Source organism: Helicobacter hepaticus ATCC 51449, assembly GCF_000007905.1.
GTDB classification, from domain to species: Bacteria; Campylobacterota; Campylobacteria; order Campylobacterales; family Helicobacteraceae; genus Helicobacter_C; species Helicobacter_C hepaticus.
This window is the reverse complement of the sequence record NC_004917.1, coordinates 749,730-980,415: the sequence shown is the minus strand read 5'-3', so window position 1 is coordinate 980,415 and position 230,686 is coordinate 749,730. Positions and strand designations below refer to the sequence as shown.

At 36.1% G+C, this 230,686-nt stretch carries 224 protein-coding genes, 11 tRNA genes and 3 rRNA genes (2 of these 238 only partly in view); 154 read left to right on the top strand and 84 right to left on the bottom strand.

All coding sequences use genetic code 11. The features are described 5' to 3' along the window. Positions 1 to 49, bottom strand: the start of a protein-coding gene (locus tag HH_RS04945) for a YceI family protein (protein WP_034364628.1). The gene continues 503 nt to the left of window position 1, outside the view; only the first 49 of its 552 coding nucleotides appear in the window; it begins with the start codon at positions 47 to 49; its stop codon lies off the left edge, out of view. Between the two features lie 187 nt (positions 50 to 236). Here HH_RS04945 and HH_RS04940 point away from each other — a divergent pair, with 187 nt between their 5' ends. Both HH_RS04940 and HH_RS04935 read left to right on the top strand, forming a co-directional pair. Continuing rightward, complete coding sequence (locus HH_RS04940; RefSeq protein WP_034364625.1) at positions 237 to 887, top strand: ABC transporter ATP-binding protein; 651 nt, start codon at positions 237 to 239, stop codon at positions 885 to 887. 32 nt (positions 888 to 919) lie between these two features. Next, positions 920 to 1,492, top strand: coding sequence for a DedA family protein (locus HH_RS04935; RefSeq protein ID WP_011115840.1), 573 nt, complete (start codon positions 920 to 922; stop codon positions 1,490 to 1,492). A 145-nt stretch (positions 1,493 to 1,637) separates the two neighbouring features. On the opposite strand, the gene HH_RS09530 is transcribed toward HH_RS04935, so the two are convergent. From HH_RS09530 to hemH, 5 genes are all read right to left on the bottom strand, one after another. Then, positions 1,638 to 1,796 carry a hypothetical protein gene (locus HH_RS09530; protein WP_158295429.1) on the bottom strand — a complete coding sequence of 53 codons (159 nt, stop codon included), beginning with the start codon at positions 1,794 to 1,796 and terminating at the stop codon, positions 1,638 to 1,640. Positions 1,797 to 2,029: 233 nt separating this feature from the next. Further along, positions 2,030 to 4,075 (bottom strand): hypothetical protein, encoded by a 2,046-nt coding sequence (locus tag HH_RS04930; RefSeq protein WP_011115839.1) that lies wholly within the window; start codon positions 4,073 to 4,075, stop codon positions 2,030 to 2,032. Between the two features lie 54 nt (positions 4,076 to 4,129). Next, on the bottom strand, positions 4,130 to 6,937 hold the full coding sequence (gene ccsA, locus HH_RS04925) for a cytochrome c biogenesis protein CcsA (RefSeq protein ID WP_041309336.1): 2,808 nt from the start codon (positions 6,935 to 6,937) through the stop codon (positions 4,130 to 4,132). 14 nt (positions 6,938 to 6,951) lie between these two features. After that, positions 6,952 to 7,572: a SoxW family protein gene (locus tag HH_RS04920; protein WP_011115837.1), complete on the bottom strand. Its 621-nt coding sequence runs from the start codon at positions 7,570 to 7,572 to the stop codon at positions 6,952 to 6,954. Between the two features lie 25 nt (positions 7,573 to 7,597). Continuing rightward, entirely contained in the window at positions 7,598 to 8,563 is a 966-nt protein-coding gene (hemH, locus tag HH_RS04915; protein WP_226989511.1) for a ferrochelatase, read from the bottom strand. Positions 8,564 to 8,649: 86 nt separating this feature from the next. Between hemH and HH_RS04910 the strand changes: the two genes are divergently transcribed. From HH_RS04910 to HH_RS04885, 6 genes are all read left to right on the top strand, one after another. Beyond that, on the top strand, positions 8,650 to 9,078 hold the full coding sequence (locus HH_RS04910; protein ID WP_011115835.1) for a hypothetical protein: 429 nt from the start codon (positions 8,650 to 8,652) through the stop codon (positions 9,076 to 9,078). Beyond that, a complete protein-coding gene (locus tag HH_RS04905) occupies positions 9,079 to 9,789 on the top strand; it encodes a 16S rRNA (uracil(1498)-N(3))-methyltransferase (RefSeq protein ID WP_011115834.1) in 711 nt (236 codons plus the stop codon). It abuts the gene before it with no gap. A gap of 27 nt (positions 9,790 to 9,816) precedes the next feature. After that, a complete protein-coding gene (locus HH_RS04900; protein WP_011115833.1) occupies positions 9,817 to 10,665 on the top strand; it encodes a prephenate dehydrogenase in 849 nt (282 codons plus the stop codon). Positions 10,666 to 10,733: 68 nt separating this feature from the next. Continuing rightward, positions 10,734 to 12,971 carry an outer membrane protein assembly factor BamA gene (gene bamA / locus HH_RS04895; RefSeq protein WP_011115832.1) on the top strand — a complete coding sequence of 746 codons (2,238 nt, stop codon included), beginning with the start codon at positions 10,734 to 10,736 and terminating at the stop codon, positions 12,969 to 12,971. Between the two features lie 23 nt (positions 12,972 to 12,994). Then, on the top strand, positions 12,995 to 14,095 hold the full coding sequence (locus HH_RS04890; RefSeq protein ID WP_011115831.1) for a dehypoxanthine futalosine cyclase: 1,101 nt from the start codon (positions 12,995 to 12,997) through the stop codon (positions 14,093 to 14,095). Between the two features lie 50 nt (positions 14,096 to 14,145). Continuing rightward, on the top strand, positions 14,146 to 15,408 hold the full coding sequence (locus tag HH_RS04885; protein WP_011115830.1) for a M16 family metallopeptidase: 1,263 nt from the start codon (positions 14,146 to 14,148) through the stop codon (positions 15,406 to 15,408). Here the strand turns inward: HH_RS04885 and HH_RS04880 are convergent. Together HH_RS04880 and HH_RS04875 are read right to left on the bottom strand one after the other, a co-directional pair. Next, positions 15,365 to 16,366: a Gfo/Idh/MocA family protein gene (locus HH_RS04880; RefSeq protein WP_041309065.1), complete on the bottom strand. Its 1,002-nt coding sequence runs from the start codon at positions 16,364 to 16,366 to the stop codon at positions 15,365 to 15,367. The two genes, HH_RS04885 and HH_RS04880, sit on opposite strands and share 44 nt — an antisense overlap. Positions 16,367 to 16,455: 89 nt before the next feature. Beyond that, positions 16,456 to 16,833 carry a hypothetical protein gene (locus HH_RS04875; protein ID WP_041309063.1) on the bottom strand — a complete coding sequence of 126 codons (378 nt, stop codon included), beginning with the start codon at positions 16,831 to 16,833 and terminating at the stop codon, positions 16,456 to 16,458. 177 nt (positions 16,834 to 17,010) lie between these two features. Here HH_RS04875 and HH_RS04870 point away from each other — a divergent pair, with 177 nt between their 5' ends. The 21 genes from HH_RS04870 (at position 17,011) to HH_RS04775 (ending at position 37,312) form a co-directional block, all read left to right on the top strand. Then, positions 17,011 to 17,736 (top strand): hypothetical protein, encoded by a 726-nt coding sequence (locus tag HH_RS04870; protein WP_041309061.1) that lies wholly within the window; start codon positions 17,011 to 17,013, stop codon positions 17,734 to 17,736. Between the two features lie 71 nt (positions 17,737 to 17,807). After that, on the top strand, positions 17,808 to 18,059 hold the full coding sequence (locus HH_RS04865) for a YfhL family 4Fe-4S dicluster ferredoxin (RefSeq protein WP_011115825.1): 252 nt from the start codon (positions 17,808 to 17,810) through the stop codon (positions 18,057 to 18,059). Beyond that, positions 18,059 to 19,531 (top strand): Ppx/GppA phosphatase family protein, encoded by a 1,473-nt coding sequence (locus tag HH_RS04860; protein WP_011115824.1) that lies wholly within the window; start codon positions 18,059 to 18,061, stop codon positions 19,529 to 19,531. The genes HH_RS04865 and HH_RS04860 overlap by 1 nt, the downstream gene beginning before the upstream one ends. Before the next feature lie 23 nt (positions 19,532 to 19,554). Further along, positions 19,555 to 20,649, top strand: coding sequence for a lipopolysaccharide heptosyltransferase I (gene waaC, locus HH_RS04855; RefSeq protein WP_011115823.1), 1,095 nt, complete (start codon positions 19,555 to 19,557; stop codon positions 20,647 to 20,649). Then, positions 20,649 to 21,593 carry a lipid A biosynthesis lauroyl acyltransferase gene (locus tag HH_RS04850; protein ID WP_011115822.1) on the top strand — a complete coding sequence of 315 codons (945 nt, stop codon included), beginning with the start codon at positions 20,649 to 20,651 and terminating at the stop codon, positions 21,591 to 21,593. The genes waaC and HH_RS04850 overlap by 1 nt, the downstream gene beginning before the upstream one ends. 487 nt (positions 21,594 to 22,080) lie before the next feature. Further along, positions 22,081 to 23,576 (top strand): 16S ribosomal RNA (locus tag HH_RS04845). A 127-nt stretch (positions 23,577 to 23,703) separates the two neighbouring features. Next, positions 23,704 to 23,780: transfer RNA gene (locus HH_RS04840), tRNA-Ile, on the top strand. A 42-nt stretch (positions 23,781 to 23,822) separates the two neighbouring features. Further along, positions 23,823 to 23,898 (top strand) — tRNA-Ala (locus HH_RS04835). A 176-nt stretch (positions 23,899 to 24,074) separates the two neighbouring features. Continuing rightward, a 23S ribosomal RNA gene (locus HH_RS04830) occupies positions 24,075 to 26,956 on the top strand. Positions 26,957 to 27,108: 152 nt separating this feature from the next. Further along, positions 27,109 to 27,224: ribosomal RNA gene (gene rrf / locus HH_RS04825) — 5S ribosomal RNA — on the top strand. Together the 16S, 23S and 5S rRNA genes with 2 tRNA genes alongside form the textbook arrangement of a ribosomal RNA operon. A 251-nt stretch (positions 27,225 to 27,475) precedes the next feature. Beyond that, positions 27,476 to 28,579 (top strand): glycosyltransferase family 4 protein, encoded by a 1,104-nt coding sequence (locus HH_RS04820; protein WP_041309060.1) that lies wholly within the window; start codon positions 27,476 to 27,478, stop codon positions 28,577 to 28,579. Beyond that, positions 28,569 to 29,324 (top strand): glycosyltransferase, encoded by a 756-nt coding sequence (locus HH_RS04815; protein ID WP_011115820.1) that lies wholly within the window; start codon positions 28,569 to 28,571, stop codon positions 29,322 to 29,324. Before HH_RS04820 ends, HH_RS04815 begins: the two co-directional genes overlap by 11 nt. 46 nt (positions 29,325 to 29,370) lie before the next feature. After that, positions 29,371 to 29,604: a hypothetical protein gene (locus HH_RS09195; RefSeq protein ID WP_050720606.1), complete on the top strand. Its 234-nt coding sequence runs from the start codon at positions 29,371 to 29,373 to the stop codon at positions 29,602 to 29,604. A 64-nt stretch (positions 29,605 to 29,668) separates the two neighbouring features. Next, entirely contained in the window at positions 29,669 to 30,367 is a 699-nt protein-coding gene (locus tag HH_RS04810) for an LPP20 family lipoprotein (protein ID WP_011115819.1), read from the top strand. A 23-nt stretch (positions 30,368 to 30,390) separates the two neighbouring features. Continuing rightward, positions 30,391 to 30,963: a hypothetical protein gene (locus tag HH_RS04805; protein WP_011115818.1), complete on the top strand. Its 573-nt coding sequence runs from the start codon at positions 30,391 to 30,393 to the stop codon at positions 30,961 to 30,963. A 75-nt stretch (positions 30,964 to 31,038) separates the two neighbouring features. Beyond that, on the top strand, positions 31,039 to 32,028 hold the full coding sequence (gene argF, locus HH_RS04800) for an ornithine carbamoyltransferase (protein WP_011115817.1): 990 nt from the start codon (positions 31,039 to 31,041) through the stop codon (positions 32,026 to 32,028). 3 nt (positions 32,029 to 32,031) lie between these two features. Next, a complete protein-coding gene (locus tag HH_RS04795) occupies positions 32,032 to 32,463 on the top strand; it encodes a DUF2603 domain-containing protein (RefSeq protein ID WP_011115816.1) in 432 nt (143 codons plus the stop codon). A gap of 14 nt (positions 32,464 to 32,477) precedes the next feature. Beyond that, positions 32,478 to 33,866: an oxygen-independent coproporphyrinogen III oxidase gene (hemN, locus tag HH_RS04790; protein ID WP_011115815.1), complete on the top strand. Its 1,389-nt coding sequence runs from the start codon at positions 32,478 to 32,480 to the stop codon at positions 33,864 to 33,866. Between the two features lie 9 nt (positions 33,867 to 33,875). Then, positions 33,876 to 35,186 (top strand): (Fe-S)-binding protein, encoded by a 1,311-nt coding sequence (locus tag HH_RS04785; protein ID WP_011115814.1) that lies wholly within the window; start codon positions 33,876 to 33,878, stop codon positions 35,184 to 35,186. 140 nt (positions 35,187 to 35,326) lie between these two features. Then, positions 35,327 to 36,187 carry an HDOD domain-containing protein gene (locus tag HH_RS04780; protein WP_011115813.1) on the top strand — a complete coding sequence of 287 codons (861 nt, stop codon included), beginning with the start codon at positions 35,327 to 35,329 and terminating at the stop codon, positions 36,185 to 36,187. Positions 36,188 to 36,268: 81 nt separating this feature from the next. Further along, the gene (locus HH_RS04775; protein ID WP_011115812.1) at positions 36,269 to 37,312 is read left to right on the top strand and encodes a hypothetical protein; all 1,044 of its coding nucleotides are present in this window, start codon (positions 36,269 to 36,271) and stop codon (positions 37,310 to 37,312) included. Positions 37,313 to 37,339: 27 nt separating this feature from the next. On the opposite strand, the gene HH_RS04770 is transcribed toward HH_RS04775, so the two are convergent. The 3 genes from HH_RS04770 to HH_RS04760 all read right to left on the bottom strand — a co-directional run bounded on the left by HH_RS04770 (position 37,340) and on the right by HH_RS04760 (position 41,689). Then, positions 37,340 to 39,331 (bottom strand): methyl-accepting chemotaxis protein, encoded by a 1,992-nt coding sequence (locus HH_RS04770; protein WP_011115811.1) that lies wholly within the window; start codon positions 39,329 to 39,331, stop codon positions 37,340 to 37,342. Positions 39,332 to 39,411: 80 nt separating this feature from the next. Further along, positions 39,412 to 40,461, bottom strand: a complete 1,050-nt coding sequence (locus tag HH_RS04765) for an SAM-dependent methyltransferase (RefSeq protein ID WP_226989472.1) — start codon at positions 40,459 to 40,461, stop codon at positions 39,412 to 39,414. A 28-nt stretch (positions 40,462 to 40,489) separates the two neighbouring features. Further along, positions 40,490 to 41,689: an aspartate aminotransferase family protein gene (locus tag HH_RS04760; RefSeq protein WP_011115809.1), complete on the bottom strand. Its 1,200-nt coding sequence runs from the start codon at positions 41,687 to 41,689 to the stop codon at positions 40,490 to 40,492. Between the two features lie 149 nt (positions 41,690 to 41,838). Here HH_RS04760 and HH_RS09190 point away from each other — a divergent pair, with 149 nt between their 5' ends. Next, positions 41,839 to 42,411 (top strand): hypothetical protein, encoded by a 573-nt coding sequence (locus HH_RS09190; protein WP_050720605.1) that lies wholly within the window; start codon positions 41,839 to 41,841, stop codon positions 42,409 to 42,411. A 68-nt stretch (positions 42,412 to 42,479) separates the two neighbouring features. After that, a tRNA-Met gene (locus HH_RS04750) sits at positions 42,480 to 42,557 on the top strand. Here the strand turns inward: HH_RS04750 and HH_RS09895 are convergent. Both HH_RS09895 and HH_RS04745 read right to left on the bottom strand, forming a co-directional pair. Beyond that, positions 42,514 to 43,122 (bottom strand): DUF2972 domain-containing protein, encoded by a 609-nt coding sequence (locus HH_RS09895; protein ID WP_226989510.1) that lies wholly within the window; start codon positions 43,120 to 43,122, stop codon positions 42,514 to 42,516. The two genes, HH_RS04750 and HH_RS09895, sit on opposite strands and share 44 nt — an antisense overlap. Before the next feature lie 1,271 nt (positions 43,123 to 44,393). Beyond that, complete coding sequence (locus tag HH_RS04745) at positions 44,394 to 44,954, bottom strand: YceI family protein (protein ID WP_011115806.1); 561 nt, start codon at positions 44,952 to 44,954, stop codon at positions 44,394 to 44,396. Positions 44,955 to 45,162: 208 nt separating this feature from the next. On the opposite strand from HH_RS04745, the gene hemL reads away from it, so the two are divergent. From hemL to HH_RS04725, 4 genes are all read left to right on the top strand, one after another. Then, entirely contained in the window at positions 45,163 to 46,470 is a 1,308-nt protein-coding gene (gene hemL / locus HH_RS04740) for a glutamate-1-semialdehyde 2,1-aminomutase (protein ID WP_011115804.1), read from the top strand. Positions 46,471 to 46,472: 2 nt separating this feature from the next. Continuing rightward, the gene (locus tag HH_RS09845) at positions 46,473 to 46,907 is read left to right on the top strand and encodes an AtpZ/AtpI family protein (RefSeq protein ID WP_011115803.1); all 435 of its coding nucleotides are present in this window, start codon (positions 46,473 to 46,475) and stop codon (positions 46,905 to 46,907) included. After that, positions 46,891 to 47,355, top strand: coding sequence for a hypothetical protein (locus HH_RS04730; protein ID WP_011115802.1), 465 nt, complete (start codon positions 46,891 to 46,893; stop codon positions 47,353 to 47,355). Before HH_RS09845 ends, HH_RS04730 begins: the two co-directional genes overlap by 17 nt. A gap of 71 nt (positions 47,356 to 47,426) precedes the next feature. Then, positions 47,427 to 47,750, top strand: a complete 324-nt coding sequence (locus HH_RS04725) for a hypothetical protein (protein WP_041309057.1) — start codon at positions 47,427 to 47,429, stop codon at positions 47,748 to 47,750. A gap of 423 nt (positions 47,751 to 48,173) precedes the next feature. Here HH_RS04725 and HH_RS09525 read toward each other — a convergent pair whose 3' ends face one another. The 5 genes from HH_RS09525 to mnmA all read right to left on the bottom strand — a co-directional run bounded on the left by HH_RS09525 (position 48,174) and on the right by mnmA (position 51,337). Beyond that, a complete protein-coding gene (locus HH_RS09525; RefSeq protein WP_011115801.1) occupies positions 48,174 to 48,341 on the bottom strand; it encodes a hypothetical protein in 168 nt (55 codons plus the stop codon). Between the two features lie 81 nt (positions 48,342 to 48,422). Further along, positions 48,423 to 49,079, bottom strand: coding sequence for a DUF2726 domain-containing protein (locus HH_RS04720; RefSeq protein WP_011115800.1), 657 nt, complete (start codon positions 49,077 to 49,079; stop codon positions 48,423 to 48,425). 52 nt (positions 49,080 to 49,131) lie between these two features. Continuing rightward, the gene (locus tag HH_RS04715) at positions 49,132 to 49,683 is read right to left on the bottom strand and encodes a hypothetical protein (RefSeq protein WP_041309055.1); all 552 of its coding nucleotides are present in this window, start codon (positions 49,681 to 49,683) and stop codon (positions 49,132 to 49,134) included. 108 nt (positions 49,684 to 49,791) lie between these two features. Further along, positions 49,792 to 50,181: a RepB family plasmid replication initiator protein gene (locus HH_RS04710; protein WP_011115797.1), complete on the bottom strand. Its 390-nt coding sequence runs from the start codon at positions 50,179 to 50,181 to the stop codon at positions 49,792 to 49,794. A 118-nt stretch (positions 50,182 to 50,299) separates the two neighbouring features. Beyond that, the gene (gene mnmA, locus HH_RS04705) at positions 50,300 to 51,337 is read right to left on the bottom strand and encodes a tRNA 2-thiouridine(34) synthase MnmA (RefSeq protein ID WP_011115796.1); all 1,038 of its coding nucleotides are present in this window, start codon (positions 51,335 to 51,337) and stop codon (positions 50,300 to 50,302) included. Positions 51,338 to 51,460: 123 nt separating this feature from the next. Here mnmA and HH_RS04700 point away from each other — a divergent pair, with 123 nt between their 5' ends. The 6 genes from HH_RS04700 (at position 51,461) to HH_RS04675 (ending at position 58,011) form a co-directional block, all read left to right on the top strand. Then, positions 51,461 to 52,303, top strand: coding sequence for an ATP phosphoribosyltransferase regulatory subunit (locus tag HH_RS04700; protein WP_011115795.1), 843 nt, complete (start codon positions 51,461 to 51,463; stop codon positions 52,301 to 52,303). Between the two features lie 29 nt (positions 52,304 to 52,332). Next, positions 52,333 to 53,580: an adenylosuccinate synthase gene (locus tag HH_RS04695; protein ID WP_011115794.1), complete on the top strand. Its 1,248-nt coding sequence runs from the start codon at positions 52,333 to 52,335 to the stop codon at positions 53,578 to 53,580. A gap of 6 nt (positions 53,581 to 53,586) precedes the next feature. Beyond that, positions 53,587 to 54,015: a flagellar export protein FliJ gene (locus HH_RS04690; protein WP_011115793.1), complete on the top strand. Its 429-nt coding sequence runs from the start codon at positions 53,587 to 53,589 to the stop codon at positions 54,013 to 54,015. Further along, the gene (locus HH_RS04685; RefSeq protein ID WP_011115792.1) at positions 54,012 to 54,824 is read left to right on the top strand and encodes a MotE family protein; all 813 of its coding nucleotides are present in this window, start codon (positions 54,012 to 54,014) and stop codon (positions 54,822 to 54,824) included. Before HH_RS04690 ends, HH_RS04685 begins: the two co-directional genes overlap by 4 nt. 107 nt (positions 54,825 to 54,931) lie before the next feature. Then, complete coding sequence (locus HH_RS04680; RefSeq protein WP_011115791.1) at positions 54,932 to 55,525, top strand: heme-binding protein; 594 nt, start codon at positions 54,932 to 54,934, stop codon at positions 55,523 to 55,525. Continuing rightward, positions 55,525 to 58,011 (top strand): molybdopterin guanine dinucleotide-containing S/N-oxide reductase, encoded by a 2,487-nt coding sequence (locus tag HH_RS04675; protein WP_011115790.1) that lies wholly within the window; start codon positions 55,525 to 55,527, stop codon positions 58,009 to 58,011. Before HH_RS04680 ends, HH_RS04675 begins: the two co-directional genes overlap by 1 nt. Positions 58,012 to 58,157: 146 nt before the next feature. Here HH_RS04675 and HH_RS04670 read toward each other — a convergent pair whose 3' ends face one another. Further along, on the bottom strand, positions 58,158 to 58,403 hold the full coding sequence (locus tag HH_RS04670; RefSeq protein ID WP_011115789.1) for a helix-turn-helix domain-containing protein: 246 nt from the start codon (positions 58,401 to 58,403) through the stop codon (positions 58,158 to 58,160). 103 nt (positions 58,404 to 58,506) lie between these two features. Here HH_RS04670 and HH_RS04665 point away from each other — a divergent pair, with 103 nt between their 5' ends. From HH_RS04665 to HH_RS04640, 6 genes are all read left to right on the top strand, one after another. Next, positions 58,507 to 58,779, top strand: coding sequence for a YkgJ family cysteine cluster protein (locus HH_RS04665; RefSeq protein ID WP_041309052.1), 273 nt, complete (start codon positions 58,507 to 58,509; stop codon positions 58,777 to 58,779). A 58-nt stretch (positions 58,780 to 58,837) separates the two neighbouring features. Next, positions 58,838 to 59,989, top strand: a complete 1,152-nt coding sequence (locus HH_RS04660) for a hypothetical protein (protein ID WP_011115787.1) — start codon at positions 58,838 to 58,840, stop codon at positions 59,987 to 59,989. A gap of 5 nt (positions 59,990 to 59,994) precedes the next feature. Next, entirely contained in the window at positions 59,995 to 61,665 is a 1,671-nt protein-coding gene (locus tag HH_RS04655) for a hypothetical protein (protein WP_011115786.1), read from the top strand. Positions 61,666 to 61,784: 119 nt separating this feature from the next. After that, positions 61,785 to 62,261, top strand: a complete 477-nt coding sequence (gene aroQ / locus HH_RS04650) for a type II 3-dehydroquinate dehydratase (RefSeq protein WP_011115785.1) — start codon at positions 61,785 to 61,787, stop codon at positions 62,259 to 62,261. Continuing rightward, positions 62,262 to 63,320, top strand: coding sequence for a M24 family metallopeptidase (locus tag HH_RS04645; RefSeq protein ID WP_011115784.1), 1,059 nt, complete (start codon positions 62,262 to 62,264; stop codon positions 63,318 to 63,320). Between the two features lie 5 nt (positions 63,321 to 63,325). Further along, the gene (locus tag HH_RS04640) at positions 63,326 to 65,371 is read left to right on the top strand and encodes a 6-hydroxymethylpterin diphosphokinase MptE-like protein (RefSeq protein WP_011115783.1); all 2,046 of its coding nucleotides are present in this window, start codon (positions 63,326 to 63,328) and stop codon (positions 65,369 to 65,371) included. A gap of 4 nt (positions 65,372 to 65,375) precedes the next feature. On the opposite strand, the gene HH_RS04635 is transcribed toward HH_RS04640, so the two are convergent. Beyond that, positions 65,376 to 65,786 carry a Fur family transcriptional regulator gene (locus HH_RS04635; RefSeq protein WP_011115782.1) on the bottom strand — a complete coding sequence of 137 codons (411 nt, stop codon included), beginning with the start codon at positions 65,784 to 65,786 and terminating at the stop codon, positions 65,376 to 65,378. Positions 65,787 to 65,928: 142 nt separating this feature from the next. Between HH_RS04635 and ffh the strand changes: the two genes are divergently transcribed. The 6 genes from ffh (at position 65,929) to rplS (ending at position 69,458) form a co-directional block, all read left to right on the top strand. Then, positions 65,929 to 67,272 (top strand): signal recognition particle protein, encoded by a 1,344-nt coding sequence (ffh, locus tag HH_RS04630; protein ID WP_011115780.1) that lies wholly within the window; start codon positions 65,929 to 65,931, stop codon positions 67,270 to 67,272. A 74-nt stretch (positions 67,273 to 67,346) separates the two neighbouring features. Next, entirely contained in the window at positions 67,347 to 67,580 is a 234-nt protein-coding gene (gene rpsP / locus HH_RS04625; RefSeq protein WP_011115779.1) for a 30S ribosomal protein S16, read from the top strand. 15 nt (positions 67,581 to 67,595) lie between these two features. Further along, positions 67,596 to 67,835, top strand: coding sequence for a KH domain-containing protein (locus HH_RS04620; RefSeq protein ID WP_011115778.1), 240 nt, complete (start codon positions 67,596 to 67,598; stop codon positions 67,833 to 67,835). An 8-nt stretch (positions 67,836 to 67,843) separates the two neighbouring features. After that, a complete protein-coding gene (rimM, locus tag HH_RS04615; protein WP_041309050.1) occupies positions 67,844 to 68,383 on the top strand; it encodes a ribosome maturation factor RimM in 540 nt (179 codons plus the stop codon). A gap of 2 nt (positions 68,384 to 68,385) precedes the next feature. Beyond that, a complete protein-coding gene (trmD, locus tag HH_RS04610; RefSeq protein WP_041309318.1) occupies positions 68,386 to 69,105 on the top strand; it encodes a tRNA (guanosine(37)-N1)-methyltransferase TrmD in 720 nt (239 codons plus the stop codon). Beyond that, positions 69,102 to 69,458 (top strand): 50S ribosomal protein L19, encoded by a 357-nt coding sequence (gene rplS / locus HH_RS04605; protein WP_011115775.1) that lies wholly within the window; start codon positions 69,102 to 69,104, stop codon positions 69,456 to 69,458. Before trmD ends, rplS begins: the two co-directional genes overlap by 4 nt. An 8-nt stretch (positions 69,459 to 69,466) precedes the next feature. On the opposite strand, the gene HH_RS04600 is transcribed toward rplS, so the two are convergent. From HH_RS04600 to HH_RS04590, 3 genes are read right to left on the bottom strand one after another with little or no spacing between them, the layout of a single operon-like run. Then, positions 69,467 to 70,603: an MBL fold metallo-hydrolase gene (locus HH_RS04600; RefSeq protein WP_011115774.1), complete on the bottom strand. Its 1,137-nt coding sequence runs from the start codon at positions 70,601 to 70,603 to the stop codon at positions 69,467 to 69,469. Continuing rightward, positions 70,588 to 71,190, bottom strand: coding sequence for a rhodanese-like domain-containing protein (locus tag HH_RS04595; RefSeq protein WP_041309048.1), 603 nt, complete (start codon positions 71,188 to 71,190; stop codon positions 70,588 to 70,590). The genes HH_RS04600 and HH_RS04595 overlap by 16 nt, the downstream gene beginning before the upstream one ends. Before the next feature lie 18 nt (positions 71,191 to 71,208). Beyond that, positions 71,209 to 73,908 (bottom strand): valine--tRNA ligase, encoded by a 2,700-nt coding sequence (locus HH_RS04590; RefSeq protein WP_011115773.1) that lies wholly within the window; start codon positions 73,906 to 73,908, stop codon positions 71,209 to 71,211. 75 nt (positions 73,909 to 73,983) lie between these two features. Here HH_RS04590 and fliW (HH_RS04585) point away from each other — a divergent pair, with 75 nt between their 5' ends. Together fliW (HH_RS04585) and HH_RS04580 are read left to right on the top strand one after the other, a co-directional pair. Continuing rightward, positions 73,984 to 74,403 (top strand): flagellar assembly protein FliW, encoded by a 420-nt coding sequence (gene fliW / locus HH_RS04585; protein ID WP_011115772.1) that lies wholly within the window; start codon positions 73,984 to 73,986, stop codon positions 74,401 to 74,403. 10 nt (positions 74,404 to 74,413) lie between these two features. Continuing rightward, positions 74,414 to 76,444, top strand: coding sequence for an ATP-dependent helicase (locus tag HH_RS04580; protein ID WP_011115771.1), 2,031 nt, complete (start codon positions 74,414 to 74,416; stop codon positions 76,442 to 76,444). Here the strand turns inward: HH_RS04580 and HH_RS04575 are convergent. The 7 genes from HH_RS04575 to murG form a co-directional block, all read right to left on the bottom strand. Continuing rightward, on the bottom strand, positions 76,441 to 77,745 hold the full coding sequence (locus tag HH_RS04575; RefSeq protein WP_011115770.1) for a hypothetical protein: 1,305 nt from the start codon (positions 77,743 to 77,745) through the stop codon (positions 76,441 to 76,443). The genes HH_RS04580 and HH_RS04575 overlap by 4 nt on opposite strands. 1 nt (position 77,746) lies before the next feature. After that, positions 77,747 to 78,136, bottom strand: a complete 390-nt coding sequence (locus tag HH_RS04570) for a YkgJ family cysteine cluster protein (RefSeq protein ID WP_041309045.1) — start codon at positions 78,134 to 78,136, stop codon at positions 77,747 to 77,749. Next, positions 78,126 to 79,367 (bottom strand): hypothetical protein, encoded by a 1,242-nt coding sequence (locus tag HH_RS04565; protein WP_041309043.1) that lies wholly within the window; start codon positions 79,365 to 79,367, stop codon positions 78,126 to 78,128. The genes HH_RS04570 and HH_RS04565 overlap by 11 nt, the downstream gene beginning before the upstream one ends. After that, positions 79,364 to 79,993, bottom strand: a complete 630-nt coding sequence (locus HH_RS04560; protein ID WP_011115769.1) for a uracil-DNA glycosylase family protein — start codon at positions 79,991 to 79,993, stop codon at positions 79,364 to 79,366. The genes HH_RS04565 and HH_RS04560 overlap by 4 nt, the downstream gene beginning before the upstream one ends. A 23-nt stretch (positions 79,994 to 80,016) precedes the next feature. Then, positions 80,017 to 80,775 (bottom strand): exodeoxyribonuclease III, encoded by a 759-nt coding sequence (locus tag HH_RS04555; RefSeq protein ID WP_011115768.1) that lies wholly within the window; start codon positions 80,773 to 80,775, stop codon positions 80,017 to 80,019. A gap of 23 nt (positions 80,776 to 80,798) precedes the next feature. Further along, positions 80,799 to 80,875, bottom strand: a tRNA-Glu gene (locus HH_RS09420). Between the two features lie 62 nt (positions 80,876 to 80,937). Beyond that, on the bottom strand, positions 80,938 to 81,993 hold the full coding sequence (murG, locus tag HH_RS04550) for an undecaprenyldiphospho-muramoylpentapeptide beta-N-acetylglucosaminyltransferase (protein WP_193328817.1): 1,056 nt from the start codon (positions 81,991 to 81,993) through the stop codon (positions 80,938 to 80,940). A 140-nt stretch (positions 81,994 to 82,133) separates the two neighbouring features. Between murG and gltX the strand changes: the two genes are divergently transcribed. Both gltX and HH_RS04540 read left to right on the top strand, forming a co-directional pair. Further along, entirely contained in the window at positions 82,134 to 83,528 is a 1,395-nt protein-coding gene (gltX, locus tag HH_RS04545) for a glutamate--tRNA ligase (protein WP_011115766.1), read from the top strand. A 75-nt stretch (positions 83,529 to 83,603) separates the two neighbouring features. Then, positions 83,604 to 84,578, top strand: coding sequence for an ankyrin repeat domain-containing protein (locus HH_RS04540; protein ID WP_011115765.1), 975 nt, complete (start codon positions 83,604 to 83,606; stop codon positions 84,576 to 84,578). A 4-nt stretch (positions 84,579 to 84,582) separates the two neighbouring features. Here HH_RS04540 and HH_RS04535 read toward each other — a convergent pair whose 3' ends face one another. From HH_RS04535 to ppk2, 5 genes are all read right to left on the bottom strand, one after another. After that, positions 84,583 to 84,918 (bottom strand): dihydroneopterin aldolase, encoded by a 336-nt coding sequence (locus tag HH_RS04535; RefSeq protein ID WP_011115764.1) that lies wholly within the window; start codon positions 84,916 to 84,918, stop codon positions 84,583 to 84,585. Beyond that, a complete protein-coding gene (gene plsY / locus HH_RS04530) occupies positions 84,918 to 85,592 on the bottom strand; it encodes a glycerol-3-phosphate 1-O-acyltransferase PlsY (RefSeq protein ID WP_011115763.1) in 675 nt (224 codons plus the stop codon). The genes HH_RS04535 and plsY overlap by 1 nt, the downstream gene beginning before the upstream one ends. Positions 85,593 to 85,631: 39 nt before the next feature. Then, positions 85,632 to 85,961 carry a rhodanese-like domain-containing protein gene (locus tag HH_RS04525; protein WP_011115762.1) on the bottom strand — a complete coding sequence of 110 codons (330 nt, stop codon included), beginning with the start codon at positions 85,959 to 85,961 and terminating at the stop codon, positions 85,632 to 85,634. A gap of 49 nt (positions 85,962 to 86,010) precedes the next feature. Further along, on the bottom strand, positions 86,011 to 86,754 hold the full coding sequence (locus tag HH_RS04520) for a carbonic anhydrase (protein WP_011115761.1): 744 nt from the start codon (positions 86,752 to 86,754) through the stop codon (positions 86,011 to 86,013). Between the two features lie 95 nt (positions 86,755 to 86,849). Next, the gene (ppk2, locus tag HH_RS04515) at positions 86,850 to 87,929 is read right to left on the bottom strand and encodes a polyphosphate kinase 2 (RefSeq protein WP_011115760.1); all 1,080 of its coding nucleotides are present in this window, start codon (positions 87,927 to 87,929) and stop codon (positions 86,850 to 86,852) included. 96 nt (positions 87,930 to 88,025) lie between these two features. On the opposite strand from ppk2, the gene HH_RS04510 reads away from it, so the two are divergent. The 5 genes from HH_RS04510 to HH_RS04490 all read left to right on the top strand — a co-directional run bounded on the left by HH_RS04510 (position 88,026) and on the right by HH_RS04490 (position 89,001). Then, positions 88,026 to 88,538 (top strand): CinA family protein, encoded by a 513-nt coding sequence (locus tag HH_RS04510; protein WP_011115759.1) that lies wholly within the window; start codon positions 88,026 to 88,028, stop codon positions 88,536 to 88,538. Positions 88,539 to 88,616: 78 nt separating this feature from the next. Continuing rightward, positions 88,617 to 88,692: transfer RNA gene (locus HH_RS04505), tRNA-Lys, on the top strand. Between the two features lie 14 nt (positions 88,693 to 88,706). Further along, positions 88,707 to 88,781 (top strand) — tRNA-Glu (locus tag HH_RS04500). A gap of 38 nt (positions 88,782 to 88,819) precedes the next feature. Continuing rightward, positions 88,820 to 88,895 (top strand) — tRNA-Val (locus HH_RS04495). 29 nt (positions 88,896 to 88,924) lie between these two features. Further along, positions 88,925 to 89,001 (top strand) — tRNA-Asp (locus HH_RS04490). Positions 89,002 to 89,115: 114 nt separating this feature from the next. On the opposite strand, the gene HH_RS04485 is transcribed toward HH_RS04490, so the two are convergent. After that, a complete protein-coding gene (locus tag HH_RS04485; RefSeq protein ID WP_011115758.1) occupies positions 89,116 to 89,526 on the bottom strand; it encodes a helix-turn-helix domain-containing protein in 411 nt (136 codons plus the stop codon). Between the two features lie 206 nt (positions 89,527 to 89,732). On the opposite strand from HH_RS04485, the gene HH_RS04480 reads away from it, so the two are divergent. The 3 genes from HH_RS04480 (at position 89,733) to HH_RS04470 (ending at position 91,067) form a co-directional block, all read left to right on the top strand. Continuing rightward, positions 89,733 to 90,506 (top strand): hypothetical protein, encoded by a 774-nt coding sequence (locus HH_RS04480; RefSeq protein ID WP_011115757.1) that lies wholly within the window; start codon positions 89,733 to 89,735, stop codon positions 90,504 to 90,506. Positions 90,507 to 90,586: 80 nt separating this feature from the next. Further along, a complete protein-coding gene (locus HH_RS04475; RefSeq protein ID WP_011115756.1) occupies positions 90,587 to 90,877 on the top strand; it encodes a hypothetical protein in 291 nt (96 codons plus the stop codon). Next, entirely contained in the window at positions 90,864 to 91,067 is a 204-nt protein-coding gene (locus tag HH_RS04470; protein WP_011115755.1) for a hypothetical protein, read from the top strand. The genes HH_RS04475 and HH_RS04470 overlap by 14 nt, the downstream gene beginning before the upstream one ends. Positions 91,068 to 91,218: 151 nt before the next feature. Here the strand turns inward: HH_RS04470 and HH_RS04465 are convergent, their stop codons facing one another. Next, complete coding sequence (locus HH_RS04465) at positions 91,219 to 92,829, bottom strand: ABC-F family ATP-binding cassette domain-containing protein (protein WP_011115754.1); 1,611 nt, start codon at positions 92,827 to 92,829, stop codon at positions 91,219 to 91,221. 141 nt (positions 92,830 to 92,970) lie between these two features. Between HH_RS04465 and ccoG the strand changes: the two genes are divergently transcribed. From ccoG to HH_RS04450, 3 genes are all read left to right on the top strand, one after another. After that, positions 92,971 to 94,347 carry a cytochrome c oxidase accessory protein CcoG gene (gene ccoG / locus HH_RS04460; RefSeq protein WP_011115753.1) on the top strand — a complete coding sequence of 459 codons (1,377 nt, stop codon included), beginning with the start codon at positions 92,971 to 92,973 and terminating at the stop codon, positions 94,345 to 94,347. A gap of 117 nt (positions 94,348 to 94,464) precedes the next feature. After that, positions 94,465 to 95,157, top strand: a complete 693-nt coding sequence (locus HH_RS04455) for a Bax inhibitor-1/YccA family protein (RefSeq protein ID WP_011115752.1) — start codon at positions 94,465 to 94,467, stop codon at positions 95,155 to 95,157. Between the two features lie 10 nt (positions 95,158 to 95,167). Further along, positions 95,168 to 95,569: a hypothetical protein gene (locus HH_RS04450; protein ID WP_011115751.1), complete on the top strand. Its 402-nt coding sequence runs from the start codon at positions 95,168 to 95,170 to the stop codon at positions 95,567 to 95,569. On the opposite strand, the gene miaA is transcribed toward HH_RS04450, so the two are convergent. The 5 genes from miaA to HH_RS04425 all read right to left on the bottom strand — a co-directional run bounded on the left by miaA (position 95,570) and on the right by HH_RS04425 (position 100,595). Beyond that, entirely contained in the window at positions 95,570 to 96,478 is a 909-nt protein-coding gene (gene miaA, locus HH_RS04445) for a tRNA (adenosine(37)-N6)-dimethylallyltransferase MiaA (protein WP_011115750.1), read from the bottom strand. A 16-nt stretch (positions 96,479 to 96,494) separates the two neighbouring features. Continuing rightward, positions 96,495 to 97,610, bottom strand: coding sequence for a pyridoxal-phosphate-dependent aminotransferase family protein (locus HH_RS04440; protein ID WP_011115749.1), 1,116 nt, complete (start codon positions 97,608 to 97,610; stop codon positions 96,495 to 96,497). Between the two features lie 65 nt (positions 97,611 to 97,675). After that, a complete protein-coding gene (gene pseI, locus HH_RS04435) occupies positions 97,676 to 98,725 on the bottom strand; it encodes a pseudaminic acid synthase (protein ID WP_011115748.1) in 1,050 nt (349 codons plus the stop codon). Then, entirely contained in the window at positions 98,722 to 100,269 is a 1,548-nt protein-coding gene (gene pseH, locus HH_RS09890; protein ID WP_011115747.1) for a UDP-4-amino-4,6-dideoxy-N-acetyl-beta-L-altrosamine N-acetyltransferase, read from the bottom strand. Before pseH ends, pseI begins: the two co-directional genes overlap by 4 nt. A 98-nt stretch (positions 100,270 to 100,367) precedes the next feature. Next, the gene (locus HH_RS04425; protein WP_041309040.1) at positions 100,368 to 100,595 is read right to left on the bottom strand and encodes a hypothetical protein; all 228 of its coding nucleotides are present in this window, start codon (positions 100,593 to 100,595) and stop codon (positions 100,368 to 100,370) included. Between the two features lie 158 nt (positions 100,596 to 100,753). Here HH_RS04425 and HH_RS04420 point away from each other — a divergent pair, with 158 nt between their 5' ends. From HH_RS04420 to HH_RS04405, 5 genes are read left to right on the top strand one after another with little or no spacing between them, the layout of a single operon-like run. Continuing rightward, positions 100,754 to 101,083: a hypothetical protein gene (locus HH_RS04420; RefSeq protein WP_011115745.1), complete on the top strand. Its 330-nt coding sequence runs from the start codon at positions 100,754 to 100,756 to the stop codon at positions 101,081 to 101,083. A gap of 47 nt (positions 101,084 to 101,130) precedes the next feature. Continuing rightward, positions 101,131 to 101,307: a hypothetical protein gene (locus HH_RS09520; protein WP_011115744.1), complete on the top strand. Its 177-nt coding sequence runs from the start codon at positions 101,131 to 101,133 to the stop codon at positions 101,305 to 101,307. A gap of 19 nt (positions 101,308 to 101,326) precedes the next feature. Further along, on the top strand, positions 101,327 to 102,553 hold the full coding sequence (locus HH_RS04415) for a hypothetical protein (RefSeq protein WP_011115743.1): 1,227 nt from the start codon (positions 101,327 to 101,329) through the stop codon (positions 102,551 to 102,553). Between the two features lie 17 nt (positions 102,554 to 102,570). Further along, on the top strand, positions 102,571 to 102,768 hold the full coding sequence (locus HH_RS04410) for a hypothetical protein (protein ID WP_011115742.1): 198 nt from the start codon (positions 102,571 to 102,573) through the stop codon (positions 102,766 to 102,768). A gap of 26 nt (positions 102,769 to 102,794) precedes the next feature. Next, positions 102,795 to 103,004 (top strand): hypothetical protein, encoded by a 210-nt coding sequence (locus tag HH_RS04405; protein ID WP_148141015.1) that lies wholly within the window; start codon positions 102,795 to 102,797, stop codon positions 103,002 to 103,004. 2 nt (positions 103,005 to 103,006) lie between these two features. Here HH_RS04405 and pseF read toward each other — a convergent pair whose 3' ends face one another. Beyond that, positions 103,007 to 103,714, bottom strand: a complete 708-nt coding sequence (gene pseF / locus HH_RS04400; RefSeq protein WP_011115740.1) for a pseudaminic acid cytidylyltransferase — start codon at positions 103,712 to 103,714, stop codon at positions 103,007 to 103,009. A gap of 11 nt (positions 103,715 to 103,725) precedes the next feature. Continuing rightward, complete coding sequence (gene flgH / locus HH_RS04395; RefSeq protein ID WP_193328816.1) at positions 103,726 to 104,439, bottom strand: flagellar basal body L-ring protein FlgH; 714 nt, start codon at positions 104,437 to 104,439, stop codon at positions 103,726 to 103,728. A gap of 194 nt (positions 104,440 to 104,633) precedes the next feature. Between flgH and HH_RS04390 the strand changes: the two genes are divergently transcribed. Genes HH_RS04390 through HH_RS04375 form a run of 4 tightly spaced genes read left to right on the top strand, consistent with a single transcriptional unit; the run spans position 104,634 to position 108,846 of the window. Next, on the top strand, positions 104,634 to 105,623 hold the full coding sequence (locus HH_RS04390; RefSeq protein WP_011115737.1) for a DMT family transporter: 990 nt from the start codon (positions 104,634 to 104,636) through the stop codon (positions 105,621 to 105,623). Continuing rightward, the gene (ilvA, locus tag HH_RS04385) at positions 105,623 to 106,849 is read left to right on the top strand and encodes a threonine ammonia-lyase (protein ID WP_011115736.1); all 1,227 of its coding nucleotides are present in this window, start codon (positions 105,623 to 105,625) and stop codon (positions 106,847 to 106,849) included. The genes HH_RS04390 and ilvA overlap by 1 nt, the downstream gene beginning before the upstream one ends. A gap of 9 nt (positions 106,850 to 106,858) precedes the next feature. Then, positions 106,859 to 108,163 carry a glycosyltransferase family 39 protein gene (locus tag HH_RS04380; protein ID WP_011115735.1) on the top strand — a complete coding sequence of 435 codons (1,305 nt, stop codon included), beginning with the start codon at positions 106,859 to 106,861 and terminating at the stop codon, positions 108,161 to 108,163. Between the two features lie 2 nt (positions 108,164 to 108,165). Then, the gene (locus HH_RS04375; RefSeq protein WP_011115734.1) at positions 108,166 to 108,846 is read left to right on the top strand and encodes a hypothetical protein; all 681 of its coding nucleotides are present in this window, start codon (positions 108,166 to 108,168) and stop codon (positions 108,844 to 108,846) included. Between the two features lie 36 nt (positions 108,847 to 108,882). Here the strand turns inward: HH_RS04375 and HH_RS04370 are convergent. Further along, a tRNA-Lys gene (locus HH_RS04370) sits at positions 108,883 to 108,958 on the bottom strand. 65 nt (positions 108,959 to 109,023) lie between these two features. Continuing rightward, positions 109,024 to 109,479: a Fur family transcriptional regulator gene (locus HH_RS04365; protein ID WP_041309310.1), complete on the bottom strand. Its 456-nt coding sequence runs from the start codon at positions 109,477 to 109,479 to the stop codon at positions 109,024 to 109,026. Positions 109,480 to 109,726: 247 nt separating this feature from the next. On the opposite strand from HH_RS04365, the gene HH_RS04360 reads away from it, so the two are divergent. From HH_RS04360 to carA, 4 genes are all read left to right on the top strand, one after another. Then, positions 109,727 to 111,133, top strand: a complete 1,407-nt coding sequence (locus HH_RS04360) for a methyl-accepting chemotaxis protein (RefSeq protein WP_011115731.1) — start codon at positions 109,727 to 109,729, stop codon at positions 111,131 to 111,133. Between the two features lie 7 nt (positions 111,134 to 111,140). Continuing rightward, positions 111,141 to 113,150, top strand: coding sequence for a transglycosylase domain-containing protein (locus HH_RS04355; protein ID WP_011115730.1), 2,010 nt, complete (start codon positions 111,141 to 111,143; stop codon positions 113,148 to 113,150). Positions 113,151 to 113,219: 69 nt separating this feature from the next. Beyond that, positions 113,220 to 113,771, top strand: a complete 552-nt coding sequence (locus HH_RS04350) for a DUF507 family protein (RefSeq protein WP_011115729.1) — start codon at positions 113,220 to 113,222, stop codon at positions 113,769 to 113,771. Continuing rightward, a complete protein-coding gene (gene carA, locus HH_RS04345; protein ID WP_011115728.1) occupies positions 113,768 to 114,904 on the top strand; it encodes a glutamine-hydrolyzing carbamoyl-phosphate synthase small subunit in 1,137 nt (378 codons plus the stop codon). The genes HH_RS04350 and carA overlap by 4 nt, the downstream gene beginning before the upstream one ends. A gap of 4 nt (positions 114,905 to 114,908) precedes the next feature. On the opposite strand, the gene HH_RS04340 is transcribed toward carA, so the two are convergent. Continuing rightward, complete coding sequence (locus HH_RS04340) at positions 114,909 to 116,318, bottom strand: sodium-dependent transporter (RefSeq protein WP_041309037.1); 1,410 nt, start codon at positions 116,316 to 116,318, stop codon at positions 114,909 to 114,911. A gap of 171 nt (positions 116,319 to 116,489) precedes the next feature. On the opposite strand from HH_RS04340, the gene HH_RS04335 reads away from it, so the two are divergent. The 9 genes from HH_RS04335 to HH_RS04295 all read left to right on the top strand — a co-directional run bounded on the left by HH_RS04335 (position 116,490) and on the right by HH_RS04295 (position 125,362). Then, positions 116,490 to 116,906: an acyl-CoA thioesterase gene (locus tag HH_RS04335; protein ID WP_011115726.1), complete on the top strand. Its 417-nt coding sequence runs from the start codon at positions 116,490 to 116,492 to the stop codon at positions 116,904 to 116,906. 3 nt (positions 116,907 to 116,909) lie between these two features. Further along, positions 116,910 to 117,167, top strand: coding sequence for an HP0495 family protein (locus HH_RS04330; protein ID WP_011115725.1), 258 nt, complete (start codon positions 116,910 to 116,912; stop codon positions 117,165 to 117,167). An 8-nt stretch (positions 117,168 to 117,175) separates the two neighbouring features. Next, complete coding sequence (locus HH_RS04325; RefSeq protein ID WP_011115724.1) at positions 117,176 to 117,859, top strand: MqnA/MqnD/SBP family protein; 684 nt, start codon at positions 117,176 to 117,178, stop codon at positions 117,857 to 117,859. Positions 117,860 to 117,923: 64 nt separating this feature from the next. Next, positions 117,924 to 119,357 carry a COG3400 family protein gene (locus HH_RS04320; protein ID WP_011115723.1) on the top strand — a complete coding sequence of 478 codons (1,434 nt, stop codon included), beginning with the start codon at positions 117,924 to 117,926 and terminating at the stop codon, positions 119,355 to 119,357. Positions 119,358 to 119,365: 8 nt separating this feature from the next. Next, positions 119,366 to 120,427, top strand: a complete 1,062-nt coding sequence (gene aroB / locus HH_RS04315) for a 3-dehydroquinate synthase (RefSeq protein ID WP_011115722.1) — start codon at positions 119,366 to 119,368, stop codon at positions 120,425 to 120,427. A gap of 35 nt (positions 120,428 to 120,462) precedes the next feature. After that, positions 120,463 to 122,046: a mechanosensitive ion channel domain-containing protein gene (locus HH_RS04310; protein ID WP_148141042.1), complete on the top strand. Its 1,584-nt coding sequence runs from the start codon at positions 120,463 to 120,465 to the stop codon at positions 122,044 to 122,046. Positions 122,047 to 122,057: 11 nt separating this feature from the next. After that, positions 122,058 to 123,329 (top strand): tRNA (N(6)-L-threonylcarbamoyladenosine(37)-C(2))-methylthiotransferase MtaB, encoded by a 1,272-nt coding sequence (mtaB, locus tag HH_RS04305; protein ID WP_011115720.1) that lies wholly within the window; start codon positions 122,058 to 122,060, stop codon positions 123,327 to 123,329. Continuing rightward, positions 123,316 to 125,004, top strand: a complete 1,689-nt coding sequence (locus HH_RS04300; protein WP_011115719.1) for an AAA family ATPase — start codon at positions 123,316 to 123,318, stop codon at positions 125,002 to 125,004. The genes mtaB and HH_RS04300 overlap by 14 nt, the downstream gene beginning before the upstream one ends. Continuing rightward, complete coding sequence (locus HH_RS04295; RefSeq protein ID WP_011115718.1) at positions 124,985 to 125,362, top strand: hypothetical protein; 378 nt, start codon at positions 124,985 to 124,987, stop codon at positions 125,360 to 125,362. The genes HH_RS04300 and HH_RS04295 overlap by 20 nt, the downstream gene beginning before the upstream one ends. An 81-nt stretch (positions 125,363 to 125,443) precedes the next feature. Here the strand turns inward: HH_RS04295 and HH_RS04290 are convergent, their stop codons facing one another. The 5 genes from HH_RS04290 to HH_RS04270 all read right to left on the bottom strand — a co-directional run bounded on the left by HH_RS04290 (position 125,444) and on the right by HH_RS04270 (position 128,966). After that, the gene (locus HH_RS04290) at positions 125,444 to 126,154 is read right to left on the bottom strand and encodes an EI24 domain-containing protein (protein WP_041309035.1); all 711 of its coding nucleotides are present in this window, start codon (positions 126,152 to 126,154) and stop codon (positions 125,444 to 125,446) included. A 1-nt stretch (position 126,155) separates the two neighbouring features. Then, a complete protein-coding gene (gene flgK, locus HH_RS04285; protein WP_011115716.1) occupies positions 126,156 to 127,976 on the bottom strand; it encodes a flagellar hook-associated protein FlgK in 1,821 nt (606 codons plus the stop codon). 8 nt (positions 127,977 to 127,984) lie between these two features. Beyond that, positions 127,985 to 128,410 (bottom strand): hypothetical protein, encoded by a 426-nt coding sequence (locus HH_RS04280; RefSeq protein WP_011115715.1) that lies wholly within the window; start codon positions 128,408 to 128,410, stop codon positions 127,985 to 127,987. Between the two features lie 64 nt (positions 128,411 to 128,474). Next, complete coding sequence (locus tag HH_RS04275) at positions 128,475 to 128,687, bottom strand: flagellar biosynthesis anti-sigma factor FlgM (RefSeq protein ID WP_011115714.1); 213 nt, start codon at positions 128,685 to 128,687, stop codon at positions 128,475 to 128,477. Positions 128,688 to 128,777: 90 nt separating this feature from the next. Beyond that, positions 128,778 to 128,966, bottom strand: coding sequence for a hypothetical protein (locus HH_RS04270; RefSeq protein ID WP_011115713.1), 189 nt, complete (start codon positions 128,964 to 128,966; stop codon positions 128,778 to 128,780). A gap of 164 nt (positions 128,967 to 129,130) precedes the next feature. Here HH_RS04270 and HH_RS04265 point away from each other — a divergent pair, with 164 nt between their 5' ends. Genes HH_RS04265 through HH_RS04250 form a run of 4 tightly spaced genes read left to right on the top strand, consistent with a single transcriptional unit; the run spans position 129,131 to position 133,142 of the window. After that, positions 129,131 to 130,330, top strand: a complete 1,200-nt coding sequence (locus HH_RS04265; RefSeq protein WP_011115712.1) for a peptidoglycan DD-metalloendopeptidase family protein — start codon at positions 129,131 to 129,133, stop codon at positions 130,328 to 130,330. Then, a complete protein-coding gene (locus HH_RS04260) occupies positions 130,320 to 130,982 on the top strand; it encodes an NUDIX hydrolase (protein WP_011115711.1) in 663 nt (220 codons plus the stop codon). Before HH_RS04265 ends, HH_RS04260 begins: the two co-directional genes overlap by 11 nt. A gap of 10 nt (positions 130,983 to 130,992) precedes the next feature. Then, complete coding sequence (locus tag HH_RS04255; protein ID WP_011115710.1) at positions 130,993 to 131,739, top strand: plasminogen-binding N-terminal domain-containing protein; 747 nt, start codon at positions 130,993 to 130,995, stop codon at positions 131,737 to 131,739. Between the two features lie 2 nt (positions 131,740 to 131,741). After that, positions 131,742 to 133,142 (top strand): FAD-linked oxidase C-terminal domain-containing protein, encoded by a 1,401-nt coding sequence (locus HH_RS04250; RefSeq protein WP_011115709.1) that lies wholly within the window; start codon positions 131,742 to 131,744, stop codon positions 133,140 to 133,142. 169 nt (positions 133,143 to 133,311) lie between these two features. Here HH_RS04250 and HH_RS09180 read toward each other — a convergent pair whose 3' ends face one another. The 3 genes from HH_RS09180 to HH_RS04235 form a co-directional block, all read right to left on the bottom strand. Next, positions 133,312 to 133,518, bottom strand: coding sequence for a hypothetical protein (locus tag HH_RS09180; RefSeq protein ID WP_011115708.1), 207 nt, complete (start codon positions 133,516 to 133,518; stop codon positions 133,312 to 133,314). A 225-nt stretch (positions 133,519 to 133,743) separates the two neighbouring features. After that, positions 133,744 to 134,133, bottom strand: a complete 390-nt coding sequence (locus tag HH_RS04240) for a DUF4878 domain-containing protein (protein ID WP_041309033.1) — start codon at positions 134,131 to 134,133, stop codon at positions 133,744 to 133,746. Positions 134,134 to 134,200: 67 nt separating this feature from the next. Continuing rightward, complete coding sequence (locus HH_RS04235; RefSeq protein WP_011115705.1) at positions 134,201 to 135,370, bottom strand: MFS transporter; 1,170 nt, start codon at positions 135,368 to 135,370, stop codon at positions 134,201 to 134,203. A 153-nt stretch (positions 135,371 to 135,523) separates the two neighbouring features. On the opposite strand from HH_RS04235, the gene HH_RS04230 reads away from it, so the two are divergent. From HH_RS04230 to alaS, 6 genes are all read left to right on the top strand, one after another. Further along, the gene (locus HH_RS04230; protein ID WP_011115704.1) at positions 135,524 to 137,236 is read left to right on the top strand and encodes an acetolactate synthase large subunit; all 1,713 of its coding nucleotides are present in this window, start codon (positions 135,524 to 135,526) and stop codon (positions 137,234 to 137,236) included. A gap of 1 nt (position 137,237) precedes the next feature. Further along, on the top strand, positions 137,238 to 137,720 hold the full coding sequence (ilvN, locus tag HH_RS04225) for an acetolactate synthase small subunit (protein ID WP_011115703.1): 483 nt from the start codon (positions 137,238 to 137,240) through the stop codon (positions 137,718 to 137,720). Between the two features lie 10 nt (positions 137,721 to 137,730). Next, positions 137,731 to 138,534: a pyridoxine 5'-phosphate synthase gene (locus tag HH_RS04220; RefSeq protein ID WP_011115702.1), complete on the top strand. Its 804-nt coding sequence runs from the start codon at positions 137,731 to 137,733 to the stop codon at positions 138,532 to 138,534. Next, complete coding sequence (pdxA, locus tag HH_RS04215) at positions 138,522 to 139,448, top strand: 4-hydroxythreonine-4-phosphate dehydrogenase (RefSeq protein WP_011115701.1); 927 nt, start codon at positions 138,522 to 138,524, stop codon at positions 139,446 to 139,448. Before HH_RS04220 ends, pdxA begins: the two co-directional genes overlap by 13 nt. A gap of 74 nt (positions 139,449 to 139,522) precedes the next feature. Beyond that, a complete protein-coding gene (locus HH_RS04210; protein WP_050720604.1) occupies positions 139,523 to 140,113 on the top strand; it encodes a phosphatase PAP2 family protein in 591 nt (196 codons plus the stop codon). Between the two features lie 51 nt (positions 140,114 to 140,164). Beyond that, on the top strand, positions 140,165 to 142,843 hold the full coding sequence (gene alaS, locus HH_RS04205; protein ID WP_011115699.1) for an alanine--tRNA ligase: 2,679 nt from the start codon (positions 140,165 to 140,167) through the stop codon (positions 142,841 to 142,843). Between the two features lie 150 nt (positions 142,844 to 142,993). Here the strand turns inward: alaS and HH_RS09175 are convergent, their stop codons facing one another. Further along, positions 142,994 to 144,355: a BspA family leucine-rich repeat surface protein gene (locus tag HH_RS09175; protein WP_011115697.1), complete on the bottom strand. Its 1,362-nt coding sequence runs from the start codon at positions 144,353 to 144,355 to the stop codon at positions 142,994 to 142,996. A gap of 224 nt (positions 144,356 to 144,579) precedes the next feature. Between HH_RS09175 and HH_RS04195 the strand changes: the two genes are divergently transcribed. Together HH_RS04195 and HH_RS04190 are read left to right on the top strand one after the other, a co-directional pair. After that, positions 144,580 to 145,482, top strand: coding sequence for an SPFH domain-containing protein (locus HH_RS04195; protein WP_011115696.1), 903 nt, complete (start codon positions 144,580 to 144,582; stop codon positions 145,480 to 145,482). A 24-nt stretch (positions 145,483 to 145,506) separates the two neighbouring features. Next, entirely contained in the window at positions 145,507 to 145,941 is a 435-nt protein-coding gene (locus tag HH_RS04190) for an NfeD family protein (protein ID WP_034367881.1), read from the top strand. Here HH_RS04190 and glmS read toward each other — a convergent pair. Beyond that, positions 145,928 to 147,724, bottom strand: a complete 1,797-nt coding sequence (gene glmS / locus HH_RS04185) for a glutamine--fructose-6-phosphate transaminase (isomerizing) (protein WP_034367879.1) — start codon at positions 147,722 to 147,724, stop codon at positions 145,928 to 145,930. The genes HH_RS04190 and glmS overlap by 14 nt on opposite strands. A 110-nt stretch (positions 147,725 to 147,834) precedes the next feature. On the opposite strand from glmS, the gene HH_RS04180 reads away from it, so the two are divergent. The 4 genes from HH_RS04180 (at position 147,835) to ilvD (ending at position 153,926) form a co-directional block, all read left to right on the top strand. Next, complete coding sequence (locus tag HH_RS04180; RefSeq protein WP_011115693.1) at positions 147,835 to 148,692, top strand: phospholipase A; 858 nt, start codon at positions 147,835 to 147,837, stop codon at positions 148,690 to 148,692. Positions 148,693 to 148,909: 217 nt separating this feature from the next. Then, complete coding sequence (gene metE, locus HH_RS04175; RefSeq protein WP_011115692.1) at positions 148,910 to 151,186, top strand: 5-methyltetrahydropteroyltriglutamate--homocysteine S-methyltransferase; 2,277 nt, start codon at positions 148,910 to 148,912, stop codon at positions 151,184 to 151,186. A 35-nt stretch (positions 151,187 to 151,221) separates the two neighbouring features. Then, on the top strand, positions 151,222 to 152,127 hold the full coding sequence (locus HH_RS04170; protein WP_011115691.1) for a methylenetetrahydrofolate reductase: 906 nt from the start codon (positions 151,222 to 151,224) through the stop codon (positions 152,125 to 152,127). Between the two features lie 80 nt (positions 152,128 to 152,207). Next, complete coding sequence (gene ilvD / locus HH_RS04165; RefSeq protein ID WP_011115690.1) at positions 152,208 to 153,926, top strand: dihydroxy-acid dehydratase; 1,719 nt, start codon at positions 152,208 to 152,210, stop codon at positions 153,924 to 153,926. Positions 153,927 to 154,023: 97 nt separating this feature from the next. Here the strand turns inward: ilvD and cysK are convergent, their stop codons facing one another. Continuing rightward, positions 154,024 to 154,926 carry a cysteine synthase A gene (gene cysK / locus HH_RS04160; protein WP_011115689.1) on the bottom strand — a complete coding sequence of 301 codons (903 nt, stop codon included), beginning with the start codon at positions 154,924 to 154,926 and terminating at the stop codon, positions 154,024 to 154,026. Positions 154,927 to 155,263: 337 nt separating this feature from the next. Between cysK and HH_RS04155 the strand changes: the two genes are divergently transcribed. Next, entirely contained in the window at positions 155,264 to 156,637 is a 1,374-nt protein-coding gene (locus HH_RS04155; RefSeq protein WP_011115687.1) for a BspA family leucine-rich repeat surface protein, read from the top strand. Positions 156,638 to 156,784: 147 nt separating this feature from the next. Further along, positions 156,785 to 157,981: a hypothetical protein gene (locus tag HH_RS04150; RefSeq protein WP_011115686.1), complete on the top strand. Its 1,197-nt coding sequence runs from the start codon at positions 156,785 to 156,787 to the stop codon at positions 157,979 to 157,981. A gap of 43 nt (positions 157,982 to 158,024) precedes the next feature. Here HH_RS04150 and lon read toward each other — a convergent pair whose 3' ends face one another. Both lon and HH_RS04140 read right to left on the bottom strand, forming a co-directional pair. Then, positions 158,025 to 160,433, bottom strand: coding sequence for an endopeptidase La (lon, locus tag HH_RS04145; protein ID WP_011115685.1), 2,409 nt, complete (start codon positions 160,431 to 160,433; stop codon positions 158,025 to 158,027). A gap of 8 nt (positions 160,434 to 160,441) precedes the next feature. After that, positions 160,442 to 161,083: an outer membrane protein assembly factor BamD gene (locus HH_RS04140; protein ID WP_011115684.1), complete on the bottom strand. Its 642-nt coding sequence runs from the start codon at positions 161,081 to 161,083 to the stop codon at positions 160,442 to 160,444. A gap of 135 nt (positions 161,084 to 161,218) precedes the next feature. On the opposite strand from HH_RS04140, the gene fliW (HH_RS04135) reads away from it, so the two are divergent. The 31 genes from fliW (HH_RS04135) to HH_RS03985 all read left to right on the top strand — a co-directional run bounded on the left by fliW (HH_RS04135) (position 161,219) and on the right by HH_RS03985 (position 189,455). Beyond that, the gene (gene fliW / locus HH_RS04135) at positions 161,219 to 161,659 is read left to right on the top strand and encodes a flagellar assembly protein FliW (protein WP_011115683.1); all 441 of its coding nucleotides are present in this window, start codon (positions 161,219 to 161,221) and stop codon (positions 161,657 to 161,659) included. Beyond that, positions 161,659 to 162,513, top strand: coding sequence for a pyrroline-5-carboxylate reductase (locus HH_RS04130; protein WP_011115682.1), 855 nt, complete (start codon positions 161,659 to 161,661; stop codon positions 162,511 to 162,513). The genes fliW (HH_RS04135) and HH_RS04130 overlap by 1 nt, the downstream gene beginning before the upstream one ends. A gap of 13 nt (positions 162,514 to 162,526) precedes the next feature. Continuing rightward, positions 162,527 to 163,672 (top strand): tRNA guanosine(34) transglycosylase Tgt, encoded by a 1,146-nt coding sequence (gene tgt / locus HH_RS04125; protein ID WP_011115681.1) that lies wholly within the window; start codon positions 162,527 to 162,529, stop codon positions 163,670 to 163,672. Beyond that, positions 163,662 to 164,012, top strand: a complete 351-nt coding sequence (gene rbfA, locus HH_RS04120) for a 30S ribosome-binding factor RbfA (RefSeq protein ID WP_011115680.1) — start codon at positions 163,662 to 163,664, stop codon at positions 164,010 to 164,012. The genes tgt and rbfA overlap by 11 nt, the downstream gene beginning before the upstream one ends. A 10-nt stretch (positions 164,013 to 164,022) precedes the next feature. Then, complete coding sequence (rimP, locus tag HH_RS04115; RefSeq protein ID WP_011115679.1) at positions 164,023 to 164,496, top strand: ribosome maturation factor RimP; 474 nt, start codon at positions 164,023 to 164,025, stop codon at positions 164,494 to 164,496. Continuing rightward, positions 164,486 to 165,526, top strand: a complete 1,041-nt coding sequence (gene ribD, locus HH_RS04110) for a bifunctional diaminohydroxyphosphoribosylaminopyrimidine deaminase/5-amino-6-(5-phosphoribosylamino)uracil reductase RibD (protein ID WP_041309030.1) — start codon at positions 164,486 to 164,488, stop codon at positions 165,524 to 165,526. The genes rimP and ribD overlap by 11 nt, the downstream gene beginning before the upstream one ends. Continuing rightward, positions 165,514 to 166,266 (top strand): tRNA1(Val) (adenine(37)-N6)-methyltransferase, encoded by a 753-nt coding sequence (locus HH_RS04105; RefSeq protein WP_011115677.1) that lies wholly within the window; start codon positions 165,514 to 165,516, stop codon positions 166,264 to 166,266. The genes ribD and HH_RS04105 overlap by 13 nt, the downstream gene beginning before the upstream one ends. A 42-nt stretch (positions 166,267 to 166,308) precedes the next feature. Beyond that, a complete protein-coding gene (locus HH_RS04100; RefSeq protein WP_011115676.1) occupies positions 166,309 to 167,736 on the top strand; it encodes a hypothetical protein in 1,428 nt (475 codons plus the stop codon). Positions 167,737 to 167,764: 28 nt separating this feature from the next. After that, the gene (locus tag HH_RS04095; RefSeq protein ID WP_011115675.1) at positions 167,765 to 168,154 is read left to right on the top strand and encodes a hypothetical protein; all 390 of its coding nucleotides are present in this window, start codon (positions 167,765 to 167,767) and stop codon (positions 168,152 to 168,154) included. Positions 168,155 to 168,236: 82 nt separating this feature from the next. Next, complete coding sequence (locus HH_RS04090; protein WP_011115674.1) at positions 168,237 to 168,743, top strand: hypothetical protein; 507 nt, start codon at positions 168,237 to 168,239, stop codon at positions 168,741 to 168,743. A 139-nt stretch (positions 168,744 to 168,882) separates the two neighbouring features. Further along, positions 168,883 to 169,593 (top strand): UMP kinase, encoded by a 711-nt coding sequence (pyrH, locus tag HH_RS04085; RefSeq protein WP_011115673.1) that lies wholly within the window; start codon positions 168,883 to 168,885, stop codon positions 169,591 to 169,593. A gap of 77 nt (positions 169,594 to 169,670) precedes the next feature. After that, the gene (locus HH_RS04080) at positions 169,671 to 169,895 is read left to right on the top strand and encodes a DNA-directed RNA polymerase subunit omega (RefSeq protein ID WP_011115672.1); all 225 of its coding nucleotides are present in this window, start codon (positions 169,671 to 169,673) and stop codon (positions 169,893 to 169,895) included. 9 nt (positions 169,896 to 169,904) lie between these two features. Beyond that, positions 169,905 to 172,055 carry a RelA/SpoT family protein gene (locus tag HH_RS04075; RefSeq protein ID WP_011115671.1) on the top strand — a complete coding sequence of 717 codons (2,151 nt, stop codon included), beginning with the start codon at positions 169,905 to 169,907 and terminating at the stop codon, positions 172,053 to 172,055. A 12-nt stretch (positions 172,056 to 172,067) separates the two neighbouring features. Beyond that, complete coding sequence (gene tyrS / locus HH_RS04070) at positions 172,068 to 173,270, top strand: tyrosine--tRNA ligase (protein ID WP_011115670.1); 1,203 nt, start codon at positions 172,068 to 172,070, stop codon at positions 173,268 to 173,270. Positions 173,271 to 173,280: 10 nt separating this feature from the next. Further along, the gene (locus HH_RS04065; protein ID WP_011115669.1) at positions 173,281 to 174,366 is read left to right on the top strand and encodes a nitronate monooxygenase; all 1,086 of its coding nucleotides are present in this window, start codon (positions 173,281 to 173,283) and stop codon (positions 174,364 to 174,366) included. An 8-nt stretch (positions 174,367 to 174,374) separates the two neighbouring features. Further along, complete coding sequence (locus HH_RS04060) at positions 174,375 to 175,541, top strand: N-acetylmuramoyl-L-alanine amidase family protein (RefSeq protein ID WP_011115668.1); 1,167 nt, start codon at positions 174,375 to 174,377, stop codon at positions 175,539 to 175,541. 15 nt (positions 175,542 to 175,556) lie between these two features. Further along, positions 175,557 to 176,411 carry a hypothetical protein gene (locus HH_RS04055; RefSeq protein WP_011115667.1) on the top strand — a complete coding sequence of 285 codons (855 nt, stop codon included), beginning with the start codon at positions 175,557 to 175,559 and terminating at the stop codon, positions 176,409 to 176,411. A gap of 2 nt (positions 176,412 to 176,413) precedes the next feature. Beyond that, on the top strand, positions 176,414 to 177,145 hold the full coding sequence (gene hisA / locus HH_RS04050; protein ID WP_011115666.1) for a 1-(5-phosphoribosyl)-5-[(5-phosphoribosylamino)methylideneamino]imidazole-4-carboxamide isomerase: 732 nt from the start codon (positions 176,414 to 176,416) through the stop codon (positions 177,143 to 177,145). Positions 177,146 to 177,232: 87 nt separating this feature from the next. Beyond that, the gene (locus HH_RS04045; protein ID WP_011115665.1) at positions 177,233 to 177,610 is read left to right on the top strand and encodes a chemotaxis response regulator CheY; all 378 of its coding nucleotides are present in this window, start codon (positions 177,233 to 177,235) and stop codon (positions 177,608 to 177,610) included. Positions 177,611 to 177,631: 21 nt separating this feature from the next. Continuing rightward, positions 177,632 to 178,585, top strand: coding sequence for a 50S ribosomal protein L11 methyltransferase (locus HH_RS04040; RefSeq protein WP_011115664.1), 954 nt, complete (start codon positions 177,632 to 177,634; stop codon positions 178,583 to 178,585). A gap of 22 nt (positions 178,586 to 178,607) precedes the next feature. Next, on the top strand, positions 178,608 to 180,509 hold the full coding sequence (ftsH, locus tag HH_RS04035) for an ATP-dependent zinc metalloprotease FtsH (protein WP_041309026.1): 1,902 nt from the start codon (positions 178,608 to 178,610) through the stop codon (positions 180,507 to 180,509). A 9-nt stretch (positions 180,510 to 180,518) separates the two neighbouring features. Next, entirely contained in the window at positions 180,519 to 181,151 is a 633-nt protein-coding gene (locus tag HH_RS04030) for a hypothetical protein (protein WP_011115661.1), read from the top strand. Beyond that, on the top strand, positions 181,141 to 181,863 hold the full coding sequence (pssA, locus tag HH_RS04025; protein ID WP_011115660.1) for a CDP-diacylglycerol--serine O-phosphatidyltransferase: 723 nt from the start codon (positions 181,141 to 181,143) through the stop codon (positions 181,861 to 181,863). Before HH_RS04030 ends, pssA begins: the two co-directional genes overlap by 11 nt. A gap of 57 nt (positions 181,864 to 181,920) precedes the next feature. Further along, positions 181,921 to 182,886: a chemotaxis protein gene (locus HH_RS04020; protein WP_011115659.1), complete on the top strand. Its 966-nt coding sequence runs from the start codon at positions 181,921 to 181,923 to the stop codon at positions 182,884 to 182,886. A 1-nt stretch (position 182,887) separates the two neighbouring features. Continuing rightward, entirely contained in the window at positions 182,888 to 184,108 is a 1,221-nt protein-coding gene (nspC, locus tag HH_RS04015) for a carboxynorspermidine decarboxylase (RefSeq protein WP_041309298.1), read from the top strand. Further along, positions 184,109 to 185,095, top strand: coding sequence for a tRNA dihydrouridine synthase (locus HH_RS04010; protein WP_011115657.1), 987 nt, complete (start codon positions 184,109 to 184,111; stop codon positions 185,093 to 185,095). It abuts the gene before it with no gap. Next, complete coding sequence (locus HH_RS04005; RefSeq protein ID WP_011115656.1) at positions 185,096 to 185,863, top strand: tetratricopeptide repeat protein; 768 nt, start codon at positions 185,096 to 185,098, stop codon at positions 185,861 to 185,863. A gap of 100 nt (positions 185,864 to 185,963) precedes the next feature. Continuing rightward, positions 185,964 to 186,698 (top strand): hypothetical protein, encoded by a 735-nt coding sequence (locus tag HH_RS04000; RefSeq protein ID WP_011115655.1) that lies wholly within the window; start codon positions 185,964 to 185,966, stop codon positions 186,696 to 186,698. 158 nt (positions 186,699 to 186,856) lie between these two features. Further along, complete coding sequence (locus tag HH_RS03995; RefSeq protein ID WP_148141013.1) at positions 186,857 to 187,498, top strand: hypothetical protein; 642 nt, start codon at positions 186,857 to 186,859, stop codon at positions 187,496 to 187,498. An 11-nt stretch (positions 187,499 to 187,509) separates the two neighbouring features. Continuing rightward, positions 187,510 to 188,418: a BspA family leucine-rich repeat surface protein gene (locus tag HH_RS03990; RefSeq protein WP_011115653.1), complete on the top strand. Its 909-nt coding sequence runs from the start codon at positions 187,510 to 187,512 to the stop codon at positions 188,416 to 188,418. 368 nt (positions 188,419 to 188,786) lie between these two features. Continuing rightward, complete coding sequence (locus tag HH_RS03985) at positions 188,787 to 189,455, top strand: outer membrane beta-barrel protein (RefSeq protein WP_011115652.1); 669 nt, start codon at positions 188,787 to 188,789, stop codon at positions 189,453 to 189,455. Positions 189,456 to 189,560: 105 nt separating this feature from the next. Here HH_RS03985 and HH_RS03980 read toward each other — a convergent pair whose 3' ends face one another. The 5 genes from HH_RS03980 to hypA form a co-directional block, all read right to left on the bottom strand. Next, positions 189,561 to 190,958, bottom strand: a complete 1,398-nt coding sequence (locus HH_RS03980) for a sodium-dependent transporter (protein WP_011115651.1) — start codon at positions 190,956 to 190,958, stop codon at positions 189,561 to 189,563. Positions 190,959 to 191,050: 92 nt separating this feature from the next. Beyond that, positions 191,051 to 191,221, bottom strand: coding sequence for a hypothetical protein (locus HH_RS09515; RefSeq protein ID WP_158295428.1), 171 nt, complete (start codon positions 191,219 to 191,221; stop codon positions 191,051 to 191,053). Next, positions 191,211 to 192,377 (bottom strand): lipid-A-disaccharide synthase, encoded by a 1,167-nt coding sequence (gene lpxB, locus HH_RS03975; RefSeq protein WP_011115650.1) that lies wholly within the window; start codon positions 192,375 to 192,377, stop codon positions 191,211 to 191,213. Before lpxB ends, HH_RS09515 begins: the two co-directional genes overlap by 11 nt. A gap of 15 nt (positions 192,378 to 192,392) precedes the next feature. Beyond that, positions 192,393 to 192,848 (bottom strand): hypothetical protein, encoded by a 456-nt coding sequence (locus HH_RS03970; RefSeq protein ID WP_011115649.1) that lies wholly within the window; start codon positions 192,846 to 192,848, stop codon positions 192,393 to 192,395. A 12-nt stretch (positions 192,849 to 192,860) separates the two neighbouring features. After that, the gene (gene hypA, locus HH_RS03965) at positions 192,861 to 193,217 is read right to left on the bottom strand and encodes a hydrogenase/urease nickel incorporation protein HypA (protein WP_034365597.1); all 357 of its coding nucleotides are present in this window, start codon (positions 193,215 to 193,217) and stop codon (positions 192,861 to 192,863) included. 82 nt (positions 193,218 to 193,299) lie between these two features. Here hypA and ispG point away from each other — a divergent pair, with 82 nt between their 5' ends. The 4 genes from ispG to HH_RS03945 are packed head-to-tail and all read left to right on the top strand — an operon-like array spanning position 193,300 to position 197,752. Then, on the top strand, positions 193,300 to 194,364 hold the full coding sequence (gene ispG / locus HH_RS03960) for a flavodoxin-dependent (E)-4-hydroxy-3-methylbut-2-enyl-diphosphate synthase (RefSeq protein WP_011115647.1): 1,065 nt from the start codon (positions 193,300 to 193,302) through the stop codon (positions 194,362 to 194,364). Then, on the top strand, positions 194,364 to 195,602 hold the full coding sequence (locus HH_RS03955; RefSeq protein WP_011115646.1) for a glutamate-5-semialdehyde dehydrogenase: 1,239 nt from the start codon (positions 194,364 to 194,366) through the stop codon (positions 195,600 to 195,602). The genes ispG and HH_RS03955 overlap by 1 nt, the downstream gene beginning before the upstream one ends. A gap of 1 nt (position 195,603) precedes the next feature. Then, the gene (locus HH_RS03950) at positions 195,604 to 197,184 is read left to right on the top strand and encodes a phosphoethanolamine transferase (protein WP_011115645.1); all 1,581 of its coding nucleotides are present in this window, start codon (positions 195,604 to 195,606) and stop codon (positions 197,182 to 197,184) included. Positions 197,185 to 197,203: 19 nt separating this feature from the next. After that, the gene (locus HH_RS03945; RefSeq protein ID WP_034365602.1) at positions 197,204 to 197,752 is read left to right on the top strand and encodes a hypothetical protein; all 549 of its coding nucleotides are present in this window, start codon (positions 197,204 to 197,206) and stop codon (positions 197,750 to 197,752) included. A gap of 415 nt (positions 197,753 to 198,167) precedes the next feature. Here HH_RS03945 and HH_RS09885 read toward each other — a convergent pair whose 3' ends face one another. From HH_RS09885 to gatB, 6 genes are all read right to left on the bottom strand, one after another. Next, entirely contained in the window at positions 198,168 to 198,671 is a 504-nt protein-coding gene (locus HH_RS09885; protein ID WP_432805826.1) for a DUF3226 domain-containing protein, read from the bottom strand. A gap of 54 nt (positions 198,672 to 198,725) precedes the next feature. Beyond that, a complete protein-coding gene (locus tag HH_RS03940) occupies positions 198,726 to 199,775 on the bottom strand; it encodes an AAA family ATPase (RefSeq protein WP_011115320.1) in 1,050 nt (349 codons plus the stop codon). A 131-nt stretch (positions 199,776 to 199,906) separates the two neighbouring features. After that, complete coding sequence (locus HH_RS03935) at positions 199,907 to 201,226, bottom strand: hypothetical protein (RefSeq protein ID WP_011115641.1); 1,320 nt, start codon at positions 201,224 to 201,226, stop codon at positions 199,907 to 199,909. A gap of 90 nt (positions 201,227 to 201,316) precedes the next feature. After that, entirely contained in the window at positions 201,317 to 204,487 is a 3,171-nt protein-coding gene (locus HH_RS03930; protein WP_011115640.1) for an Eco57I restriction-modification methylase domain-containing protein, read from the bottom strand. Further along, a complete protein-coding gene (locus HH_RS03925) occupies positions 204,484 to 207,612 on the bottom strand; it encodes a helicase-related protein (RefSeq protein WP_041309022.1) in 3,129 nt (1,042 codons plus the stop codon). The genes HH_RS03930 and HH_RS03925 overlap by 4 nt, the downstream gene beginning before the upstream one ends. A 298-nt stretch (positions 207,613 to 207,910) precedes the next feature. Next, positions 207,911 to 209,335: an Asp-tRNA(Asn)/Glu-tRNA(Gln) amidotransferase subunit GatB gene (gatB, locus tag HH_RS03920; protein ID WP_011115638.1), complete on the bottom strand. Its 1,425-nt coding sequence runs from the start codon at positions 209,333 to 209,335 to the stop codon at positions 207,911 to 207,913. A 218-nt stretch (positions 209,336 to 209,553) separates the two neighbouring features. Here gatB and HH_RS03915 point away from each other — a divergent pair, with 218 nt between their 5' ends. Together HH_RS03915 and HH_RS03910 are read left to right on the top strand one after the other, a co-directional pair. Beyond that, positions 209,554 to 210,216 carry a hypothetical protein gene (locus HH_RS03915; RefSeq protein WP_226989507.1) on the top strand — a complete coding sequence of 221 codons (663 nt, stop codon included), beginning with the start codon at positions 209,554 to 209,556 and terminating at the stop codon, positions 210,214 to 210,216. 43 nt (positions 210,217 to 210,259) lie between these two features. Further along, positions 210,260 to 211,195 carry an NAD(P)H-dependent glycerol-3-phosphate dehydrogenase gene (locus tag HH_RS03910; protein WP_011115636.1) on the top strand — a complete coding sequence of 312 codons (936 nt, stop codon included), beginning with the start codon at positions 210,260 to 210,262 and terminating at the stop codon, positions 211,193 to 211,195. A 25-nt stretch (positions 211,196 to 211,220) separates the two neighbouring features. Here HH_RS03910 and HH_RS03905 read toward each other — a convergent pair whose 3' ends face one another. The 11 genes from HH_RS03905 to HH_RS03855 all read right to left on the bottom strand — a co-directional run bounded on the left by HH_RS03905 (position 211,221) and on the right by HH_RS03855 (position 220,919). Beyond that, positions 211,221 to 211,508 carry an HU family DNA-binding protein gene (locus HH_RS03905; protein ID WP_011115635.1) on the bottom strand — a complete coding sequence of 96 codons (288 nt, stop codon included), beginning with the start codon at positions 211,506 to 211,508 and terminating at the stop codon, positions 211,221 to 211,223. Positions 211,509 to 211,635: 127 nt separating this feature from the next. Then, a complete protein-coding gene (locus tag HH_RS03900; RefSeq protein WP_011115634.1) occupies positions 211,636 to 211,869 on the bottom strand; it encodes a hypothetical protein in 234 nt (77 codons plus the stop codon). Further along, positions 211,853 to 212,236, bottom strand: coding sequence for a flagellar export chaperone FliS (fliS, locus tag HH_RS03895; RefSeq protein ID WP_011115633.1), 384 nt, complete (start codon positions 212,234 to 212,236; stop codon positions 211,853 to 211,855). The genes HH_RS03900 and fliS overlap by 17 nt, the downstream gene beginning before the upstream one ends. 10 nt (positions 212,237 to 212,246) lie before the next feature. Further along, positions 212,247 to 214,295, bottom strand: a complete 2,049-nt coding sequence (fliD, locus tag HH_RS03890; RefSeq protein WP_011115632.1) for a flagellar filament capping protein FliD — start codon at positions 214,293 to 214,295, stop codon at positions 212,247 to 212,249. Between the two features lie 49 nt (positions 214,296 to 214,344). Continuing rightward, positions 214,345 to 214,737 (bottom strand): FlaG family protein, encoded by a 393-nt coding sequence (locus HH_RS03885; RefSeq protein WP_011115631.1) that lies wholly within the window; start codon positions 214,735 to 214,737, stop codon positions 214,345 to 214,347. A 54-nt stretch (positions 214,738 to 214,791) separates the two neighbouring features. After that, on the bottom strand, positions 214,792 to 216,003 hold the full coding sequence (locus tag HH_RS03880; protein WP_034365625.1) for a murein hydrolase activator EnvC family protein: 1,212 nt from the start codon (positions 216,001 to 216,003) through the stop codon (positions 214,792 to 214,794). Positions 216,004 to 216,010: 7 nt separating this feature from the next. Further along, positions 216,011 to 216,820 carry a hypothetical protein gene (locus HH_RS03875; RefSeq protein WP_011115629.1) on the bottom strand — a complete coding sequence of 270 codons (810 nt, stop codon included), beginning with the start codon at positions 216,818 to 216,820 and terminating at the stop codon, positions 216,011 to 216,013. Beyond that, the gene (locus HH_RS03870) at positions 216,807 to 217,475 is read right to left on the bottom strand and encodes a cell division ATP-binding protein FtsE (protein WP_011115628.1); all 669 of its coding nucleotides are present in this window, start codon (positions 217,473 to 217,475) and stop codon (positions 216,807 to 216,809) included. The genes HH_RS03875 and HH_RS03870 overlap by 14 nt, the downstream gene beginning before the upstream one ends. 3 nt (positions 217,476 to 217,478) lie before the next feature. Further along, on the bottom strand, positions 217,479 to 218,669 hold the full coding sequence (gene trmB / locus HH_RS03865) for a tRNA (guanosine(46)-N7)-methyltransferase TrmB (RefSeq protein WP_011115627.1): 1,191 nt from the start codon (positions 218,667 to 218,669) through the stop codon (positions 217,479 to 217,481). Beyond that, complete coding sequence (locus HH_RS03860; RefSeq protein ID WP_011115626.1) at positions 218,669 to 219,934, bottom strand: fibronectin type III domain-containing protein; 1,266 nt, start codon at positions 219,932 to 219,934, stop codon at positions 218,669 to 218,671. The genes trmB and HH_RS03860 overlap by 1 nt, the downstream gene beginning before the upstream one ends. Beyond that, entirely contained in the window at positions 219,864 to 220,919 is a 1,056-nt protein-coding gene (locus HH_RS03855; RefSeq protein WP_011115625.1) for an RluA family pseudouridine synthase, read from the bottom strand. The genes HH_RS03860 and HH_RS03855 overlap by 71 nt, the downstream gene beginning before the upstream one ends. Before the next feature lie 60 nt (positions 220,920 to 220,979). Here HH_RS03855 and HH_RS09320 point away from each other — a divergent pair, with 60 nt between their 5' ends. From HH_RS09320 to ftsZ, 5 genes are all read left to right on the top strand, one after another. After that, complete coding sequence (locus HH_RS09320) at positions 220,980 to 222,122, top strand: FtsW/RodA/SpoVE family cell cycle protein (protein ID WP_011115624.1); 1,143 nt, start codon at positions 220,980 to 220,982, stop codon at positions 222,120 to 222,122. Beyond that, a tRNA-Ile gene (locus HH_RS03850) sits at positions 222,084 to 222,160 on the top strand. Before HH_RS09320 ends, HH_RS03850 begins: the two co-directional genes overlap by 39 nt. A gap of 177 nt (positions 222,161 to 222,337) precedes the next feature. Next, positions 222,338 to 223,849 carry a peptidylprolyl isomerase gene (locus HH_RS03845; RefSeq protein WP_041309019.1) on the top strand — a complete coding sequence of 504 codons (1,512 nt, stop codon included), beginning with the start codon at positions 222,338 to 222,340 and terminating at the stop codon, positions 223,847 to 223,849. 7 nt (positions 223,850 to 223,856) lie between these two features. Then, positions 223,857 to 225,227, top strand: a complete 1,371-nt coding sequence (ftsA, locus tag HH_RS03840) for a cell division protein FtsA (RefSeq protein WP_011115621.1) — start codon at positions 223,857 to 223,859, stop codon at positions 225,225 to 225,227. Between the two features lie 12 nt (positions 225,228 to 225,239). Continuing rightward, positions 225,240 to 226,454, top strand: a complete 1,215-nt coding sequence (gene ftsZ / locus HH_RS03835) for a cell division protein FtsZ (RefSeq protein ID WP_011115620.1) — start codon at positions 225,240 to 225,242, stop codon at positions 226,452 to 226,454. Between the two features lie 25 nt (positions 226,455 to 226,479). Here the strand turns inward: ftsZ and HH_RS03830 are convergent. Then, positions 226,480 to 226,556: transfer RNA gene (locus HH_RS03830), tRNA-Arg, on the bottom strand. A gap of 134 nt (positions 226,557 to 226,690) precedes the next feature. Here HH_RS03830 and rpsU point away from each other — a divergent pair. From rpsU to HH_RS03810, 4 genes are all read left to right on the top strand, one after another. Continuing rightward, positions 226,691 to 226,903 (top strand): 30S ribosomal protein S21, encoded by a 213-nt coding sequence (rpsU, locus tag HH_RS03825; protein ID WP_011115619.1) that lies wholly within the window; start codon positions 226,691 to 226,693, stop codon positions 226,901 to 226,903. 91 nt (positions 226,904 to 226,994) lie between these two features. After that, complete coding sequence (locus tag HH_RS03820) at positions 226,995 to 227,738, top strand: ABC transporter ATP-binding protein (RefSeq protein ID WP_011115618.1); 744 nt, start codon at positions 226,995 to 226,997, stop codon at positions 227,736 to 227,738. Further along, positions 227,735 to 228,421: a hypothetical protein gene (locus tag HH_RS03815; protein ID WP_011115617.1), complete on the top strand. Its 687-nt coding sequence runs from the start codon at positions 227,735 to 227,737 to the stop codon at positions 228,419 to 228,421. The genes HH_RS03820 and HH_RS03815 overlap by 4 nt, the downstream gene beginning before the upstream one ends. Continuing rightward, positions 228,418 to 230,304: a phosphoethanolamine transferase gene (locus HH_RS03810; protein WP_011115616.1), complete on the top strand. Its 1,887-nt coding sequence runs from the start codon at positions 228,418 to 228,420 to the stop codon at positions 230,302 to 230,304. Before HH_RS03815 ends, HH_RS03810 begins: the two co-directional genes overlap by 4 nt. A gap of 40 nt (positions 230,305 to 230,344) precedes the next feature. Here the strand turns inward: HH_RS03810 and HH_RS03805 are convergent, their stop codons facing one another. Beyond that, on the bottom strand, positions 230,345 to 230,686 hold the 3' portion of the coding sequence (locus HH_RS03805) for a glycosyltransferase family 2 protein (RefSeq protein WP_011115615.1). Its footprint extends 1,224 nt past the window's final position; only the last 342 of its 1,566 coding nucleotides appear in the window; the start codon falls outside the window, past its right edge — the gene reads right to left on this strand; the stop codon is at positions 230,345 to 230,347.

Genomic DNA, 230,686 nt, shown 5'->3' with positions numbered 1-230,686 from the left:
ATGTGCTAAAAAGTGCGCTTATTGCACACATAAATGCAAACTTCTTCATAATTACTCCTTTTATCAGTATAAATAGTAAAGATTCTTAAACCAGAATCTTTGACAAACATAATTTTATCAAAATAAAAATAGAAAATATTAAACAAAATAATACTTACTCTTAACTTAAGCGCACAAAGGAGTATTAAATTTTTATGATAAAATACCCTCAGTGTTATATTTATAAAAGGATAACTATGAATCCCTTGCTTGATGCGCATAACCTCACACATCATTTTGAAACTTTGCTTTATGAGAATCTTAGCTTATCAGTTAATGAGGGCGAAAGTATTGCTATTTTGGGCGTAAGCGGTAGCGGTAAATCTACAATTTTAAATAATCTCTCTACTCTGCTTCCTCCAAAAAAAGGACGCGTCTCATTGCTTGGCATTAATGATATTTATGCCCTAAGTGCTAAAGAACAGCTTTCTTTAAGGCGATTGCAGTTAGGTATTGTATTTCAAGCGCATTATCTTTTTCGTGGTTTTAGTGGTATAGAAAATCTCAAGGTAGCTTCGATTCTCTCTGGGGAGAGCATTGATAAAGAAATTTTAGAATCCTTTGATATTGCAAAAGTTGTTCATCAGCCCATAGGACAGCTTAGTGGTGGGCAACAGCAGAGACTTTCTATTGCTCGTGTGCTTACCAAAAAACCAAAGATTATTTTTGCCGATGAACCAACAGGTAACCTTGATAAACAAACTGCTACTCGTGTAATGGAGATTATGTTTGAGTATATCCGCACACATAAAGGTGCGCTTGTTCTTGCTACTCACGATCAGGATATAGCGCAATCTTGCGATAGAATCTATCATCTTTATGATAGAGCTTTACACAGAGTAAAGTAGGGACTAATTAAGAAGAAAACGAAGGAATAAATATGCAAGATACAATACATTCACTTGAACAATGGGGCTATATTTTATTATTTATATATTCATTTGGTGGAGGGTATTTAGGGCTAATTACTGCAGGTATAATGAGTGCGCTTGGAAAAATGGATTTATACTTGGCGATTCTTATAGCTTGTATGGGTAATATAGTTGGCAGCTTTTTGCTTGCTTATCTTGCACGTTATCAAAAAAAAGAGCTTCTCACTGCACTCAATAAACATAGACGCAAAATTGCTCTTTCGCAAATTTGGCTCAAGCGCTATGGTTTATGGCTCATCATTTTTAGCAAATATCTCTATGGAATCAAAACACTTGTGCCCCTTGCCATTGGTTTTAGTAGCTTTAATTTGAAACAATTTTTTATTATTAATGCTTTTTCTTGTGTGTTATGGGCAATAATAGTAGGTTTATGTGGATATTATGCAAGCAGTGGCGTTATTGCTTTGCTTGAAAAAATTGATGCACATTCGTATGTTATGCCTTTTGTATTAGCCATACTCGGTATCTTTATGTATATACTTATAGCTCAAATCTCCAAAAAAGCAAAAAAGAGCCTGTAGTTTGGTATAATGGGATATTTAGCCATCTTCGCCAAAATATGGATTAGCTAAAACAAAACAGGATTTACTATACTCCAATTCACAAGCTTTTTGGTAATATTCTCTTGCCTTTTGTATGTCTTTATTATAATAAATCTCTTGTTTATTAAGAAGCAGCAATGTTATGACAAGCTAAGTCTAAACCTTTTTTGCAAGAATCTTCCCACAATAAAAGAGCCATAGCTTCATCTTTATCTCCGCCTAAACCATTATCAAGGAGGAGTCCTAGATTATAGCACGATTCTTTGTATCCCCTCGTTTTCACTTCCAATCGCAGCCTTTTTGATAATACATTCGTGCTTTTTTATAATTAGATTTTAAATCATATTTGTATCCAAGCTGATTACAAACATCTGCCCTCACTTCGCAGAGTGCTTCTAGTGAGAGATTATCTTTTTTAATTGTAAATACACAAATGTTATGATAAATGACACGATTGTAGCAACAAAAAAGCTTATGGCAAAAGACTTAATATGCTTTCTTTTAAATTCATTTTGATTATTTGAAAAGATTGTTAAGGAGCTTTTGTGCGCCCTCTTTAACTTTATCATCTTTAATATATTTATCAATAGCTTTTTCTGCACCTTTGGTAATAGCTTTGCCTGCTTCAGCTTTAATGAGTTCATTTGCATCAATGCTAATTGTAGGAGATTCAAGGCTATTTCGTGCTTTAAGATAAATATATTTATCTTTGATTTGAAACTTGAAATCGGCATTAATTGTGCCCTTGTCTGTATTAATACTCGCACCTTTTGCAAAAATGGCTGTATTATGGCTTTTTAATCCAATATCTGCAGTAATAATATTTTTATCAATAATAGCATCTAATCCCGCATCTTCATAGGCTTCCTTAGTAATATCTGTTTTAAGATATTTTTCTGCAAGTTCGGTAATTTGGTTTGGCATAAGCTTTCCATTGCTTATAACTGCTTTGAGTGTGCCTTTTTGTATGAGTGTATCATAATTGAGATTCCCGTTCATATTAGAGCTAAATACAGGCTTAACTTGTGCCATAGTAAGAAGTTTGAGCGTATTAATATCCTTGAGAGAGGCTGTGAGCTTATTATTATCAAGTTTGGCATCAATGCTGCCACCAAGTGATTGTGTGTTAAAGTCAGCATAAAGCGTGTCTTTGAATTTGGCTATACCTTTTGCTTTAAAATCTCCAGCAAGCTCTATGCCTGTGAGAAATTTAAGTTTTTTAAGATTAGGTATAATAGCTTCATAAGGTGCTTCAAAGGCAACGTTATTAAGGTTAATTTGTGTTTTTGCGAGTTTAACTTGAGCAATATCAGAATCTAAGGTGGAGTTTGCTTCACCTACGCCCTTATCAAGAATTATGTTGGATTTAAGCGTGAAATTCGTATTTGGCATATCCATATCCATTTCTTGTTTCATTACTGCATTATTTGTTGTGCCAGAAAGCGTAAGTGTTGTTTTGGTAGAAATACCTTTATCCAAATCATTTACAAGAGAATCAGCATTAAGATGCATCGTAGCATAACGTGGCATATGAATCATCCATAAAAGTGTGTCAAGGCGAAGATTTTTGATATGAGCCTGCGCAGATTCTGGCGATAAATCTTTAAGTGTAGCTTTATAAAGAGTATCAGAGCTTGCAACATCAGAATTTCCATCAATGTTTAAGAGTTTCATATCACCCTTAATTGTGCCTTTGGTGTTAAAGCTACCGCGTATAGGCATACCTGCTAATGGTGTAAAAGCAGACAAATCACTTAGCTGTACATCATAAGTGCTATCTGTGCTCAATTCTTTGATAAATGTTTGCCCTTTTGAGTGGATATTACCAATATTTGCATTGAAATTAAAGTCGTGGTTGAGTTTGTTCATATCGAAGAGAGCATTGAGTGTGATAAGAAAAGTCGTTTTTGGCACATCAACTTCAAAATCTTTTTTAATAAGCGCACTATCAACTAATCCTTGAGCAATACTAAGTAAAGCATTTCCATTGAAATTCATATTTGTATCGCCTTTAATATCAGCTTCAAGGTTAAGTGAGCCATTTGCATAGGGCTTCATTCCTGCCATAGCGAGAAATTCTTTAATTTGTGCATCTTTAATGTGAGCAAGAATTGAAGTAGGTGTATAATCTTGTAAAAGCACACGAATATCTGTAAAGGATTTTGCGATATCGCTTGTCGTGTTAATTTCAAGGTTATCAAATGAGCCTTTCGCAGTAGTATTGATAACAAATGAACCTTGCAGAGGTGTATCTACCATCTCTCCAAGCACAGAAATATCTTTTGCATCAACCTTGAGTGCAAGGTCAAGTGTTTGAGAAAAAAGTGAGAAATCACCATTGAGTGTTATTTTAATATCATCGTTATGATTGATTTGCACATCTATACTTGAGAATCCAAGTGAGAATGTATCTAAATTAAGCTTAATAGGTGCGTATTTATCAATTTGCCCTTGTATAATGGGCTTAAGCAGAGCATTACCTGGTGGTGTAAAAAGCACGCATAAAATAATCACTATTAATGCAAGAATAACGCCCAGTATCCATAAAATAGTTTTTTTCATTTATTTTCCCCCTTTATCAATGGTGATACAAATTTGTAAAATTATAAAAAAAAATTATAAATGGGGCATATCAAGCACTCTTTTTCTACTTGCGATAATTATGAGCAGTATAATCCCTGCTACCATAAGTTCTACCCATAAAGGCACAGGCTCCGCTTCTCCTGCGGCATAGCTGTGCATACCTGTGAGATAATAATTCACTCCAAAATAGGTCATTAGCACTGAGAAAAAGCCTATTACAGACGCGCTTGCAAAGATAAAAGGAAAGTTTTTAGGCACAACAAAGCGCAAGTGTAAGATAATTGCATATACACCAATACTAATAAGTGCCCAAGTTTCTTTAGAATCCCAGCCCCAATATCTGCCCCAAGATTCATTAGCCCAAATGCCACCAAGGAAGTTCCCTACACTTAGCAAAAATAAGCCCAAAATCATACTCATTTCATTCAATGCGCTTAAAGAGAGGATTGAGCAATCCACTTGAGATCTTTTTTCATTTCGTAACAAAAACATAATGAGTGTGATAAGTCCAAGCATAAAGCATAAACCTAAGAATCCATAACTTGCAGTGATGACGGAGACGTGAATGTTGAGCCAATAAGATTTAAGCACGGGCATAAGATTCCCAATTTGTGGGTCCATATCACCAAGATTAGCCACAAAGAGAGTCATTCCTGCCAAAAAGCTTGAGGCGCATAATGCAAGATTTGAGCGCCTAAAAAATACTACACCAGAGAGAATTGCTGCCCACGCAATATAAAGCATAGATTCATAGGCATTACTCCAAGGGGCGTGTTCGCTTACATACCATCGCAATCCCAATCCGCAAGTATGCAAAATAAAAAGCGCAAACAAAAGAATATAAAATACTTTGTGAATAAGCGGACGTGTAGGAGTATTTTTGAGAATTCCTACAAGCACAATGATAAAAAGCACAATGCTTATGAAGATATAAGGATAGGTGAGCTGATAAAATGGATTATAAAGATTAAGCCAAATTTCAGAATCTACCTTTGCAGGCGAAATAAGTAAAGAGCCACCATTGTTTTGTTGAAATGTGCGAATGTCTCGTGTTGCTTGAGCGGCTTCTTGCCAATTATGGGTATTTATTCCTTGTTGCATACCTTGAGCGAATTTTTTATAAATTTGCATTAACTCTTTTGCTTTTTTTGTATCATCTTGTGCCACAGCACTGCTTATGGCTTGAAGTGGGTAGAGCCATTGGTTATTAGGAGATTTGTTATCGGGGAAAATTCTAAGCACCTGCCCTGTGTAAATAAGGAAAGCATAATTAATGCGCTCATCTACGCTTATTACATCTTTTTCAAAAGTATCGCGCAAAGATGGGCTTTTGAGGTTTGCGGCTTCAACATAGTTTTGGAGAATATATTGTCCTTGAGGCGTAAAAACATCAATATAAGCAATATGTTTTTGATTTTCGTCTAATCCTAGAATCTGGCGGAGCTTTGGACTTTTGGTGGCTATCATTTGGATACTTTGCCATTCTTGTGGATAAAAGAGCATACCTAAGAAAACTTGTGAAGGATTGAGCCCTTTAAATGTTCTTTGTTGAGTCAATTTATGAATATACTCATTGGCAAGGGTGTGCATAGGCTTTATACGCCCACCAAAATCTTGAACGAGGATTCTATCAAAATCATTTGTGAGGCTTGAAGTATCCGCCAATGCCTTTATCATAGAGGGGATATCTTGTAAAGGTGGTATTTCATTTTCAGATAAAGGCTGGAAGTCAGTTTGTGATTGTGTTGAGGCATAAGCTATTTGTGGGCTACTCAAAGCATAACAAAGTGCACTACAAAGCATAAGTGAGAAAAACTTTTGTGTTTTTAAGAATCTACCAAGTGTGGCAAATCGTCCGTTTTTATCAAAAAGTAGCCAAATCACGCCAAGTATAAGCATAGCATAGCCTATGTATGTAGGTGTTTTGCCCGGGTCATTATTAACAGAGAGAATAGAGCCTTTTTCATCAGGGTGATAAGAGGATTGAAAAAAGCGATAACCACCATAGTCTAATACATTATTCATAAAGATTCTAAAAGGCAAGGGAGGATTTTGCCCATCTAGCACTTCTACTTCCGAAGTATATGAGGCAGGAGAGTTTGAACCCGGGTATCGCTCAAGTTCAAATTTTTTAAGTTTTATACTAAAGGGGAGGGCAATATTATCTATGCCCCACGCAAGAAATATCTTATAGCCTTCAATTTCAAGCATAGTAATGTTTTCTTTTGTAGGTGCATTATTCCCATCGCGCATAATAAGTGTTTTCTCATTTTTTCCTAAAAAATCAATACTCGCATTGAGTATAAAAAGTTCAGACATATTTACTTGTTTTGCTGTAAATTCTTCTGTATGCAATGTCAAAGGTTTGCCAAAAAATGTTAAATGTTGATTGATTTTATGATTGACTTTCTCATCAATATAAGTGGGAATCCTTACAGATTCTACATCGCCTTGAGGATTTTTGATTTGGATAAAAATATAATGGGTATTTGTAGAAATAAAATTCACGCTTTGTCCCTCACGCAAATTCATTAAGCCCTCAAACCCATAATAACGAGTAATACCCGCACCAATGATGATAACGATAAAAGAGGCGTGCAAGAGCAATGAAGCATATTTTTTTCTCTGCCACGCTTTTGAAGTGATAAAACAGCCAATGAGACAAGCTACAAGCCAAATATGTAATATCTCAAACCAAAATGCGTCATATACCCATAAACGAGCTGCAAGTGTGCCCTCATATTTTTCAATAAATGTTGCTATGCCACAAGCTGTGGCATATATGCCTATGAGCAAAAGAACCATCTTCATTGAACAAAAAAGTGTTTTAATTATATTCATCATTTTTCACTCCTTCATAAATCTATAAAAGCATTTCTAAGAGATTCATTAATTTCAAGTGAGATTGTATCTTTGTCTTTTCCTTTCCATTTTTGACTTTGCATATATTTTAAAAGAGCAGAGAGTTCTTTGCTTGGAAGATAGCCGGGTAATTCATAAATAACTTCTCCTGTGGGAGCAAGAAATATAAGTGTAGGAGTAGGACGCATAGGAGATTTCACGTAAGTTTCTATAAGCGTAGAGGTTGAGAGTGTAGATTCTGGTGCATTTTGAAATTGCAAGTGATGATTTTTTGTGTAGCTAATGTTAATATAATAGGGCAAAAAATGCGATTGGAGAATACTTTTAAGAGATGTGTTATTTTTAATATCATCTTTAAGCTTATCACAATATGTGCAGTGATTTTTGCCAAAAATAAGCAGAGTGATTTTACCCTCTTGCCCTTGAATAGTTTTTGTATCTAAAAAGACATCTTCTAATCCCGCATAACTCTCTTTATCTAGGTTTTCAGCTTGCTCTATGTGCTTTTCATTTAAGGCTGCACCTTGAGAGATTCTCACTTCATTATCATCATTACAACCAAAACTTATCATCATTGCATAAATAATCGCACATAGCATCCATAGTTTATTCATTTTGTTTTACTCCTTAACCTTATGGCTACACTTCTGCTTTGCCGCGAAGATGTTCTTCAAGTATGTTCATAATACTTTTAGCGAATCTTTCATTATCATTAAAGCAGCTACAAACACGATATTGAGGAACATTTAGCTCTTTTGCAAGGGAGGCGTAGAGTATCTTTAATTCGTATTCTGTTTCGGAATTATCAAGTGTGAAAGAGAGAGGGAAAATAATCATCTTATGTTTTTTATATTTGGTAATAGTCTCTTTTGTGCTTGGTCCAATCCATTTCATACGACCCACTTTAGATTGATAGGCAAGTGCAATCTTTTTAAAGACAATCCCTTCACTCTCAAGTGCCTTTTGTATGACTTCTTTGTTTTCTTCACATTGTTTTTGATAAGGGTCACCCTCATCTATACGTGATTGTGGGAGGCTGTGAGCAGAGAGCAAAAGCACAAATTCATTTGGATTATCTGCACCTAAAGATTCTTTAATGCGCTCTATAATACAGCTTATGTAATCTGGGTGAGTGTGATAAGAGGATATTTCATAGAGTGTGGGTGTAAATGCAAGTTTTTGTAGAGCTGCTTTGGCATCAATAAGCGAGGAGGCAATAGTAGAATAAGAAAATTGCGGATAAAGGCTAAAAAGCACTACGGATTGTATACCTTGTGTTTTTATATCCTCTAATACTTGATATGCAAATGGCGGTGTATAGCGCATTGCATAAGTATAAAATCGCTTACAATCAAGTTCATTGAGTTTATTTGTAAGATTTAAAGTGTGAGCTGTGAGAGGTGATTTGCCACCAATGGCTTGATAATTTTTTTTAGTTTCTTCAACGCGACTATGGGTAATGAAACTTGCCAGCATTTTACGTGCAAAGGTATTTTTTATCCCCAAAATTAGAGGGTCATTAAACATATTTTTTAAAAAACTTTCTACCTCAAAAAGGCTATTTGGAGAGCCCATATTGAGTAAAACAACAGCCTGCGATTTGATGGAAAATCCTTTTTTAATAGTGAGGTTAAAGATTTTAAGTGATAATAAACTACAAAAGTTAATTAAAGTTAATTAAAGGAGGAAATATGCAGGAATTTGATTCTCTTATCTTACACGATACTTTTATGGATTTAGTGCTTTATCATAAGATTTTTGCTGGATTTTTCGCGCTTCCTTTCGTACTTAATCTTTTGGTATTATTTTTTGGTTCTAAAAATCTTGTAGCAATGAATAAAAAAATTTGGTTTATTGCCCCCATTATTTTTTTCTTACTCTCTGTGAGTGTTTTAAGCGGTATAAATATTTGGATATTTGGGAATCTTGAGCTTTCGCTTAAGATTATTGCAATGATAACTTTTTGTATTTTTGTTTTAATTGGCGAGATTTATCGGATTAAGATTCTCAAAGTTGCACGGCGGACAAATCTTGAGGCAATGAAAGGTTATGTGAAATTTTGCAAAATACTCTATATAATGGACCTACTCTTTTTTATTTTGCTTTTTTGGCTGGCGTGAATGCAGTTTTTGTATCATAAAGATGCTGGGAATCCTCTTGTAAGCGTGAATGATGAAAATGTGAATTATCTTATGAAAGTGCGGCGCGTTCAACTTGGAGAAACCCTTGCCTTGCGCAATCTAAATGATGATAATCTTTATACTTATGAATTAAGCGAAATAGACAAAAAGGCATTAACATTGCGCTTACAAGCGAGTCAAAATGCTCCGAGCAATATAAAAAGTCATTTGCATTTATTGTGGGCAATTATTGAGCCAAAGATTATTGAAAAAACGCTTCCTATGCTTAATGAGCTTGGTGTATCGCGCATTAGCTTTTTTTATGCAGCATTTTCACAAGGGCATTTTAAGCTTTCTCTACCGCGTATGGAAAAGATTCTTATTCAATCTTGTCAGCAATGTGGAAGAAGTGATTTAATGGAACTTGAGTTGTATAAAAATTTTCATAGAATCTGTGAAGAATATACAGATTTTTATGCTTTTGATTTTGGTGGCGTAGATATATGCAATTTTACACCTTGTCAAAATCACTCTAAAATAGGCAAAGAGAAACATCTTGTGCGCATAATGGTTGGCGCAGAAGGAGGTTTTAGCACAAAAGAACGTGAGAGATTTGCAAAAATTATAACTTTAAATGATACACTTATCTTACGAAGTGAAAGCGCAAGTGTATTTATTGCGAGCATAGCTAAAATGTGGAACTATAGATAAAGTTAATTATTTAAAGAAGGGGAAGCGATGAATATAGGTATTATTGGATTAGGATTAATGGGCGGCTCTATGGGTTTAGCTCTTAGAGAAGTGGGGCAAATACAAAATAAGCATATTAATAGAATCTTGGGATATGATAAAAATGCCCTGCACTCTCAACAAGCACTAAATTTGGGGTTGGTTGATGAATGCGTGCCATTAAATGAGATTTGGCAATGTGATGTGATATTTTTGAGCGTGCCTGTTGATGGGATAGTGGAGCTTATTTCAAGCATTAAGCCTCAAGATATAAGCGAGAATGCTACAATCATTGATGTAGGTGGAGCAAAAGTGCAGATTCTCTCTGATATTCCTTCGTGGTTAAGACATCATTTTGTAGGCGCACATCCTATGTGTGGAACAGAGTTTTTTGGACCAAAGGCTGCTTTTGGGGAGTTATATAAAAATAACATTGTAATTCTTACTGATTTAGAGCAAAGTGGGGCGTATCAAGCTGAAATAGCAAAAGATATTTTTATTGGCATTGGTATGAAGATTCTTAAAATGGACGCTCATTCTCACGATAAGCATATTGCGCTTATTTCACATATGCCCCATATCATTAGTTATGCTTTGGCAAATGCCACACTTGCCCAAGAGGACCCCCAAACGATTCTTGCATTAGTTGGTGGGGGTTTTCGCTCAATGAGCAGAATTTCAAAAAGTTCTCCGCTGATGTGGAAAGATGTATTTAAGCAAAATAAAGAAAATGTTTTAGAAGCAATGGCATACTTTCAAGCGAAGTTTAATGAAGCAAAAGAGCTCCTTGAGCGTGAAGATTGGGAAGGATTGGAGTTATTTATGGCACAAGCAAATACATTGCAGAAATTCCTGTGATTCTCTATGGGCTTGTTAAGAAATTTCAATATAATCACAATTTTATTTTTTTAGCAAATGGGACTTAAATGAAAAAAATTTGTTGCGCTCTTATTTTGTTGTTTTGCAATGTTATTTATGCTAAGGATATTAGTGCAATTAAATATGAGGGTTTAAGCTCAATTTCAAATGTGTTAGCTGATGAAATCATAGGTATTAAAGTAGGCGAAAGCTTAAATATTGCAAAAGTAGATAAGGCAATAGTATCACTTTATTCACAAGGGTATTTTGAGGATATTTATGCGGATTTTAATGGTGGTATCTTGACTTTTTACTTTAAACAAAAACCTAAAGTTGCAAGTGTTGAAATAAAAGGTTATGGAAGCGAGCAAGAAAAAGAGACATTATATTCACAAATTGGCATAAAAAAGGGCGATAGCTATGATGAGACAAAGCTTAATCGCGCTAAACTTGTTATACGCACAATTTTAGAGTATCAAGGATATTATGGCACAGTAGTAGAGGCAGATATAACGCAAGTAGGTGAAGATAAGGCATACGCAATTACTTTTAATGTCAATCAAGGTGAAAATATTATCATCAAAAAAGCAGAGTATGATGGCAGAGAGAAGCTTAAGGTAAGTGAGGTTGAAGAGCTAAGTGCTAATCGTGCAAAGCAGTTTATGGGGTGGCTTTGGGGGCGCAATGATGGAAAACTTAAGCTTGCAGACTTAGAATATGATAGCCCAAGAATCCAAGATGCCTATATGCGCAAAGGATTCTTAGATGCAAGTGTTTCCCAAGCTTTTTTAGATGCAAATTTTAATGATTATAGTGCGAATTTATATTATAAAATTAAAGAAGGAGAGCGCTATAAAGTATCAGAGATTAAGATTATCTTACACGTCCCTGTGATTGAAGAAAAAGAGTTGCGCAAAGTGCTTAAAGTAAAAAAAGGTACATATTTTAATATTGAAGAAGTGCGCGCAGATGTAGAGAGTATCCGCCAAAAAATTGCAGATTTAGGCTATGCTTTTGCGAGGGTTAATCCGGATTTAGACAAAGACCCGCAAAATGCTGAAGTAAAGGTGCTTTATTTGATACAAGTAGGGCAAAAGGTAAAAATTAATGATGTGCTTATTTCAGGTAATTCTCGCACAGCAGATAGAATTATACGACGCGAGATTCTTCTTGCACCCGGCGATACTTATAGTCTCTCGGATTTAAAAGAGTCTGAAAATGCACTCAAAAGATTAGGTTATTTTGGTAAGGTTAAAATTGATGAGCGAAGGGTAAGTGAAGATTCTATGGACTTGCTTGTAAGTGTTGAGGAAGCGCGCACGGGCGAGCTTATGTTTGGTTTGGGCTATGGAAGCTATGATAAATTAATGGTAAATGCTTCTATAAGAGAGCGAAACCTCTTTGGCACAGGACAGAGTGGGCAGTTGTATGCGGATTGGAGTTATCGCCGACAACTTGTTAATCTTACCCTAAGTAATCCTCGTGTGCTTGATTCTAAATACAGCACTTCTTTTAGTGTATTTCATTCTTTGTATTGGAATTGGGATTATAGAGAGCAAACCACAGGAGGCTCAATTACAGGTGGGAAATTACTCACAAATACTTTGCGTGCCTCGCTTGGATATACACTCTCTACAACAAGAGTCCTTGATTTTTATGATGCTCGTCTGGCAACTCTTTATAAAGAGTATCTTAGTATTGACAGACCGATTAAATCTGCTATTAGCCCAAGTCTTTACTTTGACAATACCGATGATTATTATTTCCCTAAAAACGGGGCAATTATCTCGGCGTATGTGGAATATGCAGGGCTTGGTGGAGATGAGAAATATACGAAACTTTATGGCAAAATGGCACTTTATTATCATCTCAAATCGCTTGTCGGTATCGATTTGATTGCACGTTATAAAACCCAAGCGGGGGCAATTATAAATAATGGTTATGTGCCCATTACTTCAAAATTTTATATGGGGGGGATTTCAAGTGTGAGAGGTTATCAAGTTAGCTCCCTTTCGCCTAGAAACTCAACTGGGGAGATTCGTATTGGTGGGAATTATATGATGACACATTCTGTGGAGTTAAGCTATGGTATTTTAGAGAAAGCTCAAATGCGTTTAGCTTTTTTTGTTGATTATGGTATGATAGGCATACAGAGTTTAGACGAAACTATTCGTGCTTCGTGGGGTGCTGCAGTAGAGTGGATAAGCCCTTTTGGACCTATTGTGATTGTATTCCCTCAACCCATTAATCCTCAACCCGGTGATAGAACATCACGATTTGAATTTACTATGGGCACGAGATTTTAAAATTTGCATTAAAAGGAGCAGTTATGACAGATGTAGCAGAGCATTCCTCTATTGGTAAAGATTCTAATCCATTAGCTATAAAACGCGTGAGTAACGCAGAAATTTTAGATTTAATGCGTAATTCGTCTTTGCGTGAGCTTGGAGTGAGGGCAAGCGAAATTAAATCTATCCTTCACCCAAACAAGACTACAACTTTTGTTGTGGATAGAAATATTAATTATACAAATATTTGTTGGGTGGATTGCAAGTTTTGTGCTTTTAAACGTAAGTTAGGCGAGGAAGGTGTATATATTTTAAGCTTTGAAGAGATTGATAAAAAAATTGATGAGCTTTTGGCTATTGGTGGCACGCAGATTCTCTTTCAAGGTGGCGTGCATCCAAAGCTTAAAATTGAGTGGTATGAGGAGCTTGTGAGCCATATCGCGCAAAAATATCCTATGATTACCATTCACGGATTTTCAGCTATTGAGATAAATTATATTGCTAAAGTCTCTAAAATCTCTATTCCAGAGGTGCTTTTGCGACTTCAAAAGGCAGGATTATCTTCTATTCCCGGAGCTGGGGCTGAAATCTTAAGCGATAGGGTGCGCGATAAAATAGCCCCTAAAAAGCTTGATACCAAAGAATGGCTCGAAGTGCATAGAGAAGCCCATCGTATTGGTATGAAAACCACAGCTACAATGATGTTTGGTAGTGTAGAGAATGATGAGGACATTATAGCGCATTGGGATTGTCTAAGGCAGCTTCAAGATGAGTTTGGTGGATTTAGAGCATTCATTATGTGGAGTTTTCAGCCCGATAATACGCCTTTGCAAAAAGAATTTCCCCATATTCATAAAGCTTCATCAAATAGGTATTTACGCCTTTTAGCGTGTAGCAGAATCTATCTTGATAATTTTGTCAATATCCAAAGCAGTTGGGTAACGCAAGGTTCATACATCGGGCAACTCGCTTTGCTATTTGGAGCAAATGATTTGGGCAGCACGATGATGGAGGAAAATGTCGTATCTTCGGCAGGTGTGTGTAACTCTATGAATGCCCAAGAGATGATTGAGCTTATTAAAGATATTGGAGAATCTCCAGCCAAGCGCAATACAGCGTATGAGATTTTGGAGCGATTTTGATGAAAAAATGGAGCATTATTTTTCTAATATGTGTGTGTTTAGGAGGTAGTATGAATGCGCAAGAAGCAAAGGTTGATGCAGTGGAAATAAATGGCATAAGTGTGCCATTGATATTTGAACAAAGTAAGAATCTGCCTGTGGGTGATGTACAGTTAATATTTATTGGTGGCAGAGCTGATGCTTCTAAAGCAGGGCTTGGTGCTTTAAGTGCTAAAATGCTCAATGAAGGCACAAAAACGCTTGGTAGTGTGGCTTTTGCACAAAAGTTAGAACAAAAAGCTATAGGTTTATATGCTGGCATAGGATTACAAACTTTAAGCTTTGATCTCTCTTATCTCAAAGAGTATGAAGATGAGAGTTTTTCGCTTTTCAAAGAGCTTCTTTATGACCCAAATCTCACGCCTGCTGCACTTGATAAAGTAAAATCTCTTATCCAAAGCAGGCTTGCAAGTCAGGAAGATGATTTTGATAGTGTGGCAGAGAGAAATCTTAATAAAATACTTTTTAAAGACACACCTATGGCAGTGCCATCGCTCGGAGATAAGCAGAGTATAGAATCTATTACACTTGAAGATGTAAAAGAATTTTTAAAACGCAATCTTGTTTTAAAGCGGCTTATCATTATTGCAGGGGGCGATATGCAAGAGGAACAATTAAAGGCAAAGATTATTTCTGTGCTTTCTGCATTACCTGTGGGAGAGAGCAAGGAAAAGTTACACTTTAAAGCTTCACAAAATGCAGATTTTATAAGCGTGCAAAAACCAACCCAGCAGGCTTTTATATATTTTGGCTCACCTTTTGTTGTTACAGATTCTCATCAAAATTATATTGCGCGCGTGATGAGTTTTATACTTGGCGGTTCGGGTTTTGGCTCGCGTATGATGGAAGAAGTGCGCGTAAAAAGAGGACTTGCATATTCGGCATATATGAAAATTAGTGTTGGTGGAGCAGTGAATTATGCAAGTGGGTATTTGCAAACTAAGCTTGAAAACAAAGATAAAGCGATAGAGGTAGTAAAAGAGGTGGTAAATAACTTTATCACACAGGGGGTAAGTGAGCAAGAGCTTGCCTCTGCTAAGGCATTTTTGCTTGGCAGCGAGCCACTCCGTGAAGAAAGTCTCTCTCAACGTCTTAATGCAAAATTTATAAATTATTTTAGAGACTTGCCTTTAGATAATAATAAAAAAGAGTTAGAATTAATTAAAGCACTTACACTTGAGGAGCTTAATGCTTATATCAAATCACATAAAGAGATTTTACAGATGAGTTTTAGTGTGGTGGAGCAATCCGCGCTTCCTGTATCATCTCAATAGCTTGAATAACACGTATTACGTGTTCTTTACCTCCTTTAGATGTTGTTTTTGTATCTTTTTGTGCAATATATGTCGCAAAATATGCTATAGAATTATCAAGTGCCATAGTATTGGGAAGAATCGGATTTAGCTCTTTGCTTAATTTGTATTCAACCATTTTTTGATAAAGGCTTGTTTTATCAAATTCATCTTTTATGACCACACCTGTGTTAAAAAGTGTGATTTTATTGTGTTTTGTCTCATCATAAATTGCCGTTTTTTTACTCCCTCCAATAATCATCTCACGCACTTTAATGGGGCTAAGCCACGAGAGATTAAGTGTGATGATGATACCATTTTTGAGCTTTATATTGATATTTGCCAAAGCGTCATTGGGGTAGCGGAGGTATTTTGTTGCGAAAGTTGAAACCTCTTCTATATGAAGTCCTACAAGATAATCAATAATGCTCAAATCGTGAATTGCCAAATCCCAAATCACATCAACATTGCTTTGAAATAGCCCTAGATTAATGCGCCGTGCGTTGATATACACAATTTCTCCAAAACTTGCGATATGTTCTTTAAGATAGTTTATAGCAGGAGAATGCAAAAAAATATGATCGCAATAAAGTTTTACTCCCTGAGAATCTGCTAAGTCATAGAGTAGTTTTGCTTGAGAGAGATTGGTTGTGAGAGGTTTTTCTACAAAGGTGTGTTTGGCAGATTCTAAAGAGCGTTTGGCGAGGGCAAAATGCGTATGTGGAGGCGTGATAATAAAAATTGCTTGTATATTTTTGTCAAGTAAAATTGCTTCATAGCTAGAATAAGTGGTAAATTGATAAAATTTGCGTGCCTCATCTAGCGCATTGCACTCTTCATCATAAATTGTGATAATCTCAAAATGGGGGCATTGCACGATTGCTTTTGCGACATTGCGTCCCCAATATCCATAGCCGATAATGGCACATTTTATAGGCATTCAATCCCTTTATAAATTTAAAGCAAGGATAAAAGATAAAAAAGTGTATTGTAGTGAAATGTTTATAATATTTAAAGAATCTTAGCCTATTAATCAATTCTTGTTTTGTATCTTTTTGTTTTAAAAGTGATAAAACCACAATGTTTGCAAAGGAAGTAGTCTTTTTCTTCTCCAATTTGGAATACCTCTGTATGTAATATTCCGCTGGAATCTTTCTTTTGCCACGAAACAGTATATCTAGAGCGCGTATCTGTATCTACTAGTTCTTGCCCGAAGCTTTTACCACAATTTTGACACAGAGTTTTTTGTTTGGTATAAAGATACATTATTAGTGCTATTATGAAAGGCACAGGAGCAAGAATATAAATAACAGAATCATCTTGCATATAAACACCAATAAAGCCCATAGCACAAATAAGAATCACAGCTAATATTAATAAAATATGTTCTTTAGTTTCCTTGTGCATTAAAACCCTCCAACTTTAATTATGTCTCATAATGCTTCAAGTTTAACAATATTAAGATTGTTATTATCCCCCCCCCCCTATAAATATTTACTTAAACGCTTATTTCATAAAAAATCAAACTTTATGAATGTATAATTATGAAACACAGCATTATAAACTTTTATTTAAGGAGCTTGTATGCCCTTGTCTTTGGATTTTTCTCCTAATACCATTGAGTGTGTCTTACAAAGTTTAAAGGCACGTAAAGCGTTAATGGATTTTGATACTTTGGGGCGGACATTGGCATATAGTCCCTTTATGCCTCGTGTAGAGCGCTCATTTTTTGTGCGCGAAAGCGGGAATGCTCCAAAAATTGCCCAAAGATTATTTATAGAATCTGCTACTTTTTGTGCAGATTCTCTCTCTTATATTCATAGAGCCTATGCACTTGAGGAGCAAATGGAAACGCTTGGACATTTTGAAGCCTATATGCTTGATTTGTCAGAAGGTATGAGCAATGTTGATACTTTGTCTTCACCTTTAGAATCCATCGCTCTTTTGCGCCGTCATAGCACACTTCCGATTATCCATAGCGATATTTTTTTAGAAGAATATCAGATTTTAGAATCTGCTCTTTTTGGCGCAGATACGATTCTTATCCCTGCTCAACCCCTATCTGGTAAAAGCTTGACTAAATTGCTTAGCTTTGCAAGGCGCCTTAGCTTTGAGCCATTTATTGGGGTGCAAAATAAAGATGAGCTTAAAAAAGCGATTTTTAGTGGAGCAAGTATGCTCTTTATCCCACAAGATACCTTTGCAGAGCTATTGAGTCTTGTGCCAAATACGCAAGTAATTGCCACAGATTGTGCTGATGAATATGGAGTAGATTTGTGGATTCAATCAAAAAATGTTGAGGTTAAATAATTTTTAAGGAATCTTTAGCTAAAAAGTTTGCTTTTTTAATTTGATAAATTTATTTTTCGGGGGTTTTTTGTATGTCTTTGATGATTAATAATGAATGTATTGCGTGTGATGCGTGTGCCGAAGAGTGCCCTAATGGTGCGATTGAAGAGGGAGACCCTATTTATAGTATTGACCCTGATGTATGCACTGAATGCGTAGGGAGTTATGACGAGCCAAGTTGTTTGAGTGTGTGTCCTGTTGATGCGATTATACCAGACCCTGACAACATAGAGAATATGGAAGAGCTCAAATATAAATTTGAAATGCTCCAAAAGGGAGAGTAATGGCAAAAATTACAACCGTCATTGATATCGGTTCAAACTCTGCGAGAATGGCGATTTATCGCCGAACTTCACGCTTTGCCTTTCATTTGATTTATGAAACCAAAAGTAAAGTGAGAATTTCAGAGGGTTGTTATGAATCCGGCGGTGTTTTAGGGCAAGTTCCTATGGATAGGGCTATTTATGCACTTAAAGAATTTGTCCAAATTTCTAAAGCGCATAAATCTCGCAAGATTTTTTGCGTGGCAACTTCTGCCTTGCGTGATGCACCTAATGCAAAAGTTCTACTTGATAGGGCAAAAAAGGAATGTGGCGTTTCTATTAAAGTCATTGATGGCAAAAAGGAGGCGCTTTATGGAGGCATAGCCTGTGCTAACCTCTCTCATTATAAAGATGGAATCACAATGGATATAGGAGGAGGAAGCACAGAGTGCGCTCTTATACAAGATGGCAAGATTATTGACCTTATCTCGCTTGATATTGGCACAATTCGCCTAAAAGAATTATTTTTTGATAAGAAAAATAATATTGAAGGAGCAAGAGCGTTTATACAAACACAGCTTGCAAATGTGCCATCACATTTTAAACATCATCGTATTTTTGGTGTGGGTGGGACGATACGCGCACTTTCTAAAATGATAATGAAACACAAAAAGTATCCTATCCAAGAAGTGCACGGCTATGAGGTCAATGTGGAACAAAATATTAAATTTTTTGAGAAAATTTCCCAAGCTTCTGAAGATAAGTTAGATTCTATGGGCGTGCCTCTAGATAGGATTGATAATATCCGCAGTGGTTCATTGATACTTCAAATGTTTTTAGAGTTTTTTGGCGCTAAGGAGATTGTTACAAGTGGTGTGGGAGTGAGAGAGGGTGTGTTTTTAAGTGATTTGTTGCGGGGACATAAAAACAGCTTTCCCAAAGGTGTTAATCCCTCTATTAATTGTATTGAAGATAGATTTATGCTTGATAAGAAATATGCCGAAATGACGCGTAGAGAATCTTTAAAAATTTTTGACGCACTTTTTCCTTTACATAAGCTTGATGAACAATGTAAAAAATTGCTTCATATCGCCTCGTATCTTTCAAGTGTTGGACGGATTCTCAATTTTTATAATGCAGAATATCACGGCTCATATTTTTTGCTCAATGCCTTAGAATATGGATTCTCACACACAGAGCGAATGAGTATTTGTTTGCTTGTAGAATATAGTGGCAAAAAGATTCCTCAAGATGAAAATATTAGACATATAAGCGATATGATGCCTAAGCTTTTGAGTTTGCAATGGCTTAGTTTTATGCTTGCACTTGCTGAAAATCTTTGTCGTAGTGAAGGCAATATGCAAATCCGCTATGAATACATTAAACCCAAAACTTTAAGAATCTACACCATAGCTGATTTATATCTTGCTAGGGAAAATATTAATAAGCTTCATAAACCAGAGCCGCTGCAAATTGAATTTGTTAAAGCATAGTTGGGGAAGCTAAGGGTGCGAGAATGAGAATAGCAATCGTGCGACTTTCTAGCCTTGGTGATGTGATTGTGAGTGCAAGTGTATTACCTTTTGTAAAAAAGCATTTAGAAGAAATTTATCCTCAACGCGTAGAGATTGATTGGATTGTGGATAGCACTTTTAGTGAAGTATTGTATCATAGCCCTTGTATTGATAATCTTATTGAAATTAATCTTAAAAAAGGTGGTGTAAATGCTCTGCCTACCATTATTAAGAATCTAAAGGCGCTTCCTGTTTATGATATACTTATTGATATGCAAGGATTGATCAAATCAGCATTATGTGGAAGTATGCTAAAGAATAAGCAATATTGGGGATTTGCGTGGGATTCCATAAAAGAGCCTTTAGCAAGCCTTGTTTATACATATAAGGTGCGTATTCCTTATGAACAACATATTTTGGAGCGTAATTTAAAACTTGTATGCTCTGCACTGGGGTTTAAAGATATAGATGAAACAAATCGTGTTTATTATCATAATCGCGCTGAAGCTTTTGGTGTGAGCGAGGTAGATAATGTGCGTGTGTTAGAAATTTTTAGAGCATTTGAGGTAGACAAAGATGCTAAAAATATTGTGCTTATACTTGAATCATCTTTGGAAGCTAAAACTTACCCTTTGCATTTATTTGTTCAAGTTATTCAACAACTTTTGGAGACAAATCCCTATCTTAATGTATTTTTGCTGTGGCATAGCACAAATAAAGCACAAAAGATTAAGGAGCATTTTGCTTCACAAAAAAATGTAGTAGTGCTTCCGCGTCTTCATATGGGAGAGATTAAAGCATTAATACAAAAAGTAGATTTACTTATTGGAGGAGATACAGGTATAACGCATTTAGCGTGGGCTATGCAAAAAGATTCTATAACACTTTATGGCAATACGCCAGCAGCTCGTTTTGCACTTCAAGGAAAAAATAACCGATTTTTAAGTGGAAGCGAGAATCCCTCCTATGCAAAGAATGATTTTTCTATTGCAAATATTCAGCCAAATGCTATTTGTGCTTGTGCGGAAGAGATTCTATATGGTGGCTCGTTGCACGATAATAACGCGCACTCTCACTTACCACATAAGGATATATGATGAGTCTAAGAGCAAAGATTTTTAAGGGAGCGATAAAAACAATAGCAAATTGTATGGGTTATTGTTTGGCAAAAATGCCACATTGGCTTTTTTTAGGACATATTAAGTCATTAGCATTGATTATGAGAATCTGTGATAGAAGACGTTTTAAAGATGCTAAAGCAAATTTAGATTTTGTATATGGCACGCAAATGAGCGAAGAGCAAAAGCACACAATCATTAAAATTTGCTATGAGAATTTTGCCTTTGTACTTTTGGAGACGATACGAGTGGCTTTTATCCCGTTGGAGAAACATACACAGCGATTTAACTTTGTCGATGAGCATTATCTTTTGGATACTTTGCAAAAAGATAAGGGTGCAGTAGCAATTTCTGCACATTATGGATATTGGGAAGCCATAGCAAATGTATTAGTGCCACGTTATCCTTGGTGCAATATGGCTTCTTTGGGTCGCTTGACATCTTTTAATCCTATTAACGAGATGATAATTGAGCGGCGAGAGCTCCAAAATGCGAAATTTATTGACAAAAAAGGCGCATTCAAACATTTATTAAAGTTATATAGTGGAGAAAATCCACTTGCTGGGATTTTGGTTGATCAAAATATTTCTGAAGATGAGGGTATATGGGTGGATTTTTTTGGCAAGAGGGCAACGCATACAACTATTGCTTCAGTGCTCTCTCGCCGTTTTGGTGTAGGTATTGTGCCTATAATGATTAGTATAGGGCAAGATTATAAAAATTTTGAAGTTCGATACTATCCGCCAATTTATTGCAAAAAGAGTGAAGATAGCACAGCAGATATATTACAAGCTACACAAGCTCAAGCAAATGTTATTGAGGCAGCAATCAGGGCTAAGCCCCAAGATTGGTTTTGGTTTCATAAGCGTTGGAAGTCAGCTTATAAAGAAATTTATAATTCTTCAGCCCATTTTAAGCTTTAATTTTGTAATATCTCACTCCCATTTGATTGAGCTTCTAGTCTCTAATCTTCTGTAGGATTTTCACTATGTTCAGTTTTAGTTTTTCGTGATTCTAAAATCCATAGAGTAGTGCCTTTAAGAAAAGTGATGATTAAGATTTTCTACAAAATGGCTGTTCTTTATCAATTATAATCATATATTTAGCTTTTAAGGTATCAAGCTTAAAGTTATTTTGATTGATTTGTATTTGGTATGATCTTTGACATCTAAGCAAGAAAGTTAAGTGATGCTTTTATATTCTATAAAATATAAAACAGACTTAAGTTTCTTAGTTCATTTTTACAACTCATTTATGACTTTGAGACACAAGATTTTATGATAATCATAGAATCTGTGCAATCTAGTCTTTGTGATTTTGTGATAACAACACTAAGAGACAAGGACAAACTTTTTAAATGGAGCTTGTAGTATTGGTTTCCTTTAATACAAGTTTTCATTGATTTCATTTTTTATGGAGAGTTTGATCCTGGCTCAGAGTGAACGCTGGCGGCGTGCCTAATACATGCAAGTCGAACGATGAATCTTCTAGCTTGCTAGAAGTGGATTAGTGGCGCACGGGTGAGTAATGCATAGGTTATGTGCCCTTTAGTCTGGGATAGCCACTGGAAACGGTGATTAATACTGGATACTCCCTACGGGGGAAAGTTTTTCGCTAAAGGATCAGCCTATGTCCTATCAGCTTGTTGGTGAGGTAATGGCTCACCAAGGCTATGACGGGTATCCGGCCTGAGAGGGTGATCGGACACACTGGAACTGAGACACGGTCCAGACTCCTACGGGAGGCAGCAGTAGGGAATATTGCTCAATGGGGGAAACCCTGAAGCAGCAACGCCGCGTGGAGGATGAAGGTTTTAGGATTGTAAACTCCTTTTGTTAGAGAAGATTATGACGGTATCTAACGAATAAGCACCGGCTAACTCCGTGCCAGCAGCCGCGGTAATACGGAGGGTGCAAGCGTTACTCGGAATCACTGGGCGTAAAGAGTGCGTAGGCGGGGTAATAAGTCAGATGTGAAATCCTGTAGCTTAACTACAGAACTGCATTTGAAACTGTTACTCTGGAGTGTGGGAGAGGTAGGTGGAATTCTTGGTGTAGGGGTAAAATCCGTAGAGATCAAGAGGAATACTCATTGCGAAGGCGACCTGCTGGAACATTACTGACGCTGATGCACGAAAGCGTGGGGAGCAAACAGGATTAGATACCCTGGTAGTCCACGCCCTAAACGATGGATGCTAGTTGTTGCCTTGCTTGTCAGGGCAGTAATGCAGCTAACGCATTAAGCATCCCGCCTGGGGAGTACGGTCGCAAGATTAAAACTCAAAGGAATAGACGGGGACCCGCACAAGCGGTGGAGCATGTGGTTTAATTCGAAGATACGCGAAGAACCTTACCTAGGCTTGACATTGATAGAATCTACTAGAGATAGTGGAGTGCCCTTCGGGGAGCTTGAAAACAGGTGCTGCACGGCTGTCGTCAGCTCGTGTCGTGAGATGTTGGGTTAAGTCCCGCAACGAGCGCAACCCTCGTCCTTAGTTGCTAGCAGTTCGGCTGAGCACTCTAAGGAGACTGCCTTCGTAAGGAGGAGGAAGGTGAGGACGACGTCAAGTCATCATGGCCCTTACGCCTAGGGCTACACACGTGCTACAATGGGGCGCACAAAGAGGAGCAATATCGCGAGGTGGAGCAAATCTCAAAAACGTCTCTCAGTTCGGATTGTAGTCTGCAACTCGACTACATGAAGCTGGAATCGCTAGTAATCGTGAATCAGCCATGTCACGGTGAATACGTTCCCGGGTCTTGTACTCACCGCCCGTCACACCATGGGAGTTGTATTCGCCTTAAGTCGGGATACTAAATTGGTTACCGCCCACGGCGGATGCAGCGACTGGGGTGAAGTCGTAACAAGGTAACCGTAGGTGAACCTGCGGTTGGATCACCTCCTTTCTAGAGATGTGTTAAGATATTTATTTATCTTAACCACAGATTTATGAGAATAGAAAAGATAAACTTAATAGACTTGCTTAGTTTTCAGAGATCTCCAAATAGCATCGCTTGAAATAGCAGGCTTTAGGGGCTTATAGCTCAGGTGGTTAGAGCGCACCCCTGATAAGGGTGAGGTCGGAGGTTCAAGTCCTCCTAAGCCCACCATATCGTAATAATATTGCTATAAATTAATTATTGCATATAAAAGGGGAATTAGCTCAGCTGGGAGAGCGCCTGCTTTGCACGCAGGAGGTCAGCGGTTCGATCCCGCTATTCTCCACCACTGAATTTAAGAAGTTTAATGCAAAGCTTATAGTTACTTTATATCTTTGCATTAGACTTTTGTCTAAGTGTTATTTGAAAATTTATTGTTAATAGCCTAAATAGTAATTAACTACAATTACGCGATATATTGTTTATTGAATACATAATACATTCAATAAGGCAGTATCCTTAGAAGTAAAAGCTTTTAAGGGCAGATGGTGGATGCCTTGGGTGATAGAGGCGATGAAGGACGTACTAGACTGCGATAAGCTATGGAGAGCTGTCAAGAAGCTTTGACCCATAGATTTCCGAATGGGGCAACCCAATACCTAGAGATAGGTATTACCTTTAATGGAGCGAACCTAGCGAAGTGAAACATCTCAGTAGCTAGAGGAAAAGAAATCAAACGAGATTCTCCTAGTAGCGGCGAGCGAACGGGGAAGAGGGCAAACCAGTAGCTTGCTACTGGGGTTGAGGACTGCAATATCCACTTGAATAATTGAGCAGAAGTATTTGGAAAAATACATCACAGAGGGTGATAATCCCGTATGCGAAGGTTATTCATAGGTAGCAGTATCCAGAGTAGGTCAGGGCACGTGAAACCCGGACTGAAGCAGGGGAGACCACTCTCCAACCCTAAATACTACTATCACACCGATAGCGAACAAGTACCGTGAGGGAAAGGTGAAAAGAACCGCAGTGAGCGGAGTGAAATAGAACCTGAAACCATCTGCCTACAATCATTCAGAGCCCTATGATTTATCAGGGTGATGGACTGCCTTTTGCATAATGATCCTGCGAGTTGTGGTATCTGGCAAGGTTAAGCAAACGCGAAGCCGTAGCGAAAGCGAGTCTGAAAGGGCGTTTAGTCAGATGCTGCAGACCCGAAGCCAAGTGATCTATCCATGGCCAAGTTGAAGCGAGTGTAATAGCTCGTGGAGGACTGAACTCGTACCCATTGAAACGGGTTGGGATGAGCTGTGGATAGGGGTGAAAGGCCAAACAAACTTGGTGATAGCTGGTTCTCTTCGAAATATATTTAGGTATAGCCTCAAGTGATAGTAATAGGGGGTAGAGCTCTGATTGGGCTAGGGCTGCTCACCGCGGTACCAACCCCTGTCAAACTACGAATACCTATTACCGTATCTTGGGAGTCAGGCGGTGGGTGATAAAATCAATCGTCAAAAGGGGAACAACCCAGACTACCAACTAAGGTCCCAAAGTTCTATTCTAAGTGGAAAATGATGTGAAGTTACTTAGACAACCAGGAGGTTGGCTTAGAAGCAGCCATCCTTTAAAGAAAGCGTAACAGCTCACTGGTCTAGTGATTTTGCGCAGAAAATATAACGGGGCTAAGATAGACACCGAAGTTGTAGATTGTGCTGATGCACAGTGGTAGAAGAGCGTTCGTATCAGCGTTGAAGGCATACCGGTAAGGAGTGCTGGAGCGATGCGAAGTGAGCATGCAGGAATGAGTAGCGATAAAAGTGGTGAGAATCCACTTCGCCGAAAATCTAAGGTTTCCTACGCGATGCTCGTCATCGTAGGGTTAGTCGGGTCCTAAGACAAGTCCGAAAGGGGTAGTCGATGGAAAATGGGTTAATATTCCCATACCAACATTAGTGTGCGATGGGGGGACGCATAGGGCTAAATGGCGTTAGCTGATGGAAATGCTAATTTAAGAGCGTAGATTGGAGGAATGGAAAATCCGCCTCTGTATTTGAAACTCCAATAGCTTCAAGCGAGCTTCGGCTCAATTGGAGTGCCATTGATGCCGTCGTGCCAAGAAAAGCCTCTAAGTTTAGCTAATGTTGCCCGTACCGCAAACCGACACAGGTAGATGAGATGAGTATTCTAAGGCGCGTGAAAGAACTCTGGTTAAGGAACTCTGCAAACTAGCACCGTAAGTTCGCAATAAGGTGTGCCTACGCAAGTAGGTCTCAGCAAAGAGTCCCTCCCGACTGTTTACCAAAAACACAGCACTTTGCAAACTCGTAAGAGGAAGTATAAGGTGTGACGCCTGCCCGGTGCTCGAAGGTTAAGAGGATTAGTTAGCAGCAATGCGAAGCTTTGAATTGAAGCCCGAGTAAACGGCGGCCGTAACTATAACGGTCCTAAGGTAGCGAAATTCCTTGTCGGTTAAATACCGACCTGCATGAATGGCGTAACGAGATGGGAGCTGTCTCAACCAGGGATTCAGTGAAATTGTAGTGGAGGTGAAAATTCCTCCTACCCGCGGCAAGACGGAAAGACCCCGTGGACCTTTACTACAGCTTGGCACTGCCGATGGGAGCATTATGCGCAGGATAGGTGGGAGGCTTTGAAGTCTTCACTCTGGTGGAGATGGAGCCATCGTTGAGATACCACCCTTAATGTTTCTGTCTGCTAACTGGCTTATGTTATCCATAAGCAGGACAATGCCTGGTGGGTAGTTTGACTGGGGCGGTCGCCTCCTAAAAAGTAACGGAGGCTTGCAAAGGTTGGCTCATTGCGGTTGGAAATCGCAAGAAGAGTGTAATGGCATAAGCCAGCCTGACTGTAAGACAAACAAGTCAAGCAGAGACGAAAGTCGGTCATAGTGATCCGGTGATTCTGTGTGGAAGGGTCATCGCTCAAAGGATAAAAGGTACCCCGGGGATAACAGGCTGATCTCCCCCAAGAGCTCACATCGACGGGGAGGTTTGGCACCTCGATGTCGGCTCATCGCATCCTGGGGCTGGAGTAGGTCCCAAGGGTATGGCTGTTCGCCATTTAAAGCGGTACGCGAGCTGGGTTCAGAACGTCGTGAGACAGTTCGGTCCCTATCTGCCGTGGGCGTAGGAAAGTTGAGGAGAGCTGTCCCTAGTACGAGAGGACCGGGATGGACACGCCACTGGTGTACCAGTTGTTCTGCCAAGAGCATCGCTGGGTAGCTACGCGTGGATGTGATAACCGCTGAAAGCATCTAAGCGGGAAGCCAACTCCAAGATAAACTTTCCCTGAAGGTCGCAGCAAGACTAGCTGCTTGATAGGGTAGATGTGTAAGCATAGTAATGTGTTTAGCTGACTACTACTAATAGACCGCTTGGCTTTTCTTTTAAGATACTGCCTTATTGAGTGTATGTTTTTGTAAAAAACAAAGGTAATTGATAAATAAAAGCGTAATTTGTTGTTTATTTACTATTAAAGGCTTTTTACAATAAAGAAAAATGGAAATAAGGACAAATTTTCTTGTCTTTATTTCCCTTTTTCTTGTGTTTATAGAGAGAAGGCAACACCCAGCTCCATTCCGAACCTGGCAGTTAAGCTTCTCTTCGCCGATGATACTGCATCTTTCAGGTGTGGGAATGTAGGTCGATGCAGGGATAGGGAAAATACTTCTTATGATTCTTATATTTTCTTCTTTTAGGTTTTTTAAATTTGTTTTAATTATTTAAATGCTCAGTTTTTTAAAAAGATATTATGCAGAATTATGTTAAAATACAAAATTCAGCATTAACAAATTAAAAGAATATAGGAGTTTTCTTGCACTTATTTAAATGTGTTAAAATTTATAATCAAGCTTTATTTGTTTATTGCGATATATACAGTTATGTTAAAACTATCTACAGGTGTATATGAAGAAAATCCTGCTCACAATCGGTGATATAAGCATTACAGGTGGAGCTGAAAGAGTAGTTGTAAATCTTGCTAATGCTTTTAGTGAAGTAGGGAATGAAGTGGAAATATTAAGCTTTTATAAAGCCAATGAAAACTTACCTTACTATATTAATAATAGCATAAAACTTCACTTTTGGCATAATATTTCAGAATCTGCTTTTAAAGCACAAATATGTCGTAATGTTTTCTCTAAAATCTATTATAAAAATTGTTATAAATTTATTCTTAATGCACAAGTGCATTTTGATTTTAGAGATTTTGATGTAGTCATTGCAAATGACAGCACTTATATACCTTTTCTTAAGCACAAGTTCACACGATATATAAGACTTATTCATTTAAATTTTAGTATATATAATACACGAAATAATTTTTTCCACACTCTTGTTGTCCTTTCTTCTAAAGAGCTTTCTATTTGGGGGCAATACCACAAAGATATTAGGGTTATTCCTAATTTTTTACCCATTATTTCTACAGAACAAACAGATTTGAAGCAAAAAAGTATCATATCAGTTGGGCGTATGGATAGAGGTGATCAAAAAGGCTTTTTGCGCCTCATTGATATTTGGGCTCTGCTTCAACAGAGCCTTCAATCATCTGTGCCCCCCCCCCAATTACATTCTTGGCAGCTTGTTATCGTAGGTGATGGTGATATAAAGAGTGAGATAGAAACTAAAATTAAAGATTTAGGATTGCAAGATTCCATAATTCTCAAGCCATTTACCAAAGATATAGAATCTGAATATCTTAATGCGAGTATTTATGCTATGAGTAGCTATTATGAGGGTTTTCCTATGGTGCTTTTAGAATCTTGCTCCTATGGATTGTGTCCTATCTCTTTTGATATTAAAACAGGTCCAAGTGATATTATAGAAAATAACAAAAGTGGCTATTTAATACAAGATAATGATTTACATACTTATGCACATAAGCTTATAGAATTAATGAGTGATGAAAATAAGCGCAAAACTATGGGCGAGGCAGCAAAAGCAAGAGTAGCACAAAAGTTTAGTAAAGAGGCTATTATGCCATTGTGGGAGGAGGTGCTAGGTGGCAAATGAGCAAATAATGTTTTATATCATCGTGCCAATTTTTAATGTGGAGAGGTATTTAAGAAAATGCCTAGATTCACTTCTTTCACAGAGCTATACTCAATGGAAGGCGATTTTAGTGAATGATGGTAGCACAGATTCTAGTGGAGAAATCGCTCAAGAATATGCCAATAAAGATGCTAGATTTGTAACTTTAAATCAAGAAAATCAAGGGCAATCAATGGCTCGTAATGCGGGATTAGAATATGTAAAGAATCTTATCATCTCTACTAATCCCCCCCCCCAACAATATTTGAATTATATTCGTTTTTTAGATTCTGATGATTATTTGCAGAGTTATGCACTAGAGCACTCCTATCATATATTGACACAATATGATGTAGATGTGCTTATGTATAGCATATATATCGCAAGAGAGCCTACCACATATACGCAAGTAGAGTTTGATTGGCAAGTGTTTCCTTCTCATATTGAGGGCTTATATACTCCCACAGATTTGATTTTATCACTTGGAGGGTATGCTATGATAACTTCAGCGGGAAGTTTTGTCAGCAAGGCTTCTTTAATATTTGAAAACAATATTACTTTTATCCCTCATATCATCTATGAAGACATTGCATTTTGCACAAAATCAGTAAGCAAATGTAAAAATATTTATATAAGCCACGAGCAAGTTTATAATTATACACTTGTTCCTAGCTCTATTATGAATTCATTTGTTACAAGAGATAATGCGGATAAAAATTACTTATAGCTATTTTATGATTTTGCATTCTTTTAGGGAGGAAGAGAATCCTGTAATGAAGGAGTATTATTATCGTGCTTGTTTGGATAATGTGAAAAAGTTAACGCAATCTTTACAGCTTGTGGGCTATGTCGAGGAGCTTGGCTTTAGTAAAAAAGACTTGCTTTTATCTTTGTCTCAACTCAATATAAAAGGTAAAAGATATTTTTGCTGCCTTTTCCCTAGAGTCTATGGATTTCCCAAAAGAATGCGTTTAGCATTGCGGCGGTGGATTTCATCCTTATCATAAATTATAAAAATTATGGAACACTACTTGCTTTTAGTCTTCTGAAATTTAATTCAAAGGACTGAATATGAAAAGTAATTTGCTTAAAGGTTCAATCATTGCAAGTTTTGCTGTGTTTGCATTGAGTGGATGCGGAGATTTGTTTAATGTTGGCGATGGCTCGGGTGGAGCAAATAACGGATTAATCCCACCAAGCGCAAGTAATCAGCCTATGTATTCACCTATCCAAGCACCTACTTATCCGCCAATGCCCGGATACAATACTAACCCTAACCTGCTTTCTAAAAATCCTAAAATCAACACTCTTGTAGTAGAAAAGGTTGAGGTGCCCGGTTTAAACAAAGGTAATCTTGAACCAAAGTTTGATAGAGATGATGAATATATTGGGCGAGGAGGGAGCAATAATATTCCTAATTCTCCAATGCTTACACCAGAGAATGAAATTACTTTGAGTGCAGTGGGAATTGGCGTTTCACCTGAAAATTCTCTTTCTCCCTCACAGGCTTTTGCTATGGCAAAAAGAGCAGCGATTGTAGATGCGTATCGTCAAATTGGTGAAAAAATGTATGGCATTAGAGTAAATGCACAAGATACAGTGCGTGATATGATGCTTCAGAGCTCAACGGTTAAAACAAAGGTCCAAGCTCTTATTCGAAATGCTGAAGTGCTTGAAACTGTATATAAAGATGGCTTATGTCAAGTAAATATGGAGTTAAAGCTTGATGGTAGAATTTGGCATAGGATTCTCTCTAATGCACGAGCCTAGTATGGCAAGTGCTAAGGTATGTAATGAGTGCAATATTTGGTATTTTTAAGCGAATACTTTTAAGCACTACTCTTGTGCTACTCCCTCTTTTTCTCGCTTCTTGTGCGTGGTTTGAGGGTTTTCAGAATCCTGATATTAATCCTAATGAACCCCCGGTTTTAGAACCCACGAAGTTTAAAATTCTTCTTATTGACACACCTCGAGTAAAATTTTATGATTTCGCTTCATTGAAGTATAATAAATCAAATAAAGACCTTGCGCTTGAGCTTTATAAGCTTGGTAAGCCTGTTGGGAAGATTGTTATTACAAAAAGAGAAGTGTGTATGGGCAAAGAATGCACTTCTAAATGGATAGCGGCACGCGCTTTTTTTGGGGAAGTGAGTTATCCTAATTTATTTAGCGATATTGTGAGCGCACGAGATATTTTTGATGGCGATGGGAAGCGTGTAGCAAACAATGGGACATTTGTGCAGTGGTTTGTGCGAGGTGGGCAGGAATTTTATTATGAACGAAGCAAAAACAAAGTGCTTTTTAAAAATATTACAATGAATATTACCATAGGTATTGAAGATTATATCCCTCAAAATACTCCATAAACATAATGTATTAAAGTAATCTTTGCTATTTTTAGATATAATTTCGGTTTTATGCAAATCGCACAAGGCAGGTAGATGAAACATTTTCTCACTCTGAATGATTTTAACAGAGATGAAATTCTAGCAATGGTTGATGTTGCCCTAGAACTTAAATACGAATCTTTGCATATTGGTAACAAACCTTATCTTAAGGGTAAAGTTTTGGCGATGATTTTTGAAAAAAGCTCTACGCGGACACGAGTAAGCTTTGAGAGTGGTATATTTCAATTAGGCGGACAGGGTATATTCCTTTCTCATAAAGATATACAACTTGGACGAGGCGAACCCATCAAAGACACCGCACGAGTGATTAGTTCGATGGTAGATATGATAATGATGAGAACAAGTGAGCATAGCAGATTAGAGGAGTTCGCCTCATATTCATCTGTGCCTGTGATTAATGGATTGAGTGATGATTTTCACCCCGTGCAGCTTATCGCGGATTATCTTACGATGATAGAATGCGGTATTTATCTTACTCATCACAATCCTCTTTATCCCACGAAAGGCAAGGGAGGGAGGAATCCTATTGTAGCATATATTGGTGATGGCAATAATATGGCACATTCGTGGATTAACCTTGCTGGTATTTTGGGCTTTGAATTGCGTATTGCTTCACCAATTGGATATGCACCTAAGGCAGATATTATCACAAAGGCACAGGATATGTGTATCCAAAGTGGAGGTAAAATCAAGATTCTAAATGACGCAAAAGAGGCAGTGAGTAATGCAAATGTTGTGGTTACCGATACTTGGGCGTCAATGGGACAAGAAGAACAAAAAGAACAACGCAAATGTGCTTTTGCAAATTTTTGTGTAGATGAGGCTATGATGAGCTATGCACAAAAAGATGCTATTTTTTTGCATTGTCTCCCTGCATATAGAGGGCAAGAGGTGAGTGAAGGTGTGCTTGAGGGCGCACAGAGCAAAGTATTCCAAGAAGCACAGAATCGCCTTCACGCGCAAAAGGGCATTATGCTCTATTTAGCACGGATAAATAAAATCCCGCTTGTGAGCGTGGAGTAAGCAATGAAAGCATCAAAACAAGAGAAATGGCTTGATGAATCAGGTGAGAATCTTGGCATTTTACGTCGCCTTGAGGGTAATGCGATGCTTCTTGCTATGGAAAGTGGAGGATTTTCAAAGGAGGATTTGTGGTTTTTGCAAGATGAGCAGGGCGAGGAATATGTGGTATTTCCTCAAAAAATATTTGTCCAGCTCCTCTCACATATCAAAAATATTCAAGAGGAAAAGCTTGTGATGAGATTAGAAAAAGATATTATTTCTCAAATGCCCATTGATTTTGATGATGCAATGGTAGTAGCAAAAAATGCTTTAGAATCTTTGCGTTTAAATGATGGAAATTTGCCAGATATTAATACAAATACTCTTGCTAAAGATATTAAAAAAAAGTATCCTAATTTATTTTTTGATATTGATTATCTGCGTAAATCTAAATAAGAGGAGCAAAGGCATTGAGTGGAGTAAGTGAAAAAATTGATTTTGGGGCGTTTGTCAAATATTCAAAATCAGGTCCTCGCTATACAAGTTATCCAACTGCAGTAGAATTTAAAGAATCTTGGGATGATAAAGCTTATATTCAAGCGCTCTCGCGGGCAGATTCTATGTCAAATTTACCTCTATCAATATATGTGCATTTACCCTTTTGTCGCTCGGCTTGTTATTATTGTGGTTGTAATGTTGTTTATACAAGCAAAGAAGAAAAAAAGCAACATTATATACATTATCTTAAAAAAGAACTTGCACTTTTAAGCAAATATATGGATACTTCGCGTGAAGTGGTGCAATTTCATTTTGGTGGAGGCACACCAACTTTTTTTAATGCTAAGGAATTACAAGAAGTGATAAGCCTCATTCGCAATACTTTTACGCATTTTGCACCCTCTGCAGAAATAAGTTGCGAAATTGACCCACGATTTTTTGTCAGAGAGCAAATGGAAGTGTTAAAAGATAATGGATTCAATCGCTTGAGTTTTGGTGTGCAGGATTTTGAGGACAAGGTGCAAGAGGCTGTGCATAGAAAACAAAGTGTGGAGCTAGTAAGTGCTGCAATTAGCCTTGCGCGTGAATTTGGGATTAATTCCGTGAATTTTGACCTCATTTATGGGTTGCCTTTTCAAAATGAAGTAACCTTTGCACGCACGCTTGAAAAAGTTGTAGCTTTAAGCCCTGATAGATTGGCTATTTTTAATTACGCTCATTTGCCGTGGATGAAAAAAACAATGCGTAAAATTGATGAGACAACACTCCCTTCCCCTGCACAAAAGTTAGAGATTCTCAAAAATACAATAGCTTTTTTACAAGAGCAAGATTATGCAATGATTGGAATGGACCATTTTGCTAAAAAAAGTGATGAACTTTATCTTGCTAAGCAACATAATCAGCTTCGCCGCAATTTTCAAGGTTACACTACGCGTGGATTCTCGCAAACTATTGGCATTGGGCTTACAAGCATAAGTGAAGGGCTGGATTATTATTCACAAAATTATAAAGATATGAATGCCTATGAAAGCGCACTTGATAATGGTAGATTACCTGTTGAGAGAGGCGTAAGGCTCACAGATGAGGATATTTTGCGTAAAGAGGTGATTATGGGGCTTATGAATAATCTTTGCCTTGATTTTGCAAATATAGAATCTAAATTTAACATTGATTTTAAGACACATTTTGCTCCCGCTTTAGCATCTTTACGCGAATATGAAGAAATAGGTTTGGTTCAAATTACTCCTCAAGGCATTACCGCTTCTCCAACGGGTGGTATGCTTATCCGCAATATTGCTATGGCTTTTGATGCATATCTTAGCGCACATACTGATACAAAACGTTTTAGTAAGACTATTTAGGAGTAAAGTGTGCTTGATTTGCAGCAAACAGCAAGTGCGTGTGTGAAATGCGGAAAATGTATCCCACACTGCACTATTTATATGGTGAATCGTGATGAGGTTACTTCACCGCGCGGTTTTTTAGATTTACTTGGAGCTTATAAACGCGGTGATATAGAGTTAGATTCTACAAGTAGAGATATTTTTGAATCCTGTTTTTTATGCACGACTTGCGTTACGCATTGCCCTTCAAGTTTGCCCGTTGATGTAGCAATAGAATCTGTGCGTGTAGATATTGCTCAAAAGTATGGCATTGCGTGGTATAAGAGGGCATATTTTTATCTTTTGCGTCATCGCAAGGTAGCAGATAAAGTATTTTCATTTATGCACTTTATTATGCCTTGTGCCTTTAAGCAGGAAAATGGGCGATGGATTAGTCGTTTTAAACTTTTTAAAAATGATAAAGGGGGAAGGGCGAAGCGTTCTGTATTTCCTCTGTGGCGTAAATCCTTTTTGCAAAAATATCAAGGTGAGATTGCTCCAAGTAATCAAAATCCCCCATCAAATACTCTAAAACATAAGAGAGTGGCGATTTTTATTGGCTGTTTGAGTAATTATAATTATGTTAATGTGGGTGAGAGTTTGCTTGAGATTCTTAGTCATCTGGGCATTAAAGCATTTGTGCCACATTTGCAAGAATGTTGTGGTGCGCCTGCATTTTTTACGGGTGATGTGAAGAGTGTAGCGTATTTAGCGAGGAAAAATATTGAGTATTTTGAGAGTTTTTGGGAGAGTATTGATGCGATGATTATTCCTGAAGCAACTTGTGCGGCAATGATTAAAAAAGATTGGATTCACGCACTTAGTGTTGATAGCAATAATAGTGAGTATGTCAAACGACTTGAAAAGCTTTTGCCTAAAATTGATATGGCAAGTTCGTGGCTCTATCATCACACACCATTGCAAAAAATACTCCCAAAAGCTTTTAGTCAAGAGACTATTACTTATCACGACCCTTGTCACGCAAGAAAAGTGTTAGGAATCTTTAAAGAGCCACGCACGCTTTTAGGAAAAAGTTTTGTGCTTAAAGAAATGAGCGATTCTGCAAGATGCTGTGGTTTTGGAGGTATCAGTATGCAGAGTTCGCGCTATGATTTGACACTTAAAGCTGGTAAGCCAAAGGCAGAGATGATACAATCTAGTGGAGCACAAGTTGTAAGTGCAGAGTGCGGGGCTTGTCGTATGCAAATTGATAATGCCTTGACACAGATTAATTCATCTGTGCGTTTTGCACACCCTTTAGAGCTTATTGCCCAAGCCCTTAGAGATGTGGATAAGTAGTGCTCACTTGGGTAATAAAATTGCATTTTTGTTATATTTGGTAAATTGTTAGGTAAAATTCACACCATTTTACAAGGTTTTTGATATAATTTCGCAAAGAATGTGTGCTAACGCATAGCCTTTATACTTAAGGACTTAGAATGAATGAACTCTTGCTTCAAACAATTGACAATTTGCCCCCTTTGCCTGAAACTGTAACGAAATTGCAGCAGTATATAGATTCCACTGGTGAAAACGTGGAGGTGCAGGGAGTGGTTGATATTATCTCTAAGGACCCGCTTTTGACAGGGGATTTACTCCGTTTGGCAAACTCGCCTTATTATGGATTCTCACGCGAAATTTCTACGCTTAATCAAGTTGTGTCATTGCTTGGTATAAGCAGTGTGAAAAATGTTGCCATTGCCAATTCTTTGCGCAGTGGCTTTAAAATTGATGTTTCACCTTATGGGTTGGATACGCAAAATTTTTTAGGTAATAGTGCTAAAGAGGCAGATTTTATTTCAGAGTGGTTTCGTGAAACTGATAAAAAACTCTCTCAATTACTTGCCCCTTGCGCTATGCTTTTGCGTCTAGGAATGATTTTATTTGCCAATACGCTTATTCAAAGTGGTAAGGATAAAGAGTTTCTTGCGATGCTTAAAGAAAGCAATTTTGCTGATATTAGTTCGGTTGAGAGTGAATTTTGCGGTTTAGACCATCTCTCATTTTTGGGATTCTTATTTGATTATTGGAAATTTGATGAAGTGCTAATACAAACTACAGCTTATATTACAATGCCTCACGCTGCTGCTGATGAGGTAAAGAAAAACGCTTATGCGCTTGCTATTATCAATAAAGTTTTTGAGCCTTATCAAGGTGGAAGTCCTTACAATATGCACGAAGCAGTTGCATTGATTAAAGAGGCAAAGATAGAGGGTATTAGCTTTGATATGGATAGATTCCTTGAAATCTTGCCTGCAGAAGCAAGAAATAACCTTAATAAACAAGTTGAAAATGAATAAAAAAAGATTTCCATAATCTTTTGTGCTCTATTTTTCTTTGGTTGTGAAAATAAAAGTGATGGCGATATAGAAGAGATACCCTTGGAATCTTCTGAAAAGTCTATTGAACAGCTTTCGCCTGATTTGCAGGTTTTGGACACTGATAACAAAAATGTTGGGAAAAGCACGAGCAAAGAAAATACAGAGAATGGAGAAAATCCGCAATCCCTTGCTTTGCTTGATAAATTTGGATTTTGGGGCTTTGATTTTTTTACACAAAATCATATACCGCTAGGCGATTGTATCGCCGATTCTGAATTTATGACCACGCACAAGGATACACATACGATACAAGAGCATTTAATGGAAGATCCTTATTATCATGTCACTGCCATAGAGGCGAGTGTGGAGGGTGATACACATTATTTTGTGCTTAAGGGATATAATAATTGGAGAAAAGAGCCAAGTAATGAACTTGAAAAAGAGCGTGCTATAGTGAAGCTAAGTATTACACCCTTAAATGACGAAGAATATAGGCAAATAAGTTCTAAGCTTTATCGTATGAGTATGCAATACTTAGATAGAGAATACAATGAAAAAAGTGATTTTATCCTTACAAGCGGAGATTCTGTGCCTCCGCTACCTATTAAAAATACCCAAAGTCTTGAATACGCACGTAACCTCCCTAAATGTAGCAAGCTAGAATCTGATGAAGCACTGCGCATTAAAAATTTCTTTGATAACCCACAGGAAATTGGTGGATCTATAAATGGTGAGGGCATTGATTTATGGGAACTTGAGGGTGAAATACCATTTGTGCTATCCACTGATAATGGGAGGGAGGCTATCCGAATTTTTGCACACTCAAACGGGAGTGCGGTTGGTGGTTTTAAACTTACAATGAATTTAGATGATTTTGGTATGATAGGGCAATGGGATATTGTAGATTCTGCAAGTATATGGGTTAATAATGTAGATATATTCACATATTTAAAGATAAAAAATGAATGGACACAGCTTGATATGTATTTTATGTATATCAAAGAGGGTGAAGATAAGCAAAAGGTAAGAATCTTTACTCCCAATAATCCATATGGGACTTATTGGGGTAGTTATAAAAGTAGTAGAGTTTTTGATAAAAAGTAGTCCCCATTTCTTTAAATCAAAAAAACTCTAAAACCTCTTCTTATTCACATCATCTAATATATCTTTAGCTACTTTATCTACTCTCTCACTAATCTCTGCACTAGAATTAGCAATCTCAACATTCTCTTGTGTAACAGATTCTAAATGTGATATAGCCTCATTAATTTGAGTAACTCCAGTAGTTTGCTCTCTAATAGATTCTCCCATATCATTAATACTTTGCACTAAGAGATTTGTATTAGCTTCAATCTCTCCTAAGCTCTTTTGAGTTCTCTCGGCTAATTTTCGCACCTCATCTGCAACAACAGCAAATCCTCTTCCGTGTTCTCCTGCTCTTGCAGCTTCTATTGCTGCATTAAGAGCAAGTAAGTTTGTTTGGTCTGCTATATCTCTAATGATACCTATAACATTTTTAATATCTTCACTTTGTTGGATAACTTCTCCAGTCTTACCACTTACATTTTGCATAGAACTTGTAATCTCTTCTACTGCTTGAGCTGTTTGTTCTAAAGAGGAAGCTTGGGAATTTGTTAAATTAGTAAGATTAGTTACTGCTTGAGCAAGAGATTTAGCTTCATTACTTAATGTTTGAGCAAAGTTTGAACTTGTTGAGAGCATTTTTCTAATTTCTTCTCCTAGAGTATTTGTAACAACTTCTACTCTACCACTTGCATCTTTTACTTCTGTGGTGAAGTCGAGTTTAACGTATGAATCAAAGACACGATTAATCTCTGGCAAGTCTTTGCCAACAGCACTACCTATAAGTTCTAAAAGGTCATTTACAGAATCTCTTAAACGATTAAGCTGCGGATTATGTCCTTTAAGTTCAATAAGCGTGTCAGCGTGTCCTTGTTTTGCTCTTTCAATGACTTGGAGAGATTGTGATACAAGAGCTTGGTCTTGTTCTAAACCAGCTTTTGTTTTTTGAATATTATCATTAATAGCATTACCCATTTCACCTAATTCATCTTGAGCAACAATCTTAAGAGGTTGTGGTGCATCTTTGCGTTCGTGGTTGAGATAAGAGAAGAAAGCAAGAAGTCCTTGTTTGATGTTATTAATAGGATTAAGATAGGATTTAACAATAATAAAGAGCAGAACTGTGCCAATAGCAAGCAAAGCTAAAGTAAGTAAAGAAGTAAAAATAAGATTCTTATTGGCTGCTTCTTCATAGTCTTGTTTATCCGCACTCACAACAATTGTCCAACCAAAAGGAAATTGTTTATAATAAGCAATTTGTGAGATTCCATAATTATTAAACTCAAGGATATCTTCTTTTTTCTTTTTTAAGGCTTGACTAAGAGCAGATTCTAAAGGCGTGAGACCAGAAGTATTGGTTTTAAGTGGTTTTTCTCGAGAGAATATATGTCCCGAACTATCTGCGATAAAAACCTCCATACTTGGAAGTTCCGGGCGTTTAAAGTTTTTAAATCTTTCTTGGAAGCTATCTACAAATATATCTATTCCAATTACACCTGCAAATTGCCCATTTTTATAGTAGGGCATTGTCGCTGTGGCTAGAGTTTTGCCTTTATATTTGCCTTCTTGAGATTCATAGGTGGGAGTTACTATGGGCGCATTGAGTTTTTTTGTTTGCACATACCAATCACGTTCTCTTAAATCAGGTTTATTATCCCAATCATTTGAGATTCTAAGAGTTGGATTTTCATCAAAGTCTTCAGTAAGTGTTTTTCCTGTGCTTTCATAGGTAATATATACGGAGGGATATTGCACAATCTCAGCGACATTAAATAACACTCTTCTTTGAGCTAAAACGTTGCTTTCATCAATTTGTTGGAGATATTTTGCTATTGCTTGTAAATGTTGTTGGGCTTCAATATTCATCGTGATGTTTATAGTGGTAAAAGAAGAGCTTAAGGCGAGTTGTTGTAAGCCCTTATAAACATCACTAGCATCTTGTGATGCATTTTTATAATTGAAGAAACTTACCGTAGAAATAAGAATAATAAAAATGAGCAAGATGATGCTAACGAGTTTGGTACTTAGGGATTTTTTCATTTTATGCCCCCCCCCCTATTTAGATTTTTAAGCTTAATACTTTACTATACAAAAGCTTTGTTTCTATTTTTATATTTAAATTAAAGGGTTGTATTGCACAATTTGTAACATATTCCCATAAATCTTCCTCCCATTGTGTGGAGCAATGTTTTCACTTTGTGAATCTCTTTGAGATATGTAGCAAATCCTTGAGCGCGTTCAAATGATTCTAAAAGTGAAAGAATACCCATTTGTTCAATAAGCACTTTGGCTTGGTAGTCTTCAAATACAAGCTCAAAGCCATAATGAGAGAAAAGTATATTTAAGAGTGAAATATCTACATCATAAGTAATATCTGCATTTTGATAGAGTGAGTAGAAATTGATGTTTTGTCCTAAAATATCTTTGAGGTTCATAACTGCGTGAGAATGATAGAATCTTGGATTATAAGAGAGTGGATTGGTAAGATTCTTTGTTCCATAATCAAAGGTAAGAAAATAGCTTTTTTTGTGGGCTTTTGCAATGTATGAGAGCTGCTCAATGAGCGGTATCCAGTGGGGTAAAATTTCTTGTTTATAAGGCATAGGATTATTTTTTAAAAGATTTAAAAGCACAGCACTTTGCGATGGTAAAGGGTTTGTATCTATCTCTTGCCATAAACCTTGCCAGTTTTTCTCTTCTTGCGTGATATAGAGTATTTTTTTATCTTGCATAACATCGCAGGCAATGCTATCAAAGAGTTCATTGCTTAAAATGAAAATATCTGAAGATTTTTCGGGCAAAGGCAGGGTTTCAAAGGCATTAAAAGAAATATTTGTAGAGAATCTAAGCGTAGAAAAATGTGATTTTTGCGCTTCTCTTAGGCTTGGTAATGGTTCTATGGTAGCAAATTCGCAATCACGCAAAAAATGAGTGCTTAAAGCATCAAGAAAAAGCGCTACATCACCGAGTAAATAGCCGTTATTTGCACCAATTTCTACGATACGCAATGGAAGATTTAAATGTCCTTTTTCAACCAAATTGAGTATATAAGAAGCAATCGCGCCACCAAAGAATTTACTTGCGCTCACTGATGTATAAAAATCCCCGCTTTTGCCTACTCTATGAGGATTTGTATAATATCCATTTTGTCCATAAAGACTTTTTTTCATAAAGGTGCTAAAGGGAATGGGCGGCATTTTATAAGGTTTTAAGGGCATTACGCACTCTAGCAAATCCTTCTTTTATCTCTTCTTGCGTAATGGTGAGTGGCGGTAGAAATCGCACTACGCCCTTACCTGATTTGAGGACAATCACATAATGTTTGAGTGCTTGTGCAATAATCTCTTGTTGCATATCAGGATTGCGTGTATAAAGCCCACACATAAGTCCCAATCCAACTTTATGACTAAAAATATCAGCAAAATCTACTACAAGTGCATCAAGTTCTGCGTGAAAGAGTGTAATAGTGCGTTGTAATGTGCCATTATTGTAAAGTTCATTAAGTATAGCAAGTGTTTCAAGCCCTGCTGCACAACTAAGAAAATTTCCTCCAAAAGTAGAGCCGTGGTCGCCATATTCAAAAATATCAGTGAGTTTTGTAAGCACCGCACCAATAGGCACTCCTCCGGCTAAACCTTTAGCAGTTGTAATGACATCAGGGTCTATTTCATACACTTTTGAAGCGAAGATTTCCCCACTTCTAAATACGCCACTTTGGACTTCATCTACCATAAGTAGAATCTGCTTTTGTTTTAAAATTGTGCTTAATGTATTGATTTTTTCTTTATCCATAGGCAAGACACCACCTTCACCTTGCACAAGCTCTAAAAGGACTGCACAAGTGCTATCATCAATTTTGGCAATAACATCATCAAGATTTTTAGCATATACAAATCCATCAGGAAATGGTCCAAAATGTTGGTGCATTTTTTCTTGTGCAGTGGCTTTGAGTGAAGCGATAGTGCGTCCGTGAAAGCTTGAATCAAGCGTGATGATTTTATACGCATTACGAGGTTTGCCATATTTACGCGCTATTTTAATAGCACATTCATTTGCTTCTGCTCCAGAATTACAAAAAAAAGCGCGCATAGGTGCAGTATATGGTGTATTGTAGCGATAAAGGGTAATAATTTCTTGAGCAAGTCTAGCTTGAGGCTGTATGTAGTAGAGATTAGAAGTATGGAGCAAGGTTTGTGCTTGTTTATAAATTGTTTGGGCGAGTTTTGCATTAGCGTGTCCCACACTGCACACACCGATACCAGCACCAAAATCAATGTAGTCATTGCCCTGTGTGTCAAAGATTCGTGCATTCTCTCCACGCACAAAAGCTACATTTGCGCGTGCGTAAGTATGAAGCACAAATTCTTCATCAAGGGCTTGTGTGTGCGTGAAATCCATAGCGTCTCCCAAAATATTTTAGAATCAAGTGAAGTAGATTCTATCCTAAAAATATAAATTCATAGAAGTAAAATTGTGGAGCGATTTTTGCTCTCTTTGGTTTGATAAATACGTCATATTTAACTCAAAAATAGCCTTAGGAGCAGGGATTGCAAGTAAATAATCAGATACAAAATCATTATGGAGCAATGCAAGCAAACTCCACGCGAAATAATATAAAAAATGATTCTGTGAAATTCCAAGCAAATTTTAATCAAGCAGATATGACAAACACTCAAGAAGAGCCACCACAAATTAATTCCACAGATACAGAAGATTCTCCACAGATACAAAATGCTTCAAATATAAATGAAACAAAAGAGGCGCAGGATATACAAACACCTAAACTCAAGGATATTGAGGGCAATAAAAATCGTATCACTTATGGGCTTAAGGTGATTGAATTAATGAGTGATGAGGAATATAGAGCTTTTTTATGGGCGACAGAAGGTATGAGCGAGACTGAAAAAATGCTCCTTGCTCAGAGCTTATATCGTTTTACGGCATTTTATCAAGGCAAAGAAGATAAGCACAGCGAATCTACGCCTGATATACATAAAATTAATGCTCAAAAAGCTTTTGGAGTAGAGCATTCTATGGTGCAAGATTTTATTCAGCGTTATAAAAATGCTTATGAGAAAGTTTTAAGTATTCAACAAAATGTCCAAAATCAGCTGAACTGAATATGTAGTTACTTGACTTTTTATTCCTTTTTGCTTAGAATGGGCACTTTTGTTTTCTATGTTTAGAGGTCAAAGTAGCTCAGCTGGTTTAGAGCGCTGGTCTCATAAGCCGGAGGTCGGGGGTTCAAGTCCCCCCTTTGACACCATTTCCCCACACATTCTTTCAAACTCTTGATAATATTTCCACGAAGCAACGATGTCGGGGCGTTCTTGTTTAATATAAGCCAAATGTTCATCTAAGATTTGTTTAAACTTTATTCTTAAGTATGTATGTTCTCTCAAATATTCCAACACTTGGGATTCACTAAGCTTCTTTTTATTTTCTATTTCTTTTTGTTGCTGTAGTCTTGAAATGAGGCGTAATAAATAAGCTTTGACTTCCTCTAGCATTTTTATATCTTGTTTTTTTAAAATATCCCAATCTTCTTTTGTTGTGCAGATAATAATTCTTTCATAAAAGCAATCTTGTTTATTAAAAAGCAAGGGTGTAATATTAAGGTAATTTGTTTTGTAAGCATTGTCTTGAATGCAAAGGCAAATGTTTCTTTGTAATGTCTCAATTTGAAGCGTAATTGGCAAAAAATTTAGATATTCTATGGCTCTTTGTGTTGCAAATTTCTCCTTTTCTTCCTCTATTGGTGCAGGGAATCCTAACTCTTTAGATAATCTTTTTATCGTATCAAATGTTTTTTCTCCTACAATTTCAGACATATCTATAATGACAGAATCTTTGAGATTGATTAAAGCATTTTTAAGCTGTGTATCGTGGAAAGCGCCTGCATATTGTTCAGTATCAATAAAATAAGATATTGTTTCAAAAGAAGGAGCGTCTCCTATATGCAAATTGCTTTTTGAATCCATACTCCAATATCCTACAAGATTTTGACATACTTCATTGGGATTTGATTGTAGGGTAATTGTTATAGGATTGCTCGCTCTTGTATCCCAACCCTCTTTTGGGATAATAAGTTGCACAAAAGATTTGAGATTGCTTATAGGGTCTCTAGCTGTAAGCAATGCTTTGCTATAGGGGATTAAAGCATAGAATTTACTTGCACTTTTTACAAATTCTCTAATAGGCAGGTAAATAAAAGTAGAATCTTTAAAGTTTTTTGTAAATTGATGAAAATACCAAAGGTAAGATTCTTTACCATTACCACCATATACACCTTTCCACGGACATTGATTTACTCCACAATATTCTAAAAAGGTTGTCAAGCCTGAACTGCCACTCCCGTGACTCCCCCAATACACAAACTGATAATATGGAGGCAATGGCAAATTCAAATCCCAAGCAATCTCTGGTGAAATGTTTTGATAACTTAGGTTATCATAAGGCTTTATATTTTTAGATACCATACTTTCATTCCCTTGAGATTCTTTGCATTGGAATTCTTTATTATTTTCCTTATTATAATGACAAGATTGCACTCTTACGTTTAATCTCTCTGGATTAAGTAAAGGAGGATAAGGGTGATTTTTATCTATATATTGTTCTTTAAACTCTTTAGATTCTATCCAAGAAATAATCTCCTCATAATGTTGAGAGATAAAGACTAAAGTTGGAGTATGAGTTGTTAAAATATGAAATCTTTTTAGAATATTATAAATATGAAACTTATGAGGCATATGAGATACAAAGATAATATAGAACATCTCTAGTTTTTGAAAGAAATGTTGATAAAAAGATGTTTGCTTAAATACTCTTTTTTTCTTTCTTGCATTATATGCAAGAGCAAACCTTAAACCTTTTCTTTTAAGAATCCTTATTGTTTTGGAACGATTATGTGCCCCCCCCCCGTTTAGATGCAAAAGATTACGCATAAGAGACTCCTTGTAAAGATACAAATTCTGCATAATTAAATAGTGTGATTATAGCGTAAATTTAGAGATTAAAAGCGTTAGCGGTTTTTTGAAATAGGGTAGCTATCCGCACTTTATGAGAGAATCATAGTGCAGATAAGCTAGATTAGATAAAGAAATTATTTAATCGGAGATTCAAATGTAATTTCCACTTGAGACCAAGTAAGATTTTCGTGAAGTTCTTTTACAGCATTTTGCAAACTTGCGCGTGCATTTTCAAGTCCAAATAGACCCAAATCTAATACACCTTTTGCTATAATTTTGCCACCGCTAACATCATATTGCATAGGCACTTTTTGTGTTTTCCCATTCATACGGACATTTGCTAAAATCGTGCCTTTATTTTTGCCCTCAATGACATCTTTGAAAGTTACTTTAATGGGTTCTTTTTTGTTAAAATTGTCAAAAAAGCTTTTGCGTATAGTCTCATCTCTACCTGCATCAGCAGTATTGACTTTCATAATATCAATAGTTGCACTTGCGTTGTTGAGTTGAGATTCAAGACTTTGTGTTTTATTGGGTGTGCCAAATTTAAACTTTACATCATCAAAAGTCCCGTTTACTGCTATCTTGGCTGGAGTCTTAAAAGCCGTCCATTTGACTTGAGCCTTTGTCGCATCAATGCTTGCTGCACATACAATACTGCCTACAATTACCATACCTGCGATAATTTTTTTCATTAGCATTCTCCTAAATTTATGTAAAATGGACTCCATTGTAACTAAATACAAATTATTTTTGAATTATTTTTTTGTGTTTAGTGTTTTTTAGGTCAAAGTGGGCAAAGTAGTAACCCTTTTAAAAGGATTCTACTTAAAAGCATAAGAGAGAGAATATATAGAATTTTGGATTTGTTATAATGCACCAATACACTTTAAAGGATATGCAATGGATATTTTGCAAAGCATTAATGATTTCAATGAGGCAAAACAAGTCATTCCCGGGGGGGTAAACTCTCCTGTGAGGGCATTTGGCTCTGTGGGAGGAACACCTCGGTTTATTGCTAAAGGTAAAGGTGCTTACATTTACGATGAAGATGACAATGAGTATATTGATTTTGTGCAAAGTTGGGGACCACTTATTTTTGGGCACGCGAATGAAGTAATAGAATCTGCTTTGTCTCTAGCAATCAAAGATGGGTTAAGCTTTGGTGCGCCCACAGAGAAGGAAACGACACTTGTTAAACAAATTATTGCATTATCTGGTAGTGCAGAGAAAATGCGTCTTGTAAATTCTGGCACGGAGGCTACGATGAGTGCTTTGCGTTTGGCTAGAGCATACAGCAACAAAGATGACATCATTAAATTTGAGGGTTGCTATCACGGACATTCTGATAGCTTGCTTGTCTCCGCAGGAAGCGGGTGTGCTACATTTGGCACTCCAAGCTCACCGGGTGTGCCAAATGATATAACCAAACACACACTTGTGGCACGATATAATGATATAGAATCTGTGAGAGCGTGTTTTGAGCAAAGCAAGAATGTAGCGTGCGTGATTATTGAAGCCTTAGCTGGGAATATGGGATTTGTTCCTGCTGATAAAAAGTTTATGCAGGATTTGAGGGCATTATGTGATGAATACAATGCACTTTTAATTATTGATGAGGTAATGAGTGGCTTTAGAGCAGGGCTTAAGGGTGCAATAGGCTTATATGATGTGCAAGCAGATTTGGTTACTTATGGCAAAGTCATCGGGGGAGGTATGCCTTTAGCAGCTTTTGGCGGCAGAGCAGATATTATGGATATGCTTTCTCCTGTTGGTGGGGTTTATCAGGCAGGGACACTTAGCGGAAATCCTATTGCAGTGAGTGCAGGACTTGCAACTTTATTGCAAATCAAGGCAAATCCCACATTGTATGAGCATCTTGAGGTGCTTGCTAAACGACTTATCAAAGGCTTAAAAGAGGCAGCACAATCATATGAGATTCCCTTACAAGTGGATTGTAGGGGAAGTATGTTTGGTTTCTTTTTCAATCAAAAAGAAGTAAAAAACTTTGATGATGCTAAGTGTAGTGATACTGCAATGTTTGCGAGATTCCATCAAAAAATGCTTGATAAAGGTGTGTATTTTGCTTGTTCACAATTTGAGACTGGTTTTATTTGTAGTGCGATGAATGAAATGATAATTGATGAGGTGATTATGAAAGCAAAGGCGGTATTTGGGGAGATTACTCACGAAATAGAATCTAGGATATAATAATGAGTGAGAATATACAAAACAAACAGGCACAACAAGAATCGCCCCTTCAAAAAGATATATTGGATAGCGCACAAGATTCTAAAACCAAAGATGAAAGCGCACTTACAAATGATAATTACAAACAGCTTGAGGACAAACCTCCTCGCTTAAGTGCCATTGTGCGCGGGGCAAATGAATTAAGTGTAGGTATTTCAATCGTAGTGGCAATTTTGCTTGGCATTGGCATTGGCATTGGTTTAGTGAAGTTAAGCGGAATAAAATGGCTTTTTTGGCTTGGGGTGTTTTGGGGTGTGGCTGCAGCTATTTTAAACCTTTACAAAGCTTATCAACGTCAGCAAAAAGAAGCACAAGAATTAGCAAATAATCCCCGCTATACTTACAAGCCTAGTTCAGACGATGATGATGAAGATTCTCAAAATGGAAAATATTATTAAAGTGTTGTATAAAGGTATTGCGATAATTGGTATCACAGCATTTATAGGCGGTGCGATTGCATTTACGCAAAATATAGCTTCTTTAGCAAGCTTTGAAGCAGGATTTTTAGGCTTTTCATTTGTGGTGGCTAGTTCTTTTGCGACATTGCTTAAACGAGTAAAGAGTCAAGATACTTCCACATCAAGTGATGATAAAAATTTGGTGCAACAACAGGAAACAAATAGCACACAAAATACACCAAATTTTTCAACGCGTTTTGTGATTGGCACACAGATGAGTTTGTCATTTTTGCGAGTGTTGAGCTATGTGCTTTTTGCCCTTATGCTTATTGGGCTATTTGAATATCAACTTTTTGTGCTTAAGTGGTTTTTTGGAGGTTTGTGCATAGCAATGATAATATGTGTGGGAATAGGCATACTAGGAATATCAAAGATTTCATTGCATTGATGGGTTAACTTTAATAAGCATATTTTTGCTTCTATTAAGTAATACCTAAGGGCAGTCCTATACCTGGCATTATGACTCGCAAACACTTTGAGCTTGATATAAAAGCAGACTTAATCCTTACGCGCACTTTACATAAAAAATCAAATGCCTTTAATTTGATTAGTCTAGCTAAAGATTTAGGCTATCATATGAATATATTAAATCGTATTGGCGTAAGTGCAGAGCTAAGTGATAAATTACAAAATTACGAGCAAATACTTAAGCAAAATAAAGTCTTTGTTGTGGATTTATGTGAGCAAAAGGCACAATCTCTTAAAGAAACACTTTTGAAAATTTTAAGCAACTTTATAGGGAATTTGAATGATAGAGTTAAAGGAATAATTATAGATAAGTAAGAAAGAAAAAATTAAATTAGAATTAGATATTCTAAAAGCTTTAATCTTAGCTTGTCTTACTGCTATCTTTGGAATTTTTGGATACTCTGTCATCAAAAGATAGATTTGCTATAAGGCGTTTGTATTACAATAGGAATTTTAGCACTTTGTATTCTCTTGTATGGTTTTGCCAAAAGGGTGTATAAAAATCTAAAAGAAATTGATTGGAATATTTTGCGCGATATTTGCTTTAATTGCTTTTTTCATCAATGATGATTTTAAAAATGCTTGAAAAAACTTAGAAAACTTGATGAATTGGAGAAAATGGAATAATTGGAATCGCACTGTTATTGTTTCAGGCTTGGCATTTTTGGTGGTTTAGATTTTTTGTTTATCAGCTTTCGCAGGAAGTAAATACTACTAGGTAAGCATTATAAGCTTAGTCTAGCCTCTACTGCTATACTTTGTAAATTCTCTTACCATTTGTGTATATTGCATTATGCTTTGAGCGATTGAGCTTACATCAATGACAGGAAAATTTGCTTGAGCTATGCTAAAGCCTATACTTAAACAAAAAGCAATGTGAAGTAGTTTGTGTTGAATAGATTTCATCTTTTCCCCTTTGTCATAGAGTAAAGATGAGCTATTATCTCTTTTAATGTCGGCTGGATTATAGCATAAAAAATATAGAATCTAAATGAGAGAGTAAAGCTCGGTTACACACTTTTCAAGCATTATATCATCAATATATTGCGAATCGCCTTTAATATCACTTTCTCTAATGATAAGAGAAGCAATACCTACCTTACCAAGCACTTGAGCTTTGACAAGGTCATTTTTACGCACCTTTGCTTCTAATTCATTATCTGTGCCATAATGTTTGCCTCCGTGATATTCTATTACAGCTACGGGTTTATCTTTATGTTCCCCTCTTTTGTGAGTAACTAAAAAATCACAATAAAAATCACTAAAGCTTCTCCAAGCATTTGTATCTTGTTCTCCTTTTAAAAAGGCTTTAAAAGAAACTTGAGGGCTAATGTTATAGTTTTCTTTAAAAACCTTTGCAAGAGCATAATAAATCCTTGCTTCTTCGTTATTCATTAATTTTTTAATTGTGATTGTGCCATCGCACATATCTTCTAAGCGTTGAACAGCCTTATCTTTGGGGATATTCTCTACACATTGTTCCTCTGTCCTCTTAGATTCCCAATAAGCTCTTTTTCGTGCAGATTCTTTTTTAAATTTCCAGCTTAAAAATATTTTAGTCAAGCCATAGACAACAAATGCCACAACCACACATATAAGAATTACTTCCCATATATCAAATGTAATTGTCGTAAGTTGTGGCATAGAGTCTCCTAAGAGCGATTTGTGTTATATCCGAGTTGCAAACAAAAGCTACTCAAAAATCAAGTGCTTCTTTTCTAGCCTTAGACTTGTCATAATATTTTGCTGTTTCCTTTTGAAGTGCATCAAAGTCTTTACCTTTAAATGCTTTGCGTTTTTCACCTCCATAACTTATGGAGCTAAGAATGAAGCGGCACATCGCTTGAGCATTAAGATTATTCTTTTTTGTATGTTTTGCAATATCAAAATCTGATTTTTGAAGTTTGTCTATAGCATTATCGTATGCTTTATTCCAAGCTTCCACATCTTTTTTATCATATGTGCGAGTAAAACTCCAGTCCTTTGAAGATGAGTAATCAGGAATCCCATTGTCGGTATTAAAAGCGATTTTATGTTGATGATAAAATTTCTTACACGCCTCTATATTTTTCTTATCATTGACATTATCTGTCATAATATCAATAGGTTTTCCACCTTTGACTACTCCTGCGTCTCTTCCCGCTTCTAAGGTTTTCTCTAATCCTTTTGTAACATCTCCTAAGTCAAAGGCATTTACTCCTGTGAATAAAATACTAAATGCGATTACTCCTACTACACTCTTTTTCATTTTTTCTCCTTATGATAAAAGTAAAAATTCAAATATGAATCTTAAATCTGTAAGTCTTATCAAAAGTTTTACATACTTAAAACGAACTCCTCATATTTAAGTTTCATTTCAGGAATTTGTTTTGCGGGGGGGGGGGGGTAATATATTACTCTTATTAGCTTTTTTCTTTGTCTTTGGTAAAGAAGGTGTGAATGAAAATTCTATTCTATCAATCGCACCACTTTGTCCCCTACCCTTTTCACCTTTGGTATTTTCTTTAATCTTTTTATACGCGAGGTTTTCAAAGTAGGGCTTATTGGTATAAGGGCTTGTCTCAATGAGCTTTAAAATAGAGGGCTTTAAAACTTGTTTATCAATATCCCTTGTTTCATAACTACTAGGAATAGACATTAACTCTTTAAATCTTGCATATTTGACTACATATTTGCCTGTAGCGTTGATTAGCTCACCAAAAAGATTATGTTGTGGACTATGAGCAGACTTTCCAAACTCTCCCATTTTATGCTACTCCAAAACTAAATATTCTACTTAGATTATAGCAGAAAAAATGAATTTTATGTGCAAAAATAAACAAACTTGCACACGATTTTATATTCTCTCACAATTTATCCACTCTCTACTGCGCTTGTGTAATGACGCCTCCTCCTAAAACACAATCTTCTTGATAAAGCACAAGAGCTTGTCCTTGTGCTACGCCATAGGCAGATTCTAAAAGTTTTGCATAAATAAACTCACCTTGTATATCAATTTGTGCTTTAAGTGGCGTAGAGCGGTAGCGGACCTTGACATCATATATTCCTCCATTAAAGGCTTGTGGCAGACTTTTATTAAGAGCTTTTATAGAATCTATAGCAAGTTCTTCTTTTGTGCCAACGACTATTTCATTATTTTGTGGATTAATCGCTTTGACATAGTGAGGTTCGTGTGAACCAAAAACACTAAAACCTTTGCGTTTGCCAATAGTATAGTGCATATAGCCCTTATGTGTGCCGATGGCTTTGCCATTACTATTGCGCACAACACCCTCATTATCTACTTTGTCGTGGAGTTTTAAAATATCAATATAGCTTTGCTCTACAAAGCAAATTTCTTGAGATTCCTTATAAGTTTGAAGCGTGCCCAAAAAAGGTAAAAGTTCAAGGGCAGTTTTTTTAATATCTTCTTTGAGAAGAGCACCTAGAGGAAAGATGATTCTATCAATAGCTTCTTGAGGCAGGGCATAGAGGAAGTAACTTTGGTCTTTGCTTTCATCAACAGCTTTTGCAATGCGCTTTATGCCATTTACTTCTTTAATCTGTGCATAATGTCCTGTAGCGATATAATCGCAACCTAGTTCTAAAGCCTTTTGTAACCCTAATCCAAACTTCATCAAGGGATTACAAATCGCGCAAGGATTCGGCGTTTTACCTTCTTTGTAGGAGCTTACAAATGTATCATATACACTTTTTTTAAATTCCTCGCGCAAATCAAGCACTTGAAAGTCAATATGTAAATGTGCGGCAACTTGCTCGCAGTTTGCGATATAAATATCGTGTTTTTTGTTTTTGTCGTGGAGCTTGAGATAGATTCCTATGACTTCATAGCCCTGCGATGAGAGCAAATGAGCACAATAGGAGCTATCTACGCCTCCACTCATAAGTAATGCAACTTTCACTTAATGTCCTTAATTGTGAAATTTATGCGTGAGTGTAGCATTTTCAAGCAAATACGCATCAAAGATTATTTTATGGTATAATCTAAGCTTTTTTAGAAAGTTTTAATTTTATAGGGGTGCATTGTGATTTTAGAGCACGAACTGCCGCAAGGAAGCAAGCTTTATTTTGATATGTCTGCCAGACTTAAACGCGATATAGAATCTTGTGCCATTAAAGCATTTTATGAGAATGATTATAGAGAGATTGTAACACCTTCATTTGCATTCTTAGAGCATCAAGGGGATATGTTTAATCGTGAGATTGTGCGATTAAGTAGTGAAAACAACCATCAAATTGGATTGCGCTATGATACGACCCTTGATGCAATGCGTATTGTTACTAAGCGTATTATGCGCAGTAGCACACATAAGAAATGGTTTTATATTCAGCCTGTGTTTAGCTACCCTACTACTGAAATTCACCAAATTGGTGCAGAATATTTGGGTGGAGAAAGTCTCTCACCTGTTATGTGCTTAGGTGTGAGCATTTTGCAAACATTAAATCTTGCTCCTTATTTGCAAATCTCTAATATGAAAATCCCGTTTTTATGCGCTAAGCATAGTGATGTGGATATAGAAGTATTTGCCTTGCAAAATGTTGGTAAATTACTCCAAATGGAAGGATATATGGCGGATTTAGTGCATATTAAAACAAAGCAAGACTTACAAAAAGCCATTTTGAGCGCACCTGCATTTTTAAAAGAAGAGTTGGAGCGTTTGCTTGAATGCGCAAGTTATTGTGAATATGAAAAAACCATTTTTTCTCCGCTTTTGTTTGCACCTAGCCCATATTATGAAGATTTATTTTTTAGAATGTTTGTGGGTAATTCAACCTTACTACAAGGTGGCAAATATAGTGTAGAGGAGCAATTTTCGTGTGGATTTGCAATTTATACTGATGAGGTAGTAGAATGCCTCTTATCTTAAAGCTTTATTTTATGAATGGGAGATAATTTATGGCTGATTTGATTGTGGGGATTCAATGGGGTGATGAAGGTAAGGGCAAGGTAGTTGATGCATTGGCTGGAGAATATGATTATGTAGTGCGCTATCAAGGTGGTCACAATGCAGGACATACCATTGTAGTGGATTCTAAAAAAATTGCTCTGCATTTACTGCCCTCTGGCATTTTATATGAGCGATGTAAAAATGTGATTGGCAATGGCGTTGTGATTAATCTTGAGCAATTATTAAACGAAAGCAAAGCCTTTGGGAATTTACAAGGACGGCTTTTTATTAGTGATAGAGCGCATATTATTTTACCCTATCACGAGATATTAGATATTGCAAAAGAAAAAAGCCGACAAAGTGCTGCTATTGGCACTACTGGTAAAGGGATTGGACCTTGCTATGGCGATAAGGTTTCACGCAATGGTGTGCGATTAATGGATTTAAAAAATTTAGACAAATTGAGAGAGAAGGTTGATTCTATCTATCAACATATACAATATGTTCAAACTCTCTATAACGTGGAATTACCAAGTGTTCAAAGCGTAATGGAACATATAGAATCTATTGCGCCGCAGATTTTGCCTTTTGTAACAGATACAACTCAACTTCTGTGGGCAGCACAAAATCGTGGCGAGAAGATTCTATGTGAGGGTGCACAAGGGAGTATGCTTGATATTGACCACGGCACTTATCCTTTTGTAACAAGTTCAACAACAATCGCTTCAGGTGCTTGTAGTGGGAGCGGATTAGCGCCTCGTGATATTGCTCGTGTAATTGGGGTTGCAAAGGCGTATTGCACAAGGGTTGGTAATGGTATGTTTCCAACCCAAGAAGATGGTGAAATAGGTGAAAGGTTGCGTCAAGCAGGTGGAGAATTTGGCACAACTACAGGGCGTGCTCGGCGGTGCGGGTGGTTTGATGCGGTTGCAGTGCGCTATGCCTGTCGTCTCAATGGTTGCGAGAGTTTAAGCATTATGAAACTTGATGTTCTTGATGGATTTGAGCGTGTGAAAGTATGTGTAGGCTATGAATATGAGGGAAAACAGATTGATTATATTCCTACTGATTATGATAATGTGAAGCCTATTTATCGGGAGTTTGTGGGTTGGGATAAAACCTGTGGTGTCCGCACATTTAACGCTCTGCCCTCACAAGCACAGCATTATATTAAAGAGCTTGAAAAGATTATTGGCGTAAAGATTTCTATGGTATCTACAAGTCCAGAGCGCGATGATATGATTATGCTTGGATAGAGAGCTATGAAGACAAAATTTTCTTCCATTGTATCTTTGCGTAAAAAAGATATGCAGGTATGTGAGCTCGCAATGATGCAAAATGAAAGTAAAATTGCGAACAAGCAAATACAAATAGAGAATCTTCAAAAGGATTTTTTGCAGCTTAAAATACCTCAAGCTGGAACATTTTATGCTTTTAAGGCGTTTGAGGAAACCAAAAATATGCTTTTAACTCATATAAGTCTTGCCCGTAATGAGCTTGAAGCTCTTTTTGCACATAGAAAAGTGCTTCAAGAACAATACAAAAAGTGTAATATTGAGTATGAAAAAGTTCATTTTTTGGATAAAAAAGAGCATAATGAGATGATAAAAAATGCCAAATACAAAGAAAAGCTAGAAGTTGATGAGATTGCAGTAATGCTTTATAATAATGCAGGAGGCAGAGCAATATGATAAATCACACGCAATACAGAATCTATTATAGGGCACTAGGAAGTATAATAGCAAGTGTATTCTTTTGCAATATAGTTCTAGGAGCAGATTCTCAACTTCTTGATTGTAGTATTATCTTTGAAGCACGTAAAAATGAAGTAAAAGCGCAGCTTGATGAGATTGATGAGCGACAGCAAGCTTTACAAGTGCTTCAAAATGCTACACAAGTGCTTCTTGACGAGAAAGAGCGCCAACTTAAAGACAAAGAGGCAGAGATTGACCAAAAAATCGTGCTTTTTTCGCAGGAGCAAGAAAAATCAAAGGCTGAAATTGAAGAACAAAATAAAAAAAATACACAGGCTTTAGAACAAAAACAACAAGAAATAGAGCAGCTCATTGCCAAAAATGAGGAGATTCTCTCTCAAATTAAAGAGGTAAAAGACGACAAAATCATCAAAGCTTATAAGGGTATGAAGGAGGCTAAAGTAGCAGCCATACTTGCAGATATGCCAGAATCCGAAGCAGTTGAGATTCTCTCTCAAATGGAAGTTAAGGATATAGCAAAAATTTTGGGCAAAATGGACGACCAAAAAGCAGCAAAGATTACCTCTCAAATTCGTGCAGTAGAGCCAAATCGTATTGCAAGCCCACAAGATAATGTCCCACAGAATCCACAGGATTTACAAGAGACAAATGAGGCACAAGATTCTCAAAGTGCTGATATGCAAGATGAGAGCGCGCAGAATCAATCCCAAGAAAGCAAATCAGATACGCAATCAGATGCTACAGATAATAATACCCAAGAGGCAGAAAATAGCCCTGAACTGTAATGTTTATATTAAAATTTATATAATGAAAACTAGCAATTTTTTAGTTGATTTTAATCAAAATTAATATATTTTACATTTTTAAATAAAGTTATTTTAAAGGAGGATAAATGAATGTGCCTATAAAAGCAATGGTATTTATGGCAGCAATGCTTGCATATGTACACGGAGGCGAGATAAAATATGCTTCCAAAGTCAAATCACTTTACAAGGAGGGTGATAATAAGGTTGTAGGGAGGCTTTTACCAACAGCTAAGGTTGATGTGCTAGAGCATAAAGGGAATAAAGTGCTTTTGCGTATTCAAGGCTATAAGCAAGTAGGCAATCAAGCGGCTTTGTATTTTGCACCTAATCGGCGGATTTTGAATGTGGGATTTTCTAAAAATGTAGATGTGGCTTTTAAAAGTATAGAAACTTTTAAAGAAAGCGAAAGTAAGCAAGAATGGGAGCTTGCAAGTGTAGATTTATGGAGTGATGATGCACATTTGGTTGAAAGCGTTGAACAACTTTATAAAGAGGCAAACGAGCTTTTTGCGAATTGTTCTATTTGCCACGCTTTGCATCCACCTAAAGAATTTAATGCTAATGCGTGGCCAAGTGTGATTAAGTCAATGAAAACGCGTGTAGGCTTTGATAATGACCAAGAATACTTGGTGTCTCAATACCTGCAAAAAAATGCTAAAGATATGCCAAAGGAGAAATAATGAATGTATTAAGTAGACGACAAGTGCTTCAAGCAATGGGGAAAGGTTTAGCCGTATTTGCTCTTGTGCCTTTTGTGGGCTGTGATACGGAGAGTAAAAAGGCAGTTATAGAATCTGGAGTGAAAAGCTTTAGTGAGAATCTTGTGCTTGATGGTGAGGTTATTACGGGGGCTCATTGGGGGGTTCTTAAGGCAAAAATAAAAGATGGTAAGGTTATTTCAAGCACTAATGCGCTTAAAAATAATGTATCTAACCCGCTCCATAGCACAATACCTGATTTAATTTATTCACCTACGCGTATTCAATATCCTATGGTAAGGAAATCTTATTTAGAAAACCCTGCAAATCCAAAACCTGAATTACGCGGGGCTGATGAATGGGTGAGAGTGAGCTATGATGAGGCTATTGCACTTATTGCCAAAGAGCTTAAAGCTACTTATAAGCAAAAGGGTAAAGAGGGCGTTTTCGCTGGAAGCTATGGTTGGAAAAGCAGTGGGAATTTACATAATGCGAGAATCTTGTTGCAGCGATTTATGGGTATGGCAGGTGGCTACGTAGGCGTGAGTGGAGATTATTCCACAGGTGCTTCACAGGTGATTATGCCTTATGTGGTGGGAAGTATTGAAGTATATGAACAACAAACCTCTTTTTCTAGCGTGTTAGATAATAGCCAAGTGGTAGTGATTTGGGGTGCTGACCCTATGGCTACTTTACGCAATGCTTGGACACTCAATGAAGGCACAGGGCTTGATTTTTTTGATCAGCTTAAAAAGTCTGGCAAGCATATTATTAGCATTGATCCAGTGCGAAATATGACTTGTGATTATTTGGGCGCGGAGTGGTTAGCTCCTTTACCAAATACAGATGTAGCCTTAATGCTTGGCATAATGCACACAATGTTTAAGAGCAATCAATATGATAAAGAGTTTTTAGAAAACTATACAACAGGATTTGAGCAGTTTAAATCTTATCTTTTAGGTGAAGCTGATGGTATTGCCAAAGATGCTTTATGGGCATCTAAAATCTGTGGCATTTCTGCTCAAAAAATTGAATCTCTTGCGCAACTTTTCTTTAATAACCGCACTATGCTTATGTCTGGCTGGGGTATGCAACGCGCTCACCACGGAGAGCAGCCACATTGGAGCTTAGTAACTCTAGCGTGTATGATAGGACAAATTGGATTACCAGGCGGCGGATTTGGCTTGTCTTATCATTACAGCAATGGCGGTTCTCCTACAGCGACTGCACCTGTGGTTGGCGGAATTAATCTTGGTAATGTAGGAAGTGGCGGTGCAGAATGGCTTATGCAGGGGAGTGATAATAACTTCCCTCTTGCGCGCATTTCTGATGCACTACTTAATCCGGGCAAGAGCATTGAGCATAATGGCAAGAAAATCACTTATACCGATATTGATTTTATTTATTGGGCTGGAGGCAATCCGCTTGTGCATCATCAAGACACAAATACCCTTATCAAAGCTTGGCAAAAGCCGCGCACGATTGTTGTCAATGAGATTTATTGGACGCCAACTGCACGATTTGCTGATATCGTAATGCCTATTACTACGAGTTATGAGCGTAATGATATTTCAATGAGTGGAGATTACTCAAATTTGCATATTGTGCCAATGAAGCAGCTTGTAGAGAAGCAATTTGAAGCACGCGATGATTATCAAGTGTTTTGTGATTTGGCTAAAGCTTTTGGCGTGTATGACACATTTAACGAGGGTAAAAATGAAATGCAATGGATTGAGGAATTCTACAATCAAGCCCTAAAACAAGCCGAGGGGCTTATGCTCACTATGCCTAGCTTTAAAGAATTTTGGGAGGCAAATGAGCCATTGAGGTTTGAGATTCCAGCCGAATCTGAAAGTTTCGTGCGTTATGCAGAATTTCGCGAAGATCCTATTCTTAACCCGCTTGGAACAGAATCTGGTTTGATTGAAATTTATTCTAAAAGCATAGAAAAATTTGGTTATACACAATGCCCTCCACACCCTACTTGGCTTGAGCCTATTGAGTGGCTAGGAATGGATAACAAACCTGCAGAATTTGCACTCATCACCTCTCACCCCGAGTTACGATTGCATTCTCAATGCGCAAATACTTCTTTGCGAAAAGATTATGCGATTGCCGATAAAGAGCCAATTTGGATTAATACTAAAGATGCGGCGGATAAAGGTATTAAAACAGGCGATATTGTGAGTGTGAGTAATCAAAGGGGCGAAGTTTTAGCTGGTGCTTTTGTAACAGATGCGATTAAGCAAGGCGTTGTGCGATTATGTGAGGGAGCGTGGTATGACCCACAAGAGCCGGGCAAAATTGGCAGTGTGTGCAAAAATGGCTCATCTAATGTCCTTACACTTGATATGCCCACATCTCCTCTTGCTAATGGCAACATTGCTCACACGGCACTTGTAAATATTAAAAAATATGAGGGAGAGGTAAAACCTCTAAGTGTTTTTGAATCTCCACAAGGTGTGTAAATATCGCTTATAAATTCTTTATTTTTGCATTCCTATTCTTTATAAAGAATAGGAATATATTTATAGAATCTGCTTAAGTTTTTTATTTATTTTTATATTTTCTTGTGATGATTAAGTGTGTCTAGCATAAAAAGATTTACAATCTCCTATAAACCCTCAAAAAAATTTTGTATATTTACTTCTAAAACTTGAGCGATTTTAAGCAAATGCTCTATATTAAAATGCTGCTTCTTGTGGTAGATTTCAGCACAGGACACAACGCTTACTGATTTGTGCCCTATAGCTAAGGAAAGTTCAAGCTGGGTTAAACCTTTTAATTCCCTTGCTTTTTTGACATTTAAACCTATGATTCTATACGCATTGTCTATAAATTCATCTTGTATTTTGTTCATTTTTTAACTTGTTATAATAAGGTAAATTTTATTCTAATTTGATAAGATACGTTTTTCAACTTGATATTACAAGGTGAAAAATTGGAAGGACAAATAAATTTTGATGATAAATAGTTTTCCTTGCACAAATTGTGGTATGTGTTGTAAAAATATTGGCGGTATTAAAGAGCTAAAATCTTTTGATTTAGGTAATGGAATCTGTAAATATTTAGACACTCAAAGCAACTTATGCAAGATTTATCAGAATCGTCCAGATATTTGTAGGGTTGATGTGATGTTTGAGAGAGTATATTTTAAGCATTACACCAAAGAGGCATTCTATAAGCTCAATATGCAATCTTGTAAAATATTGCAAGAAAAAGAGCGCATAGATTAAGGAGCTTAGAATCTTATTCAGATTCTAAATACAAAGATAAAAATTTAAAGGAGGCGATATGCCATTACCATTAATACCTATACTATTAGGAGGGGCTGCACTCGCGACAGCTGGATACGGAGTAAAAAAAGCAATTGATGCTTATGATGATTCTCAAACAGCTGAATTATACCACGAAAGGGCAAAAAAGAAGTTTAATCAATCACAAGCTAGATTAGATTCTAAAAGTGCGAAAGTACAAAAGCGTTTCGAGTCACTTGGACAACTTCAGGAGCAGATTGTAACAGATGAATTAGAAAGATATGCAGATATTGTTGATAAGCTAAAACTTAAAGATAATGCAGATTTACAAGATATAGTAGGCAAAGAAACGCTTGATGGGGTGGCAAATATACAGCAATCTATTGTTTCGCTAGAAACAACGCTTGGTGGGCTTACTGGTGGTGCATTAGCTGGAGCATTGACTGGATTTGGTATGTATGGTGGAGTTGGCTTACTTGCAAGTGCTTCTACCGGGACAGCAATAGCTTCTTTGAGTGGTGTGGCTGCTACAAATGCGACAATGGCTTGGCTTGGAGGAGGAAGCTTAGCAGCCGGTGGGCTTGGTATGGCTGGTGGCACTATGGTGTTGGGTGGCATTGTGGCTGCGCCTGTGATTGCTGTAATGGGTTCTGTTTTTGCAGCAAAAGCAGAGGAGAAAAAATATGATGCTTACGCCTATTATGATAGTGTAGTAGCTGTTTGTGAAACTATGGAAGCACAGGGTCTTGTGTGGGAACAACTCTCAAAGAGAGCTAAAGAAAAACGAAGTACCCTTAAGGAAAGCAGAGTCGTATTTGATGCCTCACTTGAAAAGATTGAGGACATTATGGAAAACAAAGGGGTAACTGATATTAAAAACTCTTGGAATGATGATGAGCATAGAGAACTTATGACTTTAATGCAACTTGCAGAAGTCATTGTTGCCGTTATCAATGCTCCAATTATGAACGATGAGGATAGGCTTACTCAAGAATTAATAGAGCATCAAAAAAAGTGCGAAAAACTTATGAAAGAGATTCAAAAGAAATGGGGGCAAGGAATGGAAGAATATAGTGAAAAACACGAAGACTTAATGAAATCTTTTGGTGGAAAAAAAGAATATTCTGAAAATGATAGATCAATTGACGACGGTACGTGTTTTAGTTTTGGTATTCCACAAGGAAGATAAACAAAATGACAAAAAAAGCACTTTATGAGGAAGTTATTGATGAGATTGGCACACAAACTTCGGCAAGGTTTGGGCTGAATATTTTTAATTTGCCTGTGAATTTTAGCTTTAGCTCTTATGAAGCTTATGGTGCCGCAGTAAGAGCTACGCAAGATACATTTAGGGCATATGATAAACACAAAAACAATGATAAATATTATGGGCAAACTTTTGAAGAGCTTGATATAGGGCAGCAAAATATCAAAGATTCTCTATTTAATACAGGTAATAAAACCTATACAACAGATACACTTGCAGATATTAAAAAAGTGCGAGACATACGAGCAAGTGGTAAAGATATCACGAAGCTTAATACAGAAGATAGAGAAAAGTATGAGGATATTATGGCAAATTATGCCGATGAAGTGAAAAATATGGATTTTGAAAAACTAGGCAATCTAGTAAGAAAAAATCATAATACCACAGATACTATTACACTTGATAAAAATGGCAATATTGTAAAAACAGCTCAACTTAAAGTGATTAAAAGTACAAATGGCTTACTTAAAGATAGATATTTAGAGGGAGATGCGGCGGTAGATGAGCTAAAAATGCCTTTTGATGATTATAAAAGACATAAAGAGAATTTAGAAAAAATGATTGAGAAAGGCAAAAATAACCCAGAGAATCAAAATGCAGTAGAAAAAGCACAAAAAGCAGAGAAAGCTCTAGAAAAACTCAATGCAAATAATATGTGCAATCGCCTTATGTGTGAGAATCCAAGAATAACCGCAGTGGCAACACAAAGTATCGTAGCAAGTGGGCATATTGCTCAAGCAGGTTTTAGTGATGCAATCATAGCAGCTCTAGCTACCCTTGCAAATGGTGTAATATGGGAGGTTAAAGATATGTTTGAGGGAAGCATAGATACTGAAACTTCTATATTAAAACGCATTAAAAGACTTTTGAAAAGAACAATTGAGGCTTTTCAAGCAACATTTGGAAGAGGTGCTGGGTTTGGCGCAATAGATGCGGCTGTGGGCGTTGTAGGGCAGATTTTTAGAAGTATAGCAGGGAAGTTAAAACTCGTATGGGATAAGATTCGCACAGCGCTAAAGTCTATTTATAATGGTATTGTTTCTTATATTAAAGGAGAAGTATCAAACCTAAGGGAATTGCTAGGGATAATTTTAAAGTCTCTTTTTTCTGCTGCTTGGGTTGTTAGCACCTTGGCATTAGAGGAAGGCTTAAAGCCAATCTTAGCAAGTATGGCACCCCCGCTTGTGCCATTTACTCCTGTTTTTGCTATTATTGCCGGGGCTTTTGCTGTTGTGGTAACGCATAGAAGTATAGATTTGGTCCTTGATACACTTTTTGGAGTTTTTGCCGCAAGGGATAGGGCGAAGCTAAGAGCAGAGGAAATAGCGGATATTATTGCTCAAAAACTTCCTGCACTTATTGAGGATAGAGAAAAGCTAGAAGAGCTTATAGCCTCTACGCATAAAGAGCGACTTATGAGTTTAGACTCGTCTTTTGCAGATTATCAAAAAGCTTATCAAAATGCTGATGATAATGGTATATATGAGGGATTAAATCGCATTTGTAATCTTTATGATAGTAGTCTTAGTATTAAAGATATGGGTGATGTAGAAAATATTTTAAAAAAACCAAATAGAACAGGCAAATTGCAGTGGTAGTTTAAAAGTTAATTGTCGTCGAATTGACAAATACTCACATTATTTTGTAAATTTAGCTATAATATGCGCTCTTAAGGAATGCTAAATAGATCCGCATTCTATAAATTTAAGGAGAGCAAATGAAAATCTTAGTCATTCAAGGACCAAATCTCAATATTTTAGGGCATCGTGAGCCGCATATTTATGGAAATTTTACACTAGATCAGATTCATAACAATCTCCAAGCTCAAGCCAAGCAAAATAATGCAGAATTAGAGTTTTTTCAAAGCAATTTTGAAGGCGAGATTATTGATAAACTCCAAGAGTGTATCGGTGGAGAATATGCGGGTGTTTTGATTAATCCTGCTGCTTTTTCGCATACTTCTATCGCCATTGCTGATGCGATTGCAAGTTGCGGTGTGCCTGTGATTGAAGTGCATATTAGCAATATCCACGCAAGAGAGGAATACCGCTCCAAAAGCTACACAGGAGCAGTAAGTGCGGGTGTAATTACAGGTTTTGGTGCATTTGGCTATCATTTAGCTCTTATGGGAATCTTACAAATTGCAAATGAAATTGCCGCCCTCAAAGCACAGCAAAATAACCAAAATGCCTAGATGATGAGAAATTCTAGCTCCCTGCCTTATCTTAGCCTTGATGAGAGTGCGCAATATTATGAGTGTGGTTTTAGCTGTGATAATGCTTTACTTGTGTGCATAGAGGAAAGCAGATTTTTTATTACAGATTCTCGTTATACCCTTGAAGCCAAAGAATTATGCAAACCACACACCGAAGTGATAGAATCTGCAAATTTTATACAAAGCGTGCAAGAAGTGCTACAAAAGCTCCATATACATAAAATAGTGTTTAATCCCCAAGAATTAAGTGTGCAAATGTATGAAAAGCTTAAAAATGCGCTTGAGAAGCACAAATGTGAGATTATTCCACAAGAGAATTTTCATCAAAAGCTTAGAATCTGCAAAAGCGAGCAAGAGATTGGCCTTATTAAAACATCACAAAAGCTTAACAAAAAGGCATTTAAACGATTTGGTATATATTTAAATAAGATTGTTAAAAAATCTCCAAGTGAAAAAGAATTGCATTATCAGGCTATGCAGTTTTTGAGCCATTTTGGGGAGTATGAGTTAAGCTTTGAACCAATTGTTGGCATTAATGCTAATGGAGCAAAACCCCACGCCTTGCCCAATGCAAAGTGTTATTTGGCAAAAAATGATATTTTGCTTTTTGATGCTGGAATAAAATATAAAAGATATTGTTCAGATATGACGCGCACAGCTGCTATTAAAGGCGAGATACATTTTGGCAAGAAGCAAAAATTTAAAAATCCAAAGTATCAAAAAATCTATGATATTGTTTTAAAAGCCCAAGAAGAAGCCATTTCAAAGGCAAGGAGCGGTATGAAAGCTAAACAAATAGATTCTCTAGCACGTGATGTCATTGAAAAAAGTGGCTATGGCAAATATTTCGTGCATAGCACAGGACACGGTGTAGGGCTTGATATACACGAGTTACCACGCATTTCGCGCTTAAGTGAGGAATGCGTAGAGGATGGTATGGTATTTTCTGTTGAGCCCGGTATTTATCTCCCACAGGAATTTGGTGTGCGAATTGAGGATTTGGTGGTGATGAAAAATGGACGCGCAGAGGTGCTATAATATATATGGATAACGCACATCAAACACAAATGCAGCCTACAAGTCTTCGTGCTATTTGTCAAAGTGGCGCATTACATCTTTTAGAATCTTACACTGCAAAACGATATGCACTCAATATGAATTTTTTTGCTTCAATCAACCCTAAGCTTTTTGAAGAGCTTAAATCTCCTCCTGCGCAGTATAATGTGTATTGCAATGGGGAGGATTTAAACATCATTGATGTGCATACTAAAAATTTTGTCTATCCTACGCGCAAAAAGGGCAAGAAGCTTAAACATACAATGATAGAGCAAAATTTCGCTCTATCCTCAAATCCATTGAATAATTCAGCCTATACTCTGCATACAAATCGTCTAGCCCTCCATAAACTTGACGAAGAGAAATTACCTCTCACCGCAGGGATTTGTAATCCTATGATTGATATGATGTTAAATGAGTTTGGGGGAGCAAATCGCTTTCATCTCCCCTCACATTTTTTGCCGAATATGACGCTTTTTGGGTTACTTGGTGGTATGTTTTTGCAGTTTTTGATTGAGCAGGGCTACTATTTTCATTCCTTATTGCTTTTTGAAGAGCATATAGATTTTTTTAGAATCTCACTTTATTTTGTAGATTACCCTTTGTTATTTGAGCGTGTGAGTGAGCGCTCGTGTTATGTATTTGTCAAGGATTTATTGCATAAAGAATTTGTTCAAAATTATTTTGCACAAAGAAGAATTACAAATAACTTTTTGCGCCTTGAATTATGCCTGTATGATAGTCCTAAATTACAAGCTGTGCAAGAGAGTGTCGCAGAAGCTTATGCAATAAATTCTAGGGGTTGGGGGAGCTTTGATGATGAGATGATAGGCGTAAAAAATACATTTATCAATTTGGGCACAAATAAAGCGCATCTAGCTTATCCTATTTTGCACCTACCACAGCGTGTTAATGCGCCTATATGTGTTGTAGGAAATGGACCAAGTCTTGATATGTTACTGCCTTTTATCAAAGCTAATGCGCATAATATGATTATTTTTAGCTGTGGCACCGCGCTCAAGCCGCTTAAGAATGCAGGTATTGAGCCTGATTTTCAGATTGAGATTGAGCGCATATCTTACCTTAAAGATGTTTTACAATCCGCCCCTTTAGGTAAAACTACGCTTTTATGCGGCAATATGGTGCAACCTGATGCACTCGCTCTTGCTGAAGAGGCATATATATTTATGCGCGGGGGAAGTGCGAGTGCGTATTTTGGTGGGGCAAAAAGTGTAGTTGAATTCGCCGCACCCTATGTAGGTAATGCAGGATTTGCCCTTGCTTGTTTATTAAGTGAGGAAGTGCTTATTTGCGGACTTGATTGTGGTTATATTAAAGGGTTGAGTAAGCACGCACAGGGTTCATTTTATGGAGAGGAGGAGAGCACTATTCCTCAAAATGCTTATGCTGTGCAAGGTAATGGAGAGAGCGAAGTGTATGCTGATGCACTTTTTTCACTCTCAAGTGCGATGATGAGCAAAGCCATAGGGATATTTAAGCCCAAAGTGGTAATTAATCTAGGTCAGGGAGCATACATTCGTGGTGCGCGTCCTGCTTGCACTGATGATTTTACATTACGCAATATTGATAAAAGCGCTCAAATATTAGCACTCAAAAGTTATATGTCTGCTCATAGGCAAGCTGTGCTCACGCGAGATGATTGTAGATTCTATCAAGATAGTATAATAACTTATAAAGAAGAGATTTTAAGCTTATTGCGCGAAAGTGTAGGAAGCGAAATACAAGAGAAAGTGCAAAGAAATGTTGCTCATAAAGTTGAGCTTTTTAAACGCATTGATATGCTTTATGCTTTGATTCTCAAAAAATCTGCCAAAGAACCATTTGTAGGCGTGCTTTTTGAAGGGAGCATTTCACATATTCTGCATACGATGATGTTATGTGCCCTTCATATCCCTAAAGATGATATTGCCCTCTTTTATGCGCAATGTGTAGAGATTATAGAATCTGGATTAAATAAAATGACTATGAGCTACAAAATGTTAGCTATGAGCCATAGTAACAATTCATTATAAGATGCTATGAAGCATTTTTACAATCTGGACATACTCCCATAAGCACGGCTGAAATATCAGAAATAGTATAGCCACTGCTTGCACTGCAGTTTTGCTCTAAAGCACGAGTATCAAGCTTAATATCATCTAGCCTGCCACATTTTTCACAATATACGTGTAAATGCTTATCACTACTTAACTCATATTTTTGCTTATCCTTGGGCGCTTTGATTTCACGTAAAATATTTGCTTTGCACAGCGCATTGACATTTTTATAAATTGTAGCAAGAGAAATAGAAGGGTAGATTTGTTTAATCTGCTCATAAATCTCTTCTATGCTCATATGTCCGTTATTATAGATTTGGTTAAGTGTAGCAATGCGTTGAGGAGTGATTTTTAAGTGTTTATCTCGTAGATGTTGTTCAAAGTTCATCATTTGGTATAATCCTTAAAAAAGATATAAAGTATCTTGTAATCATAAATATTTGAGGCAAATAAAAGCATAATAAAAGTGATTTTGGTATAAAATTTTCTCTTAAACAAAATTTATCTAGATTCTAAAATTTAAGGAGAGTTTTGTGTTTAATACGCTGACAAGCTCATTTAAAGGTATTATTAATAAAATTCGTTTCTCCGATGATGAAAAATCATTGCAGAGGGCGTGCGATGAATTAAAAAAGACATTATTAAAAAATGATGTGTATCATAAAGCAGTAAAGCAAATTATACAGGAAGTGCAACAGCGCACCAAAGAAGCGGGTATTGGCAAGCAAAATTTCATAAATGCGCTCCAAGATGCTCTAAGCAAGATTCTCCAATCTTCAAAAAGTTATGGCATAAGTTTTTCACCTACACCTCCAAGTGTTATCATAATGATGGGCTTACAAGGAAGCGGTAAGACCACTTCAAGTGCTAAACTTGCTCTTTATTTCAAGCAAAAGGGCAAAAAAGTGTTGCTTGTAGCGTGTGATTTACACCGCTTAGCAGCTATTGAGCAGCTCACTCAACTCGCACAAAGTATAGAAGTAGATATTTTTACTCCTTCACATTCAAGTCAGCCAAATAATGCTGTATATGTAGCAAAAGAGGCAAAGCAAAAGGCGATTGAAGCGCATTATGACATAGTTATCATTGATAGTGCTGGGCGATTAGCTATTGATGAGGTGTTGATGAGCGAACTTGAGGAAATAAAGCGTGCAGTGTCTGCGAGTGAATGTTTATATGTAGCAGATTCTCTAAGCGGACAAGATGGAATCCGTTCAGCACAGCATTTTGATGATAAAATTGGGATTGATGGCGTTATTCTTTCTAAGTTTGATAGTGATACTAAAGGAGGAATAGCCCTTTCAATTGCATATCAGATAGGCATTCCACTTAAATTTATTGGAAGTGGAGAAAAAATAGCGGATTTTGATATTTTTATTCCCGATAGAATCATCTCGCGCCTTATGGGAGCGGGAGACATTGCCTCACTTGCAGAGAAGACAGCAAATGTCATCAATCAAGAAGAGGCTAAAACTATTGCAAAAAAAATTAAAAAAGGGCAATTTGGGTTTGAAGATTTTATCGCACAAATTGAAAATGTAAAAAAGCTTGGTTCAATGAGTTCAATCGCTTCAATGATTCCGGGTCTTGGAGGTATGGCAAATGCACTTAAAGATGTGGATTTGGACAAATCAGGCGAGATTAAAAATATTCGCGCGATGGTAAATTCTATGACAAAAAAAGAACGGGAGAATCCAGATTTGCTTAATGGCTCAAGACGCAAACGAATAGCGCAAGGGAGCGGGTTGGAAGTCAGTGATATAAATCGTATTATTAAGCAGTTTGACCAAGCTGCGAAATTTGCCAAGAAACTCTCCCAAAAAGGTGGTATGCAGGAGCTTATGAGTATGATGGGAAATCTTAGGATACCAAAATAATAAAATAATGATGATTTAAGCAAAATAAACTATAATGCGGCTTTTATATAGAGTTAAATTTTCAAGGAGAGCAAATGGCAACAGTGATTAGACTTACCAAAATGGGGCGCAAGAAAAAACCTTTTTATCGTATCGTAGTAACAGATTCTCGTAAAAAACGAGATGGCGGTTGGATAGAATCGCTTGGATATTATAACCCTTTGGTTGAACCTGCGCTTGTCAAATATGATGCGCAGCGATTGGAATACTGGAAAAATGTCGGTGCAAAAATGAGTGAGAGAGTAGCGAAGCTCACCTCAAAAAAGTAAATTAAAGATCAAAATATGGTTGAAAATTTTATTAAGGAATATGCAAAAAAGATTGCAAATAAACCTGAGGCAATACAAATACAGATGCAAGATATGGAAGATAACACTTGTGAAATTATTATCCTTGCTGATGCTGAAGATGTAGGGCGATTGATTGGACGTGATGGCAAAATGGTGGGCTCTCTTAAGACTTTTATATCTGGCACCAAAGCCAAAGATGGCAAAAATTATAGAATCGCTGTGCAGGCTCATTAAACTTAACAATGAAGCAATCCTCTTTTCTTTTGGTTGCTAAAATAGGTCGTCTTGTAGGAGTGAATGGGGGATTAAAGTTGCATATTATGAGTGATTTCCCTTCAATTTTTGTGCCAAAAGCTTCTTTTCATACGAAATCTTTTGGCACACTTTGTATTCATTCTTTTAATCTTGCAAAAAATCTTGTGCAATTTGAAGGATATGTTTCGCGCGAAAGTGCCGCTAAGCTTGTTCATTGTGAGCTTTATTCTACACTTGAAGAAAGCAAGGCTATGTGTGAGTTAAAAGAGGGAGAGTTTTTGTGGGAAGAAATCATAGGTGCAGATGTATGCGATAGGTTTGAAAATGGGGAGTTAAAGCTAGGCAAAATCAAAGATATAGAGCGCATTGGCACACTTGATTATCTTCTTGTGGCGACAGATTCAGCACTTGTGAGCAAAGGTTTGAATAAGCAATTTTTTATTCCCAATGTTGAGCATTTTGTGCTTTCTCTTTCTCCAAATGGCGTTTTCACGCACAATGCTTTGGGAATTTTGGAACAGAGTTGAATATGCAATTTTCTTTTTTGACGCTTTTCCCTACACTTATAGAATCTTATTTTACAGATTCTATACTTAAAAGAGCGCTTCAAAATGGGCTTATTAGTGTAGAAGCACTCAATATTCGTGATTATGCTCTTGATAAATATCAAAAGGTTGATGAACCACCAATTAGTGGTGGTGCAGGGCAGGTTATAAGAGCTGATGTATTAGGGGCAGCATTGCAGACATTAACACATTCTCATATTATTTTTTTAAGTCCTTGTGGCAAACCCTTTCAGCAATATGACGCTTTGCGTTTAAGCCATAAAAAGCATATTACCTTTGTGTGTGGGCGATATGAGGGTTTTGATGAACGTTTGGTGGAACAATATGCCAATGAGGTAATGAGTGTGGGTAATTTTATTGTTACAGGAGGCGAGTTGCCTGCATTGATGTTGTGTGATAGTATTGCACGGCATATTCAAGGAGTGCTTGGGAATGCAGATTCTCTGCAAGGAGAGAGTTTTGAGGATTATCTTCTTGAAGCACCAAATTTTACTAAAATTTTTAATCAAAAAATAAAATTTTCTGCTACACCTTCAGAGTATTCAAAGGGAAATCATAGTAAAATCTCGGGCTTAAAAAAACGCTTGGCGATATGTAAGACAAAATATTTTAGACCAGATTTGTATCAAGCATATCGCGTATTTATTGAGCAGCAGCAATTAAATAATAAGGTTGTAAAATGAGGAATAGATATATTCAGAGTTTCCAAGAAGCACAAATTGGTAAGAAACAAGTGCCGCAATTTAAGGCAGGGGATACGCTCCGATTAGGGATTAAAATCCAAGAGGGTGATAAAACGAGAATCCAGCACTTTGAAGGCGTGTGCATTTCTATTCGTGGCAATGGTGTTGATAGGACATTTACCACAAGAAAAATGGGCGCAAATAATATAGGTGTAGAAAAGACTTTTCCGCTGTATAGTGAAAGTTTAGATAGCATAGAGGTATTACGCATAGGAAGGGTTCGCCGAGCGAAACTTTACTATCTACGTTCAAGAAGAGGCAAAGCTGCTCGTATTAAAGAGCTTCGTAAGTAAAAGCAACCCTAAAAGTTCCACCATATTTCCCTTTTAGGCGGAGTATTTAGCTCATAAACTTCACCTATTTTTGGTGCATTTATAGGTAAGGAATGTGCATCACAGAGCGCAATAAGATTTTTGAGCGGTTCATTCCACGCGTGACTTCCTGCAACAAATCGTCCATAATGGATAGGCATAATCATTTTAGCTTTTAAATCAAGGGCAGTTTGAAGAACTTGAGGTGTAAAAGAATGTGAATATTGCCACGCAAGATTGTATTGTCCATTTTCTAAAATCGCTAAATCAATACAACCAAACTTATCTCCAATCTCTTTAAAGTGTGTATAATACCCTCCATCGCCACTTAGAAAAATTCTTTTGTCTTTAATTTCCATAACATAAGAAGTCCAAAGTGTCCTATCCCATTGCATTCCTCTGCCAGAGCTATGTTGTGAAGGAGTAGAAGTGATTTTAATAGCAGGAGCAAGGCTTAAACTTTGCCACCAATAGAGTTCTGTAATTTTATCAGATTCTACACCCCAAAAGCGCAAATGAGAGCCGATACCCAACGGAACAACAAAAAGTTTGACTTTATCCTTGAGAGCTGTTATTGTAGGATAATCTAAATGGTCATAATGGTCGTGGGTAATCACAAGCACATCAATGTTATCAAAATCATCATCACTCCAAGAGACATCAGATTTAAAAGCACGATTAATCCAAGCTTTTGGCGAAGCATAATCACTAAAAACAGGGTCAATAAGAACTTTAAAATGCTCATAATTTATAAGGAGTGAGGAATGTCCAAACCATACAACGGCAGGATTTTTTGTATAGAGTGTTTTGAAATTGGTTTTAATAAAAGGCAAAGGGCGTTTGGGCTTAGCATTTTTGGGTTTAAAAAGATAGAATCTTGCAACTTCCCACCAAGACGCGCGTTTGATATGTGGCATTTGGGGATTAAGATTTGTAAAATAGCCTTTTTTTGCATTTGTATTTTTACGAGTTTTCTCCCATTCAAAATTGGGAGCTTTTGTAAAATTTTGCATTTCTGTAAATGTGGGATTGCAGCCTTTTGCAAGATTTTTTATAGAATCTTTACAATATGCGCAAAGTGTGCAGTTCTTTAATAGAGTCAAAATTTTATTTACATTTGACAACAATGTGGAACCTGTGTGCTAAGAGGCAAGTGCATATCTTTCCACGCATTTTGTCCGCCTATGAGGCGGTAAAGATGTGTATAACCTAAATGCTTTGCCCATAATAATCCTACGTGAGCACTTCCCACAGGAGAGAAGATATTTTCGCCACTATCATAAAAAAGAATTTTTGCTTCTTTATTTTCGCCTAAAAGCTTGATGAAATCTTCTTGCGTCCTCCCAAGTGCATCAGCTGTCCAGTTCCAATCACTTCCATCTTCATTAAGCGATGGGCTTAGGGCAAATTCAAAGTGTCGTGCTTCAGGGATAAGCCCAAGATTATAAATACCTCGCGGCAATGTAGCGATGATGATATATTCATCAAGATGTAAAGAAAGTTCCTTTGGCGTAATAAGCTCATATCCCGAAGTGTGGGCACGAGAAACAAGTGCTTGCGCATCTTCAGATATATGAGTTTGCGTATCTTGTGTTTTATGTTCTTTGATAGCCATAACTTCATCTATGAGTTGCGTATAATATGTTTGTTTTTGTGAAGAATCTCCACAGCCACTAAGATAAAAGCACAGCACGAGCAAGAGTATTTTTTTCATTTGTTCTCCTTTGTATTTTTAAGATTGCAATCCAAGTGCGATAAGTTCAGCGTTAATTTTATCCAATTTTTCTTGCGCATTGTGTAATGCACTTTGATTTTGTTCCATTACAGCCTTTGGGGCATTTTTTATAAAATTTTCATTTCCAAGCATAGCTTGAAGTTTGGTAATTTCTTTTTCAAGTTTTTGACGTTGATTGTGCAAACGAGTGCCAATAGCTTGTAAATCAATCTCTCCAAGTTGTATGTAGCATTCACAATATTTGCTTACATCCCCTACGCAATCTTTAGGCTTTTGCTGTGTGATACAAAGAGTTTTGACTTTAGCAAGCTTGCAAACAAACTGCTCAAGGAGTGAGTGTTCAAATGGTGCATTGAGTTTGACAAAAATACACTCAATATTTGTAGAGCCAAGCTCAAGCATTGCTTTTAATCGGCGGATAGAAGTAATGACATCTTGAATAACCTCAAAAGTCCGCTCTAGCTGCGAGTGTTGCTCATTTTTTTCCATAGCTTTGGGATAAGAGTGAATCATAATAGAATCGGAAGTTTGTATATCGCTTGCATTGAGCGTATGCCAAAGCGCATCTGTGATAAAGGGCATATAAGGGTGAAGCAGTATAAGCGCAGCTTTAAAGATTGCTCCTAGCTCATAAATAGAATCTTTACTTGCTTTTGCAAGTTCAATACCCCAATCGCAAAATTCTCCCCATAAGAAGCGATAAAGAATACTTGCCCCATCATTAAAACGATAGTTCTCAAGTGCTGCTCTTACTTCGTTTGTAGCAGTATAGAATCTTACTAACATATATTGTCCAAGTGGTGTATTTATGTGTATATGGTTAATATCGCCAAAACCTTTTTTTAAAGCCTCTTTACCGCCGAGTTGTTCCAAATACATATTAAGGAAATTTGTAGCATTATAAAGCTTATTTGTGAAATTTTTAGAAATTTCAAGAGATTGAGTAGAGAGTTTCACATCGCGCCCTTGTGCGCATAAAATTGCTAGAGTGAAGCGGAGTGTGTCTGCCCCATAAGAGGATATAATTTCCATAGGGTCAATGATATTGCCTTTGCTTTTGCTCATTTTTTGCCCATTTTCATCGCGCACAAGTGCGTGAAGATAAACATCTTTAAAAGGCAGTGAATCAAGTAAGGATTCTCCACTTAAAATCATACGTGCCACCCAAAAGAATAAAATATCAAAACCCGTAATAAGCAATGAATTAGGATAAAATTCTGCCAAATCATTTGCGTGATAAAGGGGAGGTTGAGTATTTGTATCCTCATTACCCCAGCCCAAAGTGCTAAAAGCCCATAATCCAGAACTAAACCAAGTATCAAGCACATCTTCATCTTGCTTTGTGATAGTGGATTGACATTGAGGGCAGATAGGATTATCAGATTCTGAAGCGACTTTATTGCCGCATTCACAATACCATACAGGGATTCTATGTCCCCACCAAAGCTGCCGTGAAATACACCAATCTTTGAGTTCTCTCATCCACGCATTATAATTATTAAGCCATTGTGCAGGGTAAAAATGTAATTCGCCATTATTGACACGTTGAATGGCATTATGTGCTGTTTCTTTTTTGACAAACCATTGTTTGGAGATATAAGGTTCTACAATGTTACCGCAGCGATAACATTTACCAACTTGATTTGTATAATCTTCTATTTTTTCTACAAAGCCATTTTCTTGTAATTTTTGGACAATAAGAGGGCGAGATTCTAAACGTTCTTGTCCCTGAAAGATTCCTGCATTTTTATTGAATATACCCTTTTCGTCAAAAATCGTAATAAATGGGAGATTGTGCCTTTTACCTACTTCGTAGTCATTCATATCGTGGGCAGGTGTTACTTTTACACAGCCACTTCCAAAGCTCATATCAACGTGAGAATCTGCTATAATAGGTATTTCTCTCCCCAATAATGGGAGAATCACGCTTTTACCAATGAGATGCTTATATCGTTCATCATTTGGATTGACCATTACGCCAGTATCGCCAAAAAATGTTTCCGGACGCGTGGTAGCTACGATGAGGGATTGAGCAGAATCTTTAATAGGATAGCGCAAATAATAAAGCTTGCCGTGATTTTGCTCATACTCTACCTCAATATCTGAAAGCGCACCATCATTCACGCACCAATTTACCATATAATTATCTTGCACGATAAGCCCTTGATTATACCATTGCACAAAGGCTTTTTTTACAGCTTTTTGTAATCCTTTATCCATCGTAAAACGCAAACGCGACCACGCAGGTGTGATGCCAAGATGACGCATTTGATTGAGAATCTCCCCCCCACTTTGCTCTTTCCATTCCCATACTTTAGCTATAAATGCTTCTCTTCCTAAAGATTCTTTAGTTATACCTTGTGCTAAAAGCTGTTTTAATACGACATTTTGAGTAGCAATCCCTGCGTGGTCTAAACCGGGTTGATAGAGTGTTTTAAAGCCCTCCATTCGTTTAAATCTTGTGATAATATCTTGGAGAGTAAAAGTAAGTGCGTGTCCTATGTGAAGCACTCCTGTAACATTAGGTGGGGGCATCATAATGCTAAAGCATTTTGGCGCACAACCTTGCCAGAGAGATTTATTCCCCTCAATTTCAAAATAGCCTCGTTTCTCACATATAGCATAGAATCTAGATTCTATATCTTGTGGATTATAGCCTTTTTTTTGCTCTTGCTTTTCTTGTGCTTTGGATTCCATAAAATGCCTTTTGGTATTTAATTTGCTTTAAATGTATTATAATACCAAAATGCTAAAAATAAAATGGAGGCGATTATGACTTATGAGCTAAAGATGCCAATTTTGGGTTTTGATGCGACAAAGATAGAGTTAGAAAAAATTGATGAGACTTTCAGCAAAATACGCGGTCTTGATGGAAAACAACCCTTTGAGATTACACTTATCAATCCTTTTTCATTGTGTGATTATGCCTTTACTATCCCAACAGCTGATGAGCGATTGCTTGATTTAGACGAATCAAGAGGTGATAAAGTTGAGGTATATTGTGTAGTCGTGCTTCAAAAGCCTATTGAAAATTCGGTTGTGAATCTTATGGCACCTTTTGTATTTAATCCTGCAAATGCTTGCGCACTTCAAGTTACAACCTTGCCTGTAGCTGAATATCCTCAATTTAGTAAAGTTCTGCCTTTAAAAGAGTTTTTGTCAAAAGAGATTCTAGAGACGCTCAATAGATAATTGCTCTCTTATGCCACTTTCCCAACTCAATGCCCAACAAGCAGAGGCAGCTACTGCATCAAGCGGACATAATCTTATAATTGCTTCAGCTGGCACGGGCAAAACTGCTACGATTGTAGGGCGCATAGCTTATCTTTTGAATCAAGGTTATGCACCACAAGATATTTTATTGCTTACTTTTACTAATAAAGCAAGTAGCGAAATGCTTGCACGTATAGGGAAAATTTTTGGTGAAAATTTAGCAAAAAATATTGAATCTGGCACTTTTCACGCTGTGGCTTATCGTTTTTTGCGTGAACATCAGCATATTCATCTCAAACAGCCCAAAGAGCTTCAAATGCTTTTTAAAAGTCTTTATGATAAGAGAATCTTTACAGATAATGATGTCAATCCATATTCTGCACAATATCTTTATGAGAGTTATTCACTTTTTGTTAATTCTGCTTTTAGCGGTGGATTCGGAGCGTGGATTATACAGAGAAATCCGCAACAAGAGATTTATATCCCAATTTATGAAGATGTTTTAGCAGAATTTGCAGCGCTTAAGCGCCAACATTATTATGCGGATTATAATGATTTACTTTTGCTTTATAAAGAGGCATTAAAAGCAAGGCAGAGCGTGCTTTTTAAGGAGGTGCTATGTGATGAATATCAAGATACCAACCCTTTGCAAGATTCTATTCTTGATGCGCTTAACACTCCAAGTCTCTTTTGCGTAGGGGATTATGATCAAAGTATTTATGCTTTTAATGGCGCGGATATAAGCATTATTAGTGGTTTTAGAGAGAAATATAAAGATGCGCGGGTTTTTACGCTAAGCAAAAATTATCGTTCAAGCAAACATATCTTACATCTTGCAAATAAAGTTATCCAAAATAACGAGCGCATTTATCCCAAACATTTAGAAGTAGTAAAACAAGGAGATTTTGCTCCACCTAAGCTTGTATGGTATGATGAACTTTTCTTGCAATATCAAGGGATTGCAAAGCATATTGCTTCAAGCAATTGTTCTTATGAAGATACGGCAATTATTTTTCGCAACAATTCAAGTGCTGATGGGATTGAGGCGAGTTTAAGAGAGCTAAATATACCTTCTAAACGCAAAGGAAGCATCAGTTTTTTTGATACCAAAGAAGTTCGCCTTTTGCTTGATATTTGTTCTTTAGTGCATAATCCGCGCGATATGATGGCGTATATTCATACATTGAGCTATGGCAAAGGGATAGGCGAAGTTATAGCAAAAGATATTTATGAGGCACTTTTCACGCTAGGTGAAGGTAATTGCCATAAAGGTATGTTTGAGCCAAATAGCGCAATAAAAGCGTATAAACAACGTAATAAAAATACACAATTAGGGCTTTTTGATGATTTTTTTGTCTTAGAATCCCAAGCGAGATTCAATGAGTTTATCTCGCCACAATTTGCTTCTCATCTGATTTTGCAACACCCCAAGCTTAATAAAGAAAGCGCGATATTTTTAAGTGATTTTTATGATATGCTTCATTCTATATATACATTACATAGTCCAAAGGTGCTTATTTTACGCATTATGAATGCAAAGTTTTTTCAAGGAATTATGCACATTCTTGCGCACACACGCGCAAAAAACAAAGATGGCAGTATTGATGATACGCGTTTAGAAAATGCTTTAGAATCTATTAAGCGCAAACTCTCTCTTTTGTATGATTTATCAAAAAACTATGACGATTTAAGTAAATTTTTAAATGCAATGATTCTAGGTTCAAGCGAGGCAACTGAAGGAAGCGGGGTGCATTTATTGAGTGTGCACGCTGCAAAAGGGTTAGAATTTCAAAATGTATATGTAGTGGATTTAATGGATGGACGATTTCCTAACCGAAAACTTATGAGCAAAGGTGGCAGTTTGGAAGAGGAACGACGGCTTTTTTATGTGGCAATCACACGCGCAAAAGAGAATCTCGTGCTTTCTTTTGCGAAAAAAGATGCGATAAAAAATATAGATTATACTCCCTCTATATTTCTTTATGAGGGCGAATTGCTCCATAAAAATAGTGTGATTTAGCGTATGTTGCAGCTTTCAATAAGTTTTTTATGCTCTTGAAGCTCTTGTTCTTTTTTTATTTCATCTTGGGGGATAAGTTTAAAAGTTTCAATTGCATTGTTGCAATCTTTAAGTTTATAATATCCCCACGCTAGAGAATCCAAATATGCAGGGTTACGAGGGGAAATCTCAAGTGCTTTTTTGATATGCCCCACACCTTTTTTTACATCAATTTCATAATCAATCATTAAATATCCCAAAAAATTTAAAAAAAAGCCTATATCGCTATTTTGTGAATTTTGCAATGAAGCATCAACACGATTATTTTTGGGCGTATCTTTATTGGGAGTTTGCATTAATGTGAGAGCTTTTTGGAGATTCTCTGCTATATTTTTTATTTGTTTTACATCTTGCTTGTTTGTTAAAGATTCAAACATATAAATTTGTTCTAATGCAAGAAAATAGGGATTATGATTCTCTTGATAGAGAATTTTTGCTTGTTTAGAGGCATTAAGATAATCTTTTTGTGCGATATAGAGCTCTAAGAGAATCTGTGGTTTAAAGGGGAATTGCTTAGCAATTTGTGAGGCTTGCTTAAATTTTTTTGAGTGCGCATAAATAAGGATAAGGTTTTGTGCGTTTTCAATAGTAGGATTTTTTTCAAAAGCGGTTTTGAAAATTTGCTCAATTTTTGCGCTTTGAGAAAAACGCCCATAAATTTCAATACTAAATTTACAAAAATTACCTGCACAGCCATATTGTTCAATATGAGAATCTAATGCTTTAAGTGCTTCATTATTGTGTCCTTGTGTAAGATGCACAGCAACTATTTTTTGCAAAACATCTTGTGATTTAGTGCGCTCATACGCGCGATTAAGAGCTATAAGAGATTTTTTAAAATCACCTTTTGAAGCGTAGAGTGAGCCTAAAATATCATCTAAAATAGGAGAATCTTCGCTTTTGGCGATGATTTTGACTTCTTCAAGGGCGTGCTCGCTTAATCCTAATTTGAGATAGCAATCTAAAAATACTTTATGAATTACTAAATCTTTTGCACCACCTTGTGCAACGTATTCATTGGCAAAATCAAGCGTAGCAGAGGGATTATCAAGCATTGAGGAAAGCAAAATGGCTTCTTTAAAGTATTCAAGTTTGCGTGTTTCTTCATAAAGCACAAGATACATATCACGCGCTTTGGCAAATTCGTTTTGGGTTTCAAGTTCAATAGCTTCAAAAAGATAACTATCTTCATCAAATGCTCCATAGCTTAGTGTTGCAAGACCAAAGCATAATGTAAATAAAACAGCAAAAAGATATTTCATTTTATTCCTTTTTTGTGCGTATGCCTTGACATTCGTGCATAAGCATAGCAAGAGCATTTTCATCAAGAGATTTATGTGCTTCCCAAAAAGGAAAATCACGGCATTGTTTAGGACGATGTTTATAAATATTGCATTCTTTGGTATATGTGTTAAAAAATATACACGATAATGCGCCATTATCAGCTTTTTCAATAAATGAGAATCGATATCCTACTTTGCGCACATATGAACGCGTAAAAGATTCAAAATCAAGATTTAATGATGAGGCAATATCTAGCATTTCATCAATACTTACAAATACATAACCACTCTCGCCCGTGCAGCACTTCCCTCCGCAACTCTTGCAAGCGTGTGATTCAAATGTAAAGGGATAGTCTTTATTAATATTCATAGAAATTTTTTGTATCACTCTTAAAGATTTTATTCACATATTCCACTTGCGCATCTTTCACATTTTCTTTAAAAAAACGATTGCTTTGGATAATTTGTGGAGCTATGAGTTGCTCTACTCCTATGGCAGTAGAATAATTTACCCAATCATAGCGCAAATCTCCACCCAATAGTGAAGCATACTCTACAAGTCGTTGATTTTGATTGTTAATAACATTTGCAATAAATAGATTCTTGCGCTCACTTTTTTGTATAAGCAAGAGTAGTGAAGGATTGAAGTTAATTTGTGTAGAGAGAAGCTTATCTGGTTTTTGTTTAGAGAGTGCAAGCTGTGAAGCTATAAGTCCTGTTTTGACTACGGGAGTGTTAAAAAATACAGCATTTCCTCCAATAAATTGCTTATAGGTGCCAAGTTTTTGGGTAATAGTCGTGGCTGATTTAGCATCTATGACCTCCTCAAAAATAACACGTCCGCTTTTATCTTTCAATATTGCTCCTAAATTGCGCCCAATGAAGCTACTATCATTGTAAGCAACAATAGATTTTCCTCCTGCAAGAGAGAGGAGAAGTTCAATTTGCGCTTCATAATCAATTCCTCCAAAAATAAGATTCTTATCAAGAGAGTTAGCTTTAACTTGTTTTTTATTGATAGTGGGGAGGTAGGTTGGTAGTGTTATATTGAGCTTGACAAATTCTTGTGTGCCATTTGCTGTAAGGATAGCGATGACAAAATCATAATCTTCTTGAGCAATTTTAGCGTAAGTGTTGCGTAGGTTTGTTGCGCTCTCATCGCCTGTATCAAAAATCTCAAATACAAAATCATTGCCTCGTGCCATAAGATAGGCTAAAATTGTATCAATACTACTTGCCGAATAGCGTCCAATGATTTTTTTAGGCATTAAAAGAGCAAGTTTTATTTTGGCATTGCCTTGTAATGTGGGAGGGAGCATTTGATTAAATATGCCCAAATCACTTAATGCTTCAGAGAGTTTTGAACGCAATTCGGTATTATTTGTTTGTGGGTCAAAAAAAGCGATAAATGAAAAAAATTGCCCTTTAGCAAAAAAATCAAACAAACACGAATTGCTGCATTTGCCTGTATCAACATTAATGATTTCTTGCTGTGGTAATGGAAGAGGGGAGATGATGTAGCTTTTGGCGAAAGCATTTAAGGTAAATAATGTAAAAAAACACATAAGTGAGATTAATTTAAAACGAAAAGTTTGTATCATAGCTGTCCTTTTGCAATTAAAAAGTCATTATGTGCTTCTTTTTTTAGAGATGGATTACGCACAAGCTCATTGAGCGAATGAGTAATTAAAAACTTTTTGTTATTGTGCCATAAAATTCTACTATGTTCTAAACGTTGCCCCAAAATATGCTCAGCAACCTGATTGCCAAGCAAAATACATACTTTTGGTGTAATTTTTTGTAGTTGTGTGAGGCAAAATCCCATACAGGAGAGTATATTGCTTTTATCAAGGTAAGGATTATGTGCATCACATTTTACAAGCGATAAAAGCGATATATGACCCATTTGGAGCCTGAATACATTATGAATGATATTCTGAATCATAAGCGCACTTTTATTTTGGATAAATACTCCTTTTTCATCAACTAAAGGGATTTCGGTTATAAAACAAAGCTGACTTTGGGGATTTAAAATGCCAAAAGAGGGTTCTTTGCAGTGCTTAATGCGATTGCATAATGAGCAGTTTTTAATAATAGATTCTAAATTATTTTCTAAAGCAGCTTGTGGTTGCGAAGGATGATGAAATGTATTTGTGTATTGCTCACCACAAGATACGCGTTTGTAGAGCTGCTTAAGCTGAAGAAGCTTGAGAATGTGCGTTTTCATTATGTATCCCTCCCCTCATCTTTTTATAATTGTTTAAGTTCTAAGCCTACAGGGCAATGGTCGCTACCAAAAATATGCGGATAAATATTTGCGTCTTTAAGAGAAGGAGTGAGAGATTGTGAGCAAAGAAAATAATCAATTCGCCACCCTGTATTGTTTTCGCGTGCTTTGCCCATATAACTCCACCAACTATAAGCCCCTGTGAGTGTGGGATAAAAGTAACGGAAAGTATCAATAAATCCAGCGTCTAAAAGCGCACTCATTTTATTTCGCTCTTCATCTGTGAATCCTGCGTTGCGGCGGTTTGTTTTTGGGTTTTTTAAGTCAATTTCTTGGTGAGCTACATTGAGGTCACCACAAATAATAACGGATTTATGATTTTCAAGGTTTTTAACAAATGCCCTGAAGTCATCTTCCCATTTCATACGATAATCTAGCCGTTCTAGCTCACGTTTAGAATTGGGTGTATAGACATTGACAAGATAAAAATGTGGATATTCTGCTGTAATAATGCGTCCTTCTTTATCGTGATATGTTATTCCCATATCGTAGGCGACATTGATAGGTTGAGTTTTACTTAAGATTACCACGCCAGAATACCCCTTTTTTTCTGCACTATTCCAATATTCTTTATAATTTTCAAAGTGAAATTGAGCTTGTTCTTTGCACATTTTAGATTCTTGAATACAAAAAATATCAGCATTGACTTCATTAAAAAAATCCATAAAGCCTTTATTCATACAGGCGCGCAACCCATTAACATTCCACGAGATAAGTTTCAAAATCTATCCTTAAACAAAACTAATGGCGACCCTTGAAAGATTTGAACTTCCGTTTTCACCGAGAAAGGGTGATATCCTTGGCCAGCTAGATGAAAGGGTCGGTAAAAGTATAGCAAACTTTATTAAAGCAAGTTATTTAAAGGGTAAAATATAAGCTTGCTTTTAATGAGACATCAAAGATGTAATATGCTCTAAAATCTCTTTTGCTCCATTAGGTTGTATTTTGCTCATTAGCAAATGAGATTTTTCACTTAATGAGTCTTCTTGTTTTTGTAAAGATTCTATAAATGTAAAAACTCGTAGCATATCAAGTTGCGATTCTCTAAGAAGTAATCCCAATCCTTGTTTGGTAAAATGCAAAGCATTATAGTATTGATGATCTTTTGCTGCATATGGGTAGGGGACAAATATCCCAATAAGTCCATTTGCACTCATTTCCCATAGACTTGAAGCACCTGAACGCGCAATGCACAAATCTGCCTTTTGCAAACGCAATACAATTTCTTTATCAAAGGCAAAAACATCAACCTTATCCAATATGCCAATATGCTCATAAGCTTTTTTGATACGTTCAAAGTCTCTTTCTCCACATTGATGAGCGATAGTAATCCCTCTTTTTAATAATTCTGGCACAATTTGTAAAGCAAAGTCATTGATTCCTTTTGCACCTTGAGATCCACCCAAAAAGAGGAGGTGGTGTAGCTTTTCACGCACTCGTGAATGGGTAAAAAATTCATCACGCACAGGATATGAAGTGTGAATAAAGTTTTTGCTTTTGCCCTCAAAGCTACCAAATATAGCTTTTGCGAAGGGAGTGAGAATCTCATTGAGTTTGCCTTTAATGGCATTTTGTTCGTGGATAAAAAGGGGTGTATTACTTAAAATTGCACCTATGCTCGCTCCTCCTGCACTAAAGCCTCCGACACTAATAACATATTCAATCTTGTGTTTTTTAAGGATATTTCGCGCTTCCCACGCTGCTTTAAGTTGTTTAAAAATAGCTTTGATTTTACCCAAACCCTTTTTATTCACCACTCCTGTTGAATCTAAGAAATAACAATGCGTAAAAAGTGAGCTTCCTTCAAACCACGTTTTATCTTGTCCTATCTGTGAGCCAATATAAATTGATTGTTGATTGTTTTTTTGGGCTTCTTGTGCAAGTGCTTTGGCAATAGCTAAGTGTCCACCTGTTCCTCCTCCTGTAATTGCAAACATTATTTTTCCTTTGTGCGAGATTCTGATTTTAAGGCAAATATGCCATTGTCATTATCTTTTGCATTGTAATAAAAAATATCAAATATGGCATTAAGTTAAGTTGGTATACAATCCCAAACATTTTTTATTTTCAAGGGTTTGTGATGGATAAGATTGTTACACGTTTTGCACCTTCACCCACAGGATATTTGCATATTGGTGGCTTACGCACAGCATTGTTTAATTACCTCTATGCACGAGCAAATGGAGGAAAGTTTTTGCTTCGCATTGAAGATACAGATTTAGCACGCAACTCTATGGAAGCAACAAAAGCGATTATAGAATCATTTGAGTGGGCGGGGTTAGATTATGATGGCGAAGTAGTGTATCAAAGTCAACGTTTTGATTTGTATAAAACATATATCCAACAGCTTTTAGAGAGTAAAAAAGCGTATTATTGTTATATGAGTAAAGAAGAGTTAGACGCATTAAGAAAGGAACAAGAAAAAAATAAACAAACACCGCGTTATGATAATCGCTATCGTGATTTTACAGGCATACCTCCGCAAGGAATCCAACCTGTGGTGCGCATAAAAGCTCCACTTGAAGGTAATATAGAATTTGAAGATGGTATCAAGGGACAAATAAGTATCAATGCCAAAGAAATTGATGATTTTATTATTGCGCGCAGTGATGGCACACCTACTTATAATTTTGTTGTGGCAGTAGATGATGCTCTTATGGGCATTACAGATGTGATACGTGGTGATGATCATTTGAGCAATACACCAAAGCAAATTATTATTTATAATGCGCTTGGGTTTGCTCTACCTAGATTTTTTCACGTGCCAATGATTCTTAATTCTCAAGGAAAGAAGCTAAGCAAACGAGATGGAGCAATGGGTGTAATGGATTACGCTAAAATGGGTTATTTGCCAGAGGCAATTTTAAACTTTCTTGTTCGGCTTGGTTGGAGTTATGGTGATAAAGAAATTTTTTCACTTGAAGAGATGCTTGAGCTTTTCAATCCAAATGAACTTAATAGCTCGCCTAGCGCGTATAATGAAGATAAATTACTTTGGCTTAATCAACATTATATTAAATATATGGACAATACTCTCCTTGAGCAGCTTTTAGGACATTTTGGGGTAACAAAGTTATCAGAATCTAAGCGTGAGATTCTCTATCCTGCACTTAAGGATAGAAGTAATACATTAGTGAGTTTTGCACAAGGCTTTAATGAAGTAATGAATGCACCTTGTAGCTATGATGAAAAAATGCGCATAAAACTTGATGCAAATGCGACACAATGGCTTAATGAGTTATGTAAAAATCTCAATATGGCTTCGTGGGAGGATAATCCAAATATTATTGAATCTTATTTGCATCAGTTTGCTTTGGAGCATCAGATAAAAATAGGCAAACTTATGCCGACATTGCGTTGCGCTTTGCTAGGTAAAAGCGGTGGTATTGGTGTATGCGAAGCTCTTGCTGTGCTTGGTATAGAAGAAAGTATGCGGAGAATTTACACATTTATAGGGTATCAAAATAATATTTGACACATTCATATAAAAGTTAGATAATACTCTTTTGTAGTTTTAAAGCCTTATAGATTATATGATAAAAGATAAGTTATGGAGTTAAATATTATGCTTAAAAGATATATTCTTATGAGCGTCTGTATTTGTAATTTTGTTTTTGGAGGGTGGTTTTCTAAGCAGTGGAACATAGATAATCCACCGAGCCTTGAAGAAAGTCTCAAATCTTTACTTCAAGTAAATTGTCAAAAAGTAGATATTCTTAAAGGTATTACGCCAAATTCCTATTATAAAAATAAAGATGCAATTTCACAATGTATAAAAGAACAAAAATTTCTTAAAGCAATTATTAATGATGATGTGAGCACTTATAAAAAAATGCTTGATGCCAATGAGTGGAGCAGGTATTTTTTATTTTATACAACTTATTCTCCTCGACTTGAAATTACGCCTCTTATGGTATCCATTGTATTTAATTCTCCTAAAGTGTTTAGAGCTATTCTTGCAGATTCTGGACATATAGATATTCTCTCACAAAAAATATCTCCGCGCTTTAATATTGATAGAATGATGTCTGATGATTATGCTTTTTCGGGAGCATTTAAGCTGGGAAATAGAATCTATGATGTTAATGGTGTAAGCGCACTTGATTTAAGCGCAATGTATCATCGCTATGATATGTTTTGGGAGCTACTTGCCCAAGGTGCAACTTATAATAATCCTAAATATCCACAAACTAATGGTATAGTTACTTTTGGAGATGCCAATATTTTAGAGCTTATGTTGTATTTTGATGAGGAGTTTCTTAATGACTTTGGTGGTGGTAATATATTGCATTTTGTTACACGTGATGGAAATTTGGAGCTTTTAGAATACCTCATTACACAAAAAGATATGCCCATTGACGCTTTAAAAGCTGGGGAAACACCGCTTGATGCTGCACTAAGTGGTAAAAACTTTCAGCGTAAGCCTCAAATCCAAGCCGCTCAAAAACTTATTGAGCTAGGAGCAAAAGTGAGCGAGGCAAATCAACATCGCTTGAATAAACTTTTACAAAAAAAGCAAGAATAGGGCATTAAAATGTCTTAGTAACACTTGCACCAACGACAAGTGGAGCAAGAATATCGGGCTTTTTGATGCATAAAGTGATACAAGTTATCGTATTAAATTGTGCTTTGAGATCATCAATAATGTCAATAAGCGCAGATTCTAAAAGCTCATAAGTCTTTGTTTGGAGATGATGACGGATAATCTCGCTTATAAGCACATAATCAAGATAGTGCTCCGATTGATAAGTATAGGTGATATGTGCTTCAACAAGGATTTTTTGTGGGTTAAGCCGCTCACACTCTAAGATTCCAATAATTGCTTCAAAGGTGAGATTCTCAATGTGTAGTGTAATTTGCTCCATTATAACACTTTATTTTCCTCTCCGCTAAAAAGACGTTTGATATTGGGTATATGTGTATAAAAAATAAATAATCCTATAAGCACTAAGGGCGTGTGAGTATTAATTTGTTTAATAATAGATATGCAATCTGGCAATGGCAAGATATAGGGCAATACAAAAGTTAATCCAATCGTGCCTAGCACACCTATAAGTGAAGAAATGGAAGAAATTTTAAAGACTTTGCCCACAATGCCCCATATAATTAAGCCACATATGCCCTCTACAGGGATAAGTAACAATACAGAGCCAATTGCTGTGGCTACACCCTTACCTCCTTTGAATCCTAAATAAGGGCTGTAACAATGCCCCAAAATTGCCAAAAGTGCAATGCTCCATTGTGTCTCATAACTCATTCCTAAAAGTTTTGCCCCAAGCACGACAATTAGACCCTTTGTTGCATCAAGGATAATTGTCAAAATAGAGAGATATTTTGCTTTAGATTCATCAATCTCCTTAACTGCACGATAGACATTTGTTGCACCAATGCTTTTTGAGCCAATATCGCGAATGTCCACCTTATAGAGCACTTTGACCAAAAGCCATCCAAAAGGGATTCCTCCAAATAAAAATGCTACGATATAAAAAATCATATTGATATTTGATAACGTATAAAGCACACTTGATAGAAAACTCATAATATTCCTTCCTCTTGGTATGATTGTATGATTATAGCATTATTTAGTGATGAGTTGAATATTTGCATTCTCAAGTGTAGCAAACTCATCGTCATAAAAGTATATATTCTCTAGCCCCTCTTGCACAAGCTCTGTGCCTAGAATACTTGCCATATGCCCAGAGTAGCACACAAGCACACATTTTTTATCGGGGTGTTTTTTGGCAAGTGCATAGATGTCATAAGGATTATTGAGTTGATGTGAATTATGGATATGACAAATCTCATAATCTTCAGGATAACGCATATCAATAATACAAAAACTTTCATCTAAATCAGTTGCATATATAGGTGTGGCAAGACTTAAATTATTTTTACCTTTGAGTTGCATATATCTCCTTTTTAAGAATGCATTGTATTTTAAAATACATTAGAGAATCTTAATACGTAATCGGAAGAGGTGGAGCAACTTCAATTACCCTATCACCAAGGGGCTGCACATTTCTTGCATTATGGTGAAGGACTGCTTGAAAAGTTTCAATTTGTTTTTTGGAGATTTGAATAGGATTAACAAATACTACCCACTGGACATTTTCGTTACAAGGTGGCGTGGTTAAGCTCCCATCAAAGGCATAATATCCGTTTTGCTTGGGCAAAATATTATTAATGTTAAGTGTGCCAAAGGGCTTGCTTTGATTTACTTTTTGAGGCATAGATTCAATAATTTTATGAAGTGAGGGATTTTCTTTTCCCTCTTCAAAAAGTGCTGCAATCACAAGAGTGTTGCCCTGTTTATCTTGATGCACGATGTGCATTTCCATCGGGAAATTTTTGCCCTCAATCTGTGTCTCAGAAGGACTATGAAAATGGAGTTGCACAAGGGAATAATAAGTGTTTTTCAATCTTACTGCACTACCATTTTGAAAATTAATTTGCACAGAGTGTCCGTTATTTATAATATTTTTTACCTTTTCTTGATGTTTATATAAAAAGCGGAGTTGATTTTCGGTAGGCTTAAGATGAGAGCGAGTGATATTAATAGGAGATTGGCGTTTACCCGTTTTGCAAAGAGCATAGTCCGGACTAAGAGAAGCCCATTTCTCTGCTCCATCATCTATGCCATAGCCCCAGTGAGCTGCTTGTAAAAAACTTGTTATAAAGAACAATAAAAATCTTTTTTTCATAGAAATTCCTTATATAAGCTTGAAAAGATTTGCCTATCCTTAAGCGATAAAAGCCTAGAATAGGTTTTTACGCTAGGGATTTGCTCAATTTAAGATCAAGCACCTTTAGTAGTGTTCGTTGAAGTAGCTTTGCTTTCAGCTTTAACAGGCTTAGTTACCGCCTTGGCAGGAGCGGCTTTGCTTGGTTTGGATTCGCTCTTAACTTTTTCAGACTTATTTTCTTCTTGTGCAACCTTTTCAAGTTTAGCCTTTTTTTCTTTTAACTCCTTTGCAGCTTTTTTAGCCTTTTTTTCCGCTTGTTTAGCTTCTTTGAGTTGCTTTTGAACTTCTTTTGTGGGGTCCATATCGTTTGATTGACGTTGTGAATAAGCCCAAACAATGCTTGGATCTGGCAAAAGACATACAGCCGTCTGGTCTTTGCCTTCATAATCAATTTTGCTTAGAATATCACGTGCAATGTTCAATCGTGCGCGTTTTTTATCATTAGTATTGACAATCGTCCAAGGGCAGATATGTGTATGCGTGCGAGCAAACATTTTTTCGAATGCTTCAGTGTATTGTTCCCATAAATCAAGAGATTTACCATCAATGGGGCTTAGTTTCCACATTCTAAGAGGGTCAGTTTTGCGGCGTAAAATGCGGCGTTTTTGCTCATCTCGTCCAACATCAAGGAAATATTTAAAAATCATTGTGCCGCTTGCTATAAGCATTTGCTCTAAATTAGACACTTGTGTGATAAATTCCTTATATTGCTCTTGTGTACAAAAGTCCATTACTCTCTCTACTCCTGCACGATTGTACCAACTTCTGTCGTAGAATACAATTTCTCCACCACTTGGCAATGTGCTAATATAGCGTTTGAAATACCATTCTGTTTTTTCTGTCTCTGTTGGTTTATTCAGGGCAACTACGCGGCAACCTCGTGGGTTCATATGACTTGTAAGAGCCTTAATCGTGCCGCCTTTACCTGCTGCATCGCGTCCCTCCATAATAATAACAATTTTTTGGTTTGTATCTTTTACCCAATTTTGTAGTTTAAGAAGTTCTATTTGAAGCTTTGTGAGCTCTTCAAGATAAAAGTCCTCTTTCATACGCCCATTTTTAGATTTATAAATATCCCGAATATTGCCCTCACTCTCTGGTCTAATGACAATTTGTCTTTCTTGCTTTCCCATTGTGCCCTCCTGTTAGTGTTAAATTCTTATTATATTAGCATATTTTTTAAGAATATAGGGCAATATTAAGGCATTTTGTATTTGAGGAGTTACTAAATGAAGTCAAATTGCACAAAAAGTAGCATAGTTATATGCGCAGATTTAGCCCAAAGTGCGCTTGTTTTACTCCAAAACAAAGGATTGAAAGTAGGTATAGCAGAGAGTTGCACTGGCGGGCTTTTGGTTTATCACTTTACCGCACTTGATGGAGCTTCAGCAGTGCTTGATGGTGCGATGATAACTTATGCAAATGCTATTAAATCTTCTTGGATTGGCGTGAGTGAAGAGAATCTTAGGCTATATGGTGCAGTGAGTGAGCCTGTAGTAAGGCAGATGTGCGCGGGGATTCTCTCTCAAAGTAAAGCAGATGTAGCACTTGCGACAAGTGGTATTGCTGGTCCAAGCGGTGGTAGTGTAGAAAAGCCCGTAGGAAGCGTATTTATTGGCGTGCAATGCAAGGGTGAGCAAGCGGAGATAAAGTATTGCCATTTTGGAGGCGATAGACATTTGGTGCAATCTCAAAGCTGTGCTAAGGCGCTTGAGATGTTAATAAGTAAGCTGAACTCTTGACAAATTATGCCAAACTCATTATAATGTCGCTCCTTCGTGTCAAAGCATATGAGGGCATTAAGAAAAAGAAAAGCAGATGACCCGTTAGCTCAGTTGGTAGAGCAATTCCCTTTTAAGGAATGGGCCGTTGGTTCGAATCCAACACGGGTCACCACCAAAGATAAAAGTGGCCCCGTCATCTAGCGGTTAGGATACCACCCTTTCACGGTGGCTACAGGGGTTCGAGTCCCCTCGGGGTCACCACTTTTATTTTTGTTCTTTCTTTTTAAGCTTCAGGTTTTGGTCGCTTAGCTCAGTTGGTAGAGCGCCACCCTTACAAGGTGGATGTCATAAGTTCGAGTCTTATAGCGACCACCATTATTGTTTGAGATTATGGATTTAAGTATGGAGCGGTAGTTCAGCTGGTTAGAATACCTGCCTGTCACGCAGGGGGTCGCGGGTTCGAGCCCCGTCCGCTCCGCCACCTAATTTTTTTAAGCTCAATATAAAATCTTTAAGAATTGGCTCATACATTGTTTGGTATCTTTTGTGTATCTAATGAAGATTCTTCAAACTTAACACCCCTCTAAATATTGTTTTACTTAATTTTTTCAATAATATGATTGAGTTCTAATGTCTTTTGTTTATAGCTAAGAAGTGTTTTTTCAAGTGTTTCAAGGGATTTTGGAGAGATATATTCAAGAAGTTCTACAATATGATTATATTTGCTATAAAGCGGATTGCGTGCGTAGATTTTGCGTAAGATTCTATGAGAATCTGTGCCGCTAAATAGCTCCTGCTCGGATATACCTAATGCTTCAGCGATAAAAGGTATCATATCGGCTTTTAATTCTATATTGCCATTGAGATAGGCATAAATGCTTGAAATAGTGGGTGTTTCACCTGTTTTGCTTGCACGCAAACCCAAATCAATCAAGCGGTTCGCAATTTCCTTTTTGCTTAAATTTTTTTCTTTCAGTATTTCGTTAATTCTTTCTATAACTTTCATTGTATTTCTCTATTATTATGATAAATTTTATATTTTAATTAATAAATTATAGAAAAATTATAATTTAAGTATTTATAAACTATAATTAGTTTAATTTTGGAGATGACAATGAATCCTGAAGATGCCTTAATTAAGTATTAATGAAATAAAGGCAAGTTCTAAAACTTAAAAGGATAAAAATATGGAAATAAGCAAACTTTTTAATTATGCGGCACCTTACAAAATATTACTTGATAGATACGCATTATAAGTCTGATAGCATATCTACTAAAGGTGGCGGAGGTGGAAGGAGCTTGAAAAAATTTTATGATGAATTTTGTCAATATGTTTTTGACATAAATCTTACATATATAGATGATGTTAAGCATTTTCCTCTTGTGCATAATGAAGAAAGCAATAAGGCTACTATTGCTATTGCGCTATCTCGTCTTACACCCTATGTAATAAGTGAATATGGTGCCGATTGTAAAGATGTGGATTTGGGAGAGAGGCTAAAAAACAGACGAAGAATTGACTTTTGGTGTTCTGAAAAAAATCAAAAATATGATATATGGATAGAGTTTAAGCATTTGTATTTCAATGTGGCTAAGAGAGCAAGGTGGGAATTTGATGCTCGTAATAAAGAGTGTATTAAAGAGGCGTTAGAGCAGATTCAAGATATAGAGAAACTAAAAAAGAAAAAAAGACTTTCTGGGTGGAACGATTTTAAACTTGCACTTTTTAGTGTAAATGTGTATTGCAAAAAAAGTTCGCTTCCTAGCGATGAAGAGTTAAAAGATACCCCTCAATATGTGCTAGATTCACTTAAAGAAACAGTTACAGAATTTTTAGGTGCCAAAAAGCAATTTGGGGTGCTTTGCGCTGTGCTTGATTTGAGTCCAAGCATTGGCACAAATGAAGAGGATACCTATCATACTTATACCAGAGACGAATATATGCCTTTTGTGTTGCTTTGTGGCGTGGTAGTGGGTAAGGAATAATTATTGAGAGCACAGATATGACCGAATCTTTACTTAAGATACCAAAAAGGTATTGTTATAAAATCGCCCAAGGAGCATCAATGAAAAGTTTAGTAGCATTATGGGTATTCTTATTGTTTCTAAGTGTGGGCTATGGAGAAGAGTATAAGTGTGTAAGATATGGAGCAGGAGATTATAACAGAGATTGCATATACTTTGAGTCTGAACCTCCAAAATATGATATAGCAAACCTCCATTGCAGAAGTGAGCGATTAGAAGAGCAGTTTAAGGAAACGATCAAGAAAACAATATATATGTCTGCAGGAGGCTCCTATAACAACGGCGCTCATATTGGAGATTATTACGTAGAGCCTTATATTGCTTTTTTTTGAAGAAATAAAAAAACCTGACGGATTCGGAGGTAGCAAAGGCATAGATAAACCTGACCTAGAAAAACCTACTGAAATAGGAAAAAAATTAATAGATGTTCAAGTTGAATCTGCTAAAGCTAGAGTAAAAGAGCGAGATGAGTTTCTTAAACTCTTACTAGACAACAATCTATGTAAAATTGTAGAATTTTGACTACGAATACTAGGAGTGAGCTAAAAATGAGAATACCGATTATGTTACCATAATCACTAACAAATCTGATTATGTATAGGCTCACCACCCTTATTAGAGCACACTTAAGTATTTTATGTAGTTTTCATAACAGCAAAAGACAATGGAAACATTATTTTTTTTCTCCCTCTATGTATTCCTCATAACTGCCACGAAAATCAATAATCTTAGCTCCTTTATTTTCAGAATCTGTTACAAGTTCTATGATTCTATTTGCATATGCGTCAATGAGTTCTCTATCGTGGCTTACGCAAATGACATTCCCGCTAAATTTATAGAGTGCCTCGCCAAGCGCAATAATGGATTCTAAATCTAAGTGATTTGTCGGCTCATCAAGCACTAAGAAATTTCCTCCTTCAAGCATTAATTTGCTTAGCACCATTCTATGCTTCTCTCCACCACTTAGTGCATTTATGGGCTTTTCTTGCTCTTCTCCACTAAAGAGCATTCTTCCAAGTGCATTGCGTATCTCGCCGCTTTCTTTTTTCTTATCAAAACCTCTAAGCCATTCATAAAGGCTTTCCTCTCCTTTTATCTCCTCACTTACATTTTGTGGGAAATAGCCTCTTTGCGTGGTTGCACCCCATTTGATTATGCCACTATCTGCTTTGAGTTCCTCTATGAGAATCTTACATAATGTGCTTTTACCCACGCCATTTGCGCCAATAATAGCAATTTTATCACCGGGCAAAATCTTAAGGCTGACATTTTTTAATACGCAAAGCTCCCCATAGTTTTTAGAGATATTTTCACATTCTAGGGCTTCGTTGCCAATAGGGCGATTTGGTTTAAAAACAATGCTCGGGTCTCGCCTTGAGCTTACTGCTAGAGTTTGAATATTAAGCTTTTCAAGCTGTTTTTGTCGGCTTGTAGCTTGTTTTGCCTTACTTGCATTCGCAGAGAATCGTGCAATGAAAGATTCTAATTCCTCTTTTTCTTTGAGTTTTTTATTGCGTTCAGCTTCTTGTTGTTTGGCAATAAGGGTGCTTGCAATATACCAATCATCATAATTACCGCTAAATTCACGCACAGAGCCAAAATCCATATCTAAAATATGCGTGCAAACGCTGTTTAAAAAATGTCTATCGTGGCTAATAACAACAAGTGTGCCCTCGTGTCGCTTTAGATTCTCCTCAAGCCACGCAATGGAATGTAAATCAAGGTTGTTTGTCGGCTCATCAAGGAGTAAAATATCTGGTTTTGGGAAAAGCACTTGTGCGAGGAGGATCTTAAATTTATCGCCCCCTGTAAGTGTTTTCATCAGCTCATTATGCATAGCACTTTCAAAGCCCAAATCCTCTAAAATTTTTTCTATTATTACATCGCATTCATACATAGGGTCTTCTTCGGCACATATCATCTCTAACTCGCCGAGCTCTTCATTGACTTTCTCATCGCTTAAATCACCATTTTCATAAAGATATTCTTTGCGCTTGATTGCTTCATAAAGGCGTTGATTGCCGATAAGCACAGCATCTTTTAAGCTTAGCTCTTCAAAAGCATATTGGTCTTGCCCTAATACGCCCATTTTTAAACCCTTTTCAATCACAACCTCTCCACTGCTCGCTTCGTATATGCCCGAAAGAATCTTAAGTAATGTGGATTTACCTGCACCATTTGCGCCAATAAGCCCATATCTTTTATGTGCGTCAAGTTTGATATTGACATTTTCAAAAAGCTTTTTTGTTGCATAGCGCATTGAAAGATTGATAGTTTGAAGCATAAAATTCCCTTTAAAACTTTGGATTAATTTTGAAAAATGATTTTACACTAGATTTTATAAGATAAAAGTTAGAGTGATTTTAAGTTAAAACACTTTATAATTTAGTTTTTAATTGCTGGAAACACTTAAGGAGGATTTTAGATGCAAAATAACACTCAAAATTACAGAATCAAGCGCTATATTGTTTATGGTGTAGCAACTTTATTCTTGTTGATATTTCCTTTTATTCAAATCAATGGTAATCAGCTTTTTTTGCTTTCATTTGACCATAAACAATTACATCTTATGGGGGTGGTATTTGATATGCAAGAGCTTTATTTAATGCCATTTTTGCTCATTCTTATGTTTGTGGGAATCTTTTTTATGACTACCCTTGCTGGTCGTATATGGTGCGGTTGGGCTTGTCCGCAAACAATTTTTCGTGTGCTTTATAGGGATTTATTGCAGACAAAGATTTTTGGCTTGCGTAAAAAGATTTCTAATAAACAAGAAAAAATGGATTTAAGCACTTTTGGCGATAAAATTAAGGCGGTGTTGGCATTTTTAATTATGGCTACACTTTGTCTTGTAGCAGCAGCAAATTTAATGTTTTTCTTCACGCCTCCGAGTGATTTTTTCGCTTATATGAGTGATCCGCTTAATCATCGCATATTGCTTGGATTTTGGCTTGGATTTGGACTATTTTTTATTTTAGATATTGCTTATATACAAGAAAATTTTTGTATTTATATGTGTCCGTATTGTCGCGTGCAAAGTGTGCTTTTTGATGATGATACGATTACTGCGGTATATGACTACAAACGCGGTGGAGCAGTGTATGACACAAAAGGTATGAAGTTTGATATTGCACCTAAGAAGCAAGATCCAAATAATGAATGCACAAATTGTTTGGCTTGTGTGAGGGTTTGTCCTACGCATATTGATATTAGAAAAGGTATGCAGCTTGAATGTATTAATTGTCTTGAATGTGCCGATGCTTGTGCAAAAGTAATGGATAAGCTTGGCAGACCTTCACTTGTTATGTGGAAGTCTTTTGCTTCACTTGATAATAATGGTAAAGTGCGTGTGATGCGTTTTAAAACTATTGGCTATACAATTATTTTGGCTCTTGTATTTGTCCTACTCCTTTTTATGGGAACGACAAAAGAGGGTATGTTGCTTAATATCAGCCGCACATCGGAGCTTTATGAAGTGAGAAATCACCATATCGTAGATAATCACTATACAATGCTCTTTCACAATACAGATGCAAATGACCACGAGATGTATTTTGAAGTGCTTGATGTCAAAGGTAATGATATTGCCCACTCATTAAAGATTATTACGCCAAAAGCGCCATTTAAAGTTAAAGCGGGCAAAAAGGAAAAAAAGGTAGTAACACTCCGCACAGAAGAGGTTTTGCAAAAAGGCAGTTATGATATTATCATACGCGCTTTTGCCATAGATGATAAGGAGCATATTTTTGTTGAGCGCAAAACGAATTTTGTTTATCCAGATGAAAAAATGCTAAAAGACTAGATTTTATGATGTAGCTTAAAGGACAAGGGCGAAGTTAATCCTTAATGGAGAAAATTTTGCTTCGTTAGTAAATTGTGGTAGAATACTACCTCAATTTTCAATTACAAGGAGAAAATAATGGGACTTTATGATAGGAATTACACTAACAACGCGCAGTTTGCAAATGAAGCAGTAGCAGAGCGTGATAGTGCATTAGTGAATTTTGTGAAGACGACTTACAAATTTTTTGGTGCAAGTTTATTCTTTGCTTTCATCGGTGCGATGATTGGTTTTATGTATTTAGAATTTGTAGTAGAATATCGCTTTTTTATTTTTATTGCTGAAATTGCAGCACTTTTTGGGGTTATGTTTTCTCGTTCTAAACCGGGCTTAAATATTGCAATGCTTTTTATTTTTACGACACTCACAGGTGTAACAATCACACCTCTTGTGGCTATGGTAGCATTTAAAGCTGGTGCTGGTGCGGTTGCAATGGCATTTGCTATGACAACAATTATTTTTGGTGTTATGAGCATTTTTGGTATTAAAACTACAAAAGATTTAGCTAATATGGGCAAAATGCTTTTTATTGCTCTTATTGTTGTAGTTGTATGCTCAATTATAAATCTCTTTCTTGGAAGCTCTATGTTTCAAGTATTGATTTCAAGTGCAGCAGCTATACTTTTTAGTTTGTATGTAGCGTATGATACGCAAAATATTGTGCGTGGTTTATATACTAGCCCAGTAGATGCAGCTATTAACCTTTATTTGGATTTTTATAATATTTTTGTGAGCTTACTTTCGCTCATTGGCTTAGCAAATCGCGACTAAGGCTCACACAATGGAGGTTGGTAGAGTCATTGATGCTAACCTCAATCGTTTAAAAGAGGGTGTCCGAGTGATTGAGGATACTCTCCGCTACTTTCATAATGATGTTTTGCTTTCTTCGTCATTAAAGAATCTCCGACATCAAATTAAAATCTCTTCAAATATATCTTTACTTTCTTGTCGTAATGTAAATGGCGATGTGTTAAAAGGAAGTGTGCCTGATGAATTGCAACGTGAGAATCTCGCCCATTTGGTAATGGCAAATTTTAAACGTGCTCAAGAAAGTGCACGAGTTCTTGAAGAATATACTAAACTTGTTCCTACTTTTGGCAATAGTGCTGATTTTAAAAAGGTAAGATATGAGTTGTATGAGCTTGAGAAAACCTACTTTGAACGATATGGCAAAAAGGAATAATCAAAGAATATTATTATGAATTTGCTGTATTAATTGTGCCTCTAATGCTTTTTCCTTTAAATGTGTAATTTGTGCAAATTGAGTGCGATTAAAGGTGCGCTGCCGTTTGGCAAGTTGGCAAGTATGAAAAAAGATTTGTTCTTCAAGCTGTTGTAAAGTCGCAACTTTGCCTTGCAAAAAATTTACACATTCTTTTGCGCCAATAGCGTTTAACGCAGGAGCTTGTGCGCCATAAGCTTCTAATACATTTTGCACTTCCTCCACAATCCCTTTTTGAATCATTGCTTTTGTGCGTTTAGCAATGCGCTCTCTTAACTCATCGCGTTCGCATTCAAGGCAAAAAATCTCAATGTCATAGCCTAAAGACTCTTTTTTATGTGTAGCAAAATATATACTTGGAGGTGTATTTGTGGCTTTAAAGAGCGCAAGGGCTTTGCAGATTCTGTAAGTATCTGTGGGTGAGAGACTTTGAGCATAAGTTTTATCAATTTGTGTTAATTGTGCGTATTGCATACTTATATTTCCTAGACTTTTTACCCACTCTTCGTGTTCTTCAAGGGGAGGCATAGGGCTTAAGCCCTCCATAATGCTTTTAAGAAAAAAGCTACTTCCGCCTACAATAAGCAAAGGCGTGTGTGGAGAGTTATTTTTGATATCTTCAATGCTTTGGAGCAGAAGATCTTTAAAAATCATCACATTGCTTTTTTGATGTGGCTCTAGGATATTAAGCGCATAATAACATACCTGTGATTGCTCCAAGAGTGTGGGTTTAGCAGAAGCAATATCAAGATATTTATAAATACTTAGAGAATCAAGGCTAAAAATCTTACAATTTTGCTCCATTGCTATGCGATGAGCAAGAGCACTCTTGCCGCTTCCACTTGAGCCAAGCACTGCAATGATTTTCATATATGAAGTTAGAGACCTATTTATCTAATATCTCATAATAGGTAGTGAGAAATACTTTATTTCCTGTGCCATCAAATTTCCTAAGATTTAATCGTTCTAGGGCAAGCTCTATTGCGTTCACAACCCACACACTCTCATTAAGTGCGATAAGTCCCATTTGATTAATGCGTATAATACTTGTTTTAAGCTTATCTTGCCCACCTGCTACATTAAGTGCAAATTCATTTTTAAGAATCTTCCTAAGAGGTGCGGCATTTACCTCATCATAAATTGTATTCATCGCTATTGCAGGAGATTTTGGGTAGATTTTAAGCCCGAGTGATTCTAGGGCTTTTTGTGTAGCGAGAGAACGCGCTTTGGTTTGCGCATAAACTTGTTGCATATTGCCATTGATGAGTTCAAAATATCGTGTCAAGCCTGTGATAATTGTCGTAGGCGCAGTCCAAGCAGTCGTATTTTGTGCTTGATTTTTAAGCTCTGTTTTGAGATTAAAATAAAAACCTATATTCCGCTCGTTTGCAAGTTCTATCGCATAATGAGAAAGTCCTATAATGCTTAAGCCCGGTGGGAGCATAAAAGCTTTTTGTGAGCCGCCAATGAGTGCATCAATATATGTCGTATCAATTTCTTCAACACCCATAGCAGTAATGGCATCAACAACAACTACAATACGCGGATTATGCGCTTTAATTGCTTGAGCAATTTCTTCTACAGGGTGGCGCAATCCTCCTGCAGATTCGCACATTTGGATACAAAAGCAATCAATTTCACTCTCTTTTTGTAGCACTTCAAGCACACTTTTCGCGCTTACAGGCGTATCCCAATCATTAATGATTTCTGTATAGGGGATTTTGTGTGCCTTTGCTATTTTGCCAAATCGTTCACCAAATTTACCACTATTGATACTTAGCACTTTATTTTGAGTAAAAGTGCATACACACGCTTCCATTGCACCAGTGCCACTACTTGCAAGCATAAGCACTTCAGGCATTTTCAAAATCTCTAAAAGCCCCTTTCTCGCTTGAGCAAAAATTGCTTCAAACTCTGGTGTGCGATGATGCAAAGTAGGCTCACTCATTGCATTGCGTATGGATTCTGGCACAGGTGTAGGTCCGGGCGTAAAAAGTAGCATACTCACTCCTTAAATGAATAAAAAGAAATAAAAGCACATTATACTTTAAAATCTCTTTACTTTAACTATTTGACATCACTTAATCGGAGAGGCTGTGCAGCTTTGAGTGCGACTTTGGCACTCTTGCCTAGAATCTTATGCAAATATCGTGGGTGTTCTCCGCCGCTAGGACGCACGACAGAGAGATTTTTGTGCGTGAATTTTTCACCTTTTTTAATATCTGCACTTACCCAAATGCTTCGTGCAAATTGTCGCCTTTTTTTGCGTATATCTGCGGAAATTTTAGGTTTTTTGCACCCTAATGCCAAAGCGGTATCGCGCACTTGCTCTACCATAGCTTTAAATTCATCTTTATTCATACTAAAGGCGCTATCTACACCACCAAGTGAGGAGTCAAGAATAAAATGCTTCTCAATCATACTTGCTCCTAAGCTTGTAGCGATACTTGGACAAAGTGCACCAAGTGTATGGTCAGATAATCCATATTTGATATTGTATTTTTTATAGGTTTTAGCAAGTTGAGGCATAGCAAGGAGATTTGCAGATTCTAATGGGGCAGGATATTCACTTATGCAATGAAGTAAGGTAATATCCTTACAGCCATATTTATGACAAATCTCAAGTGCAGTTTTAAGTTCTTTGTGCGTAGCTACGCCTGTGGAAATAATGATTGGCTTTTTTGTTTTGGCAATGGCTTCTATAAGCTCATAGTGCATTACTTCAAAACTTGCTACTTTATAAATCGGGCATTGCAAAGATTCTAAAAATGCAACACCTTTAGGTGAAAAAGGTGAGCTAAAAATAAGCAAACCTAACTCTTTTGCAAGAGAAAAAAGTTCTTTATGCCATTCCCAAGGAGTTTGGGCTTCTTTATAAAGTTCATAGAGATTGCGTTTATCCCAAAGTGTGCCACCACTAATGCAAAAATGTGGCTCATTTGATTGAAGTGTGAGGCATTCTGGCGTATAAGTTTGTAGTTTCACGCCATCAGCGCCACAAGCGGCAATCGCACGAATAGAATCTTTAGCAATTTCTAGGCTTTGGTTGTGATTTGCACTAAGTTCGGCGATAATAAGGGGAGTATGGGATTTAGCGATATGTTTTGATATGCTCATAAATGTTCCTTATACATCAATATGACATCATAATATCGTCTTGTATCTTTTTCTTTTTGAGCGATAAAATTATGCAACACGCCTTCATATATATAACCTGTTCGTTCATAGAATTTGCGAGCTTTGATATTGGTGCTTAGAACTTCAAGGTGGAGAGTATGAAGCCCTAAATGTTCAAAGGCTTGAGATTCTAAAAAGTTTAGAATCGTGCGTCCCTTAAAGACTTTTGCACAAAAAGGATTAGTATAGATACCGATAAAAGCGTGTTTATGTGCGAGATTAATGCGTGTGAGTGAACCTACACCGATATATTCATTTTCTTGACATAAAAGCCAATATCGCCTTGAAGCATCATCTTTAAGTTGTTTAAGAAAATCAAAATGCGTTTGAGGTAAAATTCGCTCGCTATACATCCATTGCGCAATTTGCGGGTGATTACGCATTTCAAGCACAAGATGGGCTTCTTCTTGTGTGAGCTGGGTAAAATCTTTTGCTTCAATCTCTTGATTGTGAGAATCTTCTGTGGTTTGAAGTGCTAAAGACTTGATAAGATTGTGGAGTGCAAAAGGGAGTTTTGTACCTAAAGAAAGTGATTTGAGCGCATTTTGAATATGTATAATATCTTTGGGTAAAAGTGTAGCAAGGATTCTAAGTGTATCTTGTGGGCTTTGGGCTTGGAGTATGACATTTTTTTGTGCGTATTGTGTGATTTGAAAATGCTGATTGGTAGCGGATTCTATAATAATACTTGGGATTTTAAGCGCGATGAGTTCAAGCATACTCCCACCTCCTGCACTTATAGCAATATCACATTGCTGTGCTTGAGAAAGAAAGTCATAAGGGTTTAAGTTGTGATAAAGGCTTATGTGTGGATTTGAGGCTTCTTTTAAAGATTGAGGTAAATGCAGAGTATGCGTATATCCACCGCCTAAGATAATATGAAAATGTTTATCTTTAAGGTTTGGGTGTGTTAAAATCATTGTAGAGAGACTATCTACAAATGCTTGAGCAAGATTGCTTTTATCCACACCGCCAAAAGTAACACATATATTTTTTAATTCATTTATACTTGATTTGCTGCATTGAGCTTTTGAATCTGCGCAGGGAAAAGGGAGGATTAAATATTCCTCTCCGCACCAAAATTGCTTATTTTGAGGAAATACAGATGTCGCATTAGGAGCGGGATTAAGGATATAGCTTGTGGGTGGATATACATCTCTAAAGGTATCATCAAGGCAAATGAGCGCTTTTGCTTCATTGCTTAAGCGATGATAAAACCATTCCTGCGCCTCATAGCTATCCACAATGGCAATATCAAGCATTTGGGGCTGGGTAGAGAGCCACTCGTAATTTTTGCATTCTATTTGTATTTGCAGTGGGGGCAGGAGTGTGTCAAGTGCGGGAGGAGTAAAATTGCCACGATTATGTAAAGTGATAGAATCTATTTGAGGAATGCGCCCACAGAGAGCTATAAGTTTTAAACAGCGATAAAAATGTCCTAATCCATATGCACTTCCGCTCTCACAAAATATATCAATACGCATTTACGCCCTTTAGCCAAAATTTTTGATTATGCAGCAAAGTTGATTCCATAAAGCGAAGAACACAAATATAAAAGGATAGTAAAAGAATGGATTTAGAGTTATTTTGATGAGTTCAGCAGATTAGATGGCGGAAGAGTGCGCGGGTCAATGGATTTAATCAGTGATTGTATTTCTTCATTATACATCTCTTGCGTGTAGATTCTCTCGCGCATTTTAAATCCTGCTTCAATAATAGCAAACAATTCAGGCTTTGTGTATTTCCACCTCTGCAATGTGCGCGTAGTAATACGCAAGATTCTCGCCTTATCTTGCTGGGTATATTTCATAATTTTCCTTATATTTTTATGGATTTGCAAGTTGTAATAGGCGAATTAAATAAAATTTTCTCTTGATTTCAAATTACGAAAATATTTCATATAAAAATAAATTTTTAAGAAAATATATCTTATTATTGCAATTTCAATTTTGAAACAAGGAGATAAAAATGGAATATCAGAATGATAAGATAGATGCATTTGATAATGAAAATAATCAAGATATTATTAATGATGAAATGAGTAATGTGGATATAGCCAAGAATATAGGTAAGGGTGCATTTATACTTGGTAAAAGAGCTTTTGAAGCAGCTAAGACGAAAATAAATGCAGTACAAGATAATAAAGATAAATTGGCTGATAAAAGTGATGATGAACTCATTGAAATAATTAAAAACAATGGTTCTATGAATACAAGTAGTATGGCGGCTTACCAATTATTAAAGGAGAGAGGGTGTGAAGGCTATGAAATGCGAGAGCTTTTTAGAAATGAAAAGTAGCGTATTTATAAATGCACTTAAAGCTAATTTAAATAAAGGAGTAAAAAATGGCAGAGCATATTGATGTGGTATTTAAGTGTCCTTGTGGGGCACATCTAGAAACAAGATCAGTTCCTAAAGGGAAAACTTCAAAATCAAAATGGAATAAGACCTGTAAGTCTTGCAAACAGACTATCGTTTGTGAGTTTGTTGGCACTCGTGCCTTTACAAGTGTTAAAAAATAATATTAGGGAGTGCGATAAGATGATAAAAAACAAACTATACATTACTCTTGTCTTTATTGTATTTGGAGTGGAAAACTTACTTGCTGCAAACTTTAAGGTAGAGTATAAGCAAAATCGACAAAATGGTAGAGAGTGGGATATAACTGCTACTTCATTGGTCAATAATATTACACTTAATGATGTGCGTGTTAATAGAGGGAACTGCAAAAATGATTTTAACTTAAGACAAATGACCGCAGCAATGATTATGGCAAAAACTAAACCAACTAAAGAACAGGAAAATCAAATGAAAATTGATGGAGTTTCTATCGGTATGAAATGGCGAGAACCTAAAGATTTAGATTATGCAGAGAAATATAAAAAGGAAATATTGGAATTAAAAATACAAAAGCATAAAAAACTTTGGCAAGACGAGGATGGCATATGTCGTCTTGCTAAAGATTGGTCTTATAGTTTTAGGGAATTAGCAAAAACATCTGAGTGGAGCACATCGGGAACTCCCGAGGTTCAACTATCACAAGAAGATATAAAAAAGATGGAAGTAGCTTATAAGGAATATTTCTGTCCCGCCATAGAGAAAGTATATGAGAAATATTATAATGTGATTAGAGAAAAGGGAATGCAAGAATCAAGGAGCTATCCTTTGCATAAGTATTTAGAAGATGAATTGTTCAAAGAAGAAAACTTGCAAAAGATTCTCCCAAAAAATGTGCTTGGTTTCAGTATGCGAGAAAAATGCCCATTATGCAATGTAGATACTTGTAGCGATGATGATCCTACGAATTTTTACAGCAATAGAGATAAAAATAGATATTGCGACTATCAGTTTGAAATGGATGATTTACAGAAACTAAGGATGAATACATCTTTATTTAATCCTTGTTCTTCTCGTAATGATTGCACTATTATGGATATATCCAATGATATAGATAGGGCAATATATGGGCTTACCTCTAAACCTAGTTATCAAAGGAATATTGCAGAACTCAAACAGCTTGGTGTAAAATTTGAAAGAACTGAAGTGCCAGACGAATACTTTTCTACAACTTATCCTACCCTTCCTCCATTTGCAATGATAGTGGATGAAATTGTGGAAAAACCTAAGAAAAAGACAGCCCCTTCAAGCAAGCCTAAGCTAACTCTTAAATATGGGCAGAGTGTAGTGTTTTCTGTTCCTCTAAGTTGTCGAATCTTGGAAGTGCAGTTGATAGGCGACAAAGGCACAGAAACTTACAATTTTAAGTAAGTTAAAAAAGAGTATTTATGCGCTATTGGATTTGTGTATGTCGGGAGGAAAACTATCCTTATGAAAAAGAGATATATGGTGAGGAATGTCAATGGTGGAAATTTTGGGGGGAGAGCGAAAGGAAACATTCTGTATGTTTTGAGCTTATGAGGGAGGGCGATAAGGTGCTGTGCTATGAGGCTAAAACACATATTTTAAAGCAGTGCTTGAAGTAAAAGATAAATTTGAAAATAATCAAAAAATGATATTATCTTTTGAGCGTAAAGTTGGTGTGCCTTTGGATACAATTACCGATAAAGAGCATTATCAGCAGATTCTTAAACTCAACAACAAAGACAAATATGGTAAAGATAAATATGCTCCATTTAATGAAAGCCAAAATAATTTACTCTTTGGGACATATTTTGCTACGACAAAAGAGCAATTTGAGTATATTTGTTCATTGGTATAGCTTTAAGATTCTATATTCTTGTTTATAGAATCTTCTAAAAGTCTATACTTCATCTCTGCCATTGCCCAATCCTCAAGTGTATCAATGTCTTGGACTTCTTTACTTGGCACAATTATTGCACTTGAATGAGGTGCAAAAATAGGCAGAGATTCTCTCCACGCATTCACATATCCCCAATAGCACTGCCCCGCATCGTGATAGACTTGCTCTAAATCTTGTGAGCGCGTGAGATAATGCTTTGGAAAAAGCATTTCTATCTCATCATTTTTGATGCAAAAACTCCGATAAGGATTATAATAATAGCTTACAGCACAAAAAGCAAAGAGTTTGTGCGGATTTTCTAAAAGAGCCTTTAGTCCAAGAGAGAGTGTTTTTTGAGTAAGCAAAGGTGCAGTGGGATAAATCACGCAGAGCAAATCCTCTTTGTGTAATTTTAGTGATTCTACGGCGTGTTTTGCCACAGGTGCAGTGGGGGTAAAGTCATCACTTAGCTCTTTTGGGCGCATAAAGGGCACTTTTGCTCCATATTCACACGCAACTTGTGCGATTTGTGTAGAATCTGTGCTGACTATGACTTCATCAAAAAGTGCAGATTCTAATGCTGTAATAATAGGATAAGCAATGATAGGTTTGCCACAAAAGGGCTTGATATTTTTATCAGGTATCCTTTTACTTCCACCACGAGCAGGGATAAGAGCGACTTTTCTCACACACTTACCGACTAAAAGGGATACAGAGATTCTATGCCATCGCTTACAGGTTTTTTATGATTTGTATCACTGATTGGTCCTAGCGAAGTGTAGGCAATTTTGGCATTTGCGATATGTTTGCTTTGCACAACATTATCTTTGCTAATATCAAATGAACGCACCACGCCGCTTAATTCAAGGATTTGTTTCTCGCCATCTACAAGCACTTCTCGGCGTCCGTGTATGAAGTAGGTATTGTTATCAAGCACTTTGACAATTCTTGCTGTAATCGTAGCATTGAGGGCTTCACTTCGCGTTTGTGCTCCTCCACCTTGAAAATTAGAAGTATTATTTGCTTTGGTAAGATTATAAGCCGCTTGGTCATTGAGTTCAGAAACAATTTGTTTTTGCTCTTCATTATTACCTGTGTATTCTATGGATGGAGGCGTTACATTGCCCCCACTTGCACCATTGTAGTTTTTATTTGTTGTGAAATTTGCATTGGCATTTTCAGAGATAACAATCGTAATAAGGTCATCGGGCTTCATTGCGCGTCTATCAGAAAAAAGTGGTTTATCTCCGCTACCAAAAAGGCTTCCTGCACGGGGTAATTCGGGAATGTCATTATCTGCGGATTCTCTCTCTTCTACCCAATCAGGCGCGTTAAAATCAATGTTAGGTTCAAAGGCAAAGCTGTGTCGTGGATATAAAGCAATAAAGAGAATTAAGATTCCAATAAGATACATACCTATACTTTTTATAAGCATTTTACAATCCTTTGTAAGAGTTATAGGCTCTTAAGCAAAGGCTATTCCATTATTTTAATTGCGCATACTCATAAGGAGATTGTGTGCAATCTTAGAGTTCAATTTGCATTAAAGCAACAAGCTTTTGATACAATAACTTTTTGGTTGTGCAAAAAGGCAAAAGGAGTGCGTGAATGAAGCAAAATATTACTCAAGGCATTTTAGCAATGCTCATTTCATCTTTTCTTTTTGCTCTTATGAGTGCAGAGGCAAAAATCCTTTCAGATTCTATTCCGCCTATGGAAGTGGCTTTTTTTCGCTCATTTGTGATGATTCTCCTTTTGCTTCCACTGCTTTTTAATAAACCTATGAAATTGCCAAGACATAAAAGCGGCGGTTGGTGGATTCTTGTGGCGCGTGCTGGTGCTGGAGGACTTAGCTTTGTGGCACTTTTTTATAATATTGCTACCATTTCTCTAGGCACAGCGAGTGCTTTTGCTCAAAGTATGCCCTTATATGTCGTAGTGCTTTCAATAATATTTTTAAAAGAGCATTTCAATGTAGGCGTGATTTTATCTACTATTTTAGGTTTTATAGGGATTTTGCTTATATGTAACCCTTCTTTAAATGAGTTAGAAATGCTTAATATTGTCTTTGGTATCGCAGGTGCACTTTCTATGGCAGTTGCATTTTTGAATCTTCGCGCGCTCAAGGATTATTTTAGCTCGTGGGTGATTGTATTTTCTACAGGAGTAGCAATGAGTGTTATGGCATTGCTACTAAGCTGGTGCGGTGTGCCATATTTTGATGAGCAATGGGTAATGCCTAATGGGATAGAGTGGCTACATATTGCATTGCTTGGTTTTTTTGGCACTTTGGGTCAGCATTATCTTACAAAAGCTTATATGATTGCGCCTGCTGGAATCATCGCGCCTATTGATTATACGCGCTTAGTATTTTCTGTGATTTTGGGCGTGATTTTAGGTGATGCTTTGCCAAATCTCCCTACAAGTGTTGGTATTGTGCTTATTATCCTTTCTGGTGTTGGTGTGGGATTACCCGTGCTTTTAGCAGATATGAGGCGATTAAGAAGATATAGGCGCATTTCAAGTTCTCTTAACGCAAGGCACGATACAATCCGCAATACAGAGGGAAAATCTCACAACAAGACAAAGGATATATGATGAAAAAGCAGATATATGAAAAAGTAATAAAAGCCAAGCAACGTTTAGAAAATGTGATTATTCCCTCGCCTTTAAGCTATGCACCTATGCTCTCTCTTTTAGCTCAAGCTGATATTTATCTTAAAAAAGAGAATCTGCAACTGACGGGAGCATTTAAGATTCGTGGAGCGTTCAATAAAATTGCCTCTTTGGTTGAACAATCTACTCATTCCCAAATACAGGGCGTTATCGCTGCAAGTGCTGGGAATCACGCGCAAGGTGTTGCCTATGCTGCAAAGCATTTTGGTATAAAAGCCGTGATTGTAATGCCCGAAGCTACTCCTTTACTTAAGGTAAGTGCGACAAAAGCTCTTGGTGCGGAAGTGGTTTTAAGTGGAGATAATTATGATGAAGCCTATGCTAAAGCTTTGCAGGTTGCTAAAGAGCGTGATTTAGTGTTTATTCACCCTTTTGCTGACGAGGAGGTGATTGCAGGGCAGGGCAGTATTGCGCTTGAGATGATACAAGAATGTGAGGATTTAAATGTAGTAGTTGTGCCTATTGGTGGAGGTGGTTTGATTAGTGGTATAGGGAGTGTGTATAAGCAACTATATCCGAATGTAAGAGTTATAGGTGTAGTGGCAAGTGGTGCAGACGCTATGAAACGCTCTTTTGAGAGTGGTGCTATCCAAAAAATAGAATCTGTGCGGAGCATTGCTGATGGTATAGCTGTGCGTGATGTTAATGAGGAGAATTTTGCGCTTGTGCAAGAATGTGTTGATGAAATAGTGAGCGTAGATGATGAAGAAATTGCAAATGCTATTTTATTTTTGATTGAAAAACAAAAACTTGTTGTTGAGGGTGCAGGAGCAGCGAGTGTAGCAAGTATTTTGCACAAAAAGTTTGCACTTACAAAGCAAGATAAAGTAGCACTTGTGCTAAGTGGAGGAAATATTGATATTACTTTGCTTAATGTTATTATTGAAAAAGGTTTATTGAAATCTAATCGGAAGATGAAGCTTGAAGTCGTGCTCATAGATAAGCCCGGTAGTTTGCAAGGGCTAACAAATATTTTAAGTAAAGTGGGTGCAAATATCGTTCAGATTGAATATGATAGGACTTCTGTTATGCTTAAATATGGAGATGCACTTGTAACAATGGCATTAGAGACAAAAAATGAAGAACACAAAGTGCTCATTCGCGAGCAACTTCAACATTATGGTTATCATTTTAATGAGATTAATTAGGCAAAAGCAATGATAAGAGAGATTTGGGAGATATATAGAGATTCTAATTTACGCACAAATGTGCTTTTTTGTTTGATTTTGGGCATAAATGTTTTTTTGTTATTTCTCTTATGCGGCGATATAAGTATTCATTATAAGGAAGCTTTTGGCGTATTTTATTCTCAAGATTTGGCTTTTATTATTGCGCGTTTTTCACTTAAGCTATTTGGATATAATGACTATGCTCTGCGTTTGCCTTTTATTCTTATTCATATGTGCAATATGTTTCTTTTATATAAAATTTCTAGAATCTACCTCAAAAAACCTCGTGATGCGTTGGTTGTAATACTCATTTATGCACTTTTGCCCGGAGTAATGTTTAGCGCACTTTTTGTATTAAAAAGTGGTTTGATTATTTTTGTGGCACTTTTATGTTGTTATTATCAGATGAGATATCAAAAAATGCCTTATATTGTGATGTTTTTTGCAATATTTTTAGATGGAATCTTTGCGATTTTATTTTTTGCACTCTTTTTTTATGCACTTAAAAATAAAAATACTTTAGGAATGATTCTCTCCTTGCTTTTTTTTGCTTTGAATATGTATTTTTTTGGGCTTGATGTTTCAGGTGTTCCACGCAATTATTTTCTGTCAAATTTAGGGAATATGGCTTTGTTTTTTTCACCTTTGTTGCTCATATATTATATCTATACGCTTTATAATGCTCTAAGAAAGCAAAATAACGTGCTTTTAGATATTGGCGCATCTTCAATGTTTTTTGTTGTGCTGCTTTCATTGAGGCAAGATGTAGATCTTGAAACACTTTTTCCTATGAGTGTGGTAGCTCTTCCTGTGGCAATTAAGCAATTTTTTTCAGATATGAGGGTGCGTTTGCCTTCATTTAGGGTAGGTTATGTGCGACGATTCGTAATGATTTTAGCGCTGCTTTTTATTCAAACCTCCTTACTTTATGGCAATAAAATATTTTATCTCTTTGGTATGGAAAATCACTTTGCAAGTTCGTATTATATTAGCAAAGATGTAGCACGCTTACTCAAGCAAAAGGGCATTGATGCGATTAAAACAAGTAGTCGCAAATTAGAGCTTGCTTTACGATTTTATGGCATAAAAGGAAGTGAAGAGCCTTATTTGATGCCTGTGAATAATCTCAATGAAAGTTATGAGAATGAAATCCCTGTGATATATTTAGGGAAGAAAGTGGCATCATTTGTGATAGTGCCCTCTGTGCAAAGTCGTCCTATTACTACTACACAATCACGACTTAGGCAAAAAATAGAATCAACAAAATCTCAATCAGGTCAATCCAAAGATTAAGAATGAAACTCTTTGAATGTATTGTTGCTTTAGGTATGTTCATAGTGCTTTTCTCATTTGTGCAGATTCGGAGCAATCATTCTTTAGAAGTAGCTTATAGCACACTTATCTCCCATCTTAAAATGCTTCAGCTTTTTGCTTTGAGCGATGATAATATGTTTATACAAGCCCAAGATGCGCGCGATATGCTCCGACTTTATCCTTCTCTTGATGTAAATGCACTTGTAGCACAACATCGTAACGCTATGTGGCAGATACAATTTCATTTGGGTAAAATTTATACCACTCATAGCTATAGCCTTTATATTGATACACCAAGAATGGCGACTACTACGAATTTTGATAGTCGTCCAATGGCAGGAGATATTATTCTTAAAGATATGGATAGAAAATGCTTAAGCGCCTATAATAACACCAATACCGCTATGGAATGTAAAAATAATGCTCTTGCAGAGATACGATTAGGAGAGCGTTTCGGGGTAGAGAATATTCTTATAGAGTCTGATAACTTTTGTAAAGAGCGTGAAACTGCGAGAATTTATTTTGATAGGCGAGGCGTGCCTTATTGCGGAAAAATTCCTACAGCTTTGCGCTCACCATTTAAGATTACTTTATTCAAAGGAAGTGAGCATAAGAGTCTTTGTGTATTGCCACAAAGCGGTGTCATTAGGACAAAATGTTAGAATCTGTATATTTTGTAGAAAAATTGTAAGTTGAGGTGGTGGACGCGCAGAGGATCGAACTCTGGACCCACTGATTAAGAGTCAGTTGCTCTACCAGCTGAGCTACACGTCCTTTATTGCTTAAGTTTTAGCAAAGCGTGATTATACACAAATGAATTTTAGTTTTTAATTAAACCTTTAGAGTCCTTGACATTTCGAGCATTTGACAAATAATCTCATATCGTGGCTGATGAGTTTTGCGCCAAATTGTTGTGCAATATCAAGTTGCAAACGTTCAATATCTGCATCTACAAACTCTATAATGTCGCCACAAGCTAAACAAATAATATGGTCGTGATGTTCTTTGGCAGCAATTTCATAGCGTCTTCCACTTTTATCAGCCTCAAGAGCAGTAATAAATCCCTCTTTTTCAAGGAAGCTTAGGATTCTATATACAGAGGAGATACTTGCATTTTTATCAGTTGTTTTGATAATATTAGTAATCTCTTCAGGGCTAAGATGTGTACCACTTTTATATAGCACAGCAATGATTTCTTCGCGTTGTTTAGAATTTTTAAGCCCATTTTTTTTAATTGAGCTTCTTAACCTTTCAAGTATAGAATCTAGTGTTTCCACGCGATGATTTGCATTCATATTCATATACGCTCCTTGTTGCGCTTTTAGGATTGCGATTCTTATTTTATGCAGGATTATAGCAACAAAATACAAAAATGCAAATAAGAAAGCTTATCATTAAATATTTTCTCTTTTTTCTTGCTTTAAAATATACAAAATTGCAACATAAAGCAGAACTTTATGACGATTTATAGATAAAGAGACAGCATTTATTGTAAAATGCTATAATGTACTCGTTTATTAATTGAAAACACAAGGAGAAAGTATGTTTGGTTCCAGCAAAGCACTACAACGTCAAATAATGGAAAGAGATGCACAGATTGCAGAAATCACAAAAGAGCTTGAAACTTATAAAATGCTTGTAGGCTTTTCACAAGTAGAAGCAATTATTGGGATAAAAGACGAGGAGATTGTTTATAAAAATGATGTTGCCTCAAAAATAGAGAGTCTTGATATTTTAAAATCCCAATTAAAAGAACATATAGATAGTATAAGCCACATTCGTGATGAATACAGTGTAACAAGCGCACGCGTTGGTGATATTGTGTATTATTCACTTGTATTACTCAATCATTTAACAAATAATAGAACAGGTACAAATCTTTTTAATATTTATACAAAAAGCCTCAAAGAAGGTATAACAGGCACACAAGAATCATTACAAAACGTGCTTACAGAATCAAATGATGTTACTAAGCATTCAGTTAAAGCCGCAGAATCTGCAGAAGATGGATTAGGTATGAGCACTGCTGCATTGGAGCAAATTGAAACTTTATATGAAAAAATGCAAGCGGCTTCGCAACTTGTAGATTCTCTTACACAGCGTAGCAATGAGATTACAAGTGTTATTTCATTAATTGATGATATTGCTGAACAAACAAACTTACTTGCTCTTAATGCAGCAATAGAAGCGGCACGTGCAGGAGAACACGGAAGAGGATTTGCTGTTGTTGCAGATGAGGTACGAAAACTAGCAGAAAAAACACAAAAAGCTACAAAAGAAATAGCAGTTGTTGTAAAGTCAATGCAACAAGAAGCAAATGATATTCAAACAAGCACGGAAGAGACAAATGAAGCTACAGATAATGTGCGTGAGGGAGTTGTGAAACTTCACGGGGTGATTAATAACCTTAAGCTAGGCAGTCTTATTACAAAACACAGCACATTAAATTTGAGCAATAGAATCTTCTGTGTTTTGGCAAAACTTGACCACGTTGTGTATAAAAATAATCTTTATTCTTATATATTTGGCTTATCTGATAGCTTTAATTGTGTGGATCATCATAATTGCCGATTGGGCAAATGGTATTATGAGGGCGATGGTAAAATGGCATTTGCTAATACACAAGGCTACAGAGCTCTTGAGGCTTATCACGCAGGGGTTCATACAGAAGCTATTTCTTTGGCACAAACTTTTGCTGATACCAATCAATCTTGCTCTAAAACCTTTATTGATAGCAAGATTGTGGCAATGGAGCAAAATTCTAATGGTGTTATGGATTCTATCCTTGAGATGTATAATGAAAAACGTGTAGAAGTATTTGATGAAATTGGACGACTAGAAAACAAAATGGAAGAAGATAAGAAGAATCCACAAGCAAGTATTCAGCTAGAATCCCACACAGAATCTCAAAGTGATGAGTCCTCAAATAAAGAGGACTTAGGAGATTAGCAAATAAATGTGGCATAGAATAAAGCATAGTCTTTTTGTCATAGCTATTATTGTTGGAATAGGAGCAGGAGCATACCTTATCAAGCTTTTTTATGAGGTTGAGTCTGAAGTGAGTAAAATTACAAATTACCAATTTGCTCTTGCCTCACAGATAGTTGATAGAAAAGATAGACTTATTGCAAATGTTTTTACTGATGAAAACTTTAGATTCTATGCAACTTTTGATGAGATACCGCCACGTGTGATTGAAGCACTGCTTGCAGTAGAAGATACGCTTTTTTTTGAACACATAGGCATAAATCCTGATGCAATTTCGCGTGCTATGCTTAAAAACATTAAAAGTATGCGTTATGTGGAGGGAGGCAGCACACTTACCCAACAGCTTATTAAAAATATTGCACTTAGTCCAGAAAAAACGCTTAAGCGTAAAATCACAGAAGCAATGCTTGCTATTCATATTGAACGACATTTGAGCAAAGAGAAAATTTTGGAACTTTATTTAAATCGTATTTCATTTGGGCATAGTTATCACGGCATTAAAACAGCGGCTTTGGGGTATTTCCATAAGAGTTTAAATGAGCTCACATTAAAAGAGATTTGTATGCTTGTAGGGCTTCCTAAAGCACCAAGTTTTTATGACCCTACAAAAAATAAAGAATACTCAATGGCACGTGCTAATGACATTATTGATAGACTTTATGATATTGGTTGGATATCTACGGAAGAATATGAAAATGCAAACAAAGAAGTGCCAGAAGTCTTTAACCAAACACTTACCCAAAATGTTGCTCCGTATGTTGTTGATGAAGTATTACGTGAGTTAGCTCATATTGAAGATTTAAAAACAGGTGGATATTATATTAGGCTTAAGATTGACTTAGATTATCAGCTTGCGGCACAAGAAGCAATGGCATATGGCTATGATGAAATTAATAAACGTCTTCACGAGCGTTATCCTAAAATGTTTGAAAATGGGGATTTAAATGATGATACACTTAATGGCGCAATGGTTGTTACAGATACGCACACAGGCGATATTTTAGCAATGGTAGGTGGCATAGATTATGTAAAAACAAAATTTAATCGTGCCACTCAAGCTAAAAGACAGCTCGGCAGTTCTATAAAACCTTTTATTTATCAAACTGCATTTGATAGGGGAGATTCTCCTGCTACTTTTGTTCCTGATGTGCCTCGCAAATTTGCAACAAAAGGTGCAGCAGAAGCCGCCTCTGAAGCCACTCAAGAAGAGACAGAATCTAAAGTATGGAGTCCTTCAAACTATACAAGTAAATTTCACGGATTTATGACGCTTAAAGATGCCTTACGCACATCAAGCAATCTTGCTACAATTAATCTTGTGGATCAAAATATAGGTTTTAATAATGTTTATGCTTCGCTTAAGCAAGATGGTTTTGAAAATCTCCCAGAGAATATGTCTATTGTGCTTGGCAGTTTTGAGCTCTCGCCGCTTGAAGTTGCGCAGCAGTATTCAATGTTTTCAAATTATGGCACAATTCTTAAGCCTATGCTTATAGAATCTACCATTAATAAAAGTGGCGAGAATGTGTATAACTCTCCTGAGCAGACGCGTCATATTACTACTGCTGCTCAAGCATTTTTAACTATTGATATTTTACGTGATGTTGTTAATCGTGGCACAGGTTCAAGGGCGCGCATTGTTGGTTTGGAGGTCGCAGGGAAAACAGGAACATCAAATCGCAATGTTGATGCGTGGTTTTGTGGATTCACTCCTGATGTCCAAGCGATTGTTTGGTATGGACGCGATGATAATACGCCTATAGGTCCTCACGAATCTGGTGGTATAGTCGCTCCTCCAGCATTTGCATATTTTTTCTCTAAAGTTTTAACCTTTGACCCGGGTATTTCAAGACGTTTTAAAGTGCCAGAAGGTGTGGGGCTAAAGACTCTTGATTATGGAGATTTTTATTTTACAGAAAATTCACCATTGCCAACTAAAAGACCTGTGGTTGATATTGATGAGGAACTTTTATTTTAGTGTAGAATCTTAAATCCATTTTTACTTAAAACTAGCTACAATATCGTAAATCTAAAAAAGGATAATTTGATGAGACTAAAACTTCAGCACGCGCCCTATATAGCTAATAAAATCAGTATTGATTTAGGCAATTCTCAATATATTACACTTCTTGCACCTATTCAAAATATTGCCCAAAGTGCCCTTGAGTGCCTTCAAGAAAATATCCAAAAAGAGCTAGCCATTGATGAAAGAGTGCGCGAAATCCTTGAAGAAAGAAGTGATGAAATTGAAGATTTTGGTATGGACGAACGAGAGCTTTTTAGAATGTGTAAGCGTCAGGTAGCAAATGAACAAAATTTTTATCTTGCGTGGGAAGAGCGTTGTAGTGATATATCACATCAGATTCTTAGTAGTTTAGATACCCATAAACTAATTGCATTCGAGGTATCTGAAACTCTTATTAAAAATATTATTTTTAAAGCAATTAATGAATATTCTAAAATCTATGATAAAGCCGAAGAAGCAGTTATTGATAAACTTAAAAAATACAAACGAAAGCTTATTTATGGAACAGAAGAATATGAGATTGTTTTTAGCAAACTTTATGAGGAAGAGCTACGCAAACGAGGACTTTTATGAGCATTCTTAAAGAAGCATATCTGTATTTTGCGAATGGATTATTCTTTAAGGCGCAAAGCTTTGGCAGTGATGGGACTTTTGTAGGTGAAGTTGTATTTAATACCTCTATGAGTGGTTATCAAGAAGTTATTACTGACCCAAGTTATTCAGGGCAGTTTATTGTTTTTAGTATGCCAGAGATTGGTATTGTGGGTGTAAATAACCAAGATAGCGAATCTCCCCGAGCCGCTTGCACAGGCGTTATTCTTTCTTCATACAATGATTTTGTCTCTAATTTTCGCTCCGAACAAAGCCTTAGCACATATCTTAAAGAACATAATATTATGGGCATATGTGGGGTGGATACACGCAATTTAATTAAAATGCTCACTACACAAGGCGCGATGATGATGATAGCTTCTACGCAAATTACTCAAGAGAGTGAGCTCAAAGCAAGTCTAAGTCGCACACCTCCTATCCAAGATATAAACTTTATAAAAGAAGTATCCACAAAAACATCTTATGTGCACACAGATTCTACATTTGATTTTACACATTTTGCTTATGGCACATCTCCAAACTTTAAGGCAAAAGTCGTTGCGATTGATTTTGGTGCAAAACGTAATATTCTTAATGAACTTGTAGCAGTGGGACTAGAGGTAGAGGTTATTCCCCATAGTTTTAGTGCAGCGGAAATTTTATCGCGTTTTAAAGCGGGGGAGATCCAAGGAGTTTTTTTATCTAATGGACCAGGTGATCCGTTGGTGTTACATAACGAGATTGAGCAAATTAAGCAGCTTATTCAATCAGATATTCCTATTTTTGGCATTTGTTTAGGACATCAGCTTCTTTCTATCGCACACGGCTTTCCTACATATAAACTAAAGTTTGGTCATCACGGAAGCAACCATCCTATTAAGAATCTCCAAAGCGGGGCAGTAGAAATTACAGCACAAAATCATAATTATTGTGTGCCAGAATCTATTGCACAAATTGCCACTATTACACATCGTAATTTATTTGATAATACGATTGAAGGCGTGCGCTACAAAGATAAACCTATATTTTCAGTGCAACATCACCCAGAGGCAAGTCCAGGACCAAGAGAAGCACGCATTCTTTTTGAAGAATTTGCCAAACTCTGTTGTAAATAATGCTTTATACAAATATGCTATTAATAAACCCGATAATATCTATATATTGTGAGAGCAAGATGATGAGAATAACGCTTGGGGCAATGATACAAATAATCTTATGCCATATTTCAAAGAGTGTGTTATTTAAATAACCTGTCCAATGCCTCAAATATGCCTTTTTAATGCCCCAGCCTAAAAAAACAAGTGTGATAAGCATACCTAAGGGCATTAGAAATGATGAAGTAATGAATTCAAGTGTATCAAAAAGTCTTTTGCCAAATATGCTTGGGAGTGATATTTCATCATTTGCCCATAAAATAACTAAAAAGCCAAGAATAAAAACACCAAAACTTAATAAATACGAAGCTTTTGCTTGAGAGAAAGTAAATTTATCTCGCAAGATACTTACACCCGGCTCAAGCATAGAAATTGTAGAAGTAATCCCAGCAAAAAGTATGGCTATGAAAAATAGCATACTGATTATTTTACCACTCTCGCCTAAAGTTTGAAATGCTAACGGAAGCGAAACGAGTAGAAGCCCGGGACCTTGACTTGGTTGCCCTTGAAAATGATAGATAAAAGTAAAAATCATCAATCCAGCTATAATTGAGACAATAATACCACTTATCACCACCCATAAAGCGCTTTTAAAGAGATTTTCATTTTGCTGCGCACTTGCTGCATATACTGCGATTGTACCTACTCCGAGTGAGAGTGAGAAAAACACTTGCCCTAGAGAATCTAAAATGGTTTTTGCGCTCATATTGTGAGGTTGGAAATTAAACATAAAATGCCACGCTTTTTCAAACTCTGGTAAAGTCATCGCATATAATAAAAGCCCGATGAATATTAAAAACAAAAGAGGCATAAGTATAAGATTAAGTCGTTCAATCCCACGTTTAATTCCCCGCGCTACTATAAAAGCAGTAAGTGCAATGATGATGCCAAAACAAAGCGTTTGATACAGAAGAGAATGAGCTCTTATCTCATCAAAAATAGCTTTTGCTTGATTAAGATTGTTTGGAAGATGAAAACTGACAAATATTAAATAATATATAATCCAGCCTAGCACTACTGCATAAAAGCTTAGTATTATAGGACCTGCTATTGCATTTATCCCAAGCCACATAAGTGATTTGTTTGAATCTTTATTAATATAATTATGTTCATTTTGTGCAGTATTGAGAGGAAGAGAGTTTAATGTGTGAAGCACGACATAATTATCCATAGGATTACTTCGTGCTTTATTGCCAAGTAGCATTTCAGCTAAAAGCATAGGCACTCCAATACATATTGAGAGAATAAGATAAAAAATAACAAATGCACTACCGCCGTTTTCTCCAGCCATATAGGGAAATCTCCATATATGTCCTAGCCCAATAGAGCTTCCTAAAGTTGCCAAAATAAAACCTATCTTGCTAAAATTATTCATTTCTTCCCTTTCTTATTGCTTTTATATTCACATACAAAGTTATACATTCTAGCCAAAATAGAGAATCTTGCAATGCTTTAAAGTAGGGATTTAGTGTGTTTATCTACTTTGGTGCAATTTTTGCTACAATTTGAGCGTAATTAGGAGACATAAGGACTTGAGGAGTATCGTATGAGCATATATCATGTAAGGGTGTATTTTGAAGATACAGATTGTGGGCGTATAGTTTATCATACTAATTATATTAAATATTGTGAGCGTGCGCGTAGCGAATTATTTTTTGCGCAAGGAGCACAACCTTTTGAGAATCAAAGTGCTTTTGTGCTTAAAAAACTTGAAGCAGATTTTCTTGCAAGTGCGCGTTTGGGTGATATGCTTGAGGTAAGAAGTGCCATAGCACAATTTAAAAATGTCTCTGTGGTCTTAAAACAGGATATTTATAGAATCTATAATGCGCTAGAGCAGAAAGAATGTGAAGAGATTATCTTTAAAGCATATATTACGCTTGCTTTTGTTGATGTTGAGCGTGGAAAGCCTTGCAAGATTCCTTCATCAATGCATAAGATTCTAGGTAAATTGCAGGAGTAGAAAATGAATTTAGATTTGCACAAACCTCATATTACTTATCCTTGTCAATGGGAATATCGTATTATTGGAGAAAGTGAAGAGCGATTAAAACATTTGATTTTTGAGTTAATGCCGCGCGAATATGAATTGCATTTTGGTAAGACTTCCGCACAAGGGCGATTTGTGAGTTTGTATGTGAAACTTGAAGTCCAAAGCGAAGAAGAGCGCAATAATATTTTTATGCGCTTGAAAAAAAGCAAAGAAGTAAAGATGATTCTTTAGGATAGAAAATGCGTTTTGGTAAAATTTCTTATATCAATCTTTTGCCTTTTGATGTATTTGTTAAAAAATATCCCATATCGTGGGGATTTAAGAAATTTTTACAACTCAAAAAATCATATCCTGCGCGTTTGAATAAAGATTTTCTTATGCGGCGCATTGATGCTGGGTTTATTTCTTCAATCGCTGGGTATTATCCTATGCGCAAAAATCAGGTTACAAAAGCGGGAATCATCTCTAAAGGGGCAGTGTGGAGCGTGATAGCACTACCAAAAGCGAATAAAGATGATTATCAATCAGCCTCTTCTAATGCGCTAGCGAAAGTATTAGGCATTAATGGCGAGATTCTTATTGGAGATAAGGCATTACGCTATAAGCTTCAAGGTGGTAGTTGTGTTGATTTAGGAGAGAAATGGTGGGAGAAGCACCATTTGGGGTTTTGTTTTGGTAGATTATGTTTTAATAAAAATGCACGATTTTATACACATCTAGCAAAAAGTTTTGTGAGAACGCGTATAAAAATACCCTATTATATTTTGCAAGATAGATCTGCACAAAGTGGCGTAAAGCAAAAGGATATTTTAGCGTATTTAGAGCACATACATTATTGCATAGGCAAAAAAGAGGAATTAGCTTTGAGACGATTTTACACAAGTTTGCGTTTAAAAAATATTAAAAAACCTGTGCGTTTTTAGGGGATTTGGTTATCACTTCTTAGCTATAATCAAAGCCTCTTAATTCACGATAGAAAGGTAGAGTGTGAAAAAAACTCTTATTATTGGACAAGGCAGAATTGCAAAAATTTTTCTTGATACAATTTTAGATAAATATTTTAGCAATGACTATTATGTTGTTGTGTCAAAAGATATGTGCTTTATCCCTGATAGAGTGCCAAGCTCTTTTGAATTTCACACTTTTGATTATACATCTGCATACAGAATCTCACAGATAATAAGCGATGAGATTGTTAATGTTTTTCTTATCCTTGATGATGAAAATGAGATTCTAGGAACTTATGAGTTGCTTCGAGAGATTAATAAGAAAGTGCGTATTGTTATTTCGCTTAGATTAGAAAAACACACTCAATCTATGCAAAATGATAAAAATCTTATTATTCTTGATGAGGAAATGATTATTACGAATAAATTTATTGAACGATTGCCAAATATTCCTCTTATCCCGCGTAGTTTTGGTTTGGGGCAAGGCGAGATAATGGAGGTTGGTATCCCCACAGGAAGTATTTTTGCATATCGGCATATCGGCTCTATTCAGCAGAAAAAATGGCGCATTGTAGGCATATATAGACAAGGAGAACTTCTTTTAAGTTCGCATTCTTTAATTATTCAGCCCAACGATAGTCTTCTTATTGCAGGAAATCCAAAAGTGCTCAATGATGTGTATATGCAGATTAAAAGTGATATAGGGCAGTTTCCAGTGCCGTTTGGACGCGATATATTTTTGTATTTGGATATGTCGCTTTCAAATAAACATAGAATTTGGAATGATGTGCAAAATGCACTTTTTTTAAATAATAATCTTAAAAATAATAAACTCTTTATTTATATCCTCAACCCCTCTCATTTTGACTTGCTTGATAGTATCAAAGCTTTAGAATCTAAACGTGTTGAGGTAAGGATAGATTATACAAATGCAAGTTTTATCCAACGAATCGCCCAAGATGCGCAAAAACGTTTTGGACTTATTATTATCAATCAAGATATTTTTGCCTCACGTAAAAATCGTCGAGTGCTTTTTGAACTCTCAATCCCTGTGCTCAAAACAGGTTGGGAACACATAAGTGAGTGCAAAAAAAGTTTTGTTATGTTAAGCGAAAATATGGGCGATGCTGAAAATGTCGCTTCTGTTGTTTTTGATATTTCTAAGCAGCTAAATTTAGAGGTTGATGTATATGATTATGATACTGATGCGTCCTACCACAATGATATAGTGCAAAGCTATGAAGAGCTTTCACGTATTTTTGAACGTAAGATGAATATTATCCAAACAGATTCTAAGAATCCTATTTTATATTTGCGAGATAGTTTTGTACCTTATTTATGTTTTGTGCCATTTGAGCACAATATCGCAAAAACTAAGACTTTTTCTTTTATTTCCACAGATGTGTATAAAATTGTCTCAATGAATAATAAAAATCCTCAAATTTTTATCCCTCTTCCCAAAGAACTTAAATAAGGACACTTATGAGCGAAATATTGCATATTCAAACTGCTACTTCAAACTATCCTATCCATATAGGCATACTTCCGCATATAGAATATGCTCATAAGGTATTACTTGTCTCAAATCCTAAAGTCGCTGGATTACATCTTAAGTATGTTTTAGAGCGTATTAAAGCCCCTGAAGTCTATGTGTGTATTGTCCCAGATGGCGAACAATATAAGGATATGAAAAGCATAGAATATATTCTTGAATGTGCATTTACTCATAGGCTTGATAGAAAATCTTTAATGATAGCACTTGGCGGTGGTGTCATAGGTGATATGGTAGGTTTTGCAAGCGGTATTTATCAGCGAGGGATTGATTTTATACAAATACCTACGACTTTACTTGCACAAGTTGATGCTTCTGTGGGCGGAAAAACGGGCATTAACAATACCTTTGGAAAGAATCTTATTGGACTTTTTCATCAACCAAAAGCAGTGTATATCGACCCATTTATGCTTTCTACTCTTCCAAAACGCGAATTTGGAGCAGGAGTGGCTGAAATAATTAAAATGGCAGTATGTTTTGATGAAGCATTTTTCATATTACTTCAAGAGCAGATCCTAAGTATTAATGATAATGACTTTCTCACTCGTGCCATAGCCAAAAGTGTGGCGATTAAGGCACAAGTAGTCAATGCCGATGAAAAAGAGCAAGGCATTCGTGCAGCTCTTAATTATGGGCATACTTTCGGGCATATTATTGAGAATCTTACGCAATATTCGCAATTTTTACACGGCGAAGCAGTAAGTATAGGTATGTGTATGGCAAATGCACTCTCTTGTAAGCTTGGACTTTTAACAAAAGAGCAAAAAGATGCAATCAGTGCCCTTTTGGAGCGCTATGATTTGCCTACACACTTTTATATTCAAAACGCATTAGATTTTTATGAAAAATTTTCTTTAGATAAAAAAAGTGTTAATGCGAAAATTATGTTTGTATTGCCTTGTGGGATTGGTAATGTGAGTTTGCGCAATGATGTGCCAAAAGCTGATGTGCTTGATGTTTTATCATCTTTTAGTAAGGATAGTGGCAAGTGAAACACATTTATCTTATAGTTTTAGTAATACATTCAATGAGTTGCATACTTTTTGCTTCGCCTATTGTCAAAGATGACATGAAAATTTCTGATATACAAAAAGAACTCCAAACTCTTGAAAATAAGCTTGATGAAAGCCATAATGCCTGGCTAAAGCATTATATGAGTTTAGAAAACTATAATGAACTTACAAATGAGATGAACACACTTGAAAAAGAGATACAATCATACATACATACTGCACCCCCTCATTCGCTCACACAACGTTTTGAAACACTCAAGCGCCAGCAAGAACTCCTTAGAGATTATGCACAACACCCTTATGGAACACTTTTAGAAGTCAAACATATTGAGGAAGTGCCACAAATTACGAATCCTTTTTTGATTCTTACAGGTTATTCATTTATTAAGCAACTTAAAGAGCAGCAAAATATACTCAATACAAATAAAGAGAGTTTGCATTTTTTGCTTGATGTTATAAGGGAAAAATATGTGCTTTTAAATACACTTGCCGAAGAGGATAAGTCTGTTGAAGTTGCTAAGCAAATTGCTCGCACTCAAACTATGCTCGAAGAGCTAGAGAGCACACAAAAAATATTAGAAACTTCAATAGACATTTATAATCAAGAATCTGGCAGCGTAATCAATAAGCTTACTCATCAGATTAAAAGTCAATTTTTTAAAATTATTTATATTGGTGTAACAATTCTTATCACAATTCTTTTAGCTTTTTTGCTTAAACTTGCTTTGAGGAAGTATATTCTTGATACAGATAGAATCTACACTGCAAGTAAGGTAATTAACTATATTAATATCAGTATAATTGTTTTAATTTTGCTTTTTGCATATATGGAGAATGTTACTTATTTGGTTGCAGTTGTAGGGTTTGCTTCAGCTGGTTTAGCTATTGCTATGAAAGATTTGTTTATGAGTGTGCTTGGGTGGTTTGTGATTGTGCTAGGAGGAAGTGTGCATGTAGGTGATAGGGTGCGCGTGTGCAAAGATGGTAGTGTGTATGTGGGTGATGTGCTTGATATTTCTGTGCTTAGAATCACGCTTTTTGAAGATGTAACACTCACAAGCTATATGCACAATCGTAGAGCAGGGCGCATTATTTTTGTGCCTAATAATTATATTTTTACAATGATGTTTGCTAATTATACACACGCAGGATTAAAGACGGTGTGGGACGGCATAGACTTTAGTATCACTTTTGATAGCAATTATAAAAAAGCACTCAAAATTGCTACCGATATAGGCAAGAAATATGCTAAGGGTTATACTGAAATGGTGCGTCAGCAGGTGCATCGTATGCGTGATAAGTATTCTTTGCGCAATCCTAATCTTGAAGTGCGAAGCTATTGTATGATTGAGCCAAATGGGTTACGCATTTCATTGTGGTATCAAACAAATGCTTATGCCACGCTTTCATTGCGCAGCACTATTTCAGGGGAGATTATTGAGCGCATTCTCCAAGAAGATGATATACATATCGCTTATCCTACAAGTAAAGTGGTCGCTAATGGAGGTGATGGTATAGGAGGAAGCACACAAATGCACGAGCTAGATTCTAAGGTTATCTTAGGCGGAGGTGTGCAAGTGCAAAAATTAGATTCTTAAAAGGGATAAGAGTGAGTGAAGTAAAGAAAGTATATTTTAAAACATTTGGTTGTCGCACGAATCTTTTTGACACACAGGTAATGAAAAGTAATTTAAAACATTTTGAATGTGCAAGAAATGAAAATGAAGCCGATGTAGTGGTAGTTAATTCCTGCACGGTTACCAATGGTGCAGATAGTGGTGTGCGAGGCTATCTTAATAAAATGCGTGAGTTAAATAAAAAAGTGTATTTCACAGGTTGTGGCGTAGGCACAAGAGGTGAGGAGATATTCACACATAATCTTGTTCATAGTGTGTTTGCCCATAGTTTTAAAGAACGTATTGATGAATTTTTAACTACCAATCAGAGATTTTTTCATACAGAATCTGCCCCAGAGCATATTGATAGCACTATTGTTACACATTTTTCAGGCAAATCGCGAGCTTTTTTAAAAATTCAAGAAGGTTGTGATTTTGCGTGCAGTTATTGTATTATTCCTTTTGTGCGAGGCAAAGCGCGTTCTTACCCTCAAAAAAGCATTTTGGAGCAAATCCGCGCACTTGCTCAAAATGGCAAAACTGAAGTGGTTCTAACAGGGACAAATGTTGGGAGTTATGGCAAGGATTTGAAGGACTATAATCTTGCAAGACTTATTAAAGACATATATTCTTTAGGAGTATTAAAACGCTTGCGTGTAGGAAGTTTAGAACCTAGTCAAATTGATAGTGAGCTTAAAGAATCTCTTGAGTTGCCCTTTATGGAGAAACATTTACATATTGCTCTGCAGCATACAAGTAACACTATGCTGTCATTAATGAACCGATACAATCGTGTAGAGAGTGATTTGGAGCTTTTTATGTATTTTGCCAAAAAAGGATTCTGTTTGGGAAGTGATTTTATCGTAGGACACCCAGGAGAAAGTGAAGCAGTGTGGCAGGAGGCATTGGAGAATTTTAAATCTTTTCCTCTCACACATCTTCACCCATTTGTGTATTCTAAACGCGATGGCACACCTTCAAGCACAATTAAAGATGAGGTAAAGGGCAATATTGCTAAAGAGCGACTTCATACGCTTAAAGAGATTGTTGTGAATAATAATGAGGCTTTTCGTAAAGCACATAATATGCCCCTTGATGTTTTGTGTGAGAGTAGGAGAGAATCTGATACTGCTTTTATTTACACAGGATTAGACCAGTTTTTTAATCCTATGCAATTTGAAAGTAGCAATCCACACTTAGAAGGGCAGTGGGTAAAAATAAAAACATATAGTATTGAGAAGGAGAGAAATTATGGCGAAGTCTAAAAGCCTAATAATTGGCATCTTTGCTCTTGTGATAGCGCTCATTTTGGGCGTAGTGCTTGTAATAAAAGATAGCAGTGAGCTTGTAAGCGCAAAAGAAGCAGAGCGTCTATTTTTAAATGAGAAGGTTACAGATATTTCGTGCGATGATGAATATGTATATTTTGAAGCAAATGCAAAACATTATAAAGTATATGCTAATAGCCTCTCTCCTCGTATATGGAGCTGGAATTTTCCTGTGGTGGCAAAAAAGGCGCATTTTTTGAATGATACTTTGGGCGAAATTGGTATTATGATTCTTGTGCTTTTAGGCTTGGCAGTGTTGTTTCAAGTTATGCGTCTTATATTTTTCAAATCTGTTTCAATGCCTAGCGGAGCAAAAAAGTCAGAAGTTCCACGTGAGAGAGAATCTCCGCTTTTAGAATCTACATCACATTCTACTACTTATGTGCCTATGACAAGTGTAGTGCGCTTTAAAGATGTGGCAGGAATTAGTGAGGTTAAAGAGGAGTTATTAGAAATTATTGATTATCTTAAGAATCCTAAATATTATCAAGAATTAGGTATATCACTTCCTAAAGGTGTGCTTTTAGTGGGTCCTCCGGGTGTAGGAAAAACAATGATAGCTAAGGCTGTTGCTGGTGAGGCTGGTGTGCCGTTTTTTTATCAAAGTGGCTCAAGTTTTGTGCAAATTTATGTTGGTATGGGCGCAAAACGCGTAAGAGAGTTATTTATGAGAGCTAAAGCAAAATCACCCAGTATTATTTTTATTGACGAGATTGATGCAGTCGGCAAGGCACGAGGAAATGCGCGCAGTGATGAGAGAGAAGCAACCCTTAATCAGCTTTTAACCGAAATGGACGGCTTTGAAGATTCTAGTGGTGTTATTGTTATTGCTGCGACAAATAAAATTGAGGTGCTTGATGAAGCATTGTTGCGAAGTGGACGCTTTGATAGGCGCATTTATGTGGAGCTTCCTAATTTAAGTGAGAGAGAGCATATTTTGCAACTTTATTTGAGCGACAAAAAATACGATCTTGATATAAGCGAAATCGCTCGTCTTTGCGTAGGATTTAGCGGTGCAGCCCTTGCTTCACTTGTAAATGAAAGTGCTCTTAATGCTTTGCGGCGCAAATCAAAGCTCATACAAAAAGAGGATATTCTTGCTACTAAAGATAAGGTGCTTGTGGGCAAGAAAAAAGCATTAAGTTTGAGTGAAAATGAAAAAGAGATTCTTGCACTTTATCAATCAGCAAAGGCATTAAGTGCATATTGGCTTGAAGTGGATTTTGATAAGATTGGGCTTGTGAATGAAAGTTTTAGGCAGATTGATAAAGAGCTTACAAGCAAACAAGAACTTATGAGTAAAATCAAAGTCGCTTTAAGTGGTAATATTGCTGTGGAATGTATTTATCAGCAGACTTTTAGCAATGCTAAAGATGACATTTTAAGCGCAAAAGAGATTGCTACACAAATGTGTGAGCAATATGGTATGGGAGAGCGACTTTTAAGCGATAATAGTGATGTGGCTCATATTTTAGAACAAGCACAAACGCAAATGCGTGATTTTATTACTAATTCCAAAGCAGTGCTTTTGCAAGTATCTCGTGCTTTGCAAGAAAGGGAACGTTTGAGTAAAGATGAAATAAAAGAGATATATGAAAGCATACATAAATGAGAATCTCGCATCATCGGTGCTTGATTGTATCCTTAATTTTTATGTTGCTAATCCTTATGTGCTTATAGGTTGTGGCAATGGTGGTGTATGGCAAGATAGAGAGTTTCTTAGCACTCAAAGTGCAATTAATAGGGCATTAGAGATGATTTCTTCTTGTAAAAGGTTACAGAATCTTGTGCTTATTGCTCCTCTGACTTATTCTTTAGAAAATTTAGCATTTTTACACACACAGGGTGTCTTACTTGATATATATGTGGGGCAAAAAGATGAGAATGCGTTAGTAATTTTACAATCTTGCTCTGCTTTTGGAGTAGTGAGATTCTATAAGAATATTTCTTTTACTCATTGTATCAAATAAACGTATAGTCTCTAATTTAGAATCTAAGTGTGCATCATATCCTATTCTTTATTCTCGTCATTTAAACATATTTAAGTCTAATTAAGAAGTATGAGAGTGTAATTTGTCAAACATATATCGCGTAATGATAAGAATCTGCAATGGCATAAGAAAAAAGCTAACAAAAGGAATTAAGCTAGGGAGAAAGCTAAGAAGTGCGCAAATATAGTTTTGGAACTTTTGGGATTGTAGAGCATCAAATTGTGCTTTATCCATTATGTAACTTCCTACATCATAAAAGGTGCGTCTTTTAAAAAAGAAAAACCCAATTATCAAGGGTATGAATGTGCCACATATAGGGATAAAATATAGAGGAATACAAACTATAAGAAGTGCTATAAACATACACAAATCTTTAACAAAACTTAGAGTATCACCCCACATTGAACCAAAGGGATTAAGTTTGATAAAAGAAAAATCTTTATTATGCACATATCGCACGATTAAAGGTGTATAAAACAATGAAAAAAACAGGTTGCATAGCAAAGCAAGGAGAGCAACGCCCAAACCCAAGATAAGATATATACTCACACTATATATAAAGCTCACTGCTTGTGCCCAAAGAGCAGTGTTTGCATTGATGTCTTGAAGCCACTTAGGCGTAAGAGAGAGAATAAAATCATAAAAGTAAGAGCCACAAAAATAGAGCACACTACCTATAAGCAAAAGATTCAAGATTAAAGGCACCCAAATAAGATTTATAATCTTTAGGGTAAAAAAATCATTAAGACTATCTTTTAGAATCTTTAGCATTTTATTGCTTAATACCAAGTAGGGTCTCTATCATTCTATCAATAGTTGTAATCACTTTAGCATTTGCTGCATAACCACCTTGAAATTTAATAAGATTTACCATTTCCTCATCAAGACTTACTTGCGAAATAGCTAAATGTTCTTTTTTGACAGCAGAAAGCACAGCATCTTTTGTTTCTTTTGTGCGTTGGGTAGCTTCAGTTTGATTTGCTACGCGTCCAGCCAGGAACTGAAAATACTCAGGGATTCTCATTTGTTTTTTTTCATATTTATTAATATAGAAATCTACATCATCATATTGAAGCTGTTGCATCATATTCGCTACTTCAAAGTTTCCATTTACAGGGGTGAGCCAAGGGCGTATGAGTGTAGCATCTTTGACATATTCTTGATTAAGAGCGATATTATGCGCATCATCTCCATCAAGAAATTTATTTAAACCAAATGCGCCTGTAAAATTGCTGCCTTTATCTTGAATGGCTATATATAGTCCTTGAGAAGGATTCTTGGCGAGAATATTAAATTCTCTTGCGCCATTATCATAATATGCACGAAAATAATCATCAACATCATTGAGTGCGTTGTTATCTTTATTATCATCAGTATTTTCATTAATAGCTCTTACCACATCATTCATAGTAGTGATTCTATCAATATTAATTGTTTTACGCGCGATTTCTTCTCCCTGTGTGTTATATACTACAATATCAAAGCTTCCTTCTTTAATATTATAATTGCTATCTACCAAAGCATTTAAGCTCCATACATCAAGTTTATCGCTACGAATTTGTGTTGCTGCACTTTGAGAGTAAATAGCATTTGTAGCTTCAATAAATCCTTTTGCAAAAATATCAAGATGATTAATATAATCTTGAATTTTTCCTACTCGTGTGCCTTCAGCTCCTGAATTATAAAGACTAATAAGAGAACCAGCTTTGCCTTGAACGATTTTATCAGTAATTTCAACGGTTTTAAAATCATCACCTTGAAAATATACGCGATTAAGATTGAGATGATTATCATCTTTTTTGAGCACGAGTGGGTGGAACATCGCACCATCTACAATATTAAAACCAAAGCCAATATTTAATACATATTCGTCATCAAAATCTGCTAATTTAGGGTGAATAGACGCATTAGAATCAAGATGATTTTTAAAAACATTTGCCCCTATAAGTGTTTGAAGATTATATTCAAGCTCATCACGTCTATCACGCAATTCATTTGCTTGCTTAAGCTCTCGCTGGTCTTCCATTTCTTTGAGTTTGCCATTAATATGTGCGATTTCTTTTGCAATACGATTGACTTCATTGATTGTTACTTCAAGTTCTTCACTTACTTTTTGCTGCAAACGCACGAGTCTTGAACGCGTATCTTTAATATTAGTGCTAAGCACTTGAGTATTTTTAGCTAAAACTTGTTTTTGGGCAGGGTCAGTGGAATTTTTTGCTAAGTCTTTCCACGCATTGAAGTATTCTTCTAAATCATTATAGATTCCTACACCATCAACTTCAGGGAAAAAGGCTGATGCTTCACGCAAGGTTGTAAAATGTGTATCATAGTATTGAGCTTCTTCAGCGGCTTTACGATAACGATTGAACACAAATTCATCGTGGATTCTTTGTATAGTCTCAATACTTACACCTCTGCCGAGATTATAATCTTGGTAATAAAGTGGGCGTTCAGGGCGCACAAGCACACGTTGTCGGCTATAAAATTCATCACTTGCATTTGAAATGTTATTGCCTGTTACATCAACCATCAGTTGATGAGCTTGTAAGCCTGTATAGGAAGTGTTAAGTGAGGAAAGAATGCCGCCCATTAGTTGTCCTAAGCTTGAGTTTTAAGTAAATGGCTTTGAGGTCGGTGATGTTCATAGCCATTGTTTTCGTGAGGTATTACTCTTTGGATAAGCGAATTATAAAATTCTGATACAGCAAAGGCACTCCGCGCATAATGAGTATTAAGAATCTTGAGTTCTTCAAGGGTATTTCGCATATCATCAAGGAGCTGACTTGCTTTTTCATCAAGGATTTCTTTTAATGTTTTATGTGGATTTTTATCGCATAAGATAAGCATTTCTCGGTGAAGAAGAGACTTTTTAGTTTCAAATTCTTTCACAAGATCATCTTTTTGTTGGATTCTATCAAAAATCGCTTGATGATTAGCAATTTGTATATCAGCATTATCAAGTTTGGTAAGTTCTATGAGCGCCTTCAAATCGCTAATAGCACCATTAATATAAGTGTGTAGCATAGCCTATCCTAAGAAATCGCATTGACATTTAGAAAATATCAAACAAAATGTCAATGTAAAATTTTTATAGGTTAAGCAAATTTGATGCCATTTTTTCAGAAGTTTGTTGCAAATCTATTTTGTATTCTCCGTTTTTGATTTGCTCTTTAATTTGTTCAACTTTTGAGAGTTGGGTTTGCTCTTTTTCTTTTACTTCATTGTTTTCGTTTTGCTTTGCAAGCACATCTCTATTAAGCATATTTGCGACTTTAACGCTTGTATTTACACCATTTACCATAGACACTCCTTTAAAGTGGTTTATTGCTAACTAAATCGGATTAAACCAAATAATTTTAATAGATTTAGGACAATTTTACCCTTAATTTTATTATTTGACATATCCTTGCAATTCTTGCTTAAAATCTTTAAGTGTTGTCGTCTTAGAGTTACCTTGTGAATTAAAGAGCGGTTTATTTGCATCAACACGATATGTCCAAATCCCGAGCAAAAGCATAGCATATAAAAATACAACAAAGCTAAGCGTAGGAAATAGCCAATTTTTCAAACCTGTGCTCATAATCTAAAACTCCTTAATGTAAAGATTCTATATGTCTCTTAGTGAATGCAAAAATAATACCAAGTTTAAAGATAAAACGGCATTTTAACATTTTTATTAAAATTTTTATATTACAATCGTGTAATTTTAGCATTTAAGATTTTGGCAGGTAAGTAGGGCATCTGATGAAAAAAGTATTTATGTTGATAAGTGTGTGTAGTTTTTGTTTTGGTGCAGTTGCCCATAATCAGACTTGGGAAACAGGATACACACTTTTTGCATTTTTTCAAAAATATAATATTCCCACAAGCGTATATTATAATTTACCTCCTAAAGATAAAGAGCTTACATCAGAAGTATATGCAGGTGTTACTTATTACACACTCTTAGGAGATGATGGCGAGTTGATTCAGGCTCTTATCCCTATAGGTGATGGTATGCAGATTCATATATTCAAGCGTGATGGTGCGTATATGTTAGATTTTACACCTATGATTTATTTTGAGCAGGAGCAGACTATTAGTCTTTCTATTCAAAAATCGCCTTATCAAGATTTGCTTGAGATGACTCGCGATAATGGGCTAGTAGGCGAATTTCTAAATGCTTATAAAAACAGCATAAATTTTCATAGTATTTTAAAAAATGATAGATTAGCTGTGATTTATGACCGAAAGTATCGTTTGGGAAAACCTCTTAAAAATGCAAGTATTAAAGCAGCTGTGGTAGAGATAAATAAAAAACCTCACTATCTTTTTAGATTCAATAATGGACGCTATTATAACAAAGAGGGCAAAGAGATTCAGGGTTTCTTGCTTCAAACTCCCGTAGCAGGAGCAAGGATAAGTTCTAAATTTTCACTTGGGCGCAGACACCCTATACTTGGCACAATTCGCCCACATTATGCAGTGGATTATGCAGCACCAAAAGGCACCCCTATCGTTGCAGCTGCTGATGGTGTGGTTATTTTTGCAGGTAAAAAAGGTGGATATGGGAATCTTATTGAGATTCGGCACGAAAATAATCTCAAAACACTTTATGCTCATATGAGTTCATTTGTTACAGGTATGAAATCGGGCAAAAGAGTGAAAAGAGGGCAAATGATTGGGCGTGTAGGTTCTACTGGATTAAGCACAGGACCGCATTTACATTTTGGACTTTACCGCAACAATGTGCCCATTAATCCTCTCTCTAATGTGAAAGCTGTGAGCAAGGAGTTAAAAGATAAGGAGAAACAAGATTTTGATTCTCTTAAGGAACATTTTATGCCCTATCTCCAAGAGGCTTTAAATAATAATACAAATACTATTACTCCAAATGAGAATCTTAATTTGCCCGACACGCTCTCAAGCGTGAATAATCCTCATAAGTTTATTTATGAAGCCTAAAGCTATTACACCTTGTTCGCACATTAGTGATGTGAGTTTTTGTGAATGTGTAGATTCACCTTATGTAAAACCAAGACGTATGCTTTATAGCGAAAATGGATTAAAACGTTCGTGGGATTTTATCCAAAGTTTGGATTCTGTGGCGATTGTGCTTTATCATAGGCAAGAGGATAGTTTGCTTTTTGTAAAACAATTTCGTCCTCCAGTATTTGTGCGTGCGCTTAATAAAGAAGAACATTTAACACAATCTCATTTGGATTCACATATATCACAAGGTATAGGTTATACTTATGAGTTATGTGCTGGGCTAACGGATAAGGCGGGTAAAAGTTTAGAACAAATTGCACAAGAAGAAGTGCAAGAGGAATGTGGTTATAAAGTGAATTCTTTGCGTAAAATTGCTACATTTGCCACTGCAGTAGGGCATAGTGGCGCAACACAGACACTTTTTTATGCAGCTATAAGTGAAAAAGATAGGGTGAATGCGGGAGGTGGCGTTGATGGCGAAGTTATAGAATCTGTATTGGTTAAAGTGAGTGAGTTAGAAACATTCCTGTATGATGAAAGTAGGGTGAAAACGCCCGGATTAGGTTTTGGTGTGCTATGGTTTTTATATCATTATGAGAAATTAAAAGATGAAAATATGATTTAAGGGAAAGAGAATGCGAATATTAGCAGGATTAATTTGTGCAATTATGCTTCAAGCCATTGATACTCTGCCAAAGGGCGTGGAAATTGATGAGGTAAATGCAAATGTTCTATCTTTTCGTGCAGACCATTTAAAAGTTGGGCAAAGTGGTATCGTGCTCACGCAGAATCAAGGTTATAATATTATTATTGCTAGTGCTGTCATTAAAAGTATTAAAAATGGCACAGCTTATGCGAGTTATACACCTTTTGATAGTATTTCGCAAAAATATCTTCCTACACCTCAATCTTCTCCAGCACAAGGAGATAAAATTATTTTTGGAAGTTTTTATAATAAATCAATCGCCATTGCCCCAGACCAAGAAAGTTATAATAAGATTCTCTCTCTTGCACCCAATACGAGTTTTGCCCATATTGATTTATTAGCTGCATTTTTGGCAAAAGATGGCATTAATGATCCAAAACCCAAGCATTTAAATGAATTTTGTAATGTGTATAGCATAGGATTATTGTATATTCTTGCTTCCAATGGTGTCAATGTGCTTGATTGCCAAAGTTTTAGTATCCTTGAAGTGCTGCCTTTTGATAAGCCATATATTCAAAATACACAAGCACCATTTTTTTCGCGTATTGTGAATATAGATACAGGTTCTCTTGCAAACAAATTGCGTTCAAAGAAATCGCGCCAATACTTTCCTTACTATGATAATTTATTGCGCGCAAGTCTTAAATCATTTGAGAATCTAAAACATAAGGAGTAAATATGTTAAATACGTCTCATATTCAAACCCTAAAGCGCATCGTAGGGGAAAAGAATTGTTATGATGATAAGGCGCATTTAGTAGCATATTGCTATGATGCCACACGGGAGCGTTATGAGCCTGAAGCAGTAGTTTTCCCACGTAATGAACAAGATGTAAGCTCCATTTTAGCCTATTGTAATGAGCATAAAATACCTGTTATTCCACGTGGTGCAGGAAGCGGATTTACAGGTGGAGCGTTGCCTGTAAATGGAGGGATTATTCTTGCACTAGAGCGATATTTTAATAAGATTCTAGAAATTGATGAAAAAAACCTTATCGCACGTGTGCAACCCGGTGTAGTCAATAAAATTTTTCAAGAAGCGGTGGAGGCAAAAGGTTTATTCTATCCACCAGATCCTGCAAGCCAAGAATACAGCACACTTGGTGGGAATGTCAGCGAAAATGCAGGTGGTATGCGTGCAGCAAAGTATGGCATTACGAAAGATTATGTTATGGCATTGCGTGCAGTGCTTCCAAATGGCGATATAATCCGTGCAGGAAAAAAAACAATTAAAGATGTCGCAGGATTTAATGTTGCTGGTATTTTGATAGCGAGTGAAGGCTCACTTGCTGTGATTACTGAAATTACTCTTAAACTTATTGCGAAGCCTAAATTTGTGCGTTCGGCTATGGGTGTTTTTGCCGATATAGAATCTGCAATGAATGCTGTGTATAAAACAATGGCAAGTGGCATCACTCCTGTGGCAATGGAGTTTTTAGATAATTTGAGCATTCGTGCGGTAGAGGAGCGATTTTCAAAGGGACTGCCCATAGATGCTGGAGCGATACTTATTACTCAAGTTGATGGTGATTTGGAGCAGCAACTTGATTTTCAGCTTGAGGTTTTATCAGCAAGATTCAAAGAAAATGGTTGCATTGATTTTAAGATTGCTCAAGATGACATTCAAGCCCAAGATTTGTGGTTTGCAAGACGAAATGTAAGCCAAAGTATTACAATTTATGGCAAGAAAAAGCTCAACGAAGATATCACCGTTCCTCGCTCAGCATTACCCGAGCTTTTGTCTCGTATAGGAGAGTTAAGTAAAAAATATGAATTTAAGATTCCCTGCTTTGGGCATACAGGAGATGGCAATGTGCATGTAAATGTTATGGTGCCTGACCCAAATGATAAGCAATCTCTCAAAAAAGGATATGAGTGTATTGAGGAGATTTTTAAAATTGCTATTGAACTTGAAGGGACATTAAGCGGTGAGCACGGCATAGGTTTATCAAAAGCACCTTTTATGCACTTAGCTTTTAGTGAGGCAGAGATGAATTTATTTGCTCATATCAAAAAAGCCTTTGACCCAAATAATATTCTCAATCCGGGTAAAATGGGACTTAAGATGGAGAATGTATAGAATCTGATTGATAAATTAAAGTTGATTGGGTAGATTCAAAAAAGGCTTTGGGAAAAAGGTATTGTCCTTTAAAGGCAGAAAAATCTATATCATTATAGGGTAAATTGAGTGCAATATGAGGAGAGAGAATAGATTCTAAAAGTGTGGTGAATACAATGATGAGGTGCGCTTAAAATAAAAGGCTTTCCAAGCCATAATTGTGCTTCAAGCGCAATTTTTCACGCGTTTGAGTAGAAAAATCAAAACGTTTAATCGCAATTTGTTTTGCGTGGAAGAGAAATTTGTCAAGTGAGCTAAGTATAACTTGATTGGTTTTTGTCGGATTGTCATCAGGCGTGGCGTGAAGAATGATAATAGGATGTGTAGAAACTATCAAGCCGATATGTGTATAGTGGTGATTGCTTAATACTTGTATGACTACACTTTCTATACCTCTGCCTTCTCGAAAAATAATATCGCCTATTTCAAGGGGAGGAAGTGTATTAAAATATGAGTTTTAAATGTATGGGTTGCGAAGCTTGATAATGTATTAAAAGGATATAAAGAATATAAAAGCTTTACAGCTACAAGAACTGCAAAGCTAAGAGTAGGATAAATGAATTTAGAGAATAACTTTCCACTCATTATCAACTTTAATAAGCTCTATCGTATCAGTATCTACACTTCCATTTTTAAAACGCACAAACACTTTAATAATTGCTCTTTGCTCTTCAATACATTCGGGGATAGCTTTAACTTCATCTAATCCACCGAATGCTTCTGCTTTGCTTTCTGCTTTTGCCGCAGCAGTCTTAAACTTACCTTTAACTATTTCTTTTGTTGCATCAGTTTCCATTTGGGGTAAATGAATATATTTAATCAACCTATCACCATTGCCCTTATAAGCATCTTTAGTAAAAGCTATTGCCACATCTTTGGGTGAATTTGCTCCACAAGCAACAAACAAAAGAGCAATCGTTCCTAATCCCAAAGTAAAAACCAACTTTAACATTTTCATCTTTAATATTCCTGAGTGCAAATTAAATGTGTATATTAATAAATTTTAATTTAAAAACAAATCAAGAGGATTGTATTTGGGGAGATTTATATGCTAAAAAGCCAATAACATTCAGTATTACACTTAAAAATAAAAGTGCGATAAGCGAATATGTAAAGTTTTGGTATAAGTCATAGAATCTGCCAATAAGCACAGGACCAAGTGAAGCAAGAAGATAGCCTATACCTTGTGCCATAGCAGAAAGTTTTGTGGCAATTTGCACATTCGCACTTTTATTTGAAATAAAAAGTAAGGCAATGCCAAATACTCCTCCTACAGGGATTCCTATAAGTATTGAAACAAGCACAATTACCCATAAATTATGTGTATAAAGCAAAAGAGAAAAGCTAAGTATATACAGCCCACAAATCGCACCTATAAATATTCCTTTTTGTTTATGTGTGAGTGAGCCAAGCATAAGCGGTGCTAAAAAAGAGGCGGGAATCACAATCATTTGGGCAAGTATCATTATATTTGAGGCAAAAGTTTGACTATAGCCAAAAGAAATGATAAAGCTAGGATACCAAGTAAAAAAACTATAAGCAATTGTGCTTGTAAATCCCATAAAAAGCGAGATATTCCACGCACTCAAGTTTGTCCAAAGTGTGCCTTTGAGATGAATCTTAACTTTTTTGCGTGAGATTCTATGATTTTTAATTTGAGGGAGATAGCTAAGAATTGCCATTATTGCCAAAATTATCCAACAGCCCATCGCTATAGGCACAGACATAAGATGAATAAGTGGCAAAATCGCTGCAATGCCAAGTGTGGCAGAGATATTAATCACAAGGCTATAAATACCCATTATTTTAGGCACATCGCGTGGAAATTTTGCTTTAACAAAGCTAGGAAGAAGCACATTTGCTACTGCAATACCGCTTCCCATAATTGCAGTGCCAATAAAAAGCTCTATACTTCCACCGATACAGCGAATAATCTCACCAATACTGATACATAAAAGCCCAAAAAGCATTGCCCTTGTAGGTTGAAAAATTGCTACTATAAAAGAGACAATGCCAAATGCAAAAAGCGGTAAAGAAGTGAGTAATCCTGCTTGAGCGGCACTTAAATGATAATAATCTTTAATTAAATCTACCACAGGTCCCACAGAAGTAATAGGTGCGCGGAGGTTAAGGCTGATAAGCAAAATAGGTAAAAGATTAATAAGAAAGATTTTTTTGTGCAATGTCATTTAATTTCCTTATAAAGCTTTCTTTGTGTATTGTATAAAATGAGTATAAATCTTTAAAAAATTATCTTAAGCTTATAAATTTATATTATTAAGTAATTATTAAGTAAATTTTGGTATTTATATTGTCTTTGAATTATTATGGAAGGGGCATTTATGAAGGTAATGAAAGGGGCTCAAATGCTTATTCAAGCTTTACATCTTGAAGGTGTAAAGGTTGTTTTTGGCTATCCGGGCGGTGCAGTATTACATATTTATGATGAGATTTATAAACAAAACTATTTTTCACATATTCTCGCACGACACGAACAAGGAGCAGTGTGTGCAGCCGATGGTTATGCGCGTAGTAGCGGAGAAGTTGGTGTAGCAATCATCACTTCAGGTCCGGGATTTACAAATGCAATTACAGGCATTGCTACGGCTTATACAGATTCTATACCTCTTGTGGTCATTAGTGGGCAAGTGCCCATTACGCAAATTGGCACTGACGCATTTCAAGAAATTGATGCAGTAGGTATTTCTCGTCCTTGCACAAAGCATAATTTTTTGGTGCGTAATATTAGTGAATTGCCTAGAATCCTTAAAGAAGCTTTTTATATTGCGCGTAGTGGGAGGCAAGGACCCGTGCTTGTAGATATTCCAAAGGATATTACAGGCACTTTGGGTGAATTTGCCTACCCAGAATCTATTTCACTTCAAAGTTATAAGCCTACAATAAAAGGCAATTCGCGTCAAATTAAAAAACTTTGTGAAGCAATTATGAGTGCGCAAAAGCCTTTATTTTATATTGGCGGTGGAGCGATACTTTCAAATGCGAGTGAGATTATTCGTGAAATTGTGCATTGCACAGGGATTCCGTGTGCAGAAACACTCCTTGCACGTGGAGTACTAAGATATGATGATGAGAATCTACTTGGAATGCTTGGAATGCACGGGAGCTATGCTGCAAATATGGCAGTAAGTGAATGTGATTTATTAGTATGTCTTGGTGCGCGCTTTGATGATAGGGTAACAGGTAAGTTAAGTGAATTTGCAAAAAATGCAAAAATTGCACATATTGATATTGATCCTAGCTCTATTGGTAAAATTATAGCTGTAGATTACCCTATTGTCGGTGATTTAAAGCATATTGTATCAGATATGATGATTGAGCTAAGTGGATATGATACACAAAAAATTATGAGATGGAGAGAACATTTGCGTTCTTATGCACTCACACATCCTATGAGTTTTGAAGATAGTGTAGATTCTATTAAGCCTCAATGGGTGATTCAAAGACTTGGCGAACATTTAGGAGATAATGCAATCATTACTACTGATGTAGGACAGCATCAAATGTGGGCTGCGCAGTTTTATCCTTTTAGCTTTCCGCGTCAATTTTTAAGCAGTGGAGGGCTTGGCACAATGGGTTATGGATTGCCTGCAGCACTTGGGGCGAAACTTGCGTGTCCTCATAAAACCATTATTAATATTACAGGTGATGGCTCAATTTTAATGAATATTCAAGAGTTAATGACTTGTGTTGTGTATGGTATTCCTTTTGTTAATGTTATTTTAAATAATAATTATTTAGGAATGGTGCGGCAATGGCAAAGCTTTTTTTATGAACATCGTTTCTCGCATACAGATTTGAGTTTGCAACCCGATTTTATTAAACTTATAGAATCTTTTGGCGGTGTGGGCTTTAGAGTAGAGAAAAAATGTGAATTTGATGAGGCGTTTAAAAAGGCATTAGATGCTAAAAAAGTGGCATTTATTGAAGTAATGATAGATAGATACGAAGATGTTTTGCCGATGGTGCCAAGTGGTGGAGCAATCTATGAGATGATTCTCTCAAGTGGAGAAAAAGCCTTAAGAGAGGGGAAGTGATATGGAAGCAAAAAATACAGAGCTCAAAAAAAGCATTTGTATAAATGTTATCAATGAGCATAGCGTTTTAGCGAGGATTTCAGGACTTTTTTCTGCACGTGGATATAATATAGAATCTCTCACTACTGCCCCCATTCCTAATAGCAACCTCTCGCGCATTACGATTGTAACACAAGGTTCTGAAGTTGTCATTGAACAGATTATTAAGCAGCTTCATAAGCTTATCCCCGTAGTGAGCGTTATCTCAAGTGATGATTTGCTTGAAAAAGAAGCAGTATTGGTAAAGATTCCATTAAATGAGTCTTTAGCGGATATAGAGGCACTATGTAAGGCTTATAATGGCAAGATTGCAAATGCTAATGAAAAATATATTATTGTAATTGCTACTGATAAACCTTCAGCGATTAATCAATTTATTGCAGCTGTTAGAATCTTTAATCCAAAAGAGATTATAAGAAGCGGTGTAATTGCTATGGAAAGATAAGGAGAAAGAAATGTCTATACGATTAGGTGTAAATATTGACCACATTGCAACTTTGCGCGAAGCAAGAGCTATTTATGAGCCTGACCCACTTGAGGCAGTGTTTATTGCAAAAAATGCAGGTGCGCATCAAATCACATTTCATTTACGTGAAGACAGACGACATATCCACGATAGTGATGTGAAACGCATTATTCAATCAAGTCCTTTGCCTATTAACATAGAATGTGCGCTTGATGAAAAAATTATTGATTATCTTTGTGGTTTAAAACCACAACGTATTACACTTGTGCCTGAAAAGCGAGAGGAAATTACCACAGAGGGTGGTTTAGATATAGAATCTCGTTATGATAGTATTCGTGATACGCTTAAAGCCTTTGAATCCTGTGGCATTGTGAGTGCGCTTTTTATTGATCCTAAAAAGGAATCTATTTTTCTTGCGCGTGAGCTTGGAGCGCAGGCAGTAGAGCTTCATACAGGCAGATACGCAAATTTAATGCTTATGGCATATAGTAATCTCTCTCGTACACATCGTGCTTTAGAAGAATTTGCATTTCCTACACAAGAAATAAATGAGGAGATTTCTCGCACACTTGATGATATTGCACAATGTGCTAAACTTGCCACTTCAACCATTGATACTCGCCCTCTTGAATGTTTTGCAGGACACGGATTAAATTATCAAAATGTAGGCGCAATAGCGCAGATTCCACAAATTAGTGAGTTGAATATTGGGCATAGTATCATTGCTCGTTCTGTATTTGTAGGCTTAGAGCGTGCGATTATCCAAATGAGAGAGGCAATGTGCCAAAAGTAGCTATTAGCGTAGGCGATGTAAATGGCATAGGGCTTGAAATTGCATTAAAGGCGCATCATCATATTGCACAATGGTGTGAGCCACTTTATTGTGTGCATAGGGAAGTTTTAGAATCTGCAAGCACACTTTTGGATTATCCTACGCCACAAGATATGCAATGTGTGGCTGATTTTGAATGCCTTGTTGATAATTTGATTAAACCAAGTTGTATAAGTGCCTCTAGTGGAAAATACAGCTATGAGAGTTTTTTACAAGGAGTAAGCCTTGTCCAAAGTAAGCAATGTGTAGCTTTAGTAACCCTACCTATTCATAAGAAAGCTTGGCAAGAGGCAGACATAAGTTTTGTAGGGCACACTCACGCACTTTCATCAATATTTAATATGGATTCTATAATGATGCTTGGTTGTCCTTCTCTCTTTGTCGCTCTTTTTACAGATCATATTGCCCTCTCACAAGTAAGTGCGTGTGTTACACAAGAGCGAGTGAGGGATTTTTTATTGCGCTTTGCTCAAGGAGTGAATCTTAATGAGCCTTGTTGTGTATTAGGGCTTAATCCACATTGTGGAGATGAGGGTATTATGGGAGTAGAGGATATGCAGATAAATGCAGCAGTGAGTGAGGCAAATATGCAGCTTGGATATGAAATTTTCTTTGGAGCATATCCACCTGATAGTGCATTTTCGCCATCAAATAGAGAGAGATTTAGGTATTTTGTGAGTATGTATCACGATGTAGGTTTAGCTCCTTTAAAGGCATTATACTTTGAGCAAAGTATTAATGTTAGCCTTAATCTCCCAATACTTCGCACTTCAGTAGATCACGGCGTAGCGTATGATAAAGCATATAAAAAAGGAAGTAATATCAGTGTGCAAAGTTATCTCAATGCAGTAAAATATGCTATAAATAATGTTTGAAGCCAAAATGCAATTTAAGGATAGAATCTTTATAATAGTTTTGTTTTATTTTATTTATGAATATAAGGAAATCTATGTGGAAAAAATTTTTTTTGCAATTTGCATTGGTATATTTTATCTTTGCCCCCCCCCCCGTTTATACGCGAGAGAATCAATTTGAACAATTTGGCGATACCTTTCGGCTTTTACCTTTATATGTGATGGTTGTATCTTTGGCAATGGAAGACTATGAGGGTATGGGGCAGCTTGCGCTTGGCACTTTAAGCACACAGCTTGTTACAGAGGGTATCAAATGGGGTTTTGATACCGCTCATAAAAATGGCAATAGTGTAGCCTTTGCCAAAAGACCTTGTTGTGAGGATTGGAAAGGTATGCCAAGCGGACATTCATCAGCGGCTTTTAGCGCGGCGGGATATGTGTATTATCGCTATGGGTGGAAACCTGCTATTCCTGTGGGCATCTTAGCAGTGCTTACTGCTGCTTCAAGAGTTGAGGCAAAGAAGCATTCATTCTTGCAAGTGAGTGCTGGAGCGCTTATTGCGTGGGGATTTTCGTATGTTTTTACAAATAAATATATGCCCAAAAATACGATGATTATGCCAAGTGTTGATACAGATATGCAAGGCAATCCCTCTTTAAGTCTTAATGTGCGATATAGCTTTTAGATATGAGTTTTGGCTATAATTACCCATTAATTTATTCAACAAAGGATTTTTATGGCGCAATATGATATTAGAAAGCAATATCTTGATTTTTTTGCCTCTAAATCTCACAAGGTTTATGATTCTATGCCACTTGTGCCAGATGATGCGAGTTTGCTTTTTACAAATGCAGGTATGGTGCAGTTTAAAGATATTTTTACAGGCAAGATTCCAATTCCTGCTCCGCCACGAGCTACAAGCTCACAGCTGTGTATCCGAGCAGGTGGGAAACATAATGACTTAGAAAATGTCGGCTATACTGCGCGTCATCATACACTTTTTGAAATGTTGGGTAATTTTAGTTTTGGTGATTATTTTAAAAAAGAAGCAATCGCTTATGCGTGGGAGTTTGTAACGCAAGTTTTGGGCTTTAGTAAAGATGTGTTATATGTAACAATCCACGAGAGCGATGATGAAGCTTACGAGCTGTGGTGCGAACACATTGAGCCAAGTCGCATTAAAAGAATGGGCGATAAGGATAATTTTTGGCAAATGGGTGATAGCGGACCTTGCGGACCTTGTAGTGAAATTTATGTGGATCAAGGCGAGAAATATTTTCAGAGTGATGAGGATTATTTTGGCGGCGAGGGAGATAGATTCTTAGAAATATGGAATCTTGTGTTTATGCAGTTTGAGCAAAAAGGTGGTGTGAGAACACTTTTGCCAAAGCCTAGTATTGATACAGGAATGGGGCTAGAACGCGTGATAGCACTTAAAGAGGGCAAGATAAATAATTTTGATACAAGCCTTTTTGCACCTTTAATGCAATGTCTTCAAAAACTTACAAATAAAACATATTTTGGTGATGATGAAATTTTTGATAGACTTGATTTGCAAGAAGCAGAGATGATTAAAATTAAGAATATTCAAGCCTCCTTTCGTGTAATTGCAGACCACGCTAGAAGCGTAGCATTTTTGCTTGCTCAAGGCGTGAATTTTGACAAAGAAGGACGCGGCTATGTGTTGCGCAGAATCTTGCGCCGAGCAGTGCGACACGGCTATTTATTGGGACTAAAAAAGCCATTTTTGTGGCAAGTTGTAGAAGTGGTATGCGAATCTATGGGCGTGCATTATAGCTATTTGCAAGAGCGCAAGAGAGCGATTAAAGAGCAATGTAAAAATGAAGAGGAGAGATTTTTTGAAACCATAGAATCAGGAATGACACTCTTTAGCACAGAACTAGAGAAACTCCAAAGTGCAGTTCAAACGCAAAAACAAGAGATTCTCTTTAGCGGAGAGGTAGCATTTAAGCTTTATGATACCTATGGTTTTCCACTTGATTTAACCCAAGATATGTTGCGAGAAAGGCATATACAAGTAGATATGCAAGCTTTTGAGCAATGTATGAATGAGCAAAAAAGTCGCTCTAAAGCGAGTTGGAAAGGGAGTGGTGATGCTTTGAAAGAGGGTGATTTTAATGCCCTTTTGAGTAAATTTGGGGAAAATAAATTTGTGGGCTATGAAAGCAATAAAGAAACTTGCAAGATTAAAGCCTTGCTTGATTCTCAATTTAAAATGGTGGATACTCTAAGCCCTAGCTCTCAAGGTTGGGTAATGCTTGATAAAACACCTTTTTATCCTGAATCTGGCGGTCCTGTGGGCGATAAGGGCGCATTATATTCTACAAATAGGATTTTGCAATCTGCACAAGCACAGAAGTTTGCACAAGTGCTTGATACGCAGAAATTTTTTGGATTAAATCTCTCTCAAATAGAAGCTTTAAGTGCTTTAAAAGTAGGGCAAGAAGTCTTTGCAGAGGTAGATTCTATACGATTTGAAATCGCCAAACATCACTCGGCTACGCACTTGCTGCATTTGGCATTGCGCACGATTTTGGGCTCACATATCGCTCAAGCAGGAAGTCTTGTGCAGCCGCATCGTTTGCGCTTTGATTTCTCTCACCCAAAGGCTTTGACAAATGAGGAGATTACACACATTGAAAATCTTGTCAATGAGCAGATTTTACAATCAAATGCGCAATTATGCGAGAATATGGATATGCAACAGGCAAAAGCAAAAGGTGCAATGGCACTTTTTGGTGAAAAATATGGAGAGAGGGTGCGCGTAGTGAGCTTTGGAGACTCTATTGAGTTATGCGGTGGGATTCACGTGAATAACACTGCTGAAATCGGCAGTTTTTATATTGTAAAAGAATCTGGTGTAAGTAGTGGTGTGCGCCGCATTGAAGCAGTGTGTGGGAATGCGGCATATCATTATGGCAAGAATGCTTTGCTTGAACTAAGTAGGGCAAGAGAATCTTTAAAAGCACAAGATGTTTTGCAGGGTATTGAAAAAATAAAAATGCAGTTAAATGAGGCAAAAGAGAAAGCAAACAAAGCAAAACAAAGTGTAAAAAGCCTCGATTATGAGGAGATAAATGGTGTGAGGCTGATTGTGCTCAAACTTGATTCTGTAAGTGCAAATGAGGCAAAAGAAATTATTGATAGAAGCAAAAACGAAAATGAAAGTGTAGCCATTTTGCTTCTTAGTGAATCTAATAATAAAATAAGCATTGTAGCAGGGGTAAAAAATGCACCTCTTAAAGCAGGAGCTTGGGTAAAACAAGTCGCGCAAGAATTAGGAGGCAATGGCGGGGGCAGAGATGACTTTGCCACTGCTGGAGGTAAAGATATAGACAAAATCTCACAGGCTTTAAATCTTGCAAAAGACATTGCTACAAAGGCTTTGCAGTAAGGAATATTATGCTAAGGAATGCGCTCAATTATTAGGAAAATTCTAAAGATTAGGAGTAAATGACATTGGCAGATTCTCATATCATTTGCCATAATAAAACGCGTATTTTTCCTTTGATGGGCTAAACCCACTTTTTGCAAAGGGATTTACTTAGTTCTTATCTGCTATTTTCTTATACCACTTGGGCGGATTCTCTTCTAAAGGTGTTCCCTCAAACATATACTTCACATTGCAATCGCTTCTCACCTGCCATTTATCAAGATTTTGATTGAAGTTTTCTGCCCCATAAAACATCATAGACATACTTTTTACATTAGAGACATTCCAGCCGCTTATGTCGATATTAAAATTTTTTGCATTACGAAACATACCGCTCATATCCGTAACATTGCTTACATCCCAAGTCTCTATCCCGCTAAAGTCTTTTATGCTTGCTGCGACACTTGGAACATAAGTGTCATCAAAAAGCTGAAACATACTTGTCATCAAGCTCACATCTATATCGCTAAAAGCGACCTTTTTATCTTTGAGGAGATACCAAATATCTCTGTCTATCTTTGGCTGATACTTGCCATTGCATTTTTTGCTATCCATAGCGGCTACAAACCACTTTGGTGGATTTTCATCTAAAGCAGAATCTAGAAAAATCTTACCCACTTGATACAACCTATAATGATTCCAATTCACTTTAGGCAGCTTCCAAGTATTAAGATTTTGATTGAAAGATTTTGCCCCATAAAACATATATTCTATATTATCCACATTTGAGACATTCCATTTATCAAGGGGTTGATTAAAGCTAGTGGCGTAAGCAAACATTTCGCTCATATTCGTAACACTTGAAGTATTCCATTTGTTTAAGGGCTGATTAAAATTCTCTGCATCCATAAACATTTGGCACATATTTTTTACCTTTGAGACATTCCAAGATTCTATATTTTCATTGAAATGCTTTGCACCGCAAAAACATCTTCTCGTTGTAGTAACGTGGCTTACATCCCAAGTTTCTATCCCACTAAAATCCTTTCTCCTGCTGTTTTCAAATAAATTTGTAAAGTCTTTTACGCAAGTTACATCAATATCACCTAAGTAAATCTTTTTATCTTTTACGAGTTTTTTAAGCTCTGCCTTATTTTGTGGCTGATGAGTTACACCCTTAGATTTTGTAACAGGCATAAAGAGTGAATCAAATGCCTTTGCCTTGTCTTTTGCTTTGTGAAACTTTTTTAAAACTTGCAAAAGCTTATATTCCTCGCTGTCTTTGACACTGCGTCCTGCATACACTGCTCTATCGTCCCAATACTCCTGCTCTAAATCGCTGACATAAGCTTCTAGCTCGCTGATTTTTTCTTTATCTATCACCGCACCTTTTTCAATAAGTGCAAGGGCTTTTGCTTTTAAAGATTCTAATTCCTCTTTTGGTGCGTCCAGACAGCTAGAAAGCACATCATATAATTCTTTATTGCGTTTTTCTTGAGGTGTAAGTTCTTTACTCTCCTTTTTATTTTCCATTATTCTTTCCTCCTATGACAAATCCTTTGTGTCCGCGCATTATATCGTTTTTTTTTTTTTTGTAAATGCAAGATTGTATATTCAATCATAATAAATTGTATTAACTCAAAGTGTTAAATTCACCATATTATTGTGTATTCTTTCCCTTTAAACTTATAGATACCCATAAACTTTGTGATAAATAATGTTATAATTTTGCATTTCGTAGAGTTAAAGGAGGCTTTATGCTTGGTTTTGCATTGGTTGTATTAGTTTTATGTGTAGCGGTGTTATTTGTAGGGATAAAAATTATTCCACAAACAGATATTGCGATTGTGGAGCGATTAGGGAGATTCCATAGAGTGCTTGATGGAGGCTTTCATTTTATTATTCCTGTGATTGATAGAGTGAGTGCAGTAGTGAGTGCAAGGGAGCAAATCATAGATATTGGGCGACAGCAAGTGATTACCAAAGATAATGTGAATATCAATATTGATGGAATCGTGTTTTTAAAGGTATTTGATGCAAAATCTGCCGTATATAGCGTAAATGATTATAAAAATGCGATTGCAAATCTTGCCACCACAACACTTAGGGGTGAAATAGGGCGCATTAATCTTGATGATTCTCTCTCATCTCGTGATAGATTAAATGCTGCTTTGCAGGTTGCATTAGGCGATGCAGCGAATAATTGGGGTGTGAAAATTATGCGTGTTGAGATTAGTGAAATATCTGTGCCAAGAGATATTGAGGCGGCTATGAATCTACAAATGAAAGCAGAGAGGGAAAAAAGAGCCATTGAGCTTAAAGCTCAAGCAGAAAAAGAAGCGCTTATTCGCAATGCTGAAGCCTTAAAACAAGAAAAAGTGCTTCAAGCTGAAGCGATTGAGAGAATGGCAGATGCGAAAAAATATGAGCAAATTGCATTGGCACAAGGACAAAGCGATGCGATGGAACTTATTGCCGCTCAAATGGCAAAAAATGCACAAGCTGCGGAGTTTTTGCTTACAAAAGAGCGTATAAGTGCTTTTAATGAGCTTTCAAAGAATCCCAGCAAAGATAAAGTCATTATTCCCTATGAGACAAGTGAATTTATCGGTGGTTTAAGTGTGATTGGGGACTTTTTAGGTGCAAAAACTGCTAAATAGGCTCACACACATAAGGAGAAAATAATGTCAGCTTTAATATTGCTAGGTGTAGGTATTGCTGTGATAATAGCTGAAATATTTTTTGGCTCGTTTTTTCTTTTATTTGTGGGCATAGGATTTTGTATAACATCAGCTATTGAATTTTTTATTGGTTTTCATCACTTTGGAAATGCTTTTGTGTGGCAGGCTGTGAGTATTTGTCTTTTTTCGCTCCTCTCACTTGTAGCACTAAGAAAACCCATAAAATCGTGGTTTAGCCACTCACAAGTATATGAAGATAGCTTACTAGAGGGTGGCATAGGCGAAATACAACAAGGAATGGTGTATTTTAAAGGCACTTTGTGGGCGTATGAGCAAGAGAGCAAAGAGAATAGCCAGCAGCCTTCTTATAACTTGCAAGAGGGAGATAAGGTTAAAGTGCTAGAGATTAAGGATAATAAGGCAATTATTCAACCGTAACACTTTTGGCGAGATTACGTGGCATATCTACATCATTTCCTAATCTGATTGCTACTTCAAGTGCAAAAAGTTGAAGCACTACCATCATCGCAAAAAACTCCTCCATATAGCTTTGGCAAGGTGAGATAAGAATCATATCATCAACGCCTTTAATGGGTTGCGCACTTACTGCACAAATAGTTGCATCACGCGCACTTAGCTCTTCTACATTGCTTTTAATTTTATCAAAAAGTAAATGTGTAGGCATAAGAGCAAGGGTAAAAAGCTCAGAATCTGCTAGTGCAATAGGTCCGTGCTTCATTTCTCCGCTTGGGTAGCCTTCAGCGTGAAGATAGCTAATCTCTTTGAGCTTAAGCGCACCCTCAAGTGCGAGAGGATAAAACACATCTCGCCCGATAAAGAAAAATCCGTGTCCGTGTAAATATCGCTTTGATAGACGTTTAATGTGTTCGTGCATATCGGATTCTATATAAGTTTTTTTTGCCGAAGCTACCATTTGTGCGATATGAGTTTCTAGCTCTTTTTGTGCGATATGTCCGCGTATTTTGCCTATATACACGCTTAGAATCCACAGCAACATCATTTGCGTTGCAAATGCTTTTGTGCTTGCCACGCCTTTTTCAATTCCTGCACGAGTGAGGAGCGAGACATCGGCTTCACGCACAATAGAGCTATTATCTACATTGCAAATAGCGAGGCTTTTTAAGCCATTTTTTTTTGCAAGCTTGAGGGCTTCAAGTGTATCGGCAGTTTCACCACTTTGGGAGATGACAATAAAAAGCTCATTTTTATTCATCACAGGTTGAGAATAGCGAAATTCGCTTGCAATGAGCACATTTGTTTTTATTTTTGCCAAACGTTCAAAGAGGTATTTTGCGCTTAATCCCGCGTGATAGCTTGTCCCACACGCACAAATGCTAATACTTTGTATATCATTAAAAAAGTGAGATTCTATTTCATTGAGGATAATATCTCCCTCACTCACGCGTCCCATCATAGTTTCAAGGAGAACTTTGTGTTGCTCATAGATTTCTTTCTCCATAAAGTAGCGATACCCTTCTTTTTGTGCGTAGCCTTTGGTGCTATTTAGTTTTTTTGCACCTTTGAGCGTGTCAAATGCGCCAAGTTTCATCACGCCTATATCGCCATCTTGCAAATATACTACACTCTCTACAAGTCCTATGAGTGGCGCATCAGAGCTTGCAAAATAAATTTCATCTTGCTTTGTCGCGCTTTTGCCAATGATAAGCGGTGAGCCATTTTTGGCATAAAAGATACAATCGGGTGCTTTTTTGGTAATAAGCAAAATGGCAAAAGCACCTTTGAGCTCAGCAATAGTCGCTTTAAAGGCTTGGAGAGAATCTGTAAAAGTTTGTGTATATTCCTCAAATAAATGCACAATCACTTCGGTATCAGTTTGCGAGAGAAAAGTATGTCCTTTTTGTTCCAAAGCGTGTTTAATTTCTTGATAATTTTCAATAATGCCATTATGCACAACATTGCTAAAAGCGGCGATATGAGGGTGGGCATTTGCTTCGGTAGGTTTGCCGTGCGTAGCCCAACGCGTATGCCCGATACTCACGCCAAAATCTGTGGAGCTAAAATTTTTGCATTTAGATTCTAAATTGCTTAATTTTCCAACAGAGCGAAAAGTTTGCAATTCATTTTCGCTTAATACCGCAATTCCTGCACTATCGTAACCACGATATTCTAGCTCCTTTAAGCCATTTAAAAGAATCTCTTTTTTTTCATCTCGACCAATATAGCCTACAATACCGCACATTGCCTCTCCTTTTAGAATTAATGTAATTTTTGGGTATTTTACTATAAAATTATTCACGCTTTATCACACGATTTAGAGAATCTATCCATATTTAGAGGAGGGAAATAATTATGAATAAATGGTGTATGCTATATTTATCTGTGGGATTAAGCAGTGCATTTGCAGATTCATTGCCCAATAATCTTATAACTCACTCACAAGAAAAAGAAAATAAAAAACCTTATCTTTTGCTCTACCCACACAATGCAGTATATATTTTGCCTTTTTATCATAGCTTGAGTGAGCCTACTCCTAGCCAAAGTGCATACAAAAATAAAGATACAGAAATCAAATTTCAATTTAGTTTTAAACTTGCTGTGTTTAATGAGCTTTTCTCGCCCTATGGATATTTTTACTTTGCTTATACACAAACAGCGTGGTTTCAAAGTTATAATCAAGCAGATTCTCGTCCTTTTAGAGATGTGGATTATCAACCTGAATTATTTTATAGCTATGAGCGTCCTATAAGCTTTTTGGGCGGTTCTTTTAAGAATATTTCTCTTGGATACAATCATATTTCAAATGGTGAGAGAGCATTGCGCTCACGCACACAGAATCGTATTTTGCTCAATATGCGATGGGAGTATGACATAGCACCACAAAGTGTATTTGGTATTAAGCTAGGTGCGTGGGTGTATATAGGCAAACATCTTGATGGTTTTATGGCAGATAATCCTGATTTAGCCCTTTATCGTGGGTATAATGATATAGGATTGTATTATAAGAGTAATCGTAATTTGCTTGAATTATATATGCGTCCGCCTATCGCGCGGAGGTATTATCCTTATTTTGAGTTGGGCTATACACTGCGTGCGAGTGATAATATAGGGATTTATATTCAATATATAAATGGATATGGGGATAATATGTTTGAGTATAAAATGCGCAGCGAACGCATAGGTGTAGGATTTCGCTTGTGGGATAAGTGATAGGTAAAATATAGAATTTCATTCATTTTTCAACAAAAAAATAAAATTACATATTGTATTTGTTACTTTTTGTATCTTTTGTAAAATGCTTATATCAAGGGCTTTGAGCAGTTTTGGCGCACTAGATTCTCTAAAAATCTCAACAAAAAAATAAAATTACATATTGTATTTATAAATTTTATGCGAAAATATGGAAATTTATTTCAAAGGAGATATTATGAGCAGCATTTTAGGGTTTCCACGTATTGGGAAAAATAGAGAGTTAAAAAAAGCACTAGAGAGCTTTTGGAGTGGAAAGTGTAGTAGTCAAGAATTAGAATCTGTAGCAAAAAGTTTAAGAGCAAAGCATTGGGAAATACAAAAAGGACTTGATTATGTATGTGTCAATGATTTTAGTCTCTATGATAATGTATTAGATTTAGCTTATGCACTCAATGCCAAACCATATAGATTTAAGGATTTGGAGGGATTAGAGGGCTATTTTGCAATGGCGAGAGGACATCAAAAGGGTGTGGCTTGTGAAATGACAAAATGGTTTAATACTAACTATCATTATGTAGTGCCAGAATTAAGCGATGATGATGATTACAAAGCAAATATAGAAAATATTAAAGCACAATATAATGAGGCTTTAGCTTTAGGTTATCAGCCTAAAATTTCACTTATTGGACTTTTTACCTTTTTTGGTTTGAGTAAGATTGTTAAAGGTGATGCAGCGGCGATATTTAATAAGTTAAAAAACGCATATATGGATTTAATAGATGAGATTTCAGCGCTTGGCAGTGATGTAGTGGTAGAATTTAGTGAGCCTATTTTTGCACTTGGATTTAAGGATAATAAAGAGCTTTTTGAATCTTTGCATTGCGTTTATGATAGGTCTGTGCTAGAGTGTGTTTATAATGAAATAAGCAAAAAAGGTATCAAAGCCATTGTAAGCACATTTTTTGAGCATAGCAATGAGCTAAGTGAGATTTTACTCCAAACAGATATTTATGGCATTGGATTAGATTTTATTTATGGAGAAAAAAATAAGCAATCTTTAGAACTTATTGGTAAAAGCAATAAGGTGCTCTACGCTGGGGTAATAGATGGACGCAATATTTGGGTGGCAGATATAGAATCCAAACTTGCTCTTTTAGAGCATATAGCGACATTTATCCCCAAAGATCGCATCGTGGTAAGCAGCTCTTGCTCACTTTTGCACGTGCCTTTTAGTAAAGAGGGTGAAGAAAAAATAGATTCTCAAATTCTCTCTTGGTTTAGTTTTGCGCAGGAAAAAATTCAAGAAATCAGTGTGTTGGAGAGCGTATTTAAAGGGCGTGTGGATAATCAAATTCAAGGTTTTTTACAAGAAAATAAAAATATAAATGCTACGCGTAAAAATTCAGATAAAACAAATAACAAGGCTGTGAGAGAGCGTGTCCAAAATCACACACAAAATCAAAGAAGTGTGCCATTTGCGCAGCGCATTAAGCTTCAAAAAGAGCAGTTTAATTTTCCTATCCTACCGACAACTACAATTGGTTCTTTTCCCCAAACGCCTGAACTTAGAGCATTGCGTCTTAATTACAAAAAAGGCGAGATAAATAAGGCGCAATATGAAGAGGGTATAAAAACTTATATTAGAGATTGTGTGAAGTTCCAAGAAGAAATTGGCATTGATGTGCTTGTGCACGGAGAGCCGGAGCGAAATGATATGGTGGAGTATTTTGGCGAGCAATTAGAAGGATTTGTGTTTAGTCAAAATGCGTGGGTGCAAAGCTATGGCAGTCGCTGTGTAAAACCACCGATTATTTTTGGTGATGTGGCTCGTCCAAAGCCTATGACATTAGAGTGGAGTAAATTTGCGCAAAGCCTTACACAAAAGGTGATGAAAGGAATGCTCACAGGTCCTGTTACAATTTTAAATTGGAGTTTTGTGCGAGATGACTTAGAGAGAAGTGCGGTGTGTAGGCAAATATCTCTAGCTATTGCTGATGAAATTGATGATTTGCAAAAGGGTGGAATTAAAATCATTCAAGTTGATGAAGCTGCTTTCAAAGAGGGGTATCCATTGCGTAGCGAAAATATCAAAGCGTATGAGACTTGGGCATTAGAGTGCTTTAAGATTTCTACCGCAGTAGCACTTCCTCAAACCCAGATTCATACCCATATGTGTTATAGTGAGTTTAATGATATTATTAAAACCATTGAAGCCCTTGATGCTGATGTGATAAGCATTGAAACAGCAAGAAGTGGCAATGAGCTATTAAAAGTCTTTAAACAAGTGGGTTATACACACGAAGTAGGACCGGGTGTATATGATATACATAGTCCTAGAATCCCAAGTGTGGAGGAACTTAATGTGCAAATTAAGGCTTTGCTTGAAGTATTGCCTAAAGAGCAGCTATGGATTAATCCAGATTGTGGGCTTAAAACGCGCAAATGGGAAGAAGTAAAGCCAAGTTTGAAAAACATTGTAGAAGCTGTTAAGAGTGTGCGAGCAGCTTTATAAGTGTGAAATAGATTCTATGATAATGGTAAATAGATATGTATGACATAGAATCCCTCATAGAGCAACTTCACTCTACAGAGCCTTTTTTGAGTGTAGAGATTGCTCCAAGTATAAGTGGTAGGTTTGATGAGAATTTACTAGAAGATTTAAAAACACTTAAACTTGCTCATGCTTTTGTTTGCACAGATTCGCCTTTAGCTCGTTTTAAACCTTCATCAATCTTAAGTTCTCTTAAGTTTCAAAATGCACTCCAAAAGCCTGTTATTTGCACAATTTCAATGAGAGATAGGAACTCTATCGCTTTATGTGGCGATATTTTAAGTGTTAATGAGTTAGGATTGCGCACTTTTTTGACACTCACAGGCGATAGCATTAAAAATGGAGATTGCTTACAATCAAAGGGTGTGTTTGAGGATAATTCTCTTAAACTCGGACATATCATTGATGAGTTAAATTGTGGCAGAGCACTCAATGGCAAGTCTCTTAAAGAAAACATTAAAAGAATCTATAATTTTCAAGTGATAAATGCGTATGCGAATAATCCTTTATCGCTAAAAAATAAAATGCGTAAAAAATTAAGCAGTTGCGAGATTCACGCTCTTTTTACACAGCCTGTTTATTCTCTTAATGCAGCGGAATTTTTACTTCAAAGCCTTGAAGAGATTAAGAGTGAATGTAATATCAAAAGCGCACTTGTGCTTGGATTTTTTCCTGTTTTAAGCTACAAAACGGCACTTTTTTTGCGCGATAAGCTTCCGGGTGTATATATACCAAATGAATGGGTGCAAAAACTAGAAAAAGCTCATAATAAAGGCAAAGATGAGGAAAATAAGGTAGGGCTAGAGATTTCTCATTCTTTGTTTATGGAACTTAAAAGTGTGCATAATAAATTTCACTTTATGAGTGCAAATAAGCCAAGCTTGGTAAAGGAATTTGCATAAACCTTTGATTCCTTATTGATTTATGATATTTTCAAAGATTTCACTTATAATGGCATTTTAGAAAACTCTAAAGGAGATTTATGCGAAGCGACATTGTGAAAAAGGGCTATCAAAGAGCCCCTCATAGAAGTTTATTGCGTGCCACAGGGCTAAAAGATGAAGATTTTAATAAACCCTTTATCGGCATTGCAAATAGTTATATTGACATTATTCCCGGGCATTTTTTCTTAAACCGCTATGCGCAGATTATCAAAGAGGAGATTCGCGCTGCTGGGGGCGTGCCTTTTGAATTTAATACCATTGGCGTAGATGATGGCATCGCAATGGGGCATAGCGGTATGCTCTACTCTTTGCCTAGTCGTGAGCTGATTGCAGATTCTATTGAAACAATGATGAACGCGCACTCGCTAGATGCGATGATTTGTATCCCAAATTGCGATAAAATCGTGCCCGGAATGCTTATGGGTGCGTTGCGCGTGAATGTGCCAACTATCTTTGTGAGTGGTGGTCCAATGAAAGCCGGGAAGCTAGAGGACGGCACAATTTTGGATTTAAATTCTGCTTTTGAAGCGGTGGGAGCATTCGCAGAGGGCAAGATTAGCGAAAAAAGGCTACACGAGATAGAATGCAATGCGTGTCCGGGCGGTGGGAGCTGTAGTGGAATGTTTACTGCAAACTCTATGAATACGCTTTGTGAGGCAATGGGGGTTGCGCTGCCGGGAAATGGCACGATTTTAGCCTTAAGCAAGGAGCGTGAGGAGCTTTTACGCAAAGCTGCGCGTAGAATTGTAGAAATTGCCCTAGATGAGCGTAAAACCGAGCAGTTTAGATTCCGCAATATCCTCAATAAAAAGGCTGTGCATAATGCCTTTGTCGTGGATATGGCAATGGGTGGTAGCACAAACACAATCTTGCATATGTTAGCTATTGCTAAAGAGGCGGAGGTGGATTTCAACTTAGATTCTATCAATGCCATTGCCTCTCAAGTAGCGCATATCGCTAAAATTGCTCCAGCATTAAGCACAATCCATATGGAAGACATCAATCGCGCAGGGGGCGTGTCGGCAGTAATGAATGAAGTTGCAAAAAGAAATGCGTCTTTGGGCAGTCATTCCGCAGATTCTATTCTCTATTTAGACGCACTCACAATTACAGGCGAGACTTTGGGAGAACGCATTGCAAACGCACAGATTGTAGATTCTAGCGTTATCCGACACAATGAAAACGCGTATTCGCCGGTAGGTGGGCTAAAGATTCTTTATGGTAATTTAGCGCGTGAAGGAGCGGTGCTCAAGGTCGCCGCAGTGGCAGAATCTATGAAAGAATTTGAGGGAAGTGCGGTGTGCTTTAATTCGCAAGAGGAAGCGATTAAAGGCATTGCGGGAGGCAAGGTAAAAGCGGGGAATGTTGTAGTAATCCGCTATGAGGGACCCAAAGGGGGACCGGGAATGCAAGAAATGCTCACTCCCACAAGCCTCATTATGGGAATGGGACTTGGTGAATCTGTCGCACTCATTACCGATGGGCGCTTTAGTGGTGCGACAAGGGGAGGCTGTATCGGGCATATTAGCCCAGAAGCAGCAGAAGGAGGATTAATCGCGCTCATTGAGGACGGAGACAAAATCGCAATTTCAGTTTCAAAAGGCACATTGGAATTGCTTGTGGATTCTAAGATTATAGAATCTCGCCGCACGCAATGGAAGCCTATAAAAAAAGAGATAAAAAGCAAATGGCTTAAAAGATACTCTTTGCTTGTGAGCAACGCCGCAAATGGCGCGGTTTTAAAGACGGAGATATGAGAGTGAGAATGCGGTTTTCAAACTCTTGTTACTTTGCTTGTATCAAGGAAGCATTGCCAAAGTCTCATTATCCACCGCTTTTAGTAGCATTCAAGGTTTAAAGCGTATTAAATAAATCCGTTGAAAGGTATCGCTCTGCTGTGTCATTAAGCATAGTAAGCACTTTTTTATTTGGATTGTTTTTGGCAATTTCAAGTGCAGCTGCGACATTTGCGCCACTAGAAATTCCAACCATTACGCCGATTTTGCCTAAATTTTGAGCCATTTTAATAGCGACTTCATTTTCTACAACTTCAATAGAATCTATCACATCGCGATTAAGGATTTTAGGGATAAAGTTCGCGCCAATGCCTTGAATCTTATGTGGTCCCGCTTGTCCTTTGCTAAGCAGTGGTGAAGCAGCAGGCTCTACACCAATAATTTTAATAGATGGAATCTTCTCTTTAAGCACTTCGCCTACACCGCTAATTGTCCCACCTGTGCCAAATCCTGCCACAAAATAATCCAAACTTCCCTCAAAGCTTTTATAAATCTCTAGTGCAGTAGTGCGTTTGTGCATTTCTTTGTTAGCGAGATTATCAAATTGACTTGGCATAAATGAGTTTGGTGTGGAATCTAAAATTTCTTGAGCCTTATTGAGCGCACCTTGCATACCCTCACTTGCAGGAGTAAGCACAAGATTCGCACCAAACAAAGCTATCATCTTGCGTCTTTCTATGCTCATAGATTCTGGCATAGTGATGATGATTTTTAATCCAAGAGAAGCACAAATCATAGCGAGAGATATGCCCATATTGCCGCTTGTGCATTCTACAATAGTTGTATCTTTTGTGATTTTGCCTGTCTTTAGAGCCTCATCTATCATTGCATATGCGGGGCGGTCTTTAACAGAATGGCTTGGGTTTAAAAACTCGCATTTGCCATAAAGATTTGGAGCAAATTGCTGAAGTTGTAAAATCGGAGTGTTGCCAATGAGTTCGGTAATATTTTGAGCTATCATTGAAAATCCTTTGTGCGCATTTAAGCGTGAATTTGGTATTTAAAGCTTAGAATCTAGCAATTTTTTATAAAAAAATCAAGGAAAATAATGCAAATTTTCTTCTCTTATTTTTTTGTTATTTATGTGATATATCAATTCTTTACTCCGCTTCAAGCAGCAGATTCTAAAAATCAAGATATTGAAGTGCAAAAAATGAATATCTAAAAAGATTAAATGATGAATTTAACACTTTGAGCTAATACAATTTATTATGATTGAATATACAATCTTGCATTTACAAAAAAAAAAAAAACGATATAATGCGCGGACACAAAGGATTTGTCATAGGAGGAATAATATGGAACTTACAGACATTAAGTCAATTTGTGCCTTTATCGAGGACGCAGAGAGTGATAGAGAGATAGCTTACTATGTGGGGATTTACCAAAAAGCACTAGAAGCACTACAAAATATCCTTATTGCAAAAAAAGGCAGGAAAATCAGCGATAAAGATTTATACAAAGTCTTTAAAACCTGCTTAAAAGATGATAGCTGGAGTGCAAGGATAGAGATTAGAGGAGAATCTTATAGCCAAGACATAGAAGTATCAACTTTCCTGCCTTTGGAGCTTGTGGAATTTCTCATTGACAATGCCAAAGACAAAAGTGTCGTGTTAGGTATGCAGCAAAGCAGACTAGACTTTTTAAAATATGCTATCAGTGCGGGTAGGAGCGATATTGCTGCAGTGCTAGTGAAAAATGGTATAGCCTTTACGCGAAAACATCTCAATCACTTAAGATATGATTGGGATAATATGTTTAATATTGAAGTGCATTTTGCTGATGCTTTGGGCTTTAAGTGCAAAAAAGATGAAATGCTAAGGATAATGTGGGAGTTACTTATTGCGCAGGGTTTTAGTGTGGATGCAATCTACTCCACAGGCATTACGTTTTATGACGGGATAGAGCGTTGCAGACGAAGCGGTAGGGAATCCCAGCAAGCCTTTATTTATGCCTTAAGAAATAAGCTCTTTGATATAGAAGTGCTAGATTCTAGCTTTTCAGGATTAGCACCACAAGGTGGAATAAATCTCGCTTTTTTAGGCAAGGATGGGGTAGACTTGCTAGATACTGACTCTGTACATACACAGCCAAAAACTCAAAGAATCGTGCCTTTTGTCTTTGCGATGTTTGAGGATACAACTTATGAAGTTTTAGAATATGCCCTCTTTCTTGGACTGCATAAGGGCAGGAAAAACGACAAAGGAGAGGACTTTGAGAGCTTTTTGCAAAAAAAGATTGAGGAATACATTATATTAACTACAAAGGGCAATGCCTATGGGAGTATATTTAAAGAGGATGAAGAAGCGTTAGCGTATTTTAAAGCTTTGCAAAGATTTATGAGTAGCTTAGATTCTATCAAGAGGGGAGAAGTCATTGAAGTAGATAATGAGACCTTGAAAATGTTTGCCAGAATAGAGGAGATTCCATTAAGTCAGCTTGATGCAAGCAAGGTAACAAGTATGAAATATTTATTTTGCCGCTCTTGTAGGAGGGATTTTAGCGGGATAGAAAAGTGGAATGTCTCACAAGTCGAGGACTTTATAAGCTGTTTTGAAAATGCCTATTTTTTTAATGCCTCTTTAGAATCTTGGCAGGTATCAAAAATTGTAAACACAGCTTATATGTTTGATGATGCTTTAAGCCTTGAAACACTCCCGAGTTGGTATTGAGGATTAAGAAAGAATTGACATTCAAACTAAATATTTTCCTTAAAGTTTTATAGAATCTTGTATAGTAAAGATTCTCTATTTTTTAGAGTTGCTAAAAAGATTTCCTAAAGGGTAAAATAGCTTTTAAGATTCTAAAAAAGGAAAAAAATGAAATATATAAGTTTGCTTTGCGATCATAATATCACGAAAAAACCCCGCTCAAGCCGTATGTTACAACTTTTAGATAAGATAAAGCAAGAGGGAGCTAAACTAAGTCTTAGCGTTATTTCTAAAGCCTGTGATACACGCGAATTTAATGCTTTAGGCATAGAATCTCACCTTTTTTGTTTTGGCAATGATAAATCAAGCAAAGAGCGCACTCAACAAGAAAATGATGCTATTTTATCTCATTGTCAAAGTGGCAATTTTGAATCGCTTATTTTTACACCAAATCGCAAGTGTATTCCTAATCTTTTAGATTCTCTGCCACCTCAAGATGTATTAATTGTAGAAGATATTACACTTCTTCCTTTTGCGTGCGCATATAAAAATACACATAAAACTTGTAAGATTCTCATTGATTTGCGTGAGTTTTATCCGCTTGAATATGAAAATGATGAAAAATGGCTACAAGGATTAGGGCGATTTTTTGCATATTTGTGTGAAACATATTTGCCTTATGTAGATATGGCAATAAGCGTGAGTGAGGGGTTGTGTGAGCGGTATAAAAGTGATTTTGGCATTACTTGCGAGCTTTTTTATTCCCTGCCACCATTTTTTGATTATAAGCCTAAGCCCACTTTAAAGCAAGAAATCAAGATTTTGTATCACGGATTTATAAGCCCTGATAGAAGCTCTATGGAGCTTTTAGAGTTAGCACGTTTGCTTATTAATACGCCTTATACACTTTGTGCTATGGTTTTGAGTAACCAAAAGGGTTTTTTAGAATCTTTTTGCACTAATGCTTATGAGATTCCATCACTTGAAATTGTGCCGCCTGTTTGCCTAGAGGAGATTATCCCAAAAAGCACACAATATGATATAGGAATTATTCCTTTTAAGCCTACTACCTTTAATCTCGCTCATTGTATGCCAAATAAGCTTTTTGAATACCTCCAAGCACGATTAGCAATCGTCTCTACACCGCTTTATGATGTGAGAAATTTTGTGCAAACACATAGTTGCGGTGCTATAACACAAGGTTTTCAAAGCTACGATATTGCACAAATGCTTTTAAAACTTAAAATTACAGATATTGATAAATACAAGCAAGAGAGTCATAGGGCAGCACAAAAATGGCATTTAAATTATAATTTAAAGTGCTTAAAGAATCTACTCCATAAACTTGACATCAAAGTAGAATAAGTAGAAAATCGAGTGCATTTGGGCAAAATTACCTCAAAATATCTTATTTCACAAGAGCCATATCAAGCACTTCTTTAATATCACTCACGCCAATGATTTTAAGCTTTTTAAGCACTTCTTGGGGAATATCTTTTAAATCGCGTTCATAATTTTTTTGTGGAATAAGTGCAGTTTTAATGCCAGCTTTATGCGCAGCAATGAGTTTCTCGCGCAAACCACCGATAGGTAGAACATTGCCTCTTAATGTGAGTTCGCCTGTCATCGCCACACTTGTATCAATTTTAGAATCTGTAAGGATTGAAGCAATAACGCACGCCATAGCAATACCCGCACTTGGTCCATCTTTTGGTGTTGCACCTTCTGGGACGTGAAGATGAATATCATAATGCTGATAAATGGGCGCTTTTGCGCTGTGTTTTAATATTTTTTTATCAAGCAAGACTTTTACCACGGAGTGTGCGATGTGTGCAGATTCTTTCATTACATCGCCTAAACTCCCTGTAAGCGTAAGTATGCCTTTGCCTTTAATTTTCACTGCTTCAATCTTAAGCACATCGCCGCCTACACTTGTCCAAGCTAACCCATTGACAATGCCAACCATATTTTTTTTATCTGTAGGTGAAATTTCAAACACAATTTTATCAAGAAATTGCCCTAGATTCTGTGGTGTGAGGGTGATAGATTTTTCACCTTTTAAAATAATAGTTGCAACTTTGCGCATAATTTGTGCGATTTTATGACGTAGATTGCGCACTCCTGCTTCGCGCGTGTATTTTTCAATAATAAGTTTAAGCGTAGGTGTAGAAATTTTGAGCTCTTCGGGTTTTAAGCCGTGTTTTTTTAATTCTTGGGGAATCAAATATTTTTTGGCGATTTCAAATTTTTCCTGCGGCGTGTAGGAAGATACGGCAATAAATTCCATTCTATCGCGCAATGGTGCGGGAATAGTAGAAATATCATTTGCAGTGGCAATAAAAATAACTTGTGAGAGGTCAATATCAAAATTTGTGTAATAATCCCTAAAAGCGTGGTTTTGCTCTGGGTCTAGAATCTCAAGCAACACACTTGTAGGGTCGCCCCTATAACTTCTACCAACTTTATCAATTTCATCAAGCACAATGACGGGATTCATTTCTTTTGCTTCAATAAGTCCTTGTGTGATGCGTCCGGGCATTGCTCCAATATAAGTGCGACGATGTCCTCGTAACTCATTGACATCTTCTAGCCCTCCAAGTGCAATGCGCACAAGCTCACGCTTAATAGCTTTTGCAATAGAGTTTGCAAGGCTTGTTTTTCCTACACCCGGCGGTCCATAGAAACATAAAATAGTGCCTTTTTCATATTTATCTGTGTTTTCTGTCTTAGATTTTTTGCCTCGTTTTGGCTTAGAGGTCACTCCTTGCGTATTTTGTGTGCGTTGTGCCATTAGCTCTTTTACCGCGAAATATTCTACAATGCGTTCTTTTGGCTTTTGCAACGAATAATGGTCTATATCAAGCTGTTTAGCGACATTTTCAATAGAAAGTTTTTGATTAGCATATTGCCCAAATGGAATCTCAAGCACCCATTCAACATAATTTTGCAAAATATTTGCATCACCGCTATCTTGGTGCATACGAGAGAGACGCTTGATTTGTTTTTGCACTTCTTTGAAAGCGTTTTCGCTCATATAAGGTTTGAGGCTATTGAGCTTTTGGGTGTATTGTTCCATTTCTTCATCGCGAGTGTTATCTGTTCCAAGCTCTTTTTGAATTTGCTTTAATTGTTCTTTGAGAAAATACTCTTTATTGACTTGTTCCATTTTATTATGGACTTTGTTTTTAATCTCTTTTTGGAGCTTTTGAGCTTCTATTTCTTCAATAATATATTCAATCAAGCCTAATACTCGTTCTTCAACATCATCTTTTGCAAAAAGTGTATAGGCTTGTTGCGTAGAGAGGCGCATAGCTGAAGCGATTAAATCCACAATGCGATTTGGTTCGTGATTTTCCTCTATACTTTTGAGTAAATCAGGTGGAAAATGCCCATCTAGATTTGCAAGATGACGGACTTTTTCGCGCAGCACTTGCAAAAGAGCGTTCATTTTATCATTTTCATATTCTTTATAGGCAATTAAATCTACTTCTACTTGTATAGGTTCTTTAGGGGTTTGAATGATTTGAAGTATTTTGCCACGATATAAGCCTTTAAAAAGCAATTTAACACGTCCATCAGGGAGAGCGACTTTGCGCATAATTGAACCAATTACGCCAACATCGTAAAATGTTTGCTTATCATCATTGCGTATAGAGCTAATAAATACAAGGCTATTACCTTTTATAGCTTTATCTGCAGCTTTGATATTATTTTCATCGTTAATAAAAAGTGGCGCAATCATAAAGGGATAAATAAAAAGTTCATCTTCAACAATTAAGGGCATAAGTATGGGAAATTCATTATTTAAAGTATTCATTCTTTCTCCTACCAATTAAAGATTCTTACATACCACGGGATATGTGAGGGTTTGGGTTTAAGATTTGTAAAAAGCTCTTCATCATTGCGACTTAAGTATTCTTCTTGGGCTTGTGTCTTGCCTTGTTTTTGATATACACGAGCGATAGAGCGATTAAGCTCAATTTGTCCGAGTTGGAATTTGAGGTCAATGTATTCTACATAAGGTGCATAACGACTATGGGGATACATTTGTAAAAAAGATTTTGTATCTTCAATGCTTTGGGTAATAAATTCTTGGTCTTTGCTGTAATTTTTAAATCCATAAAAGTTAGTAAGAATCTTCAAATAACGCACATAGTCTTGATTCTCAAGAGAAGAGTAGCGTTTAAGATATTCGTCAAAATAAAAGGCTGCAAGGAGGTATTCATCTTTTTCCATATGAGCTTGTCCAAGTATAAGCATTGCTTCTGGAATAAGTGGAGAATTAATATGCTCACTTTGCAAAGATGAAAAATAACCATCAGCACCTTCAAGATTACCAAAGTTAATCTCTTTGATAATAGATTCATACCAATAAGTTGCTGATTTATTGTATTCAATCTCTTTTTTTGCACAGCCAAAAAACATAAAATATGCAAACAAAAGACACATTAAAGTATATATTTTCATTAAAAACCTTTAAATTTTGAAAATAAAAATGTATTATACACAATTACATTTTACTATTTAGCATAAAAAGTGTGGATTTGTGTTATAATTCACTTATTAAATGTGAATGAGCCTAAAATTTTGGAGCAAGAAATTATGATTTTTGAAGTCAAATCACCGATTCTAGGTTTTGAGAGTGTAGCGAAGATGAAGCTTGAAAAAATTGATGATTTGTTTATGAAGCTTTATAATGCTGAGGGTGAAGTGCCCCATTTTACGCTTGTCAATCCATTTTTATTACGGGAATATGAATTTGATGTGCCTGCAAGTATTAAAATTTTACTTGATTTAAGTGATGCAAAGAATCTTCTTATTGCCAATATTATGGTAATTCAACAGCCTATTGAAAATTCTACAATTAATTTTCTTGCCCCTTTGATATTTAATTTTGATAATCTTACAATGGCTCAAGTAGTGTTAGATAGCACGCAGTATCCTTTATACAGCTTAAATGAGCCCATTGGTAAATATTATGACAAAGAAGAGGCGCAAAAAGGTGAGCAAGCTGCACCTGTAAGAGATAGCCAAAAAAAATAATGAAAAAAACCCTTATTGTTGTGGGCTATGGCAATATGGCTAAAGCTATTCTTGCCAATAATAGTTTTGTTACACAGCGTTATCATCTTATTATTACAGGTAGGTATGCTCATAAAGCTTATGATTTTATCACACAATGTGCCCTTGATGCCTCTGTATATGAGGCTAAAGTAGAATCTTCCTCATCAAACAAAAGTATAATTGATATAGAAGGCAAGGATATTTTGTTATGCACTAAGCCCGCTGGTTTGGAGAGTTTTGTTTTTAAAGGACAAGCAAATAGTGTATATAGTGTATTAGCAGGCACAAGTATAGCGATGATACAAAAGCATCTTAGTGCGTCTTCTATCGTGCGACTTATGCCAAATATTGCTGCTCATAGTAAGCTTTCAGCCACAGCTTTTTATTATCATATGTTAGATACCAAAGATTCTGCACAGGTGCTTCATAATGAAATACGCCCATTTATAGAATCTTTTGGTGTAGCCGTGCAAGTAGATAGTGAAGCACTTATAGAATCTAGTATTGCTGCAAGCGGTAGTAGCATAGCTTTTTTGGCACTTATTGCTGAATCTCTCATTGATGCGGGTATTTTAGAAGGATTAAACGAACAACAAAGTATAGCATTAGTAAAGCAAACTTTTGTAGGATTTGCTACAGAGTTAGCCCATAAAAGCCCAAATGAGCTTAAATATGCTATATCAAGTCCGGGTGGAACAACTATTAGAGGCTTAGCAGTGTTAGAGGAGAGCGGTATGCGTGGAATATTAATAAAAGCAGCTCATACTGCTGCAGAACACGCACGTCAGGCTATACAAAAATATTCCACGCAAGATATGCCTAAAAAGCGCTAAAAGAAGTAGTGCTATGCAGGTTACACTTCAAGCACAAGATGGTGGGGCAAGAGCACTTAGCCTTAAACTTGCTCATAGTGAAGTGCAAACCCCCGTTTTTATGCCTGTTGGCACACAAGGTTGTGTAAAAGCACTTGATAGTAGAGATATGTCAGAAATTTTAAATGCACAGATTATCCTTGTAAATACTTACCATATGTATTTACGCATAGGTATTGAGCGACTTAAAAATTTTGGCGGTATTGCTCGTTTTGCTCATTTTGATAGGAGCTATTTGAGTGATAGCGGTGGATTCCAAGCTTTTAGTTTGAATAAAAATGCCAAAGTTACAAATGAAGGTGTGGCATTCAAATCTCATATTGATGGTTCTAAGCATTTTTTTTCACCAGAATATGTGCTTGATATACAATATGCGCTTAATAGTGATATTATGATGGTGCTTGATGATTTGGTGGGATTACCCTCTAGTGAAGAGCGCATTGCAGATTCCATTGCACGCACGAGCGATTGGGCACAAAAGAGTCTTATATATCATCAATCTCAAAAGGCACGAGGTTTGGGTTTAAATAATAATCTTTTTGCTATTATCCAAGGTGGCGTAAATGAACATTTTCGTACACTTTGCGCTAAACAACTTGTAGATATGGGAGATTTTGATGGATTTGCTATTGGTGGTTTGGCAGTAGGTGAGACAAGTGAGCAAATGTATAAGACAATCAGCTTTACCACACCACTTATGCCTGTGAATAAGCCACGTTATCTTATGGGAGTAGGCACACCGGAAAATATTATAGAATCTATCGCGCTTGGAGTAGATATGTTTGATTGTGTGATGCCTACAAGAAATGCACGTAATGCTACGCTTTTTACACATTTTGGCAAAATAAATATTAAAGCAGCAATTTTTAGCAATGATCAATCACCTATTGATGAATTGTGCGATTGTTATACTTGCCAACATTTTACACGTGCGTATTTATGTCATCTTTTTCGCTCTCAAGAGATGACTTATTATCGTCTTGCTTCATTGCATAATTTACACTATTATTTGAATCTTATGCGAGAGGCAAGAGAGGCAATTTTGCAAGGCACATTTAGTGCTTATCGTTCGTCATTTTACGCCTTGCGAGAAATGGAGATACCCAATAATGAATATTAAACAACAACGTTTAGAATCTCTGCTGCAAGAAATTTTAAGTGAAGCTCTTTCGCAGTTAAATGATGCACAGATTAATACTCTTAGTATTACAGGCGTGAAATGTTCTAAAGGTAAACAAAGTGCAGAGGTATATATTGAAGGCACAGATATCCCTCCACAGGAGCGTAAGGTTATTTTAACCCGATTACATAAAGCACAAGGGATTTTAAAAGAGTATGTTTTAACCTCTACGCAGTGGTTTCGCTCACCAAATTTTAGTTTTAAATTTGATGATAGTCTCTGTTATGCTAACACATTAGATACGATATTTGAGCAAATTGCCAAAAATAAACACAATTAGAGGAGAAAATATGCTTTCGCAGCACACACAAGCGAGGATTGAACAACTTGCAGCAACACTGGGGCTTTATATCTATGATATTGATTTTTTTAAAGAAGATAATCGTCCAATTTTGCGCGTGAGCATTACGCGTAAAGCGCCTATGCAAAAGCAAGATTGTAAAAATGGCTTAGCTGTGAGTTTGCAAGATTGTCAAAATGTAAGTGAATTAATTTCTCCTTTATTAGATGTAGAAGATGAAAATCTCAAAGATTATAATCTTGAAGTGAGTTCTCCTGGATTAGAAAGAGTGCTTAAAAAACCTCAACATTATATTTATTCGCTTGGTGAAAAAGTTAGCATAAAGCTTATGGATAAAAGCGTAATTGAAGGAATTTTACACGATGTAAATGAGAATGTAAGCATAAGTATTGATACAGGCAAAGAGATACTTTCATTTTCCTTTGCAGATATGAAGAAGATAAAGGTTGTTTTTGAACTCTAGTGATGAATTGTTTTTGCATTATTGTTGCTCTCTAGCGTGGGAAAGCCAAACTCTTGCTTTGCCAAATCCAAGTGTAGGCGCACTTGTAGTAGATAAGTATGGGCAGATTCTATCTCAAGCAGTGCATAAAGTAGCAGGAAGCCCTCACGCAGAGGTTCTTGCAATCCAAGCAGCTTATCACACTCTAAGTGGTGATGATGAGATTGTTAAACTTCACAAAAGCAAAGATATTCATACTTATCTTTTAGCACATCATAATGGGCTTTTTAAAGAATGCACTTTATATGTGAGTTTAGAACCTTGCAACCATTATGGCAAGACACCACCTTGTTCGCAGCTTTTGTCTTCTCTTGGTTTTTCTAGGGTATGTATTGCTACAAATGATACTCACGCCCTTGCAGCTGGAGGGGCAAACTATTTATCTCAAGTCGGGATTAATGTGTGTTACATACAATCTCCTACATTGCAACATTTAGCTACTCATCTTCTTATGCCTTTTGAGATTCTAAGGAAAAATGGACGATTTGCACTTTTTAAACTTGCATTGCGACTTGATGGAAGCTATACACAAGGGCGCATTTCTTCAGATATATCAAGGCAATTTACACATAATCAACGAAGTGTATGTGATTGGATTTGTGTTTCTGGTAACACTTTGCGAAATGATAATCCACAGCTTAATGCGCGTTATGCTACTTTGCCTTATAATAATACACATTTACCCCAAGTTGGGATTATTTCACGCACTTTACATCGTTTTGATGAGATAGAATCTTCAAATATTGCATTATCAAAAAACAGAGTGCACTTTATTAATGATTTAAGTCATTTTGAATCTTTGCAAGGATTTGTTATTGTAGAAGGAGGTTGGGATTTGCTTCACTCGCTTAAAGAATTTATTGATATGATTCTTATTCATCAAGCCTTTGCTTGTGATAAAGGGGAATGTCTCACCCATACACTTAAGACACATTTTAAGCTTTTACATACGATGAGATTAGGAGAGGATATGGCATTATGGCTACACTAAATATCTATCAGCTTGAAAATGGCTATTGCTATAACACAGATAGTCTTATACTAGCGCACTTTGCCAAATCTTTTCTCAAAAAGCATATAAGTCTCCTTGATGTGGGTGCAGGAAGCGGTGTGCTAGGAATGTTATGTAGTAGAGAGATACTTTCTATGGGCGGAAGTATAACATTGCATCTTGTAGAAAAAGATACTATTATGGCAACTCTTGCACAAAAAAATACAAGTATTTTTAGTGGAAAAGTGCATTGTGTAGATTTTATGGATTTTGTTGCACCTTTTAAGTTTGATTTTATTATCACTAATCCGCCTTTTTACACACAAGGTGCAGTGCAAGGAAAGAATCAACGTAAGAATATGGCTCGTCATCAAAGTTTTTTGCCATTGCACCCAATGCTTGAACAAATAAAACGCGTTATGAAGCCTAATGGCATATTGTGTATGTGCTATGATGCGAGAATGTGTGATGAGGTATTTTATGGATTTAAGGAGTGTGACATACATATTGATGTGGTGCGTTTTGTGCATTCTTTGCCCGATAGAGAATCCACACTTATGCTTTTAAAGGCTAAGATTCAATCCAAGTCTCCTTTAAGAATATTGCCTCCACTTTTTACACATCAAAGTCCGATTCAAAGTGATAATACACTTGAGGTTAAAAGGATTTATGAATGGGCGCAGACACAAAGCATTAAAATAAATGAAGAACAGATACGCTTAGAAGAATATAATTTATAAAAAAACGAAGGTATAATATTATTTACTTAAAGGATATTTAGTATGTTATATGGGAAAATTATTAATATAGATTTACAAGCAAGCAAAGCACAAGTAGAACAGGACTTGAATAAAAGAATTTTTGATTTTAGTTTTGATTTGTGGGAAGATGAGATAAGTGAATTAAAAAAAGGTGTAGAAGTAGAATTTGTTGTAGAAATGAAGGCTATTACGAGAATCCACATTAAGCCTAAGCCTGTTGATCCTGATGCGATTCGTGTAAGTAAGTCTGCAAGTGTATGTATTGAGGAATTTTTTGCTCGTGAAAATGAAATTTTGAGTAAATACAAAGATTTTGTTGCAGGACATTTAAAGCTAGATTTTGTTCGTATGCGACGTTTTTTGATTACAGCATATAATGATTTATGCGCTATGGACGCTAATATTGAAAATGATGTATTAAAAAAGCTTAAACAAGAAATCGCTTATTTTTCTAAGGAATATGAAAATTATCATAAAAAAACACAATATACTCTTAATTACGCCTTTGAAACAATATTTCTTGCGCGTCAAGTAGAATACAATAAAACTATTGCACATATTGAGGAAATACAAAGCTCACTTGCTAACGCTCAAGCTCAAACTAATGCTTTAAGTAGCACTTTGTCTGCGGGAGAGAAAAGCTTGGGAAAACGCGATGATAAAGGAAGTAAGGAATATGCTGAGATTGAAAAAGAAGTCAAACAAATGCGAAAACGATATGTTGATTTACTTAATTTTATTGGCAACCAAAAAGATGCTCTTGTGAGTGAAAATGCACGTATGAAACGTTTTAAAGAGGAGCACTTTGACAAATTTGCTCAAGTATATACGCCTATGACACAAGATATTAAAACACATTTTCTTGCTTTGCTTGATACAAAAGCATATGATTTTGATACGACTTTATGGAATAGGGCAAAATATAGTCAAAGCATTAAACATTTTTTTCGTAATTCGCGTATTGAGGGAAGTTTTAGTTCAAAAACTTTTTTGCGATATTTTTTGCGTGGGCTTGATAAAACAAAACTCTCTGCACGCTCAAAAGAGCTTTTTAATTTATTGCATTATTTAGAAACTACCAATCGCAAGAGTCTTCTTATTGTGCGTGAGAGTATGGTAAATGTGCATAAATATAAAGAAGTGATTGAAAAAATAGATTCAAGTTTGCTTATTAGCGTGGATAATAATCCTATAAATGCACTCAAAGGTCTTGCTCAAAAGCCTCAAGATATTATTGTCATTGATGAAAAAATTGGTAATGTAAGTGCGTTGAGTTTTATTAAAACCTATAAAGAAATGCCACAGGCAAATTCAAAGGTTATTTTTTGTGTTGTCGTGCAGCAGCTACCTAATTCAGAGACTATTTCTAAGGGGAAGTTTATGGGTGTGGAATTTGTGCCTGAACACAATATGGATATGCTTTATGATTGCATTCGTATGGTATTATAGAATCTATTAATGTAGAGGAGATGATGTAATGAAAATCACGCAATCAGTCTTTATATTTATGATTAAAATATATGTGGTTGTTACGATTTTAGCTTTAATTGTGTGGGTTGCCCCGCTTATAAATAATCATATATTTCATACCACAGAAGTGTATAGAACTATCAGCTCCGGTAATCCAACCCCTAATGAATATGCTATAAAAATAGAAAATAAGACTTTTTACTTAAGTGAGGCAGAACTTGGGAATATTGAATTGATAGGATTTTATGTAGAAGATGGGCTATGCAAACCCTATTCTGCCTACGCAAAAATGCAGATTCCAGCTGATTCTATGGTCTATATCTTTGAAAATGGTTTTATTTATAAGTGTGGCGAGATAAAAAGTATCCCCAAATATATTTTGCAGGAAAATAGATGATAAAAGGAATAATTAATGTTGCATAATGATTTTTATATCCTACAAAAGTATTTAGATACCAAGACTTCTTTGAGGAATGGCGATGAATAAGCTTTTTGATGGAGTATTGGCAGTGCTTGTTGTTTTAGTAATGAGTGGGTTACTTGTATGGGTTATTATTAGTATTGCAGATGGTATTGCAGAAGATGAAGATTCTTATAGCTTTACCTCTACTCATCAGGGGCATTATAAAGATGGCAAACGCGAGGGAAAATGGAGCATAAATAATAATTATCGCTTGGATAATGGAAATGATGGTAGAGATGAAATAGAGGGCTCTTATGTACAAGGCTTGAGAGATGGAAAATGGAAAGTTAAAACACCCTATAAGAGATGTATATATGAGTATAATAAAGGAGTTATCAGAAAAGAAATTTGCATTAACAATTATTATACTTTTACTCATAAAATTTTTAATGAATGGGGAGATATGATAGTAAAAAAAGAAGGTTCAAGAGAGAAATGCAAGGTATTGTATAGTTACTTTGAAAAATTGTATAGTGACTTTGAAAATGTAGAAAGTATATATGGGCTTGATGAGTGTTCTTAATAAGTCAACAAGAAACGAATATTATTAAAGAATCTTATGTTGAGATTTTTTCAAAAATAAGTTGGTGTTGAACTTTTTACTCAGTTATATTAGTTTAAGCTTTTGCGATAAGATAGCAAAAAATATATAAGGATAGCGTATGGAATATAAACGTGTTTTGGTAAAATTTTCAGGTGAGGCGTTATCAGGTAATAGCGGGTTTGGTATTGATGTAAAGATATTAGAATATATTGCAGGTGAGATAAAATCACTTGTAGATAATCAGATTGAAGTGGGCATAGTGATTGGTGGAGGCAATATCATAAGGGGTGTTTCAGCTGCACAGGGTGGCATTATCCGCCGCACAAGTGGGGACTATATGGGTATGCTAGCCACAGTGATTAATGCGGTGGCAATGCAAGAAGCTTTAGAATATTTGGGTGTAGATGTGCGTGTGCAAAGTGCTTTAGAGATTAAAGAAGTCTGCGAAAGTTATATTTATCGCCGTGCAATTAGGCATTTAGAAAAAGGACGGGTAGTAGTATTTGGTGCAGGCACCGGAAATCCTTTTTTTACTACTGATAGTGCAGCAACTTTGCGTGCAGTGGAGATTGGTGCTGATGTGATTATCAAAGCAACAAAGGTTGATGGTGTATATGATAAAGACCCGCATAAATTTTCTGATGCTAAAATGCTTGAAAGCATCAGTTATGATGAAGCACTAAGAGATCATATCAAGGTAATGGACGACACAGCCATTGCTCTTGCAAAAGACAATAAATTACCGATTTTAGTGTGCAATATGTTTAGAGAAGGTAATTTACTTGATTTGCTTAAATATAAAAAAGGCATTTGTTCTATTGTTAAATAAAACAGATAAAAGCAAAACTAAATAAAAAAAAAGATAGAATCCACGATTCTACAAACTCTTAAAGCAAAAGGAATACTATGGATACATTACGAACAGAGGAAATTGCAGCAAAAGCTCTTAAAAGAGTGCATAATGATAGATATTTGCTTGCAAGTTTAATTTTTGAACGTGTTAAAGAACTTGGAGAAGGGGCGAAGCCACTTGTAGATATGGATGTTAAGACATATAAATTGCCTGATATTGCTATGCGCGAAATTGCTGAAGGAAAAGTAGAGCTAACTTCCATTGAGGATAGGGAATAGGGAAAGATTTTGGATTTTTTTACCCAACTCGCCCAAATTAATTCTATAGAATCTGCTGTTGCTAAGCTTCATTCACTTACACAAGTTACGCCTAAAGTGCAAAAAGCTATTGATGTGGCAACTCTCGCACACGAAGGACAACTTCGTAAAAGTGGTATCCCTTATGTGGTTCATCCTTTATGTGTAGCTTGTATAGTGGCATTTTATGGTGGCGATGAGACGATGCTATGTGCTGCGCTTTTGCACGATGTAGTAGAAGATACATTATGCTCACTTGAAGATGTCCAACGTGAGTTTGATTGGGACGTAGGACATTTGGTTGATGCGCTTACAAAGATTGTAGAGATTCGTAACGAAGAGTTAAGTAGCAATTTTAATGAAAAACTTGCTGCGTCTGCGTTAAGCTTCCGCAAAATGCTCCTTGCCTCAATTAAAGATATTCGTGCACTTGTAATTAAAATAAGCGATAGAATGCACAATATGCTTACCCTTGATGCTCTTCCACCACATAAGCAAAAACGTATCGCAGAAGAAACGCTTATGGTATATGCACCTATTGCCCATCGTTTGGGTATTGCCTCACTTAAAAGTGAGTTAGAAGATAGAAGTTTTTTTTATATTTTTCCTCAAGATTACAAAAAAATTGAGCAATATATCAAGGATAATAGCCAATCTATCACGCTCAAACTCAATGAATTTACCCAAAAAATTTCTATGATTTTATTGCAAAATGGTTTTAATGAAAAAGATTTCACTATCAAATCTCGCGTAAAACGTTATTATTCAATTTTTCTTAAAATGCAGCGCAAAGGGGTAAGCATTGATGAAATTTTGGATTTGTTAGCTGTGCGCATTATTGTGCCGACAAGCCTTGAATGTTATAAGGTTCTTGGACTTTTGCATTTGCAGTTAAAACCTGTTGTTTCGCGCCTTAAAGATTATATTGCAATCCCTAAGGAAAATGGTTATCAGACTATACACACGACTATTTTTGAAGGAGCAAATATTTATGAAGTGCAAATTCGCACTTTTGATATGCACAAATCTGCTCAATATGGTGTAGCAGCACATTGGAAATATAAAAGTGGCGGAAGAGAACCAAACCTTGAATGGCTCAATAATTTACAATATCAAAATGATACTATTGAGGAATTTTATGAACTTGCAAAAAATGATTTATACAAGGAAGATATGGTTGTATTTTCACCTACGGGAGATATTTATAATCTTCCTGTGGGTGCAGTGGCACTTGATTTTGCCTATGCAGTGCATAGTGATATAGGTGATAATGCTAAAGTAGCTTTGGTAAATCATCAAAAAGTCTCTTTGCTTCAACCACTCAAAAATGGCGATATTGTGCGCATTATTGTTGCCACAGATAATAAAGAGATTCGTCCTCGTTGCACTTGGATTGACGCTGTCAAAACTTCAAGAGCCAAAAATCATATGAAAATTCAATGCCAAAATAAGCTTAGAGAAATTGATAAAAAAGCAGCACTTAATATTTTAAAAACGATTTTTGATAGCTCCCAAGACACAATTTTAGCTTATTTAAAGGAAAATAAGTTAGATTCTCATATTTATCGTGCTGCGTATGATTTGATATTTTTAAAAGAAGTAAAAAATAGCATTAGGGGTAATTTTGCACGAGAGGCAAACTTTTTGGGGAAAATTAAAATTAATATGTTGAAATTTAAAACTCTTGTTTTTGATAATATTGTTTTGCAAACTAATCGTAATATTAGTGAAGCAATATTTGATTTTTGCTGCCACCCTAAATTTGGTGATGAGATTCTTGCCATTAAAACTGCACAAAAAGCTTATATTCATCATAAAATGTGTGAGAGAGCGATTAGGGAAATGGAGCAAGGAAGTGAGATGCTTTTTGTGCAATGGGCAAATGAGCAAAAAGATACTTATAAAATGATTGTTGCCCTTGAAAATCAAAAAGGAGCATTGGCGCGTTTGTGTGGATTATGTGCTAAGCTTGATTGCAATATTGTAAGTGTAGAGTATGATACATTAAAGCAGCAGTTTTCAACTTATTGTGAGATTTGTTTTGAGAGTAAAACACGTGATATTAAAACATTAAGAGAGATATTTAATAAAAAGTATAAAATTATTGAATTAAGTAGCCTTAAAGATGCGTATTTAAGCTAGAAAGGAAATGATGTGAAAATAAAACAAGCAATGCAAGAGATTTCACGTGGTTGTGTGGAGTTTATAGGGGAGGAATATATTCGCGATTTAGTGGAGAGATTCTATAATACAGGAGAGCGTTTTTGTGTCAAAGCAGGATTTGACCCTACTGCACCCGATTTGCATTTAGGACATACGGTGCTTTTGCAAAAACTTGCTACATTTCAACGATATGGTGGCGATGTAAAATTTCTTATTGGTGATTTTACTGCTACTATAGGAGACCCAAGCGGAAAAAGTGAAACACGAAAGCCTTTAAGTGCAGAACAAGTAAAGGCAAATGCCCTTACTTACAAAGAGCAAGTATTTAAAGTGCTTGACCCTCAATATACGCAGATATGTTTTAATTCCAAATGGCTCAATGAACTGGGTGCGCTTGGACTTATTACACTTACTTCGCATTTTTCTGTGGCGCGTATGCTTGAACGTGATGATTTTACTAAACGTTATAATAATAATCAATCCATTTCCATAGTAGAATTTATATATCCGCTTTTGCAAGGTTATGATTCGGTTGCTTTAAATTGTGATATTGAATTAGGTGGTAATGACCAAAAGTTTAATCTTTTAGTTGGGCGAAGTTTGCAGAGGGCTTATAAACTTAATAAAGAGCAATCAGTAATGACACTGCCACTTTTAGAAGGGCTTGATGGAGTGCATAAGATGAGCAAATCACTTAATAATTATATTGGTGTTACAGAATCTGCCAATACAATGTATGCTAAGATTCTAAGCATTAACGATGAGATGATGTGGCGATATTATGAGTTACTTTCATCATTGTCATTACAAGAGATTGTTATGCTTAAAGAGCAAGTAAATACGGGGAATGCTCACCCTAAAGCTGTGAAAGAACAACTTGCTTTAGAAATTACTACACGTTATCATAACATTGATTTAGCAAAACAAGCTAAAATAGCATTTGACAATGTGTTTAGCAAAGATGAGATACCTACGGATTTAGCTGTATTTACTTGCAATGAAGGTGAATGGATAGCTAGAGTGCTTGTAATTGCGGGGCTTTGTGAATCTACTTCACAGGCGCGGAGGGATATTCGTGCAGGGGCATTGAAAATTAACAAAGAAAAGATAATGAATGAAGAATTGAAGTTATCAGTGGGTGAATATATTGTTCAAATTGGCAAAAGACGTTTTGCAAAAGTGATTATATCGTAAGGATTGCGTGATGGGATTAAAACCACTTAAAATAGGTAAGCACACGATAAAGTATCCAATTTTTCAAGGGGGTATGGGTGTGGGTATCAGCTGGGATAGGCTTGCTGGTAACGTTTCTAAAGAGGGTGCGCTTGGTATTATTAGTGCAGTAGGCACAGGATATTACCAAAAAATGCAATTTGTTGAAAAAATTACTCATTCCAAGCCTTTTGAAGCTATTAATTTTTATTCAAAACACGCACTCAATGAGATTTTTAAGAATGCACGTAAAATTTGTGGGAATAATCCGCTTGGGGCAAATATTCTTTATGCAATTAATGAATATGGACGAGTAGTGCGGGATGCGTGTGAAGCTGGAGCAAATATCATTGTAACAGGTGCGGGATTGCCTACTAATATGCCTGAATTTACTAAAAATTTTCCTGATGTAGCACTTGTGCCTATTGTATCTTCAGCTAAGGCATTAAAGATTATTTGTAGGCGTTGGATGGATAGATATGCAAGAATCCCTGATGCAGTAATAGTAGAGGGACCACTTAGTGGCGGGCATCAGGGCTTTAGCTATGAGGATTGTTTTAAAGAAGAATATCAGCTTGAGAATGTTCTTCCTCAAGTAGTTGATGAAGCAAAAAAATGGGGGAATATTCCTGTTATAGCTGCTGGAGGCATTTGGGATAGAAGTGATATTGATAGAATGCTTTCTTTGGGTGCAAGCGGAGTTCAAATGGGGACAAGATGGCTTGGCTCTGAAGAATGTGATGCGGTAGCTTATCGTGATTTAATGCCTTCTGTATCTAAAGAAGATATTGAGCTTGTTAAATCTCCGGTGGGCTATCCTGCACGCGCAGTTAAGACAGGAATTTTTGATAGAATCGCACAAGGTAACGCGCCAAAAATTCGTTGTGTGAGTAATTGTGTTTCACCTTGTCATAGAGGTGTGGAGGCAAAAAAAGTAGGTTATTGCATTGCGGATTCTTTGGGGCGTGGATTTATGGGTGATAGGGAGCAGGGATTATATTTTACAGGGGCAAATGGATATAGAATCCAAAAAATTCAACCCGTGAGAGAAATTATTGCTGAATTAGTCCAAGATTAGGGGCGTAAATGTTGCGTATTTTAGCAATTTTATTCCTTACAATAGTGTATGTGTGGGGAGAATATCGCATAGTAAAAATGGTGCCTTTTGGTGATGGGAATCTTAAAATTGTTTTTGACCAAGATATTGCACAACTTCAGTGGCAGACTAAAGAACTTCAAAGCAATAAGAGTTTTATAGATTTTGAAGCAAATCTTACAATTCCTCGCCGTAACTTTATTTTTAAAGACAATTCTACATTGCAAGTAGCGCAAAATACGCCAAAGATTGTGCGTATTGTAATTAATATACAGCCCAAATCAACTTTTGATATTATCAAAGAAAAAGAGAATCTCTATATTTTGATAAAACCTGCTCAACAAGAAGATAAAAAACCTCCACAAAAGCCAATGCCACTAGATTCTAAAAATACTCCAAAACCTTCCCAAACAAAAGAAAATAAAATATCTCAAGACACGCAGATGCCAAAAACTACAAATAAGAATCATAAAATAAATACAGGAAAAAAGATTGTTGTTGATGCTGGACACGGAGGGAAGGATTGTGGCACAAAAAGTGTAGAGGGCATATGTGAGAAAATGATTGTGCTTGAAGTGGCGAAGATCCTTTCCCAAGAGCTTAAAAGTCGTGGTTATTTAGTGCATATGACGCGCAATACTGATATATATATTGATTTACGAAAACGCACGGAATTTGCCAATGCCAAAAGTGCAGATTTATTTGTCTCTGTGCATGCAAATTCAATGCCCAAAGATTCTCCTAAAACACCAAGTGGTGTAGAAACTTATTTCCTTTCACCTGCACGGAGTGAGCGCGCTGAACAAGTGGCAAAAGCCGAAAACCAAGGAGATATTGAAACAATGAGTCATTTTGCGACAAAATCTTTTTTAAATACCATTAGTGCCTTTCATCTTGTCGCTTCACATAAACTAGCTATCGAGATTCAATCAGGCATACTTAATCAGGTGAGAGAAAAGCACAATACACACGATGGAGCAGTAAGGGAGGGTCCATTCTGGGTTTTAGCCGGGGCACTTATGCCTTCTGTATTAATAGAAATTGGTTATGCTTCACATAAAGACGAAGGTAAATTGATTGCTAAAAAGGATTACCAAAAGCTTATTGCTAAGGGTATAGCTGATGGTATAGATGGATATTTTTTAAGAAATTATTAGATTCTAAGGATTAAAATGAAACAACCTACACGTATTACAATTATTTTTTCTTTGCTTTTCTTTGCTTTTTTTGTTTTTACGAATCTCACACTTTTTATTTCGCAATTCTCACATTCTTTTTCACATTTATTTTTGATTTTTATTCGTGAGAATCAGCTTTTTGATCATTTGAGTATATTTTTCTTTTTTTGTGGGTTTATTTTGTGCAGTATTTTTATCATTTTTAGCAGTTGTAATCAAACAAGTAATACCTTACAGCGCGTGATAGTGCTCATATTTGGTGTAATATTTATTTATCTTGTTATTCTAAAAATTACTTATGTGCCAAGAACAGAGGATATTATGGATATGTTTGCGATTGAAGGGAGCATTTATCATCGTGGCTTTTTTGAGCTTCTTGCAGATTATTTACCGCGTATTTTTCTGCTCGTGTGTGTGTATATATTTTTTGTATATATTCCACTCTTATTTTTAATTTTTGGCATTCATCCTAATGAGCATAATCAGGTTGGAAAAATGCTTGAAGATATGCGTCCTTCCATTAATATTATTATAGTCGTGCTTTTTGCTCTCTCTTTGCAGCCATATTATTATCGTGATAATATATATGCGTATCTTGATATTTTTGCATTTTTGGGAGGCATAGGTTTGCTTGTGTGGGCGATAATAAAACATAAAGATGTTTTTGGATTCTATGAGTATGTGAATTTTGCTTTACTGATGTTGGGTATGCTTATTTGTTTTATTTGCACCTCTGTGTTGTCTATTTCTGATAATTATTTTAATGCGCGTTACGCGTTTTTGGTATTTGCTTTTGTAGGCTGGTGTGCCGAATGGATGTATAATAGTATGAAACCCATTGAGGAGTAAAGATGGCACTTGATATTTATCCTGCGATTGATTTAAAAGAAGGCAAAGCAGTGAGGCTTTTTAAGGGTGATATGCAGAGTGCTACAATTTATGGTGAGGCGTTGGAGTTTGCTAAGATGTTTGAAGATATGGGTGCAAAATGGTTGCATATTGTTGATTTAGATGGCGCATTTGCAGGTATTCCACAGAATCTAAAATATATTGAGGAGATTTTGCGCACGACACATTTGCAAATACAAATTGGCGGAGGCATACGCAATGAAGAGCGCATCAGGCTTTATATGGATTTAGGAGTAAGTAGAGTTATCCTTGGCTCAATCGCGATAAAAAATTGGGAATTTGTCAAAACAATGGCGCATTCTTATCCTATTGCAGTGGGTATTGATGCACGAGAGGGTAAGGTTGCTGTGCAAGGCTGGGCTAAAGAAAGTGATATATGTTCAAGTGTGTTGGCTGAAAAATTTGCAGGAAGTGAAGTGCAAGCTATTATATGCACTGATATTAATCGTGATGGTGCATTAAGTGGTATTAATGTATCATTTACGCAAGATATTGCGTGTCGCAGCGGTATTTATACGATTGCAAGTGGTGGTTTTGCTTCATCAAATGAGCTTGAAATTTTAGATGAGAACCCTTATATTAGCGGCGTAATCATAGGAAAAGCATTTTATGAAGGAAAAATAAATCTTAAAGAAGCGTTAGCATTGTTTGAAAATAAGAAAGTAAAAATTTGAAAAAATGCAAGAATGAATCTATAATATATACAAAAATATGCTAGAATGCCGTTTTATTTATAGCTGTATTTAAAATAAGGAGATAACTTGAAACTGCTAGTTGTTGATGATAGCTCCACAATGAGAAGAATTATAAAGAATACCCTCCAACGCTTAGGATATGAGGATATTTTAGAAGCCGAACATGGTGTAGAAGCTTGGCAGATTATGGATACCACTGAAGGCATACAAGTGCTTATTACGGATTGGAATATGCCTGAAATGAATGGTTTAGATTTGGTTAAAAAAGTGCGCTCTGATGAGCGATATACATCTATTCCTATCATAATGGTTACAACTGAGGGTGGTAAAGCAGAAGTTATTACTGCACTTAAAGCAGGAGTTAATAATTACATTGTGAAGCCTTTTACACCTCAAGTCCTCAAAGAAAAACTAGAAGTTGTATTAGGCGTGAATGAGGACTAGGCTTGAGACTTGAGGCAAGGGTTGGATAAACAAACATATTGGGAAATTATTATCCACCCAAGTGATTTTTTAGACCAGTTTACTGATTTTATTATTCAAAAGACTTCTTGTGCAATTGAATTTTTTGATATACTACCCACACCATCTCATTTTGCTATTATTTATGATGATGCTTCTTGGCAAAGCGTTTTAGGTTTTGATATTCTTAAAGCTAAAAAAAGCAAGCAACCTACGCAAATTGTCAGTCGCATTGCCTCAAATGAAATAAATATACAAGATTTCTTAGAATCTTTACAACATTTTGCGTTGATGCTTGCTCAAAACACACAAGATTCTGTAGGATTTTGCTATCATATTGAAGAAAAGTTTAATTATGATTGGATAAAAGCATATCAAGATTCTATTGAGCCTGTGCAATGCGGAAGATTCTATATTCGTCCCTCTTGGGAGCAGGAGGTAAAAGAATCTTATGATGAAATCATCATTAATCCTGCATTTGCTTTTGGTTCTGGGCATCACGCAAGCACTGCAATGTGTTTAGAATTTTTAAGCGAAATGAATATACAAGGCAAAACACTTCTTGATGTGGGTTGTGGCAGTGGCATTTTGAGCATAGCTTCTTGCAAGCTTGGTGCGCAGGTATATGCTTGTGATACTGATGAAAATGCTATAAAAGAATGTAATAAAAATATTTTACTCAATGGAGTTATGCTCAATGCACTTTGGCAGGGAAGTATTGCCGACTCTCCTATGGGTGCCCCACAAAAGTATGATGTGATTGTGGCTAATATTGTTGCTTTTATTGTGAAAGTTTTACACAATGATTTTAGGACAAAACTTGCAAAAAATGGAGTTTTAATTCTTTCTGGGATACTTGATGAATATAAATTTGATATAATAAAGGCATTTAATGATTTTGATATGCTAGATACTTGTTGTAAAGATGGGTGGGTAGCTTTGAAATTGACTTTGTAACTTATTTGGAAAAAGGACAACTATGGAAAATCCTAATGAAAAAAAACCGCCTTTTAAGCAAAATCCTTTTCTTACTTTTGCTATTTTTGTGATTCTCACATTGCTTTTGTTTAAACTATTTTCGCCTAATGGTGATTCATTTACAGAGCGTTTGATGGGAGGAAATATTACAAAAGAAATTAGCTATAATGAGTTAAAAGAGCTTATTACTCGGGGTGAGATTAGTGCAGTAAATATTGGGCAGACTTACATTAAAGCATATTCTGCTAATACTTCGCCACGGATTCTTTATACTACAAAAAAAGTAGCAGATTTGGGACTCGTGCCTTTGCTTGATGAGAAGAAAATTGAATATAGTGGCTTTAGCGAAGGTAGCTTTTTGGGAGATTTAGTAAATATGCTCTTGCCTATTTTTATTATTCTAGCGCTTTGGATGTTTCTTACTGCGCGTATGCAAAAAAGTATGGGTGGAGGCATTTTTGGTATGGGCAATGCTAAAAAGCTTGTGAATGCGGAAAAGCCTAATGTGCGTTTTGATGATATGGCTGGAAATGCGGAAGCAAAGGAAGAAGTCGTAGAAATTGTAGATTTTCTTAAATATCCCGAACGTTATGCTGCAGTGGGAGCCAAGATTCCACGTGGTGTGCTTTTAGTTGGACCTCCGGGCACAGGTAAGACACTTCTTGCAAAAGCTGTGGCGGGTGAAGCGAATGTGCCATTTTTCTCTATGAGTGGAAGTAGTTTTATTGAAATGTTTGTAGGGCTTGGGGCTAGTCGTGTAAGAGATTTGTTTGAAATGGCAAAGAAAGATGCACCAAGTATTATTTTTATTGATGAAATTGATGCCATTGGAAAAAGTCGTGCAGCTGGAAGTATGGTTGGTGGCAATGATGAGCGTGAGCAAACGCTCAATCAATTACTTGCAGAAATGGACGGATTTGGTTCAGAATCCGCGCCTGTAATTGTGCTTGCTGCAACAAATCGTCCTGAAATCCTTGACCCTGCATTATTGCGCCCAGGGCGATTTGATAGACAGGTGCTTGTAGATAAGCCTGATTTTGAAGGGCGACTTGAAATTCTCAAAGTGCATATTAAAAATGTTTCTTTAGCGCGTGATGTGGATTTACACGAGATTGCAAAATTTACGGCTGGACTTGCGGGGGCAGATTTGGCAAATATCATTAATGAAGCCGCTTTGCTTGCTGGGAGAGAAAATCAAAAAGAAGTAAGTCAAAAACATCTTAAAGAAGCAGTAGAGCGAGGAATTGCAGGATTAGAAAAAAAATCAAGACGCATTTCTCCTAAAGAGAAAAAAATTGTTGCTTACCACGAGAGTGGGCACGCTGTGGTATCCGAGATGACAAAAGGTGCTGATAGAGTGAATAAAGTATCAATTATTCCAAGAGGTATGGCAGCTCTTGGTTATACGCTTCATACACCTGAAGAGAATCGCTATTTGATGCAAAAACACGAGCTTATGGCAGAGGTTGATGTACTTTTAGGTGGGCGTGCAGCCGAAGAAGTATTTTTAGGCGAGATTTCTACAGGCGCAAGCAATGATTTAGAACGTGCTACAGGGATTCTCAAATCAATGATTAGTTATTATGGTATGACAGATGTAAGCGGACTTATGGTGCTTGAAAAACAACGCAATACTTTCCTTGGTGGCGGCAATGCGCAAAGGGAATTTAGCGAACAGCTTGCTCAAGAAATTGATACCCATATTAAAAATACACTTGATGAACGATATAGTTATGTAAAGCAGCTTTTGAGTGATTATCAAGATGCGATTGAAAATATGGTCAAAGAGCTTTTTGAAAAGGAAGTCATTGATGGTGCGCGTGTGAGGGAGATTATTCAAGAATACGAAATGCAAAATAATATAGAATCTCGTCTTATTCCGCTTGAAGAAGAGGAAGTCTAAGGAGGCAATATGACAACGACTACACAATTCATTGCAAAACAGGGTTGGTTGGGTGCAATAGCGCTATTTGTAGCATTTATATTAAGCATATGGTTTGATTGGAATGTATGCGCATTTGTGCTGTTTGTTGCACTTGTTTTATGGCTTGTGATGTTTCGTAATCCTGAAAGGATTCCGCATATTGATGAAAATAATGTTTTTGTTTCACCAGTAGATGGTATTGTGCGTGATATGAGTTATAGTAATGATGAAATGAGCATTCTCATTGAGACACGTTTTATTGATGTGGGCATTATACGAGCGCCTTGCGATATAGTAGAAGGACAATATAGTGAAAAAAAGGGATTATCACTAACGTGCTGTGCTAAAGCTAAATGCAAAGAGCTTAATGCTACAATGCGCTTTGAGAGCCTCAAAGAGAGAGCGTTTTATATGGAGTTTTATCCGATTTTCTTTTCCTCTCATCATTTATTTGCGCAGAATAATTTAAGTATCGGAGAGCGTATAGGTTTTATGAAAGCGGGTATGACACGTATTGTTATCCCTCAAAAGAAAGCTTCTATAGAGTTTGAATCAAAAGTAAGTATCGGTGATAAAGTATGTGCACTCCAAAGTGTAATAGGATATATTTATGAAGTTTAATCCGCTTTTTATTTTACCTAATCTTTTTACTGCAGGAAGTATCTTTTTAGGGGTTTTGAGCGTGATTTATGCTTCAAAAGGGAAGTATGAAATAGCTTGTTGGCTGATTTTAATTTCAATGATATTAGATGGGTTTGATGGTAGAGTTGCACGGCTTACAAATACTGCAAGTAAGTTTGGTGTGGAGTTTGATTCTCTAGCAGATGTGGTAGCATTTGGTGTGGCTCCAGCAATGCTTTTGTATTTTTATATTGGTATGGATTATGGGCGCTTGGGTATGTGTGTCCCAGCTATTTTTGTTATATTTGGTGCAGTGCGTTTGGCGCGTTTTAATATTACTTCAAGTTCAGAACCAAATTTTTTTATTGGATTACCTATTCCTTCGGCTGCGGTAATACTAATGCTATGGGTGCTCATTGATTTAAAATATGGGTTTATAAAAGCTTATGGTTATGAGTATATAATGTTAGGTGGAAGTTTTATTATCAGCATTTTGATGGTAAGCAATATTCGTTATCCGAGCTTTAAGAAGATTGGGTGGAATTTTAAATCTTTTATTGCTGTGATTTTATTGCTTAGCATTATTTATATTTATCCGCAAGAAACATTATGTATATTGATGAGCGGATATGTAATATATGGTATTATGCGTTGGATTGTTATCACAATACGTTTTAGTATGAAGTCTAACCATAAGGACAAAAATACATAAAGTTAGATTTAGTGATTTTGTGCTAAACTAAGCTATTTTCCAAATTTGAGGTGTGATATGTCTAAAACAAGTATGTCAAATATTGATCAAGTAACAAGTCTCCACAAGAATAATGAACTTCAACTTCTTTGCTTTCGCCTAGAAAAAGGAAAAGATTTATATGCTGTTAATGTTTTTAAGATTCGTGAAGTGATTAAATATAGTGGTGCGCTTACTGTAGTTACACACGAGAATAATAGTCTTGTGGAAGGACTTATCACAATTCGCGAATTAACTATTCCATTGATTGATATGCGCAAATGGTTTTTTTATGATAGCAATAATAAAAGTAAAAACTTGCGTGATTATGGGGTAAAACGAGCAGCCGGCGAGGAAGATATCATTATGATTTGTGAATTTTCGCGTTGGACGATAGGGGTTAGAATCTACGAAGCAGATAGGATTCTTAACAAAAAATGGACTGAAATAGAGCAAGGTGTGGGTATTGGAGGAGGCGGACATAATGGCAAACTTGTTAGCCGCACACGTTATTTTGATGGGCGCTTGGTGCAAGTAGTAGATATTGAAAAGATGCTTATTGATGTATTTCCGTGGATTGAAAAAGATAAAGAAGAAGGAATTGCTAAAATTTCTCAAATAGAAACGACAAGGAGCATTCTTCTTGCCGATGATAGCCCGACCGTGCTACGCACAATGCAACTTATTTTAAATAAACTTGGCGTAGTGCATCACGACTTTATCAATGGCAAACACTTGCTTGATTATCTTTTTGCGCCTACTACGGATATTAACTCTATTGGTATGATTATTACTGACCTTGAAATGCCTGAAGCAAGTGGTTTTGAAGTTATTAAACAAGTGAAAGCAAATCCTGCTACAGCACATTTACCTATTGTAGTAAATTCATCTATGAGTGGAAGTAGCAACGAAGATATGGCACGTTCCCTTAATGCTGATGAGTTTATCTCTAAATCTAATCCTGTGGAAATTGAAGCCGCAGTAAGGCGCTTTGCTCTCAAATAAAATGCGCCAACTTTCTACACTTCTTACACTTCCCTCTCCAGCGTATGTGCTTGAGGAGGAGAAGCTCAATGCTAATCTCGCGCTTTTAGATTCTGTTCAACAACGAAGTGGTGCAAAAATACTTTTAGCACTCAAAGGTTATGCTTTTTGGCGCGTATTTGAGAATCTTAAATGCACTTTGAGTGGTAGCACAGCAAGTGGCTTATATGAGGCAAGATTAGGGTATGAGGAAATAGGAGGTGCAAATAAGGGCAAAGAAGTGTGTGTGTTTTCTCCTGCGTATAAAAAAGAAGAATTTGAAAGCATTTTAAATTATGCCACACATATTATTTTTAATTCTTTTTATCAATGGCAGAGATTTAAACCACTTATAGAATCTAAAAATACAATGCTTAAGGCACATTCTCAAGCACCTATTGAGGTTGGATTGCGTGTGAATCCTCTTTATAGTGAGGTAGAGCCACCTATTTATAATCCTTGTATTGCGGGTTCTCGTTTGGGTATTACGCCAAATGAATTTCAAAAAGGTGTAGCGCAATATGGATTAGATGGCATTAGTGGATTACATTTTCATACACATTGTGAGCAAGATAGTGCTGCACTTTCTCGCACATTACCACATTTTGAAAAGCATTTTGGTGCATATATTCAGGGAAAGAAATGGGTTAATTTTGGAGGTGGTCATCATATTACGAGGGTAGATTATGATTGTGATTTGCTTGTGAATCTTATTTGTGATTTTAAAAGGCGCTATAAAGATATAGAAATATTTTTAGAGCCCGGTGAAGCTGTGGGGTGGCAAGTGGGATTTTTAATTGGTGAAGTTATAGATATTGTGCAAAATGAAATATCAGTGGCTATACTTGATGTGAGTGCTGCCGCACATATGCCTGATTGCCTTGAAATGCCTTATCGTCCTTCTCTTATAAAGCTCTCCAAACAAACAGGGTTAGAATCTGATAAAGGTGAGGGGAAGGGTGCTTATGCTTATCGCTTAGGTGGTCCAACTTGTTTGGCAGGAGATGTGATAGGCGATTATAGTTTTGATACACCCTTGTGTATAGGTGATAGAGTGATTTTTGAAGATATGCTTCATTATACTATTGTCAAAAATAATACCTTTAATGGTGTGCCACTTCCCTCTCTTGGTGTTATTGACACTCAAGGAGTATGGAAACTCCTTAAAAGCTTTGGTTATGAAGACTATAAACAGAGAAATTAAATGATAGAATTTAATAATCTCCTTATGCTCGCCCCTCTCGCAGGATACACAGATTTGCCTTTTCGCAGTGTGGTAAAAAGTTTTGGTGTGGATATAACAGTGAGTGAAATGATAAGCTCTCACGCTCTTGTTTATAATAATGCCCGCACACTTAAAATGATTGAAAAATCCCCCGAAGAGCAACCTTATAGCGTGCAAATTTCAGGTTCAAAAGAAGAAGTGATTAAAAAAGCAGTAGAGATTTTAAATGCACAAGGAGGCATTGATGTCATTGATTTAAATTGTGGTTGTCCTGCCCCAAAGGTAGCAAATCACGGCAATGGCAGCGGTTTGCTCAAAGACCTTCATCTTCTTGTTAAAATTGCTAATCTCATTAAAGATAGGGCTACTACACCTTATACGAGCCTCAAAGTGCGCTTGGGTTTTGATAAAAAGATTCCTAATGAAATAGCACAAGCTCTTAAAGATGTGCGTTCAGATTTTGTCGTAGTGCATGGGAGAACGCGTGCAGATGGTTATAAAAAAGAGCGTATTGATTATGATGCTATTGCTCATATTAAGCAACATATATCAATGCCTCTTATTGCTAATGGCGAGATTGATAGCGTGGATAAGGCTCAAAAAGTCTTCTCTCACACGGGAGCAAATGGTGTAATGATAGGCAGAGCAGCTATTACTTCGCCGTGGATTTTTTGGCAGATTAAAAATCACACACACGATATTCCACCTATTGTCAAAAAAGAGCTTATTTTGAAGCATTTTAAAAAAATGGTAGAATTTTATGGTGAGCGTGGGGCGATTATGTTTCGTAAGAATCTCCACGCCTATGCTAAAGGACACGAAGGGGCAAGTGTGTTTAGAAATGTTATTAATAATGTGAGTGATGTTCCTAGCATTATGCGGCATATAGAGGAGTTTTTTGCGTGTAATGAAGTCATAACGCATAAGTTTCCCCAGCTTGTGCATTTAAATAAAAGGACAAGCTAGATGAGATTCCACAATCGTATTATTCAATGGTGTTTAGCTTTGGTTATGGTAACAATGTGTATATGGGCAAATGAGCAAGATGAAGTTTTGCAAAATAATATTGAAGAAGTCCAAAATAGCCAAGAAAGCCCTTTGATTAAAGGCATACGAGCAGCCGATACTGATTTTTACCAAGGTGTAGTGTTATGGGTAAAAAATATTGATGATGCAAGCACATTCCTCAAAAAAGCTTGTGATGCTAGACACCCCGGGGCGTGTTTGTATTTGGGGAATTATTATGAAGCCAAGTCGCAAAATAAGAGAGATTTACAACACAATCTTACAGAATCTGCGCATTATTATAAACTTGGCTATGATAATAGTCTAGAAGCTTGTAAAGAAGGTGCAATAGAATGGTGTGCCATACAGGCAGTGGCACTTATTGATGGACGCGGTGTGGAAAAAGATGTGGCAAAAGGTTTAGAATACTTAGAAATTATGTGTGAGCGTGATATACAGAGTGCGTGTTCAATGTTGGGCTCATATTATTTTTATGGTGTGAATGTGCAAAAAGATTTAGACAAAGCAAAAGAATTTAATCAAAAGGCTTTAGAGCTAGATTCTAAAGCGTGTGATGAGCATAGAATGTATGCGTGTGTGTTAAGTGCGGAGATTTATCAGCAAGGATTAAGTGTGCCACAAGATTTAAGCAAAGCAAAAAATTATTATCATCGTGCGTGTGATTTGCACAATCAATTCGCTTGCGATTATGTGCAAAAATTGAAATAAAATTACCTATTTTTGCTTTCAAAAATCTGTTTTTTTTTTTTTTTGATATAATCGGGTGCAGATAGCGGTAAATGCTTATATAAAAAAGGGGGGTGGATAGATGATTTTTAGGTGGTTTGGGATAATTTCAGCTTGTTTAGCCGTAGCCTTGCCTATGGGCACACTCTTTTATACGTTAATGTATATGAAAACAGGCGGAGCAAGTGGGATTCCTTTTGCACTCTCTCTATTATTTGCACCTTATGTGTTTGGGATAGGTCTTGTTTTAGGTGCGATTTTGCAAGGCATTTATAATTTTGTCATTGCAAAAAGCTTGTTTAAAAAACTAGAGGGATACACTATTTTTCGTGATGAAAATGGCAGTTTTCTTGTCTTTTTTGAACAAAAAAAGATTTTTCATAGATTAGAGATTAAACTCTTAGAAGGTATGCGCTACTTTATAAAACATAGCATTATGGAAAATCAAAATTGGTGTGAGAAGTCTTCACAAGAAGTTTCTATTGATAAGCCCATACACAATATATCAAGTTTAGATGTGAATTTGAGGCTCAATACACATTGGGAGGCAATTTTTACTTTTGCTCGTTTTTGCGCTCCTTTGCCTTTAGATGATTCTCAAATTATTTTACTTCATCGTGGCTCATTTGTAAATTGGGAGCTTCCACTTTTAAATGATAGTGAGATTCCCAAAGAAATTCAGCTTTTACAAAGGCAAGATAGTAAGACAAAGATTAAGCGATTTTTTGGCATTATGGGGGTTATTTTGCACCCGTGCTTTGCTTTTATTTGTATTTGCAGAGTGCTTTTTATCCCTGTAGTATTTATAATGCAGTAAGCCAAGGTGATATAAAAAAGATAGAGAGGCTTTTAAAAAGCGGAGTAAATCCAAATGTAAAATGTCAAACCAAAGGAGTAATAGCTGACATCTTAAGGTATATATTTTTCCCATTAAGTGAAAAAGGACAAACCCCACTTGATAGAGCAATACAAGATATGAAAGAGGCTTATAATTTGTGGGGAAGCCCTATTATAAGTAATGATATTATCACACTTCTTATAGAATCTGGAGCAGTGATAGAAAAAGAAAAAATTGATTATTTACCGCTTATTTTTGAATATGCTTCTAAAGAAGTGATTGAGCTATTTTTAGCCAAAGGGGCATTCAATGGCAGTGAGGAACAAAGTAGATCCATAGTGCTTTCAGCCTTAGGTAGAAGTGCAGAAAATATACAAGAATATGAGGAAATCGCAGAGTTGGCATTAAGCTTTGTGCAATCCAAAGAACTTAAGCAAGAAATATTAGATAGAGTCTTTTTGTATTGGAGCTATTCTACGAACAAAATGGCTATATTATTAAAGCAAGGTGCAAATATTAATGTCACAGACGAAAATGGGGAAAGTAAGCTTATGGAAGTTTTAAGAGCTATACCATTTACTAGAAATGCAGAAGAAATTATTTTTCTTATACGCAATGGTATAGATGTGAATATTAAAAATAAACATTCCAATATCACTGCACTTGATATTATAAATAGGCAGAAACAAAAATATGAATATGACAAGGTAAGTAGTGAAGTCATAGAGAAGCTACTCTATGAAAAAGGCGCAAAAAGTGGTGCGCAATTACCAAAATAAAGGAGGGCAAAATGAAAAGATTATTATTTATGGTGATGTTTGTAATAATGAGTGTATTTATGTGGATTGGTTGCAAAGATTCTAAAAATTATACATATCACCCAAAGGATAGAGAGGAACTCTTAAAGCTTGTGCGTGATAAGAGTATAAAACTTAATGAAATTGATACGAGCGCTATCACAGATATGAGCTTTCTTTTTGCTCGTTTTAGCATAGAGCAATGCCACGACTTATTTGCAGAGTATTTTGAGCATATAGAATCATTTGTGATTCTTGCTATTGAGGAGCAAGCAGCACAAAAAGGAGAAAGTTATACTCCCACAGATACAGATAGAGAAAATATTAAAAATAACCTCATAGCCCAATGGGAGACAAAGAAGCAAAAGTGTATTAATAATGCGAGGGAGCGAATAGATTTTAGCGGGATACAATCGTGGGATACGAGTAAAGTTGTAGATATGAGCTATATGTTTGGCGGTGTGAAGGAGTTTAATCAACCACTTAACACTTGGAATGTCTCTTCCGTGCAAAATATGAATGGTATGTTTATAGGAACCGCATTGAATCAGCTCTTAAATGCTTGGGATACGAGTAATGTGGAGGATATGGGCGCGATGTTTGCTAGGAGCGCGTTTAATCAACCACTTAACACTTGGAATGTAAGCAAAGTAAAAGATATGAGTTTTATGTTTTATGAAAGCACACATTTTAATCAACCTTTGAATGATTGGGATATTTCGCAGGTTATGGATATGAATTTTATGTTTCAAAATGCTAAAAGTTTTAAGCAAAATCTTGAGAGTTGGGGTGAGAGGCTTAATCCTCAAGTCCAGACATATTTAATCTTTGATAACTCACCTTTATATGCAAACCCACCCAAATGGTATAAAAAGCTCGTAGGTAAAAAGGAGAATAAATGAAAACATATCAATTCTTATGCGCTCTAGCGACATTGAGTGCATTATTGTGGAGTGGCTGTGAGGATAAATATCACCCATAAAATAAAGAGGAACTCTTAAAGCTTGTGTGCGAAAAAATGTAAAGCTCAATAAAATTGATACAAATCGTCCCTTTTAATCTTTTTTCTCAAGATTCTTAATCTGTCGCAAAAGAGAATCTAAAACAAGGATTTTATTAAATAATGTTTCTAAAATACACCTTTTATTTTTTTATTTATATAAAATATTTTTCGGGGGGGGGGGGGTACAGATGTTTTTTAGTTAAAATCCTTGTCTAAACTTTTGAGATTACATAAAAACTCAAAGGCTATTTTTTTAAGGAGACTAAGATGAAAATAAAATTTCTTTTAGGAATGATTCTAGGCTTTGGCTTTATTTCTAGTGTTTATGGTGCAAAAAGTGGTGTGTTTATCGGGGCAGATGTGGGAGTAAATTACCATGTGTCGGAAGGAAAAGTAATATTCTCATCACCTGGTAACGCTTACACATCAGAAAGTAATGACTATTTATTTGATTTATCCTATGGACTAAGAGGAGGCTTTCAATACTACTTCACTCCTAAAGTAGGCTTAAGGGTAGTGGGAGCTTTTGGTAAGGGGAACTATTCTGAAGGTGAAGCTAATGATGGTGAGACTTATGGATTTTTTAGGTATGCGGGCAATGTGGATTTCCTCTATCAATTTGGCTCTAGTGAAATCAATCAGGTAGGAGTATTTGTTGGAGCAGGCTACGAGGGAATAGGAGGGGAGTTAAAAAAACTCTTAGATGATACAAAAGGATTACCCGGACATAAATACAACACGAGTGGGATTTTTATGAATCTTGGATTGCAGGTAATTAGAGATGTGCATCATCAATTTGATTTTATCGTTAGGGTTCCCTTTTATTCTTATCTTGAGAGGAATTTCTCAACGAACACTGCTCAAGGCAACATCACTATTAACTCTTCACACAAAAATAATTATTCTTTCAATATCGCTTACACCTATGTCTTTTAAGACATAAATTTAGCCAAAGTTTTTACTCTTTTTTATAAGGGCTAGAAGCTTTTGGCTCATTTTATATTATGGTGGTTATATACTCTAAAAGATTAGATTTCTCACTCACAGCCCTAAAGATGTAAAAATAAAATCTACCGCGTCCTCTCCTGTAAAAAATTTTATACTCACTGCTACAAGTATCATAATAGTAATAAGCGGAGCAATATAGCGCATAATGATATACCAAAGAGTAAAAGCAATGTTGTTAAAAAAATGTGCGGTGTGCTGTTGTAATTGAGCCTTTGGCACAGCCCAGCCGATAAATGTAACAGCCAAAAGTCCCCCGAGTGTCATAATGATATTTGCAGAGAGAAATTCAATGCTATCCATAAGCGTTTTACCACCAATAGTAAGATAATCTGCCATAGGTGTGCAAATAGAGCAAATAATAATTATACCAAGTGCGCTAATTGCTCCAGCAATGCTCCAAGTTGCCTTTGCTCTGCTCCAATGGTAAGTTTCGCATACATACATAACGGCGGGTTCAAGGAGTGAAATCGCAGAGGTAATGCCTGCAAAACTAAAGGCAATGAGGAATAAAAATGCGATGACATTGCCCCATATACCAAGATGAGAGAGCATAACGGGCAAAGTTATAAAAATAAGCCCAGCACCTCCTCCTACTGCTCCATTATATTCATATACAAAAGTAAAAATCATAAGTCCAGCCATAATAGCGATTAAAATTCCAGATAGCACTACCCAAAGTGCGCTTTTAAGGAGATTTTGATTGCTTTGCGAGGAAGCGGCATAAGTGATGATGATACCTACCCCGAGTGAAAGCGAGAAAAACACCTGCCCTAGAGAATCAATAAATACATTAAGTGTGAGGGCTTTTTTTGCTTCATTTATATCAAAACTCAACATAAAATGTAATGCTTTGCTAAAAGAATCCATACTCATCGCATAGAGCAATAAGCCAAAAAATATAATGAAAAGAAGCGGTGTGAGGATAAGATTCAAGGCTTCAATACCTTTTTTCACACCGCGCGAAATAACCCACGCTGTGATTCCCATAACAAAAAGCAAACCAAGTGTTTGGGGCACAAAACCATTTGTATAGAGGGTATTAAAAATTGTTTCAGAGGTGTGCATATCGCTAGGGAGGTTAAAGCTCACTATAAAGAGATAGTAAAACACCCAGCCTAGCACGATAGCATAAAAAGATAAGATAATAGGACCGCCAATAAGTGTAAATCCAGCTAAACGCCATTTTTTACTTGAGCTCACATCAAGATTTTCATAGCTTTTGACAGCATTGGCGCCCCCCCCCTTGTTCCCAATAAGCATTTCGCCAATAAGCATTGCAATGCCAAGTGAGAGTGCCAAAAATAAATAGAGTAAGACAAATGCACCACCGCCGTTTGTCCCTGCTATGTAGGGAAAACGCCAAATATGCCCTAAGCCGATAGAGCTTCCAAGTGCAGCGAGGATAAAACCAATTTTGCTAAAATGATTCATTAATAACCTTTAAATAATATGAAACTTTGTATAATTTATCTAAAATAAGTTAATCTTAAGTGGGTAAAGGGCGGTAACTATGAATAAATCTCTCACATATTTTCAGATTCTATAAATTTTTCCCTAGATTCTATAAAGTTTTTTATATCACTTGGTAAAGCGTTGCTCACTTCTTTTTGATTGGCTTGCATATTGGAATTGCAAGCGATAAATGCCATAACTAAAACCAAATATAATGCCATTTTTATTTTTTTATAAGTCATAAATTCCCCTTTCTTTTAATAGCTTATCGAGAAGTTTAATTACTCTTTCTGCACTTCCGCAAGCAAGATAAGAGCGGATTTCCTTAGCTTTAGCAAAAAATTCGTGTGCATTTGTAGCGTGGTAGATATTAAGCAGATTCTCTTTTGTGAGCGAAGATTGGATAAGTTCGGTATGAATCTCTTTTTCACCTGTGCGTGGATTCCCACAATGCAGAGCATTATAAAGAATATTAGCAAGTCCTATATGTTTTAGTTTCACAAAGGCTCGTGCAATCATTACATCAATAGTGCGCGTCTTATAACCAAGCACAAGGGGTGTGCCAATGAGCGTAGCTTGAAGCGTGGCAGTGCCAGAGCAAACAAAGGCAAAACTACTCTCCAAAAGCGCACTATTAGCATCAAAACTAAGCTCAAAATAGTGTATATCCTCTCCATAAATGTTGTGCATTGCCTCTTTGTCTAGATTTTTAAAATGTTCAGGTAGCACGAGAATCTTAGGATTTGCAATCTCTTTTGCCACAGCGGCAAAGATAGGAAAAATGCGTTTTATCTCTCCTTTACGGCTGCCGGGCATAAAGGCGATTTTTCCATTTTCAAGAGGTAAGGGTTGCTCTTTAAGTGTGGGAATCTCATCAAGCAAGGGGTGTCCAACATAAAATGCTCTGTTTTCAGCCACTGCGTTAGGATACATTTGAAGTTCAAAAGGCAAAATCGCACATAAATAATCACATACAGATTCTATTTCTTTGGCTCTCCACGGCTTCCACGCCCAAACTTGTGGTAAGATATAATATATAACAGGCACTTTGGTAGTATTTTTTTTAAGAGTTTTGGCAATAGGCAAATTGAAGCTTGAGCTATCCATAAGAAGCACTACATCACATTGCGCAGCAAGTTCGCTCATTTCTTTAATGGCTCGTTTAAAAAAAGCAAGTTTTTTTATCACATCAAAAAATCCCATAATTGCAAAATCTTTAAGCGTATAAGAGGGCGAGGCATAAGGGAAATTGGTAAAAGTCTCTGGCTCAAAGACACCACAGATGTGAGTGGATTTATCAAGATTTTGAGCAAGAAATTTAAGATGGAGATTCGCACTGGGCTCACACGCACTCACAAAAAGGCGTTTTGGCGTGGTATAAGCACTTTGATATTGCATAGGTATCCTTTTAAGTTAGGGCTTACTTGGATCTTCTAAAGATTCTTGTAGTGTCTCACGCATATTTTGCATTTGGTGTAGATTCTCTTCAAGCTGATATTCGCTTTTTAAATCACGTAGCTCTACAAGTAGCTTAGAATTTTCAAGCTCAAGTTCGCTTATTTTAAGCATAAGTGCTTCTTTTTGGCTTTCTTCTTTTTCTGGTGGCACAGGAGATTCAGAGATTTTTTGCTCAATGGCGCGAAGGATATTTTGTGCTTTAGTAATGCCCTCACGTAGCTCTTTGAGTTTAGCTTGAGAATTTTTAATATCTTCGTGGTATTGGGCGATTTCAATACGTAGTTTTTGCCGTTCATTTTCAAAAATTCCTACAATATCCCAAAGATTTTGCGTTTGAGGATTGTATTTTAAAAGCTGCTCAAATACGCGTTCATCTACTTTTTGAGCAAGAGGTTTATCAATTTTAGGCATATATGCTCCTTTTTAAGATTGTATATCAAGCTCAAGGCTAAGGAGATGCAGCTCTTTGCCCTTAGCGATGATGACATTATGACTTTGACACTGCGGACAAGTGCTATATGTGAGATTTTGTGCTTGAAAATAATGCCCGCAGTCGCGACACTCTAGTTCAACGCTTTGGGATTGTATTTCCAAAATAGTATTTTGACACAAAGGTGAATCAAGTCTAAAAGTCTCAAATGCACTTTTTACAAGCGCACTATCTACACCACTACGCTCACCAACGGCGATGCAGACTTTGGCAATAGAGGCAGCATTATGCTCTTTTGCGTGGGATTCGCACATTTGTATCAGTGAGGCGACAATAGAATATTCGTGCATTTTTGTCCTTGTATGTAAAGTTGTAGGTTGAATTTTACCCAAGAAGTGATAAAATAAACAAAAAATCACAAAGGGATTTGGAGTGCAAAGGGTAAAAACAAAACAAATTTTTGTAGGAAATGTGGCAGTAGGCGGTGATGCACCTATTAGTGTGCAAAGTATGACTTTTAGTAAAACTTGTGATATAGAGGCGACAAAAGCACAGCTTGATAGATTATATTTTGCTGGGGCTGATATGGTGCGTGTGGCAGTGAGCGACCCAAAAGACGCAGATGCACTCAAAGATTTGAAAAAAGTCTCGCCCCTGCCACTTATCGCGGATATTCATTTTAGATATAAATTTGCACTTATTGCAGCAGAGAGCGTGGATTGTATCCGCATTAATCCGGGTAATATTGGCTCAAAAGATAGAATTAAAGCTGTGGCAGATGCGTGTAATGCACGAGGCATACCTATTCGTATCGGTGTAAATGGTGGGAGTTTAGAAAAACAATTTGAGGAAAAATATGGTGCAACTCCTAAAGGTATGGTTGAATCTGCGTTATACAACATCAAGCTTTTAGAGGATTTTGGCTTTAGTAATATTAAAATTTCACTTAAAGCAAGTGATGTGTTACGCACAATGGAGGCATATAGAATGTTGCGTCCATTGGTAGATTATCCTTTTCATTTAGGTGTTACAGAGGCTGGGACATTGCCCCATTCAATGATAAAAAGTGCTATGGCACTTGGTGGGCTACTTATGGAGGGTATTGGTGATACGATGAGAATCTCCATAACAGGTGAGCTTGAAGAAGAAATTAAAGTCGCGCGCCTCATACTTCAATACAGCGGACGACAAAAAAGCGGGGTAAGTATAGTGTCTTGCCCTACTTGTGGTCGGATTGAAGCGAATCTTGTCAAAATGGTGCAAGAAGTAGAATCTCGCATTAAACATATCAAAATACCTTTGCAAGTGAGTGTGATGGGCTGTGCTGTAAATGCTTTGGGTGAAGCTAAACACGCAGATATTGCTATTGCTTTTGGGAATAAAGATGGATTGATTATTAAAGAGGGGAAGATTCTCTGTAAGCTCAAAGAAGACCAATTACTTGAGCGATTTATCACAGAAGTGGAGGAACTTGCCAAGCAAAGAGAGGAAGTATAATGCAAGATATGGTAGCAATGCTCATATTGGCAAAGCGTAGTGCAAGGATATTAGAACGATTAAGTAATGAAGAAAGAAATGCAGTGCTAGAATCTATGGCAGATGAGATAGAATCTCAATGCGAAATAATATGTGAAGCAAATGCTAAAGATATGAGTGTGGCAGAGCATCTTCCTCTAGCAATGCGTAAAAGATTAGAATTAAATAGCATAAAAGTGCATTCTATGGCAGATTCTATGCGTGATATTGCAAAGCTTCATTGCAGTGTAGGGCAGGTGATAAAAAGTTGGAAAAACAAGGCAGGATTAGAGATTACACAAGTGAGTGTGCCGCTTGGTGTCATTGGTGTCATTTATGAATCTCGCCCTAATGTTACAAGTGATGTAAGTGCATTGTGCTTTAAAAGTGGGAATGTGTGTGTGCTCAAAGGTGGCAAAGAGGCATTTCACTCAAATGTGGCAATACTTAAAGCATTGCATAGTGCATTAGAGCAGCATTCACTTCCTAAAGAATGTGTGAGTATGATAGAGGATACTTCACGTGAGGGAATATTAGAATTTGTCAAAATGGATAAGTATGTGGATTTGCTTATACCACGAGGGGGCGAGGGATTGATTGAATTTGTCAAACATAACGCAACAATTCCTATCATCAAGCACGATAAGGGCGTGTGCCATACCTATATCCATAAAAGTGCGAATTTGGATATGGCACTCAATGTTGTGCTCAATGCAAAGTTAAGCTATCCCGCCGCGTGTAATGCGTGTGAGTGTATCTTGCTTGATGAGGTGCTTGTAGAGGGATTCTTACCGAAATTGCTTACAAAATTAAGAGAAGCAGATGTGCGTGTAATGTTTGAAAATGAAGTATGGCTCAAAAATTGGGGCATTGCAGATGATGGCTTAGCTGATTTTAGCAAAGAGTGGGGCGATAAGATTCTTAATCTTAAAGTTGTAAATGGAATTGATGAAGCCCTAGAGCATATTGCGCACTTTGGTTCTGCGCATTCGGAATCTATTATCACTCAAGATGAAGTGATAGCACAAACTTTTATGCGTGAGGTCGATGCGGCGTGTGTATATGTGAATGCTTCTACACGATTTAGCGATGGTGGAGAGTTTGGCTTTGGTGCGGAGGTGGGTATTTCTACCTCTAAACTTCACGCTAGAGGTCCTATGGGTATAGAATCTTTATTAAGTTATAAATATTGTATTACAGGCAATGGACAAGTGAGGTAAAATGGGAATCTTAAAAAAACAATGGAATATTTCGTGGCTTAATTTCGTTTTGCTTTGTGCAGCTTTTTTAAGTGCTATGAATTTTAATCTTTTTATTTTTATTTATACAAGTATTGATGAAAGTGCAACTTTGTGGCAGCATATCGCCTTTGTGCCAATGGTTTTTTTGCTTTTATTTGTGATTTTAACACTTTTGCTTGTGCCGTATTTGAGTAAAGTTTTTATGATAATTTTTATAATGGTAGCTTGTGTAAGTGCATATTTTATGAGCGCTTATGGAGTGATTATTGATAAGACAATGCTAGAAAATGCCTTTAAAACCGATGCACGAGAGGTGCGAGAACTTCTTAATCTAAAACTTGTTTTGTTTGTGCTATTTTTTGGTATCTTACCTTGCCTACTTGTGCTAAAAACGCGTATTGTATATGCACCTAAGGGTATAAAAAATGCACTTCTTACACGATTTGCGAGCTTTTTTGTGGGAATTTTGCTTCTTTTAGCGATTTTTGTCCCTCAAACACAATTTTTTGTGCCATTTTTTAGATATTATTATCAGAGCGAATACTACACTACGCCATTTTATCAGCTCAAATCTTTAGTCAAATATATCAAATCCCGCACCTTTACAAAACCTCCACTTGAGATTATTGCACCAGATGCACGTATTTTAGAGCATAAAAAAAGATTGCTTATTCTTGTAGTGGGCGAGACTGCGAGGGCGGCAAATTTTTCATTGCTTGAAAAAGACAGGGCAACTACGAATGAAACTAATCCTTATACTAAAAAATGGGGTGGGGTTGTATTTTTTAATGCTGTAAGATCTTGTGGCACTTCTACAGCTGTGAGTGTGCCCTGTATGTTTTCAGTTTCTACACGTAAGCAATATAAAGAAAGTGAGTTTAAAGAAAATGCACTTGATATTTTGCAAAAAGTGGGTGTGAGGGTGGTTTGGTTTGGGAATAATTCGGGTGGCTGTCAAGGTGTATGTGAGCGTATCAAAGAAGTAAAAATGTTTAATGAAGACTATGATGAAGCTTTGCTCAAAGATATACAAAATGCTTTAAATCTTGGAGAGCAAAAGATTATTATTGTGCATTTGCAAGGCTCACACGGACCAACTTATTATAAAAGATACCCAAAAGATTTTACACGTTTTACGCCCACTTGTGATACAAATGAATTGCAAAAATGCACACAAGAGGAGCTCACAGATACTTATGATAATACGATTGCTTATAGCGATTATGTGATAAGTAAGCTGATTAAAATGCTACAATCTCAAAGCGGAGTTCAAGCTTCTTTGCTTTATGTTTCCGACCACGGCGAGAGTTTAGGAGAAAATGGTATTTATTTGCACGCAATGCCTTATTTTTTAGCCCCAAAAGAGCAAATACACGTTCCCTTGCTTTTTTATAGTAATGATAAAAATTTGCTTGATCTTGCCTATAAACATAAGGATTATAATCTTTCGCACGACTATCTTTTTAGCACTTTACTTGGATATTTTGATGTGCATACAAAAGTTTATGATAAAAACCTTGATATTTTTTATACAAATTTATTAAATAAAGAGGAGAATTAGCGCGATGTTAAGGATATGTATGAAAAAATTTAGCATATTATTTTTATCTTTTATTTTTATTTCTGATATTTTTGCTAATGATTATTATGATACAGGCAGAGTTTTTGCAGGAATAGAATTAGGAGGAGCTGGAATTGCAGATTTTAGCACAGGTGTAATTGGAGGTTATGCTTATTATTTTCCACAATCTTATCAGAATCTAGATTCTTTTAGACAAGGGATACGAGGTATTGTGGGGATAAATTGGGGTTTATACAGGCATAGCAAGTTAAATCCACAAGGCATAAGTTGGGTTGAGACTTCTAGTAATGCTTTATATACGCGTATTGGGGTAGATTGGATTATAGATTTTAATCCTCAAGATACATTTGTATGGGGTGCTTTTGCTGGGCTTAATATAGGATATTTTAAAGTCTTTACTTCTGATTTTATCCCTCCCACACATAGGGGTTTTAATTTAGAAGGGCATATTGGAGGGAGTTTGACTTATAATAATATGCATAGGATTGAGCTATTACTCGGCTGGGGATATTCACGCTCAGCACTGCGTTATGTGTATATGTTTTGATAAGGGTAACCTGTCTATGTCTAAAAGACAGGTTTGACGCATTCCTTTAGCTTTGATATTTTAAAAGTAGAAGTTATCTATTTATTATGTATGCAAAACCATTGTATCCTCCTAAAAAATCAATTTTAAGAAGTGTGTTAGTGAGAAATAATTGTGCATTTTGGATTCATTGTTTGCTCCTTTGTCTTTTGTGTCGGTATTGTAGCATATTATTTATAAAAATCTCCTCATCTGTGTGAGATTATACAACGCATACACTAATGTATCAATTTGGGATTGAATGCGGAAGTGCCAAGGGTGGAATCTGCGGGTTTGGATTCTAAAATTATATCTACTTAATGAGATTTGTAGGAGCTTGAGCAAAAAGAGATTATTTGGCTAAAGCAAGATAGTAGAGTTTGGAATTTTAAAGAATTTATAGGTTAAATATAAAACTATAAAGAGGTTGTAGATAAGGTGAATCAAATTTAAAATATTGACTAAATATATTCTCATTCATTGTATTTTTGTTTGATTTTATAATTTTTTCTAAACCGCTTGCCTCACGATAAGCATACATTTTTGATTTTTTGTAAATATTATCTGCAAAATCTTTAGAGTGAGAGTTTATACATTCAACATATTTTTCAAAACATTCTATTATTTCTTTATGTTTGGCAATATGAGAGAGTAAAGTTTCAAGGTTGCCTTTGTTTTTATTGTCTGGGAATAAAAATATTTCTACTTTATTTTTATATTCTATGATTTTATTTTTAATATGCTGTTGTGTTTGGTTATAATCTAAATCGGCATCAAAAATAATACAAACTCTATGACTATCATCTAATTCTTTTTGAATTGTTTTTAATGTCGATTTTTGAAGCTCATTGCCATTATTTTCAATGATTTTATACTCAAATGTAGGGTTTTTATAGTGTATATATTGCGCTAAAATACTTTATCGCTTTTGCCTTCTACAACAAATAAAGTCATTTTAGTCTCTAAATTCTGTTTTGGTTTTGAGTAAATTCTCTAAATCTTTCATATCATATTTATAAGTTTGCAAACCTTTAAGTTTAGTTCTCGCAATGTTAAAAATAGCAATTTGTTCGTATTGATTCTCACTAGAGATTGTATTAAGAATTTCTAAAAATTCATAGCTATGGGTGGAGACAAAGAGTTGTATATCGGTTTTTTGAGCTAGTTTAATGACAGATTCAAGCAATTTGTGCATTGATTCAAAATGAAGTCCATTTTCAATTTCATCAATGCAGATGTATTTATATTCTCCCACAATGACACTTGCCAAAATGGCTAGATATTTTTTTAAGCCTTCCCCCATAGTATTAAGACTAATTTTTTTAGGCATATCTGCTAAATCTACCATTATTTCACCATTGATTACTTCTATCCCTTGAATCTTCTCATCAAAGATTTGGAGATGGGCTAATAATTCTTGCTCTTTTTTAAGTATTCGTAATCGTCCTAAAATGCCTAACGCATTAAACATTAAATTGCTTGGAAAAATCATACCTGAAAATGAGGGATAATCTACTTGGATAACATTATTAATATTGTTTCCGCGAATATCAAAGCTACTTCTTACCGCAGGATTTCCATTAAATTGTATATCAAAGTTTAAACCTGTGATGTAAGCACCTGTTTTTTTATCTAAGATTTTATCCATATTCATATTTATATCATTTGGCAGTATTTGAGCAAAATCATTTGTTGTTTTTGGTGTGATTTGCAAGTGCATTTTTTGCTGATTATAAGATGATGTGATTTTAATAGGTTTAGTCATATCAAGCTGATTGAAAAAATAATCCAAATTATCGTGGCTTATTTGCATTTGTCTTATAAAATTAGACACAACCGATACGATATTCATAGGATTGTTTGGCTGAAAATTAAGAAATATAGTCTCAAGCAAAGAGGTTTTACCGCAATTATTTTTACCTACAAAAATATTTATTTGTGCTAGGTTTTCAACCTCTATTGAATCTAATACTTTATAATTTTTTACTTCTATACTCTCTATCACATTAGACTCCTAAACTTTGATTTAGAAGAATAGCAAAAATAATTCCTTATAGGTAAAGTATAAGAAATTTTTATTAACAAACCTTAATCACTTCAGTTTATCTCAATAATGCTTATTTGATGATAAGGGTATTAAATATCAAAGTATGGATTACCCTGATTTAATGCTTTGCTTTTGTGATAATTCTTGTAAGCTCTATCATAAAATTCACGCATTGTCGAATAGCAAAAAATTTTGCATTGATTATCATCGTCTATTTTCCATATTTTTTGCCAAACTTCTAATAAAAGTTGCCTTTCTTCTTTAGGTTGTAATAATGTTCCAAATTTACATAATCCTTTATCATAGTTTAGTAAAGATAAAAACTCTTTAGAATTATCCAAATAAATAGCAAGAAAGAAAAGCAAAACTATATTTTTGGTATCCTCAAGATTCTCTTTTAATTTGTTTTGAATGGGTGTAAAAACTTCATTTTCTAGAGCACTATTTTTATTACTACCCCCATTTAGCCAAACATTTAAATAATTGAAAGTCATATTAAAAACAATATGCTCGGGCAATGTTTGTATATTTTGCACATATTCATTTCTAGTTTCTTGACTAAATTCTTCTTTATTTTGAAAATCAACAAAAAACGCCATCAACATTTTATCCACAATCTGTATCTTACCCTTAGAATAGGTTTCTAAAAACAAACTAAAATCTATACTATTTGATTGAATAGGCTTTCCTTGATGGTAAATTTTCTCCTCCCCTATTCCAGCCAAAAGCAATTTTTCTTTAACATAGCAAATATAAGACTCTGTAGCTAAAGGGTGAATTTCTATATGATTGATAATATTTATCCAATAAAAATTTTTCATTTTAAGCAGTTTTGTATTTTTTCCTGAAGTCCAATAAGTTTCTATTTTTAGATTATCGATTTTTGTTCGCTTTGTATCCAAATCCAAAATTATTCTTGCTTCATTTTCGAACTTATAATAAGGCTTTTTATAACTTAAAAAATCTATAATTTTTTCTTTGTTGTTTTTGTTTAAATCTAAATTGCTTATTTCTCTATGTAAGCTCTCTATATCCTCATTGCTTTTGGAGTAATCAATCCCTATAAAATAACTTTTATATGGTAGGAAATAGTTTAAATAATATTTAGAGTCTCTTATTGTTGTATTTTTTTGGGGATTGTTGATAGTCTTCAGCATATTATTGATTTCAAAACTAACATTATCAATAACAACCTTCAACTCTGTCTTATTCTTGCCATACATTTCCCAATGATAATCAGTTTGATTAATTCCCCAACATTGTATAAAATACAGGTGGTTAGTTTGTAATTCCCACATATCTTCAAAATTTGATGGGTGAGAAAAGGTAATTTCTTTATTTGTAATATCATTTATAAGATGTTCTGCTTGGAAAATTCTTGAGATAGTAAAACTATTATCAGCATCCATTGTTAATTCCTTTGTTTAAATTTTTAGAGTAAAAGCTCTATTTGTAAGCTTATATGGAATAGATATAAAGTCAAATATCATGCTTTGTATTTATGTAGATTCTATGATTTTTATCTCTTCATCAGTTAAACTATACAACTTATAAACTAAAAAATCAATTTGCGATTCTAGTTTTTTGGTGGAGGCGGTGGAATCCTTTGCTTTAGATTCTAAAATTTTATCTACCAAAGCGACAATTTCATTAACGATTCTTTGGTTTGCCTTTGTGATTTTAGGAATAGGCAAACTACCTACACTTAAAGTATCAAATCCAAATGCACCGCCTTGCATATGTGAAGCAAAGTATTTTTTGGCATAGAAATAATTTATTAGCTTACTATTTAAAACTCCAAGAATAAATTTCCTATCAAGTTTAAAATTATGTAAAATATTGACTTTACCTCCAAAATAAGCTTTAGGAGCAATACAGCAACGAATAAAGTTTGTCATTCTCGCCATAAATATAATTTCCGAATCCTCAAATATTTTTATTTTTTCAGTAGAATAATAAGATACTGCATTATGTAAAAATTTGCCTTGTTTATAATCATATTTTTGAATATCAGAAGATTCTAAAAAGGGGACATTGTCTTTAGTTTTTTTATTTTTTACATCATTTCTAAAACCAGCTATGGATAAAGCACAAAAAATATCACAAAAGCTTGATAATTGTGGATAATTTGCCTTAAAAATTTTTGTAGTTATAGAATCTAGCAAAATAGATAAATTCTCAATTTTGCTTTGTGGGAATTTTTCTAAGGCAATATTATTTAATTCCTCTTCGCAATTAGCTCTACCAAAATTTATTTCTTTTAGTTCTTGACTTTTATGAGTAAAACAATTAATGCAAGTATAGGTAGAAGCAGAATTAAAAACTTTAAAACTTGATACATCAATCATAGAGATAAGGCAAAGATTGTTGTCAATAAACTCTCTAATTCCAGCACCAGAATCTTGACAGATATAATTTATAGGATTAATAAAAATACAATAGCCTTGTTTGTGTATTAGTTTTGCTGCTTTTTCAATGAAATATACAAAGATACTCCCTCTTTTTGAGTTTGTATAAACAAAAGAATTTTTTTGCAAAGAGATTTTTGTATTTTCATCTATACTGCGATAGTCAATATACGGAGGATTGCCAATGATTATATCAAAGCCCCCTTGTGCGAAAATGGGTGCAAAAAAGAAGCGATATAAAAAAAGCTTGTCGGTGTGGAAGTTATGCTCTTCATAGTCTTTAAGGAGTGCGTCTAAATCGTGTTTAAAAGATTCGTATTGAAGTATTTTTTCTTGCTGTTTGACTCTTTCTTTTGGTTTAATAGCCGGATTTGCCTTTATGCTTTGAATATTCTCATCAATTTGCTTGATACGCTCATCAAAGGCTTCTTTCATTATCGCTAAAATCTCTGCTTTGAGTTGTGCTTTTTGTGCATTTGGCTCATAGTATTGCAGAAAAAGTGCTTCTAGCTTATGAGTTTGTGATTTATCAAATAAAGACGCGTTTTCATCTCTACCTAAGAGATTTTTTTGATGTTGTGGTGCATTCAAATCACTTGGAATAATTTCAATGCCATTAATGCTTTCTATAAGAGCATTGCCCTGCATAAATTTAAAGTCAAGGTTTGGAAGTGGGCTAGGTGTATCCTCATCTACGGCGATTGAGAGCCAAAAGCGGAGTTTTGCTATCTCAATCGCATCAGCATCAATGTCTGTTCCATAGATTTGCTGCTCTATAATCTCGCGCTTATATCTTGCTAAGTCTTGCTTTTGCAAAGAGGGATTGAGTGTATGCAGAGCCTCTAGTATCTCGCTTAGCATTCCCATTGGGAAAGCACCACTGCCAATAGCAGGGTCTAGGATTTTAAGCGATGTGATAGCTTGTGTTAATTGTTTCGCATTTTGTGCAATAAAATCATCGCTTTGTTTATAAAAAATAAAGTTATAGAGTGAATCTTTGTGTGCGTGTGGAGATTCTGTATCTTGTGTGAGGTGAGATTCATCGTGCAAGATTCTCTCCTGTAATGTGCGGGTTAGGACATTTTTACACATAAAATGCACAATTTCTCTAGGCGTGTAAAAAGCCCCACTTGATTTATTATAATCAATGAGGTTTTCAAACACTTTGCCAAGCATTTCAGGGTCAATACCGATTTCTTGATTATCTGGGGTGGATTCTTCAATCGTAAAATTATAGTTTTCAAATACATCAAAAATTGCTTCAAAATCGGTATTTTCTAGGCTTTGTGTAAGGACAAAATCTCTTTCTATGCCCTTACCTTGCTTGTCTTTATACTCTTCAAAAAGCCCACCATTAAGGAATGGAATCTTACAATCAAAGTGGGGTGAATAGTCGTTTTCTCTTTGTGTGTTAAGTGTCTCAAAAAATAAAGGGCAAAGGTATTTTGTATAAAAAGATTCATTATTTTGCGTGGCTTTGCTAAAAAGTGAAAACAAAAAGTTTTTATCGCCTTCTCCATAAGAAGCATTTTGTGCTACGCCTAACCAACCCTTTTTTTGCAAAAAGTATAAAAACACAATGCGCCCTAGAAGTTTTTTGACAAAGGCATTGACTGCTTTTTCTCCATTTAAACCTTCATAATTGTCTAAAGCATTGAAAGTGGCTTGATTTTGACATAATTTTTGCGATAAATCTTTATAAAGCCTTTCATAATCTCTATAAAATTCTTTACTTATAGGTTCTGTACTAAAAGCTTCTTGGAGATTTTTTAAAGTTTTTTCTTTATCTAAAAATCCTTGAAGTTGTAATTTGGCTGTTTTTGTCTTTGTATTTTCCCCTAGTGTGAAGCTTTGTCGGCGGAGATTTGAAAAGGTCATTTTGTTTTTTTCATAATCAAAACCTTGTGTTACAAGACTTAGTCTAAATTCTTTGCTTTCATCATAAAAAACTGCAAGCATTGCATTTATTTCTGGTTGATTTTTGATGATTTCAGCGATTTCTTTATGGAGGGTGATTTTGGCATTAATTGATGTTGTTTTAAAGGCATAGATGCTTAAGCTTTGTGAATCTAGGGTGATATTTTCACACATTTGTGAATAGGCGGTGATAATGCTATTATGTTTATCATAAGGAGTGCGTTGCTTGGTTTTTATGTCAATATTTTTCCCAAAAGATTCTATGATGAAGTTTTGAAAATGTTCGTGCTTATAGGCGTTATTAAGAAAAATATCTAAAGTCTTTGAAGATTCTACTGCACTCATTTTATCCCCTTTGTTAAGTGAATTGTCGTAATGCTAATTTGGATTTGAGGTTCTGTGTGGGTGGCAGAATCTATTGTGTTATAATCTTGCTCTTTGCTAGTCTGCAAATCTGCATTTGGGGCAAATTTTTCTTTGATGACAAGGACTTCTCTTGCAAAATCCGCACTATTTTTAGCCTTTATATTGATAGTCTCTTTAGTAAGCTGGGGGTGTCCGTTTTTTATTAAATCAATAAGATTTTCCTTCACTTGCGAATCTAATTCTGGGCAAGAATTAATTTTACTGATAGCTGTTATTTCTTGTGGTTTAAGCTCTTTTTTCGTTGGATTAGGCGTATTGCGGGATTTTAGAGATTGTTTGTAGGATTGCATTGCACTTTGGATATGCGTATAATGCACGCTCATATCTGCATTTTTGAGAGGACAAGATTCTAAATGTGCTTTCAAAAAGTCTGCCATTTCATAAAAATCACATTCTTGTGTTTGTGGCTCTTGGAGTAAGTTTTGGCTTGGCACAATATGATATGGATAAAAGTGTGCGTGATTGTGGCTAGAAATGTGGCGAATATAAGCAAAACTTTGAGTTTGATGTGATTGTATTATCGTGCGTGATTTAAGCGGGAGATGCTCTATCCTATCAAATTCATCTTTGTGATTTTTGTAGAAATCTTGTAATGCTTTTTTGTATTGTGAATCTTTGCTTGTTTCTTGATTGTTTTTATCGATTTGAGAATAGAGATTTTTGCTCCCTACAATCTCTTCATCATCATAAATTGCTGAATCTTCCCCTAATGTATAGTGAAAGCTTTGCAGTTTGCCAGAGGCGATAGAGTTTATATTGATAATCTCATCGGCTAAATGCGTAGGCTTGAAATTATAAATATGGATTTTTTCAAAGCTCGTGCCTATACGATTAATGCGCCCTATTCTTTGCATTAGCCTTGTGGAATTATAAGGCGTGTCATAATTAATAATAATATTTGCACGATGAAGGTTAATTCCTTCTGCTAATGTGTCGGTTGTAATGATGATATTAAACTCATCTTTTTGTTTCTCTTTAGGATAGTTTGCGTCAAAATTTTCTTTAATTTTTTGCTCGTTTTCTTCGCGATTACTTGCATCAATTTGTAAAATTGTATATGCAATAAGCTCTTTAGCAAGATATTTTGCAGTTGTCGCTGCTTCTGTGAAAATCACTATTTTTTGTGATTGTGGTAGATATTTATCTAAAGAATCTTTGAGTTTATCAAGTTTAGAATCTCCTTGTATATTCTCCCACGCATTGAGTAATTTTTCTAGGGCATCTCTATCATTTTGTAGCTTTTGATAAAAATCATTCTTAAAATGATGAGATTGTAAATGTATGAATTTATCTTCCTTTTTCTCTAAGAGATTCTGCAAGTCTTTATCATTATCTGATAATACAGCCTCATATAGCTTTTCTCTTGAATTATAGCCCTTTGGGAGTGCGATGGTGCCCTCGCTAAACATTGTAATAAGGGCATTGTGAGATGTGATTTGATTTTCAAGTGTGGCTTTAAATGCGTCTATGCTTGAATCAAATCGTTTAAATAGAATCTTTTGGATAAGCACACTCAAACGCTCTGCTGTGTCATTATAAAAACCTTTGCTTTTTTCATCTTCGCCATATTGTGATAAAAACTCCTCTTGTCCATCTTGGGTGAGATTTGGGAATATAAGATAACGCACATAGGAAAAAGTGCCTATATTGTTGTATTTCTTTGAGAGAAAAGCAATTGTTTCTTTTGCAAGATTATGTGAGTTAGAATCTAAATCATAAAGTAAATCTTTAGGGGGTTCAATTTTTGGAAAAGTGAGATTTTGCTTTTTCATATCATCTTTATAGAGTAGCTCTATATCACCTCTAGTGCGGCGAATCATAATATGAGACAAAAGTTTGTCACGTAAGGTGTTGGCAATATTTTCTAGCTTTTTCTTTTCTTTATTTTGTGCAGATTCTTTTTCTTGTGTGGATAAATTTGTGTTTTGGTTGATGGTTTTTAACTCTTTCATTGAGTTTTCAAATTTTGTTTGAAGGTCGCTAAAAAATTTTTCTAAGTTGTTTAAGCCTTCAATGAGAGAATTTCGCCTATTGCAAAAAAGATAGACTTGATTTGCTAAGTCTTTTGGAGAGTTATTTTGAGGAGTGGCGGAGAGGAGAATAATTTTTTTATGTGCGCCATTAAATGGAATCTTGCAAATATTTTCAAGCTGTTTGTAGCGGTTTGAAGTGCTGGAGCGAAAATTATGACTTTCATCAATAATTATAAGCTCTATATCCTCTCTTGTTTCTTTTGGGATTTTATGCAAGCTATCGTGAGTATAAATTTCATAATTTGCAATATTTATATCATCAAAATGTTTTTTCCACGATTTCTTAACGCTCGGTGGAGCAACAATGAGAATCTTGCCCTTAAGATTGTCTATGCGGCATTTTTTAGCGATGACAGACGCAATGAGTGTTTTGCCGAGCCCAACAACATCTGCAAGAAAGAATCCATTGTATTTTTTAAGCTTTTGCAATCCTTCCTGCACGGCGTGTATTTGATAATCATACGCGATATAGTCCTTAAAAAGAGCGGGAATTTCATTATCTTTCACCAAAAAGTCTTTGCCAAAATGCGTTAAAAGGAGCTTGTAATAAATATCTTTTGGGCTTAAAATTTCTAGGTAGCTTTGTTTTACACATTCATCAATATCATTTTTTGTAATCTCTATAGAATCTTCCCAAAGTTTGTTAAATTCTTCTAATGCGTAGTTAATATCTGCGCTTTCTTTAGTAAGGAGATTGACTTCATAATTTTTCTCTAAGCCATTATGAGTGAGGTTTGAGCTACCTACAATAAGTGAGCCTTCATAAAATGGTATATTGTTGTGTGCGTGGTTTGTCTTTGGTTCTGAAGTAAAAAGATAAAATTTAGCGTGGCAATTTTTAGTGCGCACCATACGAATTTGTAGTTGTTCTAGTTCTAAAACATTTTGTAAGCAAATAATAGAATCATCTACCTCTTTATCGTAGTTTTCTTTCTCTAGCATATTTTTTAAAAAGATTATGGAATCTATCGCCTTGATAGGCGCAATCCAAATTCTTTTGTGAAAGCTCATATATGAGAGTATCTACATTAAGTCCAACCAAAATACGAATGTTCTTAAATTTTGCATAGTTATTGTTTTCTTGTAAAAGTTTATGTAAATGGATAAAGCCACTTATGCGAAAAAACCCAATAAGAAAGCTTAGATTCTGCGTGTTGTTATCACTTAGAGCATTTTTGAATTGATTTAAAAGTGTATTTTGACCTTTATTTGTGGTGAATTTAAGATTCTGCGGGTATGTAGGGCAATAAGAATTTTCTCTATCCCCCCCCCCCGCTAAAAGCTATAATATTCTCTTCCATTGTTCATACTACCCTAATTTTTCTTTTAAAAGCTCATTTACCCTTGCTGGATTTGCGCCTTTAGAGTTTTTCATCACTTGCCCGACAAAGAATCCAAAGAGTTTGTCTTTGCCACTTTTGTATTCCGCGACCTTGTCGGCATTAGCGCTTAACACAGATTCTATAACTGCAATAATTGCGCCATCATCATTAATTTGGGCTAATCCCATAGAATCTATGAGGCTATCTACATCGCCTCCTTTTTCCATAAGCACATCTAAAATTTCTTTGCCACTTTTTCCGCTGATTTTGCCCTCCTCAATGCGTTTAACAAGTGTGGCTAAAGTTTTAGAATCCACCCCACAAGTCTGCAGCGTATTTTCACCCTTTAATCGTCCTAAAAGCTCTGTAGTAAGCCAAGTAAGAGCACCTTTTGCGCTCGCACCTTCTTCAAGCATAGATTCAAAATAAAGCGCAAGCTCAAGGCTACTTGTAAGCACACCTGCATCATAAGGCTTAAGTCCTAAGGTATTAATGTATCGCTCCCTTTTTTCATCGGGCATTTCTGGAATCTTCACTCCCTCACGCATAAGATTCTCATCAATAAAAACAGGCAAAAGGTCAGGGTCAGGGAAATAGCGATAATCAGCCGCCTCTTCCTTGCCACGCATTGAACGAGTAATGCCTTTGGCAGTGTCAAAAAGACGAGTTTCTTGCACAACTTCGCTTTGATATTTTCCCTCTTCCCAAGCTTCAATTTGTCGCTCTACCTCATATTCAATCGCTTTTTGGATAAATTTAAAGGAGTTAAGATTCTTAATCTCTACACGCGTATAGAGTTTGCAATCTCCTTTGGGGCGAATAGAAACGTTTGCATCACATCTAAAGCTTCCTTCTTGCATATTTGCATCGCTTATGCCAAGAAATCGCACAATAGAATGCAGCTTTTTAAGATAGGCTATTGCCTCATCGGAACTTCGCATATCGGGCTCACTCACAATTTCTAGTAGAGGCGTACAGGCACGATTTAAATCTACTTTTGAATAATTATTTTCGTGGATATTTTTACCTGCATCTTCTTCAAGGTGCGCACGCGTTACACCGATAGTTTTTGTTTGGTTATTACATTCAATTTCAATACTTCCTCGTCCTACGATAGGAATCTCAAATTGACTGATTTGATAGGCTTTTGGCAAGTCTGGGTAAAAATAGTTTTTGCGTGCAAAGACAGAGTTTTGATTAATAGTCGCATTAATCGCAGTGCCAAAGGAAATCGCCTTTTTTACCGCTTCGCGATTAAGCACGGGGAGTGCGCCGGGTAGCCCTAAGCAAGTGGGGCAAACATTTTTGTTAGGCTCATCACCAAAGCTTGTTGCGCAAAAGCAAAAAATTTTTGTTTTGGTATTGAGTTGGACATGCACCTCTAAACCGATAATCGTTTCATACGCTGACATTTTCATAGCCTTTTGTGTTGAAAATATTGGAATATAAAATGCTAGTATAGGCTAATAGGCATAAAATATTTATAAATTCTTAAAAATTTTTTATATAATATTACTTACAAAGAAAAGCAGATGTTATTACAAAAAAGCATTAGGAATACCGATATATAGGTTATTATAAGAACCTATAGAGTCTTGTATTTTAAGATTTAATGTTAGGAGTGAGCAAAGTGAAGGGAATATTCTTAATAAGCCTTGTCGCAAGTTTGATATGTGCTGAAGAATTACAGCTTCATAAGCTTAATGTAGCACCTAATACGCCACTTTCTGCCCAAAATACTGAGAGTAAAGAGGGAGATTCTAAAATAAAGGCACAAGTGAGTAAAAATTTCTCAATTAGAGCGAATACTATTGCTAATGAGGGATATTCAGAGTTTGAGCTTGAAACAGGCAATGCCAATTTGAATGAGGTTGAAGCACCAATGTCTCGGTATGGTGCTGGTATAGAGTTAAATTATTCTATTAAATCCGATACAGATGTGAAGTTAAATTTTTTTGTATCAAATGCTTTAGAAATTGATACGCAAAGACGAGGAGGTAAAGTCAAAACTTATGATAATGCACAACGATACGAAGAAAATGCTTATGATTATGGCACAAAGATAATGTATCCTGTATGGGCAAATAGTATTGGTATGGTATTAACGATACTTAAATCGCATCGTATCACACTTACATTAAAGCAAACACAACTTTCAAGTAATGATGCGCTTTTGGCAACATATTCACAAGGAATAACCCCTGTTGTGAGAAATGTAGCTCAAGCAAATTCCTATGCTAATCTTTATACAATTACTACACAGGTTTTTTTGACTTATAGTTATGTGTTTTAATGAGCTTTGATATAATCTCGTTAAAAATAAGTGAGGACTTTAAATGAGCAAGGTAAGTGTATTTGGTGGAGGAGCTTGGGGTAGGGCACTAGCTTTTGCATTAGCCGAAAAAAATGAGGTAAGAATTATCTCACGTAGAGATATTAGCTCTTTGCTTGAGCCTTTAAATCAAAAATTGAAAACATTAAATTGCACATCAATTATACAAGTTTCGCATAAAGAAGCATTAGATGCGCAGTATTTTGTTATGGCAATAGCTACGAGTGCATTACGAGAATGGTTAGCAGTAGCTGATTTGCCACAAAAGATAAAGATTCTCTGCGCAAGCAAAGGGATAGAATCTGGCAGTGGCGCATTTGTAAGTGATATTATGGAGGAGCGCATTGCTCATAAAAGCATTGCCTATTTATGTGGTCCTAGTTTTGCTTCTGAAGTAGTGCATTCTTTGCCTTGCGCACTTGTTATTCATTCGCGCAATCTTGAGTTAAGTCGTGAATTTGGCACTTTGATGCCACATTTTATTAAAACTTATGCAAGTCCCGATGTTGTTGGTGGAGAAGTGGCTGGAGCATATAAAAATGTCATCGCTATTGCAGGTGGAATTTGCGATGGGTTAGCATTTGGTATGAATGCGAAAGCCTCTCTTCTTGCACGAGGACTTGTAGAAATGAGTCGATTCGGAGAGCATTTTGGCGCAAAAATGGAAACATTCTTGGGGCTCTCAGGTGCTGGAGATTTATTTTTAACCTCAAACTCTACAATGTCGCGCAATTATCGTGTTGGACTTGGATTGGCGAAAGGAAAAGCAATTAATGAGATTCTCAAAGAGCTTGGTGAAGTAGCAGAAGGCGTGATTACTGCAAAAGCAATTACAGAAATAGGACAAAGGGAAAATATTTATACGCCTATTGCGAGAGAGATTAATCTGATTATAAATGGAAAAAATGTAAGAGAAAGTTCAAAAGCACTAATGGCATAGCCAAAAAGGCTATGCAAAGAAAGACTTATTTTTTAGCTTTTGCTACTTGGTCTTTCAAACCTTTTCCAGGGCGGAACTTAGGCACAGATTTTTCTTTTGTTGTGTAAGTTTTGTTTGTCCCGGGAACTTTACCTGTTTTAGCCTTTTGAATAGCTGTTTCAAATTTACCAAAACCTACAAGTTCTACACTTTGCTTTTTAGAAAGAGCTTTGGAGATAGCATCTACAAAAGAATTTACTGCTTGTTCAGCATCTTTTTTTGTGTTGTATTCACCAACTTTCTTAACCAAATCTACAAACTCAGCCTTGTTCATTACAAACTCCTTGATGTTAAATTTTGAACGCTCACATTCTATACAATTTTAAGTCTTAAGTCAAGGTATATGCGGATATTTTGCATAAATTTATTATAAAAAGGATTATATTATGCCCCCCCCCCCATTAATTAGCATTTTCAAGGAATTTTTTTGCTGCTTTTATTTGTTCCATATTGATTCTGATTTTAAGCTGTTTGGCTTCCAAAAGTATTTTCGTTTGATTAATCAGCTCAAGAGCTTGGAGTTTTGTCTCAAGCGGAGCGTTTGGGAGCTCTTTTGGAAGATTGCTTACAAGAAGAAAGGCTGCTTGGTCGTCTTCGCGAAGCAGAGCAACTTTGAGCTTATCGAGCCAATTCATCTTGATTAATTTCTCGCCACGCTTCTAAAAGCCCTTTTGCTACGTTCATTACGATGTCAATTTTATCTGTGTCATTAGCAACATTAGCTTGAGTAAGGAGTTTAATTTGATGTGTATAAAGCCCTGTAAGATATACTGCTACCTCACCACCTTTATCATAATCAAGCGTATTAAGAAGCTCGGTGAAAATATCAGTAGTGCGATTAATATAGTAGATTTTCTTTTCAATATCTTCAGCTTCCATATGTCGCTTGGCTTGAGCACAGAATCTTAAAATACCTTCATAGAGCATTTCTACAAGTTTTACAGGGGATTCTACTGAAACTGAATTTTGTTGATAAAGACTATAAGCGTTGTTGCCATACATTGGTTACTCCTTATTTTTTAGCTACAGATTGGTCAATCATCAATTGAACACTGCTAAAGGCATTATTGGTTTTAGAGATTTGAGAATCATAAGCCGCAAATCTCTGTGCCATAATGTCATAGCGTATATTGAGTTGCTCAACTGCTTTTTTTCTGTCCTCACGCAATTTTTTATCATCTTTTGTGAGGCTTTCCTCAAGGACTTTAAGTCTTGCATTTGGTCCATTTAAGAGTCTATCAATCTCTTGGTCAAATTTTTTAAAGACACCATCGGTTTGCACTTCTTTAAATTCTGTTGTTTTAAGACTTCCATTAAAAAGCTCTTGTGTGCCTTCTGGGTCAGAGCTCAAAGCCATTTGGAGTTTGCTCACATCAAGTGTCATTGTGCCTTTTTCGTTAAGAGTAAGTCCATATTTAGCAAGTCCTTTTAGCTCTGTTTCTGTTTGGATCGTTGTAGAAAATATACGATTAAGGCTAGGACGTATCATACGAATATCACTATTGCCATTGAATACGCCAGCAATTTTAGAATCTTCATCATAACGTGTAACATCATCAAGTTTTAAAGCAAGATCATTATAAGATTCAACAAATTTTTTCACATTTTCTATAATTTCTTCATCATTACGTGTAATGCTAATTACTGCAGGTTTGCCCGGTTCAGTAGTAGTAAGAAACTCAATATTTACTCCACTTACAATGTCATCAACATTATTTGTAGGGCGTTTCATTGAAATTCCATTGTATGAGAATTTTGCATCTTCTGCTTTTTGAACTTTACGTATTTTAAAAAGCTCTTCTTGTGTTTTGGCATAATCCATTGTTGTGCCAGCTTTTAATCCCAAATCCTCAAGGGCTTTTTTACTTGCAGGGTCGTCGTTGGCATAAATATTTACTTCTCCCGTATCAGAGTTAATCACAAGCTTGCCCTCATCATTGACAGAACCATAAATACCCGCAATATTATTAATGGCTTCAGCGATATTTTTTGCATTTTGGGCAGATGTATTTTTTTCTTTTGTGAGTGTAGAAAGGTCAAGTGGGATACTGCCTATATTGATTGTACCTGTAAGCTTTCCTGCTCCTACACTTTTAGTTGCCACCATTAAATCTTCTTTGGCATTATTTTTATTTTCTGTGCCAAAACCTAAACTTTGGGCTTTTGAGCCTTGAAGTTCAATACTATAACCACGTCTATCATTAAGAGTGAGTGTATCACTATTTGCACCACCTATACCGATATTAATATCATTATCAAGCAGTCCATCAAAATCTGAATCATTTTTAATTGCAGTAATGATAGCTTCTTTGAGAGCCTCGGCGTTATCTTGGCTTTTAGATTCTATTGCAGTTTTAGGAAGTTTGATAGAAAGGGTTTTGTCAATACCTTTTTTGTCTTTAAGTGTAATGTTTAAATCTCCATCATTCACAGAAAAAGCACCAGAGGGCACGACAGAGCCGCTTGTAGTTGAACCAAAATATATTCGTGAAGATTCGCCTGTATCTTTTGAATTAATCATAAGCTGGTAAGGGTTTGAGCCACCTGTTTTCATAACAATTCCCATTACTTCACCTTTTGTTGTATCTGTAATGAGTTGCGCTACTTCACCTAATTGCATACCCGCTTTAATATCAATTTTATAGTCGTGCCCTTTGTGATGAAATTTTAATACAGAATCTTTTTGGCTAAATACAGATTCTCTACTCTCATATTTTGAGCCTATTTCATTAATATCTGAAGTCGCCACAGAATCTATATCAATTTTAATATCTTGTGTTGGCACACCTGCTGATATATTTGCTTTGAGTGCATCGCCAATTACATTACTTGAGCGCCCTAAATAGGTAGAATAATCTCCAAGCTTACTCGTGCTAGATTTTAAATCACGCAAAGTAGAAGTAATAGCTACAAGCTCTGTTTGCTTTTCAACATTTTGTTCAATTTTTTTATCAATAGGCTTGATAAGTGAAGCCTCATCAGCTTCTCTTAGTTTATCAATCACATCGTGATTTAAAACTTTACTTCCAAGTCCAAGCGAACTCAATGTTCCAAGTGCCATATTACCTCTTTTCTTGCATATATTAAAGTTATAAGTTAAACTTCAAAGATTAACCTTGTTTGTCAAAAATAACACCAATGACTTCACGCATTTTTTTCATCAATTCAATAGCCTCTTTTGATGGTATCTCGCGAATCACCTTATCGCCATTACTTTCTTTAACAGTTACCATAAGACCAGGTATATTTTCATTATATGAAAAATGAATATCAGTGTCAATGCGTTTCATTTCATCATTGAGCTTTTTGCTTAATTCACGCAATTCATTTTCAAGCTGTTTTTTATTTTCCCTATCTTGATGTTGTGCGTTTTCTTCTTTTATTCGCACTTCTATGGGGCGTTTATCTTCCGTGATAGTTTTCCCACTTGTGTTGATCATATTGACCAGCTGATTTTTAATGGTATTATTGGTGCTATTAACGCTATTAATATCATTAAGCATAGCTTCCTCCTTGAAGTTAAATACAAGGATACATCGGATAAAAATTTTATTTTTTTAGTTGAGTTTTATAAAATCTGCAGGGTTAATATGTTTATCTTTTTGAGTGATTTCAAAGCTTAAACGTTCATTGACTTTGCCAATAATCGTGCCTTTTTTAATAGGTATACCTGTTTTAATTGAAGATTCTATTTTGTCCATATATGCGTAAATAGTATGGATAGCATTGTTATGCTCAATAATAACAACTTTTTTAAGCCCTGGTGCTTCTTTGGCATATACTATTCTCCCATCAAGCACATTCTTGACAGGAGCGTTGGGAGATTTGGGATTAAGCATAATTGCAGCATTAAAAATTTTAAATTTATATACAGGGTCAAAATAAGGTCCAAACTTTTTTTCAATGACATAGTTATCAAGTGGTGAAAAGGTTTTAGCTCCTTTGTAGGCAATGGTAGGCACATCACGATATGAAGTGCCAAATTGTTTTGGGGCTTTAATACTACTTGGGTTTTTTTGGTTATTTATAAAGGCTTGCTGATTGGAGCCTTGTTGTTTTTGCTCTTTAACGATATTGAGTTTTGAGAGAATCTCATCAAGGCTTTTGCGCTCTTTGACAATGTCTTTAAGCTGCTGGTCATAGGTTTTAAGTTCAGTTTGCATTTTTGCAAGAGTGGCTTTTTGTTGTTCTTTTGCGATTTGGAGACGTTCTTTTTTATTAGTTTGAGTTTTAATGGAGCTTTGAATTTGAGAAATTGCATTACTTATTTGTTTGATTTCATTATTGAGGAGATTGTGTTTAGCGTTAAGCGTTTTAATAGAGTTGCGCGCGTTTTTATGTAGAATTTGATAAATATGATATTGCACTACACCATCAACAGAATCAATATCTGCAGAGCGGCTAATCACCATATTAAAAGCAATACCTTGTGCAATAAGCTTAATAAGTTGTTTTTCAATCTGAAGTTTTTGTTCTACAAGCACATTTTGTTTTTTTTGAGAATCTTTAAGTGATTTTTCTTGTGAGAGAGATTTGCCTTGATTTTGTTCTATATCTTTTTCTAAGGCGTTAATTTGATTCCCAAGTTGTGTGAGCTCAGAATTTTTCGCATTAATTGCTTTGCCCAAAACATCAAGTTTTTTGCTAATAGCTTTTTCTTGGGATTTGGCAGTAGCAAGTTTATCTTTATTTTTTGCAATATCTTGGTCAATATTTGCCATACATATATTTATAATGGCACATATTGCAATCCAACCAAAACCCCTCATATTAGATTCACAGGTCTTTTTGTTTAATAATGACAAAAACCACCGAGACGATAGATACAAGTATAGATGTAAAAAGAAGAATGATAAAATCACTTCCCATACGGAATATATCGCTTGTTACTTCAAGCGTGTGAAACACTTCTTGCATTTTGTCGTGGTTAATCAGATATGTCATACCTGCAATGATAGCTATTGTTGAAATAATAGAATCAATAAAAGCAAGGCGGAATAAAATACCATTTCTCATCCACGCAGGAGCACCCAAAAATGCCATAATTTCCATTCTATCGCTATGTTCAAATTTCCAAATTTCAATTTGTTTAACCATAAGGATATAACTTAAAATGGCAATAAGTGATGCAAAGACTATAATTGAACTTTTAATAATGAGCAAGAGCTTATAAACTTGCGAATGACTCTTGGTAAAAGATTCGACTTTGGTTACACCATTTAGTTTTGAAAGTGTCGCATTAATCTTTTGTAGTCGTTCTTCATCTGGAAAAGTAGAGAGTTTGAGCGAATAGAAAAAAGGTAATTCTCTTTGAAGTGTTTCAAGGCTTTCTCGACTAAGATCCTTTTTGAGCTCATTCATCATATAATCGGGCGCAATGGCTTTTAGCTCCTTGGCTTCGCGGATAAAACTCTGAACCTTATCAAGCACAAGAGCATTTTTTGAGGCAATAACAATAGAGTAATTATCAGAGAGCTTATTTTCGTGTTTAGTTACAGCACGATTGACAAGCATAATACTCTCAAGACTAAAAAGAAGAGCTAAAAGCGGGATAATAAGTGCCAAATGTCTCCTAAGCAAATTCATAAACTACTCCTTCTTCTATATGTAGTCTTCTAAATGGAATATTAAGCCTATCAGGCATTCGGTGGGTTACAACCACAACGGTAATACCAAGTTGTTCATTTACACCTTTGAGGAGATTCCAAATAAGCTCACTTGAATAATCATCAAGGTTACCCGTTGGCTCATCAGCAAGGATAATAGTTGGATTATGTGCAAGCGCACGTGCCATAGCTACTCGTTGTTGCTCACCCCCACTAAGCTCAAGAGGAAATTTATTTGCCTTATGTGAAAGTTTAATATGCACAAGCAGTTTTTCAACTTGGGATTTGCATACTTCTTTTTTGTAGCCATTAATAACCATAGGCAACATCACATTTCGCTCTATATTCCATTCTTTAATCAGTTTGTAGTCTTGAAATACTATGCCAATACTGCGCCGAAGATGATTAATACGACTTTTTGATGCTTTTTGCATATTGATTCCAAAGACATTTAAAAGTCCGCTTTTTACACCTAAATACCCAAAGAATGAGCTTAAAATAGTGCTTTTTCCGCTACCAGAAGCTCCTGTTATGAATACAAACTCTTTAGCGTTAATATTAAAAGTGGCATCTTTAATGACAAGATCATCATTATAGCCTAGATTGAGATTTTTTGCTTCTATAATCGTGCTCAAATTTTACTCCTGTGTTAGAATCTGTATTAAATATTTATGCGCCTTGATGGCTGCTTGTGTAGGGATAGGGTTACTACCAATATACCGAGCTGATACATTATTGCAGAATTCAATTTGCAAAAACTTGCTTTGAGGCTGGTTAAAATCCCCAAAACATAATGCCAATACATATATATCCCCCGCACAATACAGATTATCAATATGCAAAAACCAATCATTAGCAATTTTCTTATGTGGAAAATTTTTGTAATTATCCAAATTTTTTCTTAGAATTTTATCAAAATAAAAGTTTTTTTGGGTATTTTTTACATTTTTTTCATTATTTGTGTTTTTATAAGTATGAAAAATCTTTAAATCATAAATGTTTTTTTGTTGTTTTTTCCATCTTGCTTCGTATTTGCTTGTAATTACTTCTTGTTGATTCTTGTGTATTTCAAGGCTTATGCTTTCTTGTTGCAAGGCAAGGGAAAGGGCATCTTGGAAATAAATTTCATCATCACTGCGCAAATGAAGCACTCCATTATTATCTAAAACGCGCAAAGATTCCTGAAAAAATTTGGGCGAAAAAATGCGCCTATGGTGTTTTTTATTCCACGGCACAGGAAAATGCACATAAATACCTTGTGCAATATGAGAGGAGAGAATTTCAAGGAGGATACGCGCATCGCCATTAATGATATAAAGATTCTCTAAACCCAAGAGTTGCACTTGCCTAAGAATCTGCTCAATAGAGGGAGTATGAATTTCTATACCAATACACATAAAATGAGGGTTGCTCTGTGCAAGATGCAAAAGGTGGCGCCCAGAGCCAAAGCCTATTTCAATAAGGCAAGGCTTTGCAAAATCCAAAAAAAAATCCATAGACTGAAAATAGGGAGATTGGAGATTTTGTCGTGGCGTATTTTTGTTGAGGTTATGAGAGATAACATTTTTTTGATACGCACATAGAATCTTAAGGGCATTCTTAATAATGCCTGTAGGTTGAGTTTTTGTGCTTTTTTCACATTTGAGAATAGCATTATTTTTATTGCCTCGCCACGCTTTGCGTAAAAAAAACTCATTATCTTCATATCGCACCAAAATAAGTGATTGTGAAGAATCGTTGCATTGTTTGGCTTCATATACAAAGGTATAGCCTTCTTGTGTAAAAGGCATAGGTGGTAATGTAATATGAGATGCAAGAAAATGAGGCATTATTTTTGAGCCTCTATGGAGAGTTCTATTTCTTGTGTGGGCGCAGATTCTATACCATTTTTGTCAATACTTGTTACGCTATATTTATAACTGATACCTTTTTGCATTTCTTTGTCGGTAAAGGTAGTATCGTATATATCAATAAAGCGCGCACTTTGTGCCCATACTTTCCCTTCTTTGCGATAAACGATATAATTTTGAATACGCTCATCACTTGGTGTTTCCCACGAGAGAGTGGCTTTACCATTAAGGATTTTTCCTTCAAAGTGCAAAGGCTTGCTTGGAGGTGGAAGACTTGAACCTTTAGCAGGTGTGCTACTTATACGTCCTTCCAAGCCATTATCGCCTAAAAGCACAACTTGGTAGTAATAACTTATGCCATCTTCTTTGTCTTGGAGTTTATGTGTATAATTTGTTTGGTTGGTAGTTGCTAGTTTTTTGTAGTTTTTATCATTGGGAGAATAGAGAATCTTATATTGTTTTTTGCTCACACCTTGTGTATCAGGGGCTTCTTTCCAAGTAATTTTAATGGCTCGTGGCAACTCTATAGTAGCTTGGATATTTTCAATAGGTGCAGGTTGAGGGATTGTTTTTACACTCACGCTTTGTGAAGGCTTACTTTTGATACCCTCATAGCTTTGAGCGATAATACGATAAGTGTAGCTTTCTCCATCTTTTAAATCATCATCAAAATACTCTACACTTAAGCGATGAGGAATTGTTTTGATTGTTTTAAATTCACCTGCTTTATTTAGGCGTTCAACCAAATAAGAATCTATGCTTGGATTTGGGTGTGGCGACCAAATAAGCTTAATGGTGCGTGGTTGATTATTCAGAGCGAAGACACTCTCTACCGCGTCAATAAAAGATGTTTGCACAAGAATAGGTTTGCTTTTTGGAGAAATCGTATTATCAGTGCCAAGCGTAGCAAAGGCATAAATATATTTTGTTTGGGGATTGAGATTTATATCATAAAAATGTGTAGCAAAGCGGTTTGGAATCGTAGCGATTTTTTGTAGTTTTTGATTATCTTTTGCTTGAGCACGATAAATGACAAATCCTTTTATGTGTTCATTATCAAGAAATTTCCATTCAAAGCCTACAGACGAAACATCAGCGAGTGTATTTATAGAATCAATTTGTGGGAGTGAAGCATCTTCTTGGAGTTTTGCACCAAAAGAAGAGAGACAACCGCTAAGAAAAGCACTCAAAAGAACGCATAATCCTGTCAATTTCAAGTAATTCCATAATGTTTTTGTGCCCATCGGGTATATCCTTTGTGAAGTGAGTTTGGAGGAATTTTAGCATATCTGGTAAAATAGGTGCTTTAAAAGTGCAGTTTTGTTGCGTTTTGGGGTGTATAAAATAAAGAATATAAGCGTGAAGCAAGATTCTATCTTGATAATAATGTGTTTTGGCTTGAGGTTTGTATCCATAAAGTGTATCACCAAGAATATGGCGAGAGAGGCTTTCAAGGTGGGCGCGTATTTGATGTGTTCTACCCGTGTGGAGTTTGATAGCAATGAGTTCAAATGCTCCGTTATCTGAAGTAGCAATTTTGATAAAAGAGCTTTTTGAATCTCGCACTCCTTTCGGGATAGGAGAGTTTGAGCGAATGTGAATCTTACTCATTTTAAGGCGATTGTGCGGATTGCGACCCATAAAGCATTGCACTTGTTGGTTATCTTTAAGGGGCGTATCAATAATAGCAAGATAATATCGCCCCATTTGACGACTTTTCAGCTCTTTGGTGAGAGTAGTATAAGCGAGATTTGATTTTGCAATAGCCAAAGCACCGCTTGTTTGCTTATCAAGTCGATGAATAATCCCATAACGTTCCTCTCCGCTTAATGTATAAAGAATGTGGGCATTGAGTTTGAGCCAATCTACAAGCGTAGGCTCTTTAACGCTTGGTGCGTGGTGAATGACAAGATGAGGAGGTTTGTTAATAATGAGCACATCTTCATCTTGATAAACAATATCAATACTAAAGCGTTCATCATCTGCTGATATGGTATATGAAGAGGATAGGGGCGTATTGTTTGCACAGGGGGATTGCACTTGAATGCAATCTTTAGCTTTGAGCAAAGTGCCGTTTTTCAAGCATAGTATGCCATTAAGCCACACTTGTTTATTTTTAATAATATGGTGGATTTGATTTTTGCTACTTTGAAGCTGTATGCTTAGATAAGAATCAAGGCGTAATTTGCCATTATTTAAGTCAAAATTTGATACAATAATTTCTTTCATTATCGCCTACTATATTTCTTCCATTTTCCGTTGAAAATGAGATTATTTTGAGGAAAAGTTGTGATTGATAGACGGATTCTAGCACATTTTGATTACATTTTATTGCTTTTTATATTACCATTAGTTAGTCTCTCTCTCTTTTTAATCAGTGAGCTTGATTCTGCTTTATTTGCTAAGCAAGTGAAATATATTACTTTAAGTTGCGGGCTAATGATTTTTTTATTTTTTATGCCTTTTAGGCAGCTTAATAGTGTTATTTTGGTATCTTATATTATATGTTTAATTTTATTAGTTTTGGTGCATTTTATTGGCACACAAAAGCTTGGTGCGCAACGTTGGGTGGATATTCCTTTCACAAATTTTTCTATTCAACCAAGTGAAATTATGAAAATTTTTCTTATGTTGCTTTTAGCTTCCTATATCACCGCTAATCCTCCACCAAAAGATGGTTATGGCTTAAAAGAATTTTGTATTATTAGTTTTTTTATTCTTGTGCCTTTTTTTATCATTCTTAAAGAGCCTGATTTAGGAACAGCAATGGTAATTTTACTCACTGGATTTGGCACACTTTTTTTAATCGGTGTAAATAAGCGAATATGGATAGCTTTAGGATTGGTTATCGTTTTACTCGCTCCTGTGGCATATATAGTTGATCCCCTTAAAGATTATCAAAAAAAACGTATTATGGATTTCGTATCAGATAAATCTCCCTATCAAGTCGATCAAGCTCTAATTGCCATTGGTGCAAGTGGATTATTTGGCAAATCAAAAGAAGATGCCACACAATCACAGCTTAAATTTTTACCTTATGCAAATACAGATTTTGTTTTTGCGTATTTTGTGGAGCGTTTTGGACTTTTGGGTGCATTTGCTCTTTTGACATTATTTTTTTGTTTGATAATCTATATTTTAAGTTTAAGTTTTGTGCATCAGCAGGATTATTTTTTGCGTGTAGTAACGGGTTATATGACTATTTTGATTTTCTTATATGTAAGCATTAATGTATGTATGGTAATAGGATTGGCTCCTGTGGTGGGAATCCCTCTTCCCTTAGTAAGTTATGGTGGAACAAGTTTTGTTACTTTTATCACTCTTTTCACTATACTTGAAAACATTCTTGCCTTTAGATTTGTTTTTGAGTATAATACGTCCTCCAATGGGCGAGGACCTTTAGCTCAGCTGGTCAGAGCACTCGGCTCATAACCGATTGGTCGCAGGTTCAAATCCTGCAAGGTCCACCATAGATTTCTTGCAATGATTCTCTAATGTTTTAATTTGAATGAATTAAAATTCACTATACACTATGAATATTTATATTTTTTCTTAAGAAATTTTGGTATTTACGCATTTACTCTCTTTTTATTTAGTAAGTTTTATGATACAATAGGCTTTAAAGTTACATAGAGGTTAAAATTATAATGATTACTTGGATGCAAAAGCATAAGAAGTGGCTTGTTATCACCATTTGGATTAGTGCTATCGCTTTTATCGGTGCTGGAATGGTGAATTGGGGTTCTTATGGATTTGGATTAAACAATGATAAAGTAGCACGAGTGGGAGCGATTGATATTCATATTCCCGACTACCAAAGAGCTTATAACGAAGTATTTAATGAATATTCGCATATTCCACAACTTGGTGGTATGCTTGATGAAGCTCAAGCAAAACAGCTCGGTTTGCCTCAAATTGCTCTTCAGCGAGTAGTTCAACAAGCACAGTTACTTAATTTTGCTTATGATTTGGGTTTATCTGTGAGTGATGAAGAAGTGAGTAATGAAATCATCAATGCAAAAGTGTATGTTGATAAAGAGGGTCATTTTAGCCACGAAATCTATAAGCAGGCTTTAAAAGAGCGACAAATGAGCCCAAGTGAATTTGAAGAAATAATACGCAAATCTCTTCTTATCCAAAAAATTTTTAGTGTTATGAATCTCAATGTCTCTCAATCATCACTTCAAATACCTATGGTATCAGTTACACCTTTAGAAATAGCTGCATTAGAAATGGCAGATTCTGTGCGTGATAGACTTATGGTAAAGAGCATTCCTGTTACACAAGTAGCTTTTTCATCAACAGATGATGAATTGAAAGCATTTTGGGAAAAAAATGCAGATAATTGGAAAACGCCTATGGAGTTTCATATTGAATATATTTTTGTGCCCTTTAACGCTCAATCTCCAAGTGAAGAAGCACTAAACAAACATTATGAGGATTTTAAGAGTGATTATTTGGACAATGATGGGCATTTAATGAGTATGGAACAAAGCAGAGAAAAGCTGATACGTGATGTCCAAAAACTTGAAGCCCAGAGCCTTGCTAAAAGGGAATATCGTGATTTAAAAAATGGAAGCAAACAAGGAAAGATACTCACACTTAAAGATAATGAGCGATTTTTTATAAAAAATGGTGTGGATTTAGTAGTAGCAGATATGAAAGTAGCTCAAGTAGGGCAAGTGTTAAAACCCATAGAAGCTGATGAGGGTTTTGTAACTTTAAAACTCCTTGATAAAAAGGAAAGTGTGAATAAAAGTTTTGATGAGGCAAAAAGTGCAGTTAAAGAGATGTATGAGCATACCAAACGTAAAGAAAGTCTTGTTAAACTTGCTCAAGAAAGTGTAAAAAATTTTGCTGGCACAGATATTGGGTTTATTGATAGATTTTATAATGGCGCTATACTCACACTTGATATTAACCAAAAAATGCACTTTCTTTCACAAGTTTTTGGTAGCCAAGATAAAGAGGGTTATGTGCTATTTGATGATAAGGTGGTATTATATCGTGTGTTGGAACAATCATCTGTTCCTAAAGATAAGGAAAACAATATAACAATGATAGCTAAAAATATCAAATATGGAGCAGTGCTTGATACTCTAGCAGAGAATCTGAATAAAACTTATAAAACAACCATCTATATTGATGTGAGCAAGTGAGGTAAAAGTGAATCAGATTATATTAGGTATTGACATTGGTTCAACAAAGATTTGTTCCATTATCGCCGAGATAAAAAAGGACGGGACGCCTTTCATTCTTGGTTCGGGCATACATAAGGCTGATGGTATCAAAAAGGGTTCTATTACAAATATTGAGCTTGCTTCTTTGGCAATACGAAATTCTGTCAATGACGCCAAAAGAGTTGCTGATGAAAAAGTAGATAAAGCAATCATCTCTCTTTCTGGTGCATATACAAAAAGTATTAGAGAATCCGCAGTTGTAAATGTCCCGAGCAATGAAATTGGTTTAAAAGAAATTAATCGTGTGATGCAAACAGCTATTTACAATGCTGTTATTCCTGAAGGGCATACTGTTATTCACGCATTGCCTTATGAATTTAGGCTTGATGACCAAAGTTATGCTGAAGACCCTATGGGTATGAGTGCTTCTCGTCTTGAGGCTTTTGTGCATATTGTAACAGCAAAAAAATCAGCGCTTGAGAATCTTAAACGCGCAGTGCGTGAAAGTGGCATAGAGATTGAAAATATTGTTTTAAGTGCGTATGCCTCATCAATCGCCGTTTTAAGCAATGAAGAAAAAGAGCTTGGCGTGGTGTGTATAGATATGGGTGGTCAGACTTGTGATTTGATGATTTATAGTGGTTATTCTATGCGATATAGTGATTTTCTAAGTGTAGGCTCCCATAATATCACTATTGATTTAGCCACTGCGCTTAACACTCACCCAAGCACAGCAGAGCAAATTAAAACAGAATGTGGCAAATTAATTTTAAGCGATGAAGATAAGACAAAGGCTATTAAGGTGCCTATTATGTCAAGTGATACAGCTACAACAAATGTGAATTTAGAAATCGTCCATGCAGTGCTATCTGCTCGTGTAGAAGAAACTTTGCAACTTTTAGCAAAAAGCATTGAAAAAAGTGGCTTAAGAGATAAACTTGGGGCAGGTATTGCTCTTACAGGCGGTATGGCAAATCTTGATGGTATGCAAGAATTTGCATCAAGTATATTTCGTAAGCCCGTAAGAATATCTAAACCTATGGCTATGAATGGGCTTTTTGACGGTTTGAAAGGCACACATAGTGCTACTGCAATAGGTCTGATACTACACGGAGCAGGACAGCATACTAATTATGAAATGGATTATGAAAAAAAGATTCGTTACAGAAAAAGTAATATCACTACGGAGAATAACGATATGAGCAACATTGGGCTACCAAAAGATGCACTTCAAGAGAGTGCGGGGAATACAAACATCATTCATAATGGTGATTTTTCACAGATTAGAACTTCAGAAGAGGATAAGCATAATAACTTCTTTGTGAGATTCTATAAGTGGGCTAGTCAATTATTTTAAGGAGAGAGCAATATGGAAGACATAATTCAAGAAATTCAACCAAAAGCACAAAATGCAGTCATCGGTGGTAGTGTGAATGTGAGTATTCAAGAGATTCAAGATGAGCCAAGCAAACAAGGTGCAGTGATTGCAGTTATTGGTGTAGGTGGCGGTGGCTCAAATATGGTAAATCACCTTGCGAACAATAATCCTCATAAAGATGTGAAGCTTATCGCTGCAAATACAGATGTGCAAGCTCTTGAAACTACAAATGCAAATCTCAAAATGAAACTTGGTGAGCGATTGACTAAAGGCTTAGGTGCAGGCGGTAATCCTGATGTAGGTATGAAAGCAGCACTTGAGACTTATGAGGAAATAAAGTTGGCTTTAAATGGAGTGGATCTTGTTTTTATCTCTGCTGGACTTGGCGGTGGAACAGGCACAGGTGCTGCTCCTGTGGTGGCAAAAGCTGCTAAAGAAGTAGGTGCACTCACGGTTTCTGTTGTAACTAAGCCTTTTAAATTTGAAATGGGCAAACGAGCAAGATTAGCCGAAGAAGGTTTACGCAATCTTAAAGCAGAGAGTGATTGTATTATTGTGATTCCAAATGATAGATTGCTCTCAATTATTCCCAAAAATTGTGGTCATAAAGAAGCCTTTGCTTTTGTAAATGATGTTCTTACACGTGCAGTAAATGGTATGTCCAGTGTTATTTTAAAGCATACGCAAGGTGATATGAATGTAGATTTTGCTGATGTGAAAAAAGCAATGAGTTATAAAGGTTTAGCACTTATGGGTATTGGCGAAGCCACAGGCGATAATGCAGCCTCTGATGCTATGCAACAAGCTATTGTTTCTCCTTTACTTGATAATATTTCTATTAAGGGCGCAAAAGGTGCAGTTATTTACTTTGAAACTCACCAAAACTACCCATTTACTGAACTTAGCGCAGCAATGGAGATTATTGAATCTCTTGTTGATGTAGAGGCAGATCTTATTCAAGGTATTCACACATTAAATGACGTGCCAGAAGATTTTGTGCGTATAACTGTGATTGCCACAGGCTTTGAAAAAGAGATTGTAAATGGTGGCAATGATGCTTCACGAAAAACAGATGAAGAGCAAGCTTTAGAACATTCTCGTCAAAGCATACAGCTTATGCGTGATGTGAGTGGAGGAGATTATAATTTGTTTAATAATAATGATACACTTGAAGTGCCTACATATCTTCGCAACCAAAAAGACTAGAGATTTAAAAAAAGAAGTTATATAATGGCGTGCTCGGAGGGATTCAAACCCCCGACCTACAGGACCGCAACCTGTTGCTCTATTCAGCTGAGCTACGAGCACAAATGTGAAGTAAGCTTGGCATTCTAGCGAAAATTTCTTAAAACTCACTTTATGAGTTCACGTCTTTAAGAAAATTTACAACAAAATCAAAGTAAAATACCGCCCTAATCTTAAAAAGAAAGCAGGTGAAAGCTATGCCCGGTATCAAAGTAAAAGAAAGTGAATCATTTGAAGAAGCATATAGAAAGTTCAAAAAGCAAACAGACCGCAATCTCGTTGTAACAGAAGTGCGTGCAAGAAGATTTTTTGAATCTAAAACTGAAAAGCGCAAAAAACAAAAAATTAATGCAAAGAAAAAAATGCTTAAGCGACTCTATATGCTCCGTCGTTACGAGTCTAAACTCTAATGTGTTATCTAACTCTTCTTCCCTCTTAGAGAGTGAGGAGAGAGTTAGTCTTACTTCCTTATTATCCTCATATACAAAAATGGAGTGAGAGATGAATGAATCTAATCTTATCCAAATCACACATTTAAGCAAAACTTATACTCATATAAATGCTTTGAATGATGTGAATCTAAGCATTCCTCAAGGCAAAATCGTTGGTTTGCTTGGACCAAATGGCAGTGGTAAAAGCACTTTGATTAAGATTCTCGTAGGGCTTTTGCGTCAATATCAAGGCGAAGTTTTACTTGATGGACATAAACCAAGCCTCTATACCAAAGAAATCACTGCATATTTGCCCGATAGAAATATCTTAAATCCTAGAATGAATGCGGCTCAATGTATGAGATATTTTGCAGATTTTTTTGCTGATTTTGATGAAAATAAGGCAAGGCAAATGTGTGAGATTTTGCATATTCCTTTAGAATCTTCTATTAAAAGCCTCTCCAAAGGGAATATTGAAAAATTACATTTAATCCTTACCCTTGCGCGTCAAGCGAAGCTTTATATTCTTGATGAGCCTATTGCCGGAGTTGATCCTTACTCAAGAGAGAGAGTTTTTGAGCTGATTAAAAAGTATGTTCCAAAGCATTCAAGTGTGATTCTTGCTACGCATCTTGTCAATGATGTGCAACCTATTTTAGATGATGTGATATTTTTGTATCAAGGGCGTGTGTTACACTATGAAAGTGTGGAATCGCTCACAGATAAATATGAAAATCTTCAAGCGGCATTTAAAGCTGAAGTATCGCGCTTAGATACTTTTGCAGGAGATTTTATAAATGGAGAGGGCAAATGAAAGGATTTTTCACATTTTTTAAATATGAATTTTTATCAAGTGCTATGCCTCTTGCCTTTACTTATGGGATGGGAACACTTGCCCTATTGTTACTAAGAGTTCTTGATATATCTTTCGAATGGGTTTTTTATAAAGGTATCATAAGAGTATTGCTTAATACTCTTATGATAGGTAGTTTTATAGCTTTTGGTATATTGCTTATAGTGCGTGCATTTCAGAGCTTTTGGGTAGAGATTTTTGGAAGTAGGGGATATTTGACACTCACCTTGCCTCTAAGTCTTGATACTATTTTGCTCTCTAAGATTATCACTCTTGCCTTTTGGGCAGTAATTGGGACTTATTGTGCCCCTGTATTTTATAACTTAGAATTTTTTGTAGAAATCTTATTAAATATAGACATACAAAATGCCCTGATAATATTTTTTGATACATTGATTATGATATTATTTTATATAACACTTATACTCTTTATCACTGCTTTGCTTAATGCCCTCAAAGTGCGCACTTTTGTGTTATTTAAAGGTTTTGGCATCGCGCTTGTTATTCATCTTTTATGGATTCCATTTACATTTGCATATGTAATGCAATATTATAGTTTTTTAAGTATAGACAAATTATTTCTTTCCATTGTATTTTACTTTGTTGCGCGTTATTTGATTATGTATAAACTGGAACTTGAATGAAGCTTTTTGCGAATGCTACACTTTTTAGAATCTATATCATTTTATTATTTTTAAATACAATTATTCTCTTTGGTTCGCAGTATTTTGTTTATACGAAGCATTGGGATTTGTATTGGTTTAGTTCATTTTTTTATCGTGAATTATTGCTGTGTGTGAGCTATTTTTTGGCTTTTTGGCTTTTTTCTTTGCTCCCTCAAAGGCTTGGTAAAGTCTTATCTTGGATTATTTTTGCTCTAAGTGTGCTCTGTTTTATCATTGATATATTTTTGCTTTATACTTTTGATACAAACCTCAATTCTTATCTTGTCATTGTTGCCCTAGAGACAAATCCGCAAGAGAGTGTGGATTTTTTGCGCAATTATATCACCCTCCCACTATGTGGTATTTATGTGCTTTTTGCTCTTGCGTGTTTTATTTTATGGCGTAAAATCACACCTTTTATCCCTTCACACAAGGTAATGAATAGAATCTATATCGCACTTGGCATAAGCATAGCGATTTTAGTAACGATGATTCTCACTCATACGAAGCCACTCAATGAAGATTGGTCAGATATGCTTTATAATTACACAAAGCAAACCTACCGCGCGATTGAAAACACACGAGGATTCATAGAAGAATACAAAAAGCTTAATGCTAAATTTGATGAACTCTCCACAACTTTAAAAGTCAAACCTACACAAAATCCTATTGCAAACATAGTGCTTGTCATTGGAGAATCTACTCAAAGAGGTAAATTAAGCCTTTATGGCTATCCATTACCTACTACACCACTTTTAGAGAATCTTAAAACTTCTAAACCAAACAATCTTTTTGTCTTTAGTAATGTCATCTCTCCTCACGCCCAAACACACGAATCTCTCTCCCTCTCCCTTAGCTTTGCTAATCAAGATTCACAAGGTATCTCTACCCTTAAGCCTTCATCTAAAAAGCGCTCTGTAAAGCCTACAATCAAGCAATGGTATGAATACTTAAATATTATTGATGCTTTTAAGCTAGGAGGTTATCACACTATTGCTATTTCAAATCAAGAGCCAGTTAGTCTTTTTGGCAACGCAGCTGCTACGATTTTAAAACGCGCTGATGAAGTAAGCTTTGTCAATGTCAATGACAAAATGAGCACGACAAAATTTGATGAAAGCATTTTAGAGATTCTTAAAAACGAGCAGCTAGAGCAAGAAGAAGTAGGGCAAGAAGGTTTGCAACAAGGTGCAGATGAAAATACAGAGCAAAAATTAGAATCTAGCCTAACTCACACAAAGCCTACATTCTATGCCCTGCACTTAATGGGCAATCACGCCAAGTATTATAACCGCTATCCAACCAACTTCGCACATTTTGCGTCTAAAGATATGCTTTGTCAAGAGGATAATTCACCTCAAAAAGGTGCAAATATAGAGGAAAATATGCACTATGATAATGCCACCCTCTATGGCGATTTTGTCTTAAGTGAGATTATTAAGCGATTTGAATCCAGTGATAGCATAGTAATTTATTTTAGCGACCACGGAGAAGAAATTTATGATTTTAGAAATTTCATTGGGCATTCAGATTCTAAAATTTCGCGCTTTATGGTAGAGATTCCTTTTATTATTTATGTAAGTGATACTTTTATACAAAAACATCCATATCTTTATAAAAGAATAAAAAAAGCCCAACATCAAAAATATATGAATGATGATTTAATGCACACACTGCTTGATATTGCAGGTATTAAGATGAAAGGCTATGAGGCAAAAAGGAGTATTTTGAGCGAGGATAAATCTTTTTTAAATGCGCGAGTGCGTATTGTGGGTGAAAAAAAGGGTGCAAGAGGTTATGATAAAGAATTAAAAACACAAGAAAGCTATATCCAGCAAGGCTTATGCCAAAAGAAAGAATAATGTAGTTTGAATGCTTTTAAAGAATCTAGAAATTATAGAGTTATTTAGATTCTATGCCCCTCTCACAATAGCGACTTTTATTTGCTAGAGTTTGTAAGTAGATATTATGATTAGATTCTAACATCGTGCGGGAGTTTTCAGGGTGATAGAGATGATAGGCAATTCCTGCAAATTTTAATCGCCTCATCTCTCCACCATTAAACAAAAATCTCGCCACAAATTCAGAATCTTCCCTCCCCCAGCCAATAAATGCTTCATTAAAGCCATTAATACTTATACAATCAGTCTTAAAAAAGCTCATATTGCACCCGCGAATGCCTTTGATAAAGTCTTTTTTGTCAAAAAATGATGAGGTAATTTTAGAAGCATTAAAAATAAATGA

Coding starts and splice junctions, on each gene's coding strand:
- HH_RS04940 (WP_034364625.1), top strand. CDS start 237: ATGAATCCCTTGCTTGATGCGCATAACCTCACACATCATTTTGAAACT.
- HH_RS04935 (WP_011115840.1), top strand. CDS start 920: ATGCAAGATACAATACATTCACTTGAACAATGGGGCTATATTTTATTA.
- HH_RS04930 (WP_011115839.1), bottom strand. CDS start 4,075: ATGAAAAAAACTATTTTATGGATACTGGGCGTTATTCTTGCATTAATA.
- ccsA (WP_041309336.1), bottom strand. CDS start 6,937: ATGAATATAATTAAAACACTTTTTTGTTCAATGAAGATGGTTCTTTTG.
- HH_RS04920 (WP_011115837.1), bottom strand. CDS start 7,572: ATGAATAAACTATGGATGCTATGTGCGATTATTTATGCAATGATGATA.
- HH_RS04910 (WP_011115835.1), top strand. CDS start 8,650: ATGCAGGAATTTGATTCTCTTATCTTACACGATACTTTTATGGATTTA.
- HH_RS04905 (WP_011115834.1), top strand. CDS start 9,079: ATGCAGTTTTTGTATCATAAAGATGCTGGGAATCCTCTTGTAAGCGTG.
- HH_RS04900 (WP_011115833.1), top strand. CDS start 9,817: ATGAATATAGGTATTATTGGATTAGGATTAATGGGCGGCTCTATGGGT.
- bamA (WP_011115832.1), top strand. CDS start 10,734: ATGAAAAAAATTTGTTGCGCTCTTATTTTGTTGTTTTGCAATGTTATT.
- HH_RS04890 (WP_011115831.1), top strand. CDS start 12,995: ATGACAGATGTAGCAGAGCATTCCTCTATTGGTAAAGATTCTAATCCA.
- HH_RS04885 (WP_011115830.1), top strand. CDS start 14,146: ATGAATGCGCAAGAAGCAAAGGTTGATGCAGTGGAAATAAATGGCATA.
- HH_RS04880 (WP_041309065.1), bottom strand. CDS start 16,366: ATGCCTATAAAATGTGCCATTATCGGCTATGGATATTGGGGACGCAAT.
- HH_RS04875 (WP_041309063.1), bottom strand. CDS start 16,833: ATGCACAAGGAAACTAAAGAACATATTTTATTAATATTAGCTGTGATT.
- HH_RS04870 (WP_041309061.1), top strand. CDS start 17,011: ATGCCCTTGTCTTTGGATTTTTCTCCTAATACCATTGAGTGTGTCTTA.
- HH_RS04865 (WP_011115825.1), top strand. CDS start 17,808: ATGTCTTTGATGATTAATAATGAATGTATTGCGTGTGATGCGTGTGCC.
- HH_RS04860 (WP_011115824.1), top strand. CDS start 18,059: ATGGCAAAAATTACAACCGTCATTGATATCGGTTCAAACTCTGCGAGA.
- waaC (WP_011115823.1), top strand. CDS start 19,555: ATGAGAATAGCAATCGTGCGACTTTCTAGCCTTGGTGATGTGATTGTG.
- HH_RS04850 (WP_011115822.1), top strand. CDS start 20,649: ATGAGTCTAAGAGCAAAGATTTTTAAGGGAGCGATAAAAACAATAGCA.
- HH_RS04820 (WP_041309060.1), top strand. CDS start 27,476: ATGAAGAAAATCCTGCTCACAATCGGTGATATAAGCATTACAGGTGGA.
- HH_RS09195 (WP_050720606.1), top strand. CDS start 29,371: ATGAAGGAGTATTATTATCGTGCTTGTTTGGATAATGTGAAAAAGTTA.
- HH_RS04810 (WP_011115819.1), top strand. CDS start 29,669: ATGAAAAGTAATTTGCTTAAAGGTTCAATCATTGCAAGTTTTGCTGTG.
- HH_RS04805 (WP_011115818.1), top strand. CDS start 30,391: ATGAGTGCAATATTTGGTATTTTTAAGCGAATACTTTTAAGCACTACT.
- argF (WP_011115817.1), top strand. CDS start 31,039: ATGAAACATTTTCTCACTCTGAATGATTTTAACAGAGATGAAATTCTA.
- HH_RS04795 (WP_011115816.1), top strand. CDS start 32,032: ATGAAAGCATCAAAACAAGAGAAATGGCTTGATGAATCAGGTGAGAAT.
- HH_RS04780 (WP_011115813.1), top strand. CDS start 35,327: ATGAATGAACTCTTGCTTCAAACAATTGACAATTTGCCCCCTTTGCCT.
- HH_RS04770 (WP_011115811.1), bottom strand. CDS start 39,331: ATGAAAAAATCCCTAAGTACCAAACTCGTTAGCATCATCTTGCTCATT.
- HH_RS04765 (WP_226989472.1), bottom strand. CDS start 40,461: ATGAAAAAAAGTCTTTATGGACAAAATGGATATTATACAAATCCTCAT.
- HH_RS04760 (WP_011115809.1), bottom strand. CDS start 41,689: ATGGATTTCACGCACACACAAGCCCTTGATGAAGAATTTGTGCTTCAT.
- HH_RS09895 (WP_226989510.1), bottom strand. CDS start 43,122: ATGTCTGAAATTGTAGGAGAAAAAACATTTGATACGATAAAAAGATTA.
- HH_RS04745 (WP_011115806.1), bottom strand. CDS start 44,954: ATGAAAAAAATTATCGCAGGTATGGTAATTGTAGGCAGTATTGTATGT.
- hemL (WP_011115804.1), top strand. CDS start 45,163: ATGGATATTTTGCAAAGCATTAATGATTTCAATGAGGCAAAACAAGTC.
- HH_RS09845 (WP_011115803.1), top strand. CDS start 46,473: ATGAGTGAGAATATACAAAACAAACAGGCACAACAAGAATCGCCCCTT.
- HH_RS04730 (WP_011115802.1), top strand. CDS start 46,891: ATGGAAAATATTATTAAAGTGTTGTATAAAGGTATTGCGATAATTGGT.
- HH_RS04725 (WP_041309057.1), top strand. CDS start 47,427: ATGACTCGCAAACACTTTGAGCTTGATATAAAAGCAGACTTAATCCTT.
- HH_RS09525 (WP_011115801.1), bottom strand. CDS start 48,341: ATGAAATCTATTCAACACAAACTACTTCACATTGCTTTTTGTTTAAGT.
- HH_RS04720 (WP_011115800.1), bottom strand. CDS start 49,079: ATGCCACAACTTACGACAATTACATTTGATATATGGGAAGTAATTCTT.
- HH_RS04715 (WP_041309055.1), bottom strand. CDS start 49,683: ATGAAAAAGAGTGTAGTAGGAGTAATCGCATTTAGTATTTTATTCACA.
- HH_RS04710 (WP_011115797.1), bottom strand. CDS start 50,181: ATGGGAGAGTTTGGAAAGTCTGCTCATAGTCCACAACATAATCTTTTT.
- HH_RS04695 (WP_011115794.1), top strand. CDS start 52,333: ATGGCTGATTTGATTGTGGGGATTCAATGGGGTGATGAAGGTAAGGGC.
- HH_RS04690 (WP_011115793.1), top strand. CDS start 53,587: ATGAAGACAAAATTTTCTTCCATTGTATCTTTGCGTAAAAAAGATATG.
- HH_RS04685 (WP_011115792.1), top strand. CDS start 54,012: ATGATAAATCACACGCAATACAGAATCTATTATAGGGCACTAGGAAGT.
- HH_RS04680 (WP_011115791.1), top strand. CDS start 54,932: ATGAATGTGCCTATAAAAGCAATGGTATTTATGGCAGCAATGCTTGCA.
- HH_RS04675 (WP_011115790.1), top strand. CDS start 55,525: ATGAATGTATTAAGTAGACGACAAGTGCTTCAAGCAATGGGGAAAGGT.
- HH_RS04670 (WP_011115789.1), bottom strand. CDS start 58,403: ATGAACAAAATACAAGATGAATTTATAGACAATGCGTATAGAATCATA.
- HH_RS04665 (WP_041309052.1), top strand. CDS start 58,507: ATGATAAATAGTTTTCCTTGCACAAATTGTGGTATGTGTTGTAAAAAT.
- HH_RS04660 (WP_011115787.1), top strand. CDS start 58,838: ATGCCATTACCATTAATACCTATACTATTAGGAGGGGCTGCACTCGCG.
- HH_RS04655 (WP_011115786.1), top strand. CDS start 59,995: ATGACAAAAAAAGCACTTTATGAGGAAGTTATTGATGAGATTGGCACA.
- aroQ (WP_011115785.1), top strand. CDS start 61,785: ATGAAAATCTTAGTCATTCAAGGACCAAATCTCAATATTTTAGGGCAT.
- HH_RS04645 (WP_011115784.1), top strand. CDS start 62,262: ATGATGAGAAATTCTAGCTCCCTGCCTTATCTTAGCCTTGATGAGAGT.
- HH_RS04640 (WP_011115783.1), top strand. CDS start 63,326: ATGGATAACGCACATCAAACACAAATGCAGCCTACAAGTCTTCGTGCT.
- HH_RS04635 (WP_011115782.1), bottom strand. CDS start 65,786: ATGATGAACTTTGAACAACATCTACGAGATAAACACTTAAAAATCACT.
- rpsP (WP_011115779.1), top strand. CDS start 67,347: ATGGCAACAGTGATTAGACTTACCAAAATGGGGCGCAAGAAAAAACCT.
- HH_RS04620 (WP_011115778.1), top strand. CDS start 67,596: ATGGTTGAAAATTTTATTAAGGAATATGCAAAAAAGATTGCAAATAAA.
- rimM (WP_041309050.1), top strand. CDS start 67,844: ATGAAGCAATCCTCTTTTCTTTTGGTTGCTAAAATAGGTCGTCTTGTA.
- trmD (WP_041309318.1), top strand. CDS start 68,386: ATGCAATTTTCTTTTTTGACGCTTTTCCCTACACTTATAGAATCTTAT.
- rplS (WP_011115775.1), top strand. CDS start 69,102: ATGAGGAATAGATATATTCAGAGTTTCCAAGAAGCACAAATTGGTAAG.
- HH_RS04595 (WP_041309048.1), bottom strand. CDS start 71,190: ATGAAAAAAATACTCTTGCTCGTGCTGTGCTTTTATCTTAGTGGCTGT.
- HH_RS04590 (WP_011115773.1), bottom strand. CDS start 73,908: ATGGAATCCAAAGCACAAGAAAAGCAAGAGCAAAAAAAAGGCTATAAT.
- fliW (WP_011115772.1), top strand. CDS start 73,984: ATGACTTATGAGCTAAAGATGCCAATTTTGGGTTTTGATGCGACAAAG.
- HH_RS04580 (WP_011115771.1), top strand. CDS start 74,414: ATGCCACTTTCCCAACTCAATGCCCAACAAGCAGAGGCAGCTACTGCA.
- HH_RS04575 (WP_011115770.1), bottom strand. CDS start 77,745: ATGAAATATCTTTTTGCTGTTTTATTTACATTATGCTTTGGTCTTGCA.
- HH_RS04570 (WP_041309045.1), bottom strand. CDS start 78,136: ATGAATATTAATAAAGACTATCCCTTTACATTTGAATCACACGCTTGC.
- HH_RS04565 (WP_041309043.1), bottom strand. CDS start 79,367: ATGATACAAACTTTTCGTTTTAAATTAATCTCACTTATGTGTTTTTTT.
- HH_RS04560 (WP_011115769.1), bottom strand. CDS start 79,993: ATGAAAACGCACATTCTCAAGCTTCTTCAGCTTAAGCAGCTCTACAAA.
- gltX (WP_011115766.1), top strand. CDS start 82,134: ATGGATAAGATTGTTACACGTTTTGCACCTTCACCCACAGGATATTTG.
- HH_RS04540 (WP_011115765.1), top strand. CDS start 83,604: ATGGAGTTAAATATTATGCTTAAAAGATATATTCTTATGAGCGTCTGT.
- HH_RS04535 (WP_011115764.1), bottom strand. CDS start 84,918: ATGGAGCAAATTACACTACACATTGAGAATCTCACCTTTGAAGCAATT.
- plsY (WP_011115763.1), bottom strand. CDS start 85,592: ATGAGTTTTCTATCAAGTGTGCTTTATACGTTATCAAATATCAATATG.
- HH_RS04525 (WP_011115762.1), bottom strand. CDS start 85,961: ATGCAACTCAAAGGTAAAAATAATTTAAGTCTTGCCACACCTATATAT.
- HH_RS04520 (WP_011115761.1), bottom strand. CDS start 86,754: ATGAAAAAAAGATTTTTATTGTTCTTTATAACAAGTTTTTTACAAGCA.
- ppk2 (WP_011115760.1), bottom strand. CDS start 87,929: ATGGGAAAGCAAGAAAGACAAATTGTCATTAGACCAGAGAGTGAGGGC.
- HH_RS04510 (WP_011115759.1), top strand. CDS start 88,026: ATGAAGTCAAATTGCACAAAAAGTAGCATAGTTATATGCGCAGATTTA.
- HH_RS04485 (WP_011115758.1), bottom strand. CDS start 89,526: ATGAAAGTTATAGAAAGAATTAACGAAATACTGAAAGAAAAAAATTTA.
- HH_RS04480 (WP_011115757.1), top strand. CDS start 89,733: ATGCGGCACCTTACAAAATATTACTTGATAGATACGCATTATAAGTCT.
- HH_RS04475 (WP_011115756.1), top strand. CDS start 90,587: ATGAAAAGTTTAGTAGCATTATGGGTATTCTTATTGTTTCTAAGTGTG.
- HH_RS04465 (WP_011115754.1), bottom strand. CDS start 92,829: ATGCTTCAAACTATCAATCTTTCAATGCGCTATGCAACAAAAAAGCTT.
- ccoG (WP_011115753.1), top strand. CDS start 92,971: ATGCAAAATAACACTCAAAATTACAGAATCAAGCGCTATATTGTTTAT.
- HH_RS04455 (WP_011115752.1), top strand. CDS start 94,465: ATGGGACTTTATGATAGGAATTACACTAACAACGCGCAGTTTGCAAAT.
- HH_RS04450 (WP_011115751.1), top strand. CDS start 95,168: ATGGAGGTTGGTAGAGTCATTGATGCTAACCTCAATCGTTTAAAAGAG.
- miaA (WP_011115750.1), bottom strand. CDS start 96,478: ATGAAAATCATTGCAGTGCTTGGCTCAAGTGGAAGCGGCAAGAGTGCT.
- HH_RS04440 (WP_011115749.1), bottom strand. CDS start 97,610: ATGCTACTTTTTACGCCCGGACCTACACCTGTGCCAGAATCCATACGC.
- pseI (WP_011115748.1), bottom strand. CDS start 98,725: ATGAGCATATCAAAACATATCGCTAAATCCCATACTCCCCTTATTATC.
- pseH (WP_011115747.1), bottom strand. CDS start 100,269: ATGCGTATTGATATATTTTGTGAGAGCGGAAGTGCATATGGATTAGGA.
- HH_RS04425 (WP_041309040.1), bottom strand. CDS start 100,595: ATGAAATATACCCAGCAAGATAAGGCGAGAATCTTGCGTATTACTACG.
- HH_RS04420 (WP_011115745.1), top strand. CDS start 100,754: ATGGAATATCAGAATGATAAGATAGATGCATTTGATAATGAAAATAAT.
- HH_RS09520 (WP_011115744.1), top strand. CDS start 101,131: ATGGCAGAGCATATTGATGTGGTATTTAAGTGTCCTTGTGGGGCACAT.
- HH_RS04415 (WP_011115743.1), top strand. CDS start 101,327: ATGATAAAAAACAAACTATACATTACTCTTGTCTTTATTGTATTTGGA.
- HH_RS04410 (WP_011115742.1), top strand. CDS start 102,571: ATGCGCTATTGGATTTGTGTATGTCGGGAGGAAAACTATCCTTATGAA.
- HH_RS04405 (WP_148141015.1), top strand. CDS start 102,795: ATGATATTATCTTTTGAGCGTAAAGTTGGTGTGCCTTTGGATACAATT.
- flgH (WP_193328816.1), bottom strand. CDS start 104,439: ATGTATCTTATTGGAATCTTAATTCTCTTTATTGCTTTATATCCACGA.
- HH_RS04390 (WP_011115737.1), top strand. CDS start 104,634: ATGAAGCAAAATATTACTCAAGGCATTTTAGCAATGCTCATTTCATCT.
- ilvA (WP_011115736.1), top strand. CDS start 105,623: ATGAAAAAGCAGATATATGAAAAAGTAATAAAAGCCAAGCAACGTTTA.
- HH_RS04380 (WP_011115735.1), top strand. CDS start 106,859: ATGATAAGAGAGATTTGGGAGATATATAGAGATTCTAATTTACGCACA.
- HH_RS04375 (WP_011115734.1), top strand. CDS start 108,166: ATGAAACTCTTTGAATGTATTGTTGCTTTAGGTATGTTCATAGTGCTT.
- HH_RS04365 (WP_041309310.1), bottom strand. CDS start 109,479: ATGAATGCAAATCATCGCGTGGAAACACTAGATTCTATACTTGAAAGG.
- HH_RS04360 (WP_011115731.1), top strand. CDS start 109,727: ATGTTTGGTTCCAGCAAAGCACTACAACGTCAAATAATGGAAAGAGAT.
- HH_RS04355 (WP_011115730.1), top strand. CDS start 111,141: ATGTGGCATAGAATAAAGCATAGTCTTTTTGTCATAGCTATTATTGTT.
- HH_RS04350 (WP_011115729.1), top strand. CDS start 113,220: ATGAGACTAAAACTTCAGCACGCGCCCTATATAGCTAATAAAATCAGT.
- carA (WP_011115728.1), top strand. CDS start 113,768: ATGAGCATTCTTAAAGAAGCATATCTGTATTTTGCGAATGGATTATTC.
- HH_RS04340 (WP_041309037.1), bottom strand. CDS start 116,318: ATGAATAATTTTAGCAAGATAGGTTTTATTTTGGCAACTTTAGGAAGC.
- HH_RS04335 (WP_011115726.1), top strand. CDS start 116,490: ATGAGCATATATCATGTAAGGGTGTATTTTGAAGATACAGATTGTGGG.
- HH_RS04330 (WP_011115725.1), top strand. CDS start 116,910: ATGAATTTAGATTTGCACAAACCTCATATTACTTATCCTTGTCAATGG.
- HH_RS04325 (WP_011115724.1), top strand. CDS start 117,176: ATGCGTTTTGGTAAAATTTCTTATATCAATCTTTTGCCTTTTGATGTA.
- aroB (WP_011115722.1), top strand. CDS start 119,366: ATGAGCGAAATATTGCATATTCAAACTGCTACTTCAAACTATCCTATC.
- HH_RS04310 (WP_148141042.1), top strand. CDS start 120,463: ATGAGTTGCATACTTTTTGCTTCGCCTATTGTCAAAGATGACATGAAA.
- HH_RS04300 (WP_011115719.1), top strand. CDS start 123,316: ATGGCGAAGTCTAAAAGCCTAATAATTGGCATCTTTGCTCTTGTGATA.
- HH_RS04295 (WP_011115718.1), top strand. CDS start 124,985: ATGAAAGCATACATAAATGAGAATCTCGCATCATCGGTGCTTGATTGT.
- HH_RS04290 (WP_041309035.1), bottom strand. CDS start 126,154: ATGCTAAAGATTCTAAAAGATAGTCTTAATGATTTTTTTACCCTAAAG.
- flgK (WP_011115716.1), bottom strand. CDS start 127,976: ATGGGCGGCATTCTTTCCTCACTTAACACTTCCTATACAGGCTTACAA.
- HH_RS04280 (WP_011115715.1), bottom strand. CDS start 128,410: ATGCTACACACTTATATTAATGGTGCTATTAGCGATTTGAAGGCGCTC.
- HH_RS04275 (WP_011115714.1), bottom strand. CDS start 128,687: ATGGTAAATGGTGTAAATACAAGCGTTAAAGTCGCAAATATGCTTAAT.
- HH_RS04270 (WP_011115713.1), bottom strand. CDS start 128,966: ATGAGCACAGGTTTGAAAAATTGGCTATTTCCTACGCTTAGCTTTGTT.
- HH_RS04265 (WP_011115712.1), top strand. CDS start 129,131: ATGAAAAAAGTATTTATGTTGATAAGTGTGTGTAGTTTTTGTTTTGGT.
- HH_RS04260 (WP_011115711.1), top strand. CDS start 130,320: ATGAAGCCTAAAGCTATTACACCTTGTTCGCACATTAGTGATGTGAGT.
- HH_RS04255 (WP_011115710.1), top strand. CDS start 130,993: ATGCGAATATTAGCAGGATTAATTTGTGCAATTATGCTTCAAGCCATT.
- HH_RS04250 (WP_011115709.1), top strand. CDS start 131,742: ATGTTAAATACGTCTCATATTCAAACCCTAAAGCGCATCGTAGGGGAA.
- HH_RS04240 (WP_041309033.1), bottom strand. CDS start 134,133: ATGTTAAAGTTGGTTTTTACTTTGGGATTAGGAACGATTGCTCTTTTG.
- HH_RS04235 (WP_011115705.1), bottom strand. CDS start 135,370: ATGACATTGCACAAAAAAATCTTTCTTATTAATCTTTTACCTATTTTG.
- HH_RS04230 (WP_011115704.1), top strand. CDS start 135,524: ATGAAGGTAATGAAAGGGGCTCAAATGCTTATTCAAGCTTTACATCTT.
- ilvN (WP_011115703.1), top strand. CDS start 137,238: ATGGAAGCAAAAAATACAGAGCTCAAAAAAAGCATTTGTATAAATGTT.
- HH_RS04220 (WP_011115702.1), top strand. CDS start 137,731: ATGTCTATACGATTAGGTGTAAATATTGACCACATTGCAACTTTGCGC.
- HH_RS04210 (WP_050720604.1), top strand. CDS start 139,523: ATGTGGAAAAAATTTTTTTTGCAATTTGCATTGGTATATTTTATCTTT.
- alaS (WP_011115699.1), top strand. CDS start 140,165: ATGGCGCAATATGATATTAGAAAGCAATATCTTGATTTTTTTGCCTCT.
- HH_RS09175 (WP_011115697.1), bottom strand. CDS start 144,355: ATGGAAAATAAAAAGGAGAGTAAAGAACTTACACCTCAAGAAAAACGC.
- HH_RS04195 (WP_011115696.1), top strand. CDS start 144,580: ATGCTTGGTTTTGCATTGGTTGTATTAGTTTTATGTGTAGCGGTGTTA.
- HH_RS04190 (WP_034367881.1), top strand. CDS start 145,507: ATGTCAGCTTTAATATTGCTAGGTGTAGGTATTGCTGTGATAATAGCT.
- glmS (WP_034367879.1), bottom strand. CDS start 147,724: ATGTGCGGTATTGTAGGCTATATTGGTCGAGATGAAAAAAAAGAGATT.
- HH_RS04180 (WP_011115693.1), top strand. CDS start 147,835: ATGAATAAATGGTGTATGCTATATTTATCTGTGGGATTAAGCAGTGCA.
- metE (WP_011115692.1), top strand. CDS start 148,910: ATGAGCAGCATTTTAGGGTTTCCACGTATTGGGAAAAATAGAGAGTTA.
- HH_RS04170 (WP_011115691.1), top strand. CDS start 151,222: ATGTATGACATAGAATCCCTCATAGAGCAACTTCACTCTACAGAGCCT.
- ilvD (WP_011115690.1), top strand. CDS start 152,208: ATGCGAAGCGACATTGTGAAAAAGGGCTATCAAAGAGCCCCTCATAGA.
- cysK (WP_011115689.1), bottom strand. CDS start 154,926: ATGATAGCTCAAAATATTACCGAACTCATTGGCAACACTCCGATTTTA.
- HH_RS04155 (WP_011115687.1), top strand. CDS start 155,264: ATGGAACTTACAGACATTAAGTCAATTTGTGCCTTTATCGAGGACGCA.
- HH_RS04150 (WP_011115686.1), top strand. CDS start 156,785: ATGAAATATATAAGTTTGCTTTGCGATCATAATATCACGAAAAAACCC.
- lon (WP_011115685.1), bottom strand. CDS start 160,433: ATGAATACTTTAAATAATGAATTTCCCATACTTATGCCCTTAATTGTT.
- HH_RS04140 (WP_011115684.1), bottom strand. CDS start 161,083: ATGAAAATATATACTTTAATGTGTCTTTTGTTTGCATATTTTATGTTT.
- fliW (WP_011115683.1), top strand. CDS start 161,219: ATGATTTTTGAAGTCAAATCACCGATTCTAGGTTTTGAGAGTGTAGCG.
- HH_RS04130 (WP_011115682.1), top strand. CDS start 161,659: ATGAAAAAAACCCTTATTGTTGTGGGCTATGGCAATATGGCTAAAGCT.
- tgt (WP_011115681.1), top strand. CDS start 162,527: ATGCAGGTTACACTTCAAGCACAAGATGGTGGGGCAAGAGCACTTAGC.
- rbfA (WP_011115680.1), top strand. CDS start 163,662: ATGAATATTAAACAACAACGTTTAGAATCTCTGCTGCAAGAAATTTTA.
- rimP (WP_011115679.1), top strand. CDS start 164,023: ATGCTTTCGCAGCACACACAAGCGAGGATTGAACAACTTGCAGCAACA.
- HH_RS04105 (WP_011115677.1), top strand. CDS start 165,514: ATGGCTACACTAAATATCTATCAGCTTGAAAATGGCTATTGCTATAAC.
- HH_RS04100 (WP_011115676.1), top strand. CDS start 166,309: ATGTTATATGGGAAAATTATTAATATAGATTTACAAGCAAGCAAAGCA.
- HH_RS04095 (WP_011115675.1), top strand. CDS start 167,765: ATGAAAATCACGCAATCAGTCTTTATATTTATGATTAAAATATATGTG.
- HH_RS04090 (WP_011115674.1), top strand. CDS start 168,237: ATGAATAAGCTTTTTGATGGAGTATTGGCAGTGCTTGTTGTTTTAGTA.
- pyrH (WP_011115673.1), top strand. CDS start 168,883: ATGGAATATAAACGTGTTTTGGTAAAATTTTCAGGTGAGGCGTTATCA.
- HH_RS04080 (WP_011115672.1), top strand. CDS start 169,671: ATGGATACATTACGAACAGAGGAAATTGCAGCAAAAGCTCTTAAAAGA.
- HH_RS04065 (WP_011115669.1), top strand. CDS start 173,281: ATGGGATTAAAACCACTTAAAATAGGTAAGCACACGATAAAGTATCCA.
- HH_RS04060 (WP_011115668.1), top strand. CDS start 174,375: ATGTTGCGTATTTTAGCAATTTTATTCCTTACAATAGTGTATGTGTGG.
- HH_RS04055 (WP_011115667.1), top strand. CDS start 175,557: ATGAAACAACCTACACGTATTACAATTATTTTTTCTTTGCTTTTCTTT.
- hisA (WP_011115666.1), top strand. CDS start 176,414: ATGGCACTTGATATTTATCCTGCGATTGATTTAAAAGAAGGCAAAGCA.
- ftsH (WP_041309026.1), top strand. CDS start 178,608: ATGGAAAATCCTAATGAAAAAAAACCGCCTTTTAAGCAAAATCCTTTT.
- HH_RS04030 (WP_011115661.1), top strand. CDS start 180,519: ATGACAACGACTACACAATTCATTGCAAAACAGGGTTGGTTGGGTGCA.
- pssA (WP_011115660.1), top strand. CDS start 181,141: ATGAAGTTTAATCCGCTTTTTATTTTACCTAATCTTTTTACTGCAGGA.
- HH_RS04020 (WP_011115659.1), top strand. CDS start 181,921: ATGTCTAAAACAAGTATGTCAAATATTGATCAAGTAACAAGTCTCCAC.
- nspC (WP_041309298.1), top strand. CDS start 182,888: ATGCGCCAACTTTCTACACTTCTTACACTTCCCTCTCCAGCGTATGTG.
- HH_RS04010 (WP_011115657.1), top strand. CDS start 184,109: ATGATAGAATTTAATAATCTCCTTATGCTCGCCCCTCTCGCAGGATAC.
- HH_RS04005 (WP_011115656.1), top strand. CDS start 185,096: ATGAGATTCCACAATCGTATTATTCAATGGTGTTTAGCTTTGGTTATG.
- HH_RS04000 (WP_011115655.1), top strand. CDS start 185,964: ATGATTTTTAGGTGGTTTGGGATAATTTCAGCTTGTTTAGCCGTAGCC.
- HH_RS03995 (WP_148141013.1), top strand. CDS start 186,857: ATGAAAGAGGCTTATAATTTGTGGGGAAGCCCTATTATAAGTAATGAT.
- HH_RS03990 (WP_011115653.1), top strand. CDS start 187,510: ATGAAAAGATTATTATTTATGGTGATGTTTGTAATAATGAGTGTATTT.
- HH_RS03985 (WP_011115652.1), top strand. CDS start 188,787: ATGAAAATAAAATTTCTTTTAGGAATGATTCTAGGCTTTGGCTTTATT.
- HH_RS03980 (WP_011115651.1), bottom strand. CDS start 190,958: ATGAATCATTTTAGCAAAATTGGTTTTATCCTCGCTGCACTTGGAAGC.
- HH_RS09515 (WP_158295428.1), bottom strand. CDS start 191,221: ATGACTTATAAAAAAATAAAAATGGCATTATATTTGGTTTTAGTTATG.
- lpxB (WP_011115650.1), bottom strand. CDS start 192,377: ATGCAATATCAAAGTGCTTATACCACGCCAAAACGCCTTTTTGTGAGT.
- HH_RS03970 (WP_011115649.1), bottom strand. CDS start 192,848: ATGCCTAAAATTGATAAACCTCTTGCTCAAAAAGTAGATGAACGCGTA.
- hypA (WP_034365597.1), bottom strand. CDS start 193,217: ATGCACGAATATTCTATTGTCGCCTCACTGATACAAATGTGCGAATCC.
- HH_RS03955 (WP_011115646.1), top strand. CDS start 194,364: ATGCAAGATATGGTAGCAATGCTCATATTGGCAAAGCGTAGTGCAAGG.
- HH_RS03950 (WP_011115645.1), top strand. CDS start 195,604: ATGGGAATCTTAAAAAAACAATGGAATATTTCGTGGCTTAATTTCGTT.
- HH_RS03945 (WP_034365602.1), top strand. CDS start 197,204: ATGAAAAAATTTAGCATATTATTTTTATCTTTTATTTTTATTTCTGAT.
- HH_RS03935 (WP_011115641.1), bottom strand. CDS start 201,226: ATGGATGCTGATAATAGTTTTACTATCTCAAGAATTTTCCAAGCAGAA.
- HH_RS03930 (WP_011115640.1), bottom strand. CDS start 204,487: ATGAGTGCAGTAGAATCTTCAAAGACTTTAGATATTTTTCTTAATAAC.
- HH_RS03925 (WP_041309022.1), bottom strand. CDS start 207,612: ATGAGCTTTCACAAAAGAATTTGGATTGCGCCTATCAAGGCGATAGAT.
- gatB (WP_011115638.1), bottom strand. CDS start 209,335: ATGTCAGCGTATGAAACGATTATCGGTTTAGAGGTGCATGTCCAACTC.
- HH_RS03910 (WP_011115636.1), top strand. CDS start 210,260: ATGAGCAAGGTAAGTGTATTTGGTGGAGGAGCTTGGGGTAGGGCACTA.
- HH_RS03905 (WP_011115635.1), bottom strand. CDS start 211,508: ATGAACAAGGCTGAGTTTGTAGATTTGGTTAAGAAAGTTGGTGAATAC.
- HH_RS03900 (WP_011115634.1), bottom strand. CDS start 211,869: ATGAATTGGCTCGATAAGCTCAAAGTTGCTCTGCTTCGCGAAGACGAC.
- fliS (WP_011115633.1), bottom strand. CDS start 212,236: ATGTATGGCAACAACGCTTATAGTCTTTATCAACAAAATTCAGTTTCA.
- fliD (WP_011115632.1), bottom strand. CDS start 214,295: ATGGCACTTGGAACATTGAGTTCGCTTGGACTTGGAAGTAAAGTTTTA.
- HH_RS03885 (WP_011115631.1), bottom strand. CDS start 214,737: ATGCTTAATGATATTAATAGCGTTAATAGCACCAATAATACCATTAAA.
- HH_RS03880 (WP_034365625.1), bottom strand. CDS start 216,003: ATGAGGGGTTTTGGTTGGATTGCAATATGTGCCATTATAAATATATGT.
- HH_RS03875 (WP_011115629.1), bottom strand. CDS start 216,820: ATGAATTTGCTTAGGAGACATTTGGCACTTATTATCCCGCTTTTAGCT.
- trmB (WP_011115627.1), bottom strand. CDS start 218,669: ATGCCTCATTTTCTTGCATCTCATATTACATTACCACCTATGCCTTTT.
- HH_RS03860 (WP_011115626.1), bottom strand. CDS start 219,934: ATGGGCACAAAAACATTATGGAATTACTTGAAATTGACAGGATTATGC.
- HH_RS03855 (WP_011115625.1), bottom strand. CDS start 220,919: ATGAAAGAAATTATTGTATCAAATTTTGACTTAAATAATGGCAAATTA.
- HH_RS03845 (WP_041309019.1), top strand. CDS start 222,338: ATGATTACTTGGATGCAAAAGCATAAGAAGTGGCTTGTTATCACCATT.
- ftsZ (WP_011115620.1), top strand. CDS start 225,240: ATGGAAGACATAATTCAAGAAATTCAACCAAAAGCACAAAATGCAGTC.
- rpsU (WP_011115619.1), top strand. CDS start 226,691: ATGCCCGGTATCAAAGTAAAAGAAAGTGAATCATTTGAAGAAGCATAT.
- HH_RS03820 (WP_011115618.1), top strand. CDS start 226,995: ATGAATGAATCTAATCTTATCCAAATCACACATTTAAGCAAAACTTAT.
- HH_RS03815 (WP_011115617.1), top strand. CDS start 227,735: ATGAAAGGATTTTTCACATTTTTTAAATATGAATTTTTATCAAGTGCT.
- HH_RS03810 (WP_011115616.1), top strand. CDS start 228,418: ATGAAGCTTTTTGCGAATGCTACACTTTTTAGAATCTATATCATTTTA.